193 protein-coding genes, 9 tRNA genes, 9 rRNA genes, 1 pseudogene and 6 riboswitches (2 of these 218 only partly in view) are annotated in these 230,686 nt (G+C 38.6%); of the genes and pseudogenes, 47 read left to right on the forward strand and 165 right to left on the reverse strand.

What is annotated here, in order from left to right; translation table 11 throughout:
* The 3 genes in view from AB9L17_RS21695 to AB9L17_RS21705 are tightly spaced (at most 3 nt apart) and all read left to right on the forward strand, a layout consistent with a single transcriptional unit that may run on beyond the window.
* On the forward strand, window positions 1–586 hold the 3' portion of the coding sequence (locus AB9L17_RS21695; protein ID WP_375199783.1) for a (Fe-S)-binding protein. It extends 149 nt beyond the left edge of the window; 586 of the gene's 735 nt are visible here — the last part of the coding sequence; its start codon lies off the left edge, out of view; its stop codon occupies window positions 584–586.
* Window positions 586–2,010, forward strand: coding sequence for a LutB/LldF family L-lactate oxidation iron-sulfur protein (locus tag AB9L17_RS21700; protein ID WP_068986660.1), 1,425 nt, complete (start codon window positions 586–588; stop codon window positions 2,008–2,010). The genes AB9L17_RS21695 and AB9L17_RS21700 overlap by 1 nt, the downstream gene beginning before the upstream one ends.
* A gap of 3 nt (window positions 2,011–2,013) precedes the next feature.
* Window positions 2,014–2,733, forward strand: a complete 720-nt coding sequence (locus tag AB9L17_RS21705; protein WP_068986661.1) for a LutC/YkgG family protein — start codon at window positions 2,014–2,016, stop codon at window positions 2,731–2,733.
* A 155-nt stretch (window positions 2,734–2,888) separates the two neighbouring features.
* Here AB9L17_RS21705 and AB9L17_RS21710 read toward each other — a convergent pair whose 3' ends face one another.
* Together AB9L17_RS21710 and AB9L17_RS21715 are read right to left on the reverse strand one after the other, a co-directional pair.
* Window positions 2,889–5,969: an SbcC/MukB-like Walker B domain-containing protein gene (locus tag AB9L17_RS21710; RefSeq protein WP_375199784.1), complete on the reverse strand. Its 3,081-nt coding sequence runs from the start codon at window positions 5,967–5,969 to the stop codon at window positions 2,889–2,891.
* Window positions 5,966–7,123 (reverse strand): exonuclease SbcCD subunit D, encoded by a 1,158-nt coding sequence (locus AB9L17_RS21715; protein WP_068986332.1) that lies wholly within the window; start codon window positions 7,121–7,123, stop codon window positions 5,966–5,968. The genes AB9L17_RS21710 and AB9L17_RS21715 overlap by 4 nt, the downstream gene beginning before the upstream one ends.
* Window positions 7,124–7,212: 89 nt before the next feature.
* Between AB9L17_RS21715 and AB9L17_RS21720 the strand changes: the two genes are divergently transcribed.
* The gene (locus tag AB9L17_RS21720) at window positions 7,213–7,707 is read left to right on the forward strand and encodes a hypothetical protein (protein WP_375199785.1); all 495 of its coding nucleotides are present in this window, start codon (window positions 7,213–7,215) and stop codon (window positions 7,705–7,707) included.
* Between the two features lie 14 nt (window positions 7,708–7,721).
* On the opposite strand, the gene AB9L17_RS21725 is transcribed toward AB9L17_RS21720, so the two are convergent.
* The 7 genes from AB9L17_RS21725 to AB9L17_RS21755 form a co-directional block, all read right to left on the reverse strand.
* Complete coding sequence (locus AB9L17_RS21725; RefSeq protein WP_223554828.1) at window positions 7,722–8,660, reverse strand: SGNH/GDSL hydrolase family protein; 939 nt, start codon at window positions 8,658–8,660, stop codon at window positions 7,722–7,724.
* 22 nt (window positions 8,661–8,682) lie between these two features.
* A complete protein-coding gene (locus AB9L17_RS21730; RefSeq protein ID WP_375199786.1) occupies window positions 8,683–9,912 on the reverse strand; it encodes an aminopeptidase in 1,230 nt (409 codons plus the stop codon).
* A gap of 1 nt (window position 9,913) precedes the next feature.
* On the reverse strand, window positions 9,914–11,062 hold the full coding sequence (locus AB9L17_RS21735) for a DEAD/DEAH box helicase (RefSeq protein WP_223554825.1): 1,149 nt from the start codon (window positions 11,060–11,062) through the stop codon (window positions 9,914–9,916).
* Window positions 11,063–11,294: 232 nt separating this feature from the next.
* The gene (locus AB9L17_RS21740; RefSeq protein ID WP_068986337.1) at window positions 11,295–11,996 is read right to left on the reverse strand and encodes an aspartate/glutamate racemase family protein; all 702 of its coding nucleotides are present in this window, start codon (window positions 11,994–11,996) and stop codon (window positions 11,295–11,297) included.
* On the reverse strand, window positions 11,993–13,225 hold the full coding sequence (locus AB9L17_RS21745; protein WP_223554823.1) for an ATP-grasp domain-containing protein: 1,233 nt from the start codon (window positions 13,223–13,225) through the stop codon (window positions 11,993–11,995). Before AB9L17_RS21745 ends, AB9L17_RS21740 begins: the two co-directional genes overlap by 4 nt.
* A gap of 205 nt (window positions 13,226–13,430) precedes the next feature.
* Entirely contained in the window at window positions 13,431–14,417 is a 987-nt protein-coding gene (locus AB9L17_RS21750) for a C39 family peptidase (protein ID WP_068986339.1), read from the reverse strand.
* 221 nt (window positions 14,418–14,638) lie between these two features.
* A complete protein-coding gene (locus AB9L17_RS21755; RefSeq protein ID WP_375199787.1) occupies window positions 14,639–16,135 on the reverse strand; it encodes a class I adenylate-forming enzyme family protein in 1,497 nt (498 codons plus the stop codon).
* Between the two features lie 315 nt (window positions 16,136–16,450).
* Between AB9L17_RS21755 and AB9L17_RS21760 the strand changes: the two genes are divergently transcribed.
* Complete coding sequence (locus tag AB9L17_RS21760) at window positions 16,451–17,053, forward strand: metallophosphoesterase family protein (RefSeq protein ID WP_375200821.1); 603 nt, start codon at window positions 16,451–16,453, stop codon at window positions 17,051–17,053.
* Between the two features lie 52 nt (window positions 17,054–17,105).
* Window positions 17,106–17,369, forward strand: coding sequence for a hypothetical protein (locus AB9L17_RS21765; RefSeq protein ID WP_375199788.1), 264 nt, complete (start codon window positions 17,106–17,108; stop codon window positions 17,367–17,369).
* 85 nt (window positions 17,370–17,454) lie between these two features.
* Here the strand turns inward: AB9L17_RS21765 and AB9L17_RS21770 are convergent, their stop codons facing one another.
* From AB9L17_RS21770 to AB9L17_RS21790, 5 genes are all read right to left on the reverse strand, one after another.
* Window positions 17,455–18,036 (reverse strand): DUF305 domain-containing protein, encoded by a 582-nt coding sequence (locus tag AB9L17_RS21770; protein WP_375199789.1) that lies wholly within the window; start codon window positions 18,034–18,036, stop codon window positions 17,455–17,457.
* A 141-nt stretch (window positions 18,037–18,177) separates the two neighbouring features.
* On the reverse strand, window positions 18,178–18,354 hold the full coding sequence (locus tag AB9L17_RS21775) for a cysteine-rich CWC family protein (RefSeq protein WP_223554818.1): 177 nt from the start codon (window positions 18,352–18,354) through the stop codon (window positions 18,178–18,180).
* 78 nt (window positions 18,355–18,432) lie between these two features.
* On the reverse strand, window positions 18,433–18,630 hold the full coding sequence (locus AB9L17_RS21780) for a hypothetical protein (RefSeq protein ID WP_068986342.1): 198 nt from the start codon (window positions 18,628–18,630) through the stop codon (window positions 18,433–18,435).
* A gap of 15 nt (window positions 18,631–18,645) precedes the next feature.
* Window positions 18,646–18,855, reverse strand: a complete 210-nt coding sequence (locus tag AB9L17_RS21785; RefSeq protein WP_068986343.1) for a hypothetical protein — start codon at window positions 18,853–18,855, stop codon at window positions 18,646–18,648.
* 44 nt (window positions 18,856–18,899) lie between these two features.
* On the reverse strand, window positions 18,900–19,133 hold the full coding sequence (locus tag AB9L17_RS21790; protein WP_375199790.1) for a hypothetical protein: 234 nt from the start codon (window positions 19,131–19,133) through the stop codon (window positions 18,900–18,902).
* A 156-nt stretch (window positions 19,134–19,289) separates the two neighbouring features.
* On the opposite strand from AB9L17_RS21790, the gene AB9L17_RS21795 reads away from it, so the two are divergent.
* Complete coding sequence (locus tag AB9L17_RS21795; RefSeq protein ID WP_068986345.1) at window positions 19,290–19,784, forward strand: L,D-transpeptidase family protein; 495 nt, start codon at window positions 19,290–19,292, stop codon at window positions 19,782–19,784.
* Between the two features lie 352 nt (window positions 19,785–20,136).
* A complete protein-coding gene (locus tag AB9L17_RS21800) occupies window positions 20,137–21,810 on the forward strand; it encodes a ribonuclease J (RefSeq protein ID WP_068986346.1) in 1,674 nt (557 codons plus the stop codon).
* Between the two features lie 136 nt (window positions 21,811–21,946).
* Here AB9L17_RS21800 and AB9L17_RS21805 read toward each other — a convergent pair whose 3' ends face one another.
* The gene (locus tag AB9L17_RS21805; protein WP_068986347.1) at window positions 21,947–22,603 is read right to left on the reverse strand and encodes a hypothetical protein; all 657 of its coding nucleotides are present in this window, start codon (window positions 22,601–22,603) and stop codon (window positions 21,947–21,949) included.
* 212 nt (window positions 22,604–22,815) lie between these two features.
* On the opposite strand from AB9L17_RS21805, the gene AB9L17_RS21810 reads away from it, so the two are divergent.
* Window positions 22,816–23,205 (forward strand): helix-turn-helix domain-containing protein, encoded by a 390-nt coding sequence (locus AB9L17_RS21810; RefSeq protein WP_068986348.1) that lies wholly within the window; start codon window positions 22,816–22,818, stop codon window positions 23,203–23,205.
* Window positions 23,206–23,377: 172 nt separating this feature from the next.
* Here the strand turns inward: AB9L17_RS21810 and AB9L17_RS21815 are convergent, their stop codons facing one another.
* The 5 genes from AB9L17_RS21815 to AB9L17_RS21835 all read right to left on the reverse strand — a co-directional run bounded on the left by AB9L17_RS21815 (window position 23,378) and on the right by AB9L17_RS21835 (window position 30,773).
* Window positions 23,378–24,253, reverse strand: coding sequence for a radical SAM/SPASM domain-containing protein (locus tag AB9L17_RS21815; protein WP_068986349.1), 876 nt, complete (start codon window positions 24,251–24,253; stop codon window positions 23,378–23,380).
* A 338-nt stretch (window positions 24,254–24,591) separates the two neighbouring features.
* Window positions 24,592–25,995 carry a SpoVR family protein gene (locus tag AB9L17_RS21820; RefSeq protein ID WP_068986350.1) on the reverse strand — a complete coding sequence of 468 codons (1,404 nt, stop codon included), beginning with the start codon at window positions 25,993–25,995 and terminating at the stop codon, window positions 24,592–24,594.
* Window positions 25,996–26,051: 56 nt separating this feature from the next.
* Window positions 26,052–27,209, reverse strand: coding sequence for a sporulation protein YhbH (yhbH, locus tag AB9L17_RS21825; RefSeq protein WP_068986351.1), 1,158 nt, complete (start codon window positions 27,207–27,209; stop codon window positions 26,052–26,054).
* 189 nt (window positions 27,210–27,398) lie between these two features.
* Entirely contained in the window at window positions 27,399–29,294 is a 1,896-nt protein-coding gene (locus tag AB9L17_RS21830; RefSeq protein WP_068986397.1) for a PrkA family serine protein kinase, read from the reverse strand.
* A 213-nt stretch (window positions 29,295–29,507) separates the two neighbouring features.
* Entirely contained in the window at window positions 29,508–30,773 is a 1,266-nt protein-coding gene (locus AB9L17_RS21835; protein ID WP_375199791.1) for a saccharopine dehydrogenase NADP-binding domain-containing protein, read from the reverse strand.
* A gap of 162 nt (window positions 30,774–30,935) precedes the next feature.
* On the opposite strand from AB9L17_RS21835, the gene AB9L17_RS21840 reads away from it, so the two are divergent.
* Window positions 30,936–31,931, forward strand: a complete 996-nt coding sequence (locus tag AB9L17_RS21840; RefSeq protein ID WP_068986353.1) for a M23 family metallopeptidase — start codon at window positions 30,936–30,938, stop codon at window positions 31,929–31,931.
* Window positions 31,932–32,193: 262 nt separating this feature from the next.
* A complete protein-coding gene (locus AB9L17_RS21845; RefSeq protein WP_223554815.1) occupies window positions 32,194–33,888 on the forward strand; it encodes a methyl-accepting chemotaxis protein in 1,695 nt (564 codons plus the stop codon).
* Window positions 33,889–34,087: 199 nt separating this feature from the next.
* Here AB9L17_RS21845 and AB9L17_RS21850 read toward each other — a convergent pair whose 3' ends face one another.
* From AB9L17_RS21850 to AB9L17_RS21860, 3 genes are all read right to left on the reverse strand, one after another.
* On the reverse strand, window positions 34,088–34,771 hold the full coding sequence (locus tag AB9L17_RS21850; protein WP_375199792.1) for a hypothetical protein: 684 nt from the start codon (window positions 34,769–34,771) through the stop codon (window positions 34,088–34,090).
* A 285-nt stretch (window positions 34,772–35,056) separates the two neighbouring features.
* The gene (locus AB9L17_RS21855) at window positions 35,057–35,254 is read right to left on the reverse strand and encodes a hypothetical protein (RefSeq protein ID WP_375199793.1); all 198 of its coding nucleotides are present in this window, start codon (window positions 35,252–35,254) and stop codon (window positions 35,057–35,059) included.
* A gap of 211 nt (window positions 35,255–35,465) precedes the next feature.
* Window positions 35,466–35,960: a DUF1456 family protein gene (locus AB9L17_RS21860; protein WP_068986357.1), complete on the reverse strand. Its 495-nt coding sequence runs from the start codon at window positions 35,958–35,960 to the stop codon at window positions 35,466–35,468.
* A 186-nt stretch (window positions 35,961–36,146) separates the two neighbouring features.
* On the opposite strand from AB9L17_RS21860, the gene AB9L17_RS21865 reads away from it, so the two are divergent.
* Entirely contained in the window at window positions 36,147–36,347 is a 201-nt protein-coding gene (locus AB9L17_RS21865) for an alpha/beta-type small acid-soluble spore protein (RefSeq protein ID WP_068986358.1), read from the forward strand.
* Window positions 36,348–36,852: 505 nt separating this feature from the next.
* On the opposite strand, the gene AB9L17_RS21870 is transcribed toward AB9L17_RS21865, so the two are convergent.
* The 21 genes from AB9L17_RS21870 to AB9L17_RS21970 all read right to left on the reverse strand — a co-directional run bounded on the left by AB9L17_RS21870 (window position 36,853) and on the right by AB9L17_RS21970 (window position 61,064).
* Window positions 36,853–37,815 carry a tRNA dihydrouridine synthase gene (locus tag AB9L17_RS21870; RefSeq protein WP_068986398.1) on the reverse strand — a complete coding sequence of 321 codons (963 nt, stop codon included), beginning with the start codon at window positions 37,813–37,815 and terminating at the stop codon, window positions 36,853–36,855.
* Window positions 37,816–38,261: 446 nt separating this feature from the next.
* Window positions 38,262–39,341 carry a methyl-accepting chemotaxis protein gene (locus tag AB9L17_RS21875; protein WP_068986364.1) on the reverse strand — a complete coding sequence of 360 codons (1,080 nt, stop codon included), beginning with the start codon at window positions 39,339–39,341 and terminating at the stop codon, window positions 38,262–38,264.
* A gap of 41 nt (window positions 39,342–39,382) precedes the next feature.
* Entirely contained in the window at window positions 39,383–40,096 is a 714-nt protein-coding gene (locus AB9L17_RS21880; protein WP_375199794.1) for a hypothetical protein, read from the reverse strand.
* A 44-nt stretch (window positions 40,097–40,140) separates the two neighbouring features.
* On the reverse strand, window positions 40,141–40,515 hold the full coding sequence (locus tag AB9L17_RS21885; RefSeq protein ID WP_068986366.1) for a hypothetical protein: 375 nt from the start codon (window positions 40,513–40,515) through the stop codon (window positions 40,141–40,143).
* A gap of 143 nt (window positions 40,516–40,658) precedes the next feature.
* Window positions 40,659–40,745, reverse strand: a riboswitch (cyclic di-GMP riboswitch).
* 438 nt (window positions 40,746–41,183) lie between these two features.
* On the reverse strand, window positions 41,184–42,557 hold the full coding sequence (rlmD, locus tag AB9L17_RS21890) for a 23S rRNA (uracil(1939)-C(5))-methyltransferase RlmD (protein WP_223554778.1): 1,374 nt from the start codon (window positions 42,555–42,557) through the stop codon (window positions 41,184–41,186).
* A gap of 220 nt (window positions 42,558–42,777) precedes the next feature.
* Window positions 42,778–42,900, reverse strand: a complete 123-nt coding sequence (cydS, locus tag AB9L17_RS21895) for a cytochrome bd oxidase small subunit CydS (RefSeq protein ID WP_263297518.1) — start codon at window positions 42,898–42,900, stop codon at window positions 42,778–42,780.
* A 12-nt stretch (window positions 42,901–42,912) separates the two neighbouring features.
* Window positions 42,913–43,938, reverse strand: coding sequence for a cytochrome d ubiquinol oxidase subunit II (locus tag AB9L17_RS21900; RefSeq protein WP_068986368.1), 1,026 nt, complete (start codon window positions 43,936–43,938; stop codon window positions 42,913–42,915).
* Entirely contained in the window at window positions 43,935–45,281 is a 1,347-nt protein-coding gene (locus AB9L17_RS21905; protein WP_375199795.1) for a cytochrome ubiquinol oxidase subunit I, read from the reverse strand. The genes AB9L17_RS21900 and AB9L17_RS21905 overlap by 4 nt, the downstream gene beginning before the upstream one ends.
* Before the next feature lie 315 nt (window positions 45,282–45,596).
* Window positions 45,597–46,511 (reverse strand): diacylglycerol kinase, encoded by a 915-nt coding sequence (locus tag AB9L17_RS21910; protein WP_068986370.1) that lies wholly within the window; start codon window positions 46,509–46,511, stop codon window positions 45,597–45,599.
* Between the two features lie 100 nt (window positions 46,512–46,611).
* On the reverse strand, window positions 46,612–47,172 hold the full coding sequence (locus AB9L17_RS21915; protein ID WP_068986371.1) for a thioredoxin family protein: 561 nt from the start codon (window positions 47,170–47,172) through the stop codon (window positions 46,612–46,614).
* 77 nt (window positions 47,173–47,249) lie between these two features.
* Entirely contained in the window at window positions 47,250–47,609 is a 360-nt protein-coding gene (locus tag AB9L17_RS21920; protein WP_375199796.1) for a hypothetical protein, read from the reverse strand.
* A 125-nt stretch (window positions 47,610–47,734) separates the two neighbouring features.
* Window positions 47,735–49,162: an Asp-tRNA(Asn)/Glu-tRNA(Gln) amidotransferase subunit GatB gene (gatB, locus tag AB9L17_RS21925; RefSeq protein WP_068986372.1), complete on the reverse strand. Its 1,428-nt coding sequence runs from the start codon at window positions 49,160–49,162 to the stop codon at window positions 47,735–47,737.
* Window position 49,163: 1 nt separating this feature from the next.
* Entirely contained in the window at window positions 49,164–50,627 is a 1,464-nt protein-coding gene (gene gatA, locus AB9L17_RS21930; RefSeq protein WP_375199797.1) for an Asp-tRNA(Asn)/Glu-tRNA(Gln) amidotransferase subunit GatA, read from the reverse strand.
* A 24-nt stretch (window positions 50,628–50,651) separates the two neighbouring features.
* Window positions 50,652–50,939: an Asp-tRNA(Asn)/Glu-tRNA(Gln) amidotransferase subunit GatC gene (gatC, locus tag AB9L17_RS21935; protein ID WP_068986374.1), complete on the reverse strand. Its 288-nt coding sequence runs from the start codon at window positions 50,937–50,939 to the stop codon at window positions 50,652–50,654.
* 359 nt (window positions 50,940–51,298) lie between these two features.
* Window positions 51,299–52,432: a CamS family sex pheromone protein gene (locus tag AB9L17_RS21940; RefSeq protein ID WP_368638390.1), complete on the reverse strand. Its 1,134-nt coding sequence runs from the start codon at window positions 52,430–52,432 to the stop codon at window positions 51,299–51,301.
* Between the two features lie 234 nt (window positions 52,433–52,666).
* On the reverse strand, window positions 52,667–54,673 hold the full coding sequence (ligA, locus tag AB9L17_RS21945) for an NAD-dependent DNA ligase LigA (RefSeq protein ID WP_068986377.1): 2,007 nt from the start codon (window positions 54,671–54,673) through the stop codon (window positions 52,667–52,669).
* 14 nt (window positions 54,674–54,687) lie between these two features.
* The gene (gene pcrA, locus AB9L17_RS21950) at window positions 54,688–56,940 is read right to left on the reverse strand and encodes a DNA helicase PcrA (RefSeq protein WP_068986378.1); all 2,253 of its coding nucleotides are present in this window, start codon (window positions 56,938–56,940) and stop codon (window positions 54,688–54,690) included.
* A 163-nt stretch (window positions 56,941–57,103) separates the two neighbouring features.
* Window positions 57,104–57,793 (reverse strand): heptaprenylglyceryl phosphate synthase, encoded by a 690-nt coding sequence (locus AB9L17_RS21955; protein ID WP_068986379.1) that lies wholly within the window; start codon window positions 57,791–57,793, stop codon window positions 57,104–57,106.
* 110 nt (window positions 57,794–57,903) lie between these two features.
* Window positions 57,904–58,224 carry a YerC/YecD family TrpR-related protein gene (locus AB9L17_RS21960; RefSeq protein WP_004225717.1) on the reverse strand — a complete coding sequence of 107 codons (321 nt, stop codon included), beginning with the start codon at window positions 58,222–58,224 and terminating at the stop codon, window positions 57,904–57,906.
* A gap of 15 nt (window positions 58,225–58,239) precedes the next feature.
* Window positions 58,240–59,295 carry a DUF3048 domain-containing protein gene (locus AB9L17_RS21965; protein WP_068986380.1) on the reverse strand — a complete coding sequence of 352 codons (1,056 nt, stop codon included), beginning with the start codon at window positions 59,293–59,295 and terminating at the stop codon, window positions 58,240–58,242.
* Between the two features lie 47 nt (window positions 59,296–59,342).
* Window positions 59,343–61,064 carry an adenine deaminase C-terminal domain-containing protein gene (locus AB9L17_RS21970; protein ID WP_375199798.1) on the reverse strand — a complete coding sequence of 574 codons (1,722 nt, stop codon included), beginning with the start codon at window positions 61,062–61,064 and terminating at the stop codon, window positions 59,343–59,345.
* A 202-nt stretch (window positions 61,065–61,266) separates the two neighbouring features.
* On the opposite strand from AB9L17_RS21970, the gene AB9L17_RS21975 reads away from it, so the two are divergent.
* On the forward strand, window positions 61,267–61,713 hold the full coding sequence (locus AB9L17_RS21975; RefSeq protein ID WP_375199799.1) for a hypothetical protein: 447 nt from the start codon (window positions 61,267–61,269) through the stop codon (window positions 61,711–61,713).
* A 503-nt stretch (window positions 61,714–62,216) separates the two neighbouring features.
* Here the strand turns inward: AB9L17_RS21975 and purD are convergent.
* The 13 genes from purD to AB9L17_RS22040 form a co-directional block, all read right to left on the reverse strand.
* Window positions 62,217–63,473, reverse strand: a complete 1,257-nt coding sequence (purD, locus tag AB9L17_RS21980; RefSeq protein WP_375199800.1) for a phosphoribosylamine--glycine ligase — start codon at window positions 63,471–63,473, stop codon at window positions 62,217–62,219.
* Window positions 63,474–63,547: 74 nt separating this feature from the next.
* Window positions 63,548–65,074 (reverse strand): bifunctional phosphoribosylaminoimidazolecarboxamide formyltransferase/IMP cyclohydrolase, encoded by a 1,527-nt coding sequence (purH, locus tag AB9L17_RS21985; RefSeq protein WP_068986384.1) that lies wholly within the window; start codon window positions 65,072–65,074, stop codon window positions 63,548–63,550.
* Window positions 65,075–65,183: 109 nt separating this feature from the next.
* Entirely contained in the window at window positions 65,184–65,753 is a 570-nt protein-coding gene (gene purN, locus AB9L17_RS21990) for a phosphoribosylglycinamide formyltransferase (protein ID WP_223556703.1), read from the reverse strand.
* On the reverse strand, window positions 65,753–66,808 hold the full coding sequence (gene purM, locus AB9L17_RS21995) for a phosphoribosylformylglycinamidine cyclo-ligase (protein ID WP_375199801.1): 1,056 nt from the start codon (window positions 66,806–66,808) through the stop codon (window positions 65,753–65,755). The genes purN and purM overlap by 1 nt, the downstream gene beginning before the upstream one ends.
* A 77-nt stretch (window positions 66,809–66,885) precedes the next feature.
* Window positions 66,886–68,310, reverse strand: coding sequence for an amidophosphoribosyltransferase (gene purF / locus AB9L17_RS22000; protein ID WP_375199802.1), 1,425 nt, complete (start codon window positions 68,308–68,310; stop codon window positions 66,886–66,888).
* Entirely contained in the window at window positions 68,286–70,520 is a 2,235-nt protein-coding gene (gene purL, locus AB9L17_RS22005; RefSeq protein WP_375199803.1) for a phosphoribosylformylglycinamidine synthase subunit PurL, read from the reverse strand. Before purL ends, purF begins: the two co-directional genes overlap by 25 nt.
* A complete protein-coding gene (gene purQ, locus AB9L17_RS22010) occupies window positions 70,507–71,190 on the reverse strand; it encodes a phosphoribosylformylglycinamidine synthase subunit PurQ (protein WP_068986389.1) in 684 nt (227 codons plus the stop codon). Before purQ ends, purL begins: the two co-directional genes overlap by 14 nt.
* A 2-nt stretch (window positions 71,191–71,192) precedes the next feature.
* Window positions 71,193–71,441 (reverse strand): phosphoribosylformylglycinamidine synthase subunit PurS, encoded by a 249-nt coding sequence (purS, locus tag AB9L17_RS22015; RefSeq protein WP_068986390.1) that lies wholly within the window; start codon window positions 71,439–71,441, stop codon window positions 71,193–71,195.
* Window positions 71,442–71,443: 2 nt separating this feature from the next.
* On the reverse strand, window positions 71,444–72,154 hold the full coding sequence (gene purC / locus AB9L17_RS22020) for a phosphoribosylaminoimidazolesuccinocarboxamide synthase (RefSeq protein WP_068986391.1): 711 nt from the start codon (window positions 72,152–72,154) through the stop codon (window positions 71,444–71,446).
* Between the two features lie 98 nt (window positions 72,155–72,252).
* Entirely contained in the window at window positions 72,253–73,548 is a 1,296-nt protein-coding gene (purB, locus tag AB9L17_RS22025) for an adenylosuccinate lyase (RefSeq protein WP_068986392.1), read from the reverse strand.
* Between the two features lie 13 nt (window positions 73,549–73,561).
* Complete coding sequence (purK, locus tag AB9L17_RS22030) at window positions 73,562–74,686, reverse strand: 5-(carboxyamino)imidazole ribonucleotide synthase (RefSeq protein WP_068986393.1); 1,125 nt, start codon at window positions 74,684–74,686, stop codon at window positions 73,562–73,564.
* Complete coding sequence (gene purE / locus AB9L17_RS22035; protein ID WP_004225751.1) at window positions 74,683–75,171, reverse strand: 5-(carboxyamino)imidazole ribonucleotide mutase; 489 nt, start codon at window positions 75,169–75,171, stop codon at window positions 74,683–74,685. Before purE ends, purK begins: the two co-directional genes overlap by 4 nt.
* Window positions 75,172–75,382: 211 nt before the next feature.
* Window positions 75,383–75,481, reverse strand: a riboswitch (purine riboswitch).
* A gap of 92 nt (window positions 75,482–75,573) precedes the next feature.
* The gene (locus AB9L17_RS22040; RefSeq protein WP_068986394.1) at window positions 75,574–75,768 is read right to left on the reverse strand and encodes an NETI motif-containing protein; all 195 of its coding nucleotides are present in this window, start codon (window positions 75,766–75,768) and stop codon (window positions 75,574–75,576) included.
* 233 nt (window positions 75,769–76,001) lie between these two features.
* Here AB9L17_RS22040 and AB9L17_RS22045 point away from each other — a divergent pair, with 233 nt between their 5' ends.
* The gene (locus AB9L17_RS22045; RefSeq protein WP_375199804.1) at window positions 76,002–76,316 is read left to right on the forward strand and encodes a hypothetical protein; all 315 of its coding nucleotides are present in this window, start codon (window positions 76,002–76,004) and stop codon (window positions 76,314–76,316) included.
* 977 nt (window positions 76,317–77,293) lie between these two features.
* Here AB9L17_RS22045 and rrf (AB9L17_RS22050) read toward each other — a convergent pair.
* The 22 genes from rrf (AB9L17_RS22050) to AB9L17_RS22155 all read right to left on the reverse strand — a co-directional run bounded on the left by rrf (AB9L17_RS22050) (window position 77,294) and on the right by AB9L17_RS22155 (window position 111,091).
* A 5S ribosomal RNA gene (rrf, locus tag AB9L17_RS22050) occupies window positions 77,294–77,409 on the reverse strand.
* 222 nt (window positions 77,410–77,631) lie between these two features.
* Window positions 77,632–80,559: ribosomal RNA gene (locus AB9L17_RS22055) — 23S ribosomal RNA — on the reverse strand.
* 304 nt (window positions 80,560–80,863) lie between these two features.
* A 16S ribosomal RNA gene (locus AB9L17_RS22060) occupies window positions 80,864–82,415 on the reverse strand.
* Together the 16S, 23S and 5S rRNA genes form the textbook arrangement of a ribosomal RNA operon.
* Before the next feature lie 810 nt (window positions 82,416–83,225).
* Entirely contained in the window at window positions 83,226–86,183 is a 2,958-nt protein-coding gene (locus AB9L17_RS22065; RefSeq protein WP_375199805.1) for a hypothetical protein, read from the reverse strand.
* Between the two features lie 389 nt (window positions 86,184–86,572).
* Entirely contained in the window at window positions 86,573–87,601 is a 1,029-nt protein-coding gene (locus tag AB9L17_RS22070; RefSeq protein WP_375199806.1) for a DUF916 and DUF3324 domain-containing protein, read from the reverse strand.
* Between the two features lie 268 nt (window positions 87,602–87,869).
* Entirely contained in the window at window positions 87,870–88,622 is a 753-nt protein-coding gene (locus tag AB9L17_RS22075) for a WxL domain-containing protein (RefSeq protein ID WP_375199807.1), read from the reverse strand.
* A gap of 19 nt (window positions 88,623–88,641) precedes the next feature.
* Window positions 88,642–89,430: a WxL domain-containing protein gene (locus AB9L17_RS22080; RefSeq protein WP_375199808.1), complete on the reverse strand. Its 789-nt coding sequence runs from the start codon at window positions 89,428–89,430 to the stop codon at window positions 88,642–88,644.
* 1,542 nt (window positions 89,431–90,972) lie between these two features.
* Window positions 90,973–91,088: ribosomal RNA gene (rrf, locus tag AB9L17_RS22085) — 5S ribosomal RNA — on the reverse strand.
* 222 nt (window positions 91,089–91,310) lie between these two features.
* A 23S ribosomal RNA gene (locus tag AB9L17_RS22090) occupies window positions 91,311–94,238 on the reverse strand.
* 304 nt (window positions 94,239–94,542) lie between these two features.
* A 16S ribosomal RNA gene (locus AB9L17_RS22095) occupies window positions 94,543–96,094 on the reverse strand.
* A gap of 426 nt (window positions 96,095–96,520) precedes the next feature.
* Window positions 96,521–97,846 carry an NCS2 family permease gene (locus tag AB9L17_RS22100; RefSeq protein WP_068986399.1) on the reverse strand — a complete coding sequence of 442 codons (1,326 nt, stop codon included), beginning with the start codon at window positions 97,844–97,846 and terminating at the stop codon, window positions 96,521–96,523.
* 134 nt (window positions 97,847–97,980) lie between these two features.
* Window positions 97,981–98,082, reverse strand: a riboswitch (purine riboswitch).
* A 243-nt stretch (window positions 98,083–98,325) separates the two neighbouring features.
* Complete coding sequence (locus tag AB9L17_RS22105) at window positions 98,326–98,994, reverse strand: MOSC domain-containing protein (protein WP_068986400.1); 669 nt, start codon at window positions 98,992–98,994, stop codon at window positions 98,326–98,328.
* 176 nt (window positions 98,995–99,170) lie between these two features.
* Window positions 99,171–100,256, reverse strand: a complete 1,086-nt coding sequence (locus AB9L17_RS22110) for an SH3 domain-containing protein (RefSeq protein ID WP_068986401.1) — start codon at window positions 100,254–100,256, stop codon at window positions 99,171–99,173.
* Between the two features lie 553 nt (window positions 100,257–100,809).
* Complete coding sequence (gene guaA / locus AB9L17_RS22115) at window positions 100,810–102,363, reverse strand: glutamine-hydrolyzing GMP synthase (protein ID WP_068986402.1); 1,554 nt, start codon at window positions 102,361–102,363, stop codon at window positions 100,810–100,812.
* A 152-nt stretch (window positions 102,364–102,515) separates the two neighbouring features.
* A riboswitch (purine riboswitch) is annotated at window positions 102,516–102,617 on the reverse strand.
* A 36-nt stretch (window positions 102,618–102,653) separates the two neighbouring features.
* On the reverse strand, window positions 102,654–104,837 hold the full coding sequence (locus AB9L17_RS22120) for a transglutaminase TgpA family protein (RefSeq protein ID WP_375199809.1): 2,184 nt from the start codon (window positions 104,835–104,837) through the stop codon (window positions 102,654–102,656).
* Window positions 104,834–106,015: a DUF58 domain-containing protein gene (locus tag AB9L17_RS22125; RefSeq protein ID WP_068986404.1), complete on the reverse strand. Its 1,182-nt coding sequence runs from the start codon at window positions 106,013–106,015 to the stop codon at window positions 104,834–104,836. The genes AB9L17_RS22120 and AB9L17_RS22125 overlap by 4 nt, the downstream gene beginning before the upstream one ends.
* Window positions 106,012–106,956, reverse strand: coding sequence for an AAA family ATPase (locus AB9L17_RS22130; RefSeq protein WP_068986405.1), 945 nt, complete (start codon window positions 106,954–106,956; stop codon window positions 106,012–106,014). Before AB9L17_RS22130 ends, AB9L17_RS22125 begins: the two co-directional genes overlap by 4 nt.
* A 228-nt stretch (window positions 106,957–107,184) precedes the next feature.
* Window positions 107,185–107,862 carry an ABC transporter ATP-binding protein gene (locus AB9L17_RS22135; protein ID WP_223555377.1) on the reverse strand — a complete coding sequence of 226 codons (678 nt, stop codon included), beginning with the start codon at window positions 107,860–107,862 and terminating at the stop codon, window positions 107,185–107,187.
* Complete coding sequence (locus AB9L17_RS22140) at window positions 107,862–108,671, reverse strand: ABC transporter permease (RefSeq protein WP_223555375.1); 810 nt, start codon at window positions 108,669–108,671, stop codon at window positions 107,862–107,864. The genes AB9L17_RS22135 and AB9L17_RS22140 overlap by 1 nt, the downstream gene beginning before the upstream one ends.
* Window positions 108,671–109,123, reverse strand: coding sequence for a nitrous oxide reductase accessory protein NosL (locus tag AB9L17_RS22145; RefSeq protein ID WP_223555373.1), 453 nt, complete (start codon window positions 109,121–109,123; stop codon window positions 108,671–108,673). The genes AB9L17_RS22140 and AB9L17_RS22145 overlap by 1 nt, the downstream gene beginning before the upstream one ends.
* On the reverse strand, window positions 109,120–110,391 hold the full coding sequence (locus AB9L17_RS22150; protein ID WP_223555395.1) for a right-handed parallel beta-helix repeat-containing protein: 1,272 nt from the start codon (window positions 110,389–110,391) through the stop codon (window positions 109,120–109,122). The genes AB9L17_RS22145 and AB9L17_RS22150 overlap by 4 nt, the downstream gene beginning before the upstream one ends.
* A 61-nt stretch (window positions 110,392–110,452) precedes the next feature.
* Window positions 110,453–111,091: a nitrous oxide reductase accessory protein NosL gene (locus AB9L17_RS22155; protein WP_068986408.1), complete on the reverse strand. Its 639-nt coding sequence runs from the start codon at window positions 111,089–111,091 to the stop codon at window positions 110,453–110,455.
* A 602-nt stretch (window positions 111,092–111,693) separates the two neighbouring features.
* Between AB9L17_RS22155 and AB9L17_RS22160 the strand changes: the two genes are divergently transcribed.
* Entirely contained in the window at window positions 111,694–111,963 is a 270-nt protein-coding gene (locus tag AB9L17_RS22160) for a hypothetical protein (RefSeq protein WP_375199810.1), read from the forward strand.
* On the opposite strand, the gene AB9L17_RS22165 is transcribed toward AB9L17_RS22160, so the two are convergent.
* The 3 genes from AB9L17_RS22165 to AB9L17_RS22175 form a co-directional block, all read right to left on the reverse strand.
* Window positions 111,945–112,262: an NAD synthetase gene (locus AB9L17_RS22165; protein WP_223555370.1), complete on the reverse strand. Its 318-nt coding sequence runs from the start codon at window positions 112,260–112,262 to the stop codon at window positions 111,945–111,947. The genes AB9L17_RS22160 and AB9L17_RS22165 overlap by 19 nt on opposite strands.
* Before the next feature lie 306 nt (window positions 112,263–112,568).
* A complete protein-coding gene (gene nadE / locus AB9L17_RS22170) occupies window positions 112,569–113,393 on the reverse strand; it encodes an ammonia-dependent NAD(+) synthetase (RefSeq protein WP_375199811.1) in 825 nt (274 codons plus the stop codon).
* 21 nt (window positions 113,394–113,414) lie between these two features.
* Window positions 113,415–114,875 carry a nicotinate phosphoribosyltransferase gene (locus tag AB9L17_RS22175; protein WP_083227111.1) on the reverse strand — a complete coding sequence of 487 codons (1,461 nt, stop codon included), beginning with the start codon at window positions 114,873–114,875 and terminating at the stop codon, window positions 113,415–113,417.
* 313 nt (window positions 114,876–115,188) lie between these two features.
* Here AB9L17_RS22175 and AB9L17_RS22180 point away from each other — a divergent pair, with 313 nt between their 5' ends.
* Together AB9L17_RS22180 and AB9L17_RS22185 are read left to right on the forward strand one after the other, a co-directional pair.
* Entirely contained in the window at window positions 115,189–115,530 is a 342-nt protein-coding gene (locus AB9L17_RS22180) for a P-II family nitrogen regulator (RefSeq protein ID WP_068986411.1), read from the forward strand.
* A gap of 13 nt (window positions 115,531–115,543) precedes the next feature.
* Window positions 115,544–116,839, forward strand: a complete 1,296-nt coding sequence (locus AB9L17_RS22185; protein WP_375199812.1) for an ammonium transporter — start codon at window positions 115,544–115,546, stop codon at window positions 116,837–116,839.
* Window positions 116,840–116,912: 73 nt separating this feature from the next.
* On the opposite strand, the gene AB9L17_RS22190 is transcribed toward AB9L17_RS22185, so the two are convergent.
* Window positions 116,913–117,413, reverse strand: coding sequence for a methylated-DNA--[protein]-cysteine S-methyltransferase (locus AB9L17_RS22190; protein WP_068986413.1), 501 nt, complete (start codon window positions 117,411–117,413; stop codon window positions 116,913–116,915).
* 124 nt (window positions 117,414–117,537) lie between these two features.
* Here AB9L17_RS22190 and AB9L17_RS22195 point away from each other — a divergent pair, with 124 nt between their 5' ends.
* The 3 genes from AB9L17_RS22195 (at window position 117,538) to AB9L17_RS22205 (ending at window position 120,067) form a co-directional block, all read left to right on the forward strand.
* Window positions 117,538–118,269, forward strand: a complete 732-nt coding sequence (locus AB9L17_RS22195) for a phosphate ABC transporter ATP-binding protein (RefSeq protein ID WP_223555364.1) — start codon at window positions 117,538–117,540, stop codon at window positions 118,267–118,269.
* Window positions 118,266–119,018, forward strand: a complete 753-nt coding sequence (locus AB9L17_RS22200) for an ABC transporter permease (RefSeq protein WP_068986415.1) — start codon at window positions 118,266–118,268, stop codon at window positions 119,016–119,018. Before AB9L17_RS22195 ends, AB9L17_RS22200 begins: the two co-directional genes overlap by 4 nt.
* A gap of 74 nt (window positions 119,019–119,092) precedes the next feature.
* The gene (locus AB9L17_RS22205; protein WP_068986416.1) at window positions 119,093–120,067 is read left to right on the forward strand and encodes a proline dehydrogenase family protein; all 975 of its coding nucleotides are present in this window, start codon (window positions 119,093–119,095) and stop codon (window positions 120,065–120,067) included.
* Window positions 120,068–120,367: 300 nt separating this feature from the next.
* Here the strand turns inward: AB9L17_RS22205 and AB9L17_RS22210 are convergent, their stop codons facing one another.
* The 12 genes and pseudogenes from AB9L17_RS22210 to AB9L17_RS22265 form a co-directional block, all read right to left on the reverse strand.
* Window positions 120,368–120,928, reverse strand: a complete 561-nt coding sequence (locus tag AB9L17_RS22210) for a hypothetical protein (RefSeq protein WP_068986456.1) — start codon at window positions 120,926–120,928, stop codon at window positions 120,368–120,370.
* Window positions 120,929–121,123: 195 nt separating this feature from the next.
* A complete protein-coding gene (locus tag AB9L17_RS22215; RefSeq protein ID WP_068986417.1) occupies window positions 121,124–121,735 on the reverse strand; it encodes a response regulator transcription factor in 612 nt (203 codons plus the stop codon).
* Between the two features lie 16 nt (window positions 121,736–121,751).
* Window positions 121,752–122,897, reverse strand: coding sequence for a sensor histidine kinase (locus AB9L17_RS22220; protein WP_422655647.1), 1,146 nt, complete (start codon window positions 122,895–122,897; stop codon window positions 121,752–121,754).
* 156 nt (window positions 122,898–123,053) lie between these two features.
* A complete protein-coding gene (locus AB9L17_RS22225) occupies window positions 123,054–124,085 on the reverse strand; it encodes a fatty acid desaturase (protein WP_068986419.1) in 1,032 nt (343 codons plus the stop codon).
* A 111-nt stretch (window positions 124,086–124,196) separates the two neighbouring features.
* Window positions 124,197–124,697: a GNAT family N-acetyltransferase gene (locus AB9L17_RS22230; protein ID WP_375200822.1), complete on the reverse strand. Its 501-nt coding sequence runs from the start codon at window positions 124,695–124,697 to the stop codon at window positions 124,197–124,199.
* A 142-nt stretch (window positions 124,698–124,839) separates the two neighbouring features.
* Window positions 124,840–128,271: a methionine synthase gene (metH, locus tag AB9L17_RS22235; RefSeq protein WP_375199813.1), complete on the reverse strand. Its 3,432-nt coding sequence runs from the start codon at window positions 128,269–128,271 to the stop codon at window positions 124,840–124,842.
* The gene (locus AB9L17_RS22240; protein WP_068986422.1) at window positions 128,264–130,111 is read right to left on the reverse strand and encodes a bifunctional homocysteine S-methyltransferase/methylenetetrahydrofolate reductase; all 1,848 of its coding nucleotides are present in this window, start codon (window positions 130,109–130,111) and stop codon (window positions 128,264–128,266) included. The genes metH and AB9L17_RS22240 overlap by 8 nt, the downstream gene beginning before the upstream one ends.
* Before the next feature lie 86 nt (window positions 130,112–130,197).
* A riboswitch (SAM riboswitch) is annotated at window positions 130,198–130,297 on the reverse strand.
* A gap of 127 nt (window positions 130,298–130,424) precedes the next feature.
* On the reverse strand, window positions 130,425–131,813 hold the full coding sequence (locus AB9L17_RS22245; protein WP_375199814.1) for a protoporphyrinogen oxidase: 1,389 nt from the start codon (window positions 131,811–131,813) through the stop codon (window positions 130,425–130,427).
* A gap of 290 nt (window positions 131,814–132,103) precedes the next feature.
* A complete protein-coding gene (locus tag AB9L17_RS22250; protein ID WP_375200823.1) occupies window positions 132,104–132,841 on the reverse strand; it encodes a methyl-accepting chemotaxis protein in 738 nt (245 codons plus the stop codon).
* Between the two features lie 30 nt (window positions 132,842–132,871).
* Window positions 132,872–133,411: pseudogene (locus AB9L17_RS22255) on the reverse strand (protoglobin domain-containing protein); the annotation flags it as partial.
* 486 nt (window positions 133,412–133,897) lie between these two features.
* On the reverse strand, window positions 133,898–135,184 hold the full coding sequence (locus AB9L17_RS22260; protein WP_068986425.1) for an SEL1-like repeat protein: 1,287 nt from the start codon (window positions 135,182–135,184) through the stop codon (window positions 133,898–133,900).
* 169 nt (window positions 135,185–135,353) lie between these two features.
* The gene (locus AB9L17_RS22265; RefSeq protein WP_223555356.1) at window positions 135,354–136,370 is read right to left on the reverse strand and encodes a YdcF family protein; all 1,017 of its coding nucleotides are present in this window, start codon (window positions 136,368–136,370) and stop codon (window positions 135,354–135,356) included.
* Between the two features lie 185 nt (window positions 136,371–136,555).
* Here AB9L17_RS22265 and AB9L17_RS22270 point away from each other — a divergent pair, with 185 nt between their 5' ends.
* Window positions 136,556–137,005, forward strand: coding sequence for a hypothetical protein (locus AB9L17_RS22270; protein WP_375199815.1), 450 nt, complete (start codon window positions 136,556–136,558; stop codon window positions 137,003–137,005).
* On the forward strand, window positions 136,993–137,280 hold the full coding sequence (locus AB9L17_RS22275; RefSeq protein WP_068986427.1) for a DUF2653 family protein: 288 nt from the start codon (window positions 136,993–136,995) through the stop codon (window positions 137,278–137,280). Before AB9L17_RS22270 ends, AB9L17_RS22275 begins: the two co-directional genes overlap by 13 nt.
* Before the next feature lie 65 nt (window positions 137,281–137,345).
* On the opposite strand, the gene AB9L17_RS22280 is transcribed toward AB9L17_RS22275, so the two are convergent.
* From AB9L17_RS22280 to AB9L17_RS22290, 3 genes are all read right to left on the reverse strand, one after another.
* On the reverse strand, window positions 137,346–138,980 hold the full coding sequence (locus tag AB9L17_RS22280) for an S-layer homology domain-containing protein (RefSeq protein ID WP_375199816.1): 1,635 nt from the start codon (window positions 138,978–138,980) through the stop codon (window positions 137,346–137,348).
* Between the two features lie 77 nt (window positions 138,981–139,057).
* Entirely contained in the window at window positions 139,058–140,224 is a 1,167-nt protein-coding gene (locus tag AB9L17_RS22285; protein ID WP_375200824.1) for an endonuclease Q family protein, read from the reverse strand.
* A gap of 78 nt (window positions 140,225–140,302) precedes the next feature.
* Window positions 140,303–140,464 carry a hypothetical protein gene (locus AB9L17_RS22290; protein ID WP_175401818.1) on the reverse strand — a complete coding sequence of 54 codons (162 nt, stop codon included), beginning with the start codon at window positions 140,462–140,464 and terminating at the stop codon, window positions 140,303–140,305.
* A gap of 146 nt (window positions 140,465–140,610) precedes the next feature.
* Here AB9L17_RS22290 and AB9L17_RS22295 point away from each other — a divergent pair, with 146 nt between their 5' ends.
* From AB9L17_RS22295 to AB9L17_RS22310, 4 genes are all read left to right on the forward strand, one after another.
* Window positions 140,611–141,189, forward strand: coding sequence for a TetR family transcriptional regulator (locus AB9L17_RS22295; protein WP_068986429.1), 579 nt, complete (start codon window positions 140,611–140,613; stop codon window positions 141,187–141,189).
* Window positions 141,190–141,264: 75 nt separating this feature from the next.
* Complete coding sequence (locus AB9L17_RS22300; RefSeq protein WP_068986430.1) at window positions 141,265–141,618, forward strand: DMT family transporter; 354 nt, start codon at window positions 141,265–141,267, stop codon at window positions 141,616–141,618.
* Window positions 141,618–141,932 carry a DMT family transporter gene (locus tag AB9L17_RS22305; protein ID WP_068986431.1) on the forward strand — a complete coding sequence of 105 codons (315 nt, stop codon included), beginning with the start codon at window positions 141,618–141,620 and terminating at the stop codon, window positions 141,930–141,932. The genes AB9L17_RS22300 and AB9L17_RS22305 overlap by 1 nt, the downstream gene beginning before the upstream one ends.
* Window positions 141,933–142,029: 97 nt before the next feature.
* Window positions 142,030–142,338 (forward strand): monooxygenase, encoded by a 309-nt coding sequence (locus AB9L17_RS22310; RefSeq protein ID WP_068986432.1) that lies wholly within the window; start codon window positions 142,030–142,032, stop codon window positions 142,336–142,338.
* A 178-nt stretch (window positions 142,339–142,516) separates the two neighbouring features.
* On the opposite strand, the gene AB9L17_RS22315 is transcribed toward AB9L17_RS22310, so the two are convergent.
* On the reverse strand, window positions 142,517–143,314 hold the full coding sequence (locus tag AB9L17_RS22315; protein ID WP_068986433.1) for an ABC transporter ATP-binding protein: 798 nt from the start codon (window positions 143,312–143,314) through the stop codon (window positions 142,517–142,519).
* Window positions 143,315–143,319: 5 nt separating this feature from the next.
* Complete coding sequence (locus AB9L17_RS22320) at window positions 143,320–144,366, reverse strand: FecCD family ABC transporter permease (RefSeq protein ID WP_068986434.1); 1,047 nt, start codon at window positions 144,364–144,366, stop codon at window positions 143,320–143,322.
* Window positions 144,367–144,520: 154 nt separating this feature from the next.
* A riboswitch (cobalamin riboswitch) is annotated at window positions 144,521–144,679 on the reverse strand.
* 172 nt (window positions 144,680–144,851) lie between these two features.
* Between AB9L17_RS22320 and AB9L17_RS22325 the strand changes: the two genes are divergently transcribed.
* Both AB9L17_RS22325 and AB9L17_RS22330 read left to right on the forward strand, forming a co-directional pair.
* Window positions 144,852–145,448: a biotin transporter BioY gene (locus AB9L17_RS22325; RefSeq protein WP_068986435.1), complete on the forward strand. Its 597-nt coding sequence runs from the start codon at window positions 144,852–144,854 to the stop codon at window positions 145,446–145,448.
* A 126-nt stretch (window positions 145,449–145,574) separates the two neighbouring features.
* Window positions 145,575–146,159, forward strand: a complete 585-nt coding sequence (locus AB9L17_RS22330) for a YdhK family protein (protein WP_068986436.1) — start codon at window positions 145,575–145,577, stop codon at window positions 146,157–146,159.
* A 189-nt stretch (window positions 146,160–146,348) separates the two neighbouring features.
* Here AB9L17_RS22330 and AB9L17_RS22335 read toward each other — a convergent pair whose 3' ends face one another.
* The 12 genes from AB9L17_RS22335 to AB9L17_RS22390 form a co-directional block, all read right to left on the reverse strand.
* Complete coding sequence (locus AB9L17_RS22335; RefSeq protein WP_223555350.1) at window positions 146,349–147,032, reverse strand: response regulator transcription factor; 684 nt, start codon at window positions 147,030–147,032, stop codon at window positions 146,349–146,351.
* A 6-nt stretch (window positions 147,033–147,038) separates the two neighbouring features.
* On the reverse strand, window positions 147,039–148,403 hold the full coding sequence (locus AB9L17_RS22340; RefSeq protein WP_139114491.1) for a sensor histidine kinase: 1,365 nt from the start codon (window positions 148,401–148,403) through the stop codon (window positions 147,039–147,041).
* Window positions 148,404–148,921: 518 nt separating this feature from the next.
* On the reverse strand, window positions 148,922–149,464 hold the full coding sequence (locus AB9L17_RS22345; protein WP_068986438.1) for an NADPH-dependent FMN reductase: 543 nt from the start codon (window positions 149,462–149,464) through the stop codon (window positions 148,922–148,924).
* A gap of 62 nt (window positions 149,465–149,526) precedes the next feature.
* Window positions 149,527–150,144 carry a nitroreductase family protein gene (locus AB9L17_RS22350; protein ID WP_068986439.1) on the reverse strand — a complete coding sequence of 206 codons (618 nt, stop codon included), beginning with the start codon at window positions 150,142–150,144 and terminating at the stop codon, window positions 149,527–149,529.
* Window positions 150,145–150,220: 76 nt separating this feature from the next.
* Window positions 150,221–151,204 (reverse strand): ring-cleaving dioxygenase, encoded by a 984-nt coding sequence (locus tag AB9L17_RS22355; protein WP_223555348.1) that lies wholly within the window; start codon window positions 151,202–151,204, stop codon window positions 150,221–150,223.
* A gap of 59 nt (window positions 151,205–151,263) precedes the next feature.
* On the reverse strand, window positions 151,264–151,497 hold the full coding sequence (locus tag AB9L17_RS22360; protein WP_068986441.1) for a MarR family transcriptional regulator: 234 nt from the start codon (window positions 151,495–151,497) through the stop codon (window positions 151,264–151,266).
* Between the two features lie 166 nt (window positions 151,498–151,663).
* Window positions 151,664–152,128 (reverse strand): YusW family protein, encoded by a 465-nt coding sequence (locus tag AB9L17_RS22365; RefSeq protein WP_068986442.1) that lies wholly within the window; start codon window positions 152,126–152,128, stop codon window positions 151,664–151,666.
* 100 nt (window positions 152,129–152,228) lie between these two features.
* Complete coding sequence (locus AB9L17_RS22370; protein ID WP_068986443.1) at window positions 152,229–154,451, reverse strand: YcdB/YcdC domain-containing protein; 2,223 nt, start codon at window positions 154,449–154,451, stop codon at window positions 152,229–152,231.
* Window positions 154,452–154,585: 134 nt separating this feature from the next.
* A complete protein-coding gene (locus AB9L17_RS22375; protein ID WP_068986444.1) occupies window positions 154,586–155,875 on the reverse strand; it encodes a glycoside hydrolase family 18 protein in 1,290 nt (429 codons plus the stop codon).
* Window positions 155,876–156,098: 223 nt separating this feature from the next.
* Complete coding sequence (locus tag AB9L17_RS22380) at window positions 156,099–156,656, reverse strand: hypothetical protein (RefSeq protein ID WP_068986445.1); 558 nt, start codon at window positions 156,654–156,656, stop codon at window positions 156,099–156,101.
* Window positions 156,656–157,189 carry a hypothetical protein gene (locus tag AB9L17_RS22385; protein ID WP_068986446.1) on the reverse strand — a complete coding sequence of 178 codons (534 nt, stop codon included), beginning with the start codon at window positions 157,187–157,189 and terminating at the stop codon, window positions 156,656–156,658. Before AB9L17_RS22385 ends, AB9L17_RS22380 begins: the two co-directional genes overlap by 1 nt.
* On the reverse strand, window positions 157,189–157,698 hold the full coding sequence (locus AB9L17_RS22390; protein WP_175401819.1) for an RNA polymerase sigma factor: 510 nt from the start codon (window positions 157,696–157,698) through the stop codon (window positions 157,189–157,191). Before AB9L17_RS22390 ends, AB9L17_RS22385 begins: the two co-directional genes overlap by 1 nt.
* Window positions 157,699–157,853: 155 nt before the next feature.
* Here AB9L17_RS22390 and AB9L17_RS22395 point away from each other — a divergent pair, with 155 nt between their 5' ends.
* Together AB9L17_RS22395 and AB9L17_RS22400 are read left to right on the forward strand one after the other, a co-directional pair.
* Window positions 157,854–158,273 (forward strand): hypothetical protein, encoded by a 420-nt coding sequence (locus AB9L17_RS22395; RefSeq protein WP_068986447.1) that lies wholly within the window; start codon window positions 157,854–157,856, stop codon window positions 158,271–158,273.
* A gap of 12 nt (window positions 158,274–158,285) precedes the next feature.
* On the forward strand, window positions 158,286–163,373 hold the full coding sequence (locus tag AB9L17_RS22400; protein WP_375199817.1) for a DUF4132 domain-containing protein: 5,088 nt from the start codon (window positions 158,286–158,288) through the stop codon (window positions 163,371–163,373).
* 478 nt (window positions 163,374–163,851) lie between these two features.
* On the opposite strand, the gene AB9L17_RS22405 is transcribed toward AB9L17_RS22400, so the two are convergent.
* The 3 genes from AB9L17_RS22405 to AB9L17_RS22415 all read right to left on the reverse strand — a co-directional run bounded on the left by AB9L17_RS22405 (window position 163,852) and on the right by AB9L17_RS22415 (window position 166,439).
* Window positions 163,852–164,583 carry a hypothetical protein gene (locus AB9L17_RS22405; protein WP_068986449.1) on the reverse strand — a complete coding sequence of 244 codons (732 nt, stop codon included), beginning with the start codon at window positions 164,581–164,583 and terminating at the stop codon, window positions 163,852–163,854.
* Window positions 164,576–165,913, reverse strand: coding sequence for an AAA family ATPase (locus tag AB9L17_RS22410; protein ID WP_375199818.1), 1,338 nt, complete (start codon window positions 165,911–165,913; stop codon window positions 164,576–164,578). The genes AB9L17_RS22405 and AB9L17_RS22410 overlap by 8 nt, the downstream gene beginning before the upstream one ends.
* Window positions 165,914–166,154: 241 nt before the next feature.
* Window positions 166,155–166,439 carry a hypothetical protein gene (locus AB9L17_RS22415; RefSeq protein WP_223555338.1) on the reverse strand — a complete coding sequence of 95 codons (285 nt, stop codon included), beginning with the start codon at window positions 166,437–166,439 and terminating at the stop codon, window positions 166,155–166,157.
* Window positions 166,440–167,068: 629 nt separating this feature from the next.
* Here AB9L17_RS22415 and AB9L17_RS22420 point away from each other — a divergent pair.
* On the forward strand, window positions 167,069–168,817 hold the full coding sequence (locus AB9L17_RS22420; protein ID WP_068986452.1) for a methyl-accepting chemotaxis protein: 1,749 nt from the start codon (window positions 167,069–167,071) through the stop codon (window positions 168,815–168,817).
* Window positions 168,818–169,204: 387 nt separating this feature from the next.
* Here AB9L17_RS22420 and groL read toward each other — a convergent pair whose 3' ends face one another.
* Together groL and groES are read right to left on the reverse strand one after the other, a co-directional pair.
* Window positions 169,205–170,836 (reverse strand): chaperonin GroEL, encoded by a 1,632-nt coding sequence (gene groL / locus AB9L17_RS22425; protein ID WP_068986766.1) that lies wholly within the window; start codon window positions 170,834–170,836, stop codon window positions 169,205–169,207.
* Window positions 170,837–170,961: 125 nt separating this feature from the next.
* The gene (gene groES / locus AB9L17_RS22430; RefSeq protein WP_068986767.1) at window positions 170,962–171,246 is read right to left on the reverse strand and encodes a co-chaperone GroES; all 285 of its coding nucleotides are present in this window, start codon (window positions 171,244–171,246) and stop codon (window positions 170,962–170,964) included.
* Window positions 171,247–171,415: 169 nt separating this feature from the next.
* Here groES and AB9L17_RS22435 point away from each other — a divergent pair, with 169 nt between their 5' ends.
* Window positions 171,416–172,180, forward strand: coding sequence for a CPBP family intramembrane glutamic endopeptidase (locus tag AB9L17_RS22435; RefSeq protein WP_068986768.1), 765 nt, complete (start codon window positions 171,416–171,418; stop codon window positions 172,178–172,180).
* 101 nt (window positions 172,181–172,281) lie between these two features.
* On the opposite strand, the gene tatC is transcribed toward AB9L17_RS22435, so the two are convergent.
* From tatC to AB9L17_RS22450, 3 genes are all read right to left on the reverse strand, one after another.
* Window positions 172,282–173,106, reverse strand: a complete 825-nt coding sequence (gene tatC, locus AB9L17_RS22440) for a twin-arginine translocase subunit TatC (protein WP_068986769.1) — start codon at window positions 173,104–173,106, stop codon at window positions 172,282–172,284.
* 17 nt (window positions 173,107–173,123) lie between these two features.
* A complete protein-coding gene (locus tag AB9L17_RS22445; RefSeq protein ID WP_068986770.1) occupies window positions 173,124–173,309 on the reverse strand; it encodes a twin-arginine translocase TatA/TatE family subunit in 186 nt (61 codons plus the stop codon).
* Window positions 173,310–173,670: 361 nt separating this feature from the next.
* Entirely contained in the window at window positions 173,671–174,306 is a 636-nt protein-coding gene (locus tag AB9L17_RS22450) for a redox-sensing transcriptional repressor Rex (protein WP_068986771.1), read from the reverse strand.
* Window positions 174,307–174,553: 247 nt separating this feature from the next.
* Between AB9L17_RS22450 and AB9L17_RS22455 the strand changes: the two genes are divergently transcribed.
* Window positions 174,554–176,497, forward strand: coding sequence for an ATP-binding cassette domain-containing protein (locus tag AB9L17_RS22455; protein WP_375200825.1), 1,944 nt, complete (start codon window positions 174,554–174,556; stop codon window positions 176,495–176,497).
* A 542-nt stretch (window positions 176,498–177,039) separates the two neighbouring features.
* Here AB9L17_RS22455 and tsaD read toward each other — a convergent pair.
* The 7 genes from tsaD to AB9L17_RS22490 form a co-directional block, all read right to left on the reverse strand.
* Complete coding sequence (tsaD, locus tag AB9L17_RS22460; protein WP_375200826.1) at window positions 177,040–178,056, reverse strand: tRNA (adenosine(37)-N6)-threonylcarbamoyltransferase complex transferase subunit TsaD; 1,017 nt, start codon at window positions 178,054–178,056, stop codon at window positions 177,040–177,042.
* Window positions 178,056–178,508: a ribosomal protein S18-alanine N-acetyltransferase gene (gene rimI, locus AB9L17_RS22465; protein WP_068986773.1), complete on the reverse strand. Its 453-nt coding sequence runs from the start codon at window positions 178,506–178,508 to the stop codon at window positions 178,056–178,058. The genes tsaD and rimI overlap by 1 nt, the downstream gene beginning before the upstream one ends.
* Window positions 178,501–179,208, reverse strand: coding sequence for a tRNA (adenosine(37)-N6)-threonylcarbamoyltransferase complex dimerization subunit type 1 TsaB (gene tsaB / locus AB9L17_RS22470; protein WP_068986774.1), 708 nt, complete (start codon window positions 179,206–179,208; stop codon window positions 178,501–178,503). Before tsaB ends, rimI begins: the two co-directional genes overlap by 8 nt.
* Window positions 179,205–179,654 (reverse strand): tRNA (adenosine(37)-N6)-threonylcarbamoyltransferase complex ATPase subunit type 1 TsaE, encoded by a 450-nt coding sequence (tsaE, locus tag AB9L17_RS22475; RefSeq protein ID WP_083227131.1) that lies wholly within the window; start codon window positions 179,652–179,654, stop codon window positions 179,205–179,207. Before tsaE ends, tsaB begins: the two co-directional genes overlap by 4 nt.
* A 116-nt stretch (window positions 179,655–179,770) precedes the next feature.
* Window positions 179,771–180,112, reverse strand: a complete 342-nt coding sequence (locus tag AB9L17_RS22480; protein WP_223555334.1) for a hypothetical protein — start codon at window positions 180,110–180,112, stop codon at window positions 179,771–179,773.
* Window positions 180,113–180,443: 331 nt separating this feature from the next.
* Window positions 180,444–180,519, reverse strand: a tRNA-Asp gene (locus AB9L17_RS22485).
* A 135-nt stretch (window positions 180,520–180,654) separates the two neighbouring features.
* Entirely contained in the window at window positions 180,655–180,801 is a 147-nt protein-coding gene (locus AB9L17_RS22490; RefSeq protein WP_223555332.1) for a hypothetical protein, read from the reverse strand.
* 137 nt (window positions 180,802–180,938) lie between these two features.
* Here AB9L17_RS22490 and AB9L17_RS22495 point away from each other — a divergent pair, with 137 nt between their 5' ends.
* The 4 genes from AB9L17_RS22495 to AB9L17_RS22510 are packed head-to-tail and all read left to right on the forward strand — an operon-like array spanning window position 180,939 to window position 185,261.
* Complete coding sequence (locus AB9L17_RS22495) at window positions 180,939–181,862, forward strand: ABC transporter permease (RefSeq protein WP_068986776.1); 924 nt, start codon at window positions 180,939–180,941, stop codon at window positions 181,860–181,862.
* Window positions 181,863–181,865: 3 nt separating this feature from the next.
* Window positions 181,866–182,900, forward strand: coding sequence for an oligopeptide ABC transporter permease (gene opp3C / locus AB9L17_RS22500; RefSeq protein ID WP_068986777.1), 1,035 nt, complete (start codon window positions 181,866–181,868; stop codon window positions 182,898–182,900).
* 13 nt (window positions 182,901–182,913) lie between these two features.
* Window positions 182,914–184,902, forward strand: coding sequence for an ABC transporter ATP-binding protein (locus AB9L17_RS22505; protein ID WP_083227129.1), 1,989 nt, complete (start codon window positions 182,914–182,916; stop codon window positions 184,900–184,902).
* Complete coding sequence (locus tag AB9L17_RS22510; protein WP_223555331.1) at window positions 184,899–185,261, forward strand: DUF3899 domain-containing protein; 363 nt, start codon at window positions 184,899–184,901, stop codon at window positions 185,259–185,261. Before AB9L17_RS22505 ends, AB9L17_RS22510 begins: the two co-directional genes overlap by 4 nt.
* Before the next feature lie 45 nt (window positions 185,262–185,306).
* On the opposite strand, the gene AB9L17_RS22515 is transcribed toward AB9L17_RS22510, so the two are convergent.
* Both AB9L17_RS22515 and AB9L17_RS22520 read right to left on the reverse strand, forming a co-directional pair.
* Window positions 185,307–185,465, reverse strand: a complete 159-nt coding sequence (locus tag AB9L17_RS22515; RefSeq protein ID WP_223555329.1) for a hypothetical protein — start codon at window positions 185,463–185,465, stop codon at window positions 185,307–185,309.
* A gap of 246 nt (window positions 185,466–185,711) precedes the next feature.
* Window positions 185,712–187,394: a peptide ABC transporter substrate-binding protein gene (locus AB9L17_RS22520; RefSeq protein WP_068986779.1), complete on the reverse strand. Its 1,683-nt coding sequence runs from the start codon at window positions 187,392–187,394 to the stop codon at window positions 185,712–185,714.
* A gap of 131 nt (window positions 187,395–187,525) precedes the next feature.
* Here AB9L17_RS22520 and AB9L17_RS22525 point away from each other — a divergent pair, with 131 nt between their 5' ends.
* Window positions 187,526–188,590, forward strand: coding sequence for a M24 family metallopeptidase (locus tag AB9L17_RS22525; RefSeq protein ID WP_223555326.1), 1,065 nt, complete (start codon window positions 187,526–187,528; stop codon window positions 188,588–188,590).
* 496 nt (window positions 188,591–189,086) lie between these two features.
* Window positions 189,087–190,370, forward strand: coding sequence for an RNA polymerase factor sigma-54 (rpoN, locus tag AB9L17_RS22530; protein WP_223555325.1), 1,284 nt, complete (start codon window positions 189,087–189,089; stop codon window positions 190,368–190,370).
* 191 nt (window positions 190,371–190,561) lie between these two features.
* Here rpoN and AB9L17_RS22535 read toward each other — a convergent pair whose 3' ends face one another.
* The 5 genes from AB9L17_RS22535 to AB9L17_RS22555 all read right to left on the reverse strand — a co-directional run bounded on the left by AB9L17_RS22535 (window position 190,562) and on the right by AB9L17_RS22555 (window position 196,238).
* Window positions 190,562–192,046 carry an aldehyde dehydrogenase family protein gene (locus tag AB9L17_RS22535; RefSeq protein ID WP_375200827.1) on the reverse strand — a complete coding sequence of 495 codons (1,485 nt, stop codon included), beginning with the start codon at window positions 192,044–192,046 and terminating at the stop codon, window positions 190,562–190,564.
* A 173-nt stretch (window positions 192,047–192,219) separates the two neighbouring features.
* A complete protein-coding gene (dapA, locus tag AB9L17_RS22540) occupies window positions 192,220–193,122 on the reverse strand; it encodes a 4-hydroxy-tetrahydrodipicolinate synthase (protein WP_223555323.1) in 903 nt (300 codons plus the stop codon).
* A 31-nt stretch (window positions 193,123–193,153) separates the two neighbouring features.
* Window positions 193,154–194,026, reverse strand: coding sequence for a proline racemase family protein (locus AB9L17_RS22545; protein ID WP_223555321.1), 873 nt, complete (start codon window positions 194,024–194,026; stop codon window positions 193,154–193,156).
* A 14-nt stretch (window positions 194,027–194,040) separates the two neighbouring features.
* Window positions 194,041–195,060: a proline racemase family protein gene (locus AB9L17_RS22550; protein ID WP_223555320.1), complete on the reverse strand. Its 1,020-nt coding sequence runs from the start codon at window positions 195,058–195,060 to the stop codon at window positions 194,041–194,043.
* Entirely contained in the window at window positions 195,057–196,238 is a 1,182-nt protein-coding gene (locus AB9L17_RS22555) for an NAD(P)/FAD-dependent oxidoreductase (RefSeq protein ID WP_223555318.1), read from the reverse strand. Before AB9L17_RS22555 ends, AB9L17_RS22550 begins: the two co-directional genes overlap by 4 nt.
* Before the next feature lie 173 nt (window positions 196,239–196,411).
* Between AB9L17_RS22555 and AB9L17_RS22560 the strand changes: the two genes are divergently transcribed.
* From AB9L17_RS22560 to AB9L17_RS22580, 5 genes are all read left to right on the forward strand, one after another.
* Window positions 196,412–198,097 carry a sigma-54 interaction domain-containing protein gene (locus AB9L17_RS22560; protein ID WP_175401840.1) on the forward strand — a complete coding sequence of 562 codons (1,686 nt, stop codon included), beginning with the start codon at window positions 196,412–196,414 and terminating at the stop codon, window positions 198,095–198,097.
* A 140-nt stretch (window positions 198,098–198,237) separates the two neighbouring features.
* Window positions 198,238–198,504, forward strand: a complete 267-nt coding sequence (locus AB9L17_RS22565; protein ID WP_068986788.1) for a (2Fe-2S)-binding protein — start codon at window positions 198,238–198,240, stop codon at window positions 198,502–198,504.
* Window positions 198,504–198,845 (forward strand): (2Fe-2S)-binding protein, encoded by a 342-nt coding sequence (locus AB9L17_RS22570; RefSeq protein ID WP_068986789.1) that lies wholly within the window; start codon window positions 198,504–198,506, stop codon window positions 198,843–198,845. Before AB9L17_RS22565 ends, AB9L17_RS22570 begins: the two co-directional genes overlap by 1 nt.
* The gene (locus tag AB9L17_RS22575) at window positions 198,835–200,052 is read left to right on the forward strand and encodes an NAD(P)/FAD-dependent oxidoreductase (RefSeq protein ID WP_068986790.1); all 1,218 of its coding nucleotides are present in this window, start codon (window positions 198,835–198,837) and stop codon (window positions 200,050–200,052) included. Before AB9L17_RS22570 ends, AB9L17_RS22575 begins: the two co-directional genes overlap by 11 nt.
* Window positions 200,053–200,524: 472 nt before the next feature.
* Window positions 200,525–201,979: an alanine/glycine:cation symporter family protein gene (locus AB9L17_RS22580; RefSeq protein WP_223555317.1), complete on the forward strand. Its 1,455-nt coding sequence runs from the start codon at window positions 200,525–200,527 to the stop codon at window positions 201,977–201,979.
* A 138-nt stretch (window positions 201,980–202,117) separates the two neighbouring features.
* Here AB9L17_RS22580 and rrf (AB9L17_RS22585) read toward each other — a convergent pair.
* From rrf (AB9L17_RS22585) to acpS, 23 genes are all read right to left on the reverse strand, one after another.
* A 5S ribosomal RNA gene (gene rrf, locus AB9L17_RS22585) occupies window positions 202,118–202,233 on the reverse strand.
* A gap of 223 nt (window positions 202,234–202,456) precedes the next feature.
* A 23S ribosomal RNA gene (locus AB9L17_RS22590) occupies window positions 202,457–205,384 on the reverse strand.
* A gap of 305 nt (window positions 205,385–205,689) precedes the next feature.
* Window positions 205,690–207,241: ribosomal RNA gene (locus AB9L17_RS22595) — 16S ribosomal RNA — on the reverse strand.
* A 214-nt stretch (window positions 207,242–207,455) separates the two neighbouring features.
* A tRNA-Gly gene (locus AB9L17_RS22600) sits at window positions 207,456–207,529 on the reverse strand.
* 21 nt (window positions 207,530–207,550) lie between these two features.
* Window positions 207,551–207,627: transfer RNA gene (locus AB9L17_RS22605), tRNA-Arg, on the reverse strand.
* Between the two features lie 18 nt (window positions 207,628–207,645).
* Window positions 207,646–207,731 (reverse strand) — tRNA-Leu (locus AB9L17_RS22610).
* 67 nt (window positions 207,732–207,798) lie between these two features.
* Window positions 207,799–207,871: transfer RNA gene (locus tag AB9L17_RS22615), tRNA-Lys, on the reverse strand.
* A gap of 15 nt (window positions 207,872–207,886) precedes the next feature.
* Window positions 207,887–207,961: transfer RNA gene (locus tag AB9L17_RS22620), tRNA-Gln, on the reverse strand.
* A 5-nt stretch (window positions 207,962–207,966) separates the two neighbouring features.
* A tRNA-Asp gene (locus tag AB9L17_RS22625) sits at window positions 207,967–208,042 on the reverse strand.
* Window positions 208,043–208,076: 34 nt separating this feature from the next.
* Window positions 208,077–208,148 (reverse strand) — tRNA-Glu (locus AB9L17_RS22630).
* Window position 208,149: 1 nt separating this feature from the next.
* Window positions 208,150–208,226 (reverse strand) — tRNA-Asn (locus AB9L17_RS22635).
* A 91-nt stretch (window positions 208,227–208,317) separates the two neighbouring features.
* Window positions 208,318–208,779 (reverse strand): SprT family protein, encoded by a 462-nt coding sequence (locus tag AB9L17_RS22640; RefSeq protein WP_375199819.1) that lies wholly within the window; start codon window positions 208,777–208,779, stop codon window positions 208,318–208,320.
* Window positions 208,780–208,844: 65 nt separating this feature from the next.
* The gene (locus tag AB9L17_RS22645) at window positions 208,845–211,019 is read right to left on the reverse strand and encodes a Tex family protein (protein WP_068986762.1); all 2,175 of its coding nucleotides are present in this window, start codon (window positions 211,017–211,019) and stop codon (window positions 208,845–208,847) included.
* Window positions 211,020–211,385: 366 nt separating this feature from the next.
* Complete coding sequence (gene sigB / locus AB9L17_RS22650) at window positions 211,386–212,171, reverse strand: RNA polymerase sigma factor SigB (RefSeq protein ID WP_068986761.1); 786 nt, start codon at window positions 212,169–212,171, stop codon at window positions 211,386–211,388.
* On the reverse strand, window positions 212,149–212,619 hold the full coding sequence (gene rsbW / locus AB9L17_RS22655) for an anti-sigma B factor RsbW (RefSeq protein ID WP_068986760.1): 471 nt from the start codon (window positions 212,617–212,619) through the stop codon (window positions 212,149–212,151). Before rsbW ends, sigB begins: the two co-directional genes overlap by 23 nt.
* Window positions 212,616–212,951 (reverse strand): STAS domain-containing protein, encoded by a 336-nt coding sequence (locus tag AB9L17_RS22660; RefSeq protein ID WP_068986759.1) that lies wholly within the window; start codon window positions 212,949–212,951, stop codon window positions 212,616–212,618. The genes rsbW and AB9L17_RS22660 overlap by 4 nt, the downstream gene beginning before the upstream one ends.
* Before the next feature lie 73 nt (window positions 212,952–213,024).
* Complete coding sequence (locus tag AB9L17_RS22665) at window positions 213,025–214,020, reverse strand: PP2C family protein-serine/threonine phosphatase (protein WP_083227127.1); 996 nt, start codon at window positions 214,018–214,020, stop codon at window positions 213,025–213,027.
* A gap of 12 nt (window positions 214,021–214,032) precedes the next feature.
* Window positions 214,033–214,434 (reverse strand): anti-sigma regulatory factor, encoded by a 402-nt coding sequence (locus tag AB9L17_RS22670; RefSeq protein WP_068986758.1) that lies wholly within the window; start codon window positions 214,432–214,434, stop codon window positions 214,033–214,035.
* A 403-nt stretch (window positions 214,435–214,837) separates the two neighbouring features.
* Complete coding sequence (locus tag AB9L17_RS22675; RefSeq protein WP_008177055.1) at window positions 214,838–215,188, reverse strand: type II toxin-antitoxin system PemK/MazF family toxin; 351 nt, start codon at window positions 215,186–215,188, stop codon at window positions 214,838–214,840.
* Between the two features lie 4 nt (window positions 215,189–215,192).
* Window positions 215,193–215,480, reverse strand: coding sequence for a hypothetical protein (locus AB9L17_RS22680; RefSeq protein ID WP_068986764.1), 288 nt, complete (start codon window positions 215,478–215,480; stop codon window positions 215,193–215,195).
* 335 nt (window positions 215,481–215,815) lie between these two features.
* Window positions 215,816–216,937, reverse strand: coding sequence for an alanine racemase (gene alr / locus AB9L17_RS22685; protein ID WP_223553942.1), 1,122 nt, complete (start codon window positions 216,935–216,937; stop codon window positions 215,816–215,818).
* Window positions 216,938–217,155: 218 nt separating this feature from the next.
* Complete coding sequence (locus tag AB9L17_RS22690) at window positions 217,156–218,268, reverse strand: LolA family protein (protein ID WP_375199820.1); 1,113 nt, start codon at window positions 218,266–218,268, stop codon at window positions 217,156–217,158.
* 283 nt (window positions 218,269–218,551) lie between these two features.
* Complete coding sequence (gene acpS / locus AB9L17_RS22695) at window positions 218,552–218,905, reverse strand: holo-ACP synthase (protein WP_068986755.1); 354 nt, start codon at window positions 218,903–218,905, stop codon at window positions 218,552–218,554.
* A gap of 64 nt (window positions 218,906–218,969) precedes the next feature.
* Between acpS and AB9L17_RS22700 the strand changes: the two genes are divergently transcribed.
* Window positions 218,970–219,590 (forward strand): rhomboid family intramembrane serine protease, encoded by a 621-nt coding sequence (locus AB9L17_RS22700; RefSeq protein ID WP_223553946.1) that lies wholly within the window; start codon window positions 218,970–218,972, stop codon window positions 219,588–219,590.
* A 385-nt stretch (window positions 219,591–219,975) separates the two neighbouring features.
* On the opposite strand, the gene AB9L17_RS22705 is transcribed toward AB9L17_RS22700, so the two are convergent.
* From AB9L17_RS22705 to AB9L17_RS22735, 7 genes are all read right to left on the reverse strand, one after another.
* Window positions 219,976–221,448: a PH domain-containing protein gene (locus tag AB9L17_RS22705; protein WP_375199821.1), complete on the reverse strand. Its 1,473-nt coding sequence runs from the start codon at window positions 221,446–221,448 to the stop codon at window positions 219,976–219,978.
* Window positions 221,441–221,920 (reverse strand): PH domain-containing protein, encoded by a 480-nt coding sequence (locus AB9L17_RS22710; protein WP_068986752.1) that lies wholly within the window; start codon window positions 221,918–221,920, stop codon window positions 221,441–221,443. Before AB9L17_RS22710 ends, AB9L17_RS22705 begins: the two co-directional genes overlap by 8 nt.
* A 313-nt stretch (window positions 221,921–222,233) precedes the next feature.
* Window positions 222,234–223,757: a DEAD/DEAH box helicase gene (locus AB9L17_RS22715; protein WP_068986751.1), complete on the reverse strand. Its 1,524-nt coding sequence runs from the start codon at window positions 223,755–223,757 to the stop codon at window positions 222,234–222,236.
* A gap of 345 nt (window positions 223,758–224,102) precedes the next feature.
* Window positions 224,103–224,801 (reverse strand): alpha/beta hydrolase, encoded by a 699-nt coding sequence (locus tag AB9L17_RS22720; RefSeq protein WP_068986750.1) that lies wholly within the window; start codon window positions 224,799–224,801, stop codon window positions 224,103–224,105.
* A gap of 115 nt (window positions 224,802–224,916) precedes the next feature.
* Complete coding sequence (locus AB9L17_RS22725; RefSeq protein ID WP_375199822.1) at window positions 224,917–226,284, reverse strand: UDP-N-acetylmuramoyl-tripeptide--D-alanyl-D-alanine ligase; 1,368 nt, start codon at window positions 226,282–226,284, stop codon at window positions 224,917–224,919.
* Between the two features lie 11 nt (window positions 226,285–226,295).
* Window positions 226,296–227,375, reverse strand: a complete 1,080-nt coding sequence (locus tag AB9L17_RS22730) for a D-alanine--D-alanine ligase (RefSeq protein WP_068986748.1) — start codon at window positions 227,373–227,375, stop codon at window positions 226,296–226,298.
* Between the two features lie 215 nt (window positions 227,376–227,590).
* The gene (locus AB9L17_RS22735; protein ID WP_068986747.1) at window positions 227,591–228,343 is read right to left on the reverse strand and encodes a hypothetical protein; all 753 of its coding nucleotides are present in this window, start codon (window positions 228,341–228,343) and stop codon (window positions 227,591–227,593) included.
* A gap of 486 nt (window positions 228,344–228,829) precedes the next feature.
* Here AB9L17_RS22735 and AB9L17_RS22740 point away from each other — a divergent pair, with 486 nt between their 5' ends.
* Window positions 228,830–230,017: an FtsW/RodA/SpoVE family cell cycle protein gene (locus AB9L17_RS22740; protein ID WP_223553951.1), complete on the forward strand. Its 1,188-nt coding sequence runs from the start codon at window positions 228,830–228,832 to the stop codon at window positions 230,015–230,017.
* An 81-nt stretch (window positions 230,018–230,098) separates the two neighbouring features.
* Here AB9L17_RS22740 and AB9L17_RS22745 read toward each other — a convergent pair whose 3' ends face one another.
* Window positions 230,099–230,236, reverse strand: a complete 138-nt coding sequence (locus tag AB9L17_RS22745) for an Lmo0850 family protein (RefSeq protein WP_004232019.1) — start codon at window positions 230,234–230,236, stop codon at window positions 230,099–230,101.
* A 315-nt stretch (window positions 230,237–230,551) separates the two neighbouring features.
* Here AB9L17_RS22745 and AB9L17_RS22750 point away from each other — a divergent pair, with 315 nt between their 5' ends.
* Window positions 230,552–230,686, forward strand: partial view of an IS4 family transposase gene (locus AB9L17_RS22750; RefSeq protein ID WP_375199823.1) — the start only. The gene runs 990 nt beyond the window's last position; only the first 135 of its 1,125 coding nucleotides appear in the window; its start codon is at window positions 230,552–230,554; its stop codon lies off the right edge, out of view.

Below are 230,686 nucleotides of genomic sequence, written 5' to 3' on the forward strand. Positions count from 1 at the left end.
CTATGTTAAAGAAGCAAAGGAAGCAATGAAAAACATGATAACAGCATTTGATGATGCTGAATATATTGTCTGTCCTTCTGGTTCTTGTGCTTATATGTTCCGCGAATATGAAAAAGTTTTTGCAGACGATGCTCAATGGTCGGCTCGTGCAAAAAGATTGGCTAACAAAACTTATGAATTAACACAATTTATCGTAGAGGTTCTTGGCATTACAGACGTGGGTGCTAGCTTCAATGGAAATGTGACCTACCATATGTCCTGCCATATGACACGTTTACTCGGTGTAAAAAGCGCGCCTTTCACATTACTAGACAATGTGAAAGGATTGACGTATACAGAGCTACCTAACAAAACAACTTGCTGTGGTTTCGGTGGTACATTCTCAGTTAAAATGACACCTATTTCTGAGCAAATGGTTGATGAAAAGGTGCAGCATATTATTGAAACAGGTGCCACTTATTTAGCTGGTGCGGATGAAGGCTGTTTAATGAATATTCGCGGTCGTGCGGAACGATTAGGTGCACACGTACAAGTACTTCATATAGCCGAAATTTTAAATTCCCGAAAAGCGGAGGTGCGTGCATAATGCCAATGAAGGTCAGCAATGAATCTTTTAATAATCGAGTTGGAGAAGGCATTCAAAATACCTTTATGCGTAGTGCCGTTTCAGGCGCACAAGACCGATTAGAAACAAATCGTCAATTGGCTACCGAAGAGCTTGGTAATTGGGAGGAATGGCGTTCGCTAGGTGAAGAGATTCGTCAGCATGTACTTGCAAACCTAGATTACTATTTAACACAGCTAAGTGAACAGGTCGCTGCACGTGGTGGCCACGTTTTCTTTGCAGCCACTGCAGAAGAAGCCCAAGTCTATATCGCCAAAGTCGCTAATAAAAAGCAAGCCAAAAAAATTGTTAAATCAAAGTCAATGGTAACAGAAGAAATTGACTTAAATCATTATTTAGAGGAGCATGTTGGCTGCCGTGTCATCGAAACTGATTTAGGAGAATACATTTTACAGCTCGACAACGACTTGCCTTCACATATTGTCGCACCCGCTTTACACCGTAAGAAGGAACAGGTACAGGAAAGTTTCCAACGTCATCATCACTATGAAGGCTCTGAACGTCCCGAGGAACTAACAAAACACGCACGAAAAATGTTACGTGATGATTATTTAACTGCGGATATTGGAATTACGGGCTGTAATTTTGCAGTTGCCGATACTGGCTCTGTTTGCATCGTAACAAATGAAGGAAATGCTGATTTATCGACAGCATTACCAAAAACACAAATTACAGTAATGGGTATGGAAAGGCTTGTTCCAACGTTTGAAGAGCTAGAAGTACTAGTCAATATGCTAACAAGAAGTGCAGTAGGTCAAAAACTGCCTAGTTACGTAACTGTATTAAGCGGCCCTCGTCAAGAAGGTGATGTAGATGGTCCAGAAGAATTTCATTTAGTCATTGTTGATAATGGGCGATCTGAAATTTTAGGCAGTGAATTCCAAGCAATTTTACAGTGTATTCGTTGTGGTGCTTGTGCTAATATTTGCCCTGTTTATCGTCATGTAGGCGGTCATTCATACGGTTCAATTTACTCTGGACCTGTTGGGGCTGTCTTATCTCCATTGCTTGGTGGATATGATGAATATAAGGAACTACCATTTGCTTCAACACTTTGTGGGGCTTGTACTGATGTTTGTCCAGTAAAAATTCCGCTACATGAGTTACTTCATAAGCATCGACAAACCATTGTGGAAAAGGAAGGTCGTGCTCCAGTATCTGAACGCTTCCTTATGTCTATTTTCGGTATTGGCTCCTCATCAAGCGGTATGTATAAATTCGGATCTAAAGTTGCATCAAGTGTTTTAAAACCATTAACAAAAAATGAGCAACTATCAAAAGGCATTGGCCCATTAAAAAATTGGACAGATATTCGTGAATTCCCTGCACCTAAAAAGGAACGCTTCCGTGACTGGTTCGAAAATCGACAAAAAGGAGATGATTAAGGGATGGTAGGCACAATTCAAAATCGCGAGACATTTATTCGTCAATTATCTTCTAGACTTCAACGGTCAACTATACCAACACATGTGGAGCGTCCTCAATGGCGCTATACCCCGCAGCATAAAACGTTACAAAACTTATCTCAGGATGAGCTATTGGGCGTCTTACAAAAACAATGCACACGCATCAATACGAACTGCGTTGTGACATCTGCTGCTGATTTAGCTACGACACTGGAAAAAGTTATTGACGATTATGATGGTGGTCCCATTATGACTTGGCAGGATGAACGATTTGACGCTTATGGTCTGACAACGCTGTTTTCAGATACATTACCTAAAAAACAAATCGAACTGCACACTTGGGACCCGACAATTGGCAGGGACAATATAACACTAGTAGAGAAAGCAAATATCGGAATTACAATTAGTGATATCACACTGGCGGAATCAGGTACAGCTGTACTTTTTAGCAACCCAAATCACGGTCGGACTGTTAGTTTCTTACCTACAAAATCCATCATTTTAATGCCAAAAAGCTCCATCGTACCTCGAATGACACAGGCCGCTGTACAAATTCGAGAGCGTCTACAAAATGGTGAAACGCTTGCTTCTTGCATTAATTTCATTTCCGGACCTAGTAACTCTGCCGATATTGAAATGATTTTAGTTGTCGGTGTTCACGGCCCTATGTACATGACCTACATCATTATTGATGATTTATAGAAGAAAAGAGGCTGGGATAGAACTCGATTATTTTGAAAAATAGCAAAAACAGATAATAACTTTTTCACTTCAATGAGTAGAGTGTTCCTTCCTAAATCAAAAAAATGTCAGACCAATTGCAATCGGTCTAACATTTTTTCTTTTTGTCTCAGCCTCTACTTTACTTCAAACCATGTTTGACTGTGACCATTCATTGTTTTTTCGACATGTAAAACTGCGGGCATTGTAGCTTTTAATTCTGCAACGTGTGATATGACACCAATCATGCGTCCAGAATCTTGTAAATCAATAAGCGTATCAATCGCCTTATTTAATGCTTCTTCATCGAGAGAACCAAAGCCTTCATCAATAAACATTGTTTCTATGCGGATATTCCCCTGAAAGCTTTGAATGACATCTGCCATACCAAGAGCAAGACTTAAAGATGCATTAAACTTTTCTCCACCTGATAATGTTTTCACATCTCGTAATTGATCCGTGTAGGCATCATATACATCTAGTCCAAGTCCACTTTGCTTAGCATGCTTTTCTAAACGATCTGAACGTCGGAGCTCAAATTGGCCATTGGATAAATGGTGTAGACGGATGTTTGCTGCCTCTGTAATTTTGTCTAAATAATTGATTTGAATATAACGCTCAAAGGACAGCTTTTTCGCATTCTGTCCATTTAACATTGCATAGAGCTCCTTCACTCGTCCTGCCTCTTTTTCAAGTAAGCGTATCTCTTGCTCCGCTTCCTCGACCTTTTCGATAAAGTCTGCGCAAGCTTGCGCAAATCCTTCCATCTGCTGCAAAACTTTAAAAGCTTCCTCATATGTTACACGAAGCATCTCTAACTTTTCTTCCATTACCGTTAAATCTTGTTTTTCTTGTCCTTTAAGATGCTTTGCTCCCTCAGTAATTTGTACCTGCAACGTATTTATTTGCAGAGCGTAATCACTACAAGCCTTCCGTAAAGTCTCTATTTGTAACACGCTACGCTTCGCCACAGCATACTCTTCGTAGCTTTCAAAGCCTGCTTCCTTCATACTTACTGAAAATTGCTCACGCTTTTCATCCATTTTCAGTTTTAATTCTTCGTAAGCTTGTTTAGTTATTCCTAGGGCCATTCTAGCATTATTTGTTGCTTCTTTGGCCGACTGTAAATTTTGCTGACTAGCATGCCAAGCAGTTTGTAAAGCCACCTTGTGGGAACCTATATCGGCAATCGCCTGCTTTAATGATTGTAACGTCTTAAGGTTTTCTGGAATTTGCTTTTGTTGCTCTTCCACAATTGCTTGTTGCTTTGTAAATTCCTTCGTCTTTTCAGCTAAATATTGCTCTAGCTTTATTTGCTTTTCTTGTAGCTGCTCCATTCGTGCACGATAATCCTTTTGTTGCACGCGTACATTAGCTAATTGATTGCTCACTACTTTTAAAATTGTAATTTGTTGCTCTATATTTTGTAAGGAAGCTACAATTTGCGCTTGATTCGCTTGATCAATCTCATTAGATGCTAACTGCTCTTGCGCCTCTTGTAAAAGTTGCTTTGTAGAATTTAATAAAGCTTCTTTCTCTAAAAACTTGCGCTCATCAGTAGCCGCCTTTACTCGTAAAACTTCTACTTGTGCTAATTCGATCATCTCTAATTGTTCGCGATGTGTTTCAAGATGTGTTGTACTACCACACACTGGGCAAGGCTCCCCGTCCTTCAGCTGCTGCGCTAAAATACTTGCCTGACTTGCAATCCATTGCTGCTCTAACTGTTGAAGAGCCTGCTTACTTTCTTGATAGTGGGCGTTAGTAGTGCTTACTTCGTGCTCCGCAGTCTCAACTGCTCTAGTGTATTTTTCAACTTGCGCTAGTAAGGATACTTGCTCTTTTAGCTTCGGTAGCTGTTCTAAATACCCCTCATATGGCTCCAATTGTGTTTCATATTGCTCCATTGTTGTTGTGAGTTGCTGAAATTGCCTTTGTTCTTTTTCTACGATTGTACTATTATCGTCTACAGCTCGCTTTGCTGTTACAACATATTGTTCAGCTATTTGCATTTGCTGAACGTTTTTCTCATAGGCCTCAAATTTCGGCAATAATGCTTGTAGCTGTAATTCCTGTTGTAAAACTTGCTGACGTTCAGGCTCTTTCGCCTCTTCAATGGTAAATTTCTCTTGTGCTATTTTTAACTGAGATTCTGCGTTTTGCTGTTCGACCATTGTTTGCTGATAGGATTGTTCTTTACGATTTTGCTCGGCACGTAAGTCGATGCATTGTTGCTCAAGTATGAGGAGACGCTCCGCTTGCTCTGCCAATGCAATTTCACGTTCTTTTGCACTATATATCTCTTGTTCTTGTAGCAATGCCTGCAGACGGTTCTGACGATTGATTTGCTCGTCAAATTGGTCATTGAGTGTTTTCGCTATACTATAATATTCTTGTTCTTTTTGATGATGCACATAAGCTTCTTTATAGCGCTGCTGTTCTACTTGTATACATTCAGTATAGTAGACCTGCTCCTCATCTAGAGCCTTCTTCAGCTGATGCATATTTTCGGTATTATTATTAATACAAGTAAATAAAGATGATGAACGCTGTGGTAAAGCCCCTGCAATTTGGCCAAGAAGATGCTCCTTTAATTGTTTAGCACGAAGCAAATCACTTTCAGCTTCTTTTCGTTTCGCATCAAGTCTTTTTGTCATAGCACCAAAGCGGTCTGTTTTAAAAATTTTGCGCAAAATCACTTCTTTATTTGTAGAATCCGAGGTTAATAGCTTGCGAAATTCACCTTGCGGCAGCATCACAATTTGGCTAAACTGATCGTTTGTTAGACCTATTATTTCTTGTAGCTTTTTATCTACCTCAAGCGTTTGTTGCTTTTCTACAATACTAAAATCAAGTTTGTCTTCTTTAATTTCAGCCAGTTCAATTTTCTTTCCAGTAACACTTTTATTTTTGGCTTTAATATGACCCGGCTGACGTAAAATTTGATAAGCCTTACCATGCATTTCAAAGATGAGTTCTACAGCAGTATACACATCATCATCTGCAAATCCACTTCGTAGCATAGCAGTATCCTGACGATCCTCACCGCTACCCGCTCCATAAAGTGCAAAGCAAATAGCATCAAAAATTGTCGTTTTCCCCGCACCTGTTTTTCCGGAAATCGCAAATAAACGATGGTCACCGAGCTGTTGAAAATCAATCACTTCTGTGTTTTTATATGGACCGAATGCAGTAATCGTTAACTTTAATGGCTTCATTTTACTGTCTCTCGCTCCTCATCTAATAATTCCTGCAGCATCTCTGTAAATAGACGCTCTGTATCTTGATCTGGCTGTACACCAATTATATCTTTAAAAAATGATCGCAATAAATCGATGTCTTCTACCTTTTCCGTCTCAACCGCTTGAATTTCATGTTGGATTTCTTGGCGTAATGCTTTACGCTCAACATGCATTGCATGAGGAAACACTGTCCGGATACGTTCCATCGGCGAAGCTACTGACGTCGTATCTGTTAAGCGGACAAATACATAATCATCACTTGGTGATAATTTCAATAAATCATCCATTAAACCCTCTACCACACGTAAATCTCGTCTCGGTACAAGCTTTCGTTTTGTTACAGCGATATCTCCCTGTGCATCTAGCTCAACGATTAAAAAGCCCTTCTCATGTAAGTGCTCAGATAATGAATACTTCAATGGAGAGCCAGCATAGCGAATCGTGTCATTCAATACAAAATGCGCTTTATGTAAATGCCCAAGCGCCGTGTAGTTGAAAGACTTAAATAACGCTGCATTTATACAATCCGAACCTCCTATCGATAGAGGGCGCTCAGAATCACTAGTATTTGCTTCTTCCTCACCATACTTCGTTACAAATGCATGTCCAATAAAAACATTACGCTTTGTCGTATCCATACTTTGTACAATATGATCAATTATTTTTTCCATAGCATCTTGATGAGATCGAATGGAATCATCATCTAAAATAGTCCTTACTGAAGCTGGTTCTGCATATGGTACGAGATGAAAATGTACTTCACCATTCGCATCATGTAAAACGATCGGTGCATGATCTTTCGTAAATTGACCTTTAATGTGTAAGCCACTATCGCTCATTAAACTACTGCCAAAGTTCAATCGACCTGCACTATCGTGGTTCCCGGCAACTGCTAACACCGGGATTTTCTTCTCAAGTATAATTTCCGCCAAAATATCATTTAGTAAATTCACTGCCTCTATAGGGGGCATCGAACGGTCATATAAATCACCTGCTATAATGATTACATCCGGTTTTTCCTCATCAATAGCTTGCATAAATTGCTGTAAAATATAATGCTGATCCTCCGTCATGTATACGCCTTGTACAAGCTTCCCTAAATGCCAATCTGCTGTATGAAATATTTTCATTCTTTGCGCCTCCTGTCTATTTCATTTTATCATGGCTGATAGATTGATTGTTTTTCCTTTTATTAGTTTAAAAATTATAATTAGGCTCCTTGCCATACTGTGGGGACCTGAGGTGTCGGGGGAACTGTCGCTCTGAGGGTTCTTTCCGTCGCTTCGGCGATTCCTTCCGTCGTTCTGTGGGTTCTTTCCGTCACTCCGACAGTTCTTTCCGTCGCTCTGAGGGTTCCTTCCGTCGTTCTGAGGGTTCCTTCCGTTGCTTCGGCGATTCCTTCCGTCGTTCTGTGAGTTCTTTCCGTCACTCCGACAATTCTTTCCGTCGCTCTGAGGGTTCCTTCCGTCGCTTCGGCGATTCCTTCCGTCACTCGGACAATTCTTTCCGTCGTTCTGTGAGTTCTTTCCGTCACACGGACAATTCTTTCCGTCGCTTGGGTTCTTTCCGTCACTCCGACAATTCTTTCCGTCACTCTGAGGGTTCCTTCCGTCGCTCCATCGATTCTATCCGTCGTCCTGAGATTCTATCCATCACTTTTATCGATTTACATAAAAAAGAGCATCATTGCCGATGCCCTATTGTAAATATTTAATATTGAAATGTTCTTTATGACAGAATTGCTCTAACCTTCTCCATAAAAGCAGCATATCCAGTAAAACCTTGAATGATGCTTGCAGCAGGACTTGGCTGTTCTTGTTCTTGTTCTTTTTCTTGTTCTTTTTCTTGTTCTTTTTTCTGCTCAGCCTTCTCTTGCTGCTCTAAAATCTGCTCAAATGATATCGGGTTTGGCTTCGGCAATTCATTTGAAGAAATAGCTAGTGCGTTACTGCCACTATATTCATGTAAAAATGCATTAGCCATTTGGCGATAGCCTTCAAAATTTGGATGTACATCAGAGATATTAGGTAAAAGGTTCGTCGCGTTTAACCCGAAAGCATCATACACGTTTACATAAGTTGCACCAGCATGCTCTGCCTGTTGCTGTAAAATTGTATTTAGCTTGATGAGCTGTGCATTTGTGCCTTCTTTCTGCGTAGCGTGCACATTGGGATAGGCAAAATAATAGCCCATGACAAAGATCTTTGCTTTAGGCGCTCGCACTTTCAATTCCTCTAAAATCTCTACCATATTTTTTCTGACAACATTTAATGCATAATCAGTTTGCAGCTGTGAAAAGGCTAATGTGCCCGCAGTCGGATTGACCTGTACGAGACGTAGTAAATCATTGGCACCTGCCGAAATAGTGATAAGTGTTGCATTAGCTAATAAATCACTTGCTTCCTCTGACTTTACTCGTTTCAAAACATCAGCTGTAGTGAAACCTGGGAAAGCGAGCTTCTTCGTATAGAAACTCAATTGCCCAGTCATCCCTAATCTCATGGCGATTAAATCACTATAGCCTGCATCAATCTGTCCATAAGGTGTTTGACCAGCCGCCAATGAATCGCCAATAGACAGGTAGTTCTCACTCTGAGCAAAAGCAGATGAAACACCAAATACCATCGTAAGTACAACTGTACCAATTAAGCTTAGTAATCGTTTCATCTACTCAACTCCTGTTCTTTACTTAAAATGCCCAGCTACCTTTGCGGAAAATTGGCTCTACAGTTCCATCTGGTAAAATACCATCAATGTCCATCTCACCACTGCCAATCATAAAGTCCTCATGTGTTACTGAAATATTTGCTCCTAATGCTTCAAGCTGTCCATTTTCCAAATCTCTTCCACCCTCCAAGCAAGTTGGATAAGCTTCGCCAATCGCTAAATGGTTCGATGCATTTTCATCAAATAACGTGTTAAAATATAAAATTTCTGATGCTGAAATTGGTGATTCATGTGGTACAAGTGCTACCTCACCTAAATAGCAAGAACCTTCATCTACATGAATAAGCTCCTGTAATAAATCATGTCCTACCTGTGCTTCAGCCTTAATAATTTTGCCTTCTTCAAATGTCAGTTTAAAGCCATCAATAATATTCCCTTGATAAACTAATGGTTTTGAATTGCTGACATAACCATTTACACCTTGCTTCAGCGGTAACGTATAAACCTCTTCCGTTGGCATATTAGCAATAAAGACCGTATCATCTGGCGTTTTACTACCTCCAGTAAGCCATTTATGCTGTGGCGCTAACGCAATTGTTAAATCAGTGCCTGGTGCTGTATAGTGAAGCTTCGCGTATTTTTTACTATTTAGTAGGGCTGCACGAGATTCTAAATTCTTTACATGTTCACGCCAGTTTTCAACAGCGTTCCCATCACCGATACGAACCGTTTTAAAAATAGCTTCCCATAGTGCTGGTACTTGTTCTTCAACACCTAAGTTCGGGAATACTTTCGCTGCCCATTTAGGAGAAGGTACAGCAACAATCGACCAAGCTATTAGATCCTTCATTACGGCGTTGCGATAGTTTTTCAGTGCAGCTCCTGATACCTTTTGATGTGTTGCTAGACGGTCTGCTGGAATACCTGCTAATTTATCAGGATCTGCAGCATCAATCCATAATAGCGCCCCTTTACGTTCAATCAGCTCATCACGCATTTTAACTACCCATTCAGGGAAACGATTAAATTCCTCATCTGAGGCATGCTCAAAATAAGCACGATCCATTTCATCATCTGATAAGTTTACATGGACACGACCTGCTCCAGCCTTATAAGCCTCTTTCACAACTAAACGTGCAAAGTCCAGTGCATCCACTGATGTATTGACTAATAAGTATTGCCCTGGCTGAATATTGACACCAACTTTTACTGCAAGCTCTGCGTATGCTTGTAATTTTTCTTCAAAAGTCATATTATTTCCCTCGCTTCTGTCCAATTGTTTTTGAATTGCCTTCCACTAGATTGCTATCGTGCCATATTTTTTGCACAGGCTTGCCAGGAATTTCTCTTGTCCATTTTTTATACGTTTTTTCATCTCGATAAGATAATAACGTCAATACTTCACCATCTGCTCCAGCACGACCTGTGCGACCAGAACGATGCAAATATTGTTCAATTGTTCGTGGGACATCAACATGAATAACATGTGTTAAACCTGCAATATCTAAACCACGTGCAGCAATATCTGTCGCAATTAAAATACGCGCCTCTCCTTTACGGAAAGCATCTAACGCTTTTTTACGTTCTTCTTTTTTCATGTCAGAGTGTAATGTCACAATCGGTGCAGAACGGTATTGTAATTTCGTTTCTTTCATCAGCAATTGATCAATATTGTTGACGAAAGCCAATGCACGTAATCCTTCCGTATGCGATAGTCGGCGTAGGAAATCGGTTTTATCTCGCTCCTCCACTTTCACGAAAGAATGCACAACTTTACCAACCTTTAACATATCTTCAGGCTTAATTTTGAAGCGTACTGGCTCGAACATCATACGACTAGCCACTAGTTCAATTTCCTCGGTAATTGTTGCAGAAACAACAACTACTTGTCGCCCATATGCTGAACCTTCGATAAAGGATTTTACGACAACACGATATTCACGACTAAGTAACTGATCACACTCATCTAAAATGACTGTTTCAATTTCTTTTAGCTTTAATTTCCCAGCACGCGCTAACTCATTTAATCGACCAGGTGTTCCTACAACGATTGTCGGTTTTTTCTTTAACTTTTCGATTTGACGTGCAGAGTTTGCACCACCAATTAATTGTTGAACTGTAATATCAGAACCTGCTGTCCATTCACGGATAACCTCTACAATTTGCATCGCTAACTCCTGTGATGGGGCTACGATAAGTCCTTGTGTTTGTTTTTTTGAGCCGTTTACTTTATTTAGTAATGGCAGCACATAAGCTAAAGTCTTCCCCGATCCTGTCGGCGATTCAGCTACAATATCTTTGCCATCAAGCATTGCTGGAATCATTTCTTCTTGAATTTTCATCGGTTCTTCAAATTTCCATTTTGCTTGTAAATCTTCATTTAATAAATTTATTACTGACATGTAATTTCCCACCTTCTATCTGCTTGACACTAGTTTAACACACTAATCATTTTCCTACTTCATATGTACGTAAACCATTGTTTAATCGTTTCAATAAAAATTCTTTAAACAAATAAATCTACTCACTCATACACGGTATTTGTAAGCTCTAAAACCCTTTCACTTGAGCTGCCTTAAAGGCTAGAGGCTTACCCGCGAAAAGCGAGCAGATTTTATTTGAATCATTCAATTGTTAACCTACTATGTCATAGCCACATGCTAAAATAGCGCGTTCTGCTAAAACAATTAATGAGTCAATATATTTATCACTTAACTTTAAATCCCGATTGACGATAGATAATTCTGTACATCCTAACACGATACGATCACAATTAAGTGCCAGCATCGCCTCTTCTATCGGCTGCCAATCCTCCTTAGAGACATCCTTTCCAGCCTTTACGTAATCGTAAATGATAGACATAACTTTTTCTTTCATAGTATCGTCTGGGACAACTGGTGTTATACCAAATTCCTCTAACGCATCTTGATACATGCGTGAAGTTAATGTACCTGTTGTCGCTAAAATGCCGACACGCTCTGCCCCTAAGTCATAGGCACGCTTTGCGGTTTCACGAATCATATGCAACACGGGGACTGGGGAGCCTTCAACGATATCATCATAAAAGGTATGTGCTGTATTGCACGGAATAGCAATCATATCTGCTCCGACAGAAGCAAGCTTTTTAGCATCTGCGACTATTACTGGAACCGGATTTTCCTTTGTATTATCTAAAATAAAGGCAGTACGATCTGGGATATTCGTATCATTATCAATAATTGTATGTAGATGCTCCTGATCCTTCGTTGCCTTCGTACGTCTTACAATCATTTCACCAATAAACATTGTTGCAAGTGGACCAACGCCACCAATTATACCTAAAGTTTGTTTTTTCATGAGTTAGACAGACCTTTGTTGTTAAAATATTTCTTATATTTGCGATAAAAGCTTAAATTATCGATCGTTACATTCAACCAACGTTTGGCATTCATATCCTTGTAATTAAAAATAGAATCTGTTGCAAGTCTTTGGCGAATAAGACTTTTTGCTTCTATCACCAGTTGTTCATTTTGTACATATTTAAAGAGTACACCGTTTGGCACAATTGTCCAAAGATGCTTGTTCTGCACATATGTTAGCTGTTGCTTGCTACCACGAATGAAATCATCGGCAACATATTGCATTAAGTTATAGCCACTTGCTGTCACATAATAATTCGAAAGCTCATTATGTAATTCAATACTTAATAATTTATATTGACCATCACGTTCATCAAACTTCATATCGAACGTAGCAAATCCCTGGAATTGTATTTCCTCCAGAAACGATTTCACACAATCCATTAAATCCTTATCATATGTCGTCATAATTGCTACATAGCGTCCAATACCTTCTGGAGAATGCTCCTCTAAAATTGGGTTACCTATAGAAAGTAGCTTTGCCTTACCATCTTGTCCAACATAAGCATTTACGACACGCATCTTCGCATCTTCGCCAGGAATATATTGCTGGATCATTAAGTCATCTCGGTATGCCGATTCTTTATAAATCGCATGGAAAATGGCATCCTTTTCCTCATGATCGCGTGCAATATACACATTTTTCTTATCAGGGAAAATACATGACGCATACTTTGTCATATTCAAAGGCTTAATGACAACCGGATAATCAAAAGGTATATCAAATTCCTCATAATCATTCACTGTGCAAACATGCATCGCTGGATATTGAAAACCAAAATCCGCACAAAGTTCATACATACTCTCACGTGTTAATAGCTGATTAGCAAGCTTGGCATCAACATATGGAACTACAAAATATTTAGCTAGTTCCTCTTTATGTTGGACAATTTTCTTCACATAAAATTCATCACAGGCTAATAACAGTAGTTTTTTACCTGCATATTCCTCCGCAATTGCCTTTAAAGCGACTACAAATCTTTCATCAATATGAAGCCTTGGTACTTCACGGAATGTTAATAAGTCACTCTGTTGTATTTTCTCCATATTAGTATGGTTTAATGCTAGTGGTTTAACTCCATATGACTCGTAAAATGCTCTCGCCATGCCGTAAGCATTCATTTCATCTCCTAATAAAACCGGTAAAAAAGCGTGCTCAATGGCCATTCTGCTCAACTCACTTTAGCTTTTTTTTAGGCTGTTCACCATAATGTGGGGTTGATTTCCGTTTCGACTAAGCGCTTTCTTGGGGGCACCTAGCCTTCTCTATACACGGTATACATTTAAATAATTGTCTTCCCTAACTTTTAGTGATGAGCCTTTTTTATTAGTGTAACATACTTTCCTTGTACTCCCGATAACTCTCTAGCATCTATTTATGAACTGCTACAGCTTGTTTACCTAACTCTTGATAGCTTTTAAAAAATTGATCCACATTATAAGTGACAAAGCCTTTTAATGGATCCATAACGACTACTTTATCGCCTAAATGCCCTGTTAAGACAACCGCATGCAAGTTCATGTACGCTTCATGTGGCACTGTTTCACCTTCATAGATCCAGCCCTTACCTGGATCTTTTTCAGGAGTTGATAAATCCAATGTCACCCATGTCACCACTGGTACTCCCTCTTGGACAAGCTGTAAGATTTCATCCTGTGAGGCATTACTCATATTTGTGACACGTAAATCTGCTTTTTTATCTGCTATAACTGCCTCTGCCGCCTTTACAATCGGTGCGGCAAAAACATACATACCGTGTGTTTTTTCACGGGGATTCCCTGCAAAAGCCTGGTCTGGATTTGGACCAACGCGTTGTCCTCCTACAGTACGTATATCTTGCTTTGGTAAATACTTATCAGCCATTTCAAGCTTTGTAACATTCATTCCATAATAATTTAAGACAGCTGTTAACGATGTTATTTCACAGCCATGTGGTAGTTCAGGATTTTGCATAACAACTGGGACACCCAGCTCTTGCTTGTCCCTTGAAAAATATGTCTCCAATCGATAATACGGCTTTGTCGAATCATATGTAAAATTTTCGATTGTCGTATAGCCATCGTTTTTCTTACTATTTTCAAGCGTAGTTGCAGCAATAGCATATTCCCGTCCTTCTTTCAGTTTCGAAAATTTCGCTTCTCCCTCATCAGAGCCAACCACATCCTCAACGATTTCACCTGTCTCTACATCTGTGACAGTTACGTAAAGGTTAGGAATCGGTGCACCACTATTAAACTCTACCGTTAATACAGTTAATTCACTCTTTTGCCTTTCCTGCTGAGAAAACTGATTACAGCTCGAAAGTAGCATGGTTATCGTTATACCTATTAGTAAAAGGCGTTTATTCCTCGTCCACAAGACAAATTCCGCTCCTATCCAGTTTGAAGATCATCACTTCACTTCTATTATTTCAATTTGTCGTAGACTCTATTATACGCTAGTTTCATAGACGTTCCTATTTTAACTTGGTTCGCCCTTTACATGTAAAAAAATGACTCAGGTTTTAGCCCTCATTCAGCAGACGACCAAATCAATTACTGATTTTGCTACTTTCGAGTTTCACAGTTTACATGCTCAATTTAGAGTGTACTTACTTTTGGACGCAATGTATGCTTTAACACTTTACCAGAAGCATTACGTGGCAATTCTTCTAAAAATTCAATTTCATGTGGCACTTTATATTTCGCCAACTGATTCCGACAATAAGCCAATATCGCCTCTTCATCAAGGGACTTTCCTTCCTTCAAAACGACAAATGCTTTCGGAACCTCACCATATACTTCATGAGGTAAACCTACAACTGCAGCTTCAAAAATTTCTGGCAGTTGATATAAAACCTCTTCTACCTCGATAGGATAGATATTTTCGCCACCACGAATGATCATATCTTTTTTACGATCGACAATATAGAGATAGCCTTCTTCATCAAAACGTCCTAAATCTCCTGAATAGAGCCAGCCATCTTTAATTGTTCTCGCTGTTTCTTCAGGATTACGTAAATAGCCTTTCATCACCTGTGGTCCTCTGACACAAATTTCTCCTACTCCACCTGCTGGCACAGTTTCGCCAAAGCTATCCACAACACGAACGTCTGTCTGTGCTAATGGTTTTCCGACTGATCCAATCTTTGTCAATGCATCGACATCTAAAAGGGAAGTGGCAGCAGGAGAATTTTCAGTCTGTCCATATAGGTTTTGTACTTTCACATTAGGGAACGTCTCTTTCACTTGCTTAACAAGCTCGTATGGCATTGGTGCTGCCCCGTAACATAATAAGCGTAAATTTTTAAATGTATGTTCCTTAAAGTCAGATGTATTTAAAATAATCGTATACATGGAAGGAACACCAAAGAAAATTGTCGCTGCTGTTGAAGCAAGCTGTTCTAATGTATTGGTCGAAGAAAAAGCCTCTTCAATTACAATAGTACCGCCTTTATAAAACATCGGCATCGCAAATACATGAAGCCCTGCACAATGAAATAAAGGCGTACAAATAAACATTCTATCCTCATTGGTCATATTCATAGATAACGACCATATTTCCGCTGAGGATACAATATTTTGATGTGTTAACATAACGCCTTTTGGTTTACCAGTCGTACCAGAAGTATACATAACAACCGCTGTATCATGGGGCTCCAAATTGACAACTTGCCTTTGACCTGTATAGTTCTTAATAACTTCTTTCATTTCTTTAAACCCTACAATATGTTGAAATGGATATGAAATATCTGCGAGTATATCTTCTAATCTTTCATCATAAATAAGACCTTTAGCTTCTGAATGGTTAAAAATAAATTCGACCTCTGGGGCAGCTAATTTTGTATTAATAGGCATCACCACAAATCCAGCTAATTGAACACCAATATAAGCGATTAAAAATAAATCCGAATTAAGCGTATAGAGTGCAATCACATCATCTTTTTCATAGCCCTGCTCTTGTAAGTACGCTGCAAATTTTTCTGTACATTTATAAAAATCACTATAGCTCATCTTTTTGCCATCGTATAACGTTGCAATTCCTTGTGGTTGTTGTTTAGCGTAGTTTTGAACAATTTCTGTCATTAACATCGTCATCAAAAGCCCCCCAATTTTTAATATGCATCCCCCTCATATTGCGTAGAATCTCCATAAAAGAAGAACCGTTACGATAATATGAAAATTCAGAAAATTATACTTACATTTTATCAAGCTATTAAAAAGTTAGCAATTTTTCTACACATAAGAAAATATGAGTCTCATCACAGAAAGTTAAAGATAACATTTTGCTAAGCACCAGTCGGAACGGAAATCAACCACACGTTATGGTGATGAACCAAACCTTTCACGTTTCTATTAAGTTCTGTTAGGTGTATGATAGTTGTACATATTTTTAGGAAAGGCATGGTTAAAATGCTGTATGCACTTTTAGGAGATTTACATTCTAATATAGAAGATACGAAGGCAGTTTTAGCCCATATTGAGCAAACTGCGAAAGATGCAAGGATATTAGGATTAGGTGATTTATATGAATGTACTGTCAGTAAAAAAAAGGCACAAACAATGTCCGCTTTACCGCTTCAAAAAGCTGCAATAGTGGAAAATGATTTTGAAGAGCTACTAACATTCCCCTCTATTCGCGGCAATCAAGAGGAGCGTATTACACATGTAACGGGCATCAAACGTTTTACAGAACTACCTGAAACAATCGAAATTGATGGTGCCACACTTATGCACGGACATCAATTTCAATGGAGTGTGACATGGCAGCCTACATTTCCCCTATTCAAAAAACCGCTTCTTTTCTTCGGACATAGTCATGAGTCAGGTATTTATCATCAAAATAAAAAGCTACCTATTCATATTCGCTTTGGCCAACCGATCGCATTACAAGAAAAGCACTACGGCATCAATGTTGGCTCTGTCGTCGATCACCGTGAGTGGTGTCTCTATGATAGTGATAAACGAACAGTAACATTTATGTGCGCCTCTTCTGTCAATAAGGTTCGCGTTTAAGATTCACGCAAGTCTACATACGACAATTGCCTTGCTTACCGTAGCGTCGCAGATGAGACCCTGGAGCGCTAACGAAGCGGCTCATCGGACGCCCCCAGGAAGCTTTGCTCTGTGCGAAAGCGAAGCGTCAGCGGCATTGTTTTATCTGCGCGAAAGCGAAGCGTCAGCGGCATTGTTTTATCTGCGCGAAAGCGAAGCGTCAGCGGCATTGTTTTATCTGCGCGAAAGCGAAGCGTCAGCGGCATTGTTTTATCTGCGCGAAAGCGAAGCGGCAGCAGCAAGGCGCCCAGTCGGAACGGAAATCAACCACACGTAATGGTGATGCGCCTACTTTTTTGTAAATCATCACATCCACAAAAAAAACGCTAAAATCGACTTCGACTCTAGCGTTTTTCACCAAACTAGCAATATTCACAGTCCTGTAAAGCATCGAGTAATTTTTCCATGTCGCAAATTTGATCGCACATCGTTTGAATCATATTTTTCAGGATGGGTATTAATTCTTGGCAAATACAGAACCTTAAAACATTTTGCGCTAGTCGTACTCCTCCCTGATGGTGAACAATCATTTCTCGAAGATAGTTTATATTAATGTTATTAGAAACTGGTGGTAAGCTCATTGCCTTGAACATAGCTTCAGTAATTTCTTTATAGGCACACATATATTCGTATAATTCATATTCTGAATTTTGTACGATACAGCATCTATTTTGGATCGCTTCTAGACATTCAACTACCTCTGTACTTGTATCTATTATTTCTAATGCAAGATTTTGTACAGGTATATTTGTTGTGTATCGCAAAACATTTTCTGACATTTTAATAGCAGCTACTTGATGCGGTAAAATTTGCTTAATAAAATTTTCTGAAATGCTACAGGTAAGGGTCACATAGGTCATGCCCTGAATCATTTTATCGAGAATCCTTTGGTATTCCGCTAAATAAGCCTTTGTAACATTACTGAGTTCAATTGGTTTAGTCATTAGACACACTCCTTTCAGAGTAATGTATGCCTGATCGGTTGTAGTGTGGTAGACAATTGTACCAACTGATGATATTTATTCCCCATCGTTTTTGATAGCAATATTTTATGACTAGCAATGTGCTTTTGCCACAAAAACGAACTATTCTTCTTTATATGTATCCAAGCATTTTTGACATATACATTTATTATGCTCTTGAGGCACTGCGTCAAAAATTCTCTCAGGAAAACTTTCTGTCATACACCAGCAATCGTTTTGCCCTTTTGCTACTCCACAATGATTTTCTTGTCCACATAACGGGCAACAGTTTCCCTCCATTCTTACACCTCCCTTACCTTTCTACATTGTAAAGGAAGAATAGAGGAGTACTCAATTTCATACCCCTCCCACAATAGCTTATTGCTTTTTCCCATGAATCTGTTGCTTTACTTCTTCCTTATTCGTATCACTATATATTGCTGTACCAACCCCACCACTTTGGGCTAGCAGCTTTTTCACTTCATTGTAAGATAAACCAGCTTCTGCATTTTTTCTTTTTACTTCATCAATATCTGTTCCAACAGAAGTAAACGGAGCTTCGTTATGTTCAGTCATACAAATCCCTACCTTCTATAATTCATCAGGCTGCATTTCGATTAATTCATCGCCTTCTCTTTTCACTCTTTTATTTAGCTCTTTAATCGGTATAGCATCTACTGTTTGCATATCTTCATGTAAATCGAAAAGACTAATAGTATCTGAGTCAACCATGTCTGGTTTGTTCTTGCTTGCTAAATTCATAAATATCTTTTTCTCATGTGGTACGTTTTCTATGTCCATCATTTCACACTCCTTTATCCATAGTATGAGCAATGTTGAACAGGTTATGTGGCTTTCGTTTTTGCATTTTTATCGACGCGGTGATATTCAGAGATTTGAATGACCCGAACATTTCCTGGATGCAACTCATGATAAATCCCTCTACTATCTGTAAAGGATATACATTGATCTCGTTCACTTCGAACTAAAGCCTCTGCTTTTTCTTGTGATTCGATATGAATAAATCTTCTTACATAATGCATTTCATCAAAGAAATAAGTAATTTTAAATTCCTTCACTTATAAATAGCTCCTCAATTACTGGATTTGACGTTTGTTTACTGCTTATCATATCCAACTAACTGTAGTTGCTATCCTCAAAAAAATATTTTCGGTATTTTCTATAGGTCATGCATAACCTATATTAAAGCAACTATTTTTTTGGAGGTGATGATTGTGATCCATACAGTTAAAGCAGGAGAAACATTGTCTCAAATAGCTAGAGATTACCGAACACCACTATCGTCCATAATTGCAGCTAATCCAGGGATCAATCCAAATGTACTTTATATCGGACAACAAATTGTTATACCTGGGTTTCCTGATCCAAATACAATCCCTTATAAAATTGATATTTCTACTGAAAATCGTTGGCTACGGTTATATAAAGACAATATTCTTCAAAAACAATACCCAATTGCAGTTGGTAGAATGTTACACGATACGCCTATCGGCAATTTTATTATTATTAATAAGGCTCCAAACCCTGGAGGTCCGTTTGGGACAATGTGGATGAGTTTATCTAAAGAGCATTATGGTATTCATGGAACCAATGATCCTAGCTCTATCGGTCATGCAGTTTCACGTGGCTGTATTCGCATGCATAATCAGGATGTCGAAGAACTTGCACGCATTGTTCCAATTGGCACTGGCGTTTTTATCCATCCTTAAAATCAACTGAGGCTATCTATTTGTGAGATAGTCTCATGTCGTAGAAAAGATGGACAAGGAAATTCGCAACGGAAGTGAATCTAAAAACATTCCTAAGATTTTATCGGAATGTTTTTTAGTTTTATCGGAACATTATGCTGATTTATCGGAATGTTTTCCAGTTTTATCGGAACATTATGTAGAATTATCGGAATGTTTTCCAGTTTTATCGGAACATTATACTGATTTATCTAATGTTAATGCTCCTTGGGAAGTAAGTTTCCGTATAGGATGAAACGCTTAAAGCTATACTACATAATGCTGAAGCAACGCAACAAATTCAATTTTCATTTAGAATTAGGAGGGGATATGCTTGTCCACAAAAGACAATATATTATCTATTTTCGCCTTAGGTGGCATTAATGAGATTGGAAAGAATATGTATGTAGTACAGTATGGGAATGATATTTTAATTATCGACTGCGGCGCTAAGTTTCCAGACGAAAGCTTACTAGGTATCGATTTAATAATTCCTGATATTACGTACCTACAAGAAAATAAAGAAAAGATTAGAGCATTAATCGTGACACATGGACATGAGGACCATATTGGTGGTATCCCTTATCTCCTAAAAAAGATAAATGTTCCTATTTATGCGACACGTTTTACGCTTGGCTTAATCGAGTTAAAGCTAAAAGAACATAAGCTTTTACGAGAGACCGATTTAATAGAAATTCATTCCGATTCATCACTAAATTTAGGACAAACTGATGTTAGTTTCTTTAGAACAAACCATAGTATACCTGATTGCTTAGGAATCGTTATTAATACACCTGAAGGAAATGTAGTCCACACTGGCGATTTTAAATTTGATTTAACCCCTGTCAATAATCAGTTTGCAGATATTCATAAGATGTCTGATATAGGATCAGAAGGCGTGCTAGTCCTTATTTCTGAAAGTACGAATGCCGAACGACCTGGATTAACTCCTTCTGAGAAGCTTGTCGGTCATCATATTGAAGATGCATTTTTACATGCCGAGCGTAAAATCGTTATCTCTACTTTCGCTTCTAATGTTAATCGCATACAGCAAATTGTAAATGCTACGATTGCTACAAATAGAAAGCTTGCATTGCTTGGACGTAGTATGGTGAATGTTGTAGATGTTGCACTTGAACGAGGCTATTTAAACATTCCAGAGGATATGTTAATAGATGCACGTGAGGTAAAGTATCTCCCACCTGAAGAAGTAGTTGTACTATGTACGGGTAGTCAGGGTGAGCCATTAGCTGCACTTTCTCGCCTAGCAAATGGCAATCATCGCGAAGTCAAAATTTTACCTGATGATACAGTTATTTTAGCTTCATCCCCTATCCCAGGGAATGAGAAGGGTGTTTCACGGATCGTCGATAATTTGTTCCAGTTAGGTGCGAAGGTTATTTATGGCTCTTCTAGTCATACAGGTATGCACGTTTCAGGTCATGGTCACCAGGAAGATTTAAAACTAATGCTGACGCTCATGAAGCCCAAATTTTTCATTCCGATTCATGGTGAATTCCGTATGTTACATCAGCATCGTTTGCTAGCTGAGTCCGTCGGTGTTAAAAGAGGGCATACGTTTATTATGAAAAATGGGGATGTTGTTGATATTGAAAATGCAATGGCTAGGCAAACGCGTAAAATCCCTTCAGGTGATACGTATGTCGACGGTATTGGTATTGGTGAAGTCGAAGGAATCGTCTTACGAGATCGCAAACAGCTGTCAGAAGACGGTATGCTTGTTATCGTTATAACACTTAATAAAATAGATGGTGCCTTTATTTCAGAACCAGATACAATTTCGCGGGGCTTTGTTTATGCCAAAGACTTTGAGGAGCTGTTAACGAAAGTAAATATTCTCGTCAAAGAAACGATTAATGAACTTCAGGAAGAAAGTAAGCAGCCAATCCATGTCTTAAAAAGAGAAATCAAAAGAGCAGTCGGTCAATATCTATTTACACAAACAAAAAGAAAACCAATGATTTTACCTATAATTATCGATATTTAAAAAAGTCGGTGTGAAGGTTCTTTTCCCCTTTTGCACCGACTAAATTCATTTTATAAACATTAACTGCCCCTAAAAGCCCAATTGATACAGATTTATCAAAGAAATTAGTTTTTACTTTCGGATTACTCCATCTTTTTTAAAGTTCAGACCCGTGCATTTCTTTGTAAAGCTCTCCCTTAAATATTTTATGAAGCATAACATCGTAAAAATAATGAACCTGATTGAATCCATGCTGTAAATGTTGCGAGTGATTTTCTATTTGCCTAGAAAATTTGTCAAAATGCTGTGGTAGTCCTTCTACTGCGGTTATCAATGATTCTTTATTTTTTAATAAAAGCGGTATCGTATTTAAAAGCTGTACCACTTTATGTTGGATATCAATCATCGGAATATCAATAAGTATATGATACAAATGATGCCATTCTTTGATTGGATACCAACTGAGAAAATGCAATAAATAATCACTTAAAATAATCGTTTCATTTGGCATAATAGCCACGACATCATTTGCAATACATACTTCATTTTCACATTGATATATAGATTTATTCGTTTCCTTCAAATGAGCTCTCGTAAGAATGATCGTTTTAGCTGGTACTGGTGCACACTTTAAACATTTATTAAATATCATATTAATCTTTGGTACTTGTTCAATATCACCATTTAGCATTAACTGTTTTAAATATTCTGCTGTCACTAAGGGCAATCCGACATTTGTAAAATACTCCTCCCTCGGTACTATTTTTCCCTCTTTTATTTTAGCAACTTCATCTAGTCGATAACGCTTTACCATGCCTGAATCCTCCAATCCTTAACTTAGTTATGTATACCCAAAATAAGCCACTGAAGAATCATCAACACTATTTTCCACGAACTTTTTTCCTTAATAAAATCTTCCTACCCACAATTGTACCATTTTACAATAACATTTTCTCTATTATACCACTATAATAGTATAGGCATTTTTAATTTTTTTCACTAGCTTTTTACATAGAGGTGAATCATATGTCAGACTTTTTAAAGCTAGTAGGTGAACAGCTCCGTATTATTAGGGTTTCCAAAGGGCTTAGTCAAGAAGAAGTGGCTGAAAGAACGGGGAAGTTAGGTTTTAGTAAAGGACGAATCTCAAATATTGAACATGGGCAATCTAATATCACATTGAGCACTTTAGAAACGCTGATGAAAGCATTAGACATTGCCCCTGAGGAACTTTTTAATTTTCAAAAATTATCTGGTGTTACTGATATTAAAGAAAAGAACATCATGCTTGACATACATCGTTCCGTATTAAGGGAGCGTAATTTAGACGAGGTAAAATACGTAGTACGCATTACAAAGGATTTTTTAGATACGATCGATTCACAATCAAAGAAAAACAGCTCCAATAGTCAATGACGTTGGAGCTGTTTTGACGTCTACCTACAAATTCCTTTTTTACTTTTTCTAGCTCATCGCCATAACGTGTGGTTCCACAACTTTTGGTGATGAGCTTTTTTCTTTCATTTGACTTTCCCTTATTTTGTCCATATAAAAAATCCATTTAGTCTACACCAAATGGATTTTTTTCTTACATTCCAAACTTTTGACGATAGCCGCATTTTCTACATAGCTCTTCTACGGCCTCTCTTCGTGAAAATCCGTCGACAATATTGTTTGCACGCTCACCCTGAACAATGTCAGTGAAGGATTTCTCGTTCACATTCCCCAAATTAATAACGCCCTCACCATCAAGACAGCACGGCACTACTGTACCATCCACAAGAATAGCTGCTTGGCTTCGAAGTGCATGGCAAAAGCCTTTTCCTTCATCCTCAGGCTCAAGCAAGCTTGGCCATCTGAATTCATGATCCTGATTTAAATAAATATTATTAGCAATCTTCACGCCTTTACCGGGCTGTACTGTTTCTTCGATACGATAATCAAGATTATATTCATTTTCTAAAATATTGAGCGTTTCCCTATTTCTTCTCGCTGCAATATCCGATACATGATCCTTTTGTAAATTCCATAAACGATATGAAATAATCGTATTATATTCTCTAGCAGCACGAACAAAATCCAATATATCCCCTAAATATTTCTCACGATTCTCCGACCCCTCATGACCATCGAAACTATGTAAAGAGAAATTGATTTGGCGTAAGGCTGGTTTCCCTAATATCTTTTCACGATTCTTTTTAATCAGTGTACCATTCGTTGTAATATTAACTTTAAAACCTTTCTCATGAGCTGCGTCAAGAAGCTGATCAATACGTGGATGTAAAAGCGGTTCCCCTTTTACATGCAAATAAATATATTTCGTGTGAGGACGTATTTCATCCAAGATTTTATTAAATTGTTCCACTTTAATAAGTCCCTTTGCACGAGCCGTTGGAGGACAAAAGCTACATGCTAAATTACAGACACTCGTTATTTCTATATAAACTTTTTTAAATGTTCTCAACGTTGATTCACCGTTCCAGTTCTATAATTATTAAAACTCTATTCATTTTAACAAATTTTACGATAAGGAACAGCCTTTCAGTCTCCATCCCTTGCATTATTTATATCTCTCAAGGCTCATCACCATAACGTGTAAGATAGAGGAGCGAAGGCTAAAATCATCACGTCCTTTGATAACGCCTTCGCGCAAAAACAGTCGGAACAGTAATCACCCCCAGATTATGGCGATGAACCTAGACTGTTAAAAATTAAAACTTCTATCTGCAGCAATTTTTCATTGTAGCAGATAGAAGTTTTTATCTTCATTATTGGTGAAAGCCGAGTGTCAGCTCTTTCACCTCACACATTACGTTTATAATTTTTTGTACCATCATATGAATACAGCATTGGCTTTCCATCCACATATGTTTCTAAATGAACAGGACGACCCCATAGCTGATAAATATATGGCAAAACGTTTTCTAAATAGCGTGGATCTAGCTCCATTCCCTCATACCCATGCAATAAATAGAGCTCTCCGTTACGCAGGTAATCGCCATTTTTAACAACGATATATGGGAACCCCCCGTTTACACGCATCGATACGAGCTGATCTCGTACCATTTCATGATCCTTATCTGTAATACGATACTCATTGCCCTTCTTCTGGAACAAATAAAGATCCTCTTGCTTTGTTAAATCCTTCGTTAAATAGTTGCGAATAAAGGAGATATCCGACTCTATCTCTCTTACCTCAAACATTTTCTCTCGACCTGAGTTCGGTTGAACCCCTAACTTTATCATCTCTTCCGTTGGATGATTATAGCGATGTTCAATATCCTCAAAAATTTTCACGCCAAGGTAATAAGGATTAATGGATGTTTTTGAAGGCTGCACAACACCTGCATTTAATTTTGCATATTCAATCGTCTCCGCTGTTGTTAGCTTAAGCTCACGCATTATACGTTGGTGCCAAAAGGAAGCCCAGCCCTCATTCATAATTTTCGTCTCTAATTGTGGCCAAAAATAAAGCATTTCCTCACGCATCATCGTTAATATATCTCGCTGCCAGTCCTCCAGTTCTCGACTATGCTCCTCTAAAAATAGCAATAAATCTTTTTCGGGTCTTGACGGGAAGTTCTTTATTTTTCGCCTTATCAATTTATATTCTTTTTCCTTATCATCTAAACGCCATAGATCATCATACGGTGATTTTGCTGGGAGAATTTCCTCTTCAGATTCTACCTCCGTATTCCAAGACAATTTTGGTCGTAAAAGAGATGGGTCGATATGCTCCTGAATCGCTAAAACAGCATCTAAAAACTGTTCGACCTCATCCTTTCCATATTCCCTTTCGTACCCAGCTATCCGTTCAGCTGTTGCAGTCATGCTCTCCACCATATCTCTTCTAGTATTGGAGAAGCGTACATTATTTTTAAAGAAATCACAGTGCGCTAATACATGCGCAATAATTAACTTATTTTGTGTTAACGTATTTGTATCAAGTAAAAATGCATAGCATGGATTTGAGTTAATGACTAGCTCATAAATTTGGCTTAGCCCTAAATCATATTGAAGCTTCATTTTATGAAATTGTTTGCCAAAGCTCCAATGCGAAAATCGAGTAGGCATACCATATGCGCCAAAGGTATAAATAATATCTGCTGGACAAATTTCATAGCGCATTGGAAAGAAATCTAAGCCAAAGCTTGAGGCAATTTCTGTAATTTCATCAATTGCTCGTTGAAGCTCTTTCATTTCCATTTTTCCGCCCCTCCCTTGAACATGATTACTTACCATAATTCAACTTCGGTCACCATTTAAGGTTCATTTTTTTTAAAAAAGCTCTTTAAAGCATCGTAAACATCGCCTTTTTTCCTCAAAATATGATACCTAAATTTAGGGTCATCTATTTTTTTGTATGTGTACATAAGTGTAGAAAAGCGGTTATGCTGATTGACTTCACCATACCCAAACATGCTCGATACGTTCATTAACTCTCCGACTAGCTTCAAGCACTTTTCATTGTCCATTGAAATATTTTCACCATCAGAAAAATGTACTGGATAAATATTGTAGCGAGCAGGATTATACTTTTCCCGAATTAGGTCTAATGCTTTTATATAGGCAGAGGAGCAAATGGTTCCTCCGCTTTCTCCCTTCGTGAAAAATTCATCTTCTGTCACTACTTTCGCCTCCGTATGATGTGCAATAAACTCAATTTCTACAGTTCCATACTTTGAGCGTAAAAATTTCGTCATCCAGAAGAAGAAGCTTCTAGCACAATATTTTTCGAAGGAGCCCATCGAGCCACTTGTATCCATCATCGCAAGAACCACTGCCTTCGATTCAGGTTTCTCCACTTCATCCCAAGTTTTAAAACGTAGATCCTCATTATGAATCGGCGTAATTTCTGCTTTACCCTGCATCGCATTACGCTTTATCGCATTAAGAATTGTGCTCTTTTTATCAACATTCCCCATTAGACCTTTTTTCCGGATATCGTTAAACTCAATTTTTTCCGTTTTAATATCTGCTTTTTCTTTCTGTTGTAAGTTTGGTAGTTCAAGCTCATTAAATAGCACATTCTGAATTTCTTCAATGCTTACTTCAGCTTCATAATAGTCATGACCTGGCTTGTCACCAGCTTCTTTTCCTTGACCATTAGCCTGATTGCCTCTGCTAGCATCACGTGCAACCACATCACCTACATTACTATCTCCTTGTCCTTGCCCAACATGCTTGGAATTATCATAGTTATATCGAATTTTATATTCATCAAGTGAACGTATAGGAATTTTAATAACCTCTCGACCATTGGACATCACAATACTTTCCTCGCTAACTAAATCAGGTAAATTATTCTTGATAGCATCTTTCACTTTTTCCATATGACGTTGCTGGTCCTGGTGCCCTTTACGATGGAGGGACCAATTTTCCTGAGAGATGACAAAGCGTTTATTTTCGTGTTCAGTCATTTTTATCCTCACCCATCTATCAAATTTGCTTTTTCTATACTATGCTAGTAATTCGCTTTCTTGAACTTCTTTAGTAAAATCAATTACACTTCGTTTTTTTAATGAAGATAAAAGGAGTGCCCTAAAATGGGACACTCCTAATCACTCCTATCAATAGTCTTCATTTTCCCATTGAATAGGTCAAAGCCATTAACGGTTTAACAGACTACCTACATATTGCAATAATTCATTAGCCGACGTTGTATTATAGCCATGTTCATCAACAAGTCTTGCTACAACCTCATTAATTTTCTTCAGCTGTGATTCATCCGGCATTTTCGAGGATGTTGTAATTTTTACGACATCCTTGAGATCCGCAAATAGTTTCTTCTGGATTGCCTCTCGTAATCTTTCATGAGAATTATAGTCAAAACGTTTTCCCTTTCGAGCATACGCAGAAATACGAATTAATATCTCCTCACGAAATGCCTTTTTTGCATTTTCTGAGATGCCAATTTGTTCCTCAATAGAGCGCATTAATTTTTCATCAGGATTCATTTCTTCACCAGTCAAAGGATCTAAAATTTTATTTTTATTACAAAACGCCTCTACATTATCGAGGTAATTATTCATCAATGTCTTTGCAGACTCTTCATACGAATAAACAAAAGCTTTTTGTACTTCGTTTTTGGCAATATCATCATACTCTCTTCGAGCAACTGCAATATAGTTCATATATTTTTCTCGATCTTCCGGAGAGATCGAAGCATGCTGGTCAAGCCCATCCTTTAGTGCTCGCAGAACATCTAACGCATTAATAGATGGTACCTCTTTTCGGATAATAGCAGAAGAAATACGATTAATAATATACCGTGGATCAATACCGTTCATGCCTTCGTTTGGAAACTCTTTTTTAAGCTCCTCTAAGTCAACGGAATTAAATCCCTCCACATTTTCTCCGTCGTACAGTCGCATTTTTTTAATAAGATCCACACCTTGCTTTTTCGGTACTTCAAGTCTTGTTAGAACCGAAAAGATTGCTGCGGCCTTTAATGCATGTGGCGCAATATGAACATGTGACATATCACTTTCTTTAATCATTTTTTCGTAAATCAGTTCTTCCTGACTCACTTTTAAGTTATACGGAATCGGCATGACAATAATACGTGAATGCAACGCCTCATTCTTTTTATTTGAAATAAATGAACGATACTCTGTTTCGTTTGTATGTGCAACAATTAACTCATCTGCACTAATTAATGCAAATCGACCTGCTTTAAAATTACCTTCCTGTGTTAAAGACAATAAATTCCACAAGAATTTTTCATCAAGCTTTAACATTTCTTGGAACTCCATCATACCTCTGTTTGCCTTATTTAGCTCACCGTCAAAGCGATAAGCACGAGGGTCAGATTCTGAACCAAATTCTCCAATTGTTGAGAAATCAATACTACCTGTTAAATCAGCAATATCCTGTGATTTTGGATCTGATGGCGTAAATGTTCCTATGCCCACACGTTTGTCTTCAGAAAAAGTAATACGTTCAATCATCACATTTTCAATACGTCCATCGTACTCTTTTTCAAGACGCATCGTATTTAAAGGCGATAAGCTTCCTTCAATTCGTATACCATACTCCTCATAAAAATCATTACGCAAATGATGTGGAATTAAATGTAGAGGATCCTCATGCATTGGACATCCCTTAATGGCGAAAACTGCACCTTCATCTGTTCTCGAAAATTGTTCGAGTCCGCGTTTCAACAAGGTCACTATTGTTGATTTACCACCACTAACTGGTCCCATTAATAACAAAATACGTTTTCTAACATCCAATCTTCGCGCTGCCGGATGGAAATATTCCTCCACCAGTCTTTCAATTGCTGTTTCAAGCCCAAAAATTTCTTGCCCAAAAAACTCATACATTTTTTGCCCATCGCGTTCCTCTACACCAGCACTTTTTACCATATTGTAGACGCGTGAATGGGCTGTTTGAGCAACTTCAGGTCTTTCCTTGATGATATTTAAGTAATCTGCAAATGTACCTTCCCACTTCAGCCGATTTTCTTCTTCGCGATAGCTTTTCACTTTATCTAAAATGTTGATAGCCTTCCCTCCATTCAGGGCTTGATTTATAACATAGTATGAAGGAAATGGCATTATGATACCCAATACTTTTTTGCATTCTTTAAAGATTTCTATGCAAAATGCCTAACTACACCATTTACTAAAGGTTTTTACGTTAAAAAATCATCCTATTACCCTGAATGAAGATAAAAAATCCATCTACATTTTGTTCAGCAGATGGATTAAAATTATTTAACGTCGTCTCCTAATTCGTTCTAATAATAATCCATCCGACTGATTATTTTCACCTATGACAAAATCCTTCATATAGTAAGTTAAGTAGTCTCCAAACTGATTAGTTGTATTTTTCAATAGTTCATCAACATAATAAGCACCTTTCTCAATATTATCTTTTAGTAAGACAGCTAAAGATGCATATACGCCACATGCAACTTGAAAATACGTAGCATTCGTTTGAAACTGAGAAAAAATCTCTTCGTTTTTCATAACATTGTACATATATTTCTCCCGTCCTTTATAGACAAGCAAAATACCGCATAAATCCTCTCCATCCAATGGAGCATTCAGTGGGTCAAGCACTTCCATTTCAAAATTCCATAATACATCTAAATCATCAATATTAGATGTTATTAACTCAGTAGTATGCTCATTAACTTTATAAAGAAACCCACTTTCCACATTCAACATTTTTCCTAAGCTATACACTTCTTCATGAGGCATTAAACAACCAAAAAATTGTATATCCCCTAGCGTCACTTTAAATTCTACATCATACACTTTTTCATATAAAAATAGAGGAGTTCTTTGACTCATGAACATGGGATAGCTCAATATAGCTTCATCTAAAAAACATTCCGGTGACCAAGTTGTATAAATAACATTTTTCTTGGCTTTGCTTTTATCCTTAAAGAAAGAAGTATCATGCTCAACAATATAGCAAGCTACTAATGAATCATCGTCCACTTCCTTTTGCAATTCAAATACCATCCATTGTACAACACCAGGATTCATACCAGAGCACACTATTGCAACTGCATTTGCAATTTCCTCTTTGTGTTTTTCTAAATGCCTAATCCTTTCAATCAATCCAAAACCCTCATACAATTCCTCATTTTCATCTATAAATGGATTTTCTAATGCTGTATTTACATAATTAATGCCAAGATCATTACAACATTTCATCACTTCTACTGTATCCGCCCAGGAAACATCAATGACAACAGTAGTATTTGTTTTTTTTAAATGTTCCATTAATGCTACTTGATTAATTAAATCAAATTGATGAATGACAAGCTGATTTTTTAAATTTGGATATGAATGCGCAAGAGACTTCTGATCAATTTCTCTTTTGTCTACTAAATGAATTATGCTTTTTTCGATAATAGGATTAATAGGATCAGACTTGTCTTGAACTGTTTTATTTAATATCGCAAGTACTGCTTTCGCAACACCTCCGCAGCTACCTAGTATCGTAATAGAATTGTTATATACTACCATTCTATCACCTCACTTTCATATAAATAGCATATGTATTTGAAAGCATTTGACTTAGGTAGTAACCTTTCAAATAGGCGTTATAGATTGGCAATTTATGATGTGTAAAAGGACTTATGAAAAAATTTTTTTCGGTTATTCTAACTGTAGAAAGGAGGTCCATTATTGAATCGGCATTTTATTTTCCTGTTATCATGGATACTTTCATTGAGCTTTACTCTCCCCACTGTTGCTTTAGCAAAAGAAGAACCAACCCAAGAAGAAATTGTGCAGGAACGTATGGCCTATTACGTACAATTTGACGAGTTACTTATCCCATGGCATTTCTTAGCAGCTATTGACCAATATGAGCGAAATTTGCAATCTGTTCGTAAAGATATTCCGAAACGAGATGGTATCGTTGCCATTCAATTTTCTGATGAATATTGGTCAGGTGCTTTAAATCCTGTACGAGATGATACTCGTCCAGAAACAATTAGTTACTTTGGCGGGATGGGACTAGATGGCAATGGTGACGGAGTTGCCAGCCCAAAAGATGATGTCGATATAATTTTCTCCATGGCTACATTTTTAAGTAGATTTGGAACAAGTGATGAGGATTTTAAATTAGCTTTATGGGAGTATTACGGAAGTGAACAGGCTGTAAATCAAATCTTCACCATTTCCAAAATGTATAGTCATTTCAAAACAACTGAGCTCGATGCCCACACATTCCCCGTTCCTACTAATTACGATTACAGTTATCGGAGTACATGGGGTGCCAATAGGGGCTGGGGTGGACGCCGTATTCATGAAGGCACAGATATTTTCGCTAGCTATGGTACTCCAGTACTTTCTACCTCCTATGGAGTCGTCGAAATAAAGGGTTGGAACCAATTTGGTGGTTGGCGTATTGGAATTCGAGACAATCATAACTCCTATCATTATTATGCCCATCTCGGGAGCTATAATAAGGAGATTGAAGTAGGAGACATTGTTGAACCAGGAACTGTTCTCGGTTATGTTGGTAGCTCTGGCTATGGTAAAGAAGGAACATCCGGAAAATTCCCACCTCATCTTCACTATGGCATATATAAGTTCAATGGACGTACAGAATGGGCATTTGATCCGTATCCATCATTACTACAATGGGAACGACTAGCAAAAAAAGCAAAACAATAATTACAAAAACATTTTAGAGTACTTACTTTTTACAGTAAGTGCTCTTTTCATTAGGTAGGTAAAAATTCATAAAGGTATTAAGTAATTTTCAGAATTTTTCTAAAAATACATACATTTAACTACTCGCATCATTCACATCAAAGTGTTATTGTACTAAAAAACTATTTTTATTTTTTCCACCAAAAGTACTTATTTATAAATAGATTTAGTTATAAAATAATATTTGTAATATAACAATTGAAAAAGGAAAGGATGGGAAAAGATGAAAGGGATTTTTCAGTTTAAAACACTTAAAGCCCGAATATTAAGTGCATTTATTCTTTTAATCGTATTAGTTGTTTGTTTTAATACCTATACTTACATTTCCAATTCTAAGATGGAAAAACAAGCTGAAGATTTAGTAAAGGAAGATTTAATGGTCTTAATGGCAAGTAAAAATTTAGCATTGTCTGTGAACGTTCGTCTCTCTGCAGCTTTAAGCTATGTTGTATCAGGTAATGAAAAATACATAGAAACTTTTAATGAATATCGTAAAATTGCTGAGGAAAGCAATAGTATCATGGAAAAATACGATAAAAATCCTGAGCGTGAGAAGCTGGTAGAAATGGCACGCGAGTGGAGCAATCGTGTCAATACTGAGGTATTCGATGTCTATAAAAAAGGCGATAAAGAATTAGCAATAAAAAATTTAACGGCTACTAATGATCTTGTAACTGAAGTTCGTGATGGTTATGAAAAATTAGCCAATACTCGCTCAGATGAAATTACGAAAGTAGGAGAAAACGTAGTATCTACAAGCTTAAACAATAAAACAATTGGGCTAATTGTTAGTATAGTATTGACAATTGTAGGTATTCTAATTGCCATAATCACTGCTAGCCAAATTTCTAAGCCAATTACGATTGTCTCAAAGCGTATGAGCGAATTAGCCAACGGTAATTTACAACATGAACTACTTCCAATAACTAACCAAGATGAGATTGGTCAATTAATGCTTTCAGCGAATGAAATGAATGAAAAATTAAAGCAAACGATCAGCTCTATTCATACTGTTTCCGAAACAGTAGCAGCTAGTAGCGAAGAGCTTGCTCAATCTTCTAATGAAGTACAAACAGGCACAGAACAAATTACCGTGACTATGCAGGAACTAGCCTCTGGTACAGAAACACAAGCATCCACAGCAGGTGATTTAGCCGAAACAATGGCTTCTTTCCAACAGAGTATTCATGAAACAACACAAGAAGGTATTGAATTAAAAGAGCACTCCGATCATGTGCAAAATCTTACAACTACAGGTAAAGAGTTAATGGTACAATCCACACAACAAATGGCTGCCATTAATGAAATTGTTTTAGATTCAGTGAAAAAAGTTGAGGGCTTAAATGTACAGTCCGCTGAAATTTCCAAACTTGTTTCAGTCATTGACGACATTTCAAATCAAACAAATTTACTTGCCTTAAATGCTGCCATCGAGGCTGCACGTGCCGGAGAGCATGGAAAAGGTTTTGCTGTAGTAGCCGATGAAGTTCGTAAGCTTGCAGAACAAGTCCAATTCTCTGTCACTGATATTTCAACAATCGTCAACCGTATTCAAGGTGAAACAGGCAATGTAACAACTGCTTTACAATCAGGCTATGAGGAAGTAAAAAGAGGAACAACACAACTAAATCAAACAAACGAAACATTTGAACAAATTTCGGTAGCTGTTGAAGATATGATTCTTAATATAAATACTATTTCAGGTAATCTAAATAAAGTTGCTCACAATTCCAAATCCATCAATGCCGCCATTGATGAAATGGCTTCTATTTCTCAAGAGTCTGCAGCTGGCGTCGAACAAACAACAGCAACGGTAGAGGAAACAGCCGCTACTATGGACGAAATTTCAAAGAGCGCAAATCAGCTCGCTGGAATGGCTGAGGAGTTAAACTCACAACTACAGCAATTTAAAATATAAAGTATAAGTAGCTCATCATCATAAAGTATGGTTGATCTCCGTTCCGACTGGGGGCTTTCCTGGAGGCGTCTAATCACTTCTTTGATGCTCCCGAGCACTTTGAGATGATACCTGATCATTTCTCTGGCACACCTGAGCATTTACCAAAAAAAGCTATCTCGACATTACGTTCGAGATAGCTTTCTACTTGTAGATAATCTTATTGCCAATGTCTAATTGGTACCCTTTCAAGCTCATAGCGTTTAATAATAACACTAATTTTCTGAAACCATTCCTCACATAACTCTAGCGCTTCTTGATAGTCATCCTCTTCCCGTGATATCGGCTCACTGTTATCCATAAAAACATATTCTAAAATAGGGTCAGATAAGTTATCAGCTACAATTTGCAAGGTCAATTGAGATACTTCGTTATCCTCAGCGTCCTCTTCATCTAATTCCTCTTCTATATCGTGATCTTCACCTAGTAATGAGCTACTTATTAAGTTATTACTAGTTCTTGCAATATACATTTCGTCCTCTACTATAGCAACTTCATATATTTTATTAAAAGGGATTTCTTTTTTAATCAATTCCTCTTCTAAATGTTCTCTACTTGCGAGGAAAAGTGTATTTGTAGGCTCATTTAATAATAAAGCACTTAAACAATCACTTGATATGATGCAATGTGTATGAGGAATAGCCATTAGCTCCTCCTCACTTGCCTCTTTCATTTCATTCAACCAGCTAATATAAATATATCGTTCTTTCACATACCGAATAACACCTGCTATTACTAGCCCTAAACCAATTAAGAAATAAACCTTACTAAATATGGCTGTTTCGACTGCATTTGCTAGTAATAAATAGATAAGCCCTAGAAAAAAGAGAAAAAAGGTTTTCATCCGTATCCCACCTTCAAAAGATAATCAATAGAAAAATCGCATCCATATTAGTAGAAATTTTATTCTAACGATTATCTTTTCATTCTTAATTTCTGTGGGAATTATCTACATTGCTAACACTAACATCAAACTTTGAAACGGATTGTAAATCTTTGAGATATCGCCCTCGATTTTATTCAGGGCGTAAAGAAAAAACAGCTACAACGCAATTATAAAACGTTGTAGCTGCTACTATGATTTTTTAATAATCATTCACCCCTAAATGATCATTTGTATAAAAGGTACTTATCCATTTAGTGTCATAACTAGGACTGCCGGTACAAATGATACAGTAAACATACTCACATACCACAAAGATGTACGGCGTAATGAAAAACGAACTTGTTTCTTTTCTGCATAAAAGATATCTAACATAACTGAAGCAACAACAAGTGGGATCGTAACACATGCGATAGCAACTAATAAAATATCTAAACCAAACATAAAAACACCCCTCTGTTCGTGAACATTTATTTTCCCTTTGTGACAACTTTGTGTCAATTACAGTGTACACAATTTCGCCACATTTTGTCAACTAGATTTAATTAAGAAAATTTCGTTTTTTACAGTATTTTTTTACCCAATCGAGAAATTTACGTAAAACCACTTACAAAAAAGCAGCTGCAAAATTGCAGCTGCTTTTTTAATCATTATTTTAATCTCTATATTTATATGTCAGCCCTCTTAAAAAATTCCTCACGAATCGATCGCCACATTCCTTATAGTTGCGATGACCTGGATTTCTTAAAATGGCACCTAACTCGCCCTTCGAAACGCTAACGCCCCCATCATATAAAAGATCTAACATGTCTTCGCTCGTTAAGGCTAATGCAATTTTCACTTTCTTTAACAGCATATTATTAGGGCTTTCTTTCCCTGAAACAGGTAGTGGTCCTTCAGGCTCACCAGGCTTAGGCTTTTGTGGCCCTCGTTTAAATGTAATAAATCCATTTAAGAAAGCCTCTACCATTTTATTATTACATTTGATGTATTCTTCAGGTGCTTCTTCCTCATCATTAATTTTAATAAGCATGTTCAATACTTCTTCCTTTGTAAAATCCATGCCACCTAGCTTAAAAATTTCAACCATGTCCTTATTTTTAATATCTAGCGCATATCGCAAACGAATTAATATATCATTATTCGTCATTTAAAAACCTCCTTTATGTATTAATAAAGCCTAAATTATAAAATGCCAGGCTTAATTATAACAGAGAGCATCACTTTTTCAGCTAGCTTTCTGAAATTCCTATTATATTTAGACTGCGCATTTCCTTCTTTTTAAATGTATGAAAAGTAAACTCTCGACCATTCTAATCACAAGGAGGTGAGAAAAATGGCTAACAATAATCGTAGTTCAAATAAACTTCTTGTACCTGGTGTACAACAGGCTGTAGATCAAATGAAATATGAAATTGCCCAAGAATTTAACGTACAGTTAGGGCCAGAAGCTTCTTCTCGCGCAAACGGTTCTGTTGGAGGAGAAATTACAAAACGCCTCGTAGAAATGGCTGAAAAGCGTTCAAGAGGTTTATAATAAGAACAAATGCGTTAAAGCGCTAAAGAGCCCGAAGCAAAAATAAACGCTCTACCACTTTTACCCGAGGGATCGAAGTGACCTTGGGGATGTAGCGCTTTAGCCTAGGCGACAACGCGCTATTAAAGCTTCCTAAAAAGAACGAATCCCCTTTGATTGGAATTCGTTCTTTCGTGTTTTCATTATTTTATTTCAACCGGTTGTAAATCCTCATTTGAACCCTTTTTTAAAGTCAGCATCACGATAAAGGAAATGCAATATAAAGCAGCTAAGTAGATCAGAAAATGGCACGGAAGATATTTCTTTACCATTAAAAACAAAAGCAACAGCTTCTTTAATTTAATATTAAATTAAAACTAATTATTGCTAAAGGCTTTATACTTTCTTCCTTTTAAAATTAGCTTTCTTACGCACTCCACATGTGCAGAGTGGATGTGGCAACATAAGGATGCTGGTGGGTTTATTACATTCTTAAGAGTTACATCATTTCACTGTCCCCGTCCCATCAACATTCTTTTTCAAAGTTATCAAGCAATGCACGCACTTCATCTGTTGATTTCGTGTTCATCAATTGATTTCTTAATTCACCAGCTCCACGGAATCCTTTGACATAAATTTTGAAAAAGCGATGCAGCCCTGTGATTGAACGTGGTAGTGCTTCCGCATATTGATCTTGAAGATCAAGCTGCAGTCTTAAAAGATCAAGGTACTCTTTACTGCTATGTTCTTTTGGCTCTTTTTCAAAAGCAAAAGGATTTTTAAAAATACCTCGCCCGATCATAACGCCATCAATCCCGTATTGTTCAGCAAGCTGCAGCCCAGTTTGACGGTCAGGAATGTCTCCATTGATTGTTAGTAGCGTATTTGGTGCGATACGGTCACGTAATTTTTTGATTTCCGGAATTAGCTCCCAATGCGCATCTACTTGGCTCATTTCCTTTCTTGTACGTAAATGAATAGAAAGGTTCGCAATATCCTGTTTTAAAATATGCGTTAGCCACTCTTGCCACTCATTTACATCGTTATAGCCAAGTCGTGTTTTCACGCTGACAGGTAGTCCACCCGCTTTCGCTGCTTGAATAAGTTCTGCCGCAACGTCAGGACGCAGAATAAGGCCACTACCTTTCCCTCTAGATGCCACATTCGGTACAGGGCAACCCATATTAATATCGATACCTTTAAATCCTAGCTCTGCCATACCAATACTCATTTGACGGAAATATTCGGGATTATCCCCCCAAATATGTGCCACCATTGGCTGTTCATCTTCTGTAAAAATCAAACGACCACGCACACTTTTCATGCCCTCTGGATGACAATAGCTATCCGAGTTTGTAAACTCTGTGAAAAATACATCCGGTCGACCTGCTTCACTTACTACGTGACGAAAAACAACATCTGTCACATCTTCCATTGGTGCAAGTACAAAAAATGGTCGTGGTAAATCACGCCAAAAATTATCTATCATTTCAAACTCAAATCCTCTCACTATGGATACACCTTCAACTCTCAATCAAAAAGATAAAGCCAAATGTTCCACTTCTTTTACACTTATATCATGCTTAATAACTTATTATCAATACAAGTACATATGGACATTTATAATTTGTGAAAATCGGCAATGTTTATTTTAACGAAAGTCGGTGCTGAATGGTAATTTTTCTATATTAACTGCTTTTCTATTATACCAACCAAGCTATCCCTTCACATTGTGGTGAGACTAGCCAGTTGCGGTACTGTAAAATAACAGTAAAAGCAGACGGCCTATTAGAGGTGCAATATCGCATTTCTAAACCGTCTGCTTTTTAATTTCAACGAATATTAAGTTAGCTATTCCAAGTTACGAACAGCATTCACTATGTGCTGAGTGTTTGAGGCAACATAGGATTGCAGGTAGCTTTATGTAACCGGCTGCTAATCATTACTTCCATGATTTAATGAAGAAAGTAATTTTTCTGCATCATTTTTTAAATCTACAAGATACTCTGCTTCTTGAACTAGTTTTTGCATTGTATTTAATTCATCATCGCTAATTCCAACTAACTCTTCAAACATTTCTACTGATTCTCGCGAAATGAAAGAAATATCCTTCATTGCTTCCATAATTTGCAGAGAGCTTGAAGAAAGTTCTTCTGTACTTGCAGATGATTCCACATTATTTTCAGCAATAATTTTTGTAGTATCTACAATTTTTTCGAACATATTCCCGATTTCTAGTATTTTAGTATTTGTTTGTTCAAACTCTTCTGTTCCTTGCTTCATTGATATGACAACTTTGTTCGTCTCTTCTTGAATATTTTTTACAATATTCGAAACTTCATCAGCTGACTGACGTGATTGTTCAGCCAATTTACGAACCTCATCAGCAACTACAGCAAACCCTTTACCGTGTTCTCCTGCACGAGCTGCTTCGATAGCTGCGTTCAATGCTAATAAATTTATTTGCTCTGAAATCCCTGTAATTACTTTAACAATATTACCAATTTCGTACGATTTTTCTCCAAGTATATTGATTGCATCAAATGTCGTATTAATCGTTTGATTAAAATGCTCCATTTTCACCAACGAATCTTTTAACTTTTCATTGCCTTCTTGCGTTAATTCTAACGTCGTATTCGATTGTTCTGAAATTTGGTTAGATCTTATAGATAGCTCTTCAATAGCCACTGTGATGTCTTCGATAGAAGTAGCACTCTCTTCAGTAGCGACTAGTTGCTTTTTTAATCCTTTACCGACTTCATCGATTGCGGCCCTTACAGTATCAGCCTTCTCAGTTGCGTAATCTCCATGTTCTAAAAGATTTTTACTTTTTTCATTCACATTATTTGCGAATTTATTAAATTGTTCACTTACTTGACCTGCTGATATTTCATGCATTCCATTTAGTGCCTCTTTATTTATATGGGAATGACGTTTAAGTGAAAAATATCGGTAAGCAAAATACAAAGATGTACATAATAAAACTACAATAATTCCTAGCATAATAGCTTCCATGAAAAATTCTCCTATTCTACTAACGTATTAGTGATGAAATTTTATAGTTCTTTTACAATGATGTAAATTCCATCTGCTACAGTCGGTGGAATACTGCTTAGATTTTCATTGCTTTCATATTTATGAACAATAAAATCCCCATCTACGTTCACATATTTTGTCAAGCCATGATACTTCTCCAGCACACGCATTGACTTTGGATTTGTCGCTTCAGCTAATACTAATCTTAAGCCTTCTTCTGTTGCTTTCTTTATTAATACATCGCCTAAATTTTGTACTATATCATGACGATTATGCTCACCAATTACACCTAATAAAAATAAATGTAATACTTCTCCATCTTCCATATCTTTTCCATAACGATTTTTATAATCTTCTAGGAAACGTTCATCAATATCCTCTAATACACGCATAACAATATTCATATCTGCAAACGTGCCTTCAAAAATATCCTCTTTGATAATTTCAAAGACATTCGTATCTCCAACTAATGCGCCTACAACATTTTGCTCTTGATCTAGTGCAACAGCACAGTATCCTTGATGAACATTTGCTTCAATATATTCCTTCGTAAATTGATAGAAATCTTCGTAAGGTAGTTTTAAGGCGTACCCGATAATCGGTTCTTGCACCCATTTGCCAGCAACCTCTACCCCAATAAATGTTTTTGCTAAACATTCTGCTGTCTTTTTAATTAAATCTGGTTGGTCCTTTGTAAGGATTTCATAAGTATATAATTCTTGAATTGTTTGCATCCTAAATTCCTCTTTTTCAAAATGTGATTATAGTTAATTAAAGACTAACGCATTGGTAATTGCGAAACATTGTCGACTACGGTTCCTGGGAAATTAACTCCCTCTAAAGCATTTCGCACTTGCACATAGGCAATTTTAGAGGTTGGATTAACAATAAATATATCTTTAAAGCCTAGTGAAGCATAAAACATTAATGTTTGTCCTAGCTCTGCAGAAATCTTTGAAGGGAGGGGTGATTGATGTGTTGCATCAACAACAAATGTATAGGTATTTTTCTGTACTTTTGACCCTGTCTCTGTCAAATCTTTTAAATAATCCTCTACAAGCGCTGGTTTTATAAACCCTATTATTTGGACGTGTACTTCTTTTTTTGCTTCATAAATCGCCATTTTATATTTCTCTTTATCAACGACTATCATCTCAAATCTCCTTTTTATAATTTTCTTAAAGCTGTTAGCATTTTTGTAATAAATATTAATAAATACCTATTCAGTCCTTTGATTTTTTCCACAAAAAAACTATCCCTGAACATAATTAGGATAGCCAAAAAATCGCTTATCATCTTGGCAACCCGACTATCATTTTCCAAGAGGATTTTAGACTCGTAGCTTTGCGTCCTTACCTTTCGATAAGTTTGCCGTTTTCAATTTATTAAAATTACGCTGACATAATACTATTAGATTATAAATGTTTTGTAAATTTTTGTCGACTGTAGGTATTTTTCTCTAAGTAATATCGGAAGATTTAGAGAATTTTTCCGTATATTTAAAGGAATGGACAAGAAAATACTGTTTGGTGATTTTTTTAAAGAGGGAATTTCTAATCATGCCCAGATTGTAGGAAAAGCAAATGGCTGCCTATTCTTTCACATTCATCTAAGAAGAAGAATCAACTTCATTTTTCATAAATGCGTTATGTAACGATAAAAAAGAGTGGAATTTTAGGATACATCCTAAAATTCCACTCTTTTTTATAATGCTACTCTTTTCAAAACTTCATTACTTGTACTCACAACGGTAGTATTCATTACGCCTTTGTGAATCGCTACAAGTAGTATAAAAAGCGTACCGAAAGGCAACTGCAACTGTTAGATACCTTCTTTTAAAATGAGATGCGAGACACACTCAACATGCGTCGAATGTGGGAACATATCCACTGGCTGAATCTCCTGTGTTTGATAGCCCCCATCCTCCAAAATACGGAGATCACGCGCTAGTGTACCTGGGTTACAGGACACATAAACAACACGCTTAGGACGTTGCTCTAAAATCGTCTGAAGAAGAGCCTCATCGCAGCCTTTACGTGGTGGGTCCACTACTAGGACATCCGCTTCCTTGCCTTCCTTATACCAGCGTGGGATCACTTCCTCTGCTGGGCCGGCCTCGAAATACGTATTCGTAAAGCCATTTAATGCTGCGTTGCGTTTTGCATCTTCAATAGCTTGTGGGACAATTTCAACCCCCATAACAGCCTTTGCTTTTTCTGCAAGGAATAATGAAATGGTACCAATTCCACAGTAAGCATCTATTACTCGTTCATCACCCTGTAAGTCAGCGTAGTCTAATGCTTGTTTGTAAAGGACTTCCGTTTGCTCAGGGTTTACTTGATAAAATGAACGTGCTGAAATTTCAAAGCGAACATCACCAATTGTATCGATAATAACGTCCTTGCCCCACAGGTTCACGGTTTCATCACCGAAAATAACGTTCGTTTTGTCGCTGTTAACGTTTTGCATAATGGATGTGACATTCGGGACAAGCTTCTGGATTGTCGCAACAGCTGCTTCTTTTTGCTGGAATTTTTTCTTTTTCGTTACGAGAACAACCATGACTTCACCAGTTGCTCGTGCTTTACGAATAACTACGTGGCGTAGCATTCCCTCATGTGTTAGCTCATTGTATGGTCGAATACCGATTGCCGCTAATTCCTTTTTCAAGCCTGTAAGAATAGCATCCGCTTCACCTGTCTGAATTAAGCAACGCTCCATATCCACAATGCTGTGAGACTTCGTTTTATAGAAGCCAGCAATTGCTTGTCCTGCTTCATTCGAAGAGAAAGGAATTTGGGCTTTATTACGATATTGCCAAGGCTCTTCCATGCCTTTCACAGGTAGAACAGGCGCATCAATTTTACCAATACGTTGCATGACATTTCGCACCATATTCTCTTTCCATTTTAACTGCCCCTCATAAGACAGATGTTGTAATTGGCAACCACCACATTGCTTGAAATATTCACAAGGCGCCTCTACTCGATCTGGCGATGGCTTAAGAATATCTACAACTTTCGCAAAGCCATAATTTTTTAACGTTTTTAAAACATGAACTTCCGCTGTCTCATTAGGAAGTGCCCCTTGGATAAATAATGGATAGCCGTCGACCTTTGCAACGCCATTGCCATCATGTGTTAAATCTTCTATATAAACTGTTAATCGATCATTCTTTTTCACGGGTGCTGACATTCGTACATCCTCCATTTCAATCTCTTTATTGTAGCATGTGTTGGCGGATGAAAAAAGAACAAGACTTGATCTTGTAAGCTATTTGCCCAACATCCATGACCTAAGCAGTACGACACTCTCCCGAGCACATTCTCCTTCCACCTGATCACTTCCGCACACGACCCGAGCAGTACTGCAAAATGCTCGAACCTTCCAAAGCTTAAAGTAGAAAAAAGAGCCGCTATTCGCGACTCTCTCCTTCCTCTTTTGTTACATGGTGATCTTTTGGTGCCCACCAGAAAGCAAACACAATTCCGAGGATGACTACTATAAATGGCGCATAAAACATGAGAAATTTCTCCATCACTCTAACCTCCTATGCGTGATTGTCTTCTTTTCCTGTCACGTAATTTTTGTTGAACAGGAATAATTTCAACAATAAAAATAGTGATGGAATAAGCAGACATAGACCTAATATAAATGCGATGACGAGTGCAATCGCCATTTGTGTACTTGTAAAGCTATCGTAAATTGTTAAATATGGATACAGTAAATATGGATATTGTGCGATACCATAAGCGAAGAATGCCAAAGCAAATTGGGCAATCAATAGTCCTACTGCAAGGCCGTAATTTTTTCGCATCCAAATGAACACCACAGTAATGATAAATAGTACGGCTGAAATGGCGAACACCCACCATAAATTAACCATATTATTGTAAGTTTCAGGATTGATCGATTTCATTTCATACATAATACCAAGCGCACTCACCATTAAAGGTATCGCCCAAACAAGTGCGTATTTTCGCATTAGTTTTGTTGCTTCTACATCCTTTGCTTTATGAGCATACCATGTTAAAAACACAGCTGAAATATAGAGTACCGCTGCAATGCTCAAGACGACAATACTCCAAGCAAACGGGCTCGTATACAATGTCCAATAGTTTAAGACCGGTTGCCCGTCAACCATATCAACATAGCCACCTGCAGCAATCGCAAAGACAACAGAAAGTGAGGCCGGAATGAGTAATCCTGCTATACCATACGTTAGCGTGTATCCGATATGTCCACGTGAGCCATATGATTCAAACGCATAGTAGGAGCCTCGTATGGCAAGTAGCACTAGCGAAATACTAACTGGCACAAGTAAAATGGTTCCATAATAAAAGGCTGTTTGTGGGAAAAACCCAACAATCCCAACAAAGAAGAATACTAAAAAGACATTCGTTACTTCCCAAACAGGTGATAAATAACGTTTAATAATATTTGTTAAAATATGATTTTTGCCAACGAGTAAACTGTAGGCATTGAAAAAACCTGCCCCAAAATCAATTGAAGCTACAATGACATAGCCGAATAGGAAAATCCACAAAACTGAAATACCTAAAATCTCTAATGTCATAAGATGTCACCGCCTTTTTCAGAATGGCGATCTGCTAATTCACGTTCAATTGGATTCTTTTTGAACATACGAACTAAAACTACAATACTTCCTACGCCCAATACAGCATACACACCTGCAAACAACAGCAGCATTAAATCCACATGGTCACTCGTTGTGGCCCCTTCTGGTGTTCGCATTAAACCATATAAGACCCAAGGCTGTCTACCAACCTCAGCAAGCCACCAGCCCGCTTCAATTGCAATAATTGAAAGTGGTCCACCTGCAACGACAATCCATCTAAACCAACGTGTATGAATAAACAGCCAACCACGCGCTTTCCCGACTACATAAAGCAATGAAACTAATACCATAAACATGCCAATAAACACCATGAGATCAAAGAGATAATGAATATACAGTGGTGGTCGATCTTCTTCAGCAAATTGATCTAAGCCAATTACCTCTGCGTTTGGATTATTATGCGCTAAAATACTTAGAGCATAAGGAATTTCAATTGCATATTTTACTTCGTCACCATCTAATACACCCAAAAGAATAAGTGAGGCTTTATCGTCTGTTTCAAAATGCCACTCAGCTGCAGCTAGTTTTTCTGGCTGATATTCTGCTAAGTATTTTCCTGAAAAATCTCCAATAATCGCTGATGCAATGGAGAAAATCAGGCCAATCTTCATAAGTAAAAATAATGATTTTTTATGGTACATATGCTTAGAACCTCTAAGCATACGGTATCCTGCAATGGCCGCTAACACAAATGCAGCTGTCATATAAGCGGTAACGAGAACATGCGCTACCTTTGTCGGCATTGCTGGATTAAACATTGCTAAAAAAGGTTGAATATTCACAAGTTCTCCGTCCACAATGTCAAATCCTTGAGGTGCATTCATAAACGCATTCACAATTGTTATAAACACAGCTGACATCGAAGCACCAACAGCTACAGGAATTAATAGCAGCATATGCTTTTTCTGACTTTCAAAGCGATCCCAAGTATATAAATAGATGCCAAGGAAGATGGCTTCAAAGAAAAACGCAAACGTTTCCATAAAGAGCGGTAATGCAATTGTTTGGCCAGCAAGTTGCATAAAATTCGGCCATAGTAAAGACAACTGTAAGCCAATTGCTGTCCCTGTAACAACTCCGACTGCAACTGTAATAACAAAACCTCGTGCCCAACGTCTTGCCATTAAAATATAGTGCTCATCATTCTTTTTATATCCAGTCCATTGAGCAATCATAATCATTAACGGGACACCTACACCAATCGTTGCATAAATAATATGGAACGATAACGTCAGCTCCGTTAATACTCTACTCCAAAAGACTGCTGATTCATTCACCATTTCATTGCCTCCTAACTACCAAATATTCTTCCAAGCATGGAAAGTAGCATAATAATTGCAACGCCAAAGCTTAGCCATATGAGCTTTCTTTCCTGCGACTTATACAAAGTCAACACTTCCTTTCTTACCCCATACTCATATTTTCCACTATTGCCATGAAAAAAACCTTTATAATGGACCGATATTTCGGCCTATTATAAAGGTTTCAAATTTTGTTCAAGTAATATACGCACATTTGCCAAACATTTTTCTTAATTCGTTCACAATCCTCATTATAGACAATTCTTATGGTAAAAATAGTCAATATTTAGGCACTTAGATACGGTCTTCCTCACGAATATCCTCAATGGGAACAAAAATTTCAATATGGCGCTTTAAGTTTTCAAATGTTGCAGGTGCATCCCCACCATACTCACCGTCTAAGTTTAAATGTATCTCGTCTTCAGTAGATACTTTTACAACACTTGCCTTTTTATAAATTACACGATCATCATTCAAATGCTCGCCCCTTAATGCCATTGCGGCAAGCTGAATAAATTCAGGTAAGCTTACTTTTTTCAATACTAATAAAGTAAAGTAGCCATCATTAATGCTTGCGTCTGGTGCAAGCTTTTCAAAGCCACCTACTGAATTGGTTAAGCCACATAAAAACATCATGGCATCCCCATCAAACACTTCATCATCATATTCGATACGCATATGGGAAGCTTTGATTGATGGAATCATTTCTACTGCTTTAAGGTAATAAGCTAACTGTCCTAGCATTGTTTTCATTTTACTTGGCACTTCATATGTTAACTCAGTAATACGTCCACCAGCGGCAATATTGATGAAATAGCGTTCTCCATTTAATAAACCAACATCAACTGGTAACGTTTCACCTTTAATAATAATCTCAACAGCATCTGCAATATTACGAGGGATATGCACTGCACGGGCAAAATCATTCGTTGTGCCCATTGGAATTAGACCAACTTTCGGACGATTTTCAAATGGACTTACACCTGAAATAACTTCATTTAATGTGCCATCTCCACCAACGGCAATGATTATATCAAAGCCACGTTCTACTGCATTTTTTGCTGCAACGGTTGCATCGCCTTCGCAAGTTGTTGCGTGACATGATGCCTCATAGCCTGCTACCTCTAGTTTTTCCAATACTTCTGGTAGATGCTTTTTAAATGCTTCACGTCCAGATGTAGGATTATAAATGATTCTTGCTCGTTTCATAACATACCTTCCTGCTTCATAAGATTCTATTTCTTCAACGAATTTTACGTTTAAATGTTGCACATCCTAATTCTTTGACATGCAGCCTTGTAATCTACAATTACTGCAATGCAGCTGTCACTTGCTTTTTGAAATCCTCATAAACAAATGTCCAGTATGATTTATTCGTCATATTCTCTTCACGAATTTCTGCATACAATGCCTTTTGTGCATCTTCAAATGTAGGATCTTCTTTATCAGGTAAACTAGCTCGTTTGCTCACTACTAGTTCCTGTAATTCTGGTGCACGTGGTCCCCATTTTCCAATCACTTGACCAACATCATCCAATAAAATATAAATTGGAATTGCACGACCACCGTTTGTTAAATAGCGATCAATTAAATCTGTATCCGCATCGCGAAGTACTGTGCGTATTTCTAAACCTGCAGCCTCTGCTACACGACGAATAATCGGGTTATTTAACATTGCGTCGCCGCACCAATCTTCAGTAATTGTTAAAATTTTTGGCTGCTTGTCCTTTAGTAGCTCGATAAAGCCATCGTTCGTTGGCACTTCAAAGCCATCATAAATACGGAAGCTCTCCTCTTTCAACGTCGTCATATTATCCATATATTGCTGAATCGAAATCGCATCTTTGAAATATTGTTGTTCAGTTTTCATTGATTAACCCCCTAATGTTATTTCATGTTCTATTCTATATTTTGCTATGAAAACTTTTTTTAGACAACCATAAAGTGTTAACTTGTATTTTTTAGCTCATCACCATACCGTGTGGTTGATTTCCGTTCCGACTGGGCGCTTTGTTGCTGCCGCTTCGCTTTCGCACAGAAAACATTTGTTGCTGCCGCTTCGCTTTCGCACAGAAAACATTTGTTGCTGCCGCTTCGCTTTCGCACAGAAAACTTTTGTTGCTGCCGCTTCGCTTTCGCACAGAAAACTTTTGTTGCTGCCGCTTCGCTTTCGCACAGAAAACTTTTGTTGCTGCCGCTTCGCTTTCGCACAGAAAACTTTTGTTGCTGCCGCTTCGCTTTCGCACAGAAAACATCCGCTTCGCTCCAGGGTCTCGGGCCAATCGGCTGAAATGTCAGGGCATTCACTTCACCTTAAATTGTATGGATACCTCAAACAAAAAGAATAGTACCTTTAGTATGTATTACTTTTTAAAAATAATAAAAAGCCAAGAAAGCGAATTTGCTCTCTTGGCTTTCTGTTGCAAATGCAATTAACGTTTTGCCATTTCTTGTTGTAATAATTTATTAACCATTGGCGGATTTGCTTGACCTTTTGTTGCTTTCATAATTTGACCAACTAAGAAGCCGATAGCACGATCCTTACCGTTTTTGAAGTCTTCGATCGATTGTGCATTGTTATCTAGAATTTCTGTAACGATAGCAAGTAATGCACCTTCATCAGAAATTTGAACTAAACCTTTTGCTTTAACGATATCTGCTGCAGAACCGCCTTTTTCTACTAGTTCAGCAAATACTTTTTTACCGATTTTAGAAGAAATTGTACCGTCAGTGATTAATTTCACCATTTCAGCAAGGTTTTCTGGTGTTAATGCAGTATCTTTAAGATCTTTTTGTTCTGCATTTAAGTAAGCAGAAACATCACCCATAAGCCAGTTTGCAGAAAGCTTTGCATCCGCATCATTAGCTACCATAGCCTCGAAGAAGTCTGAGATTTCTTTTGAAATAACAAGAACTCCTGCATCATATGGCGTTAAGCCTAATTCTTCAACATAGCGTTTTTTACGAGCGTCTGGAAGCTCTGGAATTTCTGATTTTACACGCTCTAACCATTCGTCATCAATTGATAGACGTACTAAGTCTGGCTCTGGGAAGTAACGGTAATCATCTGTTCCTTCTTTAACACGCATAAGAATTGTTTTACCTGTTTTTTCATCAAAACGACGAGTTTCTTGCTCAATTACTCCACCTGACAGAAGTACGTCTGCTTGGCGTAATTCCTCGTGCTCTAAACCACGACGAACATAGTTGAATGAGTTCAGGTTTTTAAGCTCTGTTTTCGTACCGAATTCTTCTTGACCGTATGGGCGGATTGAGATGTTGGCATCACAACGTAAAGATCCCTCTTCCATTTTACAGTCTGAAACATCTGCATATTGGATGATTGATTTTACTTTTTCAAGATACGCGTACGCTTCGTTCGGTGTGCGAATATCTGGCTCAGAAACGATTTCTACAAGTGGTGTACCTTGACGGTTAAAGTCAACTAAAGAGTGGTCGCCACTGTGAGACAGTTTACCAGCATCTTCTTCCATATGAAGACGTGTAATACCAATACGTTTTGTGTAACCATCTACTTCGATATCAACCCAGCCGTTTTTACCAATTGGCTTATCGAATTGAGAAATTTGATAAGCTTTCGGATTATCTGGATAGAAGTAGTTTTTACGGTCAAATTTTGTTTCTTGTTCGATTTCCATGTTAAGTGCAAGTGCTGCACGCATTGCGAAATCTACAACATTTTTATTAAGTACAGGAAGGACACCAGGATAGCCTAGGTCGATTACTGTAGTGTTTGTATTTGGTTCAGCACCGAAGTGAGCTGGTGCTGGTGAGAAGATTTTTGAGTTTGTTTTTAACTCAACGTGTACTTCTAAACCAATGACTGTTTCAAAGTTCATGTTATTTTCCCTCCCAAATTTGAGGAACTTGTTTATGGAACTCCGTTGCTTGTTCAAAAGCATGAGCTACACGGTAAATTGTTGCTTCATCGAAATATTTACCGATAATTTGTAAGCCTAGTGGTAGTCCATTTTCAAAGCCACATGGAATTGAGATGGCTGGTACACCAGCTAAGTTCATAGGAATCGTTAAAATATCGTTCGCATACATCGTCATTGGATCATCGACGTTTTCACCAATTTTGAATGCTGGTGTTGGAGCAGTTGGTCCAATGATTACATCAAAGTCTTCAAATACTTTGTCATAGTCTGCTTTGATCAGTGTACGTGCTTGTTGTGCTTTTTTGTAGTAAGCATCGTAAGTACCTGCACTTAGTGAGTAAGTACCAAGCATGATACGACGTTTAACTTCATCACCAAAGCCTTGTGCACGTGTTTCTTTATAAAGGTCCATTAAGTTATTAACGTTTTCTGCGCGGAAACCATAACGGATACCGTCAAAACGAGAAAGGTTAGAAGACGCTTCTGAAGAAGAAAGAATATAGTAAGCTGCAAGTGCATATTTAGAGTGAGGTAGTGATACTTCTTCTACTGTAGCACCTAAGCCTTTTAATACTTCTAATGCTTCAAGCACTGATTGACGTGCCGCTTCTCCAACACCTTCACCAAGGAATTCTTTTGGCACAGCGATACGTAAGCCTTTTACGTCACCTTTAAGGGCTGCTGCGTAGTTAGGTACTTCTACGTTTGCAGAAGTTGAATCGTTTGGATCTAAACCTGCAATTGCTTCAAGTAAAAGAGCGTTGTCTTCAACATTACGTGTAATTGGTCCGATTTGATCTAAGGAAGATGCAAATGCCACAAGACCAAAGCGAGATACACGACCATATGTAGGCTTCATCCCTACAACACCGCAATAAGCTGCTGGTTGACGGATTGAACCACCTGTATCAGAACCAAGTGAGAATGGTACTTCACCTGCTGCTACTGCTGCTGCAGACGCACCTGAAGATCCACCTGGTACGTGGTTTAAGTTCCATGGATTTTTTGTTGTTTTATAGTATGAGTTTTCATTTGAAGAACCCATTGCAAACTCGTCCATGTTTAATTTACCGATAGTAACCATACCGGCTTCACGTAGTTTGTTAACTACTGTTGCATCATAAATTGGCATAAAGCCTTCTAGAATTTTAGAAGCACAAGTTGTTTCTAAGCCTTCTGTAACGATGTTGTCTTTCATACCGATAGGAAGACCAAAAAGTGGTCCACGCTCTTCAAATGGCACTTTGTCCATTTCAGCTGCTTGTGCAGTTGCTTTTTCTTCGTTTGAAGCAAGGAAAGCTTGTACATCGCCGTCAAGCTTCGCCATACGTTCGTATGCTTCTTTTGTTAAGTCAGCGATTGTTAAGTTACCCGCTTTAATGTCAGCTTGTAGCTCCTTAGCTGAACGTTCAAATAACGTCATGAGGAATCCTCCTATGTTTTAGTATTACATGATAGCTGGTACTTTTACTTGACCATCTTCTTGTTCTTTTACGTTTAACATCATTACTTCACGGTCTAAGCCTTTTATTGCCACGTCTTCACGCATTACGTTTACTAGTGGTAAAACATGAGTTGTTGGTTCAACATTCGTTGTATCTAACTCGTTTAATTGCTCTGCGAAGTCTGTAATTTTACCAAGTTGCTCAGCAAATTTCTCTGCTTCTTCTTCCGTAATTGCAAGACGTGCTAAATTAGCAACGTGCTTAACTTCTTCTTTTGTTAGTTTTGCCATTTTTTACACCTCCAAATACTCATTCAATTTATTGCTTTTGTTGATAACAATTGGGTTGAATAAACTTAACCATGCAAATAATCATAACATTTTTCAAATTAAAAATCACAACTTTCACCAAAAATATAGAAACTTTCACTACTATGACGAAGTGTTGCCTCTAGTGACTGTTTTCAGCTTTATAAGACTTGTTTCCCACGGGCAAGTTGGAAGAGCTCGGAATTACGTTCTATCCGTCATTTCGTTATTCTATCCATCATTTCGATGGTTCTATCCGTCACTTCAGCTCTTCTATCCATCATTTCGATTTTTTCATTTCTTCTCCAAAAAAATATAGTCAGCACAAGGCTGACTATATTTTAATAGATATGGACGAATGGTTCCTTTTCGTTGGCTTTCTTAATGATTAATGCCTCTGGACCGTTCATCGAGGTAATACTTACTTCAACGTTAATGTTATCAAATTGATTGATCAGAACACCTGTTAAATATTGAGTAAAACCAGTAATTTCAGCCTTGCCGAAGAATTGGATTGGGATTTCAATCGTTAGCTTTTGAATTTTTTTGTTTTGATAGAAACCTGTTCCTATCACACTAGTATAGTTAGAAAAATATTTATCTACATCTTGTTTGAAATTCTTAAAGTTATTGCTAACATCTCGATAGACATCCTCTGATTCATCCGTTGGGAACAGTACATACTCTTCATCAATAGCTGTCCAATCAGCAATGTCGTTTTCTCCAGCTTTTGCTACGCCATAACTAAAATACGTTCCTGGAATAATGTCATTGCGAGCTTTCTGCTTAAACAAACCAACTACAATCGGTACATCTTTCAATTCATCTTGAGTTCTTAGGCGGGATACAATTTCCGCAGCCATCTTCTTCCCTTGTTCAACAAGCTTCGCCTCTGGAATTGGTTCCTCATAGTACTCCCCATATTTTTCTTTTTGATAATAGTAAATAGAGTTTAAGGAAAGTCCTATCGAAATACCACCTAATTTCACTTTATTATCATCTGTTTTTGTTAAATAATTTTGCTCAACAATATGTGATAAATAGATTGGGGCTTTCTTTGCACGTTCCTCTGCCGGCATTGAATCCGTCGTTGGAGGGTTTAATCCATTCTTCTTTTGCGAACTACGCGCCAGCCATTCAGTCACTGTGCTTTCGGCTAAATATTGCCCTTCTTGGAAGTAGTAGTCTTTTGTATCAAACTCATTTTGAGAAAGACGCATTAAACCGGTTTCAACTTCCTTCATATCATATTTAGTATAAATATTTGAAACTACTAATCCCCTGCTAGCACTTTCTTTATAAGGAATTAGCGTTCTATAATGTGTATCATCAATGTTAAAGCTTGGAATAATCGTTGTTTCCGCTTTTTCCTGTTGCGTCTCCTGTGTAAGCTCTGTTTCCTTCTCTTCAGAAGGCACACAGCCGACTAGCATTGCAGCAGCGATAATTGCTGGAATGAGTCGAAATGACTTCATTATTTTAAGACTCCTTTACTGAAATTAAATTTCTGCTCGACGAATTGTTCATACCTACCTATGGAAAGGACAATTCATCTTACTTTACTATAATATTGGATCATCACCATACCGTGTGATTGATTTCCGTTCCGACTGTACGCTTTCCTAGAGTCGCCCAGTCTCCACTCCAATCAACTATACATTTTAACAAATGTCATCCACAACTTTTGGTGATGATCCTGATATTTCCCATTATTGTACGAGGTTAAGTTGTTCAATCAGGCTGTCTTCATTCCAAACTTCAATACCTAACTGCTCGGCTTTTGTTAGTTTAGAACCTGCTTCTGCTCCTGCAATAACAAGGTCAGTTTTTTTGCTGACACTACCTGTAACAATACCACCTAACTCTTCTATTTTCGCCTTTGCTTCGTTACGTGTCAATTGCTCAAGTTTACCAGTTAATACGATTGTTTTACCTGCAAAAGGATTATCTCCTACAGCTACCTCTATCTTTTTACCTTTATACGTCATATTGACGCCCACTTCAGCAAGGCGACCAATGACTGCACGTGCATCCTCATTTGAAAAATACTCGACAAGCGATGAAGCCATCTTATCTCCAATTTCGTGGATTGCTACCAGTTGCTCCTCTGTTGCTGTCATAACCGCTTCCATCGTTTCAAATTCCTCGGAAACAATTTTCGCTGCCTTTTCCCCAACATGTCGTATACCTAGTCCAATTAGTAAACGCTCCATCGAATTTTCCTTGGAAGCCTGAATCGCATTGACTAAATTCGTAGCAGATTTTTCACCCATTCGCTCAAGCTCAACAAGCTGCTCTACCGTTAAGTGATACAAATCAGAGACATCATGAATTAAATCTGCACGTAATAATTGCTCAACGACCTTATCCCCAAGACCATCAATATTCATAGCATTACGTGAAACAAAGTATTTAATGCTCTCCGCAATTTGTGCAAAACATGCAGGATTTACACAACGTAATGCTACTTCACCTTCAATACGAATAAGCTCACTATCACAGACAGGACAGTTTTTAGGCATGACGAATGGAACTGAATCCTCAGGTCGTTGCTCTACTAACACACCTACAACTTGTGGAATAATGTCGCCAGCTTTTCGGATTATGACTGTATCACCTAAGCGAATATCCTTATCTCGAATTAAATCCTCATTGTGTAACGAAGCGCGTTGAACCGTTGTACCTGCAACTTGAACAGGCGCTAAAATGGCAGTAGGTGTAACAACCCCTGTACGTCCAACTGTTAAATCAATATCAAGTAATGTTGTGACTACTTCCTCAGCAGGGAATTTATAGGCAATTGCCCATCGTGGACTCTTTGCCGTATAACCAAGTTCATCCTGCTGTGCGTAGCGGTCTACCTTAATGACAATGCCGTCAATTTCATAGGCTAAATTCGGACGATTTTCAGTCCATTCTTCGATAAAGGCTAGTACCTCCTCAATCGTTGAACAGCGTTGACGCTCTTTATTTGACGGGCAGCCTAGTCCCTCTAAATAATCGAGCATCTCTGCATGACCGTCAATACCATATGCCTCTCCATCTCCCCCAATCGCATAAATAAAGGTTGATAGCTGACGACTCGCTGCTATTTTAGGATCTAACTGACGTAAAGAGCCAGCAGCTGCATTACGCGGATTGGCAAATAACTCCTCACCATTTTCAGTACGCTGAGCATTTAATTTTTCAAATGATTTTTTAGGCATATACGCTTCACCACGAACTTCAATTGTGATAGGCTCCTTCAATCGAAGTGGTATTGCCCGAATCGTTTTTAAGTTTGTTGTAATCTCTTCCCCTACAACACCGTCTCCTCGCGTTGCCCCTTGTACAAAAACTCCATTTTCGTATTTCAGAGAAATGGCAAGACCATCAATTTTCAGCTCACAAACATAGGAAAAGTTATCACCGATTGCTTGACGCACTTTACGGTCAAATTCACGCAAGTCTTCTTCATTAAAAGCATTTGATAGACTTAGCATAGGATAATCGTGTGTCACTTTTTTAAAGCCTTCTACCACTGCTCCTCCAACACGCTGTGTCGGTGAATCCGGATAAATTAGTGACGGATTTGCTTCCTCTAATGCAAGAAGTTCATGTAATAATTGGTCATAAACACTATCTGCTACGACAGGTTTATCCAACACGTAATAGGCATGGCCATATTCATGTAACAATTTATTTAACTCCGCAATGCGCTGTTCTATTTCGTTCATTTAAGTTCCTCCGCTTACGCTTTTTCAATAGGTGCAAATTGTGCCAGTAATCGTTTAATACCGATAGGCTGTGGAAAGGCGATATCTAGCTCTGTACCATCACCCTCACCTTTTACACTGACAACCATACCTGTCCCCCATTTTTTATGGATTGCCTTATCTCCGGCCTTCCAGCCAAATTGATCTCCACCAGTTGTTTGTAAACGAGATGTCGCAGGTTGTGTTTTCTGAACCGCTCCAAGTGTACGTTTTTGATAGCCACCAGCCGAACGGTTACTAGAGGCAAACGGTACTTCAGGCTTCGCGCCACCTTTAGAGATTGATTCCGTAATATCCTCCGAAATTTCACGTAAAAAACGTGAAGCATTGTTATAACTTGAACGACCAAAAATCGTCCGACTTTGTGCACTAGTTAAATACAAACGTTCCTCTGCACGTGTTATGCCCACATAAGCGAGGCGACGTTCCTCTTCCATTTCATCCATATCGTCAAGTGAACGAGAATGCGGGAAGATATTTTCCTCCATTCCAATGATAAAGACGACTGGGAATTCTAAGCCTTTTGCAGCATGCATCGTCATTAAAATAATGTTGCCCTTCGATGTGTCCTCTTTATCAAGTGCATCAATATCTGCAATGAGAGCTAAATCTGTTAAAAAAGCAATTAAGCTCTTATCATCACTACGTTCTTCAAATGCCTTCGTCACTGATAAAAACTCTTCAATATTTTCTAAGCGACTTTCTGCCTCAATCGTCTTCTCATTTTGAAGCATTGCACGATAACCAGATTTTTCAATGACCTGCTCTACAATTTCAGTAACAGATAAATAGTCCTGCATTTCTGTAAAACCTTTAATCATCGCATAAAATTGCTCAGCTGAAGTAGCAGCCTTTCCTGATAGCCCCATAAACAAAAGATCATTCATTGCATCAAAAATAGAGCGATCCTGTTCAATCGCATAACGCGCCATTTTTTCAAATGAAGTGGCACCAATACTACGCTTTGGCTCATTAATAATACGTGCGAGTGATAAATCATCATCATTATTGGAAATAAGGCGCAAGTAGGCAAGTAAATCCTTAATCTCTTTACGATCATAGAACTTAGTACCACCAACTATTTGATAAGCCATATTGGACTTAACAAGCACTTCCTCCATCACACGGGACTGAGCATTTGTACGATATAGTATCGCAAAGTCATCAAATGTACGATCTTCTTTTTGAATAAGCTGTTGGATTGTTTGTACAACGAATTGCGCTTCCTCTTGCTCGTTATACGCTTTGTACAACACAATTTTTTCACCTTCTGCATTTTCTGTACGCAGTTCTTTTGGATAACGTGTTGTATTATTTTGAATGACGTCATTTGCCGCTTGTAGGATGCGTTTTGTTGAACGATAATTTTGCTCAAGCATAATGGCCTTAGCATTCGGATAATCCTTTTCGAATGACAGAATATTGCCAATATCTGCACCACGCCAACGATAAATCGATTGGTCTGAATCCCCAACAACACAAATATTTTTAAATTTTTTAGCAAGTAACTGAACTAGTAAATATTGGGATTTATTCGTATCCTGATATTCATCCACATGAATATATTGAAATTTATTTTGATAGTATTCAAGCACTTCTGGTACACGCTTGAATAATGTAATAGTTGTCATTATTAAGTCATCAAAATCGAGGGATTGATTGCGGCGTAGTCTTTTTTCATAACCTTTATAAACACGAGCAATCGTTTTTTCATAAGGATTATTTTCATTGATTTGACCTGCATAATCGTCCGCAGCTATACATTCGTTTTTTGCTGAACTAATCGCATTTAAAACCGCACGTGGTTCAAAACGCTTCGTGTCAATATTTTCATCCTTCATAACATTTTTAACAACTGATAGCTGATCGGTAGAATCTAAAATTGAAAAGTTACGTGATATCCCAAGCTGGTCAATATTACGTCGTAAAATACGCACACACATCGAGTGGAATGTTGACACCCACATACTATCGCCAGTTCCGTTACCGAGAATGCCATCAATACGCTCTCGCATTTCACGTGCCGCTTTATTTGTAAATGTGATTGCTAAAATCTTTGATGGATATACTTCTTTTTCGATTACTAAATATGCAATACGATGTGTTAATACACGTGTTTTCCCCGATCCTGCACCTGCCATAATCAACAACGGTCCTTCAGTTGTTTTTACCGCATTTTCCTGCTCAGGGTTCATACCTGCTAATAAGTTTTTCGTTAACTGCTCCATTTCGCACCGCCTTACAAACGTTTATTTATCAATTATGCCTCGGCATAATTGCGTCCGGATTCGGCTTTGTGATTGCACAAAGAACTCCTTTCCGATTCCGTGACATCCGCCGGAGGCTTAACTTCTTTCAGAAGGTGTTTGGACACCTGCTGAAAAAGTTAAATTATATATTATTTTTTACAGCCTTAACAGTCGCAAGCGCAGCTTTTAAATCTTCATAAATAATATTCCCCACTACTACAGTATCAGCATATTTTGCCATTTCAGATGCTTGCTTAGTAGATGTAATACCGCCACCATAAAACAGTCTCGTATTTTTCAGTTCGTTTTTCACAGCACTTACAACCTCAATATCGCCATAAGTACCGCTATACTCTACATAAAACACAGGCAATCTAAAGAAATTTTCAGCCATCCGTGCATAGGCGACAACATCATCAATTGATAAATCCGTTTTCGCATTCGTTACTTCTGCTACTTTACAGGCCGGGTTTAAAATACAATACCCTTCAGCTACTAATTCATCCCACACCATAATATCTCCATATTCCTTAATGGCTTCATGGTGTAAATTTTTTATCCACTTTGGATCATCACTATTTAACACTGTCGGAATGAAATAATAATCATAACCTGGTGTTACAGAATCAATTGTAGAAATTTCAAGTGCAATTGGTACTTCAAAGCGTCGTACACGGACAAGCAAATCTAATACGCCGTCTAATGTTACACCATCTGTTCCACCAACTAAAATGACATCTGTACCTGATTCACAAATTCTTTCTAGTGCCTCATCTGAAATATCTTTCGCTGGGTCTAGCTTGAACACATGTCTCCATTCTAAATAATCCATCTATTTTACCACCTATCATTTTCTATCTATTCGTTTACAAGTATAGCTTATGACTGTCGACAAAAAAATGAAAAAGACTGAGCAGAACCTCTACCCAGCCTCTTTACCTACTATTCTTTTGGTGCTTGAAACGGCTTCTCATCTGGATACAAACGACCTAGCATTTCATCATATGTGTCATTCCCATAATCAAAGCAACGACGTACACGTGAAATAGTCGCTGTACTTGCGCCTGTTTCCTTTTTAATGGATTCGTAGGTTTTCTTTAAACGTAGTAAATGCGCAACCTCAAAGCGTTGTGCCAGCGATTGAATTTCACTAATCGTACATAAATCATCAAAAAATTTATAGCATTCTTCGATGTCTTTTAGCTCCAACACTGCTTTAAATAATTGATCTGTTTGATGCCCTCGAATTTTTTCGATTTGCATGCAATTTTCCTCCCTTTAAGGCTGCGTTTTCACCATTGCTTGTAACCCTGGTGAAGATGGTACGAAATGCACCCAAGACTTCCCTGGTACTAGCTTTACAAGCTCCCCAGACTCTTCTACAGCCATCGGTATTCCATCAATATTAGACCATTTGACTTCTCTCATATAGCCATTTTGAAATACATACGCATTTCCACCAGAAGTTAAATCAATTTCTTGGCGTCCCTCATTATCAATCGTTTGATGTTGCATTTCAAAAAATAGAACATTTGCCAATGATAATGTTTCGCCTGATAACATATCCTTTGTGTCAACGCCAGCCGATTGTCGTCCATAACGATTACTTTCATGATCATATACATATGAATTATGGAAATACTCACTATTTCCGTAGTAAATGTCAATTTGACTTGTTTCATTGCCTATTTTACCACGTTCATCGGGTTCATAAAAAGCCTGACTTACTTTTTCACGGTAAATCATTGAAGCGTCCACTTTTTCAGCTCCATTTAATATATTTTCAGACGTAATATACGAGTTGTGTGGAGCAACACGATCTTTTGAACGTTTAAAAAGTGTACCATCATAATCCATACCATTTATATTGTCGACTACATTATTACTAAGCAAAGATTTTGCCTCTGGGCTGTAGCCATGAGCTACATAAAATGCATCGTAGCCTTTTGCAAGATCAACAAAATAAGAGCGAGCACTGCGAACAGGCCCTATATTTTCTGGCAGTTCACTTTGATAGACTGCTAAAAGACGAGTGACATTGCCTTCTGCTAACATTTCGTAAATAATATCTGCTGCACCTATACCTGATTGCGGACGTGCTGCTGGATGATTATTAATAGTAACAATAATTGGGCGTTGTGTGATTTCTTCCTTAACAGCCTCACCTGTCAATGGAGCAAAATTCGTCTCTTCATTTATAGTCTCTTCAACAGCTGGTTCTTCATCAGCCTTTTTCGTATCGTCTTCTTTCACTTCCGACGAATCCTTTGAACATCCCCCTATCAACAAGGTACTAAAGGCCACGGCTATAAATAGTTTTTTTGATTTGAACACATGATTACTCTCCTTTTATCCATTGAAACGCTATAGTGAAACTTTCACTAGCGCATAACTGCTGGTAATAATAACTTATTCTTCATAACATCAAAAATCCCTTTTGGTGTTATACGGATATATGGTAAATGAGTAGATTGTAAAAACACTAAAGAATAAATGGCGTCTCCTAAGTGGTAACCGCGTTCTGCCAATGCTTGTTTTAAGTTCTTCTCTTTTTCTGTTAACTCCTTAACATCGCCATCATATAAAAAACCGCCAATAGTCAATGGTATAGCAGAAACTACTTCTCCTTTTTCAACAAGTACGATACCACCACGCATTGCCTTCATCTCTTCAAAGGCTTTGATCATATCTTCTTTATTTTTTCCGATAAGTAAAATGTCCCCTGTATACGAATAAGATGAGGCAAAGCCTTGAACACTAGTAGCAAAGCCTTTAATCATCGTGTTAACATGCCAATTACCTTCTCTATTGATGAGCATTAAATAGCATTCATCATGATTTGCTAGCTGCCCTTCTCTAGTAATTAACGAGTTATATGGTTTCGTAATAACATCATTGATTAGCTCAATTCCAAACGGCATCGAGAATTGAAAATCATGTGACGTTAATGAAAAATCTAAATTAAATTCAGGTAACGCTGAATAATCAATTGCCGCAAGCCTTTGCACTTGCTCTCCATCGCGCTTTAACCAAACTCCTTTTGATAGTACGCTTTCAGGAACTGGATGCCATTCATCTTGTAAAATGTTGAGTGAAGCAAATCGACCAGTTGCGATAAAGCCATGTAGGTTGGACATATTATAATAGCAAGCCACATTATAGGATGCCATTTGGTAGGCATCTATTGGTGCTACACCTGCATCTAAGGCTACCTGAATACATTTATCCATCACACCATCCTCATGGAATGACGGTGGTGAGCCATCTGTTGTCATCATTAAATGGTCAAAAATAGGTAGCTCTTTTTCAACGATTCCCTTCAATAAATTTGGTAAATCTGGGCGAATGGAAGAATGACGCAATGTCACAGCATATCCTTGCATAATACGTCGTTCCACTTCTTCCACTGTCATAGCTTCATGATCACCATCTGCACCAAGTAGCTTCATACGTGCTAAAGTTCGTTCTGATGCTCCTGGGAAGTGCCCTTCTATTTTTTTCCCATAGCCCTTAGCAATTTGCATACGATATAGCATTTGGTCATCACCATGTAACAACCTTGGCCAGCCTGTTAATTCGCCACCAAGTAAAACATCATCTCGCTCTAACCATTCTAAAATGGATGTATTAGAGAAAATTTCTTCCTCTTGTTCCATTTCAGTTTGTGAATCAAAACGTGTCCACCAATAAAATGAAAATGGTAGCTTTTTCAAATCATTCAGTATTGAAAACGCTTTCTTATTTTCTAAAGATAAAACGAAGCTTAAATTATCAGAAATAAAAGTTGTAGTTCCGAGCTGTCCACAAAAATCAGCAAAAGATTGTGGATGATATAATTGGAACGGATGAACATGTGGTTCAATATATCCTGGTACGATTATTTTATTCGTACAATCGACCACTTCTGTCCCTTCTAATAACGGAGGCATTCTATCACCAGCATAGACAATACGGTCTCCTAAAATCCAAATGTTCCCTACTATCCATTTTTTGAGCATGCTATGTAAATAACGTGCATTTTTTAAAACAATATCCGGTGCTTTTTTGCCATCAATAACAGCTAATTGTTGGCGTAATTCTGTTATTTTCCATACTGGATCCATTCTATTCGCTCCTTCCTAAATTACGTAAAATTTCATTGTGTAAATTCAACTTGAAATCACATACTACTACTGCATAAACGCTTTTTTCCGTAAAAATAGTCCTTTATGCAATCATCTTGTTTCAATCGTAACACAGCACTTTCATAAAGCAAAGTGCCCCCGCTTTATTTTTTCCACAATGACTAAAGGAGGAAATATGATAATGCAACAAGCTAACTTAAGTGAAAAAAATGCCTTCTGTCGCTTTGCCATGGGTACAAGTATGACGGCATATGGGATCGCTAAGGTCTCAAGAAATCCTGATTGTACGAAAGGTCGATTAATGATTGCATTAGGTGCCATGAAAATGGCTGAGGGTATCTTCAAATATTGCCCAACTAAAGCTTTACTGAGTTCTTGTATGGAGAATTCTATGAGCAACAGCAATAACAATAGCACCGGCAACTCTTCTATGCAAAGTATGTTCAGCGGCCAAAATTCTATGTCATCTGAACAAATCGATAAACTCATGAAGGATTTCTCCTCTGCTATATCTGGAAATACGTCAGCATCAACTGCTACTACTGCAAAGCAACCTGACGCCAGCACTTCAACTCAAAATTCCTCAGTCAATAAAAATTCTACAAATAAAGCACAAAATCCTTCTTAGTCAAAGGAGCCGTCTCAACTGTATTTTTGAGACGGCTCTTCCCTTATCCATCATACGTTTGAAAACAATAAGAAGTTTCAAAGTATGAAAAATTATATATTTAATTTAAGCGTAGGGTTGATTTCCGTTCCGGCTAGGCGCTTTCCTGGGGGCGTCCGATGAGCCGCTTCACTCGCGTTGCTCGCTCCAGGGTCTCATCTGTGACGCTAATCCCCAAGGAGTCGCCTAGCCTCCACTACAATCAACTATTTGCATGGCATACGTTTTAACAAAATGTCATCTCTAAATTACGATGATGGACCAAAATTTATTAAAAATACTTGTATGACATATTACCACAACGAGGGGTTAATTACCGCTCGCCAACTATCGTTCCCCTATTCGCTTTGCTCCAAGGTCTCATCTGTGACGCTGATTCCCAACGCCCAGACTCCACTCCAATCAACTAGAATGGGCGCCTATAAACAACTTATATTTTCGAAGTCGACACGCCTGATATTATACTACTTAAACGTGCGCCAGCCGATATCTTTACGGAAGAAGAAATTGTCCCATTTTTCTGTTGCAATGCCTGCGTAAACTTTTTCTTGTGCTTCTTTTAAAGTAGATGCTTTTGCTCCAACTAATAAAACGCGGCCACCATTACCGACAAACTTCCCATCGACATGCTTTGTACCTGCATGGAATACTGCATGTGAAGCTGAAAGAGTCTCTAAGTTAGGTAATGCATTTCCTTTTGCAACGTCCCCAGGATAACCTTCTGCAGCTATAACCACACCAAGCATTGCTTCTTCAGACCATTGTAGATCGAATGGCTTTTCATCCATTAATGCCATCATAAATTCACCAAAGTCAGATGCCATACGTGGTAAAACTACTTGTGTTTCTGGATCTCCAAAGCGTGCATTAAACTCAATCACCTTCGGACCGTTTTTCGTTAAAATCAATCCTGCATATAGGATCCCTGTAAACGATACATCATCTGCCTCCATACCCTTTACCGTTGGCTCAACAATTGTTTGATAAGCAATGTCCACTACTTCTTGTGAAATTTGAGGTACTGGTGAATAGGCTCCCATACCACCAGTGTTAGGTCCTTTATCGCCATCATAAGCACGTTTGTGGTCCTGAGCAATGACCATTGGATAAATCTGTCCTTTATGGACAAATGACATAAAGGAGAATTCTTCCCCGTCTAGGAATTCTTCAATAACAACACGAGAAGATGATTCTCCAAAGCGTTGGTTACCTATCATATTTTCTACAGCCTCAATTGCTTCATCTTCAGTCATTGCTACAACTACACCTTTACCAGCAGCCAAACCGTCTGCCTTGATCACAATTGGTGCACCTTGTTCTTTAATATATGCTATAGCCTTATCTGCTTCAGTGAACGTTTCATGGGCTGCTGTTGGGATCTGATATTTATTCATAATATCCTTAGCGTATGATTTACTGCTTTCGATTTGTGCTGCTGCCTTTGTTGGACCAAATACTCGTAAGCCACGAGTAGTAAAGAAATCCACGATTCCTTCAGCAAGTGGTTGCTCAGGACCAACAAAAGTTAAATCTATTACATTTTCTTTCGCAAATTGTGCTAGTCCTGCAAAATCCATTGTATCAATAGCAACGATTTCAGCATCGCCTCTCATACCGTCATTACCAGGTGCTACAAATACTTTATTGACAGATGGTGAAATATTAAATTGTTTGGCGATAGCATGCTCACGCCCGCCACTTCCAATTACTAATACGTTCATTTTAGGGAATCCTCCTATTTGTAAGTAAGACCGAGATGAACCAACATCTCGGTCTAGTTTTTAACATATTCTAATTAGTGTTTGAAATGACGTACGCCAGTGAATACCATTGCAATACCGTACTCATTTGCTTTATCGATGGAATCCTGGTCTTTAATAGATCCACCTGGTTGAATAATGGCTGTAATGCCCGCCGCTGCAGCCGCTTCTACTGTATCGTTCATTGGGAAGAATGCGTCTGATGCTAATGCTGCACCTTTTGCCTTTTCTCCAGCTTGCTCAAAAGCGATTTTAGCCGCTCCAACACGGTTCATTTGACCAGCACCAACACCAAGAGTCATTTGAGAATCCGTCACAACGATTGCGTTTGATTTCACATGTTTCACAACTGCCCAGCCAAGTTGTAATGCTTCCCATTCTTGTGCTGTCGGTTCACGGTCTGTCACTACTTTAATATCTGCATTTGCAAATCCGTAGCGATCTGGTTCTTGTACAAGAAGACCACCCTCTACTGAAACAACATTAAATTGATCTTGTTTCGCTTGCTCAAAAGGAATTGTTAATAAGCGAATATTTTTCTTCTTCGTTAAAATATCAAGTGCTTCTTGAGAGAATGATGGTGCAATAATAATTTCTAAAAAGATATGGCTTAATTTTTCAGCAGTTGCTGCATCTACCTCCATGTTTAATGCAATAATGCCACCAAAAATTGAAGTTGAGTCTGCTTCGTATGCTTTATCAAATGCCTCTTCTAAAGTTTCACCTGTACCCACACCACAAGGGTTCATATGCTTTACAGCTACTGCTGCAGGCATTTCAAACTCTTTTACAATTTGTAATGCTGCATTCCCATCTTGAATATTGTTGTATGATAATTCTTTACCATGTAGTTGCGTTGCATAAGCTAATGAGAATTCAGAGCCCAGACGTTTTTGATAGAAAGCGGCTTTTTGATGAGGATTTTCTCCATAGCGTAAGTTCTGTTTTAATTCATATGTCATTGTTAAGCTCTCAGGGAACTCTTCTTCTGTTAAGTAGTTTGATATATATGAATCATAAGCGGCTGTGTGACGGAAAACTTTCGCAGCTAACTTACGACGTGTTTCAATTGTCGTTGCACCCTGTGCCTTTAGTTCCTCTAATACGTTCACATAGTCATTGCTATCCACAATGACTGTAACATATTGATGGTTTTTTGCTGCAGAACGTAACATTGTTGGACCACCGATATCAATATTTTCGATCGCATCGTCCCATGTTACATTAGGCTTTGAAATTGTTTCAACGAACGGGTAAAGATTAACACAAACAATCTCAATCGGCTCAATTCCATGCTCATTCATTTGTGCTTGATGAGACGCGTCATCAAACTTTCCTAATAATCCACCATGAATCATTGGATTTAACGTTTTTACACGACCATCTAGAATTTCAGGGAATTTAGTTACTTCATCGACTGCTGTTACGGCAACATTATTGTCTTGTAACATTTTTTTCGTACCACCAGTTGATAAAATTTCATAACCTAATGCTACTAATTCTTTTGCAAATTCTAAAATACCATCTTTATTGGAAACACTGATTAATGCACGTTTTGTCACAACAAATCCTCCTAATTTTTATCGTGTTTGCCACGAATATGTCTTGCTATTATTGATAGAGTAGAGTTAGGCTGTATTGTTCCAGAAGACCTAACTCCTCACCACTGAATTACTTTAATAACTGCTGTAAAGCTTTTGTATATAGTACATGCTCTTCCTTATGAACGGCCGTTTCTGTTGCCTCACGGTTCCCTTCAACAACTGACACTGCCGCTTGTGCAATAATAGGGCCTGTGTCCATACCTTCATCTACAAAATGCACAGTTACGCCTGTTATCTTGACGCCATGTTCCATCGCTTGACCGATGGCATCCTTTCCAGGGAAAGCCGGTAGTAATGAAGGATGAATATTCACAATGCGCTGTGGATATGCCATTAGTAATACTTCACTAATTAAGCGCATATACCCTGCAAGCACGATCCATTCCACATGACATTCATGAAGAGCCTCGATTATAGCAGTCTCATAATCTGCTTTTGAAGCAAACTCTTTTGGACTTAAAGCTAGCACTGGGATATTAAAGTTTTTAGCACGTGTAACTACAAATGCATTAGGCTTATCTGTAACAACAAGTTCGACCTTTGCATTCAGTTCGCCACGTTCAATGGCCTCTTGAATGGCCTGAAAGTTACTACCACTGCCTGAAGCAAAAACGGCAATTTTAGTTGGTGCAGTCATTACACTAAACTCCCATCATGTGAGCCATTGAATACAACACCTTCGCCTTTCACAACGCGACCGATTTTGTATGCTTTTTCACCATTTGCTTCAACTGTAGCAAGCACTTTATCTACTTCATCTGCAGGTACAGCTAAAACAAAGCCAATACCCATGTTAAAGACATTATATAAATCTTTGTCTTCTAGCTGTCCTTTTTCTTTTAAAAACTCAAAAATACGTAAGACAGGCCAAGCACCTAAGTCAATTTCAGTTGCTAAACCTTCAGGCATCATACGAGGTAGATTTTCATAAAAGCCACCGCCAGTTACATGTGCACAGCCATGAACGTCTGCTGCTTTTAAAGCTGCAAGCACAGGTTTTGCATATAGTTTTGTTGGCACCAATAAAGCTTCCCCAATAGGACCAAGATCTTCATAGCCTTCCACAATGGAATCAACAGCGTAATTATGATCAGCAAAGACAATTTTTCGTACTAATGAGTAACCATTTGAATGCACACCACTTGAAGCAATACCAACAAGCACGTCACCTTCTACGATTTTCTCACCTGTTACGATGGCAGATTTTTCACAAGCTCCTACTGCAAAACCAGCTAAATCATACTCATCCTCTTCGTAAAGACCTGGCATCTCTGCAGTTTCACCACCGATTAATGCCGCACCAGATTGCACACAGCCATCCGCAACGCCTTTTACAATTTGTTCAATTTTCGCTGGCTCAGCCTTTCCAAGAGCTACATAGTCTAAAAAGTAAAGTGGTTCAGCACCTTGCGCTACAATATCATTGACACACATCGCTACACAGTCCACACCAATCGTGTCATGCTTGTCCACCATAAATGCTAGCTTTAGCTTTGTCCCAACACCATCTGTACCTGAAATAAGAACAGGTTCCTTAAGATTTAGTTCTGACAAGTCAAACATACCACCAAAGCCACCAAACGTTCCCATCACACCTAGACGGTTTGTACGTTCAACGTGAGACTTCATTCGTTTTACGGCTTCATAGCCCGCTTCAATATTTACACCTGCTTGTTCATATGCTTTTGACACGCAGAGTTCCTCCTTATCATCCAAATCGCCTTAGCACATCTGAATCTAAAACTGCTAGGCATAGTTAGATGTTTTTCTTAACGTAATAGTTCTTTTTCATGTGGTAAGATTGTATCTGGGAAAATTTCCGTTGGATATTCGCCTGTAAAACAAGCTAAGCATAGTCCACGGTTTTCATCTTCATATGGTCTTGCAATCGTCTCTACCATACCTTCAACAGAAAGGAATGTTAATGAATCTGCTCCTATCGCGTCACGGATTTCGTCTACATTGTGGCTAGATGCAATCAGTTCCTCATGCGTTGAAGTATCGATGCCATAATAGCAAGGATCCGTCATTGGTGGTGAAGAAATCACAACATGTACTTCTGCCGCGCCTGCATCTTTTAACATTTTTACAATACGTCGTGAAGTTGTACCACGAACGATTGAATCATCCACCATCACTACTCGTTTACCTTTTACGACTTGAACAACTGGAGAAAGCTTCATTTTTACACCGCGTTCACGTAATTCCTGTGTTGGTTGGATAAATGTACGACCTACATAACGATTTTTAATAAGACCCAGCTCATATGGGATACCACTTTCCTCTGCAAAGCCGATTGCTGCAGAAATACTTGAATCAGGTACACCAGTTACAACATCAGCTTCAATGTGTGCACATTCACGAGCAAGCTGTTTCCCCATACGTTTACGTGCCATATGAACGTTAATACCATCAATATCAGAGTCAGGACGTGCTAAATAAACGTACTCCATCGCGCACATTGCACGTTTATTCATATCTGCAAAACGATCAGATTTGACACCCTCGTCGTTAATAATTAATAACTCACCTGGTTCAACAGATCGAACAAATTCTGCACCTATTAAATCAAATGCACAAGTTTCAGAGGCTACAACCCAGCCATCTCCTAGCTTTCCAAGAGATAATGGACGTAAACCATGTGGATCACGTGCAACAAGCATTTCATCTTTAGTCATAATTAAGAATGAATACGCACCCTTTAATAATGAAAGGGCATTTTTCACCTTTGCGCGGAATGGTGAATGCGAGCTTTTCTTAATAAGATGCGCTAGCACTTCTGTATCAGAGCTAGAATGAAAAATACTACCTTGTCGCTCTAAATACTGTTTTAAGTGCGTTGCATTGACTAAGTTACCGTTATGAGCAATTGAAAGGCTACCAGTTGAGGAGTGGAATAATAACGGCTGTACATTTTCAATACCGCCTCCACCGGCAGTCGTATAACGAACATGAGCAATGGCTGCTTTTCCGTCAACTGCCTTTAATTTCTCTTCGTTGAAAACATCATTAACTAGTCCTTCGCCTTTCACCGCGCGAAGATGCTGACCGTCAGAAACAACAATTCCTGCGCCTTCTTGGCCACGGTGTTGAAGAGCATGAAGCCCGTAATAACTAAGGTGTGCTGGATTTGGGTTACCCCAAATACCAAACACCCCACATTCTTCGTTTAAGCCTCTGAGTTCAGCAAGCATGGGATTGCTCCTTTCCAATTAGAACGGAATTCCTCCACTGTACCTTCTACAAGCACACCGTTGTCACCGTTGATTTTAACAAGCGCATCGTTAGTTACGACACCGATTTTCTGTGCCTCTTTTACAATTTCTACAAATGCAGCAGCATTTTCTTCTTTCACTGATACAACGAAACGAGATTGTGTTTCACTAAATAATGCTGTAGTTGCAGAGCCAGTTAATGTAACATCCACACCTAAGCCATTTGCGCCAAATGTTGTTTCAGCAAGCGCTACTGCAAGACCACCTTCCGCTACATCATGTGCAGATTGTACGATTCCTGCTTTAATCGCTTTTAGCAATGCTTGTTGACGTGCAGCTTCAATATCCAAGTCAATAGCTGGTGCTTTCCCTGAAATAACCCCATTATTTAATAATTTTTGAAGCTCAGAACCACCGAATTCAGTTTTTGTATTGCCGATCACAAATACTACATCGCCAGCAGCCTTCACTTCTTGTGTTGTTACATGTGCTAAATCTTCAATTAGACCAACCATACCGATTGTTGGTGTTGGGTAAACCGCTTCTCCAGAACGTTCGTTATAAAGAGATACGTTACCACCGATTACAGGTGCATTAAGTGCCGTACAAGCTGCTGAAATACCATCAGCTGATTTTTCAATTTGCCAGAAGATTTCTGGTTTCTCAGGATTACCGAAGTTTAAGCAGTCAGTAATCGCTAATGGTGTACCACCAGTTGCTACAATATTACGAGCTGCCTCTGCTACAGCAATAGCACCGCCCACCTCTGGATCTAGGAAAATATAACGAGAATTACAGTCAGTCGTCATCGCTAAACCTTTGTTTGTACCACGGACGCGGATAACTGCTGCATCAGAACCTGGTGCAACGACTGTTGATGTACGTACTTGATAATCATATTGATCGTAAACCCACTCTTTTGAAGCGATTGTTGGTGCTTTTAAAAGTGCGTTTAATGTTTCTTTGTGATCTGTTACAACGGGTTCAATGTTTTCCATCGCTTGGAACTCACCGTAGTAAGCAGGCTCTGCAGATGGCTTATGATAAACTGGTGCATCTTCTGCAAGTGCATCAGCAGGTACTTCAGCTACAACTTCACCATTGTGTAATAAGCGAAGCATTTTATCATCTGTCACTCGACCAATCGCCACAGCATCTAAATCATATTTATCGAAAATCGCTTTAATTTCATCTTCGCGACCTTTTTTCACAACAAGTAGCATACGCTCCTGAGATTCAGATAGCATCATTTCATATGCTGTCATGCCTGTCTCACGTTGTGGTACTAAGTCTAAGTTCATTTCTACGCCAGAACCAGCCTTAGAAGCCATTTCTGCTGATGAAGAAGTTAGACCAGCAGCCCCCATATCTTGAATACCTACTAGAGCGTCAGATTTTACTACTTCTAAACACGCTTCAAGTAAAAGTTTCTCCATGAATGGATCCCCTACTTGGACTGCAGGACGTTGGTTCTCTGATTCTTCTGTTAACTCTTCAGAGGCGAATGTTGCACCATGGATTCCATCACGACCTGTTTTTGCGCCAACATACATTACTGTATTTCCTACGCCAGCTGCGATTCCACGTTGAATATCTTTATGGTCAATTAAACCTACACACATTGCATTAACAAGTGGATTACCTTCATAGCAAGGATCAAATTGAATCTCGCCACCTACAGTAGGAATCCCGATACAGTTACCGTAACCTGCGATACCAGCAACTACCTCTTCGAATAAATATTTACCACGCGCTGATTTTAATTCGCCAAAACGTAGTGAGTTCAGCATCGCTATTGGACGTGCCCCCATCGAGAAAACGTCACGGATAATACCACCAACACCCGTTGCAGCACCTTGATAAGGCTCGATTGCCGATGGATGGTTATGTGATTCCATTTTAAATACAACTGCTTGTTCATCACCAATGTCTACAATCCCCGCACCTTCACCTGGACCTTGTAAAACTTGAGGACCCTTTGTAGGGAATTTACGTAACACTGGTTTTGAATTTTTGTATGAGCAGTGCTCAGACCACATTACTGAGAAAAGACCTGTCTCTGTCCAGTTTGGTAGACGTCCTAAAATACCTTCTACCATTGCAAATTCTTCGTCTGACATCCCCATACCAGCGTATAGCTTTTCATCTTTAATTTGCTGTGCTGTTGGCTCAAACTTAGTTGTTGACATGATTTTCCCTCCACTGCTTCACAATTGATTTAAATACTGCTAGACCGTCTGCTCCGCCCACTAGTGCATCAACAGCTCGCTCTGGGTGAGGCATCATACCTAATACATTGCCGCGCTCGTTTACAATCCCCGCGATATTTTCTAAAGAACCGTTTGGATTTTCACCTGAGTACGTGAATACGATTTGATTGTTGTCTTTTAATTTTTGTAGTGTTTCCTCATCACAGTAGTAGTTGCCTTCACCATGTGCGATTGGAATATTGATCATTTGACCTTGTTCGTATTGGTTTGTAAATAATGTATTGTTGTTCTCAACCTTAAGCTGAATTGTACGGCACATGAATTTTAAATTTTTGTTGCGAAGTAATGCACCTGGTAATAAACCTGCTTCCGTTAAGATTTGGAATCCATTACATACTCCTAATACTGGCTTTCCAGCATCCGCTGCTTTCTTGACCTCTGCCATAATATTAGATTGGTTTGCCATCGCACCACAGCGAAGATAATCCCCGTATGAGAAGCCTCCTGGAACTAAAATACCATCAAAGCTACTTAAATCTGTTTCTGTATGCCATACATATTCTACTTCTTCACCTAGCTCGTCTTTAATCGCATGATACATATCAATATCACAGTTTGACCCAGGGAATACGAGTACTGCGAATTTCATGATTAGTTAGCCTCCTCGACTTCGTAACGGTAGTCTTCGATTACAACGTTAGTTAAAACCTTTTCACACATTTCTTTTACTAGAGTATCAATGTCACGTTCTGTATCTTTAATTGTTAGTTCAAGATATTTACCGATACGTAAATCTTCTACTTCAGCGTAACCCATATTTACTAAAGAACCTTGTACGGCTGAACCTTGTGGATCAAGAATGCTCTCGCGTAATGTTACGTAAATTTTAACTTTTTTCATTGTTATTTGCCTCCGAGTCTAGAAAGTATAATAGTATAAACTTCAGTTAAATTACCAAGGTCTCTACGAAAGACATCTTTGTCTAACTTTTGCTTTGTAGTAGCATCCCAAAGTCTGCAAGTATCTGGTGATATTTCATCTGCCAGTAGTACATTTCCGTCATGGTCACGTCCGAACTCTAATTTAAAGTCAATTAGCGTAACGTTGACATCTGCAAATATTGGCTGTAGTACTTTGTTAACAGCTAGTGCACCGTCATAAATGGCCGTCACTTCTTCAGGAGTTGCAAGATCAAGTACATCAATATGTTCCGTTGAAATGAGCGGATCACCAAGCTCGTCGTCTTTATAATAAAACTCAACGATTGGGCGTTTTAATAGTGTACCTTCCTCTAAGCCAAGGCGTTTCGCTAAGCTACCAGCCGCTATATTACGAACAACGACCTCAATCGGAATAATATCTACCTGTTTTACAAGTTGTTGCGTATCAGACAATTGTTTTACGAAATGTGACGCAATTCCGTAAGCTTGTAATTTTTCGAAAATTAACGAAGTAATGCGATTGTTTAGTATGCCTTTTCCTTCAATCTCTTCTTTTTTCTCACCATTAAATGCTGTTGCACTATCCTTGTACTCAACGAGTAGAACATTCGGCTCCTCTGTTGTATACAATTTTTTTGCTTTACCTTCATACAAAAGTTGACCTTTAGTCATTTCGTTTTTCCCCCTGATATTATGAATTACGCGCGTATTGTTCAGAATTGAATCGTACGTATACGATTCAATTCTGTAACATCCGCTTGTGGCTCTACTTAGTTAAGTCCAAGACGTTCAAAAATCATGTCTACATGCTGTAAATGGTAGTTGTAGTCGAAGCACTCATCTAGTTCTTCCTTCGTTAAATACGATGTGATTTTTTCACTTGCATCGACTAACGTACGGAACTGCACTTGCTCGTCCCACGCCTGCATCGCTAAAGGTTGTACTGTATCATACGCTTCCTCACGCACTAATCCTTTATCGATAAGTGCTAATAGAATGCGTTGAGAGTAAATTAAACCAAACGTGCGACCCATATTACGTTTCATGTTTTCAGGGAATACTGTTAAGTTTTTCACAAGGTTACCGAAGCGATTTAACATATAGTTCAGTGTAATCGTTGCATCCGGTAAAATGACGCGCTCTGCAGATGAATGTGAAATATCACGCTCATGCCATAAAGCTACGTTTTCATAAGCTGTCACCATATAACCACGCATTAAACGTGACATACCAACCATATTTTCAGACCCGATTGGATTACGTTTATGCGGCATCGCTGACGAGCCTTTTTGTCCTTTTGCAAAGGCTTCTTCAACTTCTCGCGTTTCAGATTTCTGCAAGCCGCGAATTTCTGTTGCAAATTTTTCTATTGATGTTGCGATTAATGCCAAGGCACCTAAATACTGCGCATGGCGATCACGTTGCAATGTTTGTGTTGAAATAGGTGATGCTGTAAGTCCTAATTTATCGCATACATATTGTTCAACTCGAGGATCGATATTGGCATATGTTCCAACTGCTCCAGACATTTTCCCTGTTTCAATTACTTTTGCTGCCGCTTCAAAGCGCTCAAGGTTACGCTTCATTTCTTCATACCATAAACCTAGTTTTAAACCAAAAGTCGTTGGCTCAGCATGAACACCATGTGTACGTCCCATCATGACCGTATGCTTATGCTCTTTTGCTTTCGCTGCTATAATATCAATGAAATTCACGATGTCTTTACGTAAAATATCATTCGCTTGTTTAATTAAATAAGAAAGGGCCGTGTCAACTACGTCCGTTGAAGTTAAACCATAGTGCACCCATTTGCGCTCTTCACCAAGTGTTTCAGATACGGCACGAGTGAATGCTACAACATCATGACGAGTTTCTTGCTCAATCTCTAAAATACGATTTACATCAAATGAAGCATTTTCACGTATTTTAGCTACATCTTCTTTTGGAATGTCGCCTAATTCTGCCCAAGCCTCACATGCTAAAATTTCAACTTCTAGCCAAGCTTGATATTTATTTTGTTCTGTCCAAATTGCGCCCATTTCGGGTCTTGTGTAACGTTCGATCATTGCGTTTCTCCTTCTATTCTGACCAAATGCCAGAACTCTCGATTTGTTGTAGTGTTTCTTCTAAGTTTTTTGTCATAATCGTTACGTGGCCCATCTTACGGTTCACCTTAGCTTCAGCTTTCCCATAAAGATGTATAGACCATTCAGGATATTTAGCAATTGAGTTACTCAGTGGCATTACATGCTGCCCTAAAACATTTACCATAATAGATGCTGCCCAAAGTTGTGGTTTACGTAGTGGCCAACCACAAATAGCGCGAATATGCTGATGGAACTGTGAAACATTACATGCTTCGATTGAATAGTGACCTGAATTATGAGGTCTTGGTGCTAATTCATTAATTACGATTCCACCATCTTCTAATACAAACATTTCTACAGCTAGTGTCCCTACTAAATGTAAGTAATCAGCAATCTTCAAGGCTTCTCTTTCTGCAGCCAGTGCTGTTTCTTCTTTTATACGGGCTGGCACGATCGTTTCGTGTAAAATATGATGAACATGAATATTTTCTCCAACTGGCTGACAATATGATTCACCATTACCGTTTCTTTGGACAATGACCGATATCTCTTTCGCGAAAGGTACAAATCCTTCAGCAATACATTGTGAATGAGAGAAAAGGTCTTTTGCTAATGGTAGGTCTTCTACAGATTTTAAAAGCTGCTGCCCTTTGCCATCGTAACCGCCTCTTGCTGTTTTGACTATACAAGGATAACCAATCTTATCGATATTGGCTACTAATTCCTCATATGTATTCGCAACAATATAAGGTGCTACTGGACAACCTGCGTTCATAATCGCTTCCTTCTCAGTCACACGATCTTGAGTAATGCGTACTAGCTCTGGACCCTGCGGAACATAAGCAATCTGAGTTAAACGTTTTAAGCCTTCGTAATCGATATTTTCAAACTCATACGTTATAACGTCACTTACCTCAGCAAGCTCTTCTAAAGCTGCCTCATCATCATATGGTGCTACAATACGTATATCCGCAACCTGTCCACATGGTGAGTCCATTGATGGTTCAAGAACGGCAATTTTAAAGCCTACTTCTTTAGCAGCAAGTGCCATCATACGGCCAAGCTGTCCTCCTCCGATAATGCCTATCGTTTGCCCTGGATAAATAATCTTTGTCACACTAAGTCACCTGTGCTTTCCAATACTTGTTGCTTTGTGGCTTCACGTCTAGCATCTAGTTTATTAGCAAGCTCTGCGTCTGTTGTTGACAAAATTTGCGCCGCTAGCAAGCCTGCATTAGTCGCTCCTGCTTTGCCAATCGCTACTGTTGCTACAGGAACACCGCCAGGCATTTGAACGATTGATAATAGAGAATCAAGACCGTTAAGAGCACGAGATTGCACAGGTACACCGATTACTGGTAACGTTGTTTTAGCTGCTACCATTCCAGGTAAATGCGCAGCACCACCAGCACCCGCAATAATTACTTGAATACCTCGCTCCCGCGCTGCTTCTGCATACTCAAACATTAAATCAGGAGTACGATGTGCAGATACAACCTTTTTCTCGTACGGTACTTGTAATTCGTCTAATATATCACATGCATGTTTCATTGTTTCCCAGTCACTTGAACTACCCATAATCACACCGATTTTCGGATTCATGAATTGTCGCTCCTTTTAAACGATAGAAAAATGATCAAATATTGTGCAAGCCTCTATTCTTCAAATAGCTACTGCAATTCTTTACTTTTCGTACAAAAAAATCCCCAAATAAACTACTCTCTACCATACACGTGAAAGCAGTTTACTTGAGGACTTATTATGAAAAGAATATGCAAATGTACATATCAGTACATATCCCTTCTCGTAACATGCCAAAAGTGCTTTCCCGCATAGTCCAGCATTTACGGTGCCGGGTAGAGACACTAGAGCCAATCCTCTAGCATATATGTGGGACTTATTTGTTTTTCCTACTCACATTTTAACAAGTGATTTCACTATCGTCAATGCAAAATGCGAACATTTTATTTTAGTCATTTATAAATGTTCGGATTTTAGTCAAATCTACTCAAAATCTTGACAGTCCATCGCTTTAAATTGTATTTTTTGACGTAAATACGTTGGTTCTCCATTAACTAAGTGGAAAACGGGCTCTTCTTTTCGTCCCACTGCCATATAACCATCTCGACGCATTCTTGCCAAACAATCTTCAATTGACTCGTTTTCTTCTACTTCATACCAAATTTGTTTTTTCCCCAAATCTTTCGCCCTTTCAATCTTGTATCCAATTATTTTTCCTCGTATGAGTTCCATTATACCTTGTGATTCTTCATTTAGTATGTATGATTTATTAATTCAAAGTAATTATACTTTTAAGTTCCTATTTGAGGACAAAGTAAAAAGAACTGCAGGAATAAACTCTGCAGTTCTTTATTAAGGTTTCACAAATCTTTCCTACTCTGTGGCATCCGCCAGAGACTTTAGGCCAACAAATGCTTTTTGTGCGAAAGCGCAGTGCCAACGTAGCGTCAGCAACAGGGTTTTATCTGCGCGAAAGCGAAGCGGCAGCGGCAACAACAACACGTGGTTGGTCACTCAATCGTTTTTACAGGATGTGCCTTAGTTCCTCTTGTCAGCAGATGTTTGGACATCAGCTTAAAGAATTTACATATGCACCTAGGAAAAGACATGATAAAAAAGCATGGAGCACAATAAGAACCATACGGATATCACCTTTAATACCAAAACTTGCGCAAATTATCCCCAGTCCCCCTAATATTAATGGCGTAAAAATACTGATATCGTAAAGGAAATTAAAAAAGCCACCATACCATTTTGTTGGATCATAGCCAAACATAAGAAATGTTATCATTAATAATAAAATAGATACAGTAGAAAAAATGTTATACCTCATTTTATTTCCCCCATTATTAGACAACGATATGTGTTATAGATCTAATATAATCCTATATCAAATGTTGAGGTGAAACACAATGTGAAGATTCACGAAACCTTCTACAAGTAGTAGGAACCTTTCTTTATGACGTTCTATTCATCGTTTGATGTTTTAATAAGTCGATTCAATTATTCTATCCATCCTGTCGGTGCTTCTATCCTACTGTTCGATGATTCTAAACGTATTCCACCGGCGGTCTGCTAGGCTAGGGTTTCAGAAGGGACGTCGGGCTATTCACACTTATCTTAAATAGAATTTAATTTATCTTCATTCAGCTAAGAATGAATTGTGCGGGCATAATTCATAATTCATTCTCCAGACAAAATTATGCCAAGGCGAAATTGATTATGTAAATTTCGATTCCTTGTATTAAGAAAGATATGACAGCAATCATTATTTCGGAAAACAGCGTAGATATCGGGGTTCCTTTCGCTTTTTGAGCTGGAGTTGCACCTGGGAATCATGAAAATACAGGCAAGTGAAAAAGTACAAGGACGCTCAGGGAAATACATATCGAGCTTTAAAAACGAAATATAAATAAATTGCAGTCAAATGAGGCAAGAAAAAGCATTCGTTGGCATATACTACGAATGCTTTTGAAGCATCTATGTCATGTTGCAAAACAGGGAACCATATAAAGATTCACAATTAGCTAGTTAAGATTAAAAAGCTTTATTCAAAGAAAGTTACCTCATGATAGGACTTTGCTTTCTTATTGGCTCTTTTAGATTAAAACTAGCTTTACCTAGCCTGACCAAGAATATTCAAGGCTATAGAATTACCTATTTTCGCACAAAAAAACCACTGATTTCTCAGTGGCTGTTGTGTGCCTAGCGACGTCCTACTCTCACAGGGGGAAGCCCCCAACTACCATCGGCGCTAAAGAGCTTAACTTCCGTGTTCGGTATGGGAACGGGTGTGACCTCTTTGCCATCATCACTAGACTATTGTCGACCTCCAATACACGGTGTATTACTGCGTCAGCTTCTCTCGCTCAATCGGTCACGTACAGAGGTACGCTCCCTCATTCACTCGTTTGCTTCCTTGTACTACTTGTGTCTTGAAGCTCTCTTCGGCTTTCAATATACATCGTATCTTGAAACCCTTATATGAAAGGTTTTGTTCTTTCAAAACTGGATAAACGTGCATTGAATGTTTCAAACATTATGGTTAAGTCCTCGATCGATTAGTATTCGTCAGCTCCATGTGTCACCACACTTCCACCTCGAACCTATCTACCTCATCGTCTTTGAGGGATCTTACTTACTTGCGTAATGGGAAATCTCATCTTGAGGGGGGCTTCATGCTTAGATGCTTTCAGCACTTATCCCGTCCACACATAGCTACCCAGCGATGCCTTTGGCAAGACAACTGGTACACCAGCGGTGTGTCCATCCCGGTCCTCTCGTACTAAGGACAGCTCCTCTCAAATTTCCTACGCCCACGACGGATAGGGACCGAACTGTCTCACGACGTTCTGAACCCAGCTCGCGTACCGCTTTAATGGGCGAACAGCCCAACCCTTGGGACCGACTACAGCCCCAGGATGCGATGAGCCGACATCGAGGTGCCAAACCTCCCCGTCGATGTGGACTCTTGGGGGAGATAAGCCTGTTATCCCCGGGGTAGCTTTTATCCGTTGAGCGATGGCCCTTCCATGCGGAACCACCGGATCACTAAGCCCGTCTTTCGACCCTGCTCGACTTGTAGGTCTCGCAGTCAAGCTCCCTTGTGCCTTTACACTCTACGAATGATTTCCAACCATTCTGAGGGAACCTTTGGGCGCCTCCGTTACCTTTTAGGAGGCGACCGCCCCAGTCAAACTGTCCGCCTGACACTGTCTCCTGCCCCGCTAAGGGGCATGGGTTAGAATTTCAATACAACCAGGGTAGTATCCCACCGACGCCTCCTTCGAAGCTGGCGCTCCGAGATCTCTGGCTCCTACCTATCCTGTACAAGTTGTACCAAAATTCAATATCAGGCTACAGTAAAGCTCCACGGGGTCTTTCCGTCCTGTCGCGGGTAACCTGCATCTTCACAGGTACTATAATTTCACCGAGTCTCTCGTTGAGACAGTGCCCAGATCGTTACGCCTTTCGTGCGGGTCGGAACTTACCCGACAAGGAATTTCGCTACCTTAGGACCGTTATAGTTACGGCCGCCGTTTACTGGGGCTTCAATTCGCAGCTTCGCTTGCGCTAACCACTCCTCTTAACCTTCCAGCACCGGGCAGGCGTCAGCCCCTATACGTCACCTTACGGTTTTGCAGAGACCTGTGTTTTTGCTAAACAGTCGCCTGGGCCTATTCACTGCGGCTCTCATGCGCTTGCACGCTCAAGAGCACCCCTTCTCCCGAAGTTACGGGGTCATTTTGCCGAGTTCCTTAACGAGAGTTCTCTCGCACACCTTAGGATTCTCTCCTCGACTACCTGTGTCGGTTTGCGGTACGGGCACCTCTCACCTCGATAGAGGCTTTTCTTGGCAGTGTGAAATCAGGAACTTCGTCCATACGGACTCGCCATCACAGCTCAACGTTACAGTGTGCGGATTTGCCTACACACACGCCTTACTGCTTGGACGCGCACAACCAACGGCGCGCTTACCCTATCCTACTGCGTCCCCCCATTTCTCAAACGGTGAGGAGGTGGTACAGGAATATCAACCTGTTGTCCATCGCCTACGCCTATCGGCCTCGGCTTAGGTCCCGACTAACCCTGAGCGGACGAGCCTTCCTCAGGAAACCTTAGTCATACGGTGGACGGGATTCTCACCCGTCTTTCGCTACTCATACCGGCATTCTCACTTCTAAGCGCTCCACCAGTCCTTCCGGTCTGACTTCAACGCACTTAGAACGCTCTCCTACCACTGACATCGTAGATGTCAATCCACAGCTTCGGTGAATCGTTTAGCCCCGATACATTTTCGGCGCAGCGTCACTCGACCAGTGAGCTATTACGCACTCTTTAAATGATGGCTGCTTCTAAGCCAACATCCTGGTTGTCTGTGCAACGCCACATCCTTTTCCACTTAACGATTACTTTGGGACCTTAGCTGGTGGTCTGGGCTGTTTCCCTTTTGACTACGGATCTTATCACTCGCAGTCTGACTCCCGTGTATAAATATCTGGCATTCGGAGTTTGTCTGAATTCGGTAAACCGGGATGGCCCCCTAGTCCAAACAGTGCTCTACCTCCAGTATTCTCATCACGAGGCTAGCCCTAAAGCTATTTCGGAGAGAACCAGCTATCTCCAAGTTCGATTGGAATTTCTCCGCTACCCACACCTCATCCCCGCACTTTTCAACGTGCGTGGGTTCGGGCCTCCAGTAAGTGTTACCTCACCTTCACCCTGGACATGGGTAGATCACCTGGTTTCGGGTCTACGACCACGTACTAATTCGCCCTATTCAGACTCGCTTTCGCTGCGGCTCCGCCTTCTAAAGCTTAACCTCGCACGTAATCGTAACTCGCCGGTTCATTCTACAAAAGGCACGCTATCACCCATTAACGGGCTCTAACTACTTGTAGGCACACGGTTTCAGGATCTCTTTCACTCCCCTTCCGGGGTGCTTTTCACCTTTCCCTCACGGTACTGGTTCACTATCGGTCACTAGGTAGTATTTAGCCTTGGGAGATGGTCCTCCCGGATTCCGACGGAATTTCACGTGTTCCGCCGTACTCAGGATCCACTCAGGAGAGAACGAACTTTCGACTACAGGGCTTTTACCTGCTCTGGCGGACCTTTCCAAGTCGCTTCATCTAACTCGCTCTTTTGTAACTCCGTATAGAGTGTCCTACAACCCCAAGAGGCAAGCCTCTTGGTTTGGGCTCTTCCCGTTTCGCTCGCCGCTACTCAGGGAATCGATTTTTCTTTCTCTTCCTCCAGGTACTTAGATGTTTCAGTTCCCTGGGTCTGCCTTCAAGACGCTATGAATTCACGTCAAGATACTACGCGATTAAACGTAGTGGGTTCCCCCATTCGGAAATCTCCGGATCAAAGCTCACTTACAGCTCCCCGAAGCATATCGGTGTTAGTGCCGTCCTTCTTCGGCTCCTAGTGCCAAGGCATTCGCCGTGCGCCCTTAATAACTTAACCTACAGCTTTCAATACACATCGTATTTCGTCGTCAGCTTCACTCGTTCAGTCAGTCACGTACATAGGTACGCTCCTTCCTTCTCTCGTTTGCTTCCTAGAACTACTCGTGTCTTGAAACCTTCTTAAATTATTAAGCCTATAAAAAACTTAAAAAATAAATGTGTTTGTTACAATTTCAATGTCGTTTTATCCAGTTTTCAAAGAACAAGTTTTGAAGTAATTCATTCAGAAGAATGAACCTTCAAAACTGAACGCAAAACGTAATCTTACAAACCCTAGGTTTGTATTCCGAAAATATCCTTAGAAAGGAGGTGATCCAGCCGCACCTTCCGATACGGCTACCTTGTTACGACTTCACCCCAATCATCTATCCCACCTTCGGCGGCTGGCTCCAAAAGGTTACCCCACCGACTTCGGGTGTTACAAACTCTCGTGGTGTGACGGGCGGTGTGTACAAGGCCCGGGAACGTATTCACCGCGGCATGCTGATCCGCGATTACTAGCGATTCCGGCTTCATGTAGGCGAGTTGCAGCCTACAATCCGAACTGAGAACGACTTTATCGGATTAGCTCCCTCTCGCGAGTTGGCAACCGTTTGTATCGTCCATTGTAGCACGTGTGTAGCCCAGGTCATAAGGGGCATGATGATTTGACGTCATCCCCACCTTCCTCCGGTTTGTCACCGGCAGTCACCTTAGAGTGCCCAACTAAATGATGGCAACTAAGATCAAGGGTTGCGCTCGTTGCGGGACTTAACCCAACATCTCACGACACGAGCTGACGACAACCATGCACCACCTGTCACCGTTGTCCCCGAAGGGAAAACTATATCTCTACAGTGGTCAACGGGATGTCAAGACCTGGTAAGGTTCTTCGCGTTGCTTCGAATTAAACCACATGCTCCACCGCTTGTGCGGGCCCCCGTCAATTCCTTTGAGTTTCAGTCTTGCGACCGTACTCCCCAGGCGGAGTGCTTAATGCGTTAGCTGCAGCACTAAGGGGCGGAAACCCCCTAACACTTAGCACTCATCGTTTACGGCGTGGACTACCAGGGTATCTAATCCTGTTTGCTCCCCACGCTTTCGCGCCTCAGCGTCAGTTACAGACCAGAAAGTCGCCTTCGCCACTGGTGTTCCTCCAAATCTCTACGCATTTCACCGCTACACTTGGAATTCCACTTTCCTCTTCTGCACTCAAGTCCCCCAGTTTCCAATGACCCTCCACGGTTGAGCCGTGGGCTTTCACATCAGACTTAAAGGACCGCCTGCGCGCGCTTTACGCCCAATAATTCCGGACAACGCTTGCCACCTACGTATTACCGCGGCTGCTGGCACGTAGTTAGCCGTGGCTTTCTAATAAGGTACCGTCAAGGTACAGCCAGTTACTACTGTACTTGTTCTTCCCTTACAACAGAGTTTTACGATCCGAAAACCTTCTTCACTCACGCGGCGTTGCTCCATCAGGCTTTCGCCCATTGTGGAAGATTCCCTACTGCTGCCTCCCGTAGGAGTCTGGGCCGTGTCTCAGTCCCAGTGTGGCCGATCACCCTCTCAGGTCGGCTACGCATCGTCGCCTTGGTGAGCCGTTACCTCACCAACTAGCTAATGCGCCGCGGGCCCATCTTATAGCGACAGCCGAAACCGTCTTTCAGTATTTCACCATGAAGTAAAATAGATTATTCGGTATTAGCCCCGGTTTCCCGGAGTTATCCCAAACTATAAGGTAGGTTGCCCACGTGTTACTCACCCGTCCGCCGCTAACGTCAAAGGAGCAAGCTCCTTCTCTGTTCGCTCGACTTGCATGTATTAGGCACGCCGCCAGCGTTCGTCCTGAGCCAGGATCAAACTCTCCATAAAAAGAAATTTGATTAGCTCAAATTGTTTTGCTGGCATCATGTTTGATGTCCAAAATTTTGTTTCGTTCACTAACTCAAGGTTAGCTACTAAAAACTTTATTGATTACGTTTTGCTTGTTCAGTTTTCAAGGTTCATTTCGTTGCTGTTATCTCAGTAGCAACTCTTATATAATATCATGTCGTTCGCTAGATGTCAACAACTCTTTTTCATTTCATTGTTTTTCAGTAGCTGTCTTAACGACTTGTATAATATTACACCCTTAATTTAAAAAGGTCAACACTTTTTCTAAAACAAATTCATAGTTTTTAACTTTATCGAGAAACTTCCTATTATAATGATTAAGAAATAATTTCATATTAAACTTACAATCTGAAGTTACTTTAATGTCTTATTGTTATCTAACATATCATTTCTTCATAATTTCTATTAAAAAATCAAATAATAAGAGCCCGGGACATAAAAAAAGATGACTCCGTCAAGCATACCGAAGTCAACTAATTGCCGCATAGTACGGCACTCCCTATCATCATCAAATACTAGTTCTGTAATTTTAACGCTGGGCGTTCTTCATTTGACTTCGTTCCAGAAATAGTGCGGTCCAAAATCTCCTAGTCTAACCTAAATACAAAAGCATGAGACTGTTTAAATGTGCAATCTCATGCTTTCTTTTTCTGAATTATTTAATTGTCAACTAATCCATGAAACACTTGTATATCATTTATTGGAAAGATTGGATTCCCATCACTCGGCATAACACACTTTAAATTTCTCTTTTTTAATGTAACCAAGCTTATCAACATATGACTACATCTATTCATTCACAGGTACATTCTGCAGTATCCATTGTACCGTTCCGTCATATGCATCAGCTTTAGCAGTTCCGGCTGGCACTTCTAAATAAAGCCCATCTCCTTCTGGCGTCCATTCATTAGAAATGTTGATTTCTTCTGTGCCAGTTGTTTTCTTTTTATAAACCAGTGCTGAAGCATCTTCAGTAAGAGTTGAAACATTTCCACCATAACGGTAATATAAGCCATCTAATGTAGAATCTTCATTCTTCTTTCCTGTTAGCGGCTTAACTAACTTAGCCGTCATCATCCAAGACGGATTTCTCGACAACGCACGACTATCTTTTACAGATAAAGACTCATCAAATTGGATGAGCTGATACGTTTTAGTTCTCGACGAAATCTTAAGCTTTTCTCCAAAGCCAATCACCCCAGGCGCAGAAACGAATTTCAACCCGCCAGAAATTTTAGTTTTCACTTCATTTGATGTCTGATTGACTTCATCACCTGTACTGTATTTCCCTGTAGCTGTCGCTTGACTTACAACAAAGTCTTCTTCTGCCGCACCTTCTTTCACCTTCGCATTAAAGGTGAATTTTACTTTGGTAGAGCGTAGCACTTCAGGGTTAGTATCGAGGGTTGCCACAATCTCATTTACATTGTATGTTGCTGTACCGATTTCTTTACCATTTTCATCTGTTACTTTAAGGTCTGTTGGCGATTCTAAATGTGGATCATATTTTTGTGAAATCGTAAATTGACCATATGTCCCTTTATCATCCGGAATATAGCCGGAATCTACTAAAATCTCATACTTCAATGTTTCACCTGGTGCAACTTCTGTTGGCACTTTACCATCCACACCAAACACTCGTTCTTCAATAGTTAATTCAGGTCGGATTTTTATTGTTTCAATATTAGATTGGAGCTTCTCGCCGTCTGCCAAAAATACCGTCACCGCATATACACTAATATCGTGATCTAATCCCTTCTTCACTTCATCTACCGGAATCGTATACCCCCACGATTCATCTGTATTTACACTTGGATTTTCTTCATGTGCGAATTTCTGAGGCTCACCGTCATCTACCTTATAATAAAGTTCGACATAATCAGCTTCTTTCTCTTGATTGTTCCACGTCCCTGTAATACGGTATCCTTCATCTGTATATTCCCCATCATTATCCAATTCAACCTCTACTGGAACATCCGGTCTGTTACTTACCGTAATCTCCAAATTAAATTCCCTTACTGTATCCGGCTCTTGTACTTGCGGTTCCCATCTTAATGCCCAGGCTGGATGATACGTGTAAGGATACATCACATCCTTGCCGGGATCAGGAATACTTGGCGCATTTAGTTCATAAAAAAAGAGAGCTTTACGATCAGAACCACTAGAATCGAATGGTTTAAGCTGCGGGTTATTAGTTGCTCGCATTGCAGCTGGATGATTCGCATAACCATTATAGAAGAAATAAAGATAATAATCTTGACCGTCCCTCATATTCTTCTCATGAAAATATAGCCCTTTATTATCTCCTAAAGAATACATTCTACTGTCCGTATGTCGTCCGCCAATATCCATATGCGCGGAATAACCGATATTTGTATAAGGGTGTGACGTAGTTAAGTTCAAATATTTCATACTGACCTTAATACGCCCTTTTCTCTCATTCGTCAGACTCATTTTAATTTTTAGATATCCCTGTACGTAACTCCTACCGCTATCTAGGACAGCTGCATAAGCAACCAACTCATGTGTCTTTTCATTTTTATATAATTTCAAAATTGGCATGTCACCAGATTGCTTTTTTGCAGAATCGTTTTCTTTTCCCCCATAAGCAATCACAAGTCCATTACCAATTTGGTGACTAGATCTACCAGGCCTTCCTCCGGCATAATAATATGTTACAACACCATTACGTGCATCAGGATTATAATCCTCAGATAGAACTGTTGCTACTGTGAAATTTTGTACCTTTATAATTTCGTCAGACGCATACACATAATTGGAAAGTTTTGTATTCATAGAAGGCAATGGACGTCCCCAATCATCCCTATATTCCTTATAAGAGTTCATCTCTTTTAAGGAGTTCCGTGGCCGATCATTGTCAATATCCCCAAAATACATGTAATAAGATCTGCCTTGGTGGCTCTCTCTTGTTGGAAGTTCAAGGCCTACATTTGTACTCATTTGTGTAAACCCATCTAATTCATTCGGAGAATCATCCAACATCGAAAAATCAATATTGCCTATTTCACCAACGGTTCTTATAGGAATTCCATTATAATCCGCTCGAGGACTAGCAATTCTTTTACATTTAGGTGCTGATTTTTTTTCACTAGCTAATTCTTCTTGTTCTTCACCTTCAGTTACTAGTTCTTCTTCAATGTTAGACTCTAGCTGCTTCTCTTCTTCAATGTTAGACTCTAGCTGCTCCTCTTCTTCAATGTTAGACTCTAGCTGCTCCTCTTCTTCAGCCACTAGTTCTTCTCCTTCAATGTAAAACTCTTCCTCACAGTCAACTTCCAAATTTTCTTCAATTTTAGGCTCTTCCTCTTCTTCACAGTCAATTGCTAAATTTTCTTCATTATCAGTCTCTAGCTGTTCCTCTCCTTCAATTACCAAATTTTCTTCAGTTTCATACTCTTGCTGCCTCTCACACGCATTCGCAAGATTTTCTTCATCTCCAGATTCTCGCTGCTCCTCTTCCTCAGTTGTTGGAGCCTCGCCATTTTCAGTCTCTGATTCTTTCTCTCCCTCGGTTGTTGGTGCTTCGCCATTTTCAGTCTCTGGTTGTTCCTTATCTTCAGTTGTTGGCGCTTCATCACTTTCAGACTCCGGCTGTTTCTCTCCTTCAGTTGTTGGCTCTTCACCATTTTCAGACTCCGGTTCCTTACATTCAGTTGCTAGATTTCCCTCGCCATCAGACTCTAGTTGTTCCTCACATTCAATTTCAGACTCTGTAGGATCACCCATAATTGTTTCTGCTATAGATACACTCAGCTCCGAAAAGACTAGTACAAAAACTAATAACGATATTACTATTTTCCGCATATTTCTTTTCACCGACCTTTTTACATGTTAAGCAGCTTCATAACGAACAATGAAGTTAACCGCATACTGATTACTTTGCTCATCTTCTCATTTTTTCAAATTAACTTTTTCTTTTTAATTTTTAACAAGTGATTCATCTGAATTATTGATTCACTTGTTAAAAAACCAATCGCTTGTCGTAGTCAGCGTTACTATATACGCCCCCATCCTGCATCTCAGAAACATAAATTGGTGCATAATTTTTCTAAAACGAAAAGTCAGCAAAGTAACCAGTACAGCTACTTCCAAAACAAAGGCGTATTTTTGTTCAATTAATTTATTTCTTGTTGTTTCTTCTGCTTCTTTTTGCTATAAAATATAAACAATAGTAACCCTGCTACTAGAAGAATTAGCAATCCTACCAAATATGCTAGATAATTCGGTCCTTCAATGGATACATCGGTTGCGTTAAATTTCTTTACTTCTTCCCCTTTAATGGTAAAATCCTTCTCAAATTCCCATGATTCTTCGCTCGACTTAGCCTTTACATGTAACGTATAGGTTCCAGATTTAAATTTTTCTCCATTTAGTGAAATCGGGTATTCAAAATTTGAATTTGGCGCCATTTGCATGTCTTGTTTTTCCGATTTATAGAGCACCTCTGTTTTCCCTTTTTTCGTAACTTCCGCGTCCACTTCAAAACGGTTTAAATACGTTGCCGTTGGATTTTGAAGCGTAGCATTAATCACATTACGGGCATTCACTTGTCCAGCTTTAATATCGTGTAATTGCAAATCTTGCTTCACTATTTCATCAGTTTCTTGTAGGGTAATTCCCACTACATAAGCATATTTATTTTCAATACTTAAACCTTTAGTTGTTTCCTTGGTATTTTTTGACTTTGTTTTCTTCTCTTCTAATGTAATACCGCCCGCTAAAATCCCATCGAATTCTTCTTCAGGCATTGTTACATTTAACTGTAAATCCTTACTTCCCTTAGCCGGAATCGTAATTTCCTTCTCAGTTTGAATTAAATCCCCTAATTCATATGGCAATGAAGAATCACGTTCAGCACTTGTAGGACCATACTCTACAACTCCATTAATATTCGTTGTAGCAGAATGAATGATCGGCTCAATGACGACATCCTCTTCCGTATCATTTTTCAATTGAATCGTTAATGTCTGCTTTTGATTAGGCTCCATTTTCAGATTGAAATAAGATTTTTGTTTGTCAATTTGGTTGTCTGGAATGACGGTATACACACCAAAATTAAATTCAGATGCAGACGCAAATGGTGTTAACCATACTAGGCTTACAATCAATATTCCGAATAAGGTCCATAACGTATTTTTCCTCATATTTTCTACCATCCTTACTACTTAAAAGTCTTCAAAGATCTAAAATTATTGGTAAAAACCCGCAATGCTATCCTCTAACAATGGAGCAACAGGATGCTACGAAGTCTCGTACTCCTGTCGCTACACGTTAACTCGCACTTATTCGAATTAACAGGATTTACACGGGTTTTTACCTGTATCTCACAATATTGCACTGAAATGATAGAATACTATTTTTATATTTATAACAGTTCCCATCAGGAAATTTTTATATTTCTTGTTCTGTTTATTATTGTCCAGGTACGTCAGTCAGTGTCCATGTTAAGGACGTAGAATATTTATCTGCATATTTCGTAGTTGAACCGGGGATAGAAAGTTCAATACTATCCGCTGCTGTAGTGTCATCACCAAATACTAATACATAAGTACCGGACCCTTCTCCTGCTTTGGCAGACATAATGTTGTCAGCTACACCCATCCCATCCGGATTTAAACTAAATGAAGTTTTTACAATAGATGGCTTTGTAGATGAAGAGGCTGTATTCACCCATGCATTTTTAAAAGTAATTTCAGCACCCGTTAGTTCTTTATCTGTAGTGCTCTTAAATTGACCATTTTGTTTCACTTGCAATGACCAACCTTTTTCAGTACCACGACTATCTGTAACTTGAACATAGTTCGGGCCGTCGCCACGACCTCCAAATTTTTGCGGTTTTACTTTGTAAACTTGATTGGTTGAAGTAATTTTTTGCTTACCAAAATCTAAGCCAGAAGCATAGTCAATACTTAATGGACCTGGTGTTCCTGGTTTTGGACCGTTTGGATCAGTTGGATCTACTGGATCTACTGGATTTGGATTATCCGGATTAGTTGGATCAATTGGTGGAGTAATGATGTCAGTAGCTGATTCAAATTCGATAATTGCATTCGTTTGATACTCGCCACCATCTGCCGCATAAGAAGTGACACTTCCTCCTAATACCAAACCTGTTAACATTGTTGTTGCTACGCCTAGAGCTTTTAAATTAGTATTGATTTTCATGTTTCATCATCCTTTTTTATTATTTGTTACCTGGAACATCCGATAAATTCCATGTTAATTTTGTACTGTATGTAACAGCATCTTTTGGCGTTTTCCCTGGAATAGATAGAGAAATCGCTTTGTTTTTTTGTACTTTCTCACCTTTAGCATTCGTCACCTCATCTACCTGTCCCCAACGGTTTACCCAAAGTCCAGCTCCTTCTGTTGGCTTTGCTGACATGACAAGTGACTCAGCTCCATTTGGATCTAACTTAATTTCTTTAGCTGCTGTTGGCGGTGTCACTTCTGTTTTACCTGTAACAGTCGGATTCTCAAATTTGATTTGTGCGCCTGTTAATTTTTTATTTTGCGCTGCAGCATTAGCAAACTGACCTTCTTGTTTAACGGTTAATTTCCATCCGGCATTTTTTCCGCGATTATCTGAGATTTGGGCATAGTTTGGTACATATTTATTTCCCTCACTAGAAGTTAACACCTGTGCATTCGCATAATAAATTTTTTCTCTGTTTGAGATTTCATTAATACCAAAATCGAGACTCGATACAAAATCAATACCTAGCGAGCTTCCAGTTCCTGAGTTTGGACCTCCTGGATCGGTCGGATCTACTGGATTTACTGGCTTCTCTGGATCTGGATCATTCGGATCTACCGGGCGTTGTGAATCTTCATTTGGAATAAATACCACCATCCCATTCGATCCGTAATTAACCTTTTTTTCTTTTTCTTCTGCTGAAGCAAATAATGGTGAAATCGCCGTACAACTTAGTAAAGTGGTAATTGCTGCAAGTTGCATAGCCTTATTCTTCATTGTTTAAATTCTCCTTTCATGTATTTTTTATATTTACGTATTAGATAAAATGCTAATACGGTAAATAACACTTACTACTTAATAGTTGAATTAAAATTAACTATTTTTAAATATTTTGTAATAAAATTACATTTTTTAAGCAAAAAAGGACATCCTTTTCATTCAACCATCCTCTCATTTCTTATTGCATATTTATTTATATTTACGTATCAGATAAAATGCTGGTACGGTAAATAACAACACAGAAAATGTTATTCTTATAATAAGATACATCCCTCATTTGTGGATTTTTTCTTGGCCCATAAACGATGGAAGCTTTCCGATTCAAATGCTTACGATTTCGTATTAGATGAAAAAGAAATAGTTAGAAACATCACTATTATTATCACAAATACTAGTTTATTTACTTTTTACACTTAACATATACCTCAATTTGAACTTCTTTAAACATATTTTTTCTCTTTTATTTCTTTTTTTACTTTTCATCTCTTACAATTACCGATTGTAGCGTATTTTAAAAAAGAATTAAAATCAACTTTTGTTGCTTTCTTAGCATAATTTGATAATGCTGAATTTCTTTAAAAAATTCTTAAAATTCTAACTCCATTTGAATATTTTCTATTAGGTATCTCCAAAATCATTGTTACAATTGGGATGTTATTCAATAATTTTACATTCTAAATAGCAATGGTACACCTTCTGTATTGCTTGCAACAATTCAATTATCGATAACCATTCTCTAACTACTTTTTTAAAATTATTTCACCATTAAATCGAAACAAAATGAATTTCTTTTATCTTAAGAATTATACTTATTAAGGTTAAAACCTACAGGGAAAAGATGCAAATCAACTTTTTGGTCACTTTTGAACAAAAATTGATAAACTGCTTATTTGACTCATTATGATAATTATTTTCAACTTTATATTGGAGCTTGGATTGTGATGTTCCTTCTTAAAAATAGGGCTCTCTCATCCTTTTTCTATAAGTTCATACTCATACCGAGTTGCACATAGAAAAAGAGATGTATCGAATATACGATACATCTCTTACTCATATGCTATTGCATGCCTATAAACTTATACCATCTAGCAAATGTATACCTTTCTTTGTCAGTGCCGCTGGGGGCTTGCAGCAATTCATATTCTAATATTCCCTTATAAGGTACTTCACTTCATTACTTCCGGACACAATTATGCCGAGGCATAATTGTGTCCGGAATTGGCTTTGCGCTTAGGCCTGCAGATGAGTTTTGTGCGAAAGCGTAGCAGCGGGTTTTGTGAAAGCGTAGCGACAGCGGCAAGATGTTGGTCACTCAGTTTAAGCGGATGTTTGGACAGCTGCTGTAAAGTAACTTAATACCGCATTAATCTTACCAGCTATAGTAGTGGGAGACTTCTATACCTGTCGCTACGATTTCGGTACAAAAGACATTTACTGAGAGAAATTAAACCTAAATTATCAGTTCGTTTTCCATAGTTCAAGGGATTATTTATTTTCACACAAAAAAAGCCGAGGAATAAATCCTCGACTTTTCTAGGTGCCTAGCGACGTCCTACTCTCACAGGGGGAAGCCCCCAACTACCATCGGCGCTAAAGAGCTTAACTTCCGTGTTCGGTATGGGAACGGGTGTGACCTCTTTGCCATCATCACTAGACTATTGTCGACCTCCAATACACGGCGTATTACTGCGTCAGCTTCTCTCGCTCAATCGGTCACGTACAGAGGTACGCTCCCTCATTCACTCGTTTGCTTCCTTGTACTACTTGTGTCTTGAAGCTCTCTTCGGCTTTCAATATACATCGTATCTTGAAACCCTTATATGAAAGGTTTTGTTCTTTCAAAACTGGATAAACGTGCATTGAATGTTTCAAACATTATGGTTAAGTCCTCGATCGATTAGTATTCGTCAGCTCCATGTGTCACCACACTTCCACCTCGAACCTATCTACCTCATCGTCTTTGAGGGATCTTACTTACTTGCGTAATGGGAAATCTCATCTTGAGGGGGGCTTCATGCTTAGATGCTTTCAGCACTTATCCCGTCCACACATAGCTACCCAGCGATGCCTATGGCAAGACAACTGGTACACCAGCGGTGTGTCCATCCCGGTCCTCTCGTACTAAGGACAGCTCCTCTCAAATTTCCTACGCCCACGACGGATAGGGACCGAACTGTCTCACGACGTTCTGAACCCAGCTCGCGTACCGCTTTAATGGGCGAACAGCCCAACCCTTGGGACCGACTACAGCCCCAGGATGCGATGAGCCGACATCGAGGTGCCAAACCTCCCCGTCGATGTGGACTCTTGGGGGAGATAAGCCTGTTATCCCCGGGGTAGCTTTTATCCGTTGAGCGATGGCCCTTCCATGCGGAACCACCGGATCACTAAGCCCGTCTTTCGACCCTGCTCGACTTGTAGGTCTCGCAGTCAAGCTCCCTTGTGCCTTTACACTCTACGAATGATTTCCAACCATTCTGAGGGAACCTTTGGGCGCCTCCGTTACCTTTTAGGAGGCGACCGCCCCAGTCAAACTGTCCGCCTGACACTGTCTCCTGCCCCGCTAAGGGGCATGGGTTAGAATTTCAATACAACCAGGGTAGTATCCCACCGACGCCTCCTTCGAAGCTGGCGCTCCGAGATCTCTGGCTCCTACCTATCCTGTACAAGTTGTACCAAAATTCAATATCAGGCTACAGTAAAGCTCCACGGGGTCTTTCCGTCCTGTCGCGGGTAACCTGCATCTTCACAGGTACTATAATTTCACCGAGTCTCTCGTTGAGACAGTGCCCAGATCGTTACGCCTTTCGTGCGGGTCGGAACTTACCCGACAAGGAATTTCGCTACCTTAGGACCGTTATAGTTACGGCCGCCGTTTACTGGGGCTTCAATTCGCAGCTTCGCTTGCGCTAACCACTCCTCTTAACCTTCCAGCACCGGGCAGGCGTCAGCCCCTATACGTCACCTTACGGTTTTGCAGAGACCTGTGTTTTTGCTAAACAGTCGCCTGGGCCTATTCACTGCGGCTCTCATGCGCTTGCACGCTCAAGAGCACCCCTTCTCCCGAAGTTACGGGGTCATTTTGCCGAGTTCCTTAACGAGAGTTCTCTCGCACACCTTAGGATTCTCTCCTCGACTACCTGTGTCGGTTTGCGGTACGGGCACCTCTCACCTCGATAGAGGCTTTTCTTGGCAGTGTGAAATCAGGAACTTCGTCCATACGGACTCGCCATCACAGCTCAACGTTACAGTGTGCGGATTTGCCTACACACACGCCTTACTGCTTGGACGCGCACAACCAACGGCGCGCTTACCCTATCCTACTGCGTCCCCCCATTTCTCAAACGGTGAGGAGGTGGTACAGGAATATCAACCTGTTGTCCATCGCCTACGCCTATCGGCCTCGGCTTAGGTCCCGACTAACCCTGAGCGGACGAGCCTTCCTCAGGAAACCTTAGTCATACGGTGGACGGGATTCTCACCCGTCTTTCGCTACTCATACCGGCATTCTCACTTCTAAGCGCTCCACCAGTCCTTCCGGTCTGACTTCAACGCACTTAGAACGCTCTCCTACCACTGACATCGTAGATGTCAATCCACAGCTTCGGTGAATCGTTTAGCCCCGATACATTTTCGGCGCAGCGTCACTCGACCAGTGAGCTATTACGCACTCTTTAAATGATGGCTGCTTCTAAGCCAACATCCTGGTTGTCTGTGCAACGCCACATCCTTTTCCACTTAACGATTACTTTGGGACCTTAGCTGGTGGTCTGGGCTGTTTCCCTTTTGACTACGGATCTTATCACTCGCAGTCTGACTCCCGTGTATAAATATCTGGCATTCGGAGTTTGTCTGAATTCGGTAAACCGGGATGGCCCCCTAGTCCAAACAGTGCTCTACCTCCAGTATTCTCATCACGAGGCTAGCCCTAAAGCTATTTCGGAGAGAACCAGCTATCTCCAAGTTCGATTGGAATTTCTCCGCTACCCACACCTCATCCCCGCACTTTTCAACGTGCGTGGGTTCGGGCCTCCAGTAAGTGTTACCTCACCTTCACCCTGGACATGGGTAGATCACCTGGTTTCGGGTCTACGACCACGTACTAATTCGCCCTATTCAGACTCGCTTTCGCTGCGGCTCCGCCTTCTAAAGCTTAACCTCGCACGTAATCGTAACTCGCCGGTTCATTCTACAAAAGGCACGCTATCACCCATTAACGGGCTCTAACTACTTGTAGGCACACGGTTTCAGGATCTCTTTCACTCCCCTTCCGGGGTGCTTTTCACCTTTCCCTCACGGTACTGGTTCACTATCGGTCACTAGGTAGTATTTAGCCTTGGGAGATGGTCCTCCCGGATTCCGACGGAATTTCACGTGTTCCGCCGTACTCAGGATCCACTCAGGAGAGAACGAACTTTCGACTACAGGGCTTTTACCTGCTCTGGCGGACCTTTCCAAGTCGCTTCATCTAACTCGCTCTTTTGTAACTCCGTATAGAGTGTCCTACAACCCCAAGAGGCAAGCCTCTTGGTTTGGGCTCTTCCCGTTTCGCTCGCCGCTACTCAGGGAATCGATTTTTCTTTCTCTTCCTCCAGGTACTTAGATGTTTCAGTTCCCTGGGTCTGCCTTCAAGACGCTATGAATTCACGTCAAGATACTACGCGATTAAACGTAGTGGGTTCCCCCATTCGGAAATCTCCGGATCAAAGCTCACTTACAGCTCCCCGAAGCATATCGGTGTTAGTGCCGTCCTTCTTCGGCTCCTAGTGCCAAGGCATTCGCCGTGCGCCCTTAATAACTTAACCTACAGCTTTCAATACACATCGTATTTCGTCGTCAGCTTCACTCGTTCAGTCAGTCACGTACATAGGTACGCTCCTTCCTTCTCTCGTTTGCTTCCTAGAACTACTCGTGTCTTGAAACCTTCTTAAATTATTAAGCCTATAAAAAACTTAAAAAATAAATGTGTTTGTTACAATTTCAATGTCGTTTTATCCAGTTTTCAAAGAACAAGTTTTGAAGTAATTCATTCAGAAGAATGAACCTTCAAAACTGAACGCAAAACGTAATCTTACAAACCCTAGGTTTGTATTCCGAAAATATCCTTAGAAAGGAGGTGATCCAGCCGCACCTTCCGATACGGCTACCTTGTTACGACTTCACCCCAATCATCTATCCCACCTTCGGCGGCTGGCTCCAAAAGGTTACCCCACCGACTTCGGGTGTTACAAACTCTCGTGGTGTGACGGGCGGTGTGTACAAGGCCCGGGAACGTATTCACCGCGGCATGCTGATCCGCGATTACTAGCGATTCCGGCTTCATGTAGGCGAGTTGCAGCCTACAATCCGAACTGAGAACGACTTTATCGGATTAGCTCCCTCTCGCGAGTTGGCAACCGTTTGTATCGTCCATTGTAGCACGTGTGTAGCCCAGGTCATAAGGGGCATGATGATTTGACGTCATCCCCACCTTCCTCCGGTTTGTCACCGGCAGTCACCTTAGAGTGCCCAACTAAATGATGGCAACTAAGATCAAGGGTTGCGCTCGTTGCGGGACTTAACCCAACATCTCACGACACGAGCTGACGACAACCATGCACCACCTGTCACCGTTGTCCCCGAAGGGAAAACTATATCTCTACAGTGGTCAACGGGATGTCAAGACCTGGTAAGGTTCTTCGCGTTGCTTCGAATTAAACCACATGCTCCACCGCTTGTGCGGGCCCCCGTCAATTCCTTTGAGTTTCAGTCTTGCGACCGTACTCCCCAGGCGGAGTGCTTAATGCGTTAGCTGCAGCACTAAGGGGCGGAAACCCCCTAACACTTAGCACTCATCGTTTACGGCGTGGACTACCAGGGTATCTAATCCTGTTTGCTCCCCACGCTTTCGCGCCTCAGCGTCAGTTACAGACCAGAAAGTCGCCTTCGCCACTGGTGTTCCTCCAAATCTCTACGCATTTCACCGCTACACTTGGAATTCCACTTTCCTCTTCTGCACTCAAGTCCCCCAGTTTCCAATGACCCTCCACGGTTGAGCCGTGGGCTTTCACATCAGACTTAAAGGACCGCCTGCGCGCGCTTTACGCCCAATAATTCCGGACAACGCTTGCCACCTACGTATTACCGCGGCTGCTGGCACGTAGTTAGCCGTGGCTTTCTAATAAGGTACCGTCAAGGTACAGCCAGTTACTACTGTACTTGTTCTTCCCTTACAACAGAGTTTTACGATCCGAAAACCTTCTTCACTCACGCGGCGTTGCTCCATCAGGCTTTCGCCCATTGTGGAAGATTCCCTACTGCTGCCTCCCGTAGGAGTCTGGGCCGTGTCTCAGTCCCAGTGTGGCCGATCACCCTCTCAGGTCGGCTACGCATCGTCGCCTTGGTGAGCCGTTACCTCACCAACTAGCTAATGCGCCGCGGGCCCATCTTATAGCGACAGCCGAAACCGTCTTTCAGTATTTCACCATGAAGTAAAATAGATTATTCGGTATTAGCCCCGGTTTCCCGGAGTTATCCCAAACTATAAGGTAGGTTGCCCACGTGTTACTCACCCGTCCGCCGCTAACGTCAAAGGAGCAAGCTCCTTCTCTGTTCGCTCGACTTGCATGTATTAGGCACGCCGCCAGCGTTCGTCCTGAGCCAGGATCAAACTCTCCATAAAAGAAATTTGATTAGCTCAAATTGTTTTGCTGGCATCATGTTTGATGTCCAAAATTTTGTTTCGTTCACTAACTCAAGGTTAGCTACTAAAAACTTTATTGATTACGTTTTGCTTGTTCAGTTTTCAAGGTTCATTAATTCGTCACAACTAAGTGACTTTCTATACTTTAACATAATGTTAACTCTACGTCAACTCTTTATGTTAATGTTTTTTTAAGTTGCTGTTTGTTTCGTAACAACGTGTTTAAATATATCACTAATCTTCTAGTAATACAACCGTATTTAAAAAGAAAGATAATTCCGTGAAATGCATTTTATATAGAAAACTGAATCCTTTCCTATATAAATGTTTCTGCAAAGAAATTATTCTTGTAACAAAAAACTGTTCACAAATATCGTCGAACCGAATTTGTGAACAGCTTCTATTTTATAAAGTTGCTAGATACAATAAGAAGATTACCGCGAAAACATACATAATCGGATTTACTTCTTTCGCTTTCCCTTTAATAATCATTGTTAATGGATAGAAAATGAACCCTACTGCAATACCAGTTGCGATTGAATATGTTAATGGCATCATAATCATTGTTAAGAATGATGGTACTGCGATTTCAAAGCGATCCCAAGCAATTTGGCCTAAAGAAGCAACCATTAAAACTCCTACTATTATTAATGCTGGAGCAGTAACAGCTGGGGTAACCACACCTAACAACGGTAAAAAGAATAGTGATAGTAAAAATAAACATCCAGTTACAATTGAAGCGAAACCTGAACGTGCGCCAGCTGCTACACCTGAAGAAGATTCTACATAAGATGTAATAGTAGATGTACCAAGAATTGAACCAACAATCGTTGCAATTGAATCAGAAATTAAAGCTTTACCCGCGCGTGGTAAACGATTATCTTTAACTAATCCCGCTTGGTTAGCTACCGCAATTAATGTCCCTGCATTATCAAAGAAGTCTACAAATAAGAAAGTTAAAATTACTGACAACATCGATAATGTATAAAAGGTTGGATCAGAGAAAGAACTGAATAACGCTCCGAATGTTGGTGAAATGCTAGGTGGTGCTGATACAACTTTTTCAGGAATATCAACAAGTCCTGTAAGCATACCAACGATTGATGTTAACACCATACCGTAGAATACGCCGCCTTTAATACCACGCACCATTAAAATAACTGTTACTATAATACCGAATATTGCTAGTAATACCTCTGGTTCGTGTAAATTACCGATACCAACTAAAGTTGCATCATTTTTAACTATAATGTGTGCATTTTGCATCCCGATAAAAGCAATGAATAAACCGATACCAGCACCTACTGCTAATTTTAATTCCATAGGGATCGCATTAATTAATTTTTCACGTAAGCCTGTTAATGTTAGTAATAAGAAAAATAGACCTGAAATAAATACTGCTGCTAGTGCATGCTGCCATGGACTACCGTTTACTAATACTACTGTATATGCAAAAAATGCATTAAGACCCAAACCAGGTGCTAAGGCGAGAGGATACTTTGCCAAGAACCCCATAATAAAACAACCAATTGCTGCTGACACAGCAGTTGCAACAAACACTGCCCCATAATCCATACGTAAAGCGTCTGGTAAATCCTTTACATTCGCTAATGTCAATGTTACTGGGTTTACTACTAAAATGTAAGCCATTGCTAAGAACGTTGTAAAACCACCAAGAACTTCGCGGCGATAATTAGTTCCTAATTCATCGAACATGAAATACTTTTTCATTTTAAAGAAATCCTCCGTATGGTCGTCTTCAATATCGACAACAAAAAAGACACGCTGACTACTCTACTAGTCGCATGTCTACGATACATTTCACTACAGTTTTTGTGTGAAATTAATTAGTGTCTATACATTGATATATATATAACTAAAATCGTAGTCAAGTTATTTACGGTAACTTGGTAGAAACTCACGGGCCTTATCCCCGACATTATACGACGACTTATTTAATTTACACTCGTAATATATCATTTCATTTTTTAGATTTCAACCCTATTTCCGAACATTTTTCAAAAATAAAATACGAAAGTTCGTGTAAAAAACTTATTTAATGTTCACATTTTAAGAAACCGTTGCATAAATAGGTTAGAACTGAACGTTTTATCGATAGTTATAAAATAAAAAATTCCGCTAACATTCATTCGAATACTAGCGGATTATCATACAGCGATTATGGGAGAGCTCCCTTGATCGACATATGTTTAATTTATTACTTTACTTTGCAAGAGCTGAATTCTTTTTTCTAATTTTTGTTTCCAATCTTCTGCTAACGCATCAACTGCTTGTATACGTTTCATGGCAAGTGCATCTTCGTTTTTAAAATACACTTCGTTGCAATGCAAAACTGAAACACGCGCAGGGTCCTTTTCCACTAATTCAATTTTTGAATCTGCACAAATTTTCCCTTCTTCCAGTACACGCGCAAGGTAGCCCGTATAACCTGTTTCAATTAAACGTTTGAGTAATATGTTCGCCTCAGTATATTTATCAATCGTACTGCATGGTACACGTCCTTGGGTAATTTGGATGACAGCATCACCTATTTTATAAATATCGCCAATACAAATATCCACTTCCAACATATTCGTTACTGTTAAGTTTTCACCGAATGCTGCTGTCGGCAACGGTTTACCAGTTTCCTGTTCCCATTGTATGTAATGCTCCGCAGGATATAAACAAACGGCACGGTCAGGACCACCATGATGTTTTTTATCTGCTACATCATCCCCCTCAAATCCACGTGTAGACAAATAAACTTCTTGTACTTTTCCTTTTTCAATCCCTGTAATCATTGAGCGCCCATTACTATCATGCAATTCTTTGGGCATACCAATAGCAAGTGTATGAATCATCGCTATATTTTTTTCCATTTCAATCCCCCTAAACTAAATAGCGACATAGAGTCCTATTGATATTCATTAGTTAACTATACCTAATACTTCATCGTATAACTCTTTCTTAATACGAAGTTGTTTCTTAGAACGGCCCATTTTGGAATATACTTTAGAATTAATATAGCATAGGGTCCTGTCATTGGAGCAAAATTTTATTTACGATAATACGTTAATCTTGCAGATGTATAAAGATTGTCATCATTCACAGTGATCAAAGCTGTGTAACCACTTTTTTCCCAGCTTGTATGTAGACTGCTATATTTTGTATAGGTAAATTGATAATCCTTACCAAATTCCACAATCCCTTGTCTATGTAGTAGGTCATGTAAAATAGACATTTGATCCCATGTGTGATAACTATCTTGTTCAGGAAGGAAATCATAGCTAATATACTCTAATTGCCCACCTATAAAAATGTATGTCAACTCTGCTGGATAGCCATATTTTGTCGTTTCATAGATTAAATAAGTCTCTCTACCCTCTTGAAGTTTTTGTATAAACGTTGATTTTTCATTTTTCTCTACATCACGAATAGTCAATTTAAAGTTAATATTGTTGAAAGGCACAACAGGTTTCTTTGTGGATAAAAATGCATCTACTACGTATCCTTTGATATTACCAGCGGTCACATAAGACCAACCTACTAATGTAGCATGTACAGTCACCTGTGTACCATTACTTAATGAACCTACTGAAGCTCCAGATTGACTGGCAATATTTCGAACGATAACCCCACTACCTGTATTAACGTACTTTGTCGTTGTTTTAGTCTGCCCAATAAAATCGGATTTAACATAGCCTACCACATTGCCATATTGCACAAAAGACCAACCGTTTCCTACCGATCCATAGTCTTCAACAATCATATTATACTTTAGTGTAGCTAATGTTGGTGCTGAAGGAGATGGCTTAGATTTCACAACGAGACCACTTTTGGAATTTGCGATTCTAATCTTCGAAGGTGGAACACTTAAAAAAGAGGAAGGAACATATCCCTTTACATCACCTGCTTGAATGTGAGACCAACCATTTGAGGAAGAAAACTCTATCACAAACTCACCCTTACCTAGATTACCAATAGAATTGGCTGTATCATTCGGCGACTCTCTCACAAGCAAGTTTGAGCCACTTACAACCTTCACTGTTCGATAATCAGCCGCATCTGCTACTTGATACTGAATGCCAAATAACATCACGAGTACAAAAACTGCAACAAACCATTTCTTGAGTATACCCAACCAATTTACCCCCTTTTATATTTTAACTATTCTACCATTTATACTATTGACTGTATATATTTTCATATTTATATTTCCAAACTTTAAATGTGAAAAGACCCAAAACCCATAAAACATATAACGGTATCAATAACGCCTCGGCGTTATTGTAGCTGTCGCTCCAGAAAACATTTGCAGCTGACGCTTCGCCTTGCGCAAACAAACAATTTGTCTGGATTTTTTCGAACTCGCTTGAAAAGCTTCTCTTCCAAATCGTTACATCCGCCGGGAATTGTTATCTTTTAAGACTATTTCTCTCTAAAATATAGAGCGAGGATTTAGTATGAAATAAAAAAAGCCTAGTTTAAGGATTCAATTGACATATCCTTAAACTAGGCTTTATATATATTCACTTATCAAATTATTTCCACCAAAACGTTCTATTTTATCAGCCAAAAAAGTTATTTTGGTGGGACTGCTAGAGGGGGACTTATTTTAAATCCCACTCTTTTTGCTATTCATAACGTTAAAAACATTGTTGAATAGGGGCAACAATCCAAATTATACTATAGGTCTATTCCCACTCAATAGTCGCTGGTGGCTTAGATGTAATATCATACAGCACGCGGTTAACGTGTTTTACTTCGTTTACTAGACGTACAGACACTTTCTCTAATACATCCCAAGGAATACGTGCCCAGTCAGAAGTCATACCGTCGATAGATGTTACCGCACGGATACCGATTGCGTAGTCATAAGTACGAGCATCGCCCATTACGCCAACTGAACGGATGTCAGGTAATACCGTGAAGTATTGCCAGATGTCACGATCAAGACCAGCTTTAGCGATTTCCTCACGTAGGATGAAATCAGATTCGCGTACGATTTCAAGTTTTTCTTCCGTTACTTCACCAAGTACACGGATACCTAGACCAGGACCTGGGAATGGTTGACGCCAAACGATTTTTTCATCAAGACCAAGCTCTAGCCCTAATGCGCGCACTTCATCTTTAAATAATGTGTTAAGTGGCTCAATTAATTGGAATTGCATATCTTCCGGAAGACCACCAACGTTATGGTGTGATTTAATAGTTTGGGCAGTTGCTGTACCAGATTCAATGATATCTGTATAAAGCGTACCTTGTGCTAAGAAATCCATTCCTTCAAGTTTAGCCGCTTCTTCATCAAATACGTAAATAAACTCGTTACCGATAATTTTACGTTTTTTCTCTGGATCAGAAACGCCAGCAAGCTTATCCATGAAACGTTGACGTGCATCAATTTTAATAAGATTCATATCAAAGTCTTCAGTGAATGTTTTCATTACTTGTTCAACTTCACCTTTACGGTTTAAGTTGTGGTCTACGAACATACAAGTAAGCTGATCACCAATTGCTTTATGAATTAATACGGCTACTACAGAAGAGTCTACACCGCCTGAAAGTGCACATAATACTTTTTTGTCCCCTACTATTTCACGGATCTTCGCGATTTCAAGTTCAATGAAGTTTGCCATTGACCAGTCGCCTTTTGCTTCACAAACATCGAACACGAACTGACGTAATAAGTCATTACCGTATACAGAGTGACGTACTTCTGGGTGGAATTGTACTGCGTAAAGTTTACGTTCTACATTTGCCATTGCAGCGATTGGGCAAGCAGCACTTGTTGCGATTACCTCAAAGCCAGCAGGCACTTCTGTTACATGGTCACCGTGGCTCATCCATACGATCTGTTCTGTTGGTAACTCACCGAATAGTTTGTTTGAAGCTGTTACTTGGATCTCAGCTTTACCATATTCGCGTGTTTCAGCACCTTCTACTTTACCACCTTGTGTATGTGCCATTAATTGCATACCGTAGCAAATACCTAGGATTGGTAAGCCTAATTCGAAAATAGCAGGGTCTACATGAAAGGCCTTTTCATCATAAACAGAGTTTGGACCACCTGAAAAGATAATACCTGCTGCGTTCATATTTTTAATTTCTTCTGCTGTAATCGTATGTGGATGTAACTCACTGAATACACCAAATTCACGGATACGACGCGTAATTAATTGGTTAAATTGGCTACCGAAGTCAAGAACGACGATTTTTTCTTGCTCTTTTAATAAAGGGCTAGCTGACAATATTTCCACCTCTTCTACTATTTTTAAAGGAACTTTTCATATGTTCAAAGAAAAACGCGTATGAAAGTAAAAACTTCCTACGCGTTCATAAGCTCTTAATTTATAAAGGCGAATGCGTAGCAAAGACAAGTATTTCACTAACCTTCTCACCTATCCAAAACATTCACCTTCATAGAGAAATCATTTATGGTGATTTCGTAGAAACATCCGAACCTTATTATCGAACTTATATGAAAGCAATCCTAATCATATATAATTTTTTTTAATTTTACTCTTTGTCCCCATCAAAATCAACTGATAGTGCGATTGATTAAATATTCCCAACTTTCTTTCAGTTTCATAAAATCAACCTCTTGTTTATCCTTGCCATAAATATGTTGTTCATATACAGCGGTCAGTTTTAGCATCTGCTCTGTCTCTAACGATGCATCAACTCGTTCAGCAAATGCTCGTAATGTCTCGCCATCTTTCCGGCGTAATCCAATACGAGATAATTGCTTCGTTAAAGCATGGTAAGAAGCATCAAAGTTTGTCCAGTTCGCTTCTTTTTTACGATATGCACGTACTTGCATTTTAGGTATCCACGTTTTACGTTGCATAAACAGGTTAATGCCTGCAATGACCAGCAAAACACCCAGAGCAATCCATACATAAGTAAGTTTTTTAACCCATGTCCATACTGTATCTAAGCTAAACGTTTTGCTAGATGTTTCTTTCTTTGGTGCTGACTCTTCCTTCTCTGGTTGCTCTTGTTTTTTTTCTGGCTGTAATACTTGCTCTTGCTGAGGAGTGTCTTGCTTTATATCATAATCAATATTAACATTCCCTGAAAAGCCAATCGTTGGTTCGAACTCCATCCAGCCGGTTCCAGGTACATATGCTTCTACCCACGAGTGTGCATTATCATTCGTAATTCGATATTCACGTAAACCATCTGACATCGGACCAGATTCACCAGGTGCAAAGCCTTTTACCCAGCGTGCGGGTATCCCCACGGAACGTAGGAGCACGACCATTGATGTTGAGAAATTATCACAGTAGCCAATTTTAGTATCAAATAAAAACTGGTCAACATAATCTTGATCCTCAGCCGGGATTGCTACTTCTGTTTTATCGTATCTAAAGCCATGAGTTGAAAAATATTTTTCAACTGCTTTTATTTGATCATATACCGAAGCTTTATCTTGTGTGATTTCTGTCGCTAAATCCCCAACACGTTGTGGGAGTGTATTTGGCAACTGTAAAAAACGATCAAAGGACGAATCTAATGTTCCTAGCATGGACGGTTTTGACGTTTGGAGCTGCTCCATGCTATATACTGGCTCACTATAATCTATCGTATAGTTAGACAATAATTTTGACTCGCCATTTTGTTGTTCTATTGCTATTTTTTCAGTACGCCCATCCTGAATAAACAGGGGTGAATCTTGGGCAGAAACAGATAGCATGCCATATGTTTGAATTAAAAATGGCATTGGAGCAGCGATATCCATCTGAATCTGGCGTACATTTTCAGGAGTTCCAACTTGTAACGAAGTTAGGATAGGGGTATTGTTCTGATAGACATTTTGTCCGAAGTTCCCATCTGAAAGAATCCAACCCTTCGATGTATAAGTATCCTTTGTATCGATTCTCCAATAATGACGATCACGGGAAGTTGCAGTGAAAACTAGTGTATTATCACCTTGAAACGGTCCCCCTAATCGGCTATCATCCTCGCTGTAACCAACTGTTTTTTCACCTGTCCCTAAGTCCCCTTGCCCTGCAACCCCTTTAATAAAAGGCACTGGATCAGCCCAAGTCGGACCTGCCTTAGGTAAAAAGAATGCCACTGTACTAACAAGCATTACTGAAACAATCATCGGTATAACTAGCTTCCACTTTTCTATTACATTGCCCGGTTCATCCGTGTGAAGCCATAAGCGTTTGACAAAAAGAAAGCCTGTCATCATTAATCCAAGTACAATAACTTTAACAATTGCCACCTTTCCATCATATTCACTAAACGTATCAAGCGTGGCAATAAAGAATACTGTTAACGCAAAGAAATAGAATATATTTTTCCTCACGGTGATCCAGTGGTGAATTAGATATATTAACATCCAAATAAGCGCAAGGAATAGCATAGTCCTAAACGCATCTGATACTTGTCCAAAGTCGCCCGAAAGAATGACTGACATATTCCATTTCCATTCATTTATTAAAAAGGGTAATGTCTGTCCAGATAAAAAGGGATTATCACTATAAACAAACACTATAAACCAAGTAATATAGCCAAATTTCACTAATCCCGATAGAAATGGATGTACTTGAAATAAACTGAGGAATAGTGATAGACCAATAAACACTAAAAATAAATGCAACCCTCCTGTATTTGTTAGCTCCATTACAGGAATAAGCCATTCACGTAAAATTAGAAAAATAATTACGTATGCTATTGCTAATTCTATAAAATCTCCTTGTGATTTTTTCACGGCTTCATCACCTCCGTGAACAAATGGTAATAATCTATTGGATTTACATACACAACTCGAATTTGCTTATAACGCTTTACTAGCTCTGATTGCATAGGTGGCTGCTCCGCGACTACAAAACAAATACAGCTTTTTACCCTAGTGGCAAGAGTATGAAGTAATTCATCTGATACTTCACTCGTAACATACAGTAATGTTGCGACATGCTTAAAGGCATGTTGATCTCGTAAATGGAATTTGACAGTCTCCGCAGGTTTTAAAGCAGCTAAATGATGCATTACTTGATCTAGCTGCTTATTACCTTGAATAATCGGAAACACCTTCGTTTGAGCACCGGCTGAAACAAATGAAATATCTCCACGTTCTTCAACAATTGTTTGTAACATCGATGCCACAAGCTCAATTTTTTCTTCAAATAACGGAGTCTTTTCGGCATGGAGTACCAACATTAACTCCTGTGATTGACGATCTTCAAATTCCTTAGATTGCAATGTTTGCGTTTTCGCAAATGATTTCCAGTGAATCCATGAAAAACGGTCTCCTGGAACATATTCACGTAAGCCAACAGCCATAGAAGTATCCTTAACAATCGAATAAGGTGACATCATTGTACCAACATCAAATTTTGTTTGAAGTGCAGCATACTTCATCTCTCGTACTCTCGGATAAATTAAAATGACTTGTTCCTTTTCCACTACAACTTTCTTTTTTGCCCAGCCAAAAAAATCACAGAAAACAATAGTAACACCTAAGTAACGATGCTCGCCACGGGGCATATTTTCCAGTACGTAATTCCAACTAAATTTCTTCCTGAAGCCTACAAACTTAATGGCATTTGTTCCTTGCACTTTTGATTGAACAAGGGCTTCACTGTTTACAAGTTCCTCCATCAGCATATAAACAAACGGAAAGCGCGTTTTTCGTTCTACCGTAATTGTAACTTTAGCAGATTGTCCACTCTCAATATGAGAAGGCTCAATTTTGCGTTCCACAAGTAAAATATCTTCTTTTACTAGTAAGAAAATAAATGCATATAACAAAAACGGACTAACCGTAAAAAATACAAACCAGCTGACAAACCCACCTTGGAACATGGCATAACAAAACGTTATGATCATTAACAAAGACACTAATAAGAAATGTTTACTTTTCTCTATAAAAGTTCGCCATTTCATCATTGCTCCGCAAACCTTTTTGTTGGCACAGGTGTTTTCGCAATAATACGCTCGATAATTTCCTCTGCCGTCACGTTATCATAACGAGCATCTGGTTTTAATACTAAACGATGGCTAAAAACAAATGGCACTAAATATTGGACATCGTCAGGAGTAACATAATTACGCCCTTTTATAAATGCATAAGCTTGTGAGGCTTTCATTAAAGCAATTGTTGCCCGAGGGCTTACTCCTAAATGCACATAGCTATCTTCCCTTGTTTGAGTCGCTAGCTCGACCATATAATTTTTAACAGAGCCTTCAACATATACTCCCTGTACAAGCTCCTGTAATTCAATTAATTGTGCAACGGTTAACACAGATTCAATTTTTTCAATCGGCTTACCATGTTCAGCTCGACGTAGAATCTCCACTTCTTGCCCTCGTGTAGGATAGCCCATTCTTATTTTTAGTAAGAAACGATCCAGCTGTGCTTCTGGTAACGGATATGTGCCTTCATGCTCTATTGGATTTTGAGTGGCCATAACGAAAAATGGCTGGTTAATGATTAAGGTTTTACCATCAACTGTGACAGATGCTTCCTCCATCCCCTCAAGCAAAGCAGATTGTGTTTTCGGAGATGTACGATTAATTTCATCCGCTAAAATGACATCTCCCATAATCGGACCAGGTCGGAACTCAAATTCCAACGTTTTTGGATTATAAATAGATACCCCTAAAACATCCGATGGCAATAAATCAGGTGTAAATTGAATTCTTTTAAACTGCGCATCAAAGGATTTTGCCAGTGCTCGCACCATCATTGTTTTGCCGACACCTGGTACGTCCTCAAGCAAGACATGTCCCCTTGCCAGCATGGCTACTATGCTAAGCTCCGCAACCTCTCTTTTGCCGATCATTACTTTTTCTATATTCTCTAATACATCTTGTATTTGTGAATTCATAAATCAAAAAACCTCCTATTTCACCCAGCAATTGTTTGAATTGCATGATAACTTTCTTAAGCATAACGAAATATGTTTTATAACACAATTATATGAAGCGTGCATCTATTGCTTTATTTCCTGCAATTAATTAGTGGTAATAAAACCTTAGCATGAAAAAGAAGGCTTGTCTGAATTCTCGTTCAAACAAGCCTACCTCCTAGTATAACGCCATTACCTCTCAGAATGTTACAGATTTAATTTTTTTAACCATAAATTCTCTAATGAAGATGAATTTTCTTGTAAAAGTATTTCCTCTAATTCACCAGAAATAAGTATGTTTCCTTCATGTAAAACTAACACATCGTCCGCTACTTCCTCCGCAAAAGCAAGCAAATGCGTGGAAAATATTACAGTACAACCCCTTGTTTTTTCTTCTAGCATCATTTTTTTTAGCTCTGCAATCCAAAACGGATCCAGACCATTAGTAGGCTCGTCTAGAATAAGCAAAGAGCCCTCACCAAGTAAGCTTTGGGCGAGGTTAAGCCGTTGACGCATCCCCTTTGAGAAATGTTTTACTCTTTGCTTTCGAACATCCCATAAAGCAACGCGTCTCAGGACATCTTCTTGTTCTTCTTTACCGATTTTCTTCAAAGAAGCAAGAAGTTGTAAAATTTCCGCTGCTGTTAACATGGACGGAAAATCCACATCATCAGGCATATATCGAATAGCTTGTGGCTTATGCCATATTATTTCTCCTGATTTTTGTTTTTCCTGACCGGTTAGCAGGCGAATCAAAGTACTCTTTCCTGCACCATTTCCTCCTACAAGCGCTAAAATACGCCCTGCCTGTAAAGAAAAGGAGGCTTCTTGAAGACCTCTATTATTGTCATAGATATTCGATAATTCCTTTGCTTCTAATAGCATTATCTTCTTTCCCCTTTCTTCAAAAGTAAGCTAGCGTAAGCTAATGGACATGCTATCCAAAGTAATGTCACCGCCACGTACACAGCATAGCCTAGTGGTGACGAATAAAACTGCGTTATATCATAAAATGCTGGTCCAAGCACACTAGCCTGATCTGTAAAGATAAAGTAGCCAAAGCGTAGCCACTCTACAGGATTAATGTGCATCGCTATAATCGTCAGTTTTTGTAGAACGTGCCCCGCAACAACAGTTCCAATAGCCATTAAAGCGTAAGAGATAAGCAATAAAAAAATTGACCAAAAAACAAGTGATAACGACAGTGCATATAATCTTGTTTTCGCAAATGCTCCAACCGCAATGGCCAATGACACGAAAATGAATATACATAGCAATGTCAGGATAATGAAAATAATCGGTAAACGTACTCCACCTAAAAATCCACCAAGCGCTAGTATAACCCCAAATGCCACTACAACGACCAATAAAAAGGCCAGCACGGATGCCATATACTTTCCTGCAATATATTGCGTACGTGTCATCGGATATGTCTTTAATAAAGAAAACCACCCTGATTCCACGTCACCAGCTACGCTCATACTTCCGATGGTTAATATAAAAAGCGGTAATAAAAACAGCAATACATTTAAAAACGAGGCTGTTTGTCGTGTAAAGCCCTCTACATCTGGTAATGCCATTTGCTGAATCACAATGATAGCTGTAAAAACAAGTGTGAAAAGTATACCGACCAGTTGCATCCAACGACTTCTGAGCATTTGCTTCAATTCTAGTTTGATAAGCATACTATACATTACTCATGGATCCCCCATTTAAAATCGTGTAAATCCTTATAAGTAAGTAGCTGACCATCCCCCTCTGTAGACATCCACTCCTGTGCTGCTTCCTTCGTATCGAATGCAACTACCCCATAATTCATCGGTGTCCAATAATCCTTGTTGTACACATATACCGCTTCAAAAACGTCAATCCATTCATCTTTTGCTGCATCTTTTATATAGGCAGCTCCAATCTCATCTTCTCCATTCGCTTCTATATATTCCATAAGACAGCCAATGTCATCGAAAATTTCATAATCACCATTCTTCAACGCAATCTGACCAGCATATGCATTATGAACTATACTCATATTGCAAATTTTACAAACATCAGTTTCGCTAACTATTTCACGAGGTTCATATGTTTTTTCACTACAACCTATCAACATAACGCAACATAGCAGTACAATCATCATCCATTTTTTCATTCTGTTATTCCTCTTTTCCATAGCCATAAACTACTTAATATTAAGGATAAACCTAATAGCATTTGCACGACATTTACCTTATTCTTTTCTTTCGTACCCTCCGCAGCCAATCTCGGAGTATGATCAACGAGCATATTCTTTTCAGTTTTGTTAATTTGCTGATCAAGTGATGTCAGCAGAATGACACTTGGAGATTCTACAAAATATTGGTAAACAGGCTGACGTACCATCCATTGACCAAAGCTTGACACTGCCACGTACGGCACATCACCGAGACCATTGTCTTCTAAATCAATTCCCGAATAATCATCATAATAATTGCTTTCTAGTTTAAAGCCTTGCTTATCGGAGCGAGCAGTTAAAATATTACCTGTAAAGTTATTATTACTAGCTTTCGTGTCGTCACTCACCTTCGTGCCCTCAAGAGCTGTTTGGTTCATCTGAAAATCATTCGTTTCAATGTGAACATTTGAACTTTTCTGCAATGCTACACCAGTTCGATTATTCTTGATGGTGTTATGCTTAATTTTTGCTTGCTGTACATCGTAGAGGAGCATACCGTAGCCATTAAAATCAACATGATTTTCTACTGTATTGCTTTCAAGGTGGATGTCTGTTGTCATCATAATCATAAGACCCGTGACATTATGATGGTATGTATTCAAAAGTGCTTCAGCATCACTCGTATACATAAAATGCGTACCGTAACGACTGTTCGTAACCTTATTTCGTTGGACTACGATACGCTTTACATCCTCTACATAAATTCCATCCTGCACTTGCTCAATAGTATTGTTCTCGATCATGATGTTCTCACTCTTAAAAACAGCCAACCCATTACCTTTTCTTGAATAATGCCCCACATTACCGATCACATTAACTTCATGTATACGTACATTTTTAGAACGTTGTATATGAACGCCGGAATGAACGTCTTTAATTTGTAATTTATGTAGCTCAAGTCCATCTACATTACTAGCAACAATCGCTTTGTTTTTTCCTGATAAATTTATATTTTCTACAGTTATATTGGCAGTATTTTCAATTCGAAGTGCCGGCTCGTTTTTTTCTGCAATTAGTTCAGTTCCCTCTTCACCTTTTAACATTATCGGTTTTGTCACGATGAAATTGCCATGGTAACGACCAGCAGGAATATGTACAACCTCTCCAGGTTTGGCTGCATCAATTGCATGCTGTACATCGAAATCTGCGTACACCGTCTGGCTTATGAATAGAAAAAACAATAAGGCAAACCCTATTTTTTTCACCAATCCCTTACCTCCCAGTTCAGCACGAAAAGACTAGAGGAATTCCCCCTAGTCCATTCGATTAATGACCTTGACCATCATGATTCTTCTCTTCCATATGCATAGAGTCAGATTCACCTTTGGCTTCTTTTTCAGCTTTTTCTTTCATTTTCTTGTTACGACGCTCTAATGCATCGTCTTTAATTTTTTGTAATTCTTCTACATGTGCAGTTGGATTGTCAGCTATATATTTGTCAGCATCAGCTTTATCATTGAAATAAACATATCCCCAATTCATCGGAGATTTTAGGTCTGTTTTGACGATCGTTGCATCATCAACCTTTACCCAATCTTTTGTATTAAAATCACGTACAAATTTTTCGTTCTTTTCATTATTTGCAACCTCAGCATTTACTAAACAGCCGATGTCATCATAAAAGGCAATTGTTCCATCCTCTTTAATTGCTTGAGTAGAAAATTCACCCATCTCTTCGTCCTTCATATATACTTTCATATTACACATTTCACACATCGTATCTTCTTTCGGCTCTTGTAAACGTGAATCAGCTACAGAAGTTTCTTTTTCAGACTTATCCTTTGCTTCTGCTTCAGTCGCCGCAACATCTTGCTTAGATTCTTCTTCCTTAACTTTCTCTTTTTCCGTACCACAAGCCGCGAGTAATAGTAATACCGCTAGTACAGGTAACCATAATTTTTTCACAACTACTTCCCCCAATTTCTTTTTTCTGTTCCTACTAAACACTTTACAGGTAAGTTGTGAAATAAGTTAAAAATAACTGTGAAGCATTGGAAAAATTATCTTGAATATTCATTGAACATCTCGATTTCAAATATTTTGAATATAAAATATATCATTTCCATTTTTTGATAGCTAACAGAGTGATTCTATTTCCATCTAACTTTCCCCAAAGGAAAAAACTCTCTACATTAAGAATGACATAGAGAGTCTCATAGTATCGAAAAACAAAATCCTCAAAGGAATCTTTGTAAATGTTGGCGCTTTAAATGGAGTGATTTCCGTTTCAGGTACTCACTTTTCTGTGAGCAAGCGTACAGAAATATTTGTTGGAGAAGTTTCGTTGAATATATTAAAGTGACATACCAGAAGATACATATTATGTGAAGAGGTTGATCGGAGTAGAGGCCGGGCGACTCCTTGGGGATTAGCGATAGAGGAACGAAGGTTAAAAACATCACGTCCTGTGATAACGCCTTCGTGACCAACATCGTGCTGCTGTCGCTTCGCTTTCGCGCAAAAAACATCGTGCTGCTGTCGCTTCGCTTTCGCGCAAAAAACATCTGTTGGCCCAAGCGGCTCATCGGACGCCCCTAGGAAGCTTTGCTCTGTGCGAAAGTGCAACGACAGCAACAATGTTTTATCTGTGCGAAAGTGCAACGACAGCAACAATGTTTTATCTGTGCGAAAGTGCAACGACAGCAACAACAAAGCGCCCTGCCGGAACGGGAATCAACCCCTCGTTTTGCCAAAGAGCCATACTTTATTTAATAGAAAACCTTTATACTATTGACATAAAAGTTTCATTTACGATCGGTTATACAGAAGAGCGGTAACTATTGAGAAGCTTCTTTTGCTTGCTGACAAGACTTAGCTTAACGGCAGTTTCATTTAATTCATTGCGTATTTGTAAATCGTATGCGCCGTCCAAAAAACTAGCCTCTATTTTATTTGAGCGTTGTTGAAGTTGTTTAGTGTTGTCCGTACTCTTCTTATCTTTATTTTTTTGCATACTCTTTTTAAACTGTTGTTTCGGATTTTGTCCAAAATTGTGGCTTATATCCCCTGCATGTAAATACTGTTGCTCGTTCCGAAATATACTACTTGTCGTCGCACTTACTCTAGAAGTCCTCATAAATAATTACCCTCCTTTACTTTTTATCAACTCTATAGGTATTTGTATCGACATTATATGCGAAAAATTAACAGTGTAGAACCAAATTATAAAAAAAAGGGAGAAAAGGGCTATGCGAAAAAGTAATAATCACTTTTTCTTATAACTCTTTTCCCAGATTTGACTCATCTTCATAATGTGGGGTTGATTTCCGTTCAGACTGGCGCTTTCCTAGGAGCGTCCGACCGGAATGGAAATCAACTTATATACATGACGTACTTTTTAAAAAATCATTGCCAACTATTGGCGATGGCCCTCAAATATATATCACTTCCAAAAATCATCAAATATTGTAATTGGCATATGACGTTTATGTTGAGAACGTAAATAATGCCCTTCTAATGTTTTACGAGCTTCTTCAGGGATCTCCTTCCCTTCTAAATAATCATCAATCTGGTCATATGTCAGACCAAGTGCTGCTTCGTCTGGTAAAGAAGGGCGATTTTCCTCTAAATCCGCAGTTGGTACCTTTAAATAAAGATGCTCTGGGCAATTAAGCGCAGTTAATATTTGTTTACCCTGACGCTTGTTAAGACGGAAGATTGGCATTAAATCCGCTCCACCATCACCAAACTTAGTGTAAAAACCTGTAATTGCTTCTGCAGCATGATCTGTCCCAAGCACAACAGCATTATTCATAGCAGCAATAGCATATTGCACCTTCATTCGCTCGCGTGCCTTTTCATTTCCTTTTACAAAATCACTTACCTCAATACCTGCATTAGCTAATGACTGTATACTAGCATCGACGGCATTTTTAATATTTACTGTGAAGGTTTTCGTAGGTTTAATATAATCAATGGCATCCTGACAGTCCTTTTCATCAGCCTGCACACCATATGGTAAGCGGACAGCCCAAAATGAATACTTTGCTTCTCCGACCTCGGCATTTAACTCATCAACTGCGAGCTGCGCTAGTTTGCCAGTTAATGTTGAATCTTGTCCACCCGATATCCCGAGAACAAATCCTTTTACAAAGCTGTAACGCTGAGCATATTCCTTTAAAAAATCAATAGATTTGCGTATTTCTTCCTGCACATTAATAGTAGGTAATACACGTAATTCCTTAATGATTTCTTGCTGTAATGTCATTTTGCTTTCACTCCTTACGTTTTACAATCGATTAACCATTTCACGAGCTTCTTCGATATTGCGCATTTTATTATCCCAGCATTGTTGGCTTAAATCGACTGGATATTCCTCAGGATTCATGGCACGTTTATATTCATCCCATAACAATTCCAGATTTTCAGCTGCATAGTCGCGCATTTCTTCCAAAGTAGGATTTTGATAATTAATTTCGCCATTTTTAATTACTTGCTGTTGTAAATTTTTTGCTTCAAAGTTCGTTACAAATTTTGATACAAATGTATGAACAGGGTGGAACATTTTAATGCGCTCCTCTGATTGAGGATTTTCATCTTGCATCGTAATGTAATCTCCCTCTGCCTTGCCATTTTTTCGATCAATAATGCGATAGACATTTTTAAGACCTGGTGTCGATACCTTTTCAGCATTCGCAGAAATTTTAATCGTATCTTCTAATTGTCCTTCGCTATTTTCAATAGCAACCATTTTATAAACTGCCCCTAAAGCAGGTTGGTCGTACGCTGTAATAAGCTTTGTGCCAATTCCCCACACATCGACTTTTGCACCTTGAGCTTTCAAGTTTAAGATTGTGTATTCATCTAAATCATTTGATACGATAATTTTAGCGTTTTGGAATCCTGCCTCATCTAACATACGACGAGCTTCTTTTGACAAGAAAGCTACATCTCCACTGTCTAAACGAATTCCAATAAAATTAATTTTGTCACCAAGCTCTTTAGCCACTTTGATCGCTGTTGGCACACCTGATTTTAACGTATTGTAAGTATCCACAAGGAACACGCAATCACGATGACGTTTTGCATAAGCATGAAATGCATCATAATCATTTTTATAGGCCTGCACAAGTGCATGTGCATGAGTACCCGACACCGGTATATTAAAGAGTTTACCTGCACGAACGTTACTAGTTGAAGCAAATCCACCTATAAACGCTGCACGTGTTCCCCAAATTGCCGCATCCATCTCTTGAGCGCGTCGCGTACCGAACTCCATCGCCGCCTCATTTTTTATAATTTGTTTAATGCGGCTAGCCTTTGTTGCAATTAAAGTTTGGTAGTTCACAATGTTAAGTAATGCTGTTTCAATTAGCTGCGCCTCTACTAATGGGGCTTCAATGCGGACAATCGGTTCATTAGCGAAAACAAGCTCTCCTTCTACCATAGAATACATATCCCCTGTAAATCGAATATTCTTTAAATACTCGATAAAATCCTCTTTGTAACCAACTTCTTCACGCAAATACGCAATATCCGAATCACTGAAGCGGAAATCACGTAAATACTCAAGCATTCTCTCTAATCCCGCAAAAATAGCATAACCATTGCCAAAAGGCAATTTTCTAAAATATAATTCAAAAATTGCTTTTCTATTATGTATACCATCAGCCCAATACGACTCTGCCATATTGATTTGGTATAAGTCTGTGTGTAGCGCTAAGCTATCATCTGCATAGTTTGATCTCACAAGAAACCCCTTCTTCCGCTTTGATAATTAGTCCTAGTATACACTATATACCCAAATTCTTGCGTTTTACATTCCTCTATTTTAATGTGAGGTTTTCTCACATTAAAAATCAGAAAATTTCGAATCGTACACAATTTAGACACATTTTTTAGTACCGCTTTCATTCCCCTTATAAAAACCTTTTTCCTAAACTAGTACGAAATCCGAAATATACCATGTAACAAAACATAACATGTATTATAAAAAAACCATTGCACTGTTTTTTATGCCGTTTTAACATGTAAATTAAAATTACGACAAGGAGCTGGTAGTGATGAAAAAAATAGAAGCAATCATTCGTCCCGAAGTTTTCGGTGCTGTTAGGGACGGACTGGCACAGGAAGGAATTGCAGGACTAAGTGTTTCTGAAATAGCTGGCTGCGGGAAGCAATTAGGTCGGACTGGGTTATTTCGTGGAAATACCTATGAAATTGAATTTTTGCCAAAGTTGAAATTAGAAATGATTGTTGATGATGAAAAAGTAGATCCTATTGTAGAAGTTTTATTACGTGATGCAGCAACCGGCAAGGTTGGAGACGGAAAAATCTTTATTTATCCAGTAGAACAAGCAATTCGTATCCGGACAAAAGAAGTCGGATCGATTGCTGTAGAATAAGGAGGGCACATATATGGATGAAGTAATATTATCTGTAAATTTAGTTTGGGTAATGCTCGGTACAGTTTTAGTATTCTTTATGCACGCTGGTTTTGCTATGGTTGAGGCTGGCTTTACGCGTTCAAAAAACGCAGTCAATATTATTATGAAAAACTTCCTTACTATTTCACTTGGCGGTATTGTCTATTTTCTATGTGGGTACGCTATTATGTTTGGTGATTCAGCTGGCGGTTTCTTCGGTACAAGTGGCTTTGCTTTAAATGGTGTAGATGATCTTTCCTTCTTTATCTTCCAAACGATGTTTGCTGCAACTGGAGCAACAATTTTATCTGGAGCAGTGGCGGAGCGTACTAATATCTTTGCTTATATCGGTGTTATTATTCTCATGTCATCACTTGTTTATCCTGTTGTTGGCCATTGGGTGTGGAGTGATCAAGGTTGGTTAACAGATCTTGGCTTTGTTGACTTCGCAGGATCTACCGCTGTTCACTTAACAGGTGCAGTTGCGGCACTTATAGCAGCAGTCATGGTTGGTCCTCGTCTTGGAAAATATGAAAATGGTCGTGTTAACGTTATTACAGGACATAGTATCCCATTAGGAGCTCTAGGTGTATTTTTACTTTGGTTTGGTTGGTTCGGCTTCAATGGTGCTTCTACATTAGCCGCTGATCCTAAACTTGTTCCTATTGTAATCGCAAATACATTTTTCGCAGCAGCTGCTGGAATTGTCGCAACTGCCTTTTATACGCAGTTTCGATATGGTCATATTGATGGTTCACTAACATTAAACGGTGCTTTAGCAGGGCTCGTGGCTATTACTGCCGGGGCTGCTAATGTTAGTATTATTGGTTCAATCATGATCGGCTTGATTGCTGCTCCACTATTAGTTGAGGGTGTCCGCTTTATTGAATGGAAATTAAAAGTTGATGATCCTGTGGGGGCAATTGCTGTACACGGTATCTGTGGTGCTTGGGGTACCCTAGCAGTTGGCTTGTTTGATATTGGTGGTCGAGGGTTATTTTATGGAGGAGGCTTTGGCCTATTAGGTGTGCAAGCAATTGGCGTTATTGCTACAATTGCCTGGGTTAGCGTTTCAGTAACAGCTGGTTTATTTATCATAAAAGCATTTGTGCCATTACGTGTTTCTTCTGAAGAAGAAGTCTCTGGCCTAGATGTCATCGAACACGGCGCTCCAGCTTATGAATTTCAGGATATTTTCAAAGGCTCTGCCGTACGAGGAGAAACATTTGCACATCGTTTAACTCATTTCGGTAAAACACACACCGTTGTCCAAGAAGAACATGTATAGTGTCCAGCAAGTTTTAATCCTTCTCAACAAAGAACAAGCATGTGCATAAGAAACAACTTATGCACATGCTTGTTTATACTCTCTCTAGCTCAAGTAAAAATTCTTTCATCGCTAATCCACTACGAAAACCTGTTAGCTTACCATTTTTTCCAATCACACGATGACACGGAATAATCGCTAATATAGGATTGGCACCTATAGCACTACCTACAGCTCTTACCGCTTTCGGATTCCCGATGCGATGTGCAATGTCTGAGTACGTTGCAGTTGCACCGTATGGCAGCTCCTTTAAGGCATCCCATACTGCTAGTTGAAACGGAGTCCCTTTGACATGTATCGGCAAATCAAATTCAGTAAGCTCTCCATTAAAATAAGCTGTTAATTGCTTTATATAAGGTTGTAACTTTACTTTATGTTCTTCAAAGCGATAGCCTTTAAATGGCTTTTTCGCCCACACTTCTACCTCGTCAAACGATACATTTGGTGTTCCGATATATACAAGACCTTCATCTGAGGCAACGATATACATAGTGCCCTGTGCATATGTTAGTGTATCTACGTATAATACATCCATCCCCTGCTCCCCTTACATTCATAATCATCAAATTCTACAAAATGTAAAAATGTAAAACGGCTGTAGCTCTCCATAATTTCATGCTACAGTTATTTTACTTACTATTATAAAGGAGTTCAACTATATGAATATGTTATACGAGCCTGCTATTCACTTTCAACAGGTCAGCTTTTCAGCAAATAACAAAACGATATTAAAAGCGATTACGGGGTCATTCCCTAAAGGCAAAATCACAACTTTAGTTGGTCCTTCAGGTGCTGGTAAAACAACACTGCTTAAATTATGTAATGGTCTGTTAACGCCAACAGATGGTCAAATATTAATTGATAATCAATCTATTTCTACATACGAACCAACTACTTTAAGAAAGCATGTAGGCATCGCTCTTCAAGCCGCACCCATGATAGCGGGCACAGTGTTTGAAAATCTTGCACTTCCTCGTTCGTTACAAGAAAAAAAACTGACAAAGCAAGAAGCCATTCAATATTTACAAGATGTTGGATTAGATCAGAGCTTTTTACAACGTCCTACAAATGGGTTATCCGGCGGACAACGGCAAAAGGTCTCTATTGCCAGAACACTTATTAATCAATCTTCTATTTTATTGTTAGACGAAATCACATCTGCACTAGACCGTCAATCTGTGCAGGAAATTGAGACACTTATTGCTTCTATCAATAAAAAATACAATGTCACAATGATCTGGATAACGCATAATTTACAGCAAGCATTAACAATTGGGCATTATACTTGGGTCATGATGGATGGTGAGCTAATTGAAACAGGAAAAAGCTCCTTACTAAACGCCCCTACAGATCCACGTGTCGCAGAATTTGTACAGGGGGTAAATGCATGACCTATATATCACTTTCCCTAACATTAATTTTTGTTTTTATCCCACTGTTACTGTCTAAAACGTTAAAGCTTGGACTTGAAAAAGATACAATCCTTGCAACAATACGTTCAATTATTCAACTGCTTGCAGTAGGCTATATTTTAAAATTTGTTTTTGATGCCCAAAGCTATATGTATATTTTTCTTATGGTTGCATTAATGATCGTAGTAGCAACATTAAATGCTCGCAAAAAAGGAAAGGGTATTAAAGGCATCACATGGAAAATAGCACTAACTCTTATTGTAATAGAATTTGTTACACAAGGTGTATTGCTTGGCTTTAATATTGTTCCAGCAACTGCACAATATATTATTCCAATTAGTGGTATGATGATTGGCAACTCAATGGTATTATCTATTTTATTTTTAAATCGTTTTACAGCAGAAATTACAAGTCACCAAAATGAAATTGAGTTAATTTTATCCCTTGGAGGCACACCAAAACAAGCAATTCATCGACAGCTAATTAATGCGGTAAAAGCAAGTATGATTCCTACAATCGAAAGCCAAAAAACGATTGGTCTCGTACAATTGCCAGGTATGATGAGCGGCCAAATAATTGGTGGTGCAGACCCTATTCAAGCAGTGCAATTTCAACTCCTAATCATTTTCGCCCTTCTAACAACTGCGACATTATCGAGCATAATGATAGGTTTTTTAAGCTATCCTGCACTTTTTAATGAACGCATGCAACTACTCGAAATGAAATAATTGTTATGGTGAAATCAATATATATTTTCTAAATTATGTTATACTAAGAAGAAAATGCAGTGAGGAGAATGACCATGTTATTACGCGATTTTTTCATCCACTTATCTGAAAACCAACTATTAAATAGTTCTGCCAAAAAATACGGTCTAAAATTAGGAGCACAAAATGTAGTAGCTGGTACAAATATTGAAGAAACAATTGCAAGCATCAAAGAACTTAATGCACATAATATCTCTTGCACAGTAGATAATTTAGGGGAATTTGTTTCAACTGAAGAAGAAGCAACGAAAGCTAAAGAACAAATCCTTGCTGTTATTGAAGCTATTCATGAAAACAGTGTTAACGCACATATTTCGTTAAAGCCCTCTCAATTAGGCTTAGATATTGATGTTGATTTTTGCTACGACAATTTATATGAGATTGTAGAAAAAGCAGCAGCATATGATATATTTGTTAACTTTGATATGGAAGACTACGGTCGTTTACAAACTTCCTTTGATATGGTTGAAGAGCTATCCAAAACTTTTAATAATGTGGGTACTGTTATCCAATCTTACTTTTACCGTGCAAAAGACGATATCGAAAAATTCAAAAACTATCGTCTACGTATCGTAAAAGGTGCTTATAAAGAACCTGTAGAAGTTGCTTTCCAAGATAAATTAGATATCGATTTAAACTTCATTGAGTTAATCGAATATCATTTACTAAACGGTAAATTTACGTCCATCGCAACACATGACCATAATGTGATTGCTCACGTAAAACGATTTGTAGCAGACAATAATATTCCGCTCGATAAATTCGAATTCCAAATGCTTTACGGCTTCCGTACAGATATGCAAAAAGAGCTTGCTAAAGAAGGCTATAATTTCTGTGTATATGTACCATTCGGTGAAGATTGGTACGGCTACTTTATGCGCCGTTTAGCAGAGCGTCCTCAAAACATTAATCTTGTGACAAAGCAAGTATTTACGAAAAAAACGAACACAGTCCTTGCTGTAGCAGCAGGTGCATTCGTTCTTGGACGTTTAACAAAACGTAAGAAATAAGGTTTATATATAAAGAAGCCAGAAGCTTAGTCGAATAAGCTTCTGGCTTTAGTTTTGGCTATTTAAAAAGGCTATACGGTGAAAATAACTTGTTACAATTTGTTCCTCTAACTAAAGTTGCTCTAATATTTACATAGGCAATTATCAAGCCTCTTTCCCCACTGCGTTCAGTTTAGAGCAGTAAGACGCCCTCCTCAAAATTCTGTGAAAGCAAAGAATATAGGCTGGAGGTTAACTGCCCGATTGGTGAAGATTAATCATCAGCGGAGATGAAGAACCCCCACTGATTGAAGTTTCACTTTATTCAACATGTAAAGCAATAGTTGAAACAATTGTTTCTGCCGCGTACTCCCATTTACCATCAATATAGCTTCCTAGTTTTTGCCCAAGCTCTTGTATCATTTCTAGCGTAATCGGGATATCATTTTTTTCTGCTAATGTAGCAATAAATGGAGCTGATAAACTTGTCCATCCACCTCGATCAATTTTGATCTCCACTTTTTTTACTTCTCCGTTTTCTTTTTCAATATGGTAGTATAGCTGATCATCTGGACGCCAACTTAAATGATGGGAGATCTGACCATCTACTACTGTTAGTTCATTTTTTTTCGTAATACCAGCTGGTTTTACATTAAATTCATGACCTAGTACATTTAGTTTTTTAATTTCAGGGCCGCCTAACGCTGCCTGAACAGCTTTGTCCATACTATTTTGTAATGGGATAGATGTCTCTGTCTCTGTCTCAACTACTGGATTAACCATCTCATTGCTTGCAGCAAAAGCGGCTGAAGGATATGCGCTAGTCACGGCAAATGTTGTTGCTAATAATGCTGTTGATGTAACTTTCATAATTTTTCTCATAATCATTTTCATCCTTCCTATTAAAACATTTATAGTTTTCTAAATATTATCATTTGTAGTCAAAATATACAATATCCTAATATATTTTTTTATGACAAAAGGCACTGAATTTAAAATAATTCAATGCCTTTTGTCTATTTTTAATCTATACATCCCCTTAGGTATAAGGGTATTCACGATAACTTCTTAAGCTACTTATTTATTCCAGCCTTTTTCTTTAAAGCGGGCAATGGCTTCAATACGATTCCCAACATTTAATTTTTCTAAAATAGTGGAGATATAATTACGAACAGTCCCTGCCGATAAAAATAATTCTGCTGCAATTTCTTTTGTCGTTTTTCCCTCTGCAACAAGTGTCAGCACCTGACTCTCACGTTCAGTTAAAGGATTTTCACTATCATCCTCATAAACAAAATCAACGAGTTCAGGCGCATAAATTCTTTTACCATCCATAATTGTGCGAATGGCACTGACCAATTCTTCTATCGGACTATCCTTTAAAAGATAGCCTCGAACACTGGCCTTTCGTGCACGCTCAAAATAACCAGGCCTCGCAAATGTCGTTAATATAATTACTTTACAATCGGAACCAGAGCCATGCAGCTCCTCGGCAGCATCCAGTCCTGTTTTCAATGGCATTTCAATATCCATAATACAAATATCAGGCTGATGCTCTTCTACAAGCGCCAATGCCTCCTCACCATTTTTTGCTAAGCCGACGACCTCCATATCATCCTCCATACTAAGTAAAGAACGAAGTGCGCCTAATAGCATACCTTGATCTTCAGCAATTACAATTCGTATCATGTCACAACCCTCTTTTCTATATGTTCTTCAGATTTTCTTTGACCTTCTGATGCGTAATCGCCACTGGAATCGACACCGTTAATGTAGTACCCTCTTCACTTTCGATTTTAAAGGAACCGTTAATAAACTCTAAGCGTTCACGCATTCCCTTCAATCCGTTTCCTGTTTTCCAAGCTTGTTTTTTTGTGATGCCATGTCCATTATCACGAACTACTAAATATACTTCCTTAAAATTTTGATGGAAGGCTATTTCGCATTTTGTAGCACCACTATGCTTAACGACATTATTAACTGCCTCTTTTAAGCACATGGATAATACATTTTCTACAAGTGGTGGAACTTGCAGTTTATCTTTATCTCCATCAAATACGAATTCCATTTCGGCCGCCTTTAACATTTGAGAAATACGCATAAGCTCATCCTCAAACCTAGCTGTTCGCATATCTGATACTAATTCACGTACCTCTTTTAATGCGATACTCGCCGTTTGACGAATATCCTTAATCTCTGTTAGAGCCTGCTGTGGATCACGTTCAATTAATCTTGAAGCTAAGTCACTTTTCAAGCCTATCATCGATAATTTTTGACCGAGCGTATCATGTAAGTCACGAGCAATACGTTGTCTTTCCTCAAAAACAATTAACTCAGCTATTCGTTCATTAGCAGTCTCAAGCTGACCCTCTAAATTTTCACGTTTATTTTTTGAATAAATCGTTAGTGGCATAAGCACCACTACTAAAATCGTTAAAACAACAAATGGTAGTTGTGATAAAAATAATTGTAGCTCAACAAAGAAGCCAATACCTGTCGAAATAACCGTAAAGCCAATATGTAATCCATATATAATATAGAAGCCAACAGGTCTACGAATATTTCCTATAAAGAAAGCTGTAAAAATTGATAAATACACATAACCATACAATATAGTCATAACGATATTAATGACCATCTCAAAACTAATCCACATATAAACTAGACCGCTTTTCGAATTCATGGAAAACCGATAGAAGATAAAATAGAGCATTAAAAATGTAATCCCTATTGATATGTCAATATAAGATGATTTTCTAAAAATGAAGAAAAACGGTAGAAAACAGAAAATAATCCATAAATATATACTGAGCATCGGACTATTCGGAATAATACTATGCCATTTCCTCATCATAATCTCACGCTCTTTCCTACTTTTCCCTCATTATAACAAGAAAATTAATTTTATGCCTGTACATGGTTATCAGTGTATGAGCCATATTGCAATAGACTACTCATTTATGTAAAACAGCCATCCCTTAGAAGAGATGGCTGAAAAAAATTTTTACTAAGCAGCAAGACTGCCTCTTGCTTTTCGTTTGATTATTTCATTAACGTCTTTAAAGGATACAAACTTACCTTGATCTTCATCATATAACTTGAAGCGTAATGATTCCAAGCTTTTACGTAATGTAATAGTCGTTGCCGTGTGTAATGGCGGTATTTCATTATGCGCTTGTTCAAGATTATAGTTCGGCACACGTGGAGCTAAATGATGTACATGGTGGAAACCAATATTGCCTGTAATCCATTGTAATAGTTTCGGTAATTTATAATACGAGCTACCTTCAACAGCAGCCTTTACATAATCCCACTCAGATTCATGCTCAAAATAAGAATCTTCATACGTATGTTGGATGAAAAATAACCAAATGCCAAGAGAGGCAGCAACATACAACGTTACAACATGCACTAATACGAATGCTTGCCATCCCATAAAGTAAATTAACGCAACACAAATTCCCGTAATGACTATATTTGTTAAATAAGTGTTAAAACGTTCTTTCTGTTTAGCGTCATTACGATTACGACGGTTTAAAATTAACACCATAAACAGTGGTCCTAAGCCAAACATTACGAATGGATTACGGTAAAAACGATACCATAAACGTTGTCCTTTAGATGCTTGTAAAAACTCTTCCACTGTCATCATATCAATATCACCAATACCACGCTTGTCTAAGTTCGAGCTAGTTGCGTGGTGAATTGTATGCTCACGCTTCCATTTTTCATATGGGAATGATGTTAACACTCCAGTTACAAAACCAACCCAGTCGTTTGCTTTTTTACTTTTGAAAAATGAACCGTGTGTACAATCATGGAAAATAATAAATGTTCTTACGACAAAACCAGCAGAAATTACACTTAAACCAACTGTTAACCATGGTGAAATATCCACCAACATATATGCAGCTACCCATAGAGCGATTAACGGTACAATCGTATTGACCATTTGAAAAATACTTTTAGCTGTATCAGATTTCGCAAATGGTGCTACATCCTGGCGCAGTTTTTTTGTTTTTTCTTTATCTGTTGCCATCGTTTTACTCCCTCGTTTCCTTTTTCTTATGACCTCATCATAAAACATGAGTGTAAACTAGCAACAGATGCAAACATCATAAAAAGGATATGACATTTGTCATACCCTTTTTTATGCTTTTGGTCCAGTTAATTGTAGCTGATAAAACATAAGATCTAGCCATTGTCCAAATTTAAAGCCTGCATTTTTAATTGTCCCTGCATATTCAAAGCCTAATTTTTCATGTGCTTTAATGCTGCCCATATTTTCACCATCAATGCCAGCTACGAGAGTCTTCACACCTCGCTCTTCTGCAATTCGAATAAGTTCATGCATTAACTTCGTAGCAATACCCTTTTGATAGTGATCTTTATGCACATACACTGAGTGCTCCATAGTGTGTTTATAACCAGGGTATGGACGGAACTGACTATATGTTGCAAAGCCGGCTACTATGCCGTTTTCATCAAAGATAAGGAGAGGATTGCTAGATGCTTGCTGCTCCTTAAACCACTGCTTTTTTTCTTCTAACGATTGTGTCTCATATCGATAAACAGCTTTGCTCGTTAAAATAATGTCATTGTAGATGGCTAAAACCTCGGGTAAATCTTTCTCTTCCATTAATCGAATCATCATACTCACTTCCTTCATTAATAGAAATAGACCTAAAGCGCACTGTCATAGGGGGCATCGAATCTAACTCCAATCAACTTATGCATATGTTTTAACAAAGTATCATCCCCCAACTTTCAGTGATGAGTCACTTATTTCAACTTTACACATTAAAATATCGAGCATCCGGATGTGCAAAGACAATCGCCGACACAGAAGCTTCTGGCTCCATCATAAAGCCTTCCGTTAAATGAACACCAATGTCCTCCGGTTTTAATAAACCAAACAATTTCTCTTGATCCTCTAGGTTCGGACATGCAGGATAGCCGAATGAGAAGCGCTGTCCTTGATATTTTGCCGCAAAACGATCACGCATTGTAAAATCTGTCGCATCTGAGAAGCCCCACTGGTCACGAATTTCTTGGTGCATACGCTCCGCAAAGCCTTCCGCAAGCTCAAGCGCTGTAGATTGTAATGCATGACTTTCGAGGAATTTCCCTTCTTCTTTTAGCTGACGAGCCTTTGCCATGACACCTTGCCCTGCCGTTACGACCATTAAGGCAATATAGTCCATTTCACCGCTTTCGACTGTTTTTAGGTAATCTGCTAGACATAAAAACGGTTCAATCTGCTGACGCGGGAAGGTAAATCGTTCAATTTCCGTTTTACTATCCGCTGGGTCATAAACGACTACATCATCCCCATCTGCTTGTGCAGGGAAAAACTGATACATACCTGATGGCTTCAATAGATCACCTTGCAAATAATCATCGACTAAGTCTTTTAATTCTGTTGCTCTTGCATCACCAGCATCAAGTAATTGCTGAACTTGCCCCTTTAAACCTAGATGATGCCCGAGTAATGTCCGCATATTAACATATGGATATAAATGCGAAACAGCATACTCTCGCTTTACATGGCGTCGCAAATCAGCCGGAAGAAAGACAGAAGCTTCTTGTACCGTGCGTGCAGGCTTTACAGTTACTTCTTTTGCAGGACGAGCCGCTCTTTTTTCGTCTGCCTCTAAACGTTTTTTCCGTGATTCCTCAATTTCAACTAAGAAGTCAGCACGTGTATCCGCCCCCATTAACCGATTCGCCTGCTCTAATCCTTGCATCGCATCCTTTGAATAAATGACAGGTCCATTATATTCGCCGGCGATTTTCGTTTCAGTAAAGCGACGAGATAATGCAGCCCCTCCTACTAAAATCGGTACGTCAATACCCGCTTCCTTGAAGTCCTGAGCTGTAATAACCATTTGCTGTGCTGATTTTACAAGTAAGCCAGAAAGTCCAATGAAATCTGGCTTTTCCTTACGAATGGCTTCAATTAATTGGGCAGGTGTTACTTTAATGCCAAGATCAACAACTTTAAAGCCATTATTACTTAAAATAATATCGACTAGGTTTTTCCCAATATCATGCACATCACCTTTTACAGTAGCAAGTACCATTTTCCCCTTACCAGTACTCTCTTCATTTTTCTCCATAAATTGTTCTAAATGTGCCACTGCTGCCTTCATAACTCCTGCTGATTGCAATACTTCCGCTACGATTAGCTGATTATCATTAAATAAGCGACCAACCTCAGCCATTCCATCCATTAATGGTCCATTAATAATATCTAGTGGCATTTGGAAAATTTCACGAGCAGCATCTAAATCCTCAATAAGACCTTCCTTTGTACCCTCTAGAATATAGTAAGCCAAACGACCTTCTACCGTTTTCGGAATATCTGCCTCCGTTTTTTCCTTCTTTTTATCACGATAGAAATCCGTGAAAACGGCTAATGTTTCGTCATTTGTATTAAAGAGTAATTCATTGGCTAGCTTAATTTCCGCTTCAGGAATAGATGCATAACGTTCCAGCTTTTCGGTATTAACAATTGCATAATCTAAACCAGCCTGTGTACAGTGATATAAATACACAGCATTTAATACTTCCCGACCTACAGGTGGTAATCCGAATGAAATATTACTTACACCAAGCACTGTTAATGTACGTGGCATTTTTTCTTTAATAAGGCGAATCCCTTCAACTGTTTCAAGTGCTGAGCCAATATACTGCTCATCTCCCGTACCTACAGGGAACATTAATGGGTCAAAAATGATATCCTCAGGTGCAATGCCCCACTTTTCTGTTAACAAATTATAGGATCGCTCAGCAATCTCTAGCTTGCGGTGTCGATCAACCGCCATGCCTTGCTCATCAATTGTACCCACAACTAAGGAGGCACCATATTTTTTCACTAACGGTAAAACTGCATCAAAACGCTCCTCGCCATCTTCTAAGTTAATAGAATTGATGATAGCTTTTCCTTGAGAAAACTTAAGTGCCTCTTCAATTACTTTTTCATCTGTCGAGTCAATAACAAGAGGTACTTTTACTTTTTTTACAACCTCTTGCATAAAACCTTGCATATCAGCTAATTCATCGCGATCAGGATTCGCTAAACAAATATCAATAACATGTGCTCCATTTTTCACTTGGGCACGAGCGATTTCAGCTGCTTCCTCAAATTTTCCGTCAATAATTAAATTTTTAAACTTTCTAGAGCCGATGACATTTGTACGTTCCCCAATAAATAATGGACGCATGGAATCGTCGTACACTAATGGCTCGATACCTGATACTACATGACCATGCGTTGCAACTGGTAATTGGCGAGGCTTTTCGTTCCTTAGCACCTCTCGAATTGCTGCAATATGTGCTGGCGTTGTACCACAGCAACCTCCGACAATATTCAGCCAACCCTTTTCTGCAAAACCTTTTAATTTCTGAGATAACGATTCAGGCGACTCATGGTAGCAACCTTCCTCATCAGGTAAGCCCGCATTCGGATAACAGCTAATATAGCCAGTTGAAAGCTCTGCTAGTGAGCGAATGTGGTCAGTCATAAACTCTGGTCCCGTCGCACAGTTTAAGCCAACTGATAACGGCTTAATATGCTCAATAGAAATGTAGAAAGCATCGATTGTTTGACCGGCAAGTGTCGTGCCCATCGGTTCAATTGTTCCCGATATCATCACAGGGAGCTCTTTTCCAGTTGCTTCAAAAGCACGAGATACTCCTAGAGTCCCCGCCTTCACATTCAACATATCCTGACTTGTTTCTAGCAATAGAACGTCCGCCCCAGCTTCGATTAATGCCTTGGCCTGAACGTAAAAGTTTTCCTCTAACTCGTCAAATGAAATACCACCTGTTACCGACAAGGTTTTTGTAGTTGGCCCCATAGCCCCCGCTACAAAACGTGGCCAATCGGATGTTGAAAATTCATCTACTACTTTGCGCGCAATTTCCACAGCACGTTTATTGATCTCTTCTGCCTTTGCGCCAAGATCATATTCGTTTAGTACAAGTGGTGTTCCACCAAATGTATTTGTACAAATAATATCTGCTCCAGCCTCTAAATATTTTCTATGAACTTTTTCAAGCACATCTGGTCTAGTTAGCACAAGATTTTCATTACAGCCATCGTATTCCTCGCCGCCAAAATCCTCCGCTAATAAATTTTCATTTTGTAGCATTGTACCCATTGCGCCATCAAGAATTAATATTCGTTTCTCAAGTTGTTCTTCAATCAAGTGCTTAGCCATTTATACTTACCCCTTTTTTCTGTTCATCCAATTGCTCAATATATTTCATCAATTCAAGTGTCATATCATAGCGCAGAAACGGTGTGATAAGATAAATGCCATTGAAATATTCCGCTGCTACTTCTACTAATTCCTTGGCAATTGCAATCCCTTCTAGTGTTGCGCGTTCCTTATCATCACCACAAGCCTTCATACGCGTTAACGCATCATCTGATAGTTTGATGCCTGGTACTTCATGATGTAAAAACTCCGCACTTTTATAGCTCGTTACTGGCATAATACCTATATATATTGGTGTTTCTAAATGCTTTGTCGCCTCGTAAATTTCCACGATTTTTTCCTTTGTATAAACAGGCTGTGAAATAAAATAATCTGCCCCATGTTCAATTTTCTTTTCTAATCGAGACACAGCACGATCTAGTACACGTACATTAGGATTAAACGCTGCCGCTACAGAGAAATTCGCCTTTTTACGAAGTGGTTTCCCTGAGAACGATACACCTTCATTTAACTGTTTTATTAATTGGATTAGTTCCATTGAAGATACGTCATAAACGCTAGTCGCCCCTGGGAAATCACCTACCTTTGTCGGATCTCCAGTAACCGCTAAAATATCATGAATCCCAAGTGCATTTAATCCCATTAAATGTGATTGAAGACCAATTAAATTACGATCTCGGCATGTTATATGTGTCAATGGGCGTACCCCATGTACTTCTTTTAATAGGGCACCCATCGCAATATTACTAATCCTTGGCGATGCCAGTGAATTATCAGCCATCATGACTACATCTGCACCAGCTTTATACAATTTTTCGGCACCTTCAATAAAGCCTTCAATTTCTAAATGTCTAGGAGTATCTAACTCCACGATAACTGAGCGTTCTCGTTTTACTTTTACATGTAACGGCTCATAATTTGGCGGCTCTGCCTCACGTAAAACTGCGATTTTTTCTGGCTTTGCGTGCTTTTCCTCAACTGGAGATAGCGCCTCTAAATACTTTTTCACTGCGGCAATATGCTTGGGTGTCGTACCACAGCAGCCACCTATTAAACGCACTCCTTGATCACGAAGTGCTATAGCTGCTCGCCCAAAATAATCTGCCTCAGATTCATAAACGACACGGCCATCCTCCAAATCAAGAAGAGAGGCATTCGGATACGCTGACATAAATGCCTTTTCAGGAAGCTCTACACCTTCAAATGCTTGAATAGTATGGTGTGGGCCTAAGCGACAGTTAACACCCACGATATCAGCACCTAGCGCTTCAAGTTTATGTAAAGCGGCGTTTAAACTCATTCCATTTTGCAAAATGCCTGGTTCGTGCATAGAAACTTGCGCAATAATCGGTAATTTTGTTTTAGCTCGTAACATTGTTAAAGTTGCTGTCAGCTCTTCAAAATCATAATATGTTTCAAGTAAAAGACCATCTGGATTTCCCGCAAGTAAAACAGTTGTTTGCTCTTCGACCGTTGCCAGAATTTCCTCTAACGTTGCATCACTCTTTCGAATACCACGGATTCCTCCAATAGTACCCAAGACAAATTGTCCACCATCTGCCGCCGCTCGTTTGGCAATCGTAATAGCAGCTTCATTAAACTGCTGCACACGTGATTCTAATCCATAGCGAGCTAATTTTATGGCATTAGCTCCATACGTGTTTGTTTGAATAATGTCGGCTCCAGCTGCTATATACTCTCTATGAATCTTTTCAATTAATTCTGGTCTTTGAACATTCATTTCCTCATGGCAGTACTCCAAGCCATAGCCGTATAAAAGCGTACCAATTGCACCATCTGCTGTAAGAACATTCGTTTTTAACTTTTCAAGCAATCCCATAAAACTAGCCTCTCTTCCCTTATCTATCAAATAAAAAAGCCTTCTTTCAAAAAAAGAAGGCTTTTACGTTTCGTAATTGTTTTTCCTTCTCATCTTCGACACATTGGTCTTCTGGATTTAGCACCTGACAAAAAGTTGGTTGCTGAAGCTTCATAGGGCCAGTCCCTCAGCTTCTCTTGATAAGAATGTAGTATGAATTTTTTAAATAATTAAAAGAATCATATCGTTTACGAACGATAGAGTCAAGACTATTTCACTGAACAAAAGATATTTTCTACGAAAAAAATATTATTTTTCGATTTTTATCAAACAATTACAATAGTTTTTCAGCAAGTTCCTCACCAATTTTTTTCCCGTTTTGAATACAAGCCCCTATGCCTACTCCAAAATAAGAGCATCCCGCTATTAATAAATTTGGATAGTTGTTCTCAAGCTCTTGCACTAGACCTTGTAACGCCTCACGATGTGCCAAGTCATACTTCGGCATTTGATCAATCCATTTTGTCACATCGACAACAGTTGGTTTTTCCTCAATCCCCAAGCTTTTTCTTACATCCTCTAAGGCAACAGCTGCTAATTCTTCATCTGTCATCATACGCAATCTCTCATACGCAGGGTTAATGCTCTTATAAAAAAGTCGTACAAGTAATTTCCCTTCTGCAGAGGTGTGCTTCCACTTGCGACTTGTCCACGTTGCTGCATTACATATAACATCGGAATTATGTGATACAATATAGCCTGTTCCATCTGCTGGTAATCTATGATCGGGTACGTCAAATCCTAAGTAAATCGTAATGGCTGATGCAGTATTGAATTGACCAAAATAGCGATTCAATGATTCATCTTGCAATAAGTTTTGTACCGAATCGTTAGGAAGTGCCAAAACAACATGATCTGCTTCAATCATTTTATCGTTTGCTAAAGTAACGATATATTGATTCTCCTGCTTTTTAACACTAGTCGTAGCAATTCCTTTCACAATTTCTACATCTGTTAAAGTTTCTTCAAGTCGTTCAATTAGTGACGATAAACCATTTTTAAATGAAATAAATTTTTTATTAGCAGCTTTCACAAATTGCTCTCTGTTTGCATCAAAACCTTTAATAATACTACCGTAATCATTTTTATAATCGATTAAATACGGTAATGTGGAAGCAATTGAAAGTTGATTTAAATCTCCCGAATATACACCTGCAAGTACTGGTGCTATTTGATTTTGAACAAGCTCCTCACCTAAATAATACGTTAAAAATTCCCCAATCGAGCTTTCCTTTGTAAACCCTTCATTTGGCATTGTTAAATCCTTTAATGCTGCTTTTTTCCCTTCTTCTGATACAAGCGTACTTTCCTCAAGTGATGGTAAGCTCATTGGAATTCCGAACGTCGAGTCTGCTGGGATAGCATGTAACTCATTATTTGTATAAATATACGAAATACCAGTTTCGTTATAAACAAGATTCTGTTTAAAATCAAGTTCCTTTACTAACTCTAAAACACCTTTATGACGTGCAACAATGGAATCTGCTCCTGTTTCCAGGATAAAGCCTTGTTTATACGCTGAGTGCAGCTTGCCACCTAGATATGTATTTTTTTCAACGAGCACAAGCTTCACATCTAGGTTTTTCTCTCGAATCTGACGTTGCAAATAATGCATTGTGCACAATCCTGTAATTCCGCCACCTAATACAACAACTGTTTTCATGTTAAACCGCCCCTATTTTTAGTTCTTTATTCAGTATAAACTTTTTTACCTAAAAATTACGCAAAACACTTTACAAATTTAGCAAAAATGGAGCTACCCAGCATTTGGGATAGCTCCATTTTTTCATTACTATATATTTATGTAGAGATCATCAAAAATACTTTTGCGTCATTTCTTCAAACTTTATGAAAACACCCATCTAACGTCCTCTAGACTCATTGGATTATATATATATTAATAGTTGATATAGTGTTTTTATGTCCTAGAATGTGTGGTGTTTTTTATATTAATTAGTTTAGATTTTGGGCAACATTCGCTAATTTTTCAGCAGAACTCGTTACCTCTTCAAAGGCAATACCTAATTCATTGAGAATTTCCGCTATCGCTAGAACTTCTTTTTCCATACAATCATTTTGTTCTTTAGCTTCAGTCATAGAATTTAATATATTGGTAAATTGTCCTTCTGTTTGTACCATATTTCCTTCCCCAGATGCGACCTCTTCTTGTATATTACTAAGGGAATGAACAAGTTTATCAATCCGATCATTCGTTTTGTGTAATAACGTCGCTACAGAAGTAACAGATTCTTTTGTTTGAATCGATAATTTTCGAACCTCATCCGCAACAACACTAAAGCCTTTCCCCGCTTCTCCAGCACGAGCCGCTTCTATAGCTGCGTTTAATGCTAACAAATTTGTTTGGTTCGCAATATTCGTGACAACACTCATGATAGATTCCATTTCCTTTGACATCTCAGTCAACTGTTCAGTATTTTCCGTTATATCATTAAGAGAATGAATAATATTATTCATATTTTGTGATTGACTTTTTAATTGTTCCCGACCTTCTAATGCCTGATTCTCAGCCATCGCCGACACTTGAATTGACTTTTTGGCTAATAGTTTAATTTCATCTGATTGTTTACTTAAGCGCTGAAATGAGTTATTTGTTTCCTGAGATATTGTGGCAAGACCCTCTGAAGATTCTATTATTTTCTTCTCCACGACTTCTTTCTTTCGTTCCATCATTTCCTTATGCTGCTCAACAGTGTTCTCAAATGCTTCTAGAACCAATTGTTGCTCAAAATTAGATATCTTCGAAATAGCTCGAATTGTACTGAACTGGTCCTTTGGATGAGTTATATACTGCTCAACTAAATCAATAAATGATACCGTCAAATCTTGAAAAGCACAAATATACCATTGTGTTCTTAGACCTATATGTACATGTACCTTTGCAATTTTAATTCGTCTAAGATAAAACTCTTCATCAATGATCCCATTAAACATTTCGATAATATGCCGACGTAGTGTAACCTTCAATTTTTCTACAGAACTATGTCTATTAATAATATCTACTAAGTCACGTTCAGTTACAATCATTGAGTAAAACCTGTCAACAATTCCATCAATATTATCCATAACAAATGGTTGAAAGGCTTTTAAATATTGTAAATCCTGCTTTGTTAAATTTAGCATTTCAATTTGCTTTACCATTGACTGGTGATTTGGTACATCCATTTTTACAATGTATTGTTGCAAATCTAACGCCGTTGTCTTTCTCTGTTTTTGAAAAATCACACATTTTCCTTCTTTCATAACGTGAACTTTTGCAAGGCTGAGGAAAATCCATTCCGTTTACAAAAATATTAGAAAACACGCTCTTATTTTCGATCATACACAACAGATTAATATACCGAAATAACACCAAATGAGCCAAAATTATTAACCGCTGTTTCAAAATCACTCAATATACCTTATACATTTTATAAATAGCTGTCAATTTCTTATGCTCATTTTTTTAACATAAATTGCATAAAAAGTCCTTATCATCGAACTAATTGCTCAGAAACATAAAAAGCTACCAATATACTATTTGGCAGCCAATTTATATCATCTTTTGTTACTCATGCTTATTTCTTCTTGTTTTTGTTTGTCAAAATTATCTCATCATTATATTAGTATTTATACAATGAGTAAAAACCGATAACATATACCTATTAAAAAACTAAAAACTAAGATCTTTTACCTAAATGAAAAAAGGAATAATTGAATCTAAACACCCGTTAGTTTTTAACAAAAAATTTACATTCCTTTTAATTCTTGAAGTAAAATAGCTGCCTCCTCATTACCTGCATCTGCCGCAAGTCCATACCACTTAATCGCCTCTTGAATATTTCTAGCTATTCCATCCCCTTTATTATAAATATGCCCTAGTTGTAATTTAGCTTGAGAATCGCCTTGAAGAGCAGCCTGTTTAAACCAATGTATTCCCTTTTCTATATTGCGAATACCTGTTAATCCTTTGCTCCAAATAAATCCTAAATCATAAAAAGCGTCTACATGATATCGCTCCGCAGCTCTTTCATACCAATATAGCCCATTGTTCGCATCTCTAGGTTGGCCTAAACGCCCCTCTAAATAGATTCCTCCCAGCCTATATTGTGCTTCAATATAGCCTGCTTCAGCAGATTTTTTATAGTAGATAAATGCCTGCTCATCATCAATGTCAACACCTAGTCCTTGCTCGTAAATAATTCCGAGCGTAAACATTGCCTCTGCAACGCCTTTTTTTGCGGCGAAGTCGAACCATTTTTTCGCAAGTACCATATTTTCTTGTACACCTTCACCGTTAAAGTACATATCGGCTAAGTTATTCGCTGCGTCTGGATGCCCCTGTTTTGCCGCAGCCTCATACAATATAAAAGCCTGATTATAGTTTTCTTGCACACCCATACCTTCAAAATAAAAATTACCAAGTGCATATTGTGCGTCAGCATTGCCCTGTGCTGCCGCTAACTCAAACCACTTTATCGATTTTTTAGGTTGGAAATGTGTATCGTCAATTGCACTATAATATTCTCCAAGCTGAAATTGAGCATCTGCATCCTGTTCCTCAATGGCATCTTTGTATAAGTCAATAATTATCTCATGATCCAAATCTTCTTCATCAAACGCCTGTACCTGATCATCCTGGTGAATAAAATACCATTCCAATACATCAAGTACATCATCAACAACTTCAACGCGATTCGCTAACTTCTCCAGCGAAGAAATTTGCCAAATGAATATATAAATAGGGAGTGGAATGGCTTCACGCAGTAAATCATCATATTCTGCTAAAAGCGTTAACACATTCTCCTGTACTGACTGTGTCTGCTCTGGATGTATAATTTGTAAATGTCTTTGTTGATTTTTTTTCAAAAGTCCTCGCACAACTTGATACAATATTTTGTGCAAGACTGTTAATTTCACTTCTTCAACCGTTATCAAATTAATCTTTTGTGCAAACCACGTATCCTGTGTTTGCGTGAGCTTTTGTAGGGATTCAATTCGCTCGTTATTTTGTTTTGCTAAAAATTGTCCATACATTAGTTTTCCCCCCTTGCACAGTATCAATTTCACCTTGGCCTACTTGTAGCTGTCGCTTTGCTTACGCTACAAAAACATTTTAGCTGTCCCTTCATTAACACTTCGCTTTCTCCTGAATGAATATAAAAACTGCCTTACCAACATTATATGGAAGATAGTTCTAAATTGGTTACACATATGATCTCAATATTAATCCAATGAACAATGTGATGAATAAAAAGATAGTAACATGAATCCATTTATACATTTCTAATAAACCGATAAATTCACGAGTAAAGGCATTTGGTAAATAGTAAAGGGCTGTCTTTGAACCAACACCTTGTGCATCTAGCCTCGCCTTTTTGGCATAAATACTTGCTCGAAAAACATGAAAATTATTCGTCACAAATAAAGATCGATATTTTTTTCCTTGGGCATGTTTATCCATAATTTCTTTAGAGAATACCAAATTCTGTTCAGTATTTGTCGATTGATCTTCCATTAATATTTTTTTAGTTGGTATTTGATGTACGTCAACTACATATTTTTTCATCGCATATGCTTCTGATACTTTTTCATCACTTCCCTGACCACCTGAGACAATAATGTAAGGTCGTTCCCCATATTTTTTATATTGCTTTACCGCCTCGTCTAAACGACTAGCTAAAAGTGGCGGTACTTTATCACCAATTAGCCCTGATCCTAGCGCAATAATATAGTTAGGCTCATAGAAAATAGGTGTGAAAAGGTATATAGCCGCATAAGCCATCACACTTGTATATAAAAACATTGTATAACCAAAAATCAAAAACGCATAGAAGAAAAGAATATGCCAAATCTCATGTTCAATATTCGTGAAAATAACAAATACATACCAAATCATCATGATAAAAAATACTAAGCCAAAAACAGCTAACAATAGATTACGAACTTTACGTCCTTCTTTTTCAAGTAAAACTTTACTATTAAAAAATGTAGCAATCGATAATATAAACATCATACTCGGGAAACTGCCAAGTATAATGACTATCCCCATTTTTGACATAATCCCCTGTTCATTTGGTAGTAATAAAGGATAATGACTAATTATTGTGCTCAAAATATACAAACCTAAAAAACCTAGCACTACTGCATTGAAGAATCGTCTTTTTTCCGTTATATATAACAATAAAAAAATTGCAATTGTTAATACTATTGCTGTATTCACCGTCTCACACCTTTCTTTTTACACCATTTTTACACTTATTCCCTATTGACACTTCTTGTTCAAATTTGTTGATATACCTAATTTAATGAAAGCGATTATTTTATTTTTTGTGATTGTTCATGTAAGATTACTATTAAGAACTAGTTTATGACGAATCTAAATATTATATTGGAGGAATATAAGTAATGAAAAAAATTCTTGCCGCTCTTTTTGCAGCTACACTTATGTTTTCGACTGTTGGTGCAACATTGTTCATTTCTGATACACCAACTGCAGAAGCTAAATCAGGTAAAAAAGGATATTCAAACAATAATAACAATAGCTCAAATATCCAAAAATCTCAGGATACTTCTAAAGATCAAAATAATGTAACAACAAATAAAAACACGAACAAAACGGATTCAACAGCTAAGAAAGGCGGCTTCTTCTCAGGTGGCCTTATGAAAGGTTTAATGCTTGGTGGCTTAGCAGGCTTATTATTCGGAGGTCTTTTCAGCGGAATGGGTATGCTTGGTAACATTTTAGGCTTAATAGTTAACGTTGCAGCCATCGCTATTATTGTAATGCTAGTTGTAAAAGTTATTAATATGTTTAAAGACAAAAAACGTAAAGAGGAAGCACAATGGCACAAGTAATTAATGAGCAAGATATTATTAATGCAATTTGCTTATCACAAGCCTATTATAAAAACATTCGCCCTGAAGATGTACTTGTAGAACTAACATACGATGATGACACAGGCTTTGGTGCAGAAGTTGAAGTTAATGGGCAAATCGAGATATTCAATACCGCAGCCATGATTGGCGCACTACGTGTATGGATTAAAGATGTCCTACATCTTGATCCATTTTCAACTGGTATCGCACTCGTTCTAGACGATGAGGAAGGTATTATTGCTAGACTATCGTAAATAAGAAAAATAATAGCAGTTCACTAAATCTTAAATGAGATTTAGTGAACTGCTTTGTTTTATTATTATTTGACTTCAGTATTTTTTAATAGACTACTAAAATTCACAAATATTTTTGCTGCATGGCTACGTTTTGTCGGAGCCTCTGGTGAAAATTCCCCTTCATTACCTCTAACAATACCTTGTTCATATAACATTGTTATTGCACGTTTAGTTTCTTCATTGTAAGAAGCAATATCAGAAAATGGTGCTTTTCCTTTCACAGCATAAGGGTGTTTTAGCTGATGTTCATATGCACGATTAATCATTAATGCTAATTGAGCACGAGTAACTGGCTGTCCTGGGTTAAACTTCTCACCCGTTCCCTTAACTAGCCCATATGCGTAAGCTGCTGCAATTTCTGACTGCGTGCCGACATCATAGCTTGATATATCTGTAAATGGTGCCTGTTCTTTCGTCGTTAAACCTAGACTTCTAACAAGTATACTAGCAGCCTGTGCACGGGTAACATTTTGTTCAGGTCTAAACGTACCATCTACATAGCCTTTCATAATCCCTTCTTCTGCGGCCTTCAGAATAAATTCCTTCGCCCAATGATTTTCTATATCAGTAAAGCTTAAAGTCCTTTCTGTAGTAAAAGTAACTGTTGGACTTTGAACACTTTCATTGCCAGCTGCATCTACTGCTTTAACATTTACCGTGTATGCAGTATTTTTTGATAATTTATCTAAAGTTATAGCTGTTGTATCTGCATTTTGTGTAAATGCTAGCTTACCGTTTACATATACGTTGTAATTAGTGATCCCTACATTATCCTTCGCTTCTTGCCAGCTTAGTTTTACAGTTGTACTATCTTTTATGTTTACTTGGATAGCCTTTGATACATCCCATAAAATACTTTCTTTAATCGCTGGTAAAAAACCCTCGTTCGCTACTGCTAAATAACCTGCTTCACTTAAATGAATATTTTCTGGGTTTGGTAAATAGCTTGGAACATCTTTCGCTATAATATCGTAAGTTGGTACAAAGATAGCTCCTGCTTTTTCAACAGTTGTTTTAATCGTTGTATTCATAACTGTTAATAGCATTTTAAATTGTTTCTGTACATCCTCCCTATAGTACGGGAAAGAATTATAATATCCCATAACATACACTTGAGCGTTCGGATTTAACTTCTTAATTTCTTCTAAAATTGTTGCAATATTTTTTATTGCTCCTTGTGATGCCTTTAACATCGCTGCTGCATTAATACCAGTTGTCTGAGACTCTTTTAAAATAGGTATTAAATCATTGGCGCCAGCTGTCAAAGTAATGATTTCAGCCTCTTTAATAGACGTACGAAGTTTTACCTTGTCACTTTGATAACCGAATCCTGTTACAGGCTTTTCCACATCATTTTGTATATCTTCCAATACATTTTTTGTTGTGTAGCCTGAATAAGCAAACCCCTTATTATAAGAAGTGATGAAACCATCTTGATGTAAAGCTTGTGCCACAAAATCTGCGTAACCTAAACCAATTATGCCAACCTCATTCATACCATGTGCCAAGGAATCGCCAAGTGCTACGTAATCCGCCTGAGACACCCAACTTGGCGCTATGGAATCTCTCTGCTCCACAGCGTTTGCTCCTACTGGCATCGCTAATTGCAACGCCAGTACACCAGCTGCTAAAAATCGAAATTTCTTTGATAATTGCATAATTACTCCCTCCACTTCTACTAATTACTATTTTAATAGATGAAGGATGAAAATGGGGTAAATATGAGCAAGTGTTTTTATTCACTTTGTATCTTTCCATAAGTCCCCCCGCCACCAGCTTCAATTGCTAATTGTCCTGTTCTTGCTAAATCGATCACCTTAGCAATCTTATATGGTACGATTTGTTCAAGCTGTTCTAGTGAAATTCGATGCAAGATCTTCATCTCTGTATCAAATGCTTGTAGTAATCTTTCCATCATTTTCGGCCCTAGACCTGGAATAAATTCCAGTGGTACTTGATGAATATATGGTGGTCGAACATGTTTATCCGTCAGCTGCTCTGATAGCTCTATAATACGTAAAGAAACCCCTTTAATAATTTGAGTACTTTCACAGTTAGTACAGATTGTCGCCATATTGCAAAGCTGTTCACCACATTTTGCACAGACGGTCTGATAATATTTACCAAGCAAAGGATTTAAGCCATAATTAGCTGTTATAGCTCGTTTTTGCTGTTCATGAAGCGCCATTTTTAATTCTGTAAAATTGGCATCAGATAGTCTTAATTTTTGATACTCGCGTGCAATTTTGCCAAGTGAATGTGCATCAGAATTGCTGACAAATGTGTATGCTTGAAGCTCTCTAATGTGACTCACCATATCAGTATCAGAACTTAAACCTAGCTCAATCGCATCTATAAGTTGGGGATCAAATACTTCTGTTAAACTACGATGTACCCCTTTTCCAAACAGGCTTTTAAATGGTGTAAAAACATGAGCAGGAATAAAAAGCCCTCCTAACTCACGAACCTTTTGTTGCAATGTTTGACCATCACAATAGATTCGCTGAGAGCTTAAATGGATATTTTTCATATGATGAGACATCCAATTTGAAAATTCCCTCATAAGCGAAAGTGTTGGAAAATAGGCAAGTACATGGATTGGTCCAAGGCAATGCTGATCATAAATCTCAATTTCCGTGCCTGGAATAAGGGTTGTGTCTTGATAACGAAGTCCTCCCTGTACTAGCTCCTTTAGCTCCCCTTGTTCAATCATCCCTACCATTTCATCCATTATCTCTGGTGCATGACAATCAATAATCCCGATAATATCTAGTCCCTTTCTTGTACTAGCAATCTCAAGAATTCTTGTTAATGTTAGCATCTTACTGCCCGTAATTTTGACAGCTCGTCCACTAGAAGTACGTCCAATATGAATATGTAAATCCGCATAGAAATCTTTCATCATTTGTAACAACTCCCATTGCATTATATACAAAGTAGAAATACCTCACATTGCTGCAAGGTATTCTCGCTTAATTTTTTATGAAGGGTGATGATTATTATTTGACTCATAGGCACTAGAACTCTGTGCTGGCATTGCTGAAGAATCATATGCCACTAATGTCACGCCAATTGTCTTCTCTAGCTCATTAATTTTGTCAAGCTGTTGCTGATCTAATTGTGCCAATTTAATCTCTTCCATTTTCATCAATTCCTTTCAGAAATAAAGTTCCCCGAATAGGAAATATGTATACACGGGAAAAATGACTGATTTTCAGTCATTTTCCTTTGACTTTATTTCAACTATTTTGTAACATTTAAATAAGCAGGTCAAAAGCGAGGGATTTCATGTCAAAGGAAGAGAAAATTATTCAGGCTGCTATTGAAGTTTTTCGTGAAAAAGGAATTGAAAAGGCTAAGGTTTCAGATATCGTAAAAGCTGCAGGTATCGCACAAGGAACATTTTATCTTTATTTCCCTTCACGGCTTTCAGTAATGCCAGCTATCGCGAAAGTTATGGTTGAAAAAATTATTACTGCAATTGAAGAAGGCGTATCAACTCAAAAGCCTTTTGAACAACAACTTGAAGAAGTTGTAGACGTTGGCTTTTCTATAACAAAAGAATATGGCGATCTCGTTGCACTCATCTATGCTGGTATTGCACAAACTGAGCATTTGAAAGAGTGGGAAAATATCTATGCTCCCTATTATGCATGGATGGATGATTTTTTATTACAAGCTCAACAACAAGGAACGATACGTGCTTCGATAGATACTTCACGGTCTTCCAAGCTCATTATAGGTTTAATCGAATCTGCAGCTGAACAAGTTTATTTGTTTGATGATTGCAAAGATGCAACGATGAAACTTGTTAAGCTCGAGCTCCTTGACTTTTTACACCATGCACTTGGCCTACGTCACCCATAAGTGACGTTCTCTTTTACATTAAAAATGACTGAATGTCAGTCATTGAAAACTATCACGTGAAAGGAATCTCTAATTATGCAAAAAGATTGGATATATGTTGGATTAACTAGTTTGTTTGAATTGTTTTGGATATTTGGTTTTAATGTTGCCGACTCTTGGTGGCATTGGGTTATTATCGTGTCCTTAATTGCGTTGGATTTTCATTTCTTATCGAAGGCTTGTGAAAATCTACCTACAGGAACTGTTTATGCGACTTTCGCTGGGGTCGGTACAATTGGTACTACATTAATGGACATTTTTATTTTTGACGGTGAATTTAATGCTATTAAAGGAATTTTCATTTTCATTATAGTACTGGGTGTTATTGGTCTTAATTTAGCTGATAACCCTTCAAAAGATCATGCTGAAAAGAAAGGAGCTAATGCATAATGGGTTGGTTACTTGTTTTATTAGCTGCAATTTCAGAAATTATCGGTGTTGTAGGTTTACGCTTTTATAGTCAGGAAAAAACTATACGTAATTTATTAATATATGCGGGCGGCTTTGGAATGTCCTTTGTGCTTTTGTATACATCCTTTAACTATTTACAGTTAAGCATTGCCTATGTAGTCTGGGTTGGAATTGGTACAGTTGGTGCTGTTCTCGTAAATATTATATTCTTCGGGGAGTCTAAAAATATGAAGAGGATTATTAGTATCATTGCTATTATCATTGGTGTGGCAGGATTGAAAGCAGTATCTTAATTTATTTGACTCCTATTCTTTGTATTATGGACCAATATTGGAAATTTACTTTTCGTTATAATTACTATATAAATGAAGAGAAAAGGAGTTTTGCTGAATGGTTTATTTGTTACAAGTTGATTTTACAATGGACGGTCCTTTTGGTGATGAAATGTCTGAAGGATTTAAAGATTTAGCTCATAGCATTAATGACGAACAAGGAATCATGTGGAAAATTTGGACTGAGGATACGGTAGCTAAAGAAGCTGGTGGTGTTTATTTATTCGAAACGAAGGAAAGCGCAGAAAAATATTTAGCCATGCACTCTGCTCGATTAACAAGCTTTGGGATAACAAATATTCGTGGTAAAATTTTTGAAGTTAATGAAGCTTTATCTTCTATTAACAATGGTCCTATCCATAAATAACAGGCGTATCTGTTATTACAGACACACCTCATAGCGATAATGGACAAGAAAATCTTTGTGAATGTTATTGCGCTTTAAATAAGGGTGGTTTCTGTTCCAAACTATTCGCTTTCGCACAAAAAACATCTGCGCTCAGTCGGAACGGAAATCACCCCTCGTTTTGCCGAAGAACCGTACTTTATTTATGTAGTTTTAAAGCTTTCTTCGTAAATTGCTCTGAGACATACGTTAAATAAGGCTTCCCTGTAAGTGGATGTGTTTGAATATCAGCGTAAACACCAAAAACATCTTGTAATAATGCTGGTGTAAGTACTTCTTCTGGTGTTCCAAAATTGACAATTCGCCCTTGCTGTAAAACATAAATTTGATCACAATACATAGCTGCAATGTTTAAATCATGTATTGCCGCAACAACTGTTAAATGTAGGGTTTGAATTAGATCCATTAGCTGCAATTGATGCTGAATATCTAGATGATTTGTTGGCTCATCTAAAATAAGCATCTGTGCTTGCTGAGCGAGGGCACGGGCAACCATCACACGCTTTTTTTCTCCGCCTGAAAGAGAACTAAAGCTACGTTTCTCTAAATGAGCAATTCCTGTTTGATCTAGTGCATTTTTTACAATTTGAAAATCTCGTTCCTGATCAAGCTCAAATAGTTTTTTATGTGGTGTTCTTCCCATACTGACTAAATCATGTACGGTAAAATCGAATACGACCGGCGTTTCTTGACTCACTACTGCTAAATTTTTCGCAATACTTTTACTCGATTGCTTTAAAATATCCTGTTCATTTAATAAAACTGTTCCACTTTCTGGTTTTAATAAACGATACATATTCTTTAATAGCGTTGACTTCCCACTACCATTTGGACCGATTAACCCAACAAATTGTTTTTCCTTTATTTGTACACTTACTTCATGTAATATGCGCTCATCAGAAATGGAGAAAGATACTTGTTTCGTCTCTAATGTCATATGCTTTAATCCCCTTCACCGAAAGAATAATTGTTACGACGTAGTAGCCAAATGAAAAACGGCCCTCCACAAAAAGCTGTGATAATTCCAATTGGCATTTCTTCAGGGGCAATTATAATCCGAGCAAGTGCATCTGCCCACACTAAGAAAATCGCCCCAAACAAAGCACTAATCGGTATGACATATTTATGGTTTGAACCTACGATCAGCCGTACAATATGCGGAATGATTAAGCCAACAAATCCGATTGAACCACTTACTGCGACAAGCACACCCGTTAATAACGATACTAATAAGATAAGCTGTATTCGAAATTGTTGTAAGTTAACCCCTAATGTAACCGCTGCTTCTTCCCCAAGAAGTAATAAATTTAAGCTTCGATAATGGAGCCATAACAAGGCAAATACCACGATAAAAATAACTGTAGGAATTAAAAGATTACTCCACTTCGCACCCGCTAAGCTTCCTAGCATCCAAAACATAACTGCCTTCATTCCGCCCTCTTGCTTCGACGTCATTAATATAAAATTTGAAATAGCAGATAAAATAAACGACACCGCCATCCCTGAAAGTAAAAGTCGAAAGACAGAAACTCTACCGCCAACACATGCTAAGAAGAAAACTAACGCCATTGCTGTCAGAGAACCTATAAATGCAGATACGGAAAGAGCATAAACGCCAAGAAATGAAAAAGCACCTAAAATGATGACAGCTGTGGCCCCAACCGTTGCACCAGAAGATATCCCTAAAATATATGGTTCGGCAATTGAATTACGGACAAGAGCCTGAATAGCTGCTCCTGCAATTGCCAACCCTGCTCCAACAATAGCAGCGAGCAATACACGCGGAACTCGTATTTGCCAAATAATAATTTCCTGTGAACGACTCCAATCTTGCTCGATTGAGTTTTGTACAATTGGTATTTTGGAAAGGATAACCTTCCATACGTGAATTGGCGTCACAGAAACCGATCCAACCATTATGGCAATTGTCATTGAAATGATTAGTACTAAAAGAAGAGTCATTGATAGTAGCATAATTTTTTTATTCATCTGTTTATTAACTCCTAATCATTAATAATAGACTTAATGAAGATAAAAAAAGGGTATTCCATGCAAAATACGCATAGAAATACCCTAGATTAAACAAAGTCAGAAAGATTCCCTTCTACTATTGTCCGTAATCGCTTTCATCCTCGTGGGCATTACAGATATTCGCTAATTGGCAGGTCTCCTGGCTTCGAATCAATGTCCCTATGATTGCCTTCCCATTCTAGAACAGTGGCCTAAATGCGTCGGATTTGCACCGACTTCCCTTTTAAGTGACACTTTTACAAGATGTCACACCATTTGCATCTGATATTTTAAAATTATGACGATTCTATCATATATTTTAATAGTTAGTCTATTACTAGTAATTATTTATCAAATTATGAAGGATAAACATTTTGTGTTAACCTATATAAAATATTAGGTTGACACAAAATGTTTATTTTTTTACACTATTATTATCAATATTACTTATTAGGGGTGAAATAATGACAACAGTAGCGGAACACTCGCATCACAAATTAAGAACAGTAGATATTGCTTATATTGGACTATTTTCAACATTGATGATGATTGGCGCTAATATTACTTCCTTTGTACCTTTTATGGTTGTTGGTGGCGTACCCATCACGCTACAAACATTTTTTGCTATATTAGCAGGACTTATTCTTGGCAGTAGAAAAGGTGCACTCGCTTGTACTGTTTATATGTGCATAGGTTTAGCAGGCGCCCCTGTATTTGCACGTTTCAGTGGGGGCTTTGGACAAATTTTAAGTCCTACATTCGGTTTTATTGTTACTTTTATATTAGCTGCATATGTTGCAGGGCTTATTGTAGAGCGCAGTGGAACGAAAAAAAGCTATGTAATTGCTGCTTTAATTGCAACAGCCATTAATTATTTACTTGGGACAAATTGGATGTACTTCGCCTACAAGTTATGGGCTAGTGCTCCAGAAGCTTTTTCTTATAAGATGGCATGGCTTTGGATGATGCCTCCATTACCAAAGGATATTATTTTAGCGATATTTGCCGGTATTTTTGCATACCGTCTACAAAAAATAGTAAAAATAATTCCTGTTAAATAACGTAAGCCCTTCTTTAGTTTAATGCTAAAGAGGGCTTTTTGTTTTAGGAATCCTATATGAATGCTGTCCACAATTTCTGCACATTTATTTGCTACATTAAGAGCAAATAGTGAGGAGGAATATAATATGTTATTCAAAAGAAAGTGGTCAATTGGCTTAATAGCAGCAGTAGCTTTACTAACATTATCGGCTTGCTCTGCCGATACAACTAAGTCAGAAGCCGATTCAAAAAATAACATCGAAACTGAACATAGCACAGAGATGGATCATTCCACGATGAACCATTCAAGCTCTGGCGCAGTACCAACAACTTTGAAAAATGCTGAAAATCCAAAGTTTCCAGTTGGAAGCATCGCCATTATCACGGATGGACACATGGCAGGTATGAAAGGCGCAGAAGCAACGATTGTTGGCGCTTATGATACGACAGCATACATTATCTCCTATGAGCCAACTACAGGTGAAAATCGCGTAGAAAATCATAAGTGGGTTATTCATGAGGAATTGATAAATCAAGGTGAGGCTCCATTAGCTCCGGGTACGGAAGTCAAAACCGATGCATCCCATATGGAAGGCATGGAAAATGCGACTGTCCATATCGATGAGGCAATACAAACGACAGTTTATATGATTGATTATACGTCTACAACAAATGGCGAGGCTGTAAAAAATCATAAATGGGTTACAGAAGAAGAGCTAGAAGCAAAATAAGAACTAAACGCTAGAGAGCCCGAAGCAAAAATAACGCTCCACCACTTTTGTCCGTGGGAGTGAAGCAACCTCAAGGATGTTGCGCTTTAGCCTAGACGACTATGCTCTAAACAGGCAAAAAAATCTATAGTTTCCTTCATAACAAAAACCAATCTTTGCGGAATCGTCAGAGATTGGTTTTTCTAGCTTCTATTTTCTATTAACTGACCTGTACCATTTGTATCCGATCCCCCAAACAGTCTGTAAATATTCATCCGCCGGGAAACCGCTTTTCCTTAATTTTTCTCGTAAATTACGGACATGTGAGTCGATTGTTCTATCTTCGATTGATACATGATAACCCCAAACAGTACTGATGAGATGCTCCCTTGAAAATACTTTATTTTGATAATCAAGAAATAACGCTAACATCGCAAATTCTTTCGGCGTTAAAGAAATAGCCTCTTGTTGAAAGGATAATTCAAAGGATTCTTTATTTAAACGGAGCCCTTCAAAGAAAATAACTTTTTCTTCAACTTTCGTTCTTCTTAATACCGCATTTATACGGGCTAGTAACTCTTCCTCATCGAAGGGCTTTAAAATATAGTCGTCTGCCCCAATATTTAACCCATTTATAATATCAGCCTGTTCCCCTTTTGCTGTTAGCATTATCACTGGTACATCCCAAAACTTCCTTATTTCCTGACAAGCTTGCCAGCCATCCATCTCTGGCATCATGATATCTAACAGCACTAAGTCTACATGATTTTCCTCTAAATAAACTAGAGCATCTTTAGCTGATGACATTGCTTTACAATGAAACGTAGGCTCTAAGTAAAGGATTAGTAAATCTAACATCCTAGGTTCATCATCAATTAATAATATTGTTTTCATTCGTTCCTACTCCTTAAACAATAATTCAAAAGTAGTCCCTTTATTTTCCTCACTAAAAACGGTTACTTCTCCTCCATGTGCATGTACAAGCTCTTTAACAATAGCAAGGCCTAAACCTGAACCCCCAAGAGCACGCGTACGAGATTTTTCTACTCTATAAAAGCGTTCAAAAATATAAGGTAAGTCCTTCTTCGGAATCCCTTTTCCAGTATCCTTTATGCTAATTTGTAAATAGCGACTGTGTCTTTTTACAATTATGGAAGTTGAATCTCCTGAGGAACAATAAGTTAATGCGTTATTTAAAAGATTTAAAATAATTTGTTCAAGTCTTGCCGAATCAGCCATTAATGTTAATCCCTCTTCACATTGAACAAAAAAGTGTATTTGTTTTTCCTGAAAAGCAGGGCTCAACTTTGTCTCAATATTGGCTAAAAACTTATCCAAATGAAGACTTTCTTTGTCAATAACAAAAGAGTTTTCATCCATTTTTGCTAAATCAAATAAGTCTTTTATTAAACGAGAAAGTCGATTGGTCTCTTCTATAATAATACCTAAATACTTTTGGCGATCCCGCTCCGTTAAATCACGTTTATAGAGAATATCTGTATAGCCTTTTATAAACGTTAATGGTGTTCTAAGCTCATGGGCAATACTTGATAAAAACTCCTTTCTTTCCTCTCTTAAATGATGTAAATCATCTGATAAAAGCTGTATTGCATTAGAAAGATCACTTAGTTCATCTTTACCATTCGTAGAAAGGGCCACTGTAAAATCCCCTTTACTCATTTTCAAAGTCGCTTCTTTCATCTGAACTAATGGAAAGGCAAGCTTTCTAGACAGAACAATAATGACTGCAATGGTCACCACTCCTGAAATAATACCTACAATTAGAAAATGTCTATTTAATCGTTCCATTAATGCATGGATGGAATCTGTATTTTGAAACATAAAAACATATCCAATTGTCGTTTGCTGTTTTTGGATAGGGCTAATTGTGGAAATATATTTTTCCTCCTGCCAATCCCCCTGCAAAACCTTACCATTATAAGGAACATTATCTTCGGAATTTTTAATATAAGCTTGTATTTCAGGATGTGGATGTGAAGCAGCTAATATTTTCCCAGTCTTATCTGTAATAACAACATCTGTATTTTCTTTTGATTCCATTAATACTACGTGAGCTAATGTTTCCTTCTCGAAATTTCGCTCTAATATTGTTCGATGCGAATTTCCCCTTGCCTGCAAGCTCGTTAATTCCTCTTCAACTCTAGAATTGGTTAAAGAAGCATGTAAAAATAACATCATAAATGTTTCAATACAAAATAATGTGATAAAAAAGATTATTCCTAGCTTAAATGAAAGTTTTTTCATCTCTAACCACCAATTTAGGATTTCATAAAAGTATAACGTTAAAGTGTGAAGATTTCATGCAGAAATAAATCTTATAAAACGAGAGGTTGATTTCCGTTCCGGCTGGGCGCTTTCCTTGGGGCGTCCAGCCGGAACGGAAATCAACCACTTCATATAGTATGTATCTTATCGCATGTCACTCTAATTCATAATGATAAAACAAAACTTCAGCAATAATGTTTATCTGTGTGAAAGAGTAGCGACTGCAACAACATAAGCGGAGGAAGCAGCCCGACGCTCACCTACAGGTAAACGAGTAGCATAGAACGGAAATCACCCTCATGTAAAGCGCCACAACATTCAAAAAAATTCCCTTGACCATTGTGTTTATCAATACTCAGAGGCGGGGACATAAGTATATTTTCAAAGCAAAATTACAATATTTCACATCAGAAAAGCGCGAGAAATCAACGTTTCTAAAATTGATTTCTCACGCTTTTTAAGGTTTTGACCAGTTATATCCCAGCTTCTTCTTATCTTTAAATGTATTTTTTCATCCAGTTTAAGAAGTTATCAATAACTACATCAAGGAATTTGACAGTACCCTCATCTGTTAAATTGCCTTCTCCATCAAACTTAGTGTGTACTGCACCAATATAAACATCATTACCGCTAAGTAATGGTGAATTAACACCAGGTGAGAATAAAATATCTCGTAAATGTAATTGTGCTTTAACAGTACCTAAGTTACCCATTGATGCCCCCATCATGAATGATGGCTTGCCAATCATTACTTTGTCCACACGGGATAACCAATCGATTGCGTTAACCATTACACCCGGCACAGTTCCATTATACTCTGGTGTCACCCAAAGAACTGCATCCGCCGCTTTTACTTGTGCTTTAAAATCAAGTACTATTTGTGGTGCTTCATTTTCAATATCTTGGTTATACATAGGTAAATCCTTTAAACTTAATACTTCAAGATCAAATTTCCCTGCATAACGCTTTTCAATAAATTTTGCTAATTGCATATTATAAGATTCTTTACGGATACTACCTACGATTGCAACTACTTTCAAGACGTTTCCTCCCCAATGTGAAAAAATTCTTTATTTGTAAATCAATTTCATTGTATACCGACCTAATAATAGGTTGCAAATTCTTCAACTGGTTTTCGATAACCACGTAGGCGGCGACTGCTTTCTTTTTCCTTACCTATTGTCATCATTAATGCAATTTCATGTGTTTCTGGGACATTAAAAAGAGCTCTCATTTGTTGCTGATCAAAGCCGATCATTGGGCATGTATCCCATCCGCGATTTTTGGCTGCTAGCATAAATAACATAGCTGAAAGTGAAGCGTTACGAATGGCTTCCTCCTTCATAAATTCCTCGCCACGTTCTTCATAAAATTTAGCGTTTTCATTAACGATATTTTCTAATTCACAAGCGTTAATAATGCCTAAGTCAACCATTCCTTGATTAAGGTTAGCAGTATTTTTATAGGCTTCTTTATCTCCTAATACAAGTATAACCGCTGAGGCTGAATGCACTTTATATTGCCCGTATGCTGCTTCTCGTACTTTTTCTTTTTTTTCTTCATCTAATACAACGATATAATTGGCATGTTGTAAATTAAAGGCGGATGGAACAAGCTTTACATCCTCCAAAATGGGACGTATATCTTCTTCACTCATCTTGATGCCCTCTATAAAATTATTTGCTGATCGGCGCTTATCTATTAGCTTTGCAAATTCCATCCAGCTGACCTCCTAAGAGTATGTAATTTCCATTCAGTAGAGACTTATATTTCTCTACTGAATGGGATTAAAAGCATTACTCATATTCTTTATCGAACGTAATAGCACTTCTTACAGTGTCAATAGGGCGAACAAGCTCTTCGATTTGCGCACGCTTTGGCTCTAAAAATGGTGGTAACGATAATTTTTCACCTAAAGTTTCATACGGCTCATCTCCCATAAATCCTGGGCCATCAGTAGCTAACTCGAATAAAATTTGTGGTGCTACTCGTGCATAAAGTGATTCAAAGAAGTGTCGATTTACGTAACCAGAAGTATGGAAACCAAAGCTTTCAAATCGTTCAGTCCATTCATCTAATACAGCACGATTCTCTACGCGGAATGCTGCATGGTGCACTGTACCGAAGCCTTGTCGAGCTACTGGTAAAACTGTGTTAAATTCTACAACCATTTGCGCACCATTTCCGCCTTCTCCAACCTCAAATAGATGGAAATCTCCTTCCTCCGCAATTTCTGTAAAGAGCATCACCTTCTCTAGCACCTCTTTGAAATGTTTAAAGTTAGCAACTCTAACAAAAACCGGACCTAAGCCTGTAATCGCATATTCAAGTGGTATCGGCCCATCTTGCCATGGTGTACCTGACGCAACACCTGTATTATTTTCATCAGAGATCAGTTGATATTGCTGATCGTCAAAATCGACGAAAGATAAAGTTTTCTTACCAAACTGTTCTTTAATACCTGTATGTTTAATATTTAATCGATCAAATCGTTTTAGCCAATAGTCCAATGCAACATCTGTCGGAACTCGGAATGATGTTTTTGAAATTTCGTTTGTTCCATGTACACCTTTTTGAATGTTCGGGAAGTCAAAGAAAGTCATATCTGTGCCAGCACTTCCTTTATCATCTGCAAAGAATAAATGATATGTTTGGATATCATCCTGATTAACCGTTTTTTTCACTAATCGCATGCCTAATACATGAGTAAAAAATTTATAATTCTCTTCTGCACTACTTGTAATAGCAGTAACGTGATGAATTCCTTTTAAATGGTTCATTCTATATTCCTCCTATTTATCTCGAATTCGAGATATTTACGTAAAAATTTTTTATTATTTTATTCCAAGCCAACCTTTTTCAAAGACAGAATCATTGTTTCCATCTCTAGTTGATCTAATACTTTAAATTTTTTGTTCATGCTTTGGAAATATTTCTTCCATAAAGTATTTCCTTCATATGTTAATAAATCATATGTGACACGACGATCCTTCGGGCAAGCATGTCGAGACACAAAGCCTTTTTGTTCGAGCTTATCAAACCAATTATCTTTAATTCGAGATAATAATATCATATAGACTTCTTAACAGCAAATCTTTTGTATTACTGTTATCTCCTATAGTACAATGTTGGCTCATTTATTCGTGCCCTTATGGGAGACGATCATCCTAGCGAAATTAAAAGAGCCAGTAATTATAGTGTTAACTAGCTCTTCATATTATAAATGCAACGAAGTTTTGTTATTTAATTCGTTTAAATTCCTTTTCATTACCATCAGCAAACTCAACTTCAACCTCAATCGATTGGAAGTCTTCAGTAATATGAAATACTGAGATTACTTGGTCTATTACCTCATCATTCGGTGTAGTAGAATCAAATGTCAGTTGCTTGAACAATGGTTCTAATTTTGTATAAGCAGCATCACCTTGAAGCTTTTCATTCTTACGTTCATCCTTTAGTCTCGCCTCTATGCCGGATTTTTTATTTTCATATTCCACCTCATAAGAATCCGTTGCAGAATAATCAACATCCAATGAAAGTTCCAAAAAATTAAACGTTATTTGTTCAGTAGCAGTATCGCTCACCTGCTGTCCTGTATTTTGTTTAGTTGGAGCATTAGCAGGGACGTCTTGAACTTTTTCCTTGGTACAACCATAAAGTATGACTGTCATTAACGAAACAACTAACCATAATTTCATTCTCATCTTGGCACTCCTTTCTTCAACTATTATTTCCATAATCGCCTATAAACAAACTAAAAAGAGTATCCCCAACTTAATTAGGAGATACCCTTTTCATTATCGATTACCAGTAATTACGACTGCTGTTATTTTCATTAACTGCTTTTGCTAAACGAACTGTTGAAACAGCTAAATCTGCATATGTCACTTTCTCAGTAGCATTAAATTTATTTTGCTGTGCATCCATTAGCCCCATTGCGCTTACTAAAGCAACATAGCCTGCATGCGCTGAATCAATTGTGCCTGCATCAGTGAAGTTTAATTTATAAATGTCACTATGTTTTGCTGCTTTTTCTAAATCTAGTGCACGTACTAACCATTGTGCCAGCTCTTGACGAGTCAATGTTGCATCAACTTCAAATTTATCCGCAGGTTGTAACATACCCATTCTTACAGCTTGTTCAACAGTTTCATATAATGGATGCTTTTTGTCAATATTATTAAAGGATTGCTTATCGTTGTCGCTACCATAAGGACCATACTCAAAGTATCCGTATGATAATGATTTTACTAATATTTTCAAAGCTTCTCCCTTTGTTACAGCTGCATCAGCATTAAAGTTTGCTGGATCTTTAACGTCTAACACATTTTGGCGTAGTAAATAAGTTAGTTCTTCTCCAGCTGTTGGATGTGAAATAGCTGGTTTTTCTTTAGAATCATCCGCTTTCAGTAGCCATTCGCCAGTTGTTGCATCAATACTATTGAATAGGATTCCATTATAAACTGGAGAGTATACTAAATTATAGTGGTTATTATCCTCTCCATCCTGTTTTGAATACTGCAGATTTAGTTTTAGCCCATCACTGAACATTGTTTTTGCTTTATCAGTAGAAATAGCCTTGTTTACAGATGGCCAATTATCAATCTTTTGATTATTAACATGTAAAGCACCTAATTTCCCATCTGCATTAATAGCAACAGAAATTTCATCCCCCATTACAGCAATGCCATTAACAATACGTGGGAACGAGAAGTTATATTGCTTACTATCTTTATCATACATTGGATCTTCTAGTGGTTTTGAATAGTTATGAAGATGTGACGGAGCGAACTCTTTTAAATAGCCAATTGCCTTTGCTAACGCAGCATCTTTTGAGATTGGCTCTACTTTATCATTCATCTCAAAGAATTCATTACCCATATTCCAGAAGTTTACAATCTCACCTGTTGCTTTGTTCACTTCAATTGATGAGCCTGAGCCATGATTTCCATAATCATACATGTAATTTACTGAATAAATTGTCTCGCCATTTTCATTTTCTCTTTCATCAATCGCTTCAATTCGTAGCTTTACTTTGTCTGAATCAACTTTTAAGAGAGACTTTGCTAACTCTTCAACTTCAGCTACTGTCATGTTCTTCTTTCTAGGCTCAAGCGGTTGTGCTGAAAGTTTTTCAACACCTTTTGTTTTTGGTACTTGTGAAGTAAAACCATTTGTTGTTTGCCATTGTCCATTTAAAGCATTTACACCCATGAAGCTAGAAGGCATGTACACAAGCTTAGCAATTGCTTCTTCTGATTGGTAGTTATAGTCAATAAAATAACGTAACTCTACTGACAAGTTTTCGCGAATCTGTGCAAGTATGTCTGCCTCACTCTTTTTCTGTTCTAAGCTGTCAAATGTTGATTTACTAGTTGACTCAGTATTACGATACATACTCACAACTTCACCATTTGCTAGAACTTCAATATGCATATTCTCGTCACTAAATGGCACACCATTATGAGTTGGCGAATAAGCGAATGAATACGAAATTGGTTCAGTTATCGGTCTACTGAAATAAAAATCATCATTCCCTAAATCTTCACGAAGTTTGTAATTAGCAGTATTAGGCATTTTCTTTAGGAAATCTTCAGCAACTTTTTTTGCATCAGCCTTTGAATATTTAGCAGGATAAATTGCATCCGCTACATTAGCAGGTTGATAGTAGAAGTGTTCTAATTCTAAATTGTCGCCTTTAAAAGTAAAACCACCAAAAACGTCTTTGCCATTGACTTTCTTATGGAAGCTTAAATCATAGCGTACCGTTTTATCATCACTATAGTAATGCCCTTGTCCCATGTCGAAATCATTTTCTGTGACAAAATTAAATTTATCTCCAAACAGTGTCTGCACTTGCTTAACAAGCATACTTTTTGTTACTTTAGTTTCTTTTGAATCTACTTGAATTGCAACTCTTTCTGGAGATTCCTTAACATTTGCAGAAGCCTGTGCCATTGGAGAAAGTACCCCAACAGAAAATGCTGTAGACGTTAGTATAATACCTAATTTTTTAAACTTACCCAAAATATCCCTCCTAAAATACTATTTACCATAATTATAATATACATTACCAAAAATAGAAATGATATTTACAGATTTTTTCCACTTTGAAGAAAATAGATTGGGCAACTCGCGATTTCTATATCTCCTAAAGCTTCTCATTTCTTCACCACATCAAAATTCGATCCAATTAATAACCAATTTTGCGGGAATGGTAGACCCAACTTCCAATAGCCTACTCCTCGAAGTTTGTACTGTTTGATTAAATTGAACTTCGCCTGAATGGATCTTGCATCCTCGAACCATACGATATGTGCTTTACCTTGCTCATCATAGTATTCAAAGAAAGGTGCCTGAGATCTCAAATCATACTGAATAGCGGCATTATATTTCTTAGCAATCTCGATAGCTGCTTGTGGACTAACTGCTTTTGCATATGGCCCCCCTTGTACAAAGGGCAGCGTCCAGTCATAGCCATATAAATTTTGTCCTAGTAAAATTTTGTTCCGAGGTATTTCACTTACTGCATATTTTACAACCTCCTCTACCTCTGGAAGTGGCGACACTGCCATAGGAGGCCCGGCAGAATATCCCCATTCATAAGTCATTAGCATAACAAAATCGACTATTTCGCCATGTGCCTTATAATCATGTGCCTCAGTCCACGGACCTCGCTCACTAGCACTTGTTTTGGGAGCGAGCGCTGTCGATACTGTATAGCCTTGTGGATGGAATCGGTTCACAGCTCTCCTTAAAAAATTGTTATACGCCTCGCGTTGATCGCCCGGCAAATGCTCAAAATCGAAATGTATATCTTTAACGTTTCCTAATCGCTTTGCCTCTTCAAGAATATTATCGAAGAGCAAATCCTGTACTGCTGTACTTTGAAAAATATCTCTTGCTAACTCACCACTAAAAGTAAAATCCTCCAAATTTGAGACAACCATTGCTAGAGAAGCTCCTGTATCATTAGCAATTTGCGGTACACCTTGACTTGGCGGTCTCTTAAGCGTCCCATCTCGTCTTGCCTCATAGCTAAACAAAGCAAGATAAGTTAAAAATGGACCCGCTTCTCTTGCCTGATTCAATAATGGTTCACTAACGGATGCCCCTCTCGGCTCTAAATACGCCAATGTTTCAGCTCTTGTTTTTGGTTGAGGTGGAATATAAAGTCTCAGACCCACTGATAAAGGTTGATTCGGGTTAATACCGTTTACTTGTGCGAGCGTTAAATAATTGATGCCAAAGCGTTGGCTAATAGTCCAAAGACTATCCCCTGGCTGCACATAATAAAAGCTCCCGACAATTGGAATCACAAGAGCTTGCCCTACAACTAATCGATTGGGTTCAGGAATTTGATTGGCATCTACAATTTTCTGAACTGTCGTCCCATAAGCCTGCGCAATCCCCCAGACAGAATCCCCTGCTCGTACAACATGTATTTGAATGTCAGTGCCTCCTTTGAAATATTAAACTGTCGATTCATTACAGTCATACTTAAATTACATTTACCCGAGTATTTTAAAAATAAACATCTTTTGCAATGAACCGGACAATACCAATTAATCTTATGACAATGGAAATAGCTTTATTCGGTTATTTGCTTCTAATAAAATTGATAAACAAAAAAGCATTCGTTGCATATAGACGCATCGAATGCTTTGATTTCCCTTATTTCAGCGAAGGGACCTTGTTTTCATTGATTTCTTTATAGTATTTATGACACGCTCGAAAATAGAATAGAAAAAAGAAATAAGCAAGTAACTGTGGTACATAACCTATAAAATGAACATTTTCTCGCATACTTGCATCAATATTTATTGAAAATGACTGTATGACAAAGCCACAAAGCATAAATGCTATAAACTTTTGATATGTTTTAAATGTTTTAGCTTCTAAAGGTTTATTTTTATGAATGTGCAATAATAACTGGAAAACAACGTACATAAAGACGATGAATAAAAATTGCATAAACTGTACCCCAATTTCCCCTAGCATCTTATAACCTAGCCATTGATCTAACTCCACAAAAAAAGATAATACGGCTAAAATAATGGCGAAATTTTTCGACCAACGCTTTAAATTATGAAATGATGGCAGTAAGTGGATACCATATGCAAAAAATAAATAGCCAATAAAATCTGGATAGATATCTGGTAAGCCAAAAAAACTTAAATCTATAAAAACACAGCACACACCGTTAAATAAATGTTCGTAAGGCTTTTTCATTATTTTATGCCTCCCTCTGTTGTTTTCATCAAATAGTTATCCTGTTGAATTTCATCTATATGATCTTGTTTACTATCATAGGATTCACTATAACTTGGTTGCACAATAGGTTCATCTATGTTTTGTTTCTCTGCATATACTAGGTTCCCAACAAATGTCAAGAAAGACAATGCGAACGTCATGTAGACAAGTTTTCCCCTCGTAAGCCCTTTATAATAAACGAACAAAATAAACAACAAGAGCGCAAGCAATAGAAAAATGACTACTAGATGTGTAAAGTTTTTCTCCTGATTGATGGTTAACTGTGCTGCATTTTTCAGTTCGAACGATTGCCCTCCACCAATCATGAAGACAAATAGAAGAACGGCTAATGTCACAGGAACGGTTAGGATCGTTGCAACAGTAAATCGTTTTGTTTTCTTTATATGACTCTTTTGTAGCTCTCTACGCAATTGATTGGAGAAATCTACATCCGGATCTTTATCAGGGCGTTTTTTTAATGCGTCAAATAACTCGTAATCACGTTCGTCCATCAATCATCCCTCCCTACCTTTTTTCGAAGTCTTGCCAGGGCTCGGTGAAAATCAACGCGCACTTTGACTTCCGAGATACCCAAAATTGCAGCTGTTTCCTGAATAGTGTAGTCTTTTAACATTCGGCAAATAATGATTGTTCGATCATGTGATTTTAACGTCATTAGTGCCTCTTGTACTGTTTCCCATTGTTCATGTAGTTCTACCATTTCTAGAGGCTCAGGAACTTCCTTTAACCCAGGCTGCCAGCTAAGTTTTTCTATTAATAGACGTTTTATTTTCTGCCTTCTATGTATGTCTACTGCTGTATTTCGTGCAATTGATATGATCCAAGTTTTTACTTTATCTTTATCCTTTAAATGATCTAACTGCTTCATCACTTTAAAAAACGTTTCTTGCGTAATATCCTCTGCCTCTTGCTTGCTATTTGTATAATAAAGCGCAAAATGATACACATCACGATAATAACAATCGTACAAATGTTCTATTTTCGATATATCCTTATGCAAAACTTCACCCCACTTTCTACACTCACAAATAAGTCGTCGCAACAATTTATTTGTTACACTTTTCCCAAATTTTTTTATACAACTAACGTAAAATGCCTCATTCTTTTCGCCATTTACTCTCTTGTATAATGAAGTTACTGTAAGGAGGTGTTAGATTGCGTTTATTTTACCAACAAAAAACAATCGGCAAAAAATCACGTAAACTTCAAAAAATTCCATTTACTATTGAAGAGCCTGTCTATACTTTGAAAGATTTACTTACGCAACTTGTAACACAAGAAGTTCAGAATTATAACGAAAAAGCACTGGATACTCCGCTCCATATTTATATTACTGATCAGCAGCTAGAGGAGGCAGTACAGCATGGAAAAGTACATTTTGGTGAGAAAAAAAATGCCTCTGTACAGTCTATAGACCAAGCTATATCGACAGTGCTTCAAGCCTTTGAAGATGAACTTTTCTTAGTACTCCATAATGAGGAACAATTGAATTCACTTACTACACCATTAACAATACAAGAAGACGATGTTTTTACATTTATTAAACTAACAATGCTAGCAGGACGCATTTGGTAAGGAGCGATTCTCATGACACTTACACATGAACAAAATGTACAATTGCAAAATAAAATAGATACTGCACCAATAGCTATTCAGCCACTAGCCACAGCATTGCTTCACTATATGGATAATCGTGATCATGATATTGAGCGACAAGTTGCTAAATTAAATGTCACAACACTTGAGGAGCTATTTGCTGGGCCACTATTCGATGTTCTTACACTCTTTTCTTCACAAGAGCGTGCACAAACTATTAAGAAACTGGCATTACGTTACGATACAGCAATGTTTCAGACCGGCTTTATGCGTAGATCATTTCGTTCTGCACAACCCGTACAGGACCACCTTTCTCAATGCTTACAATTAATTGAAGAAATGCTGACATTTGAAGAAATGAATCTGCAGGAATTACTGATAAATCACAATCAATTTGAGCATGGTTCTTACCCTAACTATAGCTCCTTTGTCATTAAAAATGAGAATACAAAGGTAATGCCCTTTAATGTTTTTGAACAAATGCTTGCTGAAGAACTGTCATTAGAAAACTCTGTTATTGAAGAAGCGGTTGAAAATATATTATTTGACGAGCATCAGGGTACCTTTTTTGGATACCCACTGATAAGAGGTATTTTCAAATCAACCAATACTCGTATGCATGAGGCACTTGGTAAACTATTAGTTGCTGCTGCACGGCAAGAGGGACTACGTCAAGCCATTGTAGAAAATATTGATCATGGTACTCTCGATGCGCAGCTGACAATTATGAAGCTTATTCAGGAGCATCAGCTCACTCGCTTCTCCTCCGTGATTCGCGCTGTCGATACATGGATGGGACTTGGCTATAATAGCTTCGAAAATCAAAAAGTAACAGAGGAAGTATTATCGTTAGCGATTCAAGCAATTGAAGACGACCAGTTCGCCGTTGAGCTACTAAAAAGTGAGCGAACGATCGATATTTACGTGGCACTTTGGGCAATTTCTACAAAGGATTACACGAAACTCGATACTATTTTGCCAGAGTTGTTAAACCGCGAAAAGCATATCCAGCTGACAACACTTGCATTTTTAAAAAATCTAGGGAAAACTTCCTTCACTGCACAGTATGTCAAGGATCTTATTTTAACAACGACGGATATTGAGCTATTTACATTTGCTTGGGGCAATTTCCTATATGCAAATAACTATATTAATAGTGAATATGCTAGAGATAACGATTGGGTTAAAGATTTACAAAAGTTCATGCAAGACAATACCCAGCTACAAGGTATTGAATACTCTCTATTTGAACAGCTTGAATGGGCAAAGAGCAAAATCACGAAAGATGGTATAACAATTACAGGAAAACCTTTATCATTCGTCTATGCACACTTGTCGTTAGAAGATTTAATTTCAACACAAATCATTTTAGCCCACCATTTACAAGATGAAGAGCTATTTCAACGTATTATTGCGGATGCAGATTCTTACTCTCCTACAAGTAGAATCGGTCTTCTTAATATTTATTGTCTTGACGATACTACGCAAGGAAAGCGCGATTTTCTATTTAGCGCTTTACGAGATCGAAGCTCCATCAATCGTTCCCTTGCGTTGAACAAAATACAATCACTAACACCTACAGACGATGAAGTTTTAAAAATTGAGGACCTTTTAGCGAATAAATCAGGCTCACTTCGTAAAGAAGCCATTTCACTCTTAAAGCTTCAGCCGCAAGAGAAAATATTGCAAAGTGCCGAACGACTCATACAGGACAAGAAGCAGTTGAAGCGACTTGGTGGGCTTGAGTTGTTGTTGGAAGCCTCTAAAGAATATCACTTAGCCAGTGAGCAAATAGCCACATTCTGTGACCTGCTTCCGAAAGTAACGAAGACAGAACAAGTGATGTTAGATCAATTGTTAACAAGTGATGTTCCAGAATATAACGAGGGCAATGGCTTTGGTTTATATACGCCTCACCCTCCTATTCAATACGACAACATCACTAATATTGATATAAAGATGAACGGTATGGAAGCATGGCAGCAGCTTGTTCCTTTATATATACAGGAAACAATGCCACTGGAAAAATTCTTTAATTACAATGTAGAGAAGCTGTTGTTAAAGCTTGAACAACTTATTCAACTATTGGATGCTAATGCCCACTATGAGTACGAGACATATCAATGGAATGATACGCCGATTACAACAACATTAGGGCAAACATTTAACATCGTTGCTGCGAAAACAGAAAATAATCGAAATGCAAGTCTCGATGTATATCCGATACCAGATGAAATTCTCCAGTGGATAAAGAGGTCCAAATTCAGTACAGAGGATTTAGCTTATTTTAACTTTTATAACAATCTATCTGAACATCCTGCGGTACATGAACTGAGCGAAGCAGCACAAACCTTAATCGCTCCATTCTTTAATTATGCAGAAATAAAAGAATTTGTTGCTAAGTTTAACAACTTAAAGTATCAGCGAACATTGGAACGAATTTTCACTGTACTTTCCCAAGATTTAGATAATGTCTCTGGAGAGCAGGCGCTTCATAAAGAGGCTGTCGCATTACTAACACAGCATGCACCTGAGTTTAATGCTTTTGAACAAGCAATCGGTATTATGCTTCAGCTTTTAACACAAATATCGGCCGAGCAGTGGAAGCTTGAGGTACGAGAGAGGGACTATTATTATAGCTCTACTTCAACTATAGTAGCTTTAGATGTTATTGGTACTTTTGTTCATCGATGCTTCTCTGACTATACGACTTACGGTGAATATGTCAAAATGCTTGCCATTAACGAAGAGTTAACAAAGAGGAAGCAGACAGAGCAATATAGCCCAACTATATACAATCTAAACCTATTCCAATATTTAGATGCTTGTAAAGCAGGCTTGTTCACTACGGATCATTTATTTGAAACCATCTTCACAGATACATTAGCCTCTGAAATACTTGGTGCACCAAGTAAATTAACGGAGCGTTATCAACAGTCATTTGAAGACTTATCGAATCTCTTTGCTGTTCGTGAGCAGGCCATTGATCGCATTTTAGAGATAGAGCTTATGCGTGGTGATATTCCTACAGCAGTAACGAAACTCGCTAGTAGAATTTCTTATATAGAGGGTATTGATTATTTCTTAAAGATTTTACAAGCATTAGATGGTGAAAAGCTTGCTCGTGGCTATATTTGGCAAGCGGAAACGAAAAAGGATGTTTTTTCTCGCCTACTTGCAAGCTGCTATCCTAAAAAGGAAGAAACTGCGCAGCAATTAAAAGATGCGTGGGAAAAAACAGATATTTCAAAAGAACGCTTAATTGAAGCGATGATGTATAACCAACATTGGGTCGACCTTGTTAGTGACTTGATTGATTGGGAAGGATTAAAAGAATCAGCATGGTACTTTATCGCCCATACAACCGACTATTTATCAGACTTTGCTAAAGATCAGATTGCTCTTTTCTCAAGCATTACTGCTGATGACTTCCGTGATGGTGCATTTGATTTAGCTTGGTTCCAAAGTGCGTATCAAACAATAGGCGCCAAAAATTTCAAGATTGTATATGATGCAGCAAAATATGCATCGGAGGGAGCTAACCACCGTCGAGCACAGCTTTATGCAGATACAGCAATAGGCAAGCTTAGTCCAGAACCGTTAATGGAAGAAATTCGTGATAAACGCAATAAAGATAAACTACGTGCACTCGGACTTATTCCACTAAAAAAATCGGATCAACAGGATGCGCTAACACGCTATCAATTTATCCAACAGTTTTTAAAGGAAAGCAAACAATTTGGTGCACAGCGTCGTGCTAGTGAAGCACGTGCAGCCAGTATTGGGCTCGAAAATTTAGCACGAAATGCAGGAGATGGCGAAACAACACGCTTCACATGGCGCATGGAACTAGCCGCCTTTACCGATATCAAGCATTTATTCGATGCACAACAAATCGAACATATTACTGCACAGCTACAAATTGATGAAGATTCAAATGTTACGATGATCGTTGAAAAGGATGGGAAGCGACTAAAAAATATTCCTGCTGCACTAAAAAAACATGCGCAAGTTGTAGAATTGCAGGAGGCAAGAAAAGAATTACAGGAGCAATATAAAAGAGCACGCCCAGCACTCGAACAGGCAATGGAGCTTGAAACTAAATTCTTTGCCGAAGAGCTGATCAATTTATTAGAGCACCCGATTTTAGCTCCACTTCTCCAAAAACTCATCTTTAAAAAAGAAGAACATGTAGGATGGCTAACTAAGGATGGTCTAAAGCTACTAACAGACGACATAGTATCGCTTGCTCCTACAGCTATATTAACAATCGCCCATCCGTATCACCTACTGCAAAGTGGACAATGGCGACAATGGCAAGCTACTATGTTCGAACACGAAATAAAACAGCCATTTAAGCAAATATTCCGTGAGCTGTATGTAATAAATGCAGATGAACAAGGACAAAAAAGATCATTGCGTTATGCGGGACATCAAGTAAATCCTTCTCAAACGGTTGCACTCCTAAAAACACGGGGTTGGCAAATTAGTTATGATGAAGGACCACGAAAAGTGTATTACAAAGAAAACATCGTTGCCTCCTTGTATGCGCAGGCAGATTGGTTTACACCAGCAGAAATCGAAGCACCGGCTATTGAAGGTGTCTATTTCTACAATCGATTAACTGGTAAAGACCTAGTATTAGATGACATTCCTGCAACGATATTCTCAGAAGTGATGCGAGATATTGACCTCGTTGTAAGTGTTGCACATGTCGGTGGTGTTGATCCTGAAGCGAGCCATTCTACAATTGATATGCGTAGTGTCATTGTAGAAGAATTAGCGAAGCTATTAAAGTTAACAAATGTCGAAGTGAAAAAGCAGCATGCACTTATTGAAGGCAAACTTGCTAGCTATTCATTGCACTTAGGCAGTGGCGTTGTCCATCAAGTGGGCGGTTCAATGATTCCAATAATCGCCGTACCATCTCAGCATCGCGGACGCATTTTCTTACCAATGGTGGATGATGATCCGCGTACAGCCGAGATTATGTCAAAGCTTTTACTGTTAAGTGAGGATACAAAAATTAAAGATCCAGCTATTTTAGGACATATTCGTAGCTACGAGCAAATGCGCTAAAGCCTCATGTGCACAAAAACAGGAAACGGTCGCTAGATGATTTTCGTCACCTGTTGTTAAAATTGCAATGCCCTCCATTTAAATATTGGAGGGCATTTATAGTGTTGAAAACAAACTGGTCAGGAAGATCTTTGTGAATGTTGTGGTTCTTTAACATAAAGGTGATTTATTAAGGTGTCATAGTATAGCTCTTCGGCAAAACGAAGCGCAGCAAAAACAGATATACAATCGCCCTAACTGTTATAAGTCTATTATGAAGAGCAACCATTTGTTCACTTTTGAAATGCATAGATTTTATAAAAGTTCTACACTATTGCTGATTGTAGTGGAAGGCTACTCGACTCCCGTGGGAAAGCGAGACAGGCGAGACCCTGCACGAAGCGAAGCGGAGGAAGCGGCTCGACGCTCGCCCACAGGAAAGCGAGTAGCCTGGAACGGAAATCATCATTCACATAGATTATCTTAGCCATTTTGTTTTTCATTGTACATCTGATTTAATCATTTCAAATAAAAACGGCACATTCGTTCCGCGTTGTAACGAATTACAGCCCTCCATTAAAAAAGACCAGCTCATTTTCATTTTTTCTTTATACGGAAGCTCTGCGTTAACTGGAAGAAATTCTGTTAAATATTCTTCTATGGAACTCGATAAACTTTCCATAAATTCATCAGCTTTTTGCACCTTTTCCGTTGCTACTTCATTGCGCTCATCCCATAGTACATGTTCCAAGTTTGTAGAAAAATAAAATAGCTGATACGGTATTTTTAATCGTTGAATGCTAAAATGATCATTCGCTACAAGGATTTTGGCATTATTCGCCTTCATTTCATTACGTTGCTCGATTTGCTCCTTACGCTTCTCAGATTTCACCAATATTGCATCTTCTGTGTAATGTAACTTCCCCTCAATATCTTCCTTCACCTTGACAAATTCAGGGGCGATAAAGCAACCATCTGCATCTGTAATATGAACAACAGCAGTTAAATCCTTCGCTAAAAACTTATACTTCTCCAAATAGTTCTGAATCACTCGTGCAACACTATTTTTAATATTAGGTATTCGTCCCTTAGCATCCCACTTCGTTAAAATATCCTCCCGTTGTACATCGAAACGAATCGTGGAATTTGCAAAATGTTCATCCAGATAATCCTCCAAAACAATTTGCTCCGTCTGTCCCTCTACAATGATTAAAAGAACCTTTTTAGTCACGCTGTACACCCGCTTTTCTAAAGGCACGCTTAATTTTAAATGTCTTCGTTTCCTTATATACTTCTTCATCCTGTCCGCCCAACTGAATTGCACGTAAATAAACATCTCGAGCATTATTGACCTCTTTAATACCCTTTAGCTGTATATAACGACGATCCTCATTCGTTGTCGTGAACCATAAGTTTTTAATAGCTAGCACCTCTAACACACGTAAATTATGAGACGTAAAAATAAGCTGACCTTTTCCGCCCTCATCAATCACTGTTAACAACTCGCCTAACAAATATTCAAAAACACCAGAATCTAATTCATCAATTATTACACAAGCATTTGGGTTGTTATAAACGGCAATGAGTACACTGAGTACAGAAATAATTTTCAAAATTCCCTCTGACTCTGTCCGTAGTGGTAATTCGCGTTCCCCTCGCTGCGATAAAAATTCAAAACGGATTCCTTTTTCCCCGTTATCCATAGTTTGTTTTGTAAGCACATTAATCTTTATAGACAGACCAGGAATAATCGCGGATAATACTTGATTACTTTGCTCTATTACTTCACATAACACGTAAAATGCATCCTCAGGCAATAACGCTGGCCCCTTCAAATTATAAGGGATAGAACCACGAGTTTTTTCAAGATGAATACTAAAGGGCATACTGCGCTCTTCATATAACGGTGCGATATTTTGATTATTAACGACATGTAAATCCCGATTAAAATCTATTGCTAAATTATGAATCAATTGCATTTCTAGCTCTGACAACCTGTCCTGTAATAATGGCTTTAAATCTTTGTGAAAGATAAAGGACATATATTGTTTTTTAGCTAATTGATGAGTGACTAGTAATTGGATACGCGTTTTTTCATTCATATCAGAAAGATTTGCTTTACGTAGTTGTATGCATTCCTCTGTAACATTAATTAGAATCTTTGAACGCTTCCCTTTCTCATTTTCTCTGTAAGCTAAACGTTCAACCGTTGTGTACAGTCTGTTTTGATCTTCTTGTAACTCTACATAATAATTGAGAAAAAATGTGCCAAATTGATTTTCTACTAGAAACTCGAACTCAATACTTGCCATATCCTCCCCTGCCATAATTAATTTCTTTTCCTGAGATGGTAATTTAATTTCAGCAATCCAGCCGGAGATAAGTGCCTTTAACAAGCCAAACGCATCAACAATAGTTGTTTTCCCAGAACCGTTTTGTCCATATAAACCTACAACATTGGGTTTAAAAAACGTCTCGAAATTTACCGCTAAAATAATTTCACCATGTCGTACATTTCGTAAATTTTGTATCTTTATTTTTTTGATTTTTATAATTGTCATCTCACTAAACATCCTTTAATGATATTTTCTTCTATTATAATTAAAATCGATATATTTTATAACAACTTCTATTTTAAAGACTGATATCATTAGCTATTATTCACTCCTAGTTTAAAGCCTATGACAATCATAATAGTGAGCATATGTTAGAAAAGAAAAAATGAAGAAAGGTGTGTTTCATTGTTCAATCCTAGATTAACTCCCGAAGATGACAATTTTGATGTTAACATTCCGTATCACCCTAGCATGCTTCCTGGTAGCTCCTATCCACCTTCATATCCGTCTCAACCATACCCATCGCGTCCTTCGATGCCATATCCATCACAACCATATCCTTCGCGTCCTTCGATGCCATATCCATCACAACCTTATCCTTCGCGTCCTTCGATGCCATATCCATCACAACCTTATCCTTCACATCCTTCAATGCCATATCCATCACAACCATATCCTTCGCGCCCTCCGATGCCATATCCATCACAACCATATCCTTCGCAACCTTCAATGCCATATCCTTCGCAACCATATCCTTCGCGCCCTCCGATGCCATATCCAGGCGGGCAATATCCTAGTTTCCCAGGGTTAAACTTACCAGGAATGCAAGATATGTTACCTGGCATGTTTGGTAATCCAAGGTAAATAACTATAACAAAAAAGGCTATCCATACGTTCAAATACGAACTAGTGGATAGCCTTTTTATCTATTACACGAAAGGATTTCCCCTTCCCCCATAAAATAAAGCCTTGAAATTTTCTACCTATATTTTAATCATTTGAAATCAACTTAGATAACGACTCTCAAGTCATTTCATATTAGTAAAAAGTTATTTTTTAGTAAAATTATCCACATCAAAAGGATTCATACGGACTAAAAACCTAATCTTTTATTTTAATTCCGAAGATCTACAGTTGAAATAGTAAGTTCTTTGGGTTGTGAATCATATTTTATGTAAGTATAGTTGTTTATTGTCAGGGTATAAATGGATTAATTTACATTCATATTTTTTTGAGTAAAAAGGAACATAAATTTTCATGATTAATTACATCGAACTGTCAATTGTCGCGAGCTCTTCTCGTTACATTCGACTATCACATCAACGATTGTCCCTTTTTTTATCTAAAATATGTTTTGTATATAATTTTAGGAGGAAGAGCATGAAGACAAGCAAGCAAAAGCATATGTCCATCAGTAAGAAATTAACGGCTATAACGTTAAATATCTTATTACTATATGGATTAGTTACTTTAGGTCTTTCCTATTATATAGTGAAAGGCAGCAATTTAAAAAATATGGACCTATCCCTTCATGATCAAGGAATGATTCTATCAAAGACTATAGATTTAAAAACATTGCAATCTGTATTGCAGGAACCTAATGCTAGTAACCCAGATGTCCTTCGTTTGACAAAAGAAATGGATGCTGTAAACAATCAATCAGATCTGATTACGAATCTTTTTCTCATTACAGTAGATGGAGAAAAAATAAATGCACCGGTTCTTTCGTCTAGTGTACTTAATGAAGGAGCTGAATATAATCAGGATATGATAGAAATGGGTCTATCTTCAGATTTCCTTGCAAAGATTAAAGAGGTTTTTAAAACAAAGGAAGCTACAGCTACTGAAATATATAGCGATGAGTATGGTAGCTATAAAACAGGACTCACACCAATTTTGGATGAAAATGGATCTATCTTAGCTGCTTATGCAATGGACTACGATGTATCAAAGGTAACTGCTAAGGCAATGTCAGAAGTATTATGGACTCTTGTAGTTACAGTTATTTTCTTAATTGGTTCTTCCATTGCAGTTTTCTCGCTTGTAACAAGAAAATTAACACCTATCCAACAACTTTCTCTACAATCTAAAAAGGTAGCAGAAGGTAATTTAGAGCTTGAGCCTTTACCTGTATCATCAACAGATGAAATTGGCCTCCTAACGAAAAACTTTAATTCCATGATTGAGAATTTAAGAACCGTTAATAAAAGTGCGGCAAATGTCTCTACACACGTTTCAAATTCTGCCAATATTTTATCAGCCAATATGCTGGAAGCGACAGATTCTTACAATAGTATAGCTTCATCCATGCAAGAGATCGCTGGGGGCGCTGATTTACAAGTACAAAAGGCAAAAGAAAGCGCCATTACAATTGAAGAAATGAGCATTGGTATTCAACGACTTGCCATGACATCAAATCAAATTTCAGAGTCCTCTATCCTTACTTCAGAAGAAGCTGAAAAAGGCAATGAATCTACTAATAAATCTGTCGCCCAAATGAATGTCATTAGTAAAGCTGTCAATCAATCTGCAGCATCTGTAAAAATGCTTGGTGAGCATTCAGGTAAAATTGAAGAAATCGTCGGTATTATTACAGGTATCGCTTCCCAAACGAATTTACTAGCGCTAAATGCAGCAATAGAAGCTGCTCGCGCTGGAGAAGCTGGAAGTGGCTTCGCTGTTGTAGCAGATGAAGTTCGCAAGCTTGCCGAGCAATCAGAGGCGTCGGCTCGTGAAATTTCCACGCTTATCTCCCATATCCAACATGATACGAATGAATCTGTCAATGTAATGAGACTAGCTGTGGAAGAAGTGGACAATGGTTTAATGATGATTAATGATTCTGAACAGTCGTTTAGTCAAATTTTAACTTCCATTCATCATGTTACTGGACAAATTCAAGAACTATCTGCAACGATCGAAGAAATGGCTGCGGGTATGGAGGAAGTAACTTCTGCCGTTAAAGATATGGAAGATTTCTCGGTAACTTCGAGAGATAATACGAGAGCAGTAGCCGAAACGTCTGCATCGCAACTTAACACTGTGCAGAGAGTTTCTGAAGAAGCTCAAGTGCTGAATGACTTATCAAGCGAATTATTAAATGTTGTCAACACATTGGAAGTGAAATAAGGTGAAACTTCATTCAGAGGGAGGGGTTCCCTCTGAATGTTAGTTAAACCAATCAGGCAGTTACATGTGGGATAAAAATGAAAGGAGCTGTCCTATAAGTAGAAGTAAGGCATTTTTTCTTGATTAGGCATCCCGCAGCGATTCGAGGGCTTTTATCAGCGATTTCGTACCCTTTATCAGCGATCGTCAACATTCTATCCATTAAAGCATAAAAAAGAGGCTGGGACAGAACTCGATTATTTTGAAAAATAGCGAAAACAGATAATAACTTTTTCGCTTCAATGAGTAGATTGTTCCTTCCTAAATCAAAAAAATGTTAGACCGATGCAATCGGTCTAACATTTTTTCTTTTTGTCCCAGCCTCTTTAAATTGGCTAGAGCCGTAGATTACATCATTCCTGGCATGCCGCCCATACCAGACATATCTGGCATTGCTGATGCTGGTTCTGGGATGTCTGCTACTACTGCTTCTGTTGTTAAGAATAAAGCTGCCACAGATGCTGCGTTTTGTAGAGCTGAGCGAGTTACTTTCGCTGGGTCTACTACGCCCGCTTCCATCATGTTTACCCATTCGCCTGTTGCAGCGTTGAAGCCTACACCGATTTCTTCACGTTTTAGGCGATCCACGATAATTGAACCTTCAAGACCTGCGTTGTTAGCGATTTGACGAACTGGTTCTTCTAATGCACGTAGAACAATTTTCACACCAGTTGCTACGTCACCTTCTTCTGCATTTGCAACTTTTTCAACTGCTGCATATACGTTAAGAAGTGCCGTACCACCACCTGATACAATCCCTTCTTCAACTGCTGCACGAGTTGAGTTAAGAGCGTCTTCAATGCGAAGTTTGCGTTCTTTTAGTTCTGTTTCTGTTGCAGCACCAACTTTAATTACTGCTACACCGCCTGCTAATTTTGCAAGACGTTCTTGTAATTTTTCTTTATCGAACTCTGAAGTTGTTTCAGCAAGCTGTGCACGGATTTGACCAATACGACCTTCGATTGTCTCTGCACCGCCAACGCCTTCTACGATTGTTGTATTGTCTTTTGTAACAACAACCTTTGCAGCGCGACCAAGTGATGTAATATCAGCGGATTTAAGGTCTAAGCCTAATTCTTCTGTAATTACTTGACCGCCTGTTAAAATTGCGATATCTTCTAGCATTGCTTTACGACGGTCACCAAATCCTGGAGCTTTCACCGCTACAGCATTGAATGTACCACGCAGTTTGTTCACTACAAGTGTTGCAAGAGCTTCACCTTCAACATCTTCAGCGATCAGTAACAGTGGACGACCTTGTTGTACCACTTGCTCTAATAATGGTAATACTTCTTGGATGTTTGTAATTTTTTTATCAGTAATTAAAATGTAAGGGTTGTCTAGTACCGCTTCCATTTTGTCTGTGTCTGTTACCATGTAGTGTGATGCATAACCACGATCGAATTGCATACCTTCAACTACATCTAGCTCAGTTGTGAAGCCTTTAGATTCTTCAATAGTAATAACACCATCGTTACCAACACGTTCCATTGCTTCTGCAATTAATTGACCTACTTCATCATCAGCAGCAGAGATTGCCGCAACTTGTGCGATTTCCTCTTTGTTACTTACTGGACGAGAAATAGCGTGTAATTCTGTAAGAGCTGCTGCAACTGCTTTGTCGATCCCTTTACGAATGCCTACAGGGTTTGCACCAGCTGTTACGTTTTTCAAGCCTTCACGAATAATTGCTTGTGCTAATACTGTTGCAGTTGTTGTACCATCACCAGCAATTTCGTTTGTTTTAGAAGCAACTTCTGCTACTAATTTTGCCCCCATGTTTTCATATGGGTTTTCTAATTCGATTTCTTTTGCAATTGTTACACCATCATTTGTAATAAGTGGTGAACCGAATTTTTTTTCTAACACTACATTACGACCTTTAGGCCCTAGAGTAATCTTTACTGCGTTTGCTAATTTATCTACACCTTGTAACATTAATGAACGAGCGTCTTCTGAAAATTTAATATCTTTTGCCATTTGAATTTACCCTCCTGGAATGGAATATTCGTTAAGCTTTATAAATATATATTTATATTAATCTCGCCTCAGTGTAATTGTCATGACAAACACTAAAGGCATTAACTTTTTCAAGTTAATTTAAGTTATTCAATAATTGCAAGAATATCACTTTCGCGTAAAATTAGGTATTCATTACCTTCATACTTAACTTCTGTACCTGAATATTTAGAGAAAATAATGCGGTCGTCAACTTTAACGTCAAGCTCAACACGTTGCCCGTTCTCTAATATACGACCTGTCCCAACTGCTACAACTTTACCTTCTTGCGGTTTTTCTTTTGCAGAGTCTGGCAGTACAATACCGAATGCAGATTTTTCTTCTACCTCGATTAGTTGGATTACAATACGATCTCCTAGTGGTCTTAACAAGTGAAACAACCTCCTAATAAATAATATATGTTGATTTATTAGCACTCTATCTAGTCGAGTGCTAACACAATTATTATGATAATCAATCACACTTTCTTTTGCAAGTCAGAACTACGAAAAATTTTGTTTTCTTTCCATATTCCTCTACAATAGAAAGGTAGCATAATGAATGGAAAGGATTTTGACTGTGACTACTTCTCAAAAAATAAATAAACATAAAAAAACAGCCCTATATGTTTTACTGATTTATATTCTCATGCAAATATCAGGCAGATGGCTGTTAATACCGTTTCACAAGCTTGTTATGAGTACAACCGGTTTACCTTCTGAGCAAGCCGCTCCGCTTACGCAAGGCTGGTATATCGCACTTAGCTTTGCCATTGCGTTAATTTTAATTTTAATCCTAACTTCTCGCGATAAAGCATTTTGGGCTATTTATAAAGGAAAGAAAGAAACCATACCACTTACAATTGTATGGGGAATTATTGGTTTCTTCTTAGTTTTCTTTGGTCAAATGATTGGCGCTGCTATCGAAATGACTGTATTCGGTATCCAAGGTGGGTCACAAAACACAGCTGATATTGTAGCTATTGCGAAAGGTGCTCCTATTACAATACTAGCAATTGTCGTCTTTGGCCCAGTTTTAGAAGAGTTCGTCTTCCGTCGTGTTATTTTTGGATCACTTGTCCAAACAACTAATTTTTGGGTAGCCGCAATCGTAAGTGCCATTTTCTTCGGACTTATTCATTTCGACTTCACACATATTTTGCTTTATACAATTTGTGGATTGATTTTTGCCTTCTTATATCACAAAACAAAACGCATTTGGACGTCCATTATCGCCCATGTCATGCTTAATGGATTTGTGACATTTGTACAAGTGTTTGCAGAACCATTACAAAAGTTTCTTGAAGAACTCGAAAAAATGCAATAAAATTCAGTGGGAATTTTCTTCCCACTGATTTTTTAGATTCTAACCTATTCTTTTATAACAAAAAAGCTCGATGCTATTATCTCGCATCGAGCTTCCACTATTTATTTTTGATTCAATTCTTCTATTTGTCGTCGCTGCTGTTCAAGTGCCTCTTCAACCTGGCGTTTTTGCTCAGCTTCCTGCTCTTCCTTCAAACGTATTTCCTCTGATTTCAAGTATTTCTTGTACCCAATACGCGAAATCACAATGCTAATTTCATAGAGCGCAAACAATGGTACTGAAACCATTAAATGTGAAGCCAATTCAGGTGGTGCGATAATAGCGGCACACACAAATAAACCAAAGTACGAATATTTACGAATACGAATTAGTAAATCAGGATTCAATATCCCTATACGTGAAAAGAATAAAATAACAACCGGCAATTGGAAAAGGAAACCAAAAGGTATTGTAAGCTTAAATAAAAATGTAAAATACTCATGTATTCCTATTGTTTGCTGAATCTCCAACTCGACCGACAAATTCATCATGAATTTTATGACATAAGGGAATAATAAATAGAATGAAAAGGATAGCCCTGCGATAAACAATAAAAATGAATACGGTATATAGCTTAAGGTTGCTTTTCGTTCTACGTCCCTTAATCCTGGGCTAATAAACGACCACAGTTGATACATTAACACTGGTGATGAAAGGATAAATGCAATTAAAAAAACAACTTGTAAATAAATCGCAAGTGGTGTTACTACATCAAATGCATGAAGCTCTATATTATAATTCGCTCCAGTACTTTGAAGGTATTTAACAAGCGGCTTTGCCACAAAAAAGCCGCCAACCATAGCGAGAACAAAGAAAACGGCAACAATGAAAAGCCGTTTTCTTAATTCTTCTATATGCTCAATGACAGTTAGATCTTTTGGATTCATTCCTCAAACATCCTAACTTACTTATCTAGTTCTTTCTTTTTCTTGTCATCATCATCTTCATCGGCTAAACCTTTAGTAGCATTTTTGAATTCACGTAATGTTGAACCGAATGCTTTACCCAGCTCTGGTAACTTCTTAGGACCAAAAATTAGTAACGCGACAATTCCGATAATAATGAGGCTCATAGGACCAATACTACCCATTACAGCCACCTCCTCTTTATATCCATCATTTTAACGCATATTTCGTCATTTTGCTAACTAATTATATGTGAAAGTTTTTCGTCACTCTCTCATTTTATTTCATGCTTACATTTGACAGAAACTGTGAACTATACTATCCATCGGAGGCTTTGGGCCAACGTGATGTTGGTCACTCAGTCGTGTGTTGTTGTTGTTGTTGTTGTTGTTGCTGTCGCTGCGCTTTCGCACAGATAAAACCGTGTTGCTGTCGCTGCGCTTTCGCACAGATAAATTGCCACAGGACGTGGCGTTCTTAGACTGAGTTCCTCTATTTGAGCGGTTCTTTATACACTCGCTGAAAGAAGCTAAATATGTACATTTTTCACTCTTCCTGATTGCGAATTAAATAAATAAGCGCTTGCAATTCTACCGATAAATCGATTGTTAAAAGCTGCATTCTATCTGGCACCGTTAACCGCTCTGGCGTAAAGTTTAAAATACCCTTTGCATTCATTGCCGCTAATCTATCAGCCATTTTCTGTGCAGAGCGTGGTGAAACTGTTAAAATCGCAAGCTCTGCTCCATATTCTGCATACTTTTCTTCTAACAAATCCGGATGAAAAACAGGAATATTGCTGATCATCTTCCCGTCCTTTGGTGCCTTTGAATCAAAAGCCACCACAATATGAGTATTGTGATTTTTTTGGAAATTATATTTTAATAAAGCGCTACCTAAATTCCCTACACCAATTAACGCTACTTTTGTCGTTTCGTGCTGATCGAGTGTTTGACTAAAAAATTTTAATAGATGCTGCACATCATAGCCGTAACCCTTTTTGCCAAGAGCACCAAAATAAGAAAAGTCACGGCGAATAGTTGCAGAATCAATTTTCATCGCTTCACTCAGTTCCTTCGACGAAATACGTTCCATGCCTTCTTGTGCAAAGTTTTGGATAAATCGATAGTAAAGAGGAAGTCTTTTTGTAGTGGCTTGTGGAATTTTTAATTCTTGTTTCAAACTTTCTCCTCCTTAAAATGTCTCAGTTTGAATGTACTTAGCTAGTAATTTTAATACATGCATCATTAACTATATATATAAATATTAATATCCACTAGAGTATTTCCCTTTAGTTAATGGCGCTTTTTACGCCACTAACTAAAGGGAAATCGTTTCAATCTTACATGACAGCTCGGAATAAGTAAAGCATCGACATTGCAAGCGAATCGCTCATCCATTACACTAAGGAAGAATTGAGGTGTCAAGAATGATTGTTTTACAGGTCAATCAACTATATAAATCCTTCCTTGCAGATGAAATTTTAAGTGGCGTAAAATTAGAGGTTCAACATCGTGACCGCGTTGCATTAGTGGGACGTAACGGTGCTGGTAAGTCCACTTTACTTAAAATAATTGCTGGTCAAATGTCATATGACTCAGGCGATATTATTATCCCTAAAGGTGTGCAGATTGGATATTTGGAGCAGCATGCTGGGTTAAACTCAACGTTATCGATTTGGGACGAAATGATGTCAATTTTTGAACCAATTATCGCACAAGAAAAAACACTTCGGTCACTTGAACAACAAATGGCCGATCCAACTGTCTATGAAAACCCTTCTTTGTATGCAAAAATAATGTCCGAATACGATCAATTACAACATAATTTTAAGGATGCAGGTGGCTATCAATATGAATCTGATACACGCTCTGTGCTTCACGGCATGCAATTCTATCCTGAAGATTATGAAAAACCAATAAGCTCATTATCAGGGGGTCAACGAACTCGTTTAGCTCTAGCTAAGCTCCTCTTAAGTAAACCTGATTTATTAATACTCGATGAGCCTACTAACCATTTAGATATTGAAACCCTCTCCTGGTTGGAATCCTATTTAAAAGGCTATGAAGGGGCTATTTTAATTGTTTCCCATGACCGCTACTTCTTAGACCAGGTTGTTTCCATTGTCTACGAAGTTTCTCGTCACCGCGTCACAAAATATACAGGCAATTATAGTGCCTATTTAGACGAAAAAGCGAAAAATTATGAGCGTGATTTAAGGTTATATGAGCGTCAGCAAGATGAGAAAGCAAAGCTTGAGGATTTTATCCAAAAAAATATTGCTCGTGCTTCTACTACTAAAATGGCACAAAGTCGTCGTAAAATGCTTGAACGAACAGAATGGATGGAATCTCCTGATGGCGATGAAAAGTCCGCAAGCTTCGGTTTTACCATCGAACGTCAAAGTGGGAACGATGTATTATCTATTGATATCTTAGCTGTTGGTTATGGTGATAAGAAAATATCAAAAGGTATCACATTACGTGCATTCCGCGAAGATCGCATTGCACTTGTTGGGCCAAATGGTGTTGGTAAATCAACTTTATTAAAGACCATCGTAAAAGATTTACCATCACTTTCTGGAGAAATTCGCTATGGCACAAATGTTCAAATTGGTTATTATGATCAAGAACAGGCAAAACTATCGAGCAATAAAAGTGTTCTAAAAGAGCTGTGGGATGAATGGCCTTTAATGAATGAAAAAGATATTCGAACGGTGCTAGGTCGTTTTTTATTCAGTGGAGATGATGTAGATAAAATCGTATCCTCTTTATCTGGTGGTGAAAAGGCAAGACTTGCACTAGCTAAATTAATGATGCAAAAGTCAAATTTCTTAATTCTCGATGAGCCTACCAACCACTTAGACCTAGATAGTAAAGAGATACTGGAAAACGCGCTTATTGATTATCCTGGGACACTCTTATTTGTATCGCATGACCGATATTTCATCAATCGAATTGCTACTAAAGTGATTGAGTTGTCTGGCGATGGTTCCTTTGAATACTTGGGTGACTATGACTATTATCTTGAGAAAAAACAGGAGCTTTTAGAAATTGAACAAATGAAAGCTGCCGCCCAACCTCAAGCTAAAACAGAGATACTTGAGAAGTCCTCTACCTCTAAAATTGATAAAGAGGCTAAAAAACGTGAGCGCCAAATTAGACGCTCCATTGAAGAACTAGAAGGAAAAATGCAGGAAGTAACTATTGATATAGCTCGTTTAGAAGAAGCGCTTTGTGATCCAGAAATTTTCACAGACCACGAAAAAATTACTCAGCTTCAGGGAGAATTATCAACTGTTAAGGAACAGCATGAGCTTTTTGAAATGGAATGGCTTGAGCTAAATGAAGAACTTGAAAATATTATTTTATAAAAGAAAACTTTACTCAGTGGGAGGTTAACTGCAACTTATTGCGGGACAAACCTTATAAGCCATGTGCCTTGTCACATGGCTGTTTCCTTTACTCGCCTCTATTTTTCATATATATTGGTCAAGTGCTATTTTTCAACAAAAAATGCCCACAACTTTATACACACAATAAATATAGTAATACCAACATATCAACAGACTTTTCCACATTGTCCACAATTAAAAATTATTTTACCCACATCTATTTGTGTAAAACACGCTACTATATATTGAATAATCACAAGTTATACACAAGTTATCAACATTTTGTGCATAAGTACGGATGTTCGCTGTTTTATTTTCCATCTTACCTGTGGATAATTTTCTGAAAAATTTGTCAATAGCGCTCTTTTTATTGAATTCATAATTTTCTTATCGACAATTTTTTTCACAAAAGCAAAAAGAGGTATTTTAGAATCAAATCTAAAACACCTCTTTTTCTATAATCAATTATGCCTCAGCATAATGGCGGCCGAAATCTACTTTGTGATTAGGTCTGAAAGAAGTTAAACCCAGGATTTCAACTCCATCCCAGGGCGACCATTCATTGATAAATTACCGCGAATACCTGCTTCAAACATTGGTGTTGCTGCTGCCCCTATCATAGCTGCATTATCTGTACACAGTTTTAATGGCGGCACATAAACCGGGATCCCTTCTTCCGCAAATACAGAATCAAGTGATGTACGCAAGCCCTTATTAGCCGCTACACCTCCAGCTGCAATAACCTGTTTCACTTTATATTGACGAGCTGCTCTTAATGTTTTCGCTGTTAGCACTTCAACTACACTATCTTGAAACCCTTTGGCAACAGCAGTAGGAGAAATCTCTTCTCCACGCTGATCCATATTATGTTTATAATTAATAACGGCTGATTTCAGACCGCTAAAGCTAAAATCATAAGAATCTTCCTCTAACCACACTCTTGGGAAGGTTACGGCCTCATCCCCCTCATGTGCTAGCTTATCAATACGCGGACCACCTGGATACGGTAAGCCTAAGACACGCGCAACCTTATCATAAGCCTCACCAGCAGCATCATCTCTCGTCTCTCCGATGACTTCAAAAGAGCCGTGTTCCTTCATATAAACTAGCTCTGTATGGCCACCTGATACGACAAGTGTTAATAATGGGAATTCCATTGGCTGCACGAGTGCATTAGCATATATATGTCCTGCTATATGATGCACACCGATAATCGGTAAATTGTTGGCAAATGCAAAAGCCTTCGCAGCATTAATCCCAATTAACAATGCACCTACTAGACCAGGCCCCTCAGTAACTGCCACCGCATCTAAATCAGCCGGCTTCATGTCTGCCTGTGCTAACGCTTCTTCTATGACCATTGTAATTTGCTCAACATGATGACGAGATGCAATTTCAGGTACAACCCCACCAAATCGTTTATGACTTTCTATTTGAGACGCAACCACATTAGAAACAATTTCAGAGCCATTTCGAATAATCGCTGCTGCTGTTTCATCACAGCTCGATTCTATTGCTAAAATAATTCGATTTTCCATCATAAATTCACCCACATGACAAGGGCATCCTCCCCGTTATCTGTATAATAGCCTTTACGTATGCCACCATCTTGGAAATCAAGCTTTCGATAAAGATTTTGAGCAACTGTATTCGTTACGCGCACCTCTAAACTCATAACTTCCATTTCATGCTGTCGAGCAATACGCATAGACTCTCGCATCAATTCTTCACCAATACCTCGGCCGCGAGCTGCCTCTATAACAGCTACATTCGTAATTTGCGCTGCGTCTATAACCATCCACATGCCACAAAAGCCGATAATACTACCGTCCGCATCCACCGCCAACACATAATGTGCATACTGATTTTCATGCACCTCATAGTAAAAAGAATCTAACGTCCATGGTGCAGAAAATGTTGCAAGCTCTATTTCATATACTGCTGGGACATCCTCAGATACCATTTTACGATACATTATATTACTACTCATGTGCCTTCTCCTTTTGTTCCTTCAGCCAATTCGCCTCCGCCTCTGCAATACGTTTGTATTGCGGGACAAAATGATGAATTGCATCTACACTTGGTAGTTCCACTTTAGTCGCTAATCGAATAGTTTCACTCGCTCGTGGTAGGTCGTTGCTAAATGGTGTACGCAGAGCAAAATCACCTAGTACCTCTACAATTCTATGCCAAAAAACATCTACGTCTGCTCCGACAAATAAAACCGGAGTCTCTAAAGCCTGTAAACGTTCTAACAATCCATCTATATGATCGTGATCGTCATCTATAATCACATCAAGCTCATAGCCTTTATAAACTGCCGAATAGACATTGCCTCTTCGCGCATCAAAGATAGGGCAAATAAATCCACCATATAGTGCTGCATTTGCAGCCAATGTCTTTAAGCTTGATATTCCTACTAAAGGTTTTTTCAATGTCCACGCTAATGTTTTAGCAAGTGTCACACCTATTCGAACACCTGTATATGAACCAGGCCCTTCTGATACAGCAATCGCATCTAACTCATTTGGCTTTATGCCAGCCTTTACTAGCACTTCTTCAATGGCTGGCATCGCACCCGCTGAATGCGTTAATTTTATATTTTGTACAATTTCTGCAATCACTTTACCATCCCTTACGACAGCAATAGAAAGTGGTGCATTCGCTGTTTCAATCCCTAACCAAATCATTTCATTAGCTCCTCACATAATGCCTCATATCGCTTTCCAAGAGGTATTAATACAAACCGTCGTTGATTTTCTCCAACTCGGTAAATTTCTATTCCAAGACGCTCCTGCGGTAAGTCCTGTTCAATTAAATGAGCCCACTCGACAACTGACACCGCATCACTATAAAATAACTCGTCCCAGCCAAGATCTTCATCGCTTTCCGCTAAACGATAAACATCTAAATGATTAAATGGTACACGTCCCTCATATTGCTTTACAATCGTAAATGTTGGACTATTGACCGTTCGCTTCACGCCAAGCCCCTTCGCTAATGCTTTCGTAAATGTCGTCTTACCAGCGCCCAAATCACCTTCTAATGTAATTGTATCCTGGGCTTCTAGTAAGTTTGCTAGCTTCAACGCAAAATGCTCAGTATCATCCAGCGAATTCATTATTTTTTCATACATCATCTCTTTTTCCTCTCCTAGCTCCATTACCTCTAGTTTACCGAAACAAGCGTAAATGTTCAAAACATCCAATGATTTTAAAAAATAAAACACGTCCCCCTTTGTAGAAGACGTGCTTACTTTGTTGTTGAATAACCCTCTATATCAATAACCTTTTTATCAACCAATTTATCATCTTTAAATCGTACTATATAGGCTTTTGTCATAAGTATTTCATCATTCCAGCGGTATTGATCTTTTTTCACCATCTCTTCTGCTCCCCCTGCAATCTCCACCACTTCCATATACGACATACCTTCTTTTAATTTTTCAAATTCCGCTTCATTCATATTTGTTTGCCAGTGGTACGCATTGGACTCCTCTATTTCTAAAATAGGATCTCCACAACCTACGAGGATAACCAAAGCACCTACGAACAAACTTATATGAAGACATTTTATGTAATTATACTTTCTCATGTTAACACCTCCAAAGACAATCTCCTTCTCTTGGGAGAAATTGATAAAAAGATAGTCACCTAACTTCTATGTTTATTGTTCCACTTGTTAGATTTATTAATTTAGTGGCTCTACATCAAATGTTGGGGTGAGGCACAATGTGTAGCTTCCTCAAACGTTCTGGCGACCGCCCCTCCAACTTTCATTGTATTTGATACTTCAACAATATGATAAAACCAATTTTACCATACATTTTTTAGAAATTATCAATATCCACAAATTTCCTTATAATAACAATAAAAAAGTCCTTATGATTTTAAAAGCATCATAAGAACTATATTATCATTTATAATGGCGGTCCCGACCGGGATCGAACCGGCGATCTCCTGCGTGACAGGCAGGCATGTTAACCGCTACACCACGGGACCTCTCTAAGACATCTATTAATATATCATAGGAAAATGCCTCATGCAAGATTTTTTTCGTTTTTTTTATTTTCACCTAAATATATACTTGGCATGTGTTTTAAATAATGTCATCCACAACTTTCGGGGATGAGCCAATCATTTAATCATTACCCATCTTTTGGGATCATCACCATAACGTGTGGTTGATTTCCGTTCCGACTGGGCGCTTTCCTGGGGGCGTCCGATGAGCCGCTTCACTCGCGTTGCTCGCTCCAGGGTCTCATCTGTGACGCTAATCCCCAAGGAGTCGCCCAGTCTCCACTCCAATCAACTAATATACAAAGCATACGTCTTAACAAATGTCATCCACAACTTTTGGCACCGTTTTTGCAAATAAATTAAATAGATTCAACAAACTATTTCATAAGGAGGTCGTTTCAATGATTCGGTACATCTTTACTCGAATCGGCTACATGATCATTACATTATTTATTATCATTTTGCTTTCTTTTTTGCTTATGAAGGCACTACCCGGTTCCCCATTTAATGATGAACGCTTACCTGAAGCCCAAAAAGAATTACTTTACAAAAAATACGGTCTAGATAAACCGGTACCTATTCAATTCGGTATTTACTTAGCAAATTTTGTACAAGGGGATTTAGGTGTTTCATTTGTTTTTGATAATCGTCCGGTTACAAAAATAATTCAAGAACGTATCGGTGCCTCTGCCATTCTAGGATTTCAAGCCGTAACTGTCGGTACTTTAATAGGCTTACTGCTAGGTATAATAGCAGCACTAAGGCACAACACCATTATAGATTACGGGGCTACGGTTTTAGCTGTGCTCGGTATCTCCATTCCATCCTTTGTATTTGCAGGTTTTTTACAATACTGGATTGGTGTCAAACTAGGCTGGCTACCAATCGCCTTTTGGAACGGTTTTGAATACTCAATCTTACCAACAATCGCTTTAGCGGTAGGTGTTGTTGCAACAATTGCCCGCTTTACACGGATTGAAATGTTGGAAGTACTCCATCAAGAATATATTTTAACAGCGAAATCAAAAGGACTATCGAATTCCTTTATCATTACAAAGCATGGTATTCGAAATGTACTAATCCCAATCATTACAATTATCGGACCATTAACTGTTAATACGATTACTGGCTCACTTGTTATTGAAAAAATTTTTAGTATCCCTGGCTTAGGCGAACAATTTGTTAATTCCATTATTACGAATGATTATCAACTTATTATGGGAACAACAATCTTTTATGCTGTTCTATTTGTAAGCGTTATCTTAATTATTGATATTTTATACGGATTCATTGACCCTCGAATTCGTGTCACAGGAGGCGAGTAATTTATGACAACAAAAATAACTGAGGATGCAACACTAAAAAAATATCCTCCTGATTTATTTGAGCCTGTCTCTCAACATGAATTGAGCGATGATTTTACGTATCGTTCTGAACAATCATTTTGGCAAGATGCATGGCTTGGCTTACGCAAAAATAAAGCAGCCATCGTTGGTTTATGCATTATTATTTTAGTTATTTTACTAGCCATTTTCGGTCCATTTATGAATAATCATGGCTACGATGAACAAAATATTGCGCGGACAAATTTACCACCAAAAGTCCCTGTTCTTGAGAATATTTCATTCTTAGGCTTAAACGGTGTTGATAGTCGTGGTGTTGACCAATATAAAGCTAAAGGTATAAGTGAATATTTTTGGTTCGGTACAGATGAATTAGGTCGGGATTTATGGACACGTATTTGGCAAGGCACACGTATATCTCTTTATATTGCTTTTTTAGCAGCAACAATTGATTTAATTATAGGCGTTGCTTACGGGGCTGTTTCAGCATTTTATGGTGGTCGCACTGATCATATTATGCAACGTATTATTGAAGTGTTAGTTGGTATTCCTGGGCTAATTGTTAATATTCTTCTCATTCTTATTTTAAAACCAGGCATCATTTCTATTACTATTGCGATGGTTATCGTTGGGTGGATTAGTATGGCACGTATCGTACGAGCACAAATACTAAAGTTAAAATCATATGAATTTGTTCTTGCTTCTAGAACGCTCGGTGCTAGTAACCAACGTTTAATTTGGAAACATTTAATTCCTAATACGCTAGGTCCAATTATTGTAGCTACTACTTTTACCATCCCAGGAGCCATCTTTACTGAAGCATTATTGAGTTTTATCGGCCTAGGACTACAGCCACCAACAGCTTCCTTAGGAACGATTGTTAATGACTCTTATAAATTACTACGTATTTATCCACATGGCATGATTTTTTCATCCATTGTCATTAGTTTAATTATGATTAGCTTTAATCTACTCGGTGATGGACTGCGTGATGCATTCGATCCAAAAACACGTAAATAAGGAGGGATGCGCATTGAAAAAAATATTAGAAGTTAAAAATTTAAGTGTTTCATTTAATACGTATAATGGTGAGGTGCAGGCTGTACGTAATGTATCCTTCGACTTATATGAAGGTGAAACACTAGCAATCGTTGGCGAGTCAGGTTCTGGGAAGTCAGTTACATCTAAAAGCCTATTACGACTAAACCCTGTCGAAACAACAATGCTGAAACATGGTCAAATTTTATACAATGGGAAAGATATTTTAACGTGCAAAGAGCAGGAAATACGTGCCATCCGCGGAGCTGAAATCTCAATGATCTTCCAGGATCCGATGACTGCATTAAACCCCACGATGACAATCGGTAGTCAAATTGCAGAGAGCATAAAAAAACATACAGCATTACGTGGTCATCAAATAACAGAACGTGTGATTGAACTATTACAGCTTGTTGGCATTAACGAAGCGGATAAGCGCTATAAACAATATCCTCACCAATTTTCTGGAGGAATGCGTCAACGTATCGTTATCGCGATGGCACTTGCTTGCGAGCCTCGTATTATTATTGCCGATGAACCTACCACAGCTCTAGACGTTTCGATTCAAGCACAAATTCTAGAATTGCTAAAAAACATTCAAAAAAAGATGAATCTTTCAATTATATTTATTACACATGATTTGGGTGTTGTAGCAAAAATGGCTGATCGTGTTGCCGTGATGTATGCCGGAAAAATTATTGAAATTGGCTTAGTCGATGAAATTTTTTACCATTGTCAGCATCCATATACACAAGGTCTACTTGCTGCAATGCCAAACCCAGATATTGAAACCGACACACTGTACGCTATTCCAGGAACACCACCAAACTTACTGCATCCGCCGAATGGTGATGCCTTCGCTGCTCGTAATAAGCAGGCACTTAAAATCGATTTTTTAGAGGAACCACCCATGTTTAAGGTCAGTGACACACACTATGCCGCGACTTGGTTATTGCATGAGCAAGCTCCTAAAATGATACCGATTCATCAACAGTTAGCACTAGCTGAATGCAATGAACGTGAAAAAGCTCCTGTATTTGATACAACCAACCCGTTTTTATCATTAAAAGGAGTAAAGCAGCATTTTAAATTAGATAAAAACACTATCAACAAAGCTGTAGACGGCATTACTTTTGATATTTATAAAGGAGAAATCTTTGGTTTAGTTGGAGAATCTGGCTGTGGCAAGTCCACGACAGGCCGCTCGATTATTGGACTCAATATAGTAACTGCAGGCGATATTCACATCGACGGTAGGAATATTAATGAAGCAAAGACGAGGCAAGAAAAGTTAGCCTTTAATCGCAAGGTGCAAATGATTTTTCAAGACCCTTATTCTTCCTTAAATCCACGTATGAAAATTGCTGACATTATTTCAGAAGGTCTTGCTATTCATGGTGTGCCAAAAAGCGAATGGAAGATAAAAATTTATGAGCTATTAAATATAGTAGGCTTAACGAAAGAATATGCTAATCGCTACCCTCATGAGCTTAGCGGCGGGCAACGTCAACGCATTGGTATCGCACGCGCCCTGGCTGTAGAGCCTGAACTAATTATTGCTGATGAACCAATTTCCGCATTAGACGTATCGATTCAAGCACAAATCGTTAATTTATTGAAAAAGCTACAAAAGGAACGTGGACTGACATATCTATTCATTGCACATGATTTATCGATGGTGAAATATATTAGTAATCGTATCGGCGTCATGCATCGTGGGAAAATAGTCGAGCTTGCAGAAAGCCAAGAGCTCTATGATCACCCAATTCACCCTTATACAAAGGCACTATTATCTGCTATACCATTGCCTGATCCAAAATTAGAACGTGAACGACAACGTATTATTTTTAATGAGGTTGAATATAACGCTACTAATAGAGAAAGTGAAAGCTTTACAGAAGTACGTCCAGGCCATTTTGTCATGCTGACAGAAGAAGAACTTACCCAATACCATCAAGCAATCAGCGAGAGCATACTGCAATGAAATTAAAAATAACTTTATTATTTACTGGCTGCATTTTGCTATGTTCCCTTCTCTATACATTGCTCTTAAAGCAATCGATGACAATGCTGACGATCATTAATCACACTTTCCTTGCTTCACTTACTTTTACAATCGTTGGAGCACTATTGTTTGTTGTGCAAGGCGGGCTTTTTAATGGGATCACTTACAGCTTTAAACGTTTTTTTGCTCGCGTCACTAAAAACGGCACCTACGCCTATGAGTTAGATGGTGACTTGGAATACGTACAAGCGCCATCCTATACCTTTACCTATCCACTGCTACTAGCAGGTTTGAGTGGCTGTATAATGACAACTATTTTATCTGTTGTTTTCTATTGATAGGAGGCTTTTTTACTATAACGAGTGGTTGATTTCCGTTCCAGGCTACTCGCTTTGTTGCTGTCGCTTCGCTTTCGCACAGATAAAACATTTGTTGCTGACGCTTCGCTTTCGCACAGAGCAACGCTTCCTGTAGGCGAGCTTCGAGCTATCGTAGATCGCCATATATGGACTTAAATTAAGGGTTTCTTGATTTGATATCAACGGGGGCACCACCTGCACATTAATTCTTTTATTATAAAGAAAAGCGTGACTAAAATAATAGTGTGATATATTGCGTTGTTTGGAGAAGCATCGCTCGCGAGCGGAATGCTTCGGAAAACAACAGTAGAGTCACAGTGCCAAATGAAGAAAGCGAGGTATTCAACGATTTAATCGTTGAATACCTCGCAATGTGAGAAGATATAGACTTTTTCAGTGCCCTCCTATCTAAGTAGGCAGCATCTTTTTTTACTTTACAATTTCAACCCATTTATAGCTAATGTCAGCTGAAAACGGATGTTCATATAAATTTTTTACATATGGCTTCGTCAAACGACTTATACCTTTTTGGAATGTTGGTGCAAATGCAACATCATCCATCATAATCTTTTCAGCTTGTTGCATTAATTTCCAACGTTCGGAAACATCAGAAGTTGTTTTAGCTTTTTTAATTAATGCATCAACCTCTTCATTTTTATAGTGAGATTGGTTGTAGTAAGCCGTGGATTCAAATAATTCAATATATGTCATAGGATCTTGATAGTCAGGGCCCCAACCACCGTAGTCTAAATCATAGTCAACAGCCCCTTCTAATGCTAGCTTTTGCTTATTAGGTTGCATGTTGATTGTTAGCTCTAGACCTTTAAGATTTGTTTCTAATTGATTTTTAATAAATTCTGCAGCTTTTTTAGACTCTGCACGGTCATAAGTTAAAAACTCAAGTTTTACTTGATCTACCCCAAGCTCCTTTAAACCCGTAGCCCATGCTTCCTTTGCCAATTCAACATTTGTTTTATTCATATCACCGTTCCCTTCTCGGAAATCAACACCTTTTTCATCTGTTGATAATCCAAGGGGTACTAAAAAATATGCTGGAATAGAGCCATCCTGTAAAATCACATCTGCAAAGCCTTGTTTATCCCAAGCCATATCGATAGCTTTTCGAATGTTCTTGTTTGATAGGATTTTATTTTCATGGTTCATTCGGATAAAATACGTATTCGGTTTTAAAAATGTTGAAAACTCTGGGCTATCTTTGTATTGAGCAACATACTCACTCGAAAGCTCAGCAGTGTCGATTTCTCCTGCTTCATATAAGTTGACAGCTGTTGCCGTATCTTTCACGATTTTTTGTGTGATTTTTGTAAGCTTCACACTGTCTTTATCCCAATAGTTTTCATTTTTTACGAATGTCCAGCCTTGACCATGCTGCCATGATTCCATTACGAACGGACCATTATAAATCATATTTGCTGCTTCTAACGCATATTGATCGCCTTGTGCTTCTGTGAATTCTTTGTTTAGTGGAAAGAACGGTGCGTACGTTGTTAAGCTTATGAAATATGGAATTGGAGCATTTAGTTGGACTTCCAATGTGTAATCGTTTAGCGCTTTAACGCCAATTTCATCTACTTTACCATATAGAGGATCGCCCTCTTTTTGAACACTCGCTGCATTTTTTATATCTAGCATTAAATAAGAATAAATTGCTTGCGTTTTAGGATTGATAGCTCTTTTCCAAGCGTATTCAAAATCATGTGCTGTAACAGGTGTACCATTGCTCCACACAGCATCTTGGCGTAACTTAAATGTATATACAGTACCATCCTCTGAAGCTTCATATGACTCTGCCATTCCTGGCACTGGTGTATTTTCTGGTCCGATACGGTACAACCCCTCAAATACAGAGTTCATTGCAGTAACTGCAAGTGCATCTACACTCCCTAATGAACTCATTGTTGCTAAATCCCCTCCCGCTACTAAATGCAGTTCCTGTCCAACAGTTGTGTCACCGTCAGTAGTAGACTCTTTGTCCGTACTATTGCCACCAGTTGGGCTAGCAGAAGAATTATCCTCCTTACCATAGCAGCCGACTAATACAACTAGCATCAGCCCTAATAACACGACTAACCATTTTGTCTTTTTAGTCATTGTCATTTCCCCTTTGATTTTATTGCACGATTGCTACCGTGCAACAAAACATATATGCAATATTCGTGCCGACACCATATTTTAATTTTGGCACAAATCTTGCAGTATATTTAAAAAGGGGGAATTATAACATGTCACTACTAGAACAATTACGTGTATCATTACGAGCTCAACAATCGGATGTTCTCATCATAACGAGTCATCAAAACCGTCGTTATTTAACAGGATTTACAGGCAGTGCAGGTACAGTAGTAATTACACCGACTCAAGCACTTTTACTCGTAGATTTCCGTTACACACAGCAAGCAACAAAACAAAGTAAAGAATTTGATGTTCGTGAAATCGATCGCAGCCGTTTATATGAAACTATCCAAGAAATTTTAGACACAGAATCTATCCAAACAGTTGGTTTTGAGCAACAACATGTTACTTATGAGGTATATCAATTAATGTCTAGTAAATTAACAGCAACATTAAAGCCGCTATCTAATATTGTGGAAAATTTACGCATGATAAAAACACCAGAAGAAATTGAATTGATTAAGAAAGCAGCGTGGATTTCAGATGAGGCATTCAAATATATTTTGACATTTATTAAACCAGGAGTGTCAGAAATTGATATCGCAAATGAGTTAGAGTTTCATATGCGTAAAAACGGAGCTACTGGAGCTGCATTCGATATAATTATTGCTTCTGGTCATCGTTCTGCACTTCCGCATGGTGTTGCATCTGACAAAATAATTGAAGAAGGTGATATGCTGACACTTGATTTTGGTGCCTATTATCAAGGCTATCGTTCAGATATGACAAGAACAATTGCAGTTGGCGAACCACCTGAAAAACTAATGGAAATATACCAAATCGTTTATGACTCATTACAAATTGCTCTATCTAGTATGAAGGCTGGTATTACTGGAAAAGAAGCAGACAGCTTTTCACGAGATTTCATAAAAGCTAAAGGCTATGGACAAAATTATGGACACGGTTCGGGGCACGGGATCGGCTTAGATATTCATGAAAATATTTTTATGTCTACAGTATGCGAAGACATCCTAGAAGAGAATATGGTGCTTACTGTTGAGCCTGGTATTTACATTCCTGATTTTGGCGGAGTACGTATAGAAGATGATGTCATCGTTACAAAAAACGGAGTTGAAGTTATCACATACTCACCAAAAGAGCTTATTATTTTATAAAGTAACCTTTTAATTTTGAAAAAGTGTATTGTTGGTATGAAAGCCTATGGATTGGAGGGAGGCTCGGACCATACTAAAGGAAAGCGTCTCCCGGAATGAAATTCACAGTCAAGTACATATGTTGGTAAAGAGCCCTTTTTCATTATTTATACACACTCTTAATAATGTTCATTTTTTTGACACATTATCAATTATGCCTCGGCATAATTGCGTCCGGAATCGGCTTTGTGCTTAGGCCTGCGTGATGCAGGTCAGTTAGCCGTTATCGCATGGATGCGATGATTTTAGGCTAACATCCTTTATGAACTCTTTTCCGATTCCATGACATCCACCGGAGGCTTTAGGCCAACACGAAGTTAAATATCTTTATAATAGACATTTATCACTAAAGCTCCTTTTTACTTTAGTGATAAATGTCTAGAATTATTGTCACTATTACTCAAGAGCATCATTTTCTATAGATTTAAATACTTAAATGGAGAATGGAGGTTTTAAAATGCAGCTTTCTATCAAACAAACTCAAGATTTGAATTTAGTGATGACTGCACAACTTCGTCAAGCCATCGAGTTACTACAATATTCTACACTAGAGTTAGAACAGTATATTCGTGAACAAGAGCTCGAAAATCCATTAGTAGAGTTAAATGAACCGAGATTTCAAGAACGTACACATTTTTCAAAAGGTGTTAGCCGTCACACAAATATCTTGGAACATGTAACTAAATATGAAAAAAATATTCGTGATGATTTATTTGAGGAAATTAAGCTAACCTTCCATGAAGATAAGGACATTAAACTGCTTAAACATATTGTTTATCATTTGGATGACAACGGCTACTATGAACAACCAATGACACCGACTTATCAAGATCATGAAATCGAAAAGGGCATTCACTTATTACAAAACATTGGACCACTTGGTGTTGGGGCACGGAATTTGAAAGAATGCCTGCTATTACAAACAATGTATTGTGAAAATAGCCCTGCTCATACGGAAACAGTAATTTCCTTTTATCTTGATGAACTTGCTAACCAGAAATGGAAACAAATTTCTGACAAGTTAGATATATCCCTTTATGAATTGCAAGGAATTTATCGATTCATCCAAACTTTGCAGCCTAAACTTAGCTCACTGTTTCATCAGGAAGCTACACATCATCATACACCGGATATTATTGTTGAGATTGTTGATGGTGCCATCATTTTTTCATTAAATGATTATTATTTACCTAAAATCAATATACATGCGGACTATGCACCATACATTACTGCCAATTCCTCTGAAAAGAGTTATTTTAAAAAGTATTTATCAGACTATCAATGGCTAGTTAACAGTATTGAGCAGCGCCGAAATACAATTATTAAAATCATGAAGGCACTTATTGAAAAGCAAAAAGGCTTTTTTACACATGGCTTTGATGCTATAGAGCCTCTTACTTTGCGTGAAATTGCTGAACAAATTGAAGTACATGAATCGACAGTTAGCCGAGTGACAACGAATAAATATGTACAAACGGCTTTCGGGACATTTGAACTTCGAGATTTATTCACTTCTAAATTACAAACAGCAAATGGTAACAGTGTTTCACAAATAAAGGTAAAATCGCTTTTGTCTGACTATATTAAAACTGAGAATAAAAAGAGGCCTTTCTCAGATCAAAAAATTGCCGAGCATTTCAACACTATACTTGGTATCGAAATATCACGTCGTACAATAGCAAAATATCGTGAAGAAATGAACATTCCGTCATCTACAAGACGTAAAGTGATTCAATTTTAAAAGGGGCTACTCTCAGTTAAGTAGCTCCTTTTTAAATGTATGAAGGCCCACCACCATAATGTGGGGTGATTTCCGTTCCGACTGTAGGTCTTTCCTTGGGGCGTCCGATGAGCGACTTGAGGCAAAAGAATGACATATGTTTTAACAATTATCTTCCCACTTTTGATAAAGAGCCTATATGAAGAATCCACTTAGTTTTGCTTCATATTTACGAAGACACTTTTAACTTCCGTATAGTTGGACAAGCCATATTCGCCGCCCATTTCGCGACCAACACCTGATTGCTTGTAACCTCCGAATGGCATCGTTTCCCACTCTAAACCAAAATCATTAATCCATACCGTTCCTGCTTGTAGCTTACTAGCGATATAATGTGCTTTTTTCACATTTTCAGTCCAAATGCTTGCTGCGAGTCCATACTTACTATCATTTGCACGAGCAATCACTTCTTCCACTGTGTCAAATGAGAAAATAGACATAACCGGTCCGAAAATTTCTTCACGAGCAATTGTCATATCATCCTGTACATCAGCAAATACAGTTGGTTGTACAAAATAACCTTTGTTAAATTCGCGCTCCCCACCTGCTACTAGGCGTGCACCTTCTTCTTTTCCTTTTTCAATGAAACCAAGTACTGTATTTAGTTGTTTTTGTGAAACAAGTGGCCCCATATCTGTTTCTGAATCCAGCCCCGGTCCTAATTTTAATGCTTTTGCTTTTTCGGCAAGTCGCTCAACAAACTGATCGTATAAGCTACTGTGTACAAAGACCCTTGTACATGCACTACAATTTTGTCCGTGATTGTACATTGTCCCAGCAAATGTTCCTTCTATTGCCTCTTCTACGTCAGCATCTTGTAAAACGATTGCTGGAGATTTACCTCCAAGCTCCAATGTTACACTTTTCACATCGTCTGCTGCTTTTTTCATGACGTGAATTCCTGTCTTTGTGGATCCAGTGAATGCTACCTTTGCTACACCTTTATGTGTAACAACAGCTTCACCTGCTTCACCTGTGCCTGGTACGATGTTCACAACACCATCTGGGAAGCCAGCTTGTTTTATTAATTGACCTACGTACAATAGCGATAATGGCGTTTCCGCTGCAGGTTTAATAACAACTGTACAACCTACTGCTAATGCCGAGCCTAATTTCCATGCAGCCATTGCAAGCGGAAAATTCCATGGAATGATTTGCCCTACAACCCCTACTGGCTCATGAACAATGTAGTTTAAGTAATCCTTTGATACTTGCACCGTTTTTCCTGTTATGTTTGTTGCCCATCCTGCATAATAACGGAAATGTTGTACAGTACCGTCCACATCATCAGCTAAAGCCGTTTTGTATGGCTTACCATTATCTAATGATTCTAGCTGTGCAAGTTCTTCCCGATGCTCCTCTAGTAGATCTGCAAATTTATAAATAATACGTGAGCGTTCTGCTGCATCCATGATGGACCATTCATCATCAAATGCTTTTTGTGCAGCCAATACAGCTATGTCGATATCTTTAGCTTGTGCTTCATGTACTGTTGCAATTACCTCTTCATTTGCGGGATTTAATACTTCAAATGTTTTACCTGATTGAGAATGTACATATTCACCATTAATATATAAACCAATTGTCGATTGTAAAAATTCCTTCACCTTTGGTTTCAATGTTAATAATGCCTCCATTTTGCCACCCCTTCTTATCATCAATTTCACCTTGGCTTCATTGTTGCTGCCGCTTCGCTTTCGCACAGAAAACTTTTGTTGCTGCCGCTTCGCTTTTGCTACAGATAAACATTGCGATTGGATTTTGAATTGTGCCCAGGCCTGCGCGAGGACCAACACGATTCCTTTCAAAATCACTTATGCTCGATAACAAGTACGTCTAAGTCAGCCATGATTGCTTTTAGTTGTGCATCTTCTTCCTCTGTTAATGGGAGACGCGGTAAACGACAAGGTCCGCCCGCCCAGCCCTTTAATTCCATTGCACGTTTTGCAATTTGTACGTATTTACCTGATCCTTCTAAAAACGCACATAATGGTAATAAACGATCGTAAATAGCCCATGCTTCATCTAGATTCCCATCTTGCACATTTTTATACAATTCCGTTACAAGTTCAGGCACGATGTTTCCTGATACAGAAATCCAACCAACCGCACCAACAAGGAATGATTCAATTGCTAAATCTTCTGAACCACAAAACACTTTAATGTTGTCTTGTCCTTGACGCACAATATCACGCGCTTTGCCGATGCTACCGCTGGATTCTTTAATATGTGTAATGTTTGGTACATCTCGGCCCACTTTTAATATTGTTTCTAAGCCAATATCCACACCAGAAGTGAATGGATTATTATAAATCATAATTGGGAAGCTTACTGATTCTGCAACTGATTTAAAATGTAAATAGATTTCTTCATCTTTGGGATGTGCGTAATAAGAGTTAATGAGCAAAGCTGCATCTGCTCCTGCTTGCTCAGCCTGTTGTGTATACGCGATTGCCTCTGCTGTTGTTTCTGCAGCCGTACCAACAATTAATGTAATACGCCCTTTAATTTGATCAACCGCTACTTCTACTGCTTTAAAGCGCTCTTCTTTAGATAAACTTACGAATTCGCCTGTGCTACCGTTAATGGCAATACCTGTTACGCCAGCTTCAATAAAATTCTCGATGTTTTGACGGAAGCCATCCCAATCGATGTCTGTTTGGTTTAACATTGGCGTTACTAATACTGGAAATGAACCTTCTAATTTTTTCATGCTTCTTTCCTCCTAAGTAATTCAATTATATTTACACAATGACAAATCCTTGTTGTAGCGGATCTTCACTGTCTACTACAAATTGATGGATTCCTGTGATATATCCTGTTAATGCAATTTCGTAGCCAACCTCATGTTTGTTTACAATTTCAATACAACTGCAAAAAATACTGTTATTTTTTTGAACAGCATCATCGCCTAGGACTGCTATTAATGCAAGTGTACTATCTACACTTGGTGAGCGAAGAATATAGCCATCACGTTCAAATGTTACTGAACGTACTTCACTGTCTACTTTTTCATACACAATGACACCATCAGCTGCACTATATTTTGTACTTTCATTTACTCCCCAAGTACTAATATCTGCTAGCTCTTCTAGGACAAGTGCCTTTAATCGTTGTGGCTTTTCTAAAACAATATAACGTCGCTCACCATCTACCACCACGAACCCCTCTTCTACAAGCGCTGGCTTCACTGTCAATTGAACTGACAGTACTGCATCCTTTTTCTCCGAAAGTTGTACACTTACTTTGTAGATACCTTTTACTGTTTCAATCGTATACATATCATTCTCTGATACTTCAATTGTTCCAAGCTCTATTAATGCTGTCGTCGTAGCTACAAGTGCCTCATACTTAAAATCTGTAGAAGCATCGTGCTGGAAAAATAATAAACGGAATGATGCAACAGCTGATGGCAAGATAATGCATCCGTTCATACCACGATGCCCACGCGGTTCGTTTAATAGAAGTTGTTTTGTATTTTCAAATTGTGTATTTAATGCATTGGCCGCTTCCACTATATTTTCCTGAGAAATTGCGATAGGCGATTGCACGACTATACGAAAAGCTTCTCCAACTACCTGTGTATCAATCGTTTGAAAAGATTTATGATAGTTCATATATCTAACCTCCTTTAGTGATCCATTGGTGGAATCATCAGGTAGCCCTCTTTTAACGGGTCCTGATCATTGTAAAAGAATCGATGCATACCCATTACCCATGCAGATCCTGTTATTTCTGGGATAACGGCTGTCAAATCGCCAACAGCTACTTCCTCTAGTACACGCGCCTGAAACAATGTACCTACAATACTTTCATAAATGAACGGTTCATTAATAGAGAGCTCATTTTTTGTGTACAGTGTCGCAATTTTAGCTGAAGTACCTGTACCACATGGCGAACGATCAATTCCGCCCGGCGGTACAACGACTGTATTTTTTAAATCTGCTAATTCATTTACTGGATCTGTATAAAACTCGATATGCGTTAACCCATGAATAAACGAAAACTCAGGATGTACGATCTCTTCCTTGGCATTCACGGCATTGCGAAGACGAATACCTGTATTAATAATATTCGTAGCATTTTCTACTGATAAATCGAGATCCATTTTTCTAGCATCAATAATGCCGTAAAAATTACCTCCATACGCAATTTCACATTCAACAATACCGAGTGCAGGGTCTTCAATTTCAACTGTCTTTAATAGAAAAGAAGGTACGTTTTTAAACGTTACTTCCTTGGCCATACCATCTTCTACTTTAATTTTTACATCAATTAAACCTGCCGGTGTGTCTAATTTAATATGTGTATAAGGGGTTTGAACCTCAATTAAATTCGATTCAACAAGTGCTGTGCAAACGCCAATTGTGTCATGCCCACACATCGGTAAGTAGCCTCCAGTTTCAATATAAATCACACCTAAATCAGCTTCTGGATGGCAAGGGTCCGTAATAATAACACCTGACATAACACTATGGCCACGAGGCTCATTCATAAGAAATTTTCGGATCCAGTCAAAGTGCTTTTGCATATAAAGCATTTTGTCAGACATCGTTTCTCCTTCAAGCTTCGGCATGCCACTAATGAGTGAACGCGTTGGATTTCCACCTGTATGGGTATCAATTGTTGTAAATAACTTTTGAAATTTCATTTGTGGAGTACCCCTTTCTTAAATCTATTAATATTTACTGGCTCAGTAGGAATACATGTATCTTTGTGTTGTAGCAATTCTTGCACAAGCTTTCCTGTGACTGCGGCTAAGCTAATACCGTCCCCTTCATGGCCTGCCGCTATGTAGAAGCCTGGTATCTCCTGTACTTCGCAAATAATTGGTAAATGATCCTCTGTCCATGGTCTTAGCCCCGCATATGTACGAATAACCGACATATCAGCGATTTTCGGATAAAAGCGTACTGCACGTCTGGCAATCATTTTCACGACATCATGATTTACTTTCGTATCAAAGCCAACAAATTGACGACTACTCCCTATTAAAAAATTTTGTGCTTCTGTCGGTTCAAATACTAAAGCAACCCCATATTTTTCGATATCCGCATCCACCATACGCTCTCCACCGAATTTAGAAATCAAATAACCAAATTCCATTACCTTTCTCAGACCTACTGGTTGCTGACGTGATGCAACAATAATATGACCTTTACGTGGTTTAATAGGTACGTCAACCTCTAGCATTTGTCCAATAATCGGTGCCCAAATACCACAAGCATTAATGACTTTATTGGCTGTCATTATCCCTTCGTTAGTGTCGATTAAAAACGTGCCATTTGGCTGTTTCTTTATGTTTTTTACTTCTGTATGTTTTCGTATTTTTGCACCAAATTTCTCTGCTGAATAGAACATAGAAAATGTCAGCATATAAGGATTTACTGTGGAATCTGTTTTACACTCCAATCCACCATACAAATCATCTGCAAAAAATTTTGACTCGTTTCGCAAGTCTGCGCGATCTAACATATTAAAATCTAAACCCGCTTCTTGTTGACGAGTTACCCATTGCTGAGCGGCTTCCATTTCTAAATCACTTTCACAAACAAGAATACTTCCAGGGTTGCGATATTCAAATTTAATTTCCAAATCTTTATCTAACTCATGTACTAATTGTTGGCTTACTAATGACATCTGGCTATCAAAACCCGGATCCTTATCTATAGCTAAAATATTTCCATCACAGCGAGAAGATGTACCACTCGCCAATTCATTTTTTTCGAGTACCATTATTTCTAGACCAGCCTTTGCACAATAATAAGCAATTGCCCCGCCAATAATGCCACCGCCAATAACTACGATATCATGATGAGATTTCTGCAAGACTCTCCCCCCTTTTTGCTAGCACTTAACATTCTGCAAAAAACGTGCCAAACTATCTATTCGAAATTTGTTTGATAAACTATGTAGTATGTGTCAAAATTATTTATATTATTCAAAAAATTGAACATATGATTAATGAAGGAGGCCTTATTTTGCATCCATACCATTTAATTATGAATAAAATGTTAAAACGGAATTTGGCTTTTATCCCAATAGAGAATGTTGTGACTATACTTAACGATGACAAGTTACAGTACTTTGTCATTGAAAATGATAAACCGTATGCAGTGAAACGAGGGAAAAGAAAAAGTGATTTTGACTATATAGCCTGTCAAATTGTCCGCATGGATTGCCCAATCAAAACAGCACTTGATTATTTGGAGGAATATGAATTCTTACTTATACGTGATGAAACAAAACAATATATAGGATATTTATCAAGAGATTCCTTGATGTACGATCTCGCGTATGAATTAGAATGCATAAACGCTTATTTAAACACCATTTTAGAAACGATTAATGAATCGTGTACTGTCATTGATCGTCATCAAAACGTGATTTATTGGACTAAAGGAGCGGAAAGTATTTTTTCTGTATCTGGGGAAAATATTATTGGAAAGCCAATCACAGAGTTCTTTAAGGAAGATCAACTTGAAATTTTACATACATTGCAGCATGGAAAATCCGTTTATCAACAACAACATTTTCCACGTGAAGATCTAGTTGTAATGATTAATTCCAACCCTGTTATGTTAAACGATCAAACGATAGGCGCAGTCGTTGCCGAAACAGACATTACCCATGTTAAAAAATTAAACGAAGAGCTTCATATTACTTCTGAAAAATTACTGAATTTAGAGAAACAGATGAATACGAACGGTTTAGCCTATGACCCATTTACACTTATTCGTGGTAATAGCCCCACACTGAAAAAGGTGCTCGAAAAAGTAAAAAAGGTCGCAAAAACCGAGGCAAATATTTTAATCTATGGAGAAAGTGGCGTCGGGAAAGAGCTATTCGCACGCGCAGTTCACGCAATTCGTGAAAAACCAGATGCCCCATTTGTAGCCATCAACTGTGGGGCCATTCCAAGTGGCTTATTCGAAAGTGAGATTTTTGGTTATGAAAAAGGAGCCTTTTCTGGAGCACATCAAAAAGGAAAAAAAGGAAAAGTTGAGCTTGCACGAGGAGGTACACTATTTTTAGATGAAATTGGAGAAATGCCTTTAGATATGCAGGTAAAGATTTTACGATTGCTGCAGGAAAAAACATTTTATGCAGTAGGTGGCACAAAGGAAATGGATGTCGATTTTAATTTAGTAGCTGCTACTAATAGGGATCTAAAGCAATTAGTGAAGGAAGGAAAATTTAGAGAAGATTTATATTATCGTTTAAACGTCGTAAATTTCACAGTACCACCACTTCGAGAACGAGCTTCTGATATTTTGGAGATTAGTAACTACTTCTTATATGAGAAATCCATTAAATACAATCGGCCCATTCAAGGGATTCCGCCTGAAATTTCACAGATTCTTTTGCAGTATCAATGGCCAGGAAATGTTCGTGAACTAGGTAATGTTATAGAACGTCTCGTTGTTTTTTCTGATGAAGGGGCAATTCATATAGAAGATTTACCTGCAGATATTTTAGCAGCTGTTCCAAAAAGTGAAATGCTTGACGTACGAAAAGATTTTCCACTAGGAACGGAACTAAGCAATCAACTCGAGCATTATGAACGTGAAATTATTTTAGAGCAGCTTGCTTTAGTAAATGGCAATAAAAAAATTTGTGCCAAAAATTTAGGCATTACTCGGGCAACATTATACAATCGATTAAAAAAATTAAACATCGATGTATAATTTTTTAAAATAAGTGTCAATTTTTTATACACTTTCTTTCAATTTGCACCAAAGCATTAATGTACTTCTAAAAACACTTCTTGGCACAGTTTTTGCAGTAACTAATATGTAAATAAAATTCCTTACTTAGGGGTGTAGTTATGCAAAATAAATCTATGATTGTATGTCGTTGCGAAGAAGTTAGCTACGATGAACTCGTAGAAGTAGCATCTGAAAATAATTGCTCTGCCCGTGAACTTAAGCTTCGAACACGGGCAGGTATGGGCTATTGTGGTGGTCGTACTTGTCGTACAATGGTTGATCAAATCGCACACAAACATCGCACACGACTAGACTGCGAAATTTCATTAAAATATCAGGCACCTATTCGTCCTGTGCGGTTTGCCGACCTAGGGGAGGTTAAATAATGACTGAACGTATTTTGAGCCACCCTGTTTTAGGAGTTTTACCTTCAAAGGAAAAAGTGTCTTTCACTTTTGATGACAAAGAATATGAGGGATACAAAGGTGAATCCTTAGCAGCTGCCCTACTTGCAAATGGTATTCGCACCTTACGTGTCCATGAAGAAACAGGTCACCCCCGTGGCATCTACTGTAATATTGGTCACTGCTTTGAGTGTCGCGTCAATGTCAACGGCTTAGAAGGTGAACGCGCATGTATAACACCCGTCTCTAATGGCATGGTTGTGAACAGTGGTAAGACACTTCCTACGTCGGTCCGTGACTGGAGGAAAAACAATGGAAAATAAAGTGATTATTATTGGGGCTGGTCCTGCTGGGCTATCTGCCGCTATTACATTAGCAGAAAAAAATATAGCTGTTCTTGTCATTGATGAATACTTATATGCAGGAGGACGCTTACTTGGACAATTATATGAAGAAAGTCCAGGGAAATGGTGGAATGGTATTGTAGAATCCAAGCGTTTATTTGAACGTGCAAAAGCGCTCAATGTCGAACTTTTACTACAAACGAGCGTTTCAGATTTAGAAAAAATTGAGCAAGAGTGGATTGTCCATACAAATAAAGGTGTATTTCGAACAAGGCAGCTACTATTAGCTACAGGTGCCGCTGAATCTCCATTCCCAATTCCAGGATGGACACTTCCTGGTGTAATGTCTGTAGGAGCTGCACAAGTAATGACAAATGTACACCGTGTAAAGCCTGGAAAACGTGGGGTCATTATTGGCGTTAACGTACTTTCCTCAGCCATCGCGATGGAATTACAAATCGCAGGCGTTCAAGTAGCAGCTATCACATTACCCGCTACTAACTTATTAACAAAGGATAGCGGAAACCCTATTGAGGTTATGAATTCATTACTACATGTATCTCATATGGCCCCCTCTCCCCTTGTTAAAATCGGAAGTAAGTTTATGAAAAATGAATTTATGAAAAAGTTAGGTATTACCTTCTATCCAAAAAACGGAGTGAAAATGTGGGATATTCCAATTATGTTACGAAAAGCAGTCGTTGAAATAGTTGGCAAAGATCAAGTAGAAGGTGTAGTCATTGCAACAGTAAATACTGACGGCTCCATCGTTCCTGGCAGTGAAAAACGCATCAAAGCAGATTTTGTTTGTATCGCAGGAGGATTATATCCCTTAGCAGAACTTGCTTCTTTAGCAGGTTGTCCATTCCATTATATTGAACAATTAGGTGGGTTCATCCCGTTACATAATGAGCAAATGGAAACCAACTTAGATGGGCTACATGTTGCGGGCAATATTACAGGTATTGAAGGAGCGAAAGTTGCGTTAGCTCAAGGCAAAGTTGCTGCGCTGACAATCGCACATAAATTAGGCACCAGCACTACACAGCAAGAGATTCAACGCGCAATTGAAGATGTCGAGACAACAAGAGCAAACGCACATATTCAATTCCACCCAGAAGTTTTAGCAGGTCGCCAACAATTGAAAAAAATCTGGATAGAGTCATATCTAAATGTTACCAATTAAAACTGTCAGTATTTTAGACAAAACAAAAAAGTGTATAACATTTGAATACTACAAACTGAAGTTAAAAATCCTTTTCTCACACTACAGAGAAAAGGATTTTTATTTTATTTATAGGGCTATTATACGCCATAGGAAAGCGCTCCCAGAGTGAAATGTTCAATCAAGTACAGATTTTGCTGAAGTGTATTTTTTATGGCACAAAAAATGCATTAAGAATGATAAGGGAGGAAACTTTTGAAGGGAGGTATTTTTTAACTATTATCTTCAATTCATAAATAAAGAAGATTCACGCAAGTGTACTCACTAATGACCGAAAGTCTGTCCTATGCAGTAAGGCGTTTTAAGGATTCTATATGTTTACACATTGTGAAAATGTAAGCGTATAACTTTTAAAAAATGGTGAGAATGCTAGACATTTATGAAAAGCTATTCGACTTATAAAAAGAATTAGTTGTTGGAGGGGGAAAATCATATGGAAGCAATCGTTAATACATTAGTCGATTACATTTGGGGAAATGCACTCGTTTATTTAGCATTAGGGGTAGGTTTGTATTTTACTGTTCTGACCAGAGCTGTACAATTCCGTTATATTCCCGAGATGCTACGATTATTGCGTGAACGAAAAGAATCTAACGAAGGGATATCATCTTTCCAAGCTTTTTGTATGGCCTTATCTGGTCGTGTTGGGGTCGGTAATATCGCAGGGGTTGCTACTGCTATCGCAGCGGGTGGGCCAGGTGCCGTATTTTGGATGGGGGTTATGGCGTTTCTTGGAGGTGCAAGCGCCTTCATTGAATCTACCTTAGCACAAGTGTATAAGGAAAAAGCAGATGATCAATATCGTGGTGGATCACCGTATTACATTGAAAAGGGTTTAAAACTTAAAGGTTTTGCTATTTTTGTAGCGTTTGTTATTTGTCTTTCATATGGCGTTTTAGTACCGGGTATTCAAGCAAATACAATTGCCACGTCATTTAATACAGCATTTAATATTCCTCCATATGTAACGGGCATAATTATTGTGGTACTTTTAGGATTGATAATTTTTGGCGGTGTTAAACGTATTGCCCGCGTTGCAGATAAGGTAGTTCCTATTATGGCACTGGCCTATGTCCTTTTAACACTTATTATTTTAGGTGCTAATGCAAGTGAAATACCTAGTATGATTAAATTAATCCTTACAAGCGCCTTTGGGACAAATGCCATATTTGGCGGTATAGTGGGTACTGCTATTGCTTGGGGTGTCAGACGTGCGGTATTTTCAAATGTAGCCGGAGCTGGTGAAGCTACATTCAGTTCTGCAGCTGCTGAAGTATCCCATCCAGCTAAACAAGGGTTAGTACAAGGGTTTTCAATATACATCGATACGATTATCGTCTGTACAGCAACTGCGTTAATGATATTAATTACAGGTATGTATAATGTCACTCCTCCTGGAGCCACAACACCTCTAGTAGAAAACATTCCAGGTGTAGTAGCAGGGACTGCTTATACTCAGGCCGCTGTCTCTACTGTATTCGAAGATTTTGGAAGTGGTTTCGTGGCCATTGCCATATTCCTTTTTGCATTCACTACTTTAATGGCTTACTACTATATAGCAGAAACTACAATTGTCTATTTAGATAAAAAACTGCGTTACCCTGTATTAAAATTAGTTTTAAAATTTATCTTCTTAATAGTTGTGTATGTTGGAAGTGTTCAATCTGTTAGTCTAATGTGGGGGCTTGGAGATATTGGATTCGGGAGTATGAGTTATTTGAACTTTATTGCTATTGTTCTATTAACAAAACCAGCCATTAAAGTTTTACGTGATTACGACCGTCAAAAGAAGGCAGGTCTCGATCCGATTTTTGACCCACGAGAAGTAGGTATTAATAACGCAGATTTCTGGATAGAGTACAGCAACAAGCATAAACATACTCAATAAAAAAATAGCTAAAAAAATAGCAACTACAACAAAAAGATTGTAGTTGCTATTTTTCATTGTTGGATGCTTTTTATCGATTACAACTTCTGATTATCCATAAAATAAAAAACAGCCAGCACACAGCTGACTGTTTCATTTGCCTAGCGACGTCCTACTCTCACAGGGGGAAGCCCCCAACTACCATCGGCGCTAAAGAGCTTAACTTCCGTGTTCGGTATGGGAACGGGTGTGACCTCTTTGCCATCATCACTAGACTATTGTCGACCTCCAATACACGGCGTATTACTGCGTCAGCTTCTCTCGCTCAATCGGTCACGTACAGAGGTACGCTCCCTCATTCACTCGTTTGCTTCCTTATACTACTTGTGTCTTGAAGCTCTCTTCGGCTTTCAATATACATCGTATCTTGAAACCCTTATATGAAAGGTTTTGTTCTTTCAAAACTGGATAAACGGCGCATTGAATGTTTCAAACATTTTGGTTAAGTCCTCGATCGATTAGTATTCGTCAGCTCCATGTGTCACCACACTTCCACCTCGAACCTATCTACCTCATCGTCTTTGAGGGATCTTACTTACTTGCGTAATGGGAAATCTCATCTTGAGGGGGGCTTCATGCTTAGATGCTTTCAGCACTTATCCCGTCCACACATAGCTACCCAGCGATGCCTTTGGCAAGACAACTGGTACACCAGCGGTGTGTCCATCCCGGTCCTCTCGTACTAAGGACAGCTCCTCTCAAATTTCCTACGCCCACGACGGATAGGGACCGAACTGTCTCACGACGTTCTGAACCCAGCTCGCGTACCGCTTTAATGGGCGAACAGCCCAACCCTTGGGACCGACTACAGCCCCAGGATGCGATGAGCCGACATCGAGGTGCCAAACCTCCCCGTCGATGTGGACTCTTGGGGGAGATAAGCCTGTTATCCCCGGGGTAGCTTTTATCCGTTGAGCGATGGCCCTTCCATGCGGAACCACCGGATCACTAAGCCCGTCTTTCGACCCTGCTCGACTTGTAGGTCTCGCAGTCAAGCTCCCTTGTGCCTTTACACTCTACGAATGATTTCCAACCATTCTGAGGGAACCTTTGGGCGCCTCCGTTACCTTTTAGGAGGCGACCGCCCCAGTCAAACTGTCCGCCTGACACTGTCTCCTGCCCCGCTAAGGGGCATGGGTTAGAATTTCAATACAACCAGGGTAGTATCCCACCGACGCCTCCTTCGAAGCTGGCGCTCCGAGATCTCTGGCTCCTACCTATCCTGTACAAGTTGTACCAAAATTCAATATCAGGCTACAGTAAAGCTCCACGGGGTCTTTCCGTCCTGTCGCGGGTAACCTGCATCTTCACAGGTACTATAATTTCACCGAGTCTCTCGTTGAGACAGTGCCCAGATCGTTACGCCTTTCGTGCGGGTCGGAACTTACCCGACAAGGAATTTCGCTACCTTAGGACCGTTATAGTTACGGCCGCCGTTTACTGGGGCTTCAATTCGCAGCTTCGCTTGCGCTAACCACTCCTCTTAACCTTCCAGCACCGGGCAGGCGTCAGCCCCTATACGTCACCTTACGGTTTTGCAGAGACCTGTGTTTTTGCTAAACAGTCGCCTGGGCCTATTCACTGCGGCTCTCATGCGCTTGCACGCTCAAGAGCACCCCTTCTCCCGAAGTTACGGGGTCATTTTGCCGAGTTCCTTAACGAGAGTTCTCTCGCACACCTTAGGATTCTCTCCTCGACTACCTGTGTCGGTTTGCGGTACGGGCACCTCTCACCTCGATAGAGGCTTTTCTTGGCAGTGTGAAATCAGGAACTTCGTCCATACGGACTCGCCATCACAGCTCAACGTTACAGTGTGCGGATTTGCCTACACACACGCCTTACTGCTTGGACGCGCACAACCAACGGCGCGCTTACCCTATCCTACTGCGTCCCCCCATTTCTCAAACGGTGAGGAGGTGGTACAGGAATATCAACCTGTTGTCCATCGCCTACGCCTATCGGCCTCGGCTTAGGTCCCGACTAACCCTGAGCGGACGAGCCTTCCTCAGGAAACCTTAGTCATACGGTGGACGGGATTCTCACCCGTCTTTCGCTACTCATACCGGCATTCTCACTTCTAAGCGCTCCACCAGTCCTTCCGATCTGACTTCAACGCACTTAGAACGCTCTCCTACCACTGACATCGTAGATGTCAATCCACAGCTTCGGTGAATCGTTTAGCCCCGATACATTTTCGGCGCAGCGTCACTCGACCAGTGAGCTATTACGCACTCTTTAAATGATGGCTGCTTCTAAGCCAACATCCTGGTTGTCTGTGCAACGCCACATCCTTTTCCACTTAACGATTACTTTGGGACCTTAGCTGGTGGTCTGGGCTGTTTCCCTTTTGACTACGGATCTTATCACTCGCAGTCTGACTCCCGTGTATAAATATCTGGCATTCGGAGTTTGTCTGAATTCGGTAAACCGGGATGGCCCCCTAGTCCAAACAGTGCTCTACCTCCAGTATTCTCATCACGAGGCTAGCCCTAAAGCTATTTCGGAGAGAACCAGCTATCTCCAAGTTCGATTGGAATTTCTCCGCTACCCACACCTCATCCCCGCACTTTTCAACGTGCGTGGGTTCGGGCCTCCAGTAAGTGTTACCTCACCTTCACCCTGGACATGGGTAGATCACCTGGTTTCGGGTCTACGACCACGTACTAATTCGCCCTATTCAGACTCGCTTTCGCTGCGGCTCCGCCTTCTAAAGCTTAACCTCGCACGTAATCGTAACTCGCCGGTTCATTCTACAAAAGGCACGCTATCACCCATTAACGGGCTCTAACTACTTGTAGGCACACGGTTTCAGGATCTCTTTCACTCCCCTTCCGGGGTGCTTTTCACCTTTCCCTCACGGTACTGGTTCACTATCGGTCACTAGGTAGTATTTAGCCTTGGGAGATGGTCCTCCCGGATTCCGACGGAATTTCACGTGTTCCGCCGTACTCAGGATCCACTCAGGAGAGAACGAACTTTCGACTACAGGGCTTTTACCTGCTCTGGCGGACCTTTCCAAGTCGCTTCATCTAACTCGCTCTTTTGTAACTCCGTATTGAGTGTCCTACAACCCCAAGAGGCAAGCCTCTTGGTTTGGACTCTTCCCGTTTCGCTCGCCGCTACTCAGGGAATCGATTTTTCTTTCTCTTCCTCCAGGTACTTAGATGTTTCAGTTCCCTGGGTCTGCCTTCAAGACGCTATGTATTCACGTCAAGATACTACGCGATTAAACGTAGTGGGTTCCCCCATTCGGAAATCTCCGGATCAAAGCTCACTTACAGCTCCCCGAAGCATATCGGTGTTAGTGCCGTCCTTCTTCGGCTCCTAGTGCCAAGGCATTCGCCGTGCGCCCTTAATAACTTAACCTACAGCTTTCAATACACATCGTATTTCGTCGTCAGCTTCACTCGTTCAGTCAGTCACGTACATAGGTACGCTCCTTCCTTCTCTCGTTTACTTCCTAGAACTACTCGTGTCTTGAAACCTTCTTAAATTATTAAGCCTATAAAAAAACTTAAAAAATAAATGTGTTTGTTACAATTTCAATGTCGTTTTATCCAGTTTTCAAAGAACAAGTTTTGAAGTAATTCATTCAGAAGAATGAACCTTCAAAACTGAACGCAAAACGTAATCTTACAAACCCTAGGTTTGTATTCCGAAAATATCCTTAGAAAGGAGGTGATCCAGCCGCACCTTCCGATACGGCTACCTTGTTACGACTTCACCCCAATCATCTATCCCACCTTCGGCGGCTGGCTCCAAAAGGTTACCCCACCGACTTCGGGTGTTACAAACTCTCGTGGTGTGACGGGCGGTGTGTACAAGGCCCGGGAACGTATTCACCGCGGCATGCTGATCCGCGATTACTAGCGATTCCGGCTTCATGTAGGCGAGTTGCAGCCTACAATCCGAACTGAGAACGACTTTATCGGATTAGCTCCCTCTCGCGAGTTGGCAACCGTTTGTATCGTCCATTGTAGCACGTGTGTAGCCCAGGTCATAAGGGGCATGATGATTTGACGTCATCCCCACCTTCCTCCGGTTTGTCACCGGCAGTCACCTTAGAGTGCCCAACTAAATGATGGCAACTAAGATCAAGGGTTGCGCTCGTTGCGGGACTTAACCCAACATCTCACGACACGAGCTGACGACAACCATGCACCACCTGTCACCGTTGTCCCCGAAGGGAAAACCATATCTCTACAGTGGTCAACGGGATGTCAAGACCTGGTAAGGTTCTTCGCGTTGCTTCGAATTAAACCACATGCTCCACCGCTTGTGCGGGCCCCCGTCAATTCCTTTGAGTTTCAGTCTTGCGACCGTACTCCCCAGGCGGAGTGCTTAATGCGTTAGCTGCAGCACTAAGGGGCGGAAACCCCCTAACACTTAGCACTCATCGTTTACGGCGTGGACTACCAGGGTATCTAATCCTGTTTGCTCCCCACGCTTTCGCGCCTCAGCGTCAGTTACAGACCAGAAAGTCGCCTTCGCCACTGGTGTTCCTCCAAATCTCTACGCATTTCACCGCTACACTTGGAATTCCACTTTCCTCTTCTGCACTCAAGTCCCCCAGTTTCCAATGACCCTCCACGGTTGAGCCGTGGGCTTTCACATCAGACTTAAAGGACCGCCTGCGCGCGCTTTACGCCCAATAATTCCGGACAACGCTTGCCACCTACGTATTACCGCGGCTGCTGGCACGTAGTTAGCCGTGGCTTTCTAATAAGGTACCGTCAAGGCACAGCCAGTTACTACTGTACTTGTTCTTCCCTTACAACAGAGTTTTACGATCCGAAAACCTTCTTCACTCACGCGGCGTTGCTCCATCAGGCTTTCGCCCATTGTGGAAGATTCCCTACTGCTGCCTCCCGTAGGAGTCTGGGCCGTGTCTCAGTCCCAGTGTGGCCGATCACCCTCTCAGGTCGGCTACGCATCGTCGCCTTGGTGAGCCGTTACCTCACCAACTAGCTAATGCGCCGCGGGCCCATCTTATAGCGACAGCCGAAACCGTCTTTCAGTATTTCACCATGAAGTAAAATAGATTATTCGGTATTAGCCCCGGTTTCCCGGAGTTATCCCAAACTATAAGGTAGGTTGCCCACGTGTTACTCACCCGTCCGCCGCTAACGTCAAAGGAGCAAGCTCCTTCTCTGTTCGCTCGACTTGCATGTATTAGGCACGCCGCCAGCGTTCGTCCTGAGCCAGGATCAAACTCTCCATAAAAAGAAATTTGATTAGCTCAAATTGTTTTGCTGGCATCATGTTTGATGTCCAAAATTTTGTTCTGTTCACTAACTCTAGGTTAGTTACTTAAAACTTTATTGATTACGTTTTGCTTGTTCAGTTTTCAAGGTTCATGTTGTTATCTCGTATCGACAACTTCTTATATCATACGACATAAAAATTTGGTTGTCAACAAGTTTTTAAAAAGTTTTTTTGGAGCGGGTGATGAGAATCGAACTCACGACATCAGCTTGGAAGGCTGAGGTTTTACCATTAAACTACACCCGCAAGGAATAATATTTATTTAAATGGCGCGCCCGACAGGAGTCGAACCCATAACCTTCTGATCCGTAGTCAGACGCTCTATCCAATTGAGCTACGGGCGCATATATAAAAAAATGACTTGGTGCGGCCGAGAGGACTTGAACCTCCACGGGGTTGCCCCCACTAGGCCCTCAACCTAGCGCGTCTGCCGTTCCGCCACGACCGCATTCAATTAGCGACTTTTTTTATTATATAATAATAATCGTAAAAGTCAACCTTTCTTCTTAAAGAGATGAGCCATGAAGGACTCGAACCTTCGACCCTCTGATTAAAAGTCAGATGCTCTACCAACTGAGCTAATGGCTCAAACTAAGAAATGAATGGCTGGGGTACTAGGATTCGAACCTAGGCATGACGGAATCAAAATCCGTTGCCTTACCGCTTGGCTATACCCCAATAAGTGGCGGTCCCGACCGGGATCGAACCGGCGATCTCCTGCGTGACAGGCAGGCATGTTAACCGCTACACCACGGGACCAATGTTACTATATTTTTATAAAAAAACTATAAAATGACCCCTACGGGATTCGAACCCGTGTTACCGCCGTGAAAGGGCGGTGTCTTAACCACTTGACCAAGGGGCCATGGCTCCGAAGGCAGGACTCGAACCTGCGACAACCTGATTAACAGTCAGGTGCTACTACCAACTGAGCTACTTCGGAATAATCCATATGTTTTGTCGTCGTTATCTTGTCGACTTTTACTATTATAGGGATATATCAAGTAAACGTCAACCCTTTTTATTAAGTTTTTTTATTCCACTAATTTTAAGCGACCTAAACACTTACTACAGCAGTATTTCTCTACATTCATTCGAATTTTTCTTACATATATATGTTGGCATTTTACACATCTATATGTATAGAGACGACGTTGCTTTTTCCGAGAAGTTTTTGCTGTTTGCAATGCTGAGCAAAATCGAGGTGCCCCTACTTTTTTTAATAGCTCCCGAAAATCTTTGTCTCGATGCTGATATCCCTTACCTTCTAAATGTAAATGATAATGACATAATTCGTGGCGAACTATACCCTCCAATTCGTTAATACCATATAACTCATACGCTTTAGGATTAATTTCTATATTGTGCGATTGCAAAAGATAACGTCCACCCGTTGAACGTAATCTTGGATTAAAATATGCTTGATGCATAAATGGCTTCTGGAAACTTTCTAATGATATTCTAATGATAAGACCTTGTAGTTCCTCATTGTTCATAGCTAGTTCACCTCTAACAACAAGAATACCACACTGCGTAGTATAGACAGTGTGGTATTAATTTATTACACTTCCATCGTTTGAATTTTAGGAGGAAGCATCGTTAAAGCGATACGCCCTTTATTGACATCTATTTGTTCTACCCAAACCGTTACAATATCTCCTAATGCAACAACTTCTAATGGGTGTTTAATACGTCTTTTTTGCAATTTAGAAATATGCACGAGCCCGTCCTGTTTTACTCCAATATCTACAAATGCTCCGAAATCAACTACGTTTCTCACTGTACCTTGCAATTCCATCCCAACTTGTAAATCTTCCATTTTTAATACATCCGTTTTCAGTAGTGGTTGAGGGAATGCATCACGTGGATCGCGACTAGGTTTCATTAATGTATCTACAATATCTTGAATTGTGACTGCTCCAATACCTAAAATCTCGCTTAAATTTTGTACACCTAGGGATGCAATAGATTCCTCTGCCTTCTGCGTCCCAATCTCTTTTTTATCAATTTGCGCTACCTCTAAAATCCGCTCTGCTACACTATAGCTTTCAGGGTGAATACCCGTCGCATCGAATGCATTTTTTGCTTCTGGAACACGTAAAAAACCAATTGCTTGTTCATACGTTTTGGCACCAAGTCGTGGAATTTTCTTTAGTTGAGCACGTGTCGTAAATTGTCCATTCTCTTCTCGAACCTTCACAATATTCTCCGCAACCGTTTTCGATAATCCAGAAACGTATTGTAGTAGTGAAGCTGAAGCTGTATTAACATCAACGCCAACTTGGTTAACCGCGGTTTCTACTATAAATGTTAAGGACTCTGTCAATTTCTTTTGAGAGACATCATGTTGATACTGACCTACTCCAACTGCTTTTGGCTCAATTTTCACTAACTCCGACAACGGATCTTGCAGGCGACGTGCAATAGAAACCGCACTACGTTGCTCTACTTGTAAATCCGGAAATTCTGCACGAGCAATTTCAGAGGCTGAATAAACAGATGCCCCCGCTTCATTGACAATAACATAGGCTACATCAGTTTCAAGCTCATTCAATACATCTGCAATAAATTGTTCTGTTTCGCGTGAGGCAGTACCATTACCGATAGCAATTATAGTAATTGGATATTTTGCCAAAATTCCTTTCACAATTGCTTTTGATTTTGCTACATCAGGTTTTGGAGGATGTGGATAAACGGCTGTTACCTCTAACATTTTCCCTGTTTCATCTACAACAGCTAACTTACAGCCTGTACGGTAGGCTGGATCAACACCCAATACATACTTCCCTTTCATCGGAGGCTGTAATAAAAGATTGCGTAAATTCTCAGAGAAAATATGGATAGCCTGCGCCTCTGCCTTCTCTGTAAGTTCATTTCGTAACTCTCTTTCAATAGAAGGCTGAATTAGACGCTTATACGAATCCTCAATTGCTAGCTTCACTTCAGCGATTGCTGGTGAGGAACCTGTAGCAGGAATCCATTCCTTCCACATAATCATCAATACTCGATCTACTGGTACATGAATTGCCACCTTTAATATTTCTTCTTTCTCACCACGATTAACAGCTAATATACGGTGTGGGACGATGCGATTTACAGGCTCTTCGTATTCGTAATACATTTCGAAAACGTTTTTTTCGTCTGCCTCTGCGTTTTTCACACTTGTTACGAGTACTCCATCTTTCCAAGAATACGAACGAATTTTTTCACGAATTGCTGCGTCATCAGCAAAACGCTCTGCTAATATATCTCGTGCCCCAGCTAATGCATCCTCTACACTAGCAACTTTCTCTTCATCTACGAAAGCCATCGCTAATTGTTCTAATGCATCACTACGATATTCTAAAAGAAGATCTGCAAGTGGTTCTAACCCTTTTTCTTTCGCTATTGTCGCCTTAGTTCGGCGTTTTTGTTTATAAGGTCTATATAAATCCTCTACACGCTGTAAAACAGTTGCTACTCGAATAGCTTGTTCTAATTCAGGAGTTAGTTTATTTTGTTCCTGGATTAATCGTATAACCTCTTCTTTACGTTGCTCAAGCTGCTGTATGTAGTGATAGCGATCCTCTACAGCTTTAATCTGTACCTCATCAAGGGACCCAGTAGCTTCTTTTCGATATCGTGCGATGAATGGCACGGTATTTCCTTCTTCTAATAATTTTATAACAGCCTCGACTTGACCTGGCTTGATAGCTACATCTTTTGCAATGAGCTGTAACATTTGCTTTTGTTCCACATCATCACTACCTTTTTTATTTTCATTTTACCATTACACTTTACTAAAAATGCAAAAAAATAGTCTACTCTGAAAGTAGAGTAAACTATTTTAACAGGTGTATTGAATAACCATCATTATTCACCCTAATTTGAAGGCTCTGATTTCCGCTACGGGCTACTCGCTTTCCTGCGGGAGTCGAGTAGCCCGTAGCTACAATCAGTTAAAAATGGAAATATATCAACAAAATAGTAACGGAAAAATCCATTTATCGCTCAATAAAAAACTATTTTTTCTCTATTCAACACGCCTGCTATTTTAATAAGTAAGAAGCTTTTATTACTTTAGGATATTTAACTTAATGGCACTCAACTCCTCATCAAAAATTTAGAGCGAAACGCCATCACTTGCTAGGATAGCCTCCTGTAATTTCTTTATTGCCTTCCTTTGTATTCTAGATACATGCATTTGAGAAATCCCTAATCGCTCTCCAACCTCATTTTGAGTGAGTTGCTCTAAATATGTAAGCTGAATTATTTGTTTCTCTCTCTCATTTAAAACACTTATTGCATCAGAAATCACCATTCTTTTGTTAGTCATTTCATAGCCGTCATCTTCTTCACCCATAATATCAAATAACGTTACTGGGCTTCCGTCAGAATCTGATTCTATTGATCGATCCATAGAAAGAGCATGGTAACTACGGCTCATCTCCATAGCCTCTAATACTTCTTCCTCCTGCACCTCTAATTGATCCGCGATTTCCATAATAGATGGAGAACGCTGCAACTCAATTGTCAACGTTTCCACGGTTGTTTTAATTCGCGGTCCTAACTCTTTTATCCGTCTTGGTACGTGAACATCCCATGTTTTATCGCGTAAAAAGCGCTTGATTTCTCCCACAATCGTTGGCACAGCGAATGCCTCAAAACTTCGACCAACATTAAGGTCAAAACGTTTTATTGCACCTAGCAACCCTAGCATACCTACTTGAGCAATATCATCACTATATAATTTACTATTCGAATATTTGCGTGCAATCGACTCAACTAAATATTGATAATGAATCACTAAATTTGTTTGCGCTTCATCATCTTCTGTTGACTGATATAATGCAATCCATTTCAATACATCTTCCCTGGATGAAGATTTATGTAATGATTCTTTCGACATTTTTTTCCACCTGCTCTCTAGCGACATATTTTGTCATGAAAACAGTTACGCCACCATCGTTATTTATCATCACCTCATCCATCAAAGTTTCCATTAAATACAGTCCTAAACCACCTTCACGTAGTCCCGCAATACTCTCTTCAGGGTGATACGGACCAATTTTCGACTTTATCTCCTCAAAATTAAAACTATTGCCATAATCCGCAATCATCATTTCTATTTTATTTTCATACAAAGCGCAACCAATAACGATTTCGCCTTCTTCATCATCCTTATAGGCATGATGTACAACGTTCGTTACCGCTTCACTTGCTGCAATTTTTAAGTCCTCGATATCATCATAATTAAATCCGATACGACTAGCTAAACCAGAAACTGTTAATCGAATCACGCTGACAAATTGCGGTTTTGCAGGAACCCTTATCTCAATATAATCAAATTCCTTCATTTTCGTAGTTCCACCTTTTTATCAGTCTCAATATCCATTAAGTCGCTTAAACCAGTAATTTCAAATAATCTTTGTAGTCTATTCGATAAACCGACAAGTTTAACTTTACCATTTTCACGTAATGCTCTTTTATAAAAGGCCACAAAAATCCCCAGACCTGTACTATCCATATAATTCACTTTTGATAAATTCAGCTCTATTTCTAGTCCTTCCGTAATCTTCACTGCTTCTAATTCCTCCCTTAGCCTTGAAGCAGTAAAAGTATCTATTTCACCCTCAACAAATCCGTATAATTTATTATCCATTTCTTTAAAATGTATCATCATATCCATTACAACACACCTCCACCATATTTGTGAGACTATTCTTCTTTTCCCTTAATTACAAAAAAATAAACTTAAATATTTAATTTTTTATAATGACTACCGTAAAATCATCTGATAGTTTAAAATCCAGTATTTTTTCAATTTGCTTATAAAGTATATTACATAGTTGCTGCGCTGATACATGCTTATTCTCCACTATCAATGATGTAATAATCTCACGTGAATTCAAATCCTCCCTCGATCTGAACTCAGTAACACCATCTGTCATCATTACTACGATATCTTTATCTTCTAAAAAAATTTCATTGTACGAATATTTTGATTCAGACAACACACCTAATAATAGTCCTTTCGCTTCCAGAGAGAAAAATTTACCCTGTTTAGCGCTATAATGCAGCGCTGGCTCATGACCTGCAGAGGCATATGAAAAAATACTGTTTTGTATATCCAAGCAACCGTAAAACATAGAGACAAACATACTGTCATCTACACCTTTTTCAATTACTCGATTGATGACTTCTAATACATACGAAGGATCTTTATAAGCGTATTCTAGTGTTTCAAGACCATACTTCACCATTGACATACATAATGCAGCTGGAACGCCTTTACCAACAACGTCTGTCACAGCGACGCTTAAATAATCCTCTCGATCATGCAAAAAATGCACATAGTCTCCATTCATCTTACGAAACGGAATCGATATCATTCCTATATCAATACTCGATAGTTGTGGTACGACTGTTTTAAGTAATGTTTTTTGAATGTTTGTAGCAATTTTCATTTCCATTTCATACTCCGCTTGTATTTGTAGCAGACTTTGATGCTCTCTATGCGCCATTCCGTAATGCACCATTACTTCAATAAGAAAATCATATGCGGGCTGATCTTCACCCACTCTATCCGGAAAGATCTTTCCAACTGCATTTTTATGAATATTTACAACATCTTCAGGCGAAATATTCTTTTGGATTAATTGACGAGTGAAATTTTGAGCAATATACAAATTCTTTTCGCTTTGATCGAACATGTAATCCGACAAAATCTTCTCATATTGAGATTCTAATTGTTTCAATATTTTCACATCCTAACGCAATCGTTTTTCAGCCCTTATCGTCGTACCTTCTCCAACAACCGATTGTATAACCATACTGTCCATTAATCTATTAACGCCTGGTAAGCCTGCACCGAGCCCTCCTGAAGTGGAGTAGCCATCCTCTATCACTTGCCGAACATCTTTTATTCCTGGACCTTGATCCGTTGCAATAACAACTATTTTCTTCTCAACGTCCGTCTCAACTTTTTCAACTTCAATGACGCCTACCCTTGCATATAAATAAATATTTCGAGCTAACTCACTAATAGCTGTGGTGATTCGAGCCTGATCAACAATGCCAAATCCAAGTGCCTTTGCTTCATCACGCCCCAGTTGTCTTGCTGCAACTATATCCCACTCAGTAATAATTTCAACCGAAGACTTAAATGTCACTGTTGTTCCCCCAATTCCTTTCGGAGTTTTACTCTTACACTTTCATTCGACCTACTTGATTATTTTTTATTTCAGGCTCTTTACCAAAAAAATGTACGTGATTACACATTCCACTCTACGCTTTATGAGGGCGTACCTCCCTCGCTCCATGTGTTTTTATATCAGTTAATTTTTTTAATCAAGAATAGATTTTAGTATTCATCCATAAAATTCTATGTATTTTTCCTTAAACCTCTCGGAAAATTTTTCAAAAATCTATTCTAGATATAAATCTTTGCTTCATCTTTAATCTATTAATACCATTTTTGAAAAGTAAATTCAATTTATGGTAAAAAACTATTTAAGCAACAAAAAAAGCATCGAGATGAAAAATCATCCCGATACCTCTATACACATATGTATATCAAAATTTAACAAGCCCTAAACTAATCATCAATGCACCATCAACTTTCTCCATCACAGCGTGATCAAGTTGCGTAATACGATCAGTCAATCTTGACTTATCAATCGTTCGCACTTGCTCAAGCAGAATAACCGAATCACGTTCAAAACCATACTTTTCAGCATTGATTTCAACGTGCGTCGGTAACTTTGCTTTTTGAATCTGTGCAGTAATAGCTGCGATGATGACAGTCGGACTAAATCGATTGCCAATATCATTTTGAATAATTAGCACCGGTCTAGTTCCCCCTTGCTCGGACCCAACTACCGGCGATAAATCTGCAAAAAAAACGTCACCACGTTTTACATTCAAAGTGTCATCCCCCGCTAACGAGACGCTCCACCGTATGTTGTGCTTCATATTCTGCATGCAAGCATTCACTTGCAATCTTCAGATTAATATGAGACATTTCAACATATCCTTTCATCATAGCTTCCCGTATTTGATTTGGTTGCTCCTGCATTAAAACTTTGCGCGACAAAATACGCGCCAAAGATTCACTTTCAATTACTTCCTTTGTTTGTAGAAATAGTCTGTCTTGAACAGCAATTGTAGCTTCTCTTAACCTTTTTTCGTACACAGCAAGCACCTCCAACGGAACCATCCACTTTTTCATTACTACCCATTCTACCATTGAAAGATATTGTTGAAAAGACACGAAATGACACAATATCTTACAATTTAAAGTCCAAGTTGTAATAATATGTTGGTTGTCGAAGGTATATGCCGATACATCCACCTTGCAATATATCACCAATTGTGAATTGCTCAGCTTTTTAGTATTAACATTTTCTCCAGTAGTAGTTCATTTACCAAGTTTTTTTAAAGCATTTGTATAGTATTCATTTGTTTAAAGTAGAACATTGACATTACTTAAGAACACCTATACAAATTCTTTTCCTCTATGGAGAAGAAACTTCTTCTCAGGTGAGGCTAAAGTCAAATGTATAATCTAGGAACTCTTGCTGTAATAATGCATGGTACTTCATAATTAATGGTTTCAAGCTTTCTTGCCCATTCATTCATTGAAATAACATCCTGTCCTTGACGACCAATGAGTGTTACTTTCTCACCTATAGCATATGCTTTCGGCAAGGCAACCATACATTGGTCCATACAAATTCGTCCAACAATCGGCATTCTTTGTCCATCAATTAATACTTCTTGTCCACCTAGTTTGCGAATTACTCCATCAGCATAGCCTACTGGTATTGTTCCTATCCACATATCAGAAGGGGCTACAAATGCAGCTCCGTAGCCAACTGATTCACCTGCTAGTAAATGTTTCACATGTACTAGCTCACTCTCGAGTGAAAACGCCGGCTGTAACGGAAATGGTAAAACACCTTCTACATAAGGAGATGGTGCTAATCCATACATTGAAATACCATATCTAACAGCGTCAAATTGTAAATGCGCATTTTTCACTAAGGATGTAGCCGTGTTTGATGCATGAACAAGTCTAGGCTTTTCAGGCAATACAGTTACACATTTCTCAAAAAAATGTGCCTGGCTATCGAAATATGATTTATCCTCTTCATCTGCTGTCGCAAAGTGTGTAAATATCCCATCAACTTCAGCATTCACCGTATTTTGTATTGTTCGATAAAGATCCAATAATTCATGCTCGGAACGAACGCCAATTCTACCCATTCCGCTATCTACTTTTATATGTAGTCGTAAAGGATTTTCTTCATTAGCTATGAGCGGAGCAGCTTGTTGTACCCATTCATTTGCAAATGCCGTAAGAATTATGCGCTGCTTTGCAGCATATGGTACAAACGAAACAGGTGAGGCACCCAATATAAGTATGTCTGGTTCTTCTAAATGTGCTCGGATATGTAATGCTTCGTCAGGTGTTGCAACAGCAAGCATTGTTGCGCCGGCCTCAAGTGCTGCTTTTGCAACTGCTACATCTCCATGACCGTATGCATTTGCCTTTACTACAGCAATAATTTGAACATTAGGTTGAAGTAGCTTTTTTAAATTTTTCACGTTTTGTTGGATTGCGTGTAAGTCTACAATTGCTTTGGTTGGTCTAAAATACTGCTGTATCTTCATTAGAATACCCTCTTTATTTTTTATTAAAACATTATGTATTGCTTTAATTTCTTTTTATCTATTGTACCCAAGTTATTCTATATTAGACTTTTTTCTACATAACCTCTATCGTATAATATATGGCTTAACATTTTCTAAACAGTTACTATTCATCAAAACTACACTATTTACTTAGCAAGCTACAGCTTTCTTCCTGCAGAAAGCTGTAGCTTGAAGCATTACTTCATACTACTTATCGTCATAGAAGCTGCAACTTCTACCATTTCTTCACGAGTCAATTTACTTGACGCTACAAAGAATGCGACGCCATCTTTTTCCCAGCTAATAGATGTATCTGTAATAGCCCCAATCGTAAAGCCTAAATCAACTGGATCGCCAGGAGTTGATACCGGTAACATAGCATTTCCTTTCATAGCTGGTTGTTGCATTACCGTGAATGCCTTTTCACCTTCGAATGTTAAGATGACACGTTCCATTCCACCATCTTGAATAACTTGCTCCTCCACCATCTTCGCCCAATTCACAACAGGGTAATGTGTTTGGAACTCTTTATATTCGACTTCAGCACCTACTGCTTCTTTTCCTTCTTTTTCATCTTTTTCATCTTTACCTTCGTTGTTGTCTGTGCTCTCTTTGTTCTCTTTGCTGTCTTTGCTATCTTTTACTGGTGGTGCAGCTTGTTCACCTTTTGTTTCATCTTTTTCCGTAAATTGCTCAACCGCATACTCTTTGGCTGCGTGTTGGACACCTAATTTTATATTTTTAAATGAGATACGAATTTGCTCTTCTTTTACATCATTCATAATTACTACGGAAGTTGGTAGCATTGTTTTCTTATCAACTGTTATAACTTGATGAGGCATACTATTTTTATAGCTATTTCTAGTAGCCGCTTCAAATATATATGCTTTCTCTTCCTCTTTCATGACTAAATTTTTATCTTCAGCTAAATCTTCTGCTAGTGCCCCTATTAAATAAGCCTGACTATTTTTCTTTGGCCAATCACTTTGGAATTTATACATTTTGTTTAAAGTAGGTGTGACTACAAAAACTCCATCTGCATTTCGCACAATCATTTGTGAAACATCTTTCCCACTTTCTACTACTTCTACTCGATAGAAATCAGGTTTCGTATGCCAAACTGTTACATCATATTTTCTCGGCTCCCCACCAGATTTAATCTCCATCGTAGCGTTCAACTCATAACCATTTGTCTCTGCCCATTTTCCATTTACTTTCTTCAACACTTTTTCCTGTGAGGTTGCACCACATGCCGATAAAAGTAATATCGTACAAAGTAAGACGAGCCATTTAACTATACGGTTGCCCACGCTTTCACCCTTTCTTCTTTCAAATCCACTACGACAATATATGAACCGTATTTGTCAGTTATGTCTTATGAAGAAAAGGTAATATATTTATCAGAAGTTTATTTACTTTTCAATTGCTCATCATCATAACTCGTGTGGTTGATTACCGTTCTCTGGGCGTTTTCCTGTAGGCGTCCAGTCTTCACTTCAATCAACTTATATAAATGGCATGTGTCTTAACAAATGTCATCCACAACTTTTAGTGTTTTGGTGATGATATGGCGAAAGCTGTGTTTATCATTATTTATTGCAATAAAATTACTTGTGCTGCTGCGTATTCCTTAGTATGGGTAATACTGACAAAACCATTTACAAGTTCTCCTTTAAAATATAAAACTGGGTTGCCAGCTTCCCCTCTTAAAATTTCAATATCATGAAGCTTACATTCTTCACCGATACCTGTTCCTAATGCTTTTGAAAATGCTTCTTTTGCAGCAAATCGTCCAGCTAAAAATTCTATTCTACGAGTTTCTGAATGTGTATCAAACAAAACTTTTTCCTTTTCAGATAAAATGCGATCTTTAAATTTATTTGTTCTCATCATTGCTTTAACAATACGGTCGATCTCTACAATGTCGAGACCAATTCCTTTAATCATATGAACTTCTCCTTTTCCTATTTCCCGAAAGCCATGTATAATAATTGTAAATTGAGGTGGAGTCATGTTTAGTAGAACAGAAAATTTTAAGCAATACACGAAGTATTACCCTGTTGTTTCAACATTAATAGCGATTAATTTAGTTCTTTATGTAATAACTATTTTACCTGGCATAGGAACACTCGTAATGAATTACGGAATCCAAGTGAACTTCCGTGTTGAAAACGGTGAATGGTGGCGTATTTTTTCTGCAATGTTTTTACATGCTAACTTTTCTCACGTGTTCTTTAATATGTTTTCACTGTTTTTATTTGGACCAGAACTTGAAAAAATCGCTGGTAAGGCTCGCTTTATTACGATTTATTTATTATCTGGGATTGTAGGAAACATGGCAACCTATCTACTTCATGAAAGTAGTTATGGAAGTCTCGGCGCAAGCGGAGCTATATTTGGAATATTCGGGGCATTCGGGGCACTTGTATATTATACACGCCGCACAATGCCTATGCTTCGCAAACTTATTTTACCAATCATTATTATCAGTGTTATTATGACTTTTTTACAACCAGATGTAAATGTCTATGCTCACTTAGGTGGGTTAGTAACAGGATTCCTTCTTGGACTCATTTACTTACACCCAAAAAGAATTTTAAGCTGGCGCAAACAAAAGATGGCAGGTAAATAACAATCTTGAAGAGGAGTTTTCTTACGGTGATAAGCTATCACTGGAGAATACTCCTCTTCTGCTTTATGCTAGAGCGTCATCCTCATCTTCTTCAATTTCATATTTTCTTTCGCTTTCTTTATTATTGTTCCATTCAGCTTACGAATCACTTTGAGTCCTCTACCATGATCTACAAAGGCTAGTCATTCTCGCAATGTCTCCCTCAATCTATCTACATCACTTACATCCAGCAATTTAAATGCGCTTTTTTGGATGAACTATATTTAAACAAAATTCCGCATATTCTGTTTATTTCACTACTCTATTATATACAGTTTTTCCCTAAATTTACAGATAAAAAAAGCTAATCCTCATATAAATTGTAAGGGTTAGCCAGATAGTAAATTTAATGTTCATACCAATATAATATTGATTCAGCATCTTGCTGCTCTAAGCTCGGTACATTCCCTGTCATACCAGTCATTCCTGACATTACCGTTGCTTTTATAGACATAACATTTTTTCTTCTTTGGAAATATGTTTGTGTACTTTCAATAGATTGTATACGTTTTTTCTCCATGAAAATTGTTATGCGACTGAACACACGATATTGCATAGTTAATTGCTTTCTATCGATCTTATAACCAGCCGTTTTATGTTGCCAAATACCAAGTAAAATCATTATTGGAATTAACAGCAATGAAAGCAACCCATACGGATATATGAAATAACTACAAGCTCCAATTATAGGTATGAGCCAAATAAAATCAATTCGGTAAAAAAATGAACGAGCTCGCTTTGGTGTACGAATAAACTCTGGACGCCAATTCATCTCTGGGAAGAGCTGTTCTAACGTTTGCAAACAATCCCTTTTCTGAATAAGCGGGAATAGCGTAATTTTTTTATCTTTCCCATCTTCACCGTTTCCTCCAGCACTTTCAACAACTACAGTTGCAAAGCCAAACCATTGTCGCAATGGATTCTCTACAATTCGAATGGCCTGAATTCGATTTAAAGGCAATGTAATTCGCTTTTTCTCAAGCAGCCCTTTTGTAATAATAAGCTTTTCATCTTCAATTCGGACTGTATAATCATAATAATTGATCAGCGTAATGACTACCGACACTCCCCATGCCACAATGAGGATAAGCATCACTATTAGCGCAATTAAAAATACACCAATTTTCACGAAGTCAGCTAGCTCGTGAAAGACCGTTTCATATGGGATTATATCTGAAAACTGAGAGACGGCTGCTGCAAGTCCCGACAACACGACCCCAATACCACCAGAAGTTGTTGCCAATACAAGTAAATCACGTATAGACATATGATAAATCGTCGGAATCGATACTTCCTCTTCTATTGGAAGTAATCGCTCATCAGCTGTTTGTTCAATTACTTGATTTTTTGCACGATGCATTTCCAACTCTATGACATCTGCTGCTGCCTTACGTATTGCTGTTAACTCTACCTCAGGTTTCCCATCCTTACTTCCTGCAGTTTCAACCTGTACCTTTACTAAGCCTAATAAGCGATGTAAAATACCCTCATTGTAATTTAAACTTTGAATACGTTCAAACGGGATGTAACGTTTCTTTTTAACAAACAAACCGTATTTTACACGTAACTCTCCATCTTCAAACCAATAAACAAATGTACGCCATTTAACAATACCACTAACAAGTGAAAGTAAAGCAGCTACTCCCCATACACCGAACAATAAAACCGTCTGAAAGAAATGTTCACTATGAAAATTAAAAGAAAAATTAAAACCATTCGTTACAATAATAATAGCAACAGGTATAATCATGCTTTTCAATGCTTTCGCACTTGTAATAATAGCTGATACTGGGTGTAAACGATTTATTTCCTTAGACATCATCTTCCGCCACCCTTGCTAATTCCGAAATACGTGCACGAAGCCCATCAGCCTCTTCCATGACAAGCGCTGGGATTGTATGTACAGTTGCCGCAGTCGATATTGAAATATTACCCAAACCATATCTTTTTAATATCGGCCCTTGTGTCGTATCAACATGTTGTACGCGCACCATCGGAATGAGTGTACGTTTAACAACAAATAGACCATGTTGCACCTCAATCTCATTTTCACGTACCTCATAGCGCCATCGTTCCCATCTGATCTTTGGAAATAGATAAGCAGATAGGACAGCACTTAGTATGACGACAGCAACTGCAATGAAATAAATAAATGATGGCCATCCAAAATAATAGGTACCGTAGCATACTAACACGGCTATGACTAATAGCAGTAACGTTTGCAATACTCCATATAAACGCCACACGGTTAACCCTTTTCGAGAAATTTTATGAATTGGTTCTGCTCTCAAAGTTGTTCCCTCTCTTTCTATAACTTTGTATACGAAATTAGTAATCATTTTGTTTCGAAAATATGCAAAAAAATGGTTTTACAGCAAATGTTGGGATGGGGCACAATTCGTAGCATCCTCAACTGTTTTGGTGGGCTTTTCCTTTCTCTGTTTTCCAAAGATCCTATCAGGTAAGAAAATCTCTCGCTTTTTATCTGTGTCGGTGTAGATTATTCCTCCACATTCCACATTTTATGTATACTACAACAACTATGATAAAAAAAACCTTACAGTCCTTCGACTGTAAGGTTTAATCATTCTAATAAAGGTCATTTTAATCTTCGTGGCGTCTTGGTGCGCGTGAACGACCTTGTCCACCTTCACGGCGACCTCCGTCACGGCGTCCGCCATCACGACGATTTCCACTTCCACCACGACGATCTCCGCCACGTCCGCCATCACGACGTCCGTTAAAGTTACGATTACCGCCGCGTCCACGATCTCCTCCGCCACGGTTACCAGAACGCTCACGACGCATTGGTAATGGTCGTTCTTCAGTAATTGTTACTGGCGAGTCATCTGGCTCTTTTGTTAATGAACGAAGTGCAGCAGCTACAACATCGATTGCATCATGGTTTTCAAGTAGTTCTGTCGCAAGTGTACGATAATCACCTAAGTTGTTGTTCGCAATAAGACCTTCTAGTGTCTCTAGAGCTAGGCGTTGTTGACCCACTAATGCTTCGTCAGTTGTTGGTGGACGAAGTGGTGTCATACGTTTTTTCGTCGTTTCTTCTACAATACGTAAGTAACCCATTTCGCGTGGTGTTACAAATGTTACCGCAAGACCTGATTTACCTGCACGACCCGTACGACCAATACGGTGAACATAAGACTCAGGATCTTGAGGAATATCGAAGTTATAAACATGTGTTACACCAGAAATATCAAGACCACGAGCAGCTACATCTGTTGCCACAAGAATATCAATTTTATTTTCTTTAAATTGACGTAATACGGAAATACGTTTCGCTTGGCTTAAATCACCATGAATCCCTTCAGCAAGGTAACCACGGATTGATAACGCTTGTGCAAGCTCATCTACGCGGCGTTTTGTACGTCCAAAGATGATTGCAAGCTCTGGTTGGTGAACGTTTAATAAACGAGATAAAATGTCGAACTTTTCACGTTCAGCAGACTTCACAAAATATTGATCAATGTTATCAACTGTTAATTCTTTAGCTTTAATTTTTACGATTTCTGGATCACGCATAAATGTTTCAGCAATTTTACGAATTGCAGGAGGCATTGTTGCTGAGAACAATAATGTTTGACGTTCAGCTGGGACATTTTCTAAGATTGAATTAATATCATCGATAAAGCCCATGTTTAACATTTCATCTGCTTCATCAAGCACCAATGTTTGAACATCTTCTAATTTTAACGTACGACGGTTAATATGATCGATGATACGTCCTGGAGTACCAACAATAATTTGTGGTTTATTTTTCAGTGCACGAATTTGACGGCCGATTTCTTGACCTCCGTAAACTGATAATAATTTCACACGTTTGTCATAACCAATTTTATAAAGCTCTTCTGAAACTTGAATCGCTAATTCACGAGTTGGAGCAATTACTAGTGCTTGGATATTAGGGTTTTTTGGATCGATTTTTTCAATAAGTGGAATACCGAAAGCGGCAGTTTTACCAGTACCTGTTTGCGCTTGGCCTAATACATCGCGACCTTCAATGGCAAAACGGATAGTACCTTCTTGGATTGGTGTTGCTTCTTCAAATCCCATACGCTTTACTGAGCGTAATGTAGATTCGCTAATATTTAATTCTGAAAAATTTGTCAAACTTCTCAATCTCCTTTTTTTGCTTTTAAGTTGACAAATGGTTACATTTTCAGATGAAGTTGTCGGCAAATTCGAGCCTGTGTTGTGGAACGTTTCCGTTACTTAAAAATTTTCTCTACATGAAGTCACATAGAGCTCTCTTATATGAAAAGGAAAGCCCGGTCTTTACCGAGCGGTTCGATTCTGTCGTAATTTTTCACTTTAGAATAAAACCGTTGTGTTCAAAAAAAAGTACTCTTCAAACAAGTATGAAGAGTCTTCGCACAAAATGTATCCATTGCTTACACTAGTCTAACATGGCTTTAAACCGTATGCAACGATAACGCATGAGTCGTAATAATCTGACTACTTTGCGGAGCCCTTTAAAAACAATAAAACCTGCGGAAACCATTCAGAGCAACCTTCATCATAACATATATGATGCTTCCCTTTATCAGAAAAATACAAAGTTTTATCATTCGAGGTTAATGTATTATATAGAAATTGAGCAGTATGATAGGGAACTATACCATCTAATTTTCCCTGTACAATATACACCGGAATTTGGATATCTTTATAATATGGCTCTACCATTCGGACAAGCCTCATGAATTCTATTGTTGACGCTAAAGGTACATTGTTAAACTTATGACGGTAGCGCAAAAACAGCTCATTATTAGACAGATTACGATTGTATGCCTCTGTAGCAAGCATTTTAAAATCTTTGACCAGTTGCCTAGGACTCACATATTTGGCAGCAGCACTTAATAACACGAGCTTTTTAACTTTATAACGCTTGGCTAAGTACAACGCTATAATGCCTCCCATTGAAAACCCAACCACTATTACTTCATCTACCTTTTTGGCAAGAGCACGAAAAGCCAACTCGGCGTCCATCAGCCAATGCTTAGCGGTGAATCCACGCATATGCAACTCTTCTCCGTGCCCTGATAAAGTAGGCTGTTCAATTAGCCAATTTGTATGCGCACGTAAATAGGTAGTAAAAGGTTCTACTTCATAAGGTCCTCCGGAAAATCCATGTATACATAACACACCTACTGACAATTGCTTTCACCTCTAAATATAAACTTAAGATAATATGAAGAAATCGGTGAGAGAGTGTCCCACCGATTTCTTATAATCAGAGAGGGTCTTCATCCCCTCTGATAAAAGTTTCATCTTATTCAGTAAATGCATGTAAAATCGTTTCTAATTTCATACCGCGAGAGCCTTTTAGTAAGATGATGGACTCCTCGTTAGCTTGCTGTATTTTTTCGATAATTGGCGTATAATCATCCTCTACATATAACAAATGATCCGCATCAAAACGTTCTTTTAATACTTCATTTAAATAAGTCATGCGTGGACCAAATAAGCATACATAAGTAATTTCTTCAGCATGGATATCCTCCGATAAGTCTTTATGGAAGCTCTTTTCGTTTGGTCCCAGTTCAAGCATGTCACCTAACACAAGCCATTTTTCTGGGCGAATCGTTGTCGACGCTATAAATTGAATAGCTGCTTTGACAGAAGTTGGAGCTGCATTGTATGCATCATTAATAAATAATGCGCCATTTGTTCCCTGTACTTGTTGCATGCGCATGTCTGTAAGGGCCACTTGTTTTAAGGATGCACGAATTTGGTCATCATTTAAACCTAGCTTTTGAGAAATTAACATAGCAACTAACGTATTTTTCACTTGATGCTTCCCGAGAACTGAAATAAAGAAATCCCCTTCAATCACACCATGTGTAGTGAAGCTACTACCATCAGCAGTAGCCTCAATATTGTCAGCATACAATAGATTACCGTGCTCTAAGCCAAATGCCATTGCATTTAACTGTTGCTCTTGCGTAACAAGCTCCTGAAGCAATGGTTCATCACCATCATAAAATAGCATTCCATCTGATTGCATCCCTTGAATGATTTCAAATTTCGCTTTAGCAATTCCCGCACGTGAGCCTAAATCTTGCATATGAGCTTCGCCAATGTTAGTAATCACTGTCATATGTGGACGAGCAAGTTTCGTTAAAAATTCAATTTCACCAAAACCACTCATACCCATTTCAAGCACGGCAACATCCGTATCTTCATCTAGCTGTAAAATCGTAATCGGCAAGCCTAATTGATTATTAAAATTCCCAATTGTCTTCTGTACTTTAAAGAATGGTGCAAGCGTTCCTGCTAAAATATCTTTCGTGGATGTCTTACCATTTGAACCAGTAATCCCAATAAATTTAGCCTTGTGCTCATTACGATAGGCACTTGCCATTTGCTGTAACGCAAGCTCTGAGTCGTCTACAAAAAGCAATGGTACACCTTGTGGTGGATTTGGTTCATCTTTCTGCCAAAGAGAAGCTCCTGCCCCTTTTTCAAAAGCTTGCAGAACAAATTTATGTCCATTGACCTTCTCCCCACGAAATGGTACGAAAAGATCCCCTTGTTGAATTGTTCGTGTATCAATAGAAATTCCTGATACTACTGTATCGCCAAAAGCTGGTACTTCATCATTTAACCATGCAGCTAACTGCTTCAATGTTTTTTTCAAAATAATCCCACTCAGTCTTTTTTATAGTGAAGCTGTTGTTTTTCTTCAAAACGCTCAATTGCTAAAGTAATCAGACGATTAATAAGCTCTGGATAGCTTACATTTGTATGTTGCCAAAGAAGCGGATACATACTAACAGGTGTAAAACCTGGCATTGTATTCACTTCATTAATAAAAATGCTATTATCTGCCGTCACAAAAAAGTCCGCACGAACTAAACCGCTTCCATCAATAGCTTTAAACGCACGCTTTGCTAGCTCCTGTAAACTTGATACTCCATTCTCAGGAAGCTCTGCAGGAATAATAAGAGCTGTTGAGCCATCTTTATATTTCGAATCATAATCATAAAACTCAGTTACTGGTTTAATTTCACCGGGTACAGAAACTTCCGGGAAGTCATTCCCTAGCACAGCTAGTTCAATTTCTCGAGCTACAATACCTTGCTCAACTACAATTTTACGATCATACTGTAAGGCTATTTCGATAGCCTTCACTAATTCATCGCGATTTGTTGCCTTACTAATTCCGACACTCGATCCCAAGTTTGCAGGTTTCACAAACATCGGCCAATCCAATTTTTCTTCACAGCGAGCAATGATCGCTTCCTGTTCATTAGCCCAGTCGCTACGAATGAAGTACGTATACGGCACTTGTGGTAAACCAGCAATTTCAAATAATTGCTTCATAATTACTTTATCCATGCCAGCTGATGATGCTAACACACCATTTCCTACATACGGCAAATTTAGAACCTCTAGTAAACCTTGAACTGTTCCGTCTTCCCCATTTGTACCATGAAGTAATGGGAAAATTACATCAAATTGTATAGCTTTACCATTATTATCGATTAAAAAATCTGTTATATTATTTTCCAAAACAGTTGCATCATTACCAAATTGTAATTCTTCAATTGTACTTGCTGGTTTTGTTAGACGCTCACCACGGCGCCATTCCCCTTCAAGTGTAATGAAAATCGGATATACTTCATACTCCTCGAAATTCAAAGCTCCAGTGACTGCACGTGCCGTCGACAATGACACCTCATGCTCTGCTGACTTTCCGCCGTATAATAGACCGATTCTTTTTTTCATTTTTGTGCCCTCCACATACTTCTTGAGTACTATTAGTTTATCATGAAACGTCTTGACTAATGACATAAAAATCTCACCGTAATTTTGACGGTGAGATTTGAGTGTATATTCATTCTACGTACAAAATGAGAATGAACGAATCAATTATGCCTCGGCATAATTGCGTCCGAACTTTAACTTCTTTCAGCAGGTTTTTGGACACCTGCTGAAAGAAGTTAAATAATATAAATCAATTCATCGTGCTCATTTTTCAAAATTGTATTTAAATCATCCCATACTTCATCAGGGAAGGTATATTCTGACAGGTTACGAATTTCGATACCATAAGCTACTTTAGGCTTTTCGATTCGATATAATGATAACAGCGCCCCATCTTTAGCAAAAGAACGATAAGCACGCAAAAATTCAGGTGAAATAGAAGGAATACTTGATTTTACTTTCCGACGCCAAAAACCAGTACTACGTTCCTTCTCACGAATTAAACTGTTAAAAACATTGGCAACAAGTAAATCAGAATCACTTAAATGACGAAAATAAATTTTAGTCATCTTCTCTAAGTCTGAAGAATAGTAAACAAATCGATTTTGTAATTTGTTAAAAAACGGTGAAGTAATCGATTCCTTTTTATGACTTATGTAAAGCAATTCTCCTTGTTCCATCGGCGTTAGTTGGTCTAGCCTCTTCTCATCCATGAAGTCTACCCAACACAATTCTTTTGATTCAGCAGCTTTTTTTACAAACCGATGTACTTCCTCATCTGGTATATAATCAAACTGTGTATGCATATTAAAGGAACCATCTTCATAGGAATGTTTTAACAACAGTAAGTGATGCAGTGGTTCAAGCGCAGCCACAAATTGCGAGAATTTAAGCCCGCTAAAAATGACAAATTTATCGACATCATTCATATGAACATAAATATGATACATAAAATCTTCAGCTGACTTCAATTTTTTAGCCACAACCATCACCCCATTCTTCACTACATTATAAGACTAAATTTGATTTTTTTGAAACATTTTCTGCTAATTGTCGTCACAACAATATACACAGGCGTAAAAGTGTTTTTTGCGTTATAATATGAATGTTAAACATGTGAAAGCACATATGTTGTTAACTACTCTAAATGAGCAAATTTAAAAGAATATAATTCTATTCATTTTTTACAAATACCTAAGTGAATTTCAAGCCCTTTGAAAGCAAGCACCGAGCTTCTCGTTGGCACGCTAACTTTGGAATTGATATTTGCCTCATATCTACGGCAGATGCCCACATATAGAGATGGGAGACTTCTGTAACTGACGTTGCACTTTCGGTACAAAATTATCTGTACCTGTCGCTACGCTTTCGGTACAAAATTATCTGCTGAAAGAAGTTAAACTAAAAATTGAATCGGAAATAATTTATATTAAATTTACTTGTGCAGAAATACTATTTTAATATAGGTGGCTTGTATGGAAAATAAACGAAATTTTGCGAGTCGTTTTGACTGGACGCTCGCTTTTATACTTCTTACCTTCTTAGTCATAAGTTTGTTAGCCATTGCATCGGCGCAAACATCAGGTCAATATGGCACAAACTTTGTCCCTAAACAATTACAATGGTACGTCATTGGCGCGGTTATTATTAGTATTGTTATGTTTTTCGAGCCTGACCAATATAAAAAGATGTCATGGTATATGTACGGTTTTGGCATCGCCTTATTAGTACTACTTATCTTCATGCCAGAAGGAACAGGACAAATCGGTGAAAAAATTAATGGTGCTAAAAGCTGGTATCATACACCACTTGGAAATATACAGCCTTCTGAGTTTATGAAAACCTTTTACATTTTAGCACTTGCTCGACTTATTAGTAAGCACCACGAAGTCCATCCTTTTAAATCAATAAAAACGGACTTTTTATTGCTAGGTAAAATGGCGCTCACACTGGCAGTACCTTTAGCTCTTATTTTGGAGCAACCTGACCTTGGTTCAGCACTTGTATTCTTTGCCATTACGGCTGCTCTCATTATTGTAGCAGGGGTATCATGGAAAATCATTTTACCGATTTTTGTAGGTGGAGCTGCAGTAGGTGGTACTTTTTTATGGATGGCACTCTATATGCAGGATTTTTTAGAACAAGCATTCGGCTTGAAACCGTATCAGTTTGCTCGAATCTATTCTTGGTTAGATCCCTATTCATATTCTTCTAGTGAGGGATACCATTTAATTACTTCCCTAAATGCCATTGGTTCAGGTGAGATTTTCGGGAAGGGTTTCAAAGGTCGTGAAGTTTACGTTGCCGAAGGTCATACCGATTTTATTTTCACAGTTATTGGAGAAGAATGGGGTTTTGTTGGTGCTAGTTTCGTTATTTGTATGTTCTTTTTATTAATCTATCATTTAACAAAAACTACACTATTATTGAAAGATCCATTCTCAACATATGTATGTGCTGGTATTATTGCCATGATTACATTCCATGTATTCGAAAATATCGGCATGACTATTCAATTATTACCTATTACAGGTATTCCTCTACCGTTTATTAGTTATGGAGGAAGTTCATTAATGGGGAATGCACTTGCCATAGGGCTTGTTTTTAGCATGCGCTACCACTATCGTACCTACATGTTTACCACTCACGATGATGATGATTAAATAGTCCCTAAAGTAGAATGATAGATATAGAAAATGGGTAGTCTCTATAATTGAGACTACCCATTCTCATTTGTAAACGAGTTAAGCTTGAACTTGCGGAGTTTGTGTTGGTGGTGTTAGCACTTTTAAAAGTTCAAGTCGAGACTTTGTTACAGTGGCTGTTACACCCAACTTCGATAAATTCGAAACAATCTTTTTCAAATCTACTTCTTTTGTCATACATTCCACCTCAATCTTTCCTCGATTTTATAAACGTTTTATTTCCAAAAAAGTTTCATTTTTGCATGTGTATGATGTCTGACAAGATTATTCATCCCTTATCATACCATTTAACTCAGCTTTAAAATTTTTCATTTTTGTTACAATGTAAAATTTTTCTTTTCACTATTTACCATAAATCACTAGCGTCGCATTAATATAATTCAACGCATTTTAAAAAACTGAATTTTCTGCAATATTATCCATGCATAAAAAAAGCCTTTATAATGGTTGGGTGATAGTAAACCATCCAAATCCAAAATAAAGGACATAAGCATGGATAAGTTTACACGAAAAACATCATTTGAACAATGGTTTTCACCTATTTCTTCTACACAAATGGAGAAATTAGTTGAAATTCATCAATTAAATTACTATACAAAGAAGCTTCACATCGCTTCATTCTTGAAA

The sequence above is a fragment of the Lysinibacillus sp. RS11 genome (assembly GCF_042019215.1).
Classification (GTDB): domain Bacteria; phylum Bacillota; class Bacilli; order Bacillales_A; family Planococcaceae; genus Lysinibacillus; species Lysinibacillus xylanilyticus_A.

What these genes read in the sequence shown, in the direction of transcription:
- AB9L17_RS21875 (WP_068986364.1), bottom strand. Translation starts at nt 39,341, where the DNA reads ATGGAAGCTATTATGCTAGGAATTATTGTAGTTTTATTATGTACATCT.
- purE (WP_004225751.1), bottom strand. Translation starts at nt 75,171, where the DNA reads ATGAATCCGAAAATCGGTGTGATTATGGGTAGTTCAAGTGACTGGGAA.
- AB9L17_RS22270 (WP_375199815.1), top strand. Translation starts at nt 136,556, where the DNA reads ATGAAAAAAATTCTTGCCGCTCTTTTTGCAGCTACACTTATGTTTTCG.
- AB9L17_RS22330 (WP_068986436.1), top strand. Translation starts at nt 145,575, where the DNA reads ATGTTATTCAAAAGAAAGTGGTCAATTGGCTTAATAGCAGCAGTAGCT.
- AB9L17_RS22065 (WP_375199805.1), bottom strand. Translation starts at nt 86,183, where the DNA reads ATGGGTGATCCTACAGAGTCTGAAATTGAATGTGAGGAACAACTAGAG.
- AB9L17_RS21940 (WP_368638390.1), bottom strand. Translation starts at nt 52,432, where the DNA reads ATGAAGTCATTTCGACTCATTCCAGCAATTATCGCTGCTGCAATGCTA.
- AB9L17_RS21865 (WP_068986358.1), top strand. Translation starts at nt 36,147, where the DNA reads ATGGCTAACAATAATCGTAGTTCAAATAAACTTCTTGTACCTGGTGTA.
- AB9L17_RS21915 (WP_068986371.1), bottom strand. Translation starts at nt 47,172, where the DNA reads ATGAAAACTGAACAACAATATTTCAAAGATGCGATTTCGATTCAGCAA.
- AB9L17_RS22275 (WP_068986427.1), top strand. Translation starts at nt 136,993, where the DNA reads ATGGCACAAGTAATTAATGAGCAAGATATTATTAATGCAATTTGCTTA.
- AB9L17_RS22735 (WP_068986747.1), bottom strand. Translation starts at nt 228,343, where the DNA reads ATGGTTGTGGCTAAAAAATTGAAGTCAGCTGAAGATTTTATGTATCAT.
- AB9L17_RS22195 (WP_223555364.1), top strand. Translation starts at nt 117,538, where the DNA reads ATGAATATGTTATACGAGCCTGCTATTCACTTTCAACAGGTCAGCTTT.
- AB9L17_RS22545 (WP_223555321.1), bottom strand. Translation starts at nt 194,026, where the DNA reads ATGAACTATCATAAATCTTTTCAAACGATTGATACACAGGTAGTTGGA.
- AB9L17_RS22365 (WP_068986442.1), bottom strand. Translation starts at nt 152,128, where the DNA reads ATGAGAATGAAATTATGGTTAGTTGTTTCGTTAATGACAGTCATACTT.
- AB9L17_RS22185 (WP_375199812.1), top strand. Translation starts at nt 115,544, where the DNA reads ATGGATGAAGTAATATTATCTGTAAATTTAGTTTGGGTAATGCTCGGT.
- dapA (WP_223555323.1), bottom strand. Translation starts at nt 193,122, where the DNA reads ATGAAAAAATTAGAAGGTTCATTTCCAGTATTAGTAACGCCAATGTTA.
- acpS (WP_068986755.1), bottom strand. Translation starts at nt 218,905, where the DNA reads ATGATTAAAGGAATTGGTCTCGACATTGTAGAGATCGACCGTATTGTT.
- AB9L17_RS22320 (WP_068986434.1), bottom strand. Translation starts at nt 144,366, where the DNA reads ATGAATAAAAAAATTATGCTACTATCAATGACTCTTCTTTTAGTACTA.
- AB9L17_RS22570 (WP_068986789.1), top strand. Translation starts at nt 198,504, where the DNA reads ATGACTGAACGTATTTTGAGCCACCCTGTTTTAGGAGTTTTACCTTCA.
- AB9L17_RS22230 (WP_375200822.1), bottom strand. Translation starts at nt 124,697, where the DNA reads ATGATTCGATTAATGGAAGAGAAAGATTTACCCGAGGTTTTAGCCATC.
- AB9L17_RS22105 (WP_068986400.1), bottom strand. Translation starts at nt 98,994, where the DNA reads ATGGAAAAAAATATAGCGATGATTCATACACTTGCTATTGGTATGCCC.
- AB9L17_RS21775 (WP_223554818.1), bottom strand. Translation starts at nt 18,354, where the DNA reads ATGGAGGGAAACTGTTGCCCGTTATGTGGACAAGAAAATCATTGTGGA.
- AB9L17_RS22355 (WP_223555348.1), bottom strand. Translation starts at nt 151,204, where the DNA reads ATGAACCATTTAAAAGGAATTCATCACGTTACTGCTATTACAAGTAGT.
- AB9L17_RS22700 (WP_223553946.1), top strand. Translation starts at nt 218,970, where the DNA reads ATGTTTAGTAGAACAGAAAATTTTAAGCAATACACGAAGTATTACCCT.
- AB9L17_RS22560 (WP_175401840.1), top strand. Translation starts at nt 196,412, where the DNA reads ATGAATAAAATGTTAAAACGGAATTTGGCTTTTATCCCAATAGAGAAT.
- AB9L17_RS22350 (WP_068986439.1), bottom strand. Translation starts at nt 150,144, where the DNA reads ATGGAATTTGCAAAGCTAATAGATAAGCGCCGATCAGCAAATAATTTT.
- AB9L17_RS21860 (WP_068986357.1), bottom strand. Translation starts at nt 35,960, where the DNA reads ATGACGAATAATGATATATTAATTCGTTTGCGATATGCGCTAGATATT.
- metH (WP_375199813.1), bottom strand. Translation starts at nt 128,271, where the DNA reads ATGGCTAAGCACTTGATTGAAGAACAACTTGAGAAACGAATATTAATT.
- AB9L17_RS22525 (WP_223555326.1), top strand. Translation starts at nt 187,526, where the DNA reads ATGTCACTACTAGAACAATTACGTGTATCATTACGAGCTCAACAATCG.
- tsaB (WP_068986774.1), bottom strand. Translation starts at nt 179,208, where the DNA reads ATGATTTGGTTAGGGATTGAAACAGCGAATGCACCACTTTCTATTGCT.
- AB9L17_RS22680 (WP_068986764.1), bottom strand. Translation starts at nt 215,480, where the DNA reads ATGGTTCCGTTGGAGGTGCTTGCTGTGTACGAAAAAAGGTTAAGAGAA.
- purS (WP_068986390.1), bottom strand. Translation starts at nt 71,441, where the DNA reads ATGAAAAAAGTTAAAATTTACGTAACATTACGCGAGAGCATTCTTGAT.
- AB9L17_RS21705 (WP_068986661.1), top strand. Translation starts at nt 2,014, where the DNA reads ATGGTAGGCACAATTCAAAATCGCGAGACATTTATTCGTCAATTATCT.
- AB9L17_RS22565 (WP_068986788.1), top strand. Translation starts at nt 198,238, where the DNA reads ATGCAAAATAAATCTATGATTGTATGTCGTTGCGAAGAAGTTAGCTAC.
- AB9L17_RS21715 (WP_068986332.1), bottom strand. Translation starts at nt 7,123, where the DNA reads ATGAAAATATTTCATACAGCAGATTGGCATTTAGGGAAGCTTGTACAA.
- AB9L17_RS21745 (WP_223554823.1), bottom strand. Translation starts at nt 13,225, where the DNA reads ATGGCCATTGAGCACGCTTTTTTACCGGTTTTATTAGGAGATGAAATG.
- cydS (WP_263297518.1), bottom strand. Translation starts at nt 42,900, where the DNA reads ATGGAGAAATTTCTCATGTTTTATGCGCCATTTATAGTAGTCATCCTC.
- AB9L17_RS21710 (WP_375199784.1), bottom strand. Translation starts at nt 5,969, where the DNA reads ATGAAGCCATTAAAGTTAACGATTACTGCATTCGGTCCATATAAAAAC.
- AB9L17_RS22300 (WP_068986430.1), top strand. Translation starts at nt 141,265, where the DNA reads ATGCAAAAAGATTGGATATATGTTGGATTAACTAGTTTGTTTGAATTG.
- yhbH (WP_068986351.1), bottom strand. Translation starts at nt 27,209, where the DNA reads ATGACTGAACACGAAAATAAACGCTTTGTCATCTCTCAGGAAAATTGG.
- AB9L17_RS22325 (WP_068986435.1), top strand. Translation starts at nt 144,852, where the DNA reads ATGACAACAGTAGCGGAACACTCGCATCACAAATTAAGAACAGTAGAT.
- AB9L17_RS21905 (WP_375199795.1), bottom strand. Translation starts at nt 45,281, where the DNA reads ATGGTGAATGAATCAGCAGTCTTTTGGAGTAGAGTATTAACGGAGCTG.
- AB9L17_RS22315 (WP_068986433.1), bottom strand. Translation starts at nt 143,314, where the DNA reads ATGACATTAGAGACGAAACAAGTATCTTTCTCCATTTCTGATGAGCGC.
- gatC (WP_068986374.1), bottom strand. Translation starts at nt 50,939, where the DNA reads ATGGCAAAACTAACAAAAGAAGAAGTTAAGCACGTTGCTAATTTAGCA.
- AB9L17_RS21740 (WP_068986337.1), bottom strand. Translation starts at nt 11,996, where the DNA reads ATGAAAAAACAAACTTTAGGTATAATTGGTGGCGTTGGTCCACTTGCA.
- tsaE (WP_083227131.1), bottom strand. Translation starts at nt 179,654, where the DNA reads ATGTATGAAAAAATAATGAATTCGCTGGATGATACTGAGCATTTTGCG.
- AB9L17_RS22130 (WP_068986405.1), bottom strand. Translation starts at nt 106,956, where the DNA reads ATGAATTCACAAATACAAGATGTATTAGAGAATATAGAAAAAGTAATG.
- AB9L17_RS22520 (WP_068986779.1), bottom strand. Translation starts at nt 187,394, where the DNA reads ATGACTAAAAAGACAAAATGGTTAGTCGTGTTATTAGGGCTGATGCTA.
- AB9L17_RS22385 (WP_068986446.1), bottom strand. Translation starts at nt 157,189, where the DNA reads ATGGACGAACGTGATTACGAGTTATTTGACGCATTAAAAAAACGCCCT.
- AB9L17_RS21900 (WP_068986368.1), bottom strand. Translation starts at nt 43,938, where the DNA reads ATGACATTAGAGATTTTAGGTATTTCAGTTTTGTGGATTTTCCTATTC.
- AB9L17_RS22280 (WP_375199816.1), bottom strand. Translation starts at nt 138,980, where the DNA reads ATGCAATTATCAAAGAAATTTCGATTTTTAGCAGCTGGTGTACTGGCG.
- AB9L17_RS21725 (WP_223554828.1), bottom strand. Translation starts at nt 8,660, where the DNA reads ATGAAACGATTACTAAGCTTAATTGGTACAGTTGTACTTACGATGGTA.
- AB9L17_RS22200 (WP_068986415.1), top strand. Translation starts at nt 118,266, where the DNA reads ATGACCTATATATCACTTTCCCTAACATTAATTTTTGTTTTTATCCCA.
- AB9L17_RS22340 (WP_139114491.1), bottom strand. Translation starts at nt 148,403, where the DNA reads ATGAAAAAACTTTCATTTAAGCTAGGAATAATCTTTTTTATCACATTA.
- AB9L17_RS22080 (WP_375199808.1), bottom strand. Translation starts at nt 89,430, where the DNA reads ATGAAGAATAAGGCTATGCAACTTGCAGCAATTACCACTTTACTAAGT.
- ligA (WP_068986377.1), bottom strand. Translation starts at nt 54,673, where the DNA reads ATGAACGAAATAGAACAGCGCATTGCGGAGTTAAATAAATTGTTACAT.
- AB9L17_RS22435 (WP_068986768.1), top strand. Translation starts at nt 171,416, where the DNA reads ATGGAAAGGATTTTGACTGTGACTACTTCTCAAAAAATAAATAAACAT.
- AB9L17_RS21970 (WP_375199798.1), bottom strand. Translation starts at nt 61,064, where the DNA reads ATGGATCCAGTATGGAAAATAACAGAATTACGCCAACAATTAGCTGTT.
- AB9L17_RS22220 (WP_422655647.1), bottom strand. Translation starts at nt 122,897, where the DNA reads ATGAGGAAATGGCATAGTATTATTCCGAATAGTCCGATGCTCAGTATA.
- AB9L17_RS22660 (WP_068986759.1), bottom strand. Translation starts at nt 212,951, where the DNA reads ATGGATATGATGATACATTTTAAAGAAATGGATAATAAATTATACGGA.
- AB9L17_RS22125 (WP_068986404.1), bottom strand. Translation starts at nt 106,015, where the DNA reads ATGATGAAATGGCGAACTTTTATAGAGAAAAGTAAACATTTCTTATTA.
- AB9L17_RS22410 (WP_375199818.1), bottom strand. Translation starts at nt 165,913, where the DNA reads ATGACAATTATAAAAATCAAAAAAATAAAGATACAAAATTTACGAAAT.
- AB9L17_RS22240 (WP_068986422.1), bottom strand. Translation starts at nt 130,111, where the DNA reads ATGGGATTGCTTGAAAAGTTAAAAACGAATGTTCTTACAGCAGATGGT.
- AB9L17_RS21975 (WP_375199799.1), top strand. Translation starts at nt 61,267, where the DNA reads ATGCAACAAGCTAACTTAAGTGAAAAAAATGCCTTCTGTCGCTTTGCC.
- rpoN (WP_223555325.1), top strand. Translation starts at nt 189,087, where the DNA reads ATGCAGCTTTCTATCAAACAAACTCAAGATTTGAATTTAGTGATGACT.
- AB9L17_RS21960 (WP_004225717.1), bottom strand. Translation starts at nt 58,224, where the DNA reads ATGCAAATCGAAAAAATTCGAGGGCATCAAACAGATCAATTATTTAAA.
- AB9L17_RS22290 (WP_175401818.1), bottom strand. Translation starts at nt 140,464, where the DNA reads ATGGAAGAGATTAAATTGGCACAATTAGATCAGCAACAGCTTGACAAA.
- purF (WP_375199802.1), bottom strand. Translation starts at nt 68,310, where the DNA reads ATGCTTGCTGAACTCAGAGGCTTAAACGAAGAATGTGGGGTGTTTGGT.
- AB9L17_RS21855 (WP_375199793.1), bottom strand. Translation starts at nt 35,254, where the DNA reads ATGTTTGGTTTAGATATTTTATTAGTTGCTATCGCATGTGTTACGATC.
- AB9L17_RS21755 (WP_375199787.1), bottom strand. Translation starts at nt 16,135, where the DNA reads ATGACGATGTTAATGACAGAAATTGTTCAAAACTACGCTAAACAACAA.
- purB (WP_068986392.1), bottom strand. Translation starts at nt 73,548, where the DNA reads ATGATCGAACGTTACACAAGACCCGAAATGGGCGCAATTTGGACAGAA.
- groL (WP_068986766.1), bottom strand. Translation starts at nt 170,836, where the DNA reads ATGGCAAAAGATATTAAATTTTCAGAAGACGCTCGTTCATTAATGTTA.
- AB9L17_RS22335 (WP_223555350.1), bottom strand. Translation starts at nt 147,032, where the DNA reads ATGAAAACAATATTATTAATTGATGATGAACCTAGGATGTTAGATTTA.
- AB9L17_RS22075 (WP_375199807.1), bottom strand. Translation starts at nt 88,622, where the DNA reads ATGAAAATCAATACTAATTTAAAAGCTCTAGGCGTAGCAACAACAATG.
- AB9L17_RS22730 (WP_068986748.1), bottom strand. Translation starts at nt 227,375, where the DNA reads ATGAAAAAAAGAATCGGTCTATTATACGGCGGAAAGTCAGCAGAGCAT.
- AB9L17_RS22250 (WP_375200823.1), bottom strand. Translation starts at nt 132,841, where the DNA reads ATGATGGAACGAAAGAAAGAAGTCGTGGAGAAGAAAATAATAGAATCT.
- AB9L17_RS22180 (WP_068986411.1), top strand. Translation starts at nt 115,189, where the DNA reads ATGAAAAAAATAGAAGCAATCATTCGTCCCGAAGTTTTCGGTGCTGTT.
- AB9L17_RS22535 (WP_375200827.1), bottom strand. Translation starts at nt 192,046, where the DNA reads ATGGAGGCATTATTAACATTGAAACCAAAGGTGAAGGAATTTTTACAA.
- AB9L17_RS22100 (WP_068986399.1), bottom strand. Translation starts at nt 97,846, where the DNA reads ATGAAAAAGTATTTCATGTTCGATGAATTAGGAACTAATTATCGCCGC.
- purC (WP_068986391.1), bottom strand. Translation starts at nt 72,154, where the DNA reads ATGACTAAAGGTCAACTTTTGTATGAAGGTAAAGCAAAAAAATTGTAT.
- AB9L17_RS22205 (WP_068986416.1), top strand. Translation starts at nt 119,093, where the DNA reads ATGTTATTACGCGATTTTTTCATCCACTTATCTGAAAACCAACTATTA.
- AB9L17_RS22745 (WP_004232019.1), bottom strand. Translation starts at nt 230,236, where the DNA reads ATGACAAAAGAAGTAGATTTGAAAAAGATTGTTTCGAATTTATCGAAG.
- AB9L17_RS21765 (WP_375199788.1), top strand. Translation starts at nt 17,106, where the DNA reads ATGAGACCCTGGAGCGCTAACGAAGCGGCTCATCGGACGCCCCCAGGA.
- AB9L17_RS22495 (WP_068986776.1), top strand. Translation starts at nt 180,939, where the DNA reads ATGATTCGGTACATCTTTACTCGAATCGGCTACATGATCATTACATTA.
- AB9L17_RS22190 (WP_068986413.1), bottom strand. Translation starts at nt 117,413, where the DNA reads ATGGATGTATTATACGTAGATACACTAACATATGCACAGGGCACTATG.
- AB9L17_RS22285 (WP_375200824.1), bottom strand. Translation starts at nt 140,224, where the DNA reads ATGAAAGATTTCTATGCGGATTTACATATTCATATTGGACGTACTTCT.
- AB9L17_RS22575 (WP_068986790.1), top strand. Translation starts at nt 198,835, where the DNA reads ATGGAAAATAAAGTGATTATTATTGGGGCTGGTCCTGCTGGGCTATCT.
- AB9L17_RS22480 (WP_223555334.1), bottom strand. Translation starts at nt 180,112, where the DNA reads ATGAGAAAGTATAATTACATAAAATGTCTTCATATAAGTTTGTTCGTA.
- AB9L17_RS21850 (WP_375199792.1), bottom strand. Translation starts at nt 34,771, where the DNA reads ATGAAAACCTTTTTTCTCTTTTTTCTAGGGCTTATCTATTTATTACTA.
- AB9L17_RS21845 (WP_223554815.1), top strand. Translation starts at nt 32,194, where the DNA reads ATGAAAGGGATTTTTCAGTTTAAAACACTTAAAGCCCGAATATTAAGT.
- AB9L17_RS22210 (WP_068986456.1), bottom strand. Translation starts at nt 120,928, where the DNA reads ATGAGAAAAATTATGAAAGTTACATCAACAGCATTATTAGCAACAACA.
- purQ (WP_068986389.1), bottom strand. Translation starts at nt 71,190, where the DNA reads ATGAAATTCGCAGTACTCGTATTCCCTGGGTCAAACTGTGATATTGAT.
- AB9L17_RS22360 (WP_068986441.1), bottom strand. Translation starts at nt 151,497, where the DNA reads ATGATATTATTATCTCGAATTAAAGATAATTGGTTTGATAAGCTCGAA.
- AB9L17_RS21785 (WP_068986343.1), bottom strand. Translation starts at nt 18,855, where the DNA reads ATGGACATAGAAAACGTACCACATGAGAAAAAGATATTTATGAATTTA.
- rimI (WP_068986773.1), bottom strand. Translation starts at nt 178,508, where the DNA reads ATGAGTAGTAATATAATGTATCGTAAAATGGTATCTGAGGATGTCCCA.
- AB9L17_RS22455 (WP_375200825.1), top strand. Translation starts at nt 174,554, where the DNA reads ATGATTGTTTTACAGGTCAATCAACTATATAAATCCTTCCTTGCAGAT.
- AB9L17_RS22550 (WP_223555320.1), bottom strand. Translation starts at nt 195,060, where the DNA reads ATGAAATTTCAAAAGTTATTTACAACAATTGATACCCATACAGGTGGA.
- AB9L17_RS22135 (WP_223555377.1), bottom strand. Translation starts at nt 107,862, where the DNA reads ATGCTATTAGAAGCAAAGGAATTATCGAATATCTATGACAATAATAGA.
- AB9L17_RS21760 (WP_375200821.1), top strand. Translation starts at nt 16,451, where the DNA reads ATGCTGTATGCACTTTTAGGAGATTTACATTCTAATATAGAAGATACG.
- gatB (WP_068986372.1), bottom strand. Translation starts at nt 49,162, where the DNA reads ATGAACTTTGAAACAGTCATTGGTTTAGAAGTACACGTTGAGTTAAAA.
- nadE (WP_375199811.1), bottom strand. Translation starts at nt 113,393, where the DNA reads ATGACATTACAGCAAGAAATCATTAAGGAATTACGTGTATTACCTACT.
- AB9L17_RS22420 (WP_068986452.1), top strand. Translation starts at nt 167,069, where the DNA reads ATGAAGACAAGCAAGCAAAAGCATATGTCCATCAGTAAGAAATTAACG.
- AB9L17_RS22140 (WP_223555375.1), bottom strand. Translation starts at nt 108,671, where the DNA reads ATGTATAGTATGCTTATCAAACTAGAATTGAAGCAAATGCTCAGAAGT.
- AB9L17_RS22445 (WP_068986770.1), bottom strand. Translation starts at nt 173,309, where the DNA reads ATGGGTAGTATTGGTCCTATGAGCCTCATTATTATCGGAATTGTCGCG.
- AB9L17_RS22740 (WP_223553951.1), top strand. Translation starts at nt 228,830, where the DNA reads ATGGAAAATAAACGAAATTTTGCGAGTCGTTTTGACTGGACGCTCGCT.
- AB9L17_RS21880 (WP_375199794.1), bottom strand. Translation starts at nt 40,096, where the DNA reads ATGCAAACAATTCAAGAATTATATACTTATGAAATCCTTACAAAGGAC.
- gatA (WP_375199797.1), bottom strand. Translation starts at nt 50,627, where the DNA reads ATGACGTTATTTGAACGTTCAGCTAAGGAGCTACAAGCTGACATTAAA.
- AB9L17_RS21955 (WP_068986379.1), bottom strand. Translation starts at nt 57,793, where the DNA reads ATGGATTATTTAGAATGGAGACATGTGTTCAAGCTAGACCCAGCGAAA.
- AB9L17_RS22510 (WP_223555331.1), top strand. Translation starts at nt 184,899, where the DNA reads ATGAAATTAAAAATAACTTTATTATTTACTGGCTGCATTTTGCTATGT.
- purN (WP_223556703.1), bottom strand. Translation starts at nt 65,753, where the DNA reads ATGACTGCACCAACTAAAATTGCCGTTTTTGCTTCAGGCAGTGGTAGT.
- AB9L17_RS22295 (WP_068986429.1), top strand. Translation starts at nt 140,611, where the DNA reads ATGTCAAAGGAAGAGAAAATTATTCAGGCTGCTATTGAAGTTTTTCGT.
- AB9L17_RS22225 (WP_068986419.1), bottom strand. Translation starts at nt 124,085, where the DNA reads ATGGCAACAGATAAAGAAAAAACAAAAAAACTGCGCCAGGATGTAGCA.
- AB9L17_RS22305 (WP_068986431.1), top strand. Translation starts at nt 141,618, where the DNA reads ATGGGTTGGTTACTTGTTTTATTAGCTGCAATTTCAGAAATTATCGGT.
- alr (WP_223553942.1), bottom strand. Translation starts at nt 216,937, where the DNA reads ATGAAGATACAGCAGTATTTTAGACCAACCAAAGCAATTGTAGACTTA.
- AB9L17_RS21820 (WP_068986350.1), bottom strand. Translation starts at nt 25,995, where the DNA reads ATGGAAATGAAAGAGCTTCAACGAGCAATTGATGAAATTACAGAAATT.
- pcrA (WP_068986378.1), bottom strand. Translation starts at nt 56,940, where the DNA reads ATGGAGCAGTTAACGAAAAACTTATTAGCAGGTATGAACCCTGAGCAG.
- AB9L17_RS22705 (WP_375199821.1), bottom strand. Translation starts at nt 221,448, where the DNA reads ATGTCTAAGGAAATAAATCGTTTACACCCAGTATCAGCTATTATTACA.
- purL (WP_375199803.1), bottom strand. Translation starts at nt 70,520, where the DNA reads ATGTCAACAACTAAGTTTGAGCCAACAGCACAGCAAATTAAAGATGAA.
- tatC (WP_068986769.1), bottom strand. Translation starts at nt 173,106, where the DNA reads ATGAATCCAAAAGATCTAACTGTCATTGAGCATATAGAAGAATTAAGA.
- opp3C (WP_068986777.1), top strand. Translation starts at nt 181,866, where the DNA reads ATGACAACAAAAATAACTGAGGATGCAACACTAAAAAAATATCCTCCT.
- AB9L17_RS21700 (WP_068986660.1), top strand. Translation starts at nt 586, where the DNA reads ATGCCAATGAAGGTCAGCAATGAATCTTTTAATAATCGAGTTGGAGAA.
- AB9L17_RS21805 (WP_068986347.1), bottom strand. Translation starts at nt 22,603, where the DNA reads ATGGTAAAGCGTTATCGACTAGATGAAGTTGCTAAAATAAAAGAGGGA.
- AB9L17_RS21810 (WP_068986348.1), top strand. Translation starts at nt 22,816, where the DNA reads ATGTCAGACTTTTTAAAGCTAGTAGGTGAACAGCTCCGTATTATTAGG.
- purD (WP_375199800.1), bottom strand. Translation starts at nt 63,473, where the DNA reads ATGAACGTATTAGTAATTGGAAGTGGCGGGCGTGAGCATGCTATCGCC.
- rlmD (WP_223554778.1), bottom strand. Translation starts at nt 42,557, where the DNA reads ATGTCAGCACCCGTGAAAAAGAATGATCGATTAACAGTTTATATAGAA.
- AB9L17_RS21910 (WP_068986370.1), bottom strand. Translation starts at nt 46,511, where the DNA reads ATGAAACGAGCAAGAATCATTTATAATCCTACATCTGGACGTGAAGCA.
- AB9L17_RS22260 (WP_068986425.1), bottom strand. Translation starts at nt 135,184, where the DNA reads ATGTATGGACAATTTTTAGCAAAACAAAATAACGAGCGAATTGAATCC.
- AB9L17_RS21770 (WP_375199789.1), bottom strand. Translation starts at nt 18,036, where the DNA reads ATGACTAAACCAATTGAACTCAGTAATGTTACAAAGGCTTATTTAGCG.
- sigB (WP_068986761.1), bottom strand. Translation starts at nt 212,171, where the DNA reads ATGTCGAAAGAATCATTACATAAATCTTCATCCAGGGAAGATGTATTG.
- AB9L17_RS22165 (WP_223555370.1), bottom strand. Translation starts at nt 112,262, where the DNA reads ATGAGGACTTCTAGAGTAAGTGCGACGACAAGTAGTATATTTCGGAAC.
- AB9L17_RS21870 (WP_068986398.1), bottom strand. Translation starts at nt 37,815, where the DNA reads ATGATAGATAATTTTTGGCGTGATTTACCACGACCATTTTTTGTACTT.
- rsbW (WP_068986760.1), bottom strand. Translation starts at nt 212,619, where the DNA reads ATGAAGGAATTTGATTATATTGAGATAAGGGTTCCTGCAAAACCGCAA.
- AB9L17_RS21730 (WP_375199786.1), bottom strand. Translation starts at nt 9,912, where the DNA reads ATGACTTTTGAAGAAAAATTACAAGCATACGCAGAGCTTGCAGTAAAA.
- AB9L17_RS21780 (WP_068986342.1), bottom strand. Translation starts at nt 18,630, where the DNA reads ATGACTGAACATAACGAAGCTCCGTTTACTTCTGTTGGAACAGATATT.
- AB9L17_RS22415 (WP_223555338.1), bottom strand. Translation starts at nt 166,439, where the DNA reads ATGGTTGCGAAGGATATGGCATTGAAGGTTGCGAAGGATATGGTTGTG.
- AB9L17_RS21735 (WP_223554825.1), bottom strand. Translation starts at nt 11,062, where the DNA reads ATGTCAGTAATAAATTTATTAAATGAAGATTTACAAGCAAAATGGAAA.
- tsaD (WP_375200826.1), bottom strand. Translation starts at nt 178,056, where the DNA reads ATGGAAAATCGAATTATTTTAGCAATAGAATCGAGCTGTGATGAAACA.
- AB9L17_RS22380 (WP_068986445.1), bottom strand. Translation starts at nt 156,656, where the DNA reads ATGAAAAAGCCTTACGAACATTTATTTAACGGTGTGTGCTGTGTTTTT.
- AB9L17_RS22400 (WP_375199817.1), top strand. Translation starts at nt 158,286, where the DNA reads ATGACACTTACACATGAACAAAATGTACAATTGCAAAATAAAATAGAT.
- AB9L17_RS22245 (WP_375199814.1), bottom strand. Translation starts at nt 131,813, where the DNA reads ATGAAAACAGTTGTTGTATTAGGTGGCGGAATTACAGGATTGTGCACA.
- AB9L17_RS21835 (WP_375199791.1), bottom strand. Translation starts at nt 30,773, where the DNA reads ATGGTAGTATATAACAATTCTATTACGATACTAGGTAGCTGCGGAGGT.
- AB9L17_RS22640 (WP_375199819.1), bottom strand. Translation starts at nt 208,779, where the DNA reads ATGAACAATGAGGAACTACAAGGTCTTATCATTAGAATATCATTAGAA.
- AB9L17_RS22310 (WP_068986432.1), top strand. Translation starts at nt 142,030, where the DNA reads ATGGTTTATTTGTTACAAGTTGATTTTACAATGGACGGTCCTTTTGGT.
- AB9L17_RS22145 (WP_223555373.1), bottom strand. Translation starts at nt 109,123, where the DNA reads ATGAAAAAATGGATGATGATTGTACTGCTATGTTGCGTTATGTTGATA.
- AB9L17_RS22580 (WP_223555317.1), top strand. Translation starts at nt 200,525, where the DNA reads ATGGAAGCAATCGTTAATACATTAGTCGATTACATTTGGGGAAATGCA.
- AB9L17_RS22215 (WP_068986417.1), bottom strand. Translation starts at nt 121,735, where the DNA reads ATGATACGAATTGTAATTGCTGAAGATCAAGGTATGCTATTAGGCGCA.
- AB9L17_RS22070 (WP_375199806.1), bottom strand. Translation starts at nt 87,601, where the DNA reads ATGAGGAAAAATACGTTATGGACCTTATTCGGAATATTGATTGTAAGC.
- AB9L17_RS21885 (WP_068986366.1), bottom strand. Translation starts at nt 40,515, where the DNA reads ATGATAGTCGTTGATAAAGAGAAATATAAAATGGCGATTTATGAAGCA.
- AB9L17_RS22045 (WP_375199804.1), top strand. Translation starts at nt 76,002, where the DNA reads ATGCTTTTTGTGCGAAAGCGCAGTGCCAACGTAGCGTCAGCAACAGGG.